General features: G+C 71.8%; 213 protein-coding genes, 5 tRNA genes, 3 rRNA genes and 1 pseudogene (2 of these 222 only partly in view). 85 read left to right on the top strand and 137 right to left on the bottom strand.

What is annotated here, in order from left to right; all coding sequences use genetic code 11:
* A protein-coding gene (locus ACNKF0_RS08205) for an RNB domain-containing ribonuclease (RefSeq protein WP_299931810.1) crosses the window boundary here: on the bottom strand, positions 1 to 119 show its 5' end (the start). It extends 1,333 nt beyond the left edge of the window; only the first 119 of its 1,452 coding nucleotides appear in the window; the start codon lies at positions 117 to 119; the stop codon falls past the left edge of the window.
* 51 nt (positions 120 to 170) lie between these two features.
* On the opposite strand from ACNKF0_RS08205, the gene yaaA reads away from it, so the two are divergent.
* The gene (gene yaaA / locus ACNKF0_RS08200; protein ID WP_299931812.1) at positions 171 to 959 is read left to right on the top strand and encodes a peroxide stress protein YaaA; all 789 of its coding nucleotides are present in this window, start codon (positions 171 to 173) and stop codon (positions 957 to 959) included.
* A 4-nt stretch (positions 960 to 963) separates the two neighbouring features.
* Here the strand turns inward: yaaA and ACNKF0_RS08195 are convergent, their stop codons facing one another.
* The 4 genes from ACNKF0_RS08195 to ACNKF0_RS08180 are packed head-to-tail and all read right to left on the bottom strand — an operon-like array spanning position 964 to position 5,525.
* Positions 964 to 2,058, bottom strand: coding sequence for an FUSC family protein (locus tag ACNKF0_RS08195; protein WP_299931814.1), 1,095 nt, complete (start codon positions 2,056 to 2,058; stop codon positions 964 to 966).
* A gap of 14 nt (positions 2,059 to 2,072) precedes the next feature.
* Positions 2,073 to 2,813 carry a zinc ribbon domain-containing protein gene (locus ACNKF0_RS08190; protein ID WP_299931816.1) on the bottom strand — a complete coding sequence of 247 codons (741 nt, stop codon included), beginning with the start codon at positions 2,811 to 2,813 and terminating at the stop codon, positions 2,073 to 2,075.
* A 29-nt stretch (positions 2,814 to 2,842) separates the two neighbouring features.
* The gene (locus tag ACNKF0_RS08185; protein ID WP_299931820.1) at positions 2,843 to 3,961 is read right to left on the bottom strand and encodes a Nif3-like dinuclear metal center hexameric protein; all 1,119 of its coding nucleotides are present in this window, start codon (positions 3,959 to 3,961) and stop codon (positions 2,843 to 2,845) included.
* Positions 3,962 to 3,983: 22 nt separating this feature from the next.
* Entirely contained in the window at positions 3,984 to 5,525 is a 1,542-nt protein-coding gene (locus ACNKF0_RS08180) for an AMP-binding protein (RefSeq protein WP_416957340.1), read from the bottom strand.
* A gap of 168 nt (positions 5,526 to 5,693) precedes the next feature.
* On the opposite strand from ACNKF0_RS08180, the gene ACNKF0_RS08175 reads away from it, so the two are divergent.
* From ACNKF0_RS08175 to ACNKF0_RS08165, 3 genes are read left to right on the top strand one after another with little or no spacing between them, the layout of a single operon-like run.
* Positions 5,694 to 6,227, top strand: coding sequence for a hypothetical protein (locus ACNKF0_RS08175; protein ID WP_416957338.1), 534 nt, complete (start codon positions 5,694 to 5,696; stop codon positions 6,225 to 6,227).
* The gene (locus tag ACNKF0_RS08170) at positions 6,169 to 7,638 is read left to right on the top strand and encodes a sensor histidine kinase (protein ID WP_299931826.1); all 1,470 of its coding nucleotides are present in this window, start codon (positions 6,169 to 6,171) and stop codon (positions 7,636 to 7,638) included. Before ACNKF0_RS08175 ends, ACNKF0_RS08170 begins: the two co-directional genes overlap by 59 nt.
* A 25-nt stretch (positions 7,639 to 7,663) precedes the next feature.
* Positions 7,664 to 8,335: a response regulator transcription factor gene (locus ACNKF0_RS08165; RefSeq protein ID WP_299931828.1), complete on the top strand. Its 672-nt coding sequence runs from the start codon at positions 7,664 to 7,666 to the stop codon at positions 8,333 to 8,335.
* A gap of 4 nt (positions 8,336 to 8,339) precedes the next feature.
* Here ACNKF0_RS08165 and ACNKF0_RS08160 read toward each other — a convergent pair whose 3' ends face one another.
* The 6 genes from ACNKF0_RS08160 to ACNKF0_RS08135 all read right to left on the bottom strand — a co-directional run bounded on the left by ACNKF0_RS08160 (position 8,340) and on the right by ACNKF0_RS08135 (position 12,627).
* Entirely contained in the window at positions 8,340 to 9,239 is a 900-nt protein-coding gene (locus tag ACNKF0_RS08160) for a serine/threonine-protein kinase (RefSeq protein WP_299931830.1), read from the bottom strand.
* Positions 9,240 to 9,263: 24 nt separating this feature from the next.
* Positions 9,264 to 9,659 (bottom strand): hypothetical protein, encoded by a 396-nt coding sequence (locus tag ACNKF0_RS08155; RefSeq protein WP_416957335.1) that lies wholly within the window; start codon positions 9,657 to 9,659, stop codon positions 9,264 to 9,266.
* A gap of 112 nt (positions 9,660 to 9,771) precedes the next feature.
* A tRNA-Val gene (locus tag ACNKF0_RS08150) sits at positions 9,772 to 9,843 on the bottom strand.
* 200 nt (positions 9,844 to 10,043) lie between these two features.
* Positions 10,044 to 10,529 carry a peroxiredoxin gene (locus ACNKF0_RS08145; protein ID WP_299931834.1) on the bottom strand — a complete coding sequence of 162 codons (486 nt, stop codon included), beginning with the start codon at positions 10,527 to 10,529 and terminating at the stop codon, positions 10,044 to 10,046.
* Positions 10,526 to 12,202, bottom strand: coding sequence for an AMP-binding protein (locus ACNKF0_RS08140; protein ID WP_416957332.1), 1,677 nt, complete (start codon positions 12,200 to 12,202; stop codon positions 10,526 to 10,528). Before ACNKF0_RS08140 ends, ACNKF0_RS08145 begins: the two co-directional genes overlap by 4 nt.
* Positions 12,199 to 12,627 carry a DUF3052 domain-containing protein gene (locus tag ACNKF0_RS08135; RefSeq protein ID WP_416957330.1) on the bottom strand — a complete coding sequence of 143 codons (429 nt, stop codon included), beginning with the start codon at positions 12,625 to 12,627 and terminating at the stop codon, positions 12,199 to 12,201. The genes ACNKF0_RS08140 and ACNKF0_RS08135 overlap by 4 nt, the downstream gene beginning before the upstream one ends.
* A gap of 154 nt (positions 12,628 to 12,781) precedes the next feature.
* Here ACNKF0_RS08135 and aceE point away from each other — a divergent pair, with 154 nt between their 5' ends.
* Positions 12,782 to 15,571 (top strand): pyruvate dehydrogenase (acetyl-transferring), homodimeric type, encoded by a 2,790-nt coding sequence (gene aceE, locus ACNKF0_RS08130; protein ID WP_416957328.1) that lies wholly within the window; start codon positions 12,782 to 12,784, stop codon positions 15,569 to 15,571.
* 131 nt (positions 15,572 to 15,702) lie between these two features.
* Here the strand turns inward: aceE and ACNKF0_RS08125 are convergent, their stop codons facing one another.
* On the bottom strand, positions 15,703 to 16,689 hold the full coding sequence (locus tag ACNKF0_RS08125) for an alpha/beta fold hydrolase (protein WP_416957326.1): 987 nt from the start codon (positions 16,687 to 16,689) through the stop codon (positions 15,703 to 15,705).
* Positions 16,690 to 16,861: 172 nt separating this feature from the next.
* Between ACNKF0_RS08125 and ACNKF0_RS08120 the strand changes: the two genes are divergently transcribed.
* The 6 genes from ACNKF0_RS08120 to ACNKF0_RS08095 all read left to right on the top strand — a co-directional run bounded on the left by ACNKF0_RS08120 (position 16,862) and on the right by ACNKF0_RS08095 (position 23,470).
* Positions 16,862 to 18,034 (top strand): PucR family transcriptional regulator, encoded by a 1,173-nt coding sequence (locus ACNKF0_RS08120; RefSeq protein WP_416957324.1) that lies wholly within the window; start codon positions 16,862 to 16,864, stop codon positions 18,032 to 18,034.
* 79 nt (positions 18,035 to 18,113) lie between these two features.
* Positions 18,114 to 19,298 carry an acyltransferase domain-containing protein gene (locus ACNKF0_RS08115; protein WP_299931847.1) on the top strand — a complete coding sequence of 395 codons (1,185 nt, stop codon included), beginning with the start codon at positions 18,114 to 18,116 and terminating at the stop codon, positions 19,296 to 19,298.
* Positions 19,298 to 20,311 carry a beta-ketoacyl-ACP synthase III gene (locus tag ACNKF0_RS08110; RefSeq protein WP_416957322.1) on the top strand — a complete coding sequence of 338 codons (1,014 nt, stop codon included), beginning with the start codon at positions 19,298 to 19,300 and terminating at the stop codon, positions 20,309 to 20,311. The genes ACNKF0_RS08115 and ACNKF0_RS08110 overlap by 1 nt, the downstream gene beginning before the upstream one ends.
* 79 nt (positions 20,312 to 20,390) lie before the next feature.
* Positions 20,391 to 20,636, top strand: coding sequence for an acyl carrier protein (locus ACNKF0_RS08105; RefSeq protein WP_416957320.1), 246 nt, complete (start codon positions 20,391 to 20,393; stop codon positions 20,634 to 20,636).
* A gap of 133 nt (positions 20,637 to 20,769) precedes the next feature.
* Positions 20,770 to 22,020, top strand: coding sequence for a beta-ketoacyl-[acyl-carrier-protein] synthase family protein (locus ACNKF0_RS08100; protein ID WP_416957318.1), 1,251 nt, complete (start codon positions 20,770 to 20,772; stop codon positions 22,018 to 22,020).
* 19 nt (positions 22,021 to 22,039) lie between these two features.
* The gene (locus ACNKF0_RS08095) at positions 22,040 to 23,470 is read left to right on the top strand and encodes an acyl-CoA carboxylase subunit beta (protein WP_416957315.1); all 1,431 of its coding nucleotides are present in this window, start codon (positions 22,040 to 22,042) and stop codon (positions 23,468 to 23,470) included.
* A gap of 40 nt (positions 23,471 to 23,510) precedes the next feature.
* Here the strand turns inward: ACNKF0_RS08095 and ACNKF0_RS08090 are convergent, their stop codons facing one another.
* The 7 genes and pseudogenes from ACNKF0_RS08090 to ACNKF0_RS08060 all read right to left on the bottom strand — a co-directional run bounded on the left by ACNKF0_RS08090 (position 23,511) and on the right by ACNKF0_RS08060 (position 33,101).
* Positions 23,511 to 24,026: a DUF3145 domain-containing protein gene (locus ACNKF0_RS08090; RefSeq protein ID WP_416958457.1), complete on the bottom strand. Its 516-nt coding sequence runs from the start codon at positions 24,024 to 24,026 to the stop codon at positions 23,511 to 23,513.
* Between the two features lie 155 nt (positions 24,027 to 24,181).
* Positions 24,182 to 25,159, bottom strand: a complete 978-nt coding sequence (locus ACNKF0_RS08085) for a tetratricopeptide repeat protein (protein ID WP_416957313.1) — start codon at positions 25,157 to 25,159, stop codon at positions 24,182 to 24,184.
* A 92-nt stretch (positions 25,160 to 25,251) separates the two neighbouring features.
* Positions 25,252 to 25,369 (bottom strand): 5S ribosomal RNA (gene rrf / locus ACNKF0_RS08080).
* A gap of 154 nt (positions 25,370 to 25,523) precedes the next feature.
* Positions 25,524 to 28,668 (bottom strand): 23S ribosomal RNA (locus tag ACNKF0_RS08075).
* Positions 28,669 to 29,150: 482 nt separating this feature from the next.
* A 16S ribosomal RNA gene (locus tag ACNKF0_RS08070) occupies positions 29,151 to 30,670 on the bottom strand.
* Together the 16S, 23S and 5S rRNA genes form the textbook arrangement of a ribosomal RNA operon.
* Before the next feature lie 615 nt (positions 30,671 to 31,285).
* Positions 31,286 to 32,524: pseudogene (tyrS, locus tag ACNKF0_RS08065) on the bottom strand (tyrosine--tRNA ligase).
* A gap of 382 nt (positions 32,525 to 32,906) precedes the next feature.
* Positions 32,907 to 33,101, bottom strand: a complete 195-nt coding sequence (locus tag ACNKF0_RS08060; RefSeq protein WP_416957310.1) for a hypothetical protein — start codon at positions 33,099 to 33,101, stop codon at positions 32,907 to 32,909.
* Here ACNKF0_RS08060 and ACNKF0_RS08055 point away from each other — a divergent pair.
* Entirely contained in the window at positions 33,070 to 34,005 is a 936-nt protein-coding gene (locus ACNKF0_RS08055) for a protein kinase domain-containing protein (RefSeq protein WP_416958455.1), read from the top strand. The genes ACNKF0_RS08060 and ACNKF0_RS08055 overlap by 32 nt on opposite strands.
* Before the next feature lie 7 nt (positions 34,006 to 34,012).
* Here ACNKF0_RS08055 and ACNKF0_RS08050 read toward each other — a convergent pair whose 3' ends face one another.
* The 3 genes from ACNKF0_RS08050 to ACNKF0_RS08040 are packed head-to-tail and all read right to left on the bottom strand — an operon-like array spanning position 34,013 to position 36,489.
* Entirely contained in the window at positions 34,013 to 34,660 is a 648-nt protein-coding gene (locus tag ACNKF0_RS08050; RefSeq protein ID WP_416957308.1) for a response regulator, read from the bottom strand.
* On the bottom strand, positions 34,657 to 35,934 hold the full coding sequence (locus tag ACNKF0_RS08045; protein WP_416957306.1) for a sensor histidine kinase: 1,278 nt from the start codon (positions 35,932 to 35,934) through the stop codon (positions 34,657 to 34,659). The genes ACNKF0_RS08050 and ACNKF0_RS08045 overlap by 4 nt, the downstream gene beginning before the upstream one ends.
* Positions 35,935 to 35,955: 21 nt before the next feature.
* A complete protein-coding gene (locus tag ACNKF0_RS08040) occupies positions 35,956 to 36,489 on the bottom strand; it encodes a hypothetical protein (protein ID WP_416957304.1) in 534 nt (177 codons plus the stop codon).
* A 140-nt stretch (positions 36,490 to 36,629) separates the two neighbouring features.
* On the opposite strand from ACNKF0_RS08040, the gene ACNKF0_RS08035 reads away from it, so the two are divergent.
* The 4 genes from ACNKF0_RS08035 to ACNKF0_RS08020 all read left to right on the top strand — a co-directional run bounded on the left by ACNKF0_RS08035 (position 36,630) and on the right by ACNKF0_RS08020 (position 44,524).
* On the top strand, positions 36,630 to 38,300 hold the full coding sequence (locus ACNKF0_RS08035; RefSeq protein ID WP_416957302.1) for an NAD(P)-binding protein: 1,671 nt from the start codon (positions 36,630 to 36,632) through the stop codon (positions 38,298 to 38,300).
* Positions 38,297 to 41,869: a pyruvate:ferredoxin (flavodoxin) oxidoreductase gene (gene nifJ / locus ACNKF0_RS08030; protein ID WP_416957300.1), complete on the top strand. Its 3,573-nt coding sequence runs from the start codon at positions 38,297 to 38,299 to the stop codon at positions 41,867 to 41,869. The genes ACNKF0_RS08035 and nifJ overlap by 4 nt, the downstream gene beginning before the upstream one ends.
* Before the next feature lie 3 nt (positions 41,870 to 41,872).
* Positions 41,873 to 42,898, top strand: a complete 1,026-nt coding sequence (locus ACNKF0_RS08025) for a dihydroorotate dehydrogenase-like protein (RefSeq protein WP_416957298.1) — start codon at positions 41,873 to 41,875, stop codon at positions 42,896 to 42,898.
* An 84-nt stretch (positions 42,899 to 42,982) separates the two neighbouring features.
* Complete coding sequence (locus ACNKF0_RS08020) at positions 42,983 to 44,524, top strand: serine/threonine-protein kinase (RefSeq protein ID WP_416957296.1); 1,542 nt, start codon at positions 42,983 to 42,985, stop codon at positions 44,522 to 44,524.
* A 30-nt stretch (positions 44,525 to 44,554) separates the two neighbouring features.
* Here the strand turns inward: ACNKF0_RS08020 and ACNKF0_RS08015 are convergent, their stop codons facing one another.
* The 4 genes from ACNKF0_RS08015 to ACNKF0_RS08000 form a co-directional block, all read right to left on the bottom strand.
* Positions 44,555 to 46,927 (bottom strand): arylsulfatase, encoded by a 2,373-nt coding sequence (locus ACNKF0_RS08015; protein WP_416957294.1) that lies wholly within the window; start codon positions 46,925 to 46,927, stop codon positions 44,555 to 44,557.
* Between the two features lie 87 nt (positions 46,928 to 47,014).
* Positions 47,015 to 47,091, bottom strand: a tRNA-Ile gene (locus tag ACNKF0_RS08010).
* Positions 47,092 to 47,103: 12 nt separating this feature from the next.
* Positions 47,104 to 47,748 carry a hypothetical protein gene (locus ACNKF0_RS08005; protein ID WP_416957292.1) on the bottom strand — a complete coding sequence of 215 codons (645 nt, stop codon included), beginning with the start codon at positions 47,746 to 47,748 and terminating at the stop codon, positions 47,104 to 47,106.
* Between the two features lie 54 nt (positions 47,749 to 47,802).
* Positions 47,803 to 48,072 carry a hypothetical protein gene (locus ACNKF0_RS08000; RefSeq protein WP_416957290.1) on the bottom strand — a complete coding sequence of 90 codons (270 nt, stop codon included), beginning with the start codon at positions 48,070 to 48,072 and terminating at the stop codon, positions 47,803 to 47,805.
* A gap of 173 nt (positions 48,073 to 48,245) precedes the next feature.
* Here ACNKF0_RS08000 and ACNKF0_RS07995 point away from each other — a divergent pair, with 173 nt between their 5' ends.
* Genes ACNKF0_RS07995 through ACNKF0_RS07985 form a run of 3 tightly spaced genes read left to right on the top strand, consistent with a single transcriptional unit; the run spans position 48,246 to position 51,706 of the window.
* Complete coding sequence (locus ACNKF0_RS07995; RefSeq protein ID WP_416957288.1) at positions 48,246 to 49,646, top strand: DUF1800 domain-containing protein; 1,401 nt, start codon at positions 48,246 to 48,248, stop codon at positions 49,644 to 49,646.
* 1 nt (position 49,647) lies between these two features.
* A complete protein-coding gene (locus tag ACNKF0_RS07990) occupies positions 49,648 to 50,925 on the top strand; it encodes a DUF1501 domain-containing protein (protein ID WP_416957286.1) in 1,278 nt (425 codons plus the stop codon).
* Positions 50,926 to 50,953: 28 nt separating this feature from the next.
* Positions 50,954 to 51,706, top strand: coding sequence for a PIG-L deacetylase family protein (locus ACNKF0_RS07985; protein ID WP_416957284.1), 753 nt, complete (start codon positions 50,954 to 50,956; stop codon positions 51,704 to 51,706).
* A 2-nt stretch (positions 51,707 to 51,708) separates the two neighbouring features.
* On the opposite strand, the gene ACNKF0_RS07980 is transcribed toward ACNKF0_RS07985, so the two are convergent.
* Together ACNKF0_RS07980 and ACNKF0_RS07975 are read right to left on the bottom strand one after the other, a co-directional pair.
* Positions 51,709 to 52,536, bottom strand: coding sequence for a hypothetical protein (locus tag ACNKF0_RS07980; RefSeq protein WP_416957282.1), 828 nt, complete (start codon positions 52,534 to 52,536; stop codon positions 51,709 to 51,711).
* A gap of 94 nt (positions 52,537 to 52,630) precedes the next feature.
* Complete coding sequence (locus ACNKF0_RS07975; RefSeq protein WP_416958453.1) at positions 52,631 to 53,332, bottom strand: GAF and ANTAR domain-containing protein; 702 nt, start codon at positions 53,330 to 53,332, stop codon at positions 52,631 to 52,633.
* 314 nt (positions 53,333 to 53,646) lie between these two features.
* Between ACNKF0_RS07975 and ACNKF0_RS07970 the strand changes: the two genes are divergently transcribed.
* Positions 53,647 to 53,802 (top strand): hypothetical protein, encoded by a 156-nt coding sequence (locus ACNKF0_RS07970; RefSeq protein WP_416957280.1) that lies wholly within the window; start codon positions 53,647 to 53,649, stop codon positions 53,800 to 53,802.
* Positions 53,803 to 53,826: 24 nt separating this feature from the next.
* Here ACNKF0_RS07970 and ACNKF0_RS07965 read toward each other — a convergent pair.
* From ACNKF0_RS07965 to dnaG, 3 genes are all read right to left on the bottom strand, one after another.
* Positions 53,827 to 53,902: transfer RNA gene (locus ACNKF0_RS07965), tRNA-Asn, on the bottom strand.
* A 52-nt stretch (positions 53,903 to 53,954) separates the two neighbouring features.
* Entirely contained in the window at positions 53,955 to 54,461 is a 507-nt protein-coding gene (locus tag ACNKF0_RS07960) for a hypothetical protein (protein ID WP_416957278.1), read from the bottom strand.
* Positions 54,458 to 56,365 (bottom strand): DNA primase, encoded by a 1,908-nt coding sequence (gene dnaG, locus ACNKF0_RS07955; protein WP_416957276.1) that lies wholly within the window; start codon positions 56,363 to 56,365, stop codon positions 54,458 to 54,460. The genes ACNKF0_RS07960 and dnaG overlap by 4 nt, the downstream gene beginning before the upstream one ends.
* A gap of 140 nt (positions 56,366 to 56,505) precedes the next feature.
* Between dnaG and ACNKF0_RS07950 the strand changes: the two genes are divergently transcribed.
* Genes ACNKF0_RS07950 through ACNKF0_RS07940 form a run of 3 tightly spaced genes read left to right on the top strand, consistent with a single transcriptional unit; the run spans position 56,506 to position 57,570 of the window.
* On the top strand, positions 56,506 to 56,913 hold the full coding sequence (locus tag ACNKF0_RS07950) for a phage holin family protein (protein ID WP_416957273.1): 408 nt from the start codon (positions 56,506 to 56,508) through the stop codon (positions 56,911 to 56,913).
* Entirely contained in the window at positions 56,906 to 57,196 is a 291-nt protein-coding gene (locus ACNKF0_RS07945) for a DUF3618 domain-containing protein (protein ID WP_416957271.1), read from the top strand. The genes ACNKF0_RS07950 and ACNKF0_RS07945 overlap by 8 nt, the downstream gene beginning before the upstream one ends.
* Before the next feature lie 47 nt (positions 57,197 to 57,243).
* The gene (locus tag ACNKF0_RS07940) at positions 57,244 to 57,570 is read left to right on the top strand and encodes a YtxH domain-containing protein (RefSeq protein WP_299927381.1); all 327 of its coding nucleotides are present in this window, start codon (positions 57,244 to 57,246) and stop codon (positions 57,568 to 57,570) included.
* Between the two features lie 56 nt (positions 57,571 to 57,626).
* On the opposite strand, the gene ACNKF0_RS07935 is transcribed toward ACNKF0_RS07940, so the two are convergent.
* The 6 genes from ACNKF0_RS07935 to ACNKF0_RS07910 form a co-directional block, all read right to left on the bottom strand.
* Positions 57,627 to 58,895 carry a deoxyguanosinetriphosphate triphosphohydrolase gene (locus ACNKF0_RS07935; protein ID WP_416957269.1) on the bottom strand — a complete coding sequence of 423 codons (1,269 nt, stop codon included), beginning with the start codon at positions 58,893 to 58,895 and terminating at the stop codon, positions 57,627 to 57,629.
* A gap of 58 nt (positions 58,896 to 58,953) precedes the next feature.
* Positions 58,954 to 59,799: a hypothetical protein gene (locus ACNKF0_RS07930; RefSeq protein WP_416957267.1), complete on the bottom strand. Its 846-nt coding sequence runs from the start codon at positions 59,797 to 59,799 to the stop codon at positions 58,954 to 58,956.
* 316 nt (positions 59,800 to 60,115) lie between these two features.
* Positions 60,116 to 61,255, bottom strand: a complete 1,140-nt coding sequence (gene dusB / locus ACNKF0_RS07925; RefSeq protein ID WP_416957265.1) for a tRNA dihydrouridine synthase DusB — start codon at positions 61,253 to 61,255, stop codon at positions 60,116 to 60,118.
* A gap of 37 nt (positions 61,256 to 61,292) precedes the next feature.
* Complete coding sequence (locus tag ACNKF0_RS07920; RefSeq protein WP_416957263.1) at positions 61,293 to 61,925, bottom strand: hypothetical protein; 633 nt, start codon at positions 61,923 to 61,925, stop codon at positions 61,293 to 61,295.
* 25 nt (positions 61,926 to 61,950) lie between these two features.
* Entirely contained in the window at positions 61,951 to 63,351 is a 1,401-nt protein-coding gene (locus ACNKF0_RS07915) for a glycine--tRNA ligase (protein WP_299927396.1), read from the bottom strand.
* Positions 63,352 to 63,414: 63 nt separating this feature from the next.
* Complete coding sequence (locus ACNKF0_RS07910) at positions 63,415 to 63,756, bottom strand: antibiotic biosynthesis monooxygenase family protein (protein WP_416957260.1); 342 nt, start codon at positions 63,754 to 63,756, stop codon at positions 63,415 to 63,417.
* Between the two features lie 59 nt (positions 63,757 to 63,815).
* Here ACNKF0_RS07910 and ACNKF0_RS07905 point away from each other — a divergent pair, with 59 nt between their 5' ends.
* The 4 genes from ACNKF0_RS07905 to ACNKF0_RS07890 are packed head-to-tail and all read left to right on the top strand — an operon-like array spanning position 63,816 to position 66,964.
* On the top strand, positions 63,816 to 64,763 hold the full coding sequence (locus ACNKF0_RS07905; RefSeq protein WP_416957258.1) for a metal ABC transporter substrate-binding protein: 948 nt from the start codon (positions 63,816 to 63,818) through the stop codon (positions 64,761 to 64,763).
* On the top strand, positions 64,760 to 65,569 hold the full coding sequence (locus ACNKF0_RS07900) for a metal ABC transporter ATP-binding protein (RefSeq protein ID WP_416957256.1): 810 nt from the start codon (positions 64,760 to 64,762) through the stop codon (positions 65,567 to 65,569). The genes ACNKF0_RS07905 and ACNKF0_RS07900 overlap by 4 nt, the downstream gene beginning before the upstream one ends.
* A gap of 5 nt (positions 65,570 to 65,574) precedes the next feature.
* Positions 65,575 to 66,570: a metal ABC transporter permease gene (locus tag ACNKF0_RS07895; protein WP_416958451.1), complete on the top strand. Its 996-nt coding sequence runs from the start codon at positions 65,575 to 65,577 to the stop codon at positions 66,568 to 66,570.
* Complete coding sequence (locus ACNKF0_RS07890; protein ID WP_416957254.1) at positions 66,557 to 66,964, top strand: Fur family transcriptional regulator; 408 nt, start codon at positions 66,557 to 66,559, stop codon at positions 66,962 to 66,964. The genes ACNKF0_RS07895 and ACNKF0_RS07890 overlap by 14 nt, the downstream gene beginning before the upstream one ends.
* A 2-nt stretch (positions 66,965 to 66,966) precedes the next feature.
* On the opposite strand, the gene ACNKF0_RS07885 is transcribed toward ACNKF0_RS07890, so the two are convergent.
* The 6 genes from ACNKF0_RS07885 to ACNKF0_RS07860 form a co-directional block, all read right to left on the bottom strand.
* Positions 66,967 to 67,758, bottom strand: a complete 792-nt coding sequence (locus tag ACNKF0_RS07885; RefSeq protein ID WP_299927410.1) for an isoprenyl transferase — start codon at positions 67,756 to 67,758, stop codon at positions 66,967 to 66,969.
* A 52-nt stretch (positions 67,759 to 67,810) separates the two neighbouring features.
* Positions 67,811 to 68,152 carry a hypothetical protein gene (locus ACNKF0_RS07880; protein WP_416957252.1) on the bottom strand — a complete coding sequence of 114 codons (342 nt, stop codon included), beginning with the start codon at positions 68,150 to 68,152 and terminating at the stop codon, positions 67,811 to 67,813.
* Positions 68,153 to 68,493: 341 nt separating this feature from the next.
* Entirely contained in the window at positions 68,494 to 69,222 is a 729-nt protein-coding gene (recO, locus tag ACNKF0_RS07875) for a DNA repair protein RecO (protein ID WP_416957249.1), read from the bottom strand.
* A gap of 54 nt (positions 69,223 to 69,276) precedes the next feature.
* On the bottom strand, positions 69,277 to 70,143 hold the full coding sequence (locus tag ACNKF0_RS07870) for an alpha/beta fold hydrolase (RefSeq protein ID WP_416957247.1): 867 nt from the start codon (positions 70,141 to 70,143) through the stop codon (positions 69,277 to 69,279).
* A 25-nt stretch (positions 70,144 to 70,168) separates the two neighbouring features.
* Positions 70,169 to 71,896 carry a 2-isopropylmalate synthase gene (leuA, locus tag ACNKF0_RS07865; protein ID WP_416957245.1) on the bottom strand — a complete coding sequence of 576 codons (1,728 nt, stop codon included), beginning with the start codon at positions 71,894 to 71,896 and terminating at the stop codon, positions 70,169 to 70,171.
* A gap of 171 nt (positions 71,897 to 72,067) precedes the next feature.
* Complete coding sequence (locus ACNKF0_RS07860; RefSeq protein WP_416957243.1) at positions 72,068 to 72,826, bottom strand: class I SAM-dependent methyltransferase; 759 nt, start codon at positions 72,824 to 72,826, stop codon at positions 72,068 to 72,070.
* Positions 72,827 to 72,872: 46 nt separating this feature from the next.
* Between ACNKF0_RS07860 and ACNKF0_RS07855 the strand changes: the two genes are divergently transcribed.
* Genes ACNKF0_RS07855 through ACNKF0_RS07845 form a run of 3 tightly spaced genes read left to right on the top strand, consistent with a single transcriptional unit; the run spans position 72,873 to position 75,127 of the window.
* Positions 72,873 to 73,358, top strand: coding sequence for an NAD(P)H-dependent oxidoreductase (locus ACNKF0_RS07855; RefSeq protein ID WP_416957241.1), 486 nt, complete (start codon positions 72,873 to 72,875; stop codon positions 73,356 to 73,358).
* Complete coding sequence (locus tag ACNKF0_RS07850; RefSeq protein ID WP_416957239.1) at positions 73,355 to 74,164, top strand: septum formation family protein; 810 nt, start codon at positions 73,355 to 73,357, stop codon at positions 74,162 to 74,164. The genes ACNKF0_RS07855 and ACNKF0_RS07850 overlap by 4 nt, the downstream gene beginning before the upstream one ends.
* A 24-nt stretch (positions 74,165 to 74,188) precedes the next feature.
* The gene (locus ACNKF0_RS07845) at positions 74,189 to 75,127 is read left to right on the top strand and encodes an L-lactate dehydrogenase (protein WP_299927432.1); all 939 of its coding nucleotides are present in this window, start codon (positions 74,189 to 74,191) and stop codon (positions 75,125 to 75,127) included.
* A 23-nt stretch (positions 75,128 to 75,150) separates the two neighbouring features.
* Here ACNKF0_RS07845 and era read toward each other — a convergent pair whose 3' ends face one another.
* From era to ACNKF0_RS07795, 10 genes are all read right to left on the bottom strand, one after another.
* Entirely contained in the window at positions 75,151 to 76,158 is a 1,008-nt protein-coding gene (era, locus tag ACNKF0_RS07840) for a GTPase Era (RefSeq protein ID WP_416957237.1), read from the bottom strand.
* Entirely contained in the window at positions 76,151 to 76,927 is a 777-nt protein-coding gene (locus ACNKF0_RS07835) for a siderophore-interacting protein (protein ID WP_416957235.1), read from the bottom strand. The genes era and ACNKF0_RS07835 overlap by 8 nt, the downstream gene beginning before the upstream one ends.
* A gap of 20 nt (positions 76,928 to 76,947) precedes the next feature.
* On the bottom strand, positions 76,948 to 78,255 hold the full coding sequence (locus ACNKF0_RS07830) for a class I SAM-dependent methyltransferase (RefSeq protein ID WP_416957233.1): 1,308 nt from the start codon (positions 78,253 to 78,255) through the stop codon (positions 76,948 to 76,950).
* Positions 78,252 to 79,625: an FAD-binding oxidoreductase gene (locus tag ACNKF0_RS07825; RefSeq protein WP_416957231.1), complete on the bottom strand. Its 1,374-nt coding sequence runs from the start codon at positions 79,623 to 79,625 to the stop codon at positions 78,252 to 78,254. The genes ACNKF0_RS07830 and ACNKF0_RS07825 overlap by 4 nt, the downstream gene beginning before the upstream one ends.
* Positions 79,626 to 79,685: 60 nt before the next feature.
* On the bottom strand, positions 79,686 to 80,033 hold the full coding sequence (locus ACNKF0_RS07820) for a cytidine deaminase (RefSeq protein ID WP_299927447.1): 348 nt from the start codon (positions 80,031 to 80,033) through the stop codon (positions 79,686 to 79,688).
* A 9-nt stretch (positions 80,034 to 80,042) separates the two neighbouring features.
* Complete coding sequence (locus ACNKF0_RS07815) at positions 80,043 to 81,341, bottom strand: hemolysin family protein (RefSeq protein ID WP_416957228.1); 1,299 nt, start codon at positions 81,339 to 81,341, stop codon at positions 80,043 to 80,045.
* A 1-nt stretch (position 81,342) separates the two neighbouring features.
* On the bottom strand, positions 81,343 to 81,804 hold the full coding sequence (ybeY, locus tag ACNKF0_RS07810) for an rRNA maturation RNase YbeY (RefSeq protein WP_299927453.1): 462 nt from the start codon (positions 81,802 to 81,804) through the stop codon (positions 81,343 to 81,345).
* A complete protein-coding gene (locus ACNKF0_RS07805) occupies positions 81,801 to 82,832 on the bottom strand; it encodes a PhoH family protein (protein WP_416957226.1) in 1,032 nt (343 codons plus the stop codon). The genes ybeY and ACNKF0_RS07805 overlap by 4 nt, the downstream gene beginning before the upstream one ends.
* 96 nt (positions 82,833 to 82,928) lie before the next feature.
* Complete coding sequence (locus tag ACNKF0_RS07800; protein ID WP_416957224.1) at positions 82,929 to 84,164, bottom strand: hypothetical protein; 1,236 nt, start codon at positions 84,162 to 84,164, stop codon at positions 82,929 to 82,931.
* 10 nt (positions 84,165 to 84,174) lie between these two features.
* Positions 84,175 to 84,528: an HIT domain-containing protein gene (locus ACNKF0_RS07795; RefSeq protein WP_299927459.1), complete on the bottom strand. Its 354-nt coding sequence runs from the start codon at positions 84,526 to 84,528 to the stop codon at positions 84,175 to 84,177.
* Between the two features lie 74 nt (positions 84,529 to 84,602).
* Here ACNKF0_RS07795 and ACNKF0_RS07790 point away from each other — a divergent pair, with 74 nt between their 5' ends.
* Positions 84,603 to 85,577, top strand: a complete 975-nt coding sequence (locus ACNKF0_RS07790; RefSeq protein ID WP_416957221.1) for a Gmad2 immunoglobulin-like domain-containing protein — start codon at positions 84,603 to 84,605, stop codon at positions 85,575 to 85,577.
* 10 nt (positions 85,578 to 85,587) lie between these two features.
* Here ACNKF0_RS07790 and ACNKF0_RS07785 read toward each other — a convergent pair whose 3' ends face one another.
* Genes ACNKF0_RS07785 through hrcA form a run of 3 tightly spaced genes read right to left on the bottom strand, consistent with a single transcriptional unit; the run spans position 85,588 to position 88,522 of the window.
* Positions 85,588 to 86,328, bottom strand: a complete 741-nt coding sequence (locus tag ACNKF0_RS07785) for a 16S rRNA (uracil(1498)-N(3))-methyltransferase (RefSeq protein WP_416957218.1) — start codon at positions 86,326 to 86,328, stop codon at positions 85,588 to 85,590.
* Between the two features lie 5 nt (positions 86,329 to 86,333).
* Positions 86,334 to 87,503: a molecular chaperone DnaJ gene (gene dnaJ / locus ACNKF0_RS07780; protein ID WP_416957216.1), complete on the bottom strand. Its 1,170-nt coding sequence runs from the start codon at positions 87,501 to 87,503 to the stop codon at positions 86,334 to 86,336.
* Entirely contained in the window at positions 87,500 to 88,522 is a 1,023-nt protein-coding gene (hrcA, locus tag ACNKF0_RS07775) for a heat-inducible transcriptional repressor HrcA (RefSeq protein ID WP_416957213.1), read from the bottom strand. The genes dnaJ and hrcA overlap by 4 nt, the downstream gene beginning before the upstream one ends.
* Positions 88,523 to 88,604: 82 nt before the next feature.
* Here hrcA and ACNKF0_RS07770 point away from each other — a divergent pair, with 82 nt between their 5' ends.
* From ACNKF0_RS07770 to ACNKF0_RS07760, 3 genes are all read left to right on the top strand, one after another.
* On the top strand, positions 88,605 to 89,468 hold the full coding sequence (locus ACNKF0_RS07770; protein WP_416957211.1) for an MBL fold metallo-hydrolase: 864 nt from the start codon (positions 88,605 to 88,607) through the stop codon (positions 89,466 to 89,468).
* 80 nt (positions 89,469 to 89,548) lie between these two features.
* Positions 89,549 to 89,857, top strand: coding sequence for a hypothetical protein (locus ACNKF0_RS07765; RefSeq protein WP_416957209.1), 309 nt, complete (start codon positions 89,549 to 89,551; stop codon positions 89,855 to 89,857).
* A gap of 83 nt (positions 89,858 to 89,940) precedes the next feature.
* Positions 89,941 to 90,789, top strand: a complete 849-nt coding sequence (locus tag ACNKF0_RS07760) for a DUF3097 domain-containing protein (protein ID WP_416957207.1) — start codon at positions 89,941 to 89,943, stop codon at positions 90,787 to 90,789.
* A 246-nt stretch (positions 90,790 to 91,035) separates the two neighbouring features.
* On the opposite strand, the gene hemW is transcribed toward ACNKF0_RS07760, so the two are convergent.
* From hemW to ACNKF0_RS07745, 3 genes are all read right to left on the bottom strand, one after another.
* Positions 91,036 to 92,253 carry a radical SAM family heme chaperone HemW gene (gene hemW, locus ACNKF0_RS07755; RefSeq protein ID WP_416957205.1) on the bottom strand — a complete coding sequence of 406 codons (1,218 nt, stop codon included), beginning with the start codon at positions 92,251 to 92,253 and terminating at the stop codon, positions 91,036 to 91,038.
* 83 nt (positions 92,254 to 92,336) lie between these two features.
* On the bottom strand, positions 92,337 to 94,157 hold the full coding sequence (locus ACNKF0_RS07750) for an AMP-dependent synthetase/ligase (RefSeq protein WP_416957203.1): 1,821 nt from the start codon (positions 94,155 to 94,157) through the stop codon (positions 92,337 to 92,339).
* Positions 94,158 to 94,278: 121 nt separating this feature from the next.
* The gene (locus ACNKF0_RS07745) at positions 94,279 to 95,211 is read right to left on the bottom strand and encodes an aminoglycoside phosphotransferase family protein (protein WP_416957201.1); all 933 of its coding nucleotides are present in this window, start codon (positions 95,209 to 95,211) and stop codon (positions 94,279 to 94,281) included.
* A 23-nt stretch (positions 95,212 to 95,234) separates the two neighbouring features.
* On the opposite strand from ACNKF0_RS07745, the gene ACNKF0_RS07740 reads away from it, so the two are divergent.
* Entirely contained in the window at positions 95,235 to 95,696 is a 462-nt protein-coding gene (locus ACNKF0_RS07740) for an XdhC family protein (RefSeq protein ID WP_416957199.1), read from the top strand.
* A 3-nt stretch (positions 95,697 to 95,699) separates the two neighbouring features.
* Entirely contained in the window at positions 95,700 to 96,791 is a 1,092-nt protein-coding gene (locus ACNKF0_RS07735) for a winged helix DNA-binding domain-containing protein (protein WP_416957197.1), read from the top strand.
* Here ACNKF0_RS07735 and ACNKF0_RS07730 read toward each other — a convergent pair.
* Positions 96,772 to 97,632 (bottom strand): helix-turn-helix domain-containing protein, encoded by an 861-nt coding sequence (locus ACNKF0_RS07730; RefSeq protein WP_416957195.1) that lies wholly within the window; start codon positions 97,630 to 97,632, stop codon positions 96,772 to 96,774. The genes ACNKF0_RS07735 and ACNKF0_RS07730 overlap by 20 nt on opposite strands.
* 51 nt (positions 97,633 to 97,683) lie before the next feature.
* On the opposite strand from ACNKF0_RS07730, the gene ACNKF0_RS07725 reads away from it, so the two are divergent.
* Positions 97,684 to 98,277 carry a maleylpyruvate isomerase family mycothiol-dependent enzyme gene (locus ACNKF0_RS07725; RefSeq protein WP_416957193.1) on the top strand — a complete coding sequence of 198 codons (594 nt, stop codon included), beginning with the start codon at positions 97,684 to 97,686 and terminating at the stop codon, positions 98,275 to 98,277.
* 18 nt (positions 98,278 to 98,295) lie between these two features.
* Here ACNKF0_RS07725 and ACNKF0_RS07720 read toward each other — a convergent pair whose 3' ends face one another.
* From ACNKF0_RS07720 to lepA, 3 genes are read right to left on the bottom strand one after another with little or no spacing between them, the layout of a single operon-like run.
* Positions 98,296 to 98,757 (bottom strand): hypothetical protein, encoded by a 462-nt coding sequence (locus ACNKF0_RS07720; RefSeq protein WP_416957191.1) that lies wholly within the window; start codon positions 98,755 to 98,757, stop codon positions 98,296 to 98,298.
* Between the two features lie 49 nt (positions 98,758 to 98,806).
* Positions 98,807 to 99,325: a HutD family protein gene (locus ACNKF0_RS07715; RefSeq protein WP_416957189.1), complete on the bottom strand. Its 519-nt coding sequence runs from the start codon at positions 99,323 to 99,325 to the stop codon at positions 98,807 to 98,809.
* Positions 99,322 to 101,196: a translation elongation factor 4 gene (gene lepA, locus ACNKF0_RS07710; RefSeq protein ID WP_416957186.1), complete on the bottom strand. Its 1,875-nt coding sequence runs from the start codon at positions 101,194 to 101,196 to the stop codon at positions 99,322 to 99,324. The genes ACNKF0_RS07715 and lepA overlap by 4 nt, the downstream gene beginning before the upstream one ends.
* 110 nt (positions 101,197 to 101,306) lie before the next feature.
* Here lepA and ACNKF0_RS07705 point away from each other — a divergent pair, with 110 nt between their 5' ends.
* On the top strand, positions 101,307 to 102,245 hold the full coding sequence (locus tag ACNKF0_RS07705) for a DMT family transporter (RefSeq protein ID WP_416957184.1): 939 nt from the start codon (positions 101,307 to 101,309) through the stop codon (positions 102,243 to 102,245).
* Here the strand turns inward: ACNKF0_RS07705 and ACNKF0_RS07700 are convergent.
* Entirely contained in the window at positions 102,221 to 102,751 is a 531-nt protein-coding gene (locus tag ACNKF0_RS07700; protein ID WP_416957182.1) for a GNAT family N-acetyltransferase, read from the bottom strand. The genes ACNKF0_RS07705 and ACNKF0_RS07700 overlap by 25 nt on opposite strands.
* A gap of 84 nt (positions 102,752 to 102,835) precedes the next feature.
* Here ACNKF0_RS07700 and ACNKF0_RS07695 point away from each other — a divergent pair, with 84 nt between their 5' ends.
* The 3 genes from ACNKF0_RS07695 to rpsT all read left to right on the top strand — a co-directional run bounded on the left by ACNKF0_RS07695 (position 102,836) and on the right by rpsT (position 105,181).
* Positions 102,836 to 103,798, top strand: coding sequence for a phosphotransferase family protein (locus tag ACNKF0_RS07695; protein WP_416957180.1), 963 nt, complete (start codon positions 102,836 to 102,838; stop codon positions 103,796 to 103,798).
* A complete protein-coding gene (locus tag ACNKF0_RS07690; RefSeq protein ID WP_416957178.1) occupies positions 103,795 to 104,739 on the top strand; it encodes a hypothetical protein in 945 nt (314 codons plus the stop codon). Before ACNKF0_RS07695 ends, ACNKF0_RS07690 begins: the two co-directional genes overlap by 4 nt.
* 181 nt (positions 104,740 to 104,920) lie before the next feature.
* On the top strand, positions 104,921 to 105,181 hold the full coding sequence (gene rpsT, locus ACNKF0_RS07685) for a 30S ribosomal protein S20 (RefSeq protein WP_299927527.1): 261 nt from the start codon (positions 104,921 to 104,923) through the stop codon (positions 105,179 to 105,181).
* A 61-nt stretch (positions 105,182 to 105,242) separates the two neighbouring features.
* Here the strand turns inward: rpsT and holA are convergent, their stop codons facing one another.
* From holA to ACNKF0_RS07665, 4 genes are all read right to left on the bottom strand, one after another.
* Positions 105,243 to 106,229 (bottom strand): DNA polymerase III subunit delta, encoded by a 987-nt coding sequence (gene holA / locus ACNKF0_RS07680; RefSeq protein WP_416957174.1) that lies wholly within the window; start codon positions 106,227 to 106,229, stop codon positions 105,243 to 105,245.
* A gap of 12 nt (positions 106,230 to 106,241) precedes the next feature.
* Positions 106,242 to 108,509, bottom strand: a complete 2,268-nt coding sequence (locus ACNKF0_RS07675; protein WP_416957172.1) for a ComEC/Rec2 family competence protein — start codon at positions 108,507 to 108,509, stop codon at positions 106,242 to 106,244.
* Positions 108,510 to 108,518: 9 nt separating this feature from the next.
* Entirely contained in the window at positions 108,519 to 109,421 is a 903-nt protein-coding gene (locus tag ACNKF0_RS07670) for a helix-hairpin-helix domain-containing protein (RefSeq protein WP_416957169.1), read from the bottom strand.
* A gap of 66 nt (positions 109,422 to 109,487) precedes the next feature.
* On the bottom strand, positions 109,488 to 110,345 hold the full coding sequence (locus ACNKF0_RS07665) for a DegV family protein (protein ID WP_416957167.1): 858 nt from the start codon (positions 110,343 to 110,345) through the stop codon (positions 109,488 to 109,490).
* Positions 110,346 to 110,441: 96 nt separating this feature from the next.
* Between ACNKF0_RS07665 and ACNKF0_RS07660 the strand changes: the two genes are divergently transcribed.
* Both ACNKF0_RS07660 and ACNKF0_RS07655 read left to right on the top strand, forming a co-directional pair.
* The gene (locus ACNKF0_RS07660; protein ID WP_416957165.1) at positions 110,442 to 111,314 is read left to right on the top strand and encodes an XRE family transcriptional regulator; all 873 of its coding nucleotides are present in this window, start codon (positions 110,442 to 110,444) and stop codon (positions 111,312 to 111,314) included.
* A gap of 137 nt (positions 111,315 to 111,451) precedes the next feature.
* On the top strand, positions 111,452 to 113,029 hold the full coding sequence (locus tag ACNKF0_RS07655) for a S8 family peptidase (protein WP_416957163.1): 1,578 nt from the start codon (positions 111,452 to 111,454) through the stop codon (positions 113,027 to 113,029).
* 52 nt (positions 113,030 to 113,081) lie between these two features.
* Here the strand turns inward: ACNKF0_RS07655 and leuS are convergent, their stop codons facing one another.
* Positions 113,082 to 115,592 (bottom strand): leucine--tRNA ligase, encoded by a 2,511-nt coding sequence (gene leuS, locus ACNKF0_RS07650; RefSeq protein ID WP_416957161.1) that lies wholly within the window; start codon positions 115,590 to 115,592, stop codon positions 113,082 to 113,084.
* 154 nt (positions 115,593 to 115,746) lie between these two features.
* Here leuS and ACNKF0_RS07645 point away from each other — a divergent pair, with 154 nt between their 5' ends.
* Entirely contained in the window at positions 115,747 to 116,511 is a 765-nt protein-coding gene (locus ACNKF0_RS07645; protein ID WP_416957159.1) for a hypothetical protein, read from the top strand.
* 6 nt (positions 116,512 to 116,517) lie between these two features.
* On the opposite strand, the gene ACNKF0_RS07640 is transcribed toward ACNKF0_RS07645, so the two are convergent.
* Positions 116,518 to 116,991 (bottom strand): DUF4870 domain-containing protein, encoded by a 474-nt coding sequence (locus ACNKF0_RS07640; RefSeq protein WP_416957157.1) that lies wholly within the window; start codon positions 116,989 to 116,991, stop codon positions 116,518 to 116,520.
* Between the two features lie 265 nt (positions 116,992 to 117,256).
* Here ACNKF0_RS07640 and ACNKF0_RS07635 point away from each other — a divergent pair, with 265 nt between their 5' ends.
* The 4 genes from ACNKF0_RS07635 to ACNKF0_RS07620 are packed head-to-tail and all read left to right on the top strand — an operon-like array spanning position 117,257 to position 120,157.
* Positions 117,257 to 117,850 carry an ArsR/SmtB family transcription factor gene (locus ACNKF0_RS07635; RefSeq protein ID WP_416957155.1) on the top strand — a complete coding sequence of 198 codons (594 nt, stop codon included), beginning with the start codon at positions 117,257 to 117,259 and terminating at the stop codon, positions 117,848 to 117,850.
* A complete protein-coding gene (locus tag ACNKF0_RS07630; protein ID WP_416957153.1) occupies positions 117,847 to 119,094 on the top strand; it encodes an MFS transporter in 1,248 nt (415 codons plus the stop codon). The genes ACNKF0_RS07635 and ACNKF0_RS07630 overlap by 4 nt, the downstream gene beginning before the upstream one ends.
* Before the next feature lie 9 nt (positions 119,095 to 119,103).
* Entirely contained in the window at positions 119,104 to 119,865 is a 762-nt protein-coding gene (locus ACNKF0_RS07625) for an SDR family NAD(P)-dependent oxidoreductase (protein WP_416957150.1), read from the top strand.
* Positions 119,866 to 119,875: 10 nt separating this feature from the next.
* Positions 119,876 to 120,157 (top strand): ankyrin repeat domain-containing protein, encoded by a 282-nt coding sequence (locus ACNKF0_RS07620; protein WP_416957148.1) that lies wholly within the window; start codon positions 119,876 to 119,878, stop codon positions 120,155 to 120,157.
* Here ACNKF0_RS07620 and ACNKF0_RS07615 read toward each other — a convergent pair.
* The 9 genes from ACNKF0_RS07615 to ACNKF0_RS07575 all read right to left on the bottom strand — a co-directional run bounded on the left by ACNKF0_RS07615 (position 120,150) and on the right by ACNKF0_RS07575 (position 126,029).
* On the bottom strand, positions 120,150 to 120,872 hold the full coding sequence (locus ACNKF0_RS07615; RefSeq protein WP_416957147.1) for a VOC family protein: 723 nt from the start codon (positions 120,870 to 120,872) through the stop codon (positions 120,150 to 120,152). The two genes, ACNKF0_RS07620 and ACNKF0_RS07615, sit on opposite strands and share 8 nt — an antisense overlap.
* Before the next feature lie 4 nt (positions 120,873 to 120,876).
* Positions 120,877 to 122,130, bottom strand: a complete 1,254-nt coding sequence (rocD, locus tag ACNKF0_RS07610) for an ornithine--oxo-acid transaminase (protein WP_416957145.1) — start codon at positions 122,128 to 122,130, stop codon at positions 120,877 to 120,879.
* Positions 122,131 to 122,361: 231 nt separating this feature from the next.
* A tRNA-Ala gene (locus ACNKF0_RS07605) sits at positions 122,362 to 122,437 on the bottom strand.
* Positions 122,438 to 122,521: 84 nt separating this feature from the next.
* The gene (locus tag ACNKF0_RS07600) at positions 122,522 to 122,992 is read right to left on the bottom strand and encodes a DUF4112 domain-containing protein (protein WP_416957143.1); all 471 of its coding nucleotides are present in this window, start codon (positions 122,990 to 122,992) and stop codon (positions 122,522 to 122,524) included.
* Positions 122,989 to 123,576 (bottom strand): histidine phosphatase family protein, encoded by a 588-nt coding sequence (locus ACNKF0_RS07595; RefSeq protein ID WP_416957141.1) that lies wholly within the window; start codon positions 123,574 to 123,576, stop codon positions 122,989 to 122,991. The genes ACNKF0_RS07600 and ACNKF0_RS07595 overlap by 4 nt, the downstream gene beginning before the upstream one ends.
* A complete protein-coding gene (gene rsfS, locus ACNKF0_RS07590) occupies positions 123,573 to 123,932 on the bottom strand; it encodes a ribosome silencing factor (protein WP_299927580.1) in 360 nt (119 codons plus the stop codon). The genes ACNKF0_RS07595 and rsfS overlap by 4 nt, the downstream gene beginning before the upstream one ends.
* Positions 123,929 to 124,561, bottom strand: coding sequence for a nicotinate-nucleotide adenylyltransferase (gene nadD, locus ACNKF0_RS07585; RefSeq protein WP_416958449.1), 633 nt, complete (start codon positions 124,559 to 124,561; stop codon positions 123,929 to 123,931). Before nadD ends, rsfS begins: the two co-directional genes overlap by 4 nt.
* 40 nt (positions 124,562 to 124,601) lie before the next feature.
* Positions 124,602 to 124,748 carry a hypothetical protein gene (locus tag ACNKF0_RS07580; RefSeq protein WP_172258884.1) on the bottom strand — a complete coding sequence of 49 codons (147 nt, stop codon included), beginning with the start codon at positions 124,746 to 124,748 and terminating at the stop codon, positions 124,602 to 124,604.
* A gap of 30 nt (positions 124,749 to 124,778) precedes the next feature.
* Positions 124,779 to 126,029: a glutamate-5-semialdehyde dehydrogenase gene (locus tag ACNKF0_RS07575; RefSeq protein WP_416957138.1), complete on the bottom strand. Its 1,251-nt coding sequence runs from the start codon at positions 126,027 to 126,029 to the stop codon at positions 124,779 to 124,781.
* Positions 126,030 to 126,067: 38 nt separating this feature from the next.
* Here ACNKF0_RS07575 and ACNKF0_RS07570 point away from each other — a divergent pair, with 38 nt between their 5' ends.
* Positions 126,068 to 127,615, top strand: a complete 1,548-nt coding sequence (locus ACNKF0_RS07570) for a hypothetical protein (protein WP_416957136.1) — start codon at positions 126,068 to 126,070, stop codon at positions 127,613 to 127,615.
* 82 nt (positions 127,616 to 127,697) lie between these two features.
* Here ACNKF0_RS07570 and ACNKF0_RS07565 read toward each other — a convergent pair whose 3' ends face one another.
* The 4 genes from ACNKF0_RS07565 to ACNKF0_RS07550 form a co-directional block, all read right to left on the bottom strand.
* Positions 127,698 to 128,651, bottom strand: a complete 954-nt coding sequence (locus ACNKF0_RS07565) for an electron transfer flavoprotein subunit alpha/FixB family protein (protein ID WP_416957134.1) — start codon at positions 128,649 to 128,651, stop codon at positions 127,698 to 127,700.
* A 13-nt stretch (positions 128,652 to 128,664) separates the two neighbouring features.
* Complete coding sequence (locus ACNKF0_RS07560) at positions 128,665 to 129,447, bottom strand: electron transfer flavoprotein subunit beta/FixA family protein (protein WP_416957132.1); 783 nt, start codon at positions 129,445 to 129,447, stop codon at positions 128,665 to 128,667.
* A gap of 146 nt (positions 129,448 to 129,593) precedes the next feature.
* On the bottom strand, positions 129,594 to 129,896 hold the full coding sequence (locus ACNKF0_RS07555; RefSeq protein WP_299927601.1) for a hypothetical protein: 303 nt from the start codon (positions 129,894 to 129,896) through the stop codon (positions 129,594 to 129,596).
* Between the two features lie 30 nt (positions 129,897 to 129,926).
* A complete protein-coding gene (locus ACNKF0_RS07550) occupies positions 129,927 to 130,703 on the bottom strand; it encodes an enoyl-CoA hydratase/isomerase family protein (RefSeq protein ID WP_416957130.1) in 777 nt (258 codons plus the stop codon).
* 103 nt (positions 130,704 to 130,806) lie between these two features.
* Between ACNKF0_RS07550 and glgX the strand changes: the two genes are divergently transcribed.
* Entirely contained in the window at positions 130,807 to 132,981 is a 2,175-nt protein-coding gene (gene glgX, locus ACNKF0_RS07545) for a glycogen debranching protein GlgX (protein WP_416957128.1), read from the top strand.
* Between the two features lie 188 nt (positions 132,982 to 133,169).
* Here glgX and ACNKF0_RS07540 read toward each other — a convergent pair whose 3' ends face one another.
* A complete protein-coding gene (locus ACNKF0_RS07540) occupies positions 133,170 to 133,886 on the bottom strand; it encodes a helix-turn-helix domain-containing protein (RefSeq protein WP_416957125.1) in 717 nt (238 codons plus the stop codon).
* Positions 133,887 to 133,948: 62 nt separating this feature from the next.
* A complete protein-coding gene (locus tag ACNKF0_RS07535) occupies positions 133,949 to 134,416 on the bottom strand; it encodes a MarR family winged helix-turn-helix transcriptional regulator (protein WP_416957123.1) in 468 nt (155 codons plus the stop codon).
* 51 nt (positions 134,417 to 134,467) lie between these two features.
* Between ACNKF0_RS07535 and ACNKF0_RS07530 the strand changes: the two genes are divergently transcribed.
* Positions 134,468 to 134,836: a hypothetical protein gene (locus tag ACNKF0_RS07530; RefSeq protein ID WP_299927610.1), complete on the top strand. Its 369-nt coding sequence runs from the start codon at positions 134,468 to 134,470 to the stop codon at positions 134,834 to 134,836.
* A 29-nt stretch (positions 134,837 to 134,865) separates the two neighbouring features.
* A complete protein-coding gene (locus tag ACNKF0_RS07525; protein ID WP_416957120.1) occupies positions 134,866 to 135,021 on the top strand; it encodes a hypothetical protein in 156 nt (51 codons plus the stop codon).
* 21 nt (positions 135,022 to 135,042) lie between these two features.
* On the opposite strand, the gene ACNKF0_RS07520 is transcribed toward ACNKF0_RS07525, so the two are convergent.
* Positions 135,043 to 135,375: a hypothetical protein gene (locus tag ACNKF0_RS07520; protein WP_416957118.1), complete on the bottom strand. Its 333-nt coding sequence runs from the start codon at positions 135,373 to 135,375 to the stop codon at positions 135,043 to 135,045.
* A 162-nt stretch (positions 135,376 to 135,537) separates the two neighbouring features.
* Positions 135,538 to 138,120 carry an alpha-glucan family phosphorylase gene (gene glgP, locus ACNKF0_RS07515; RefSeq protein ID WP_416957116.1) on the bottom strand — a complete coding sequence of 861 codons (2,583 nt, stop codon included), beginning with the start codon at positions 138,118 to 138,120 and terminating at the stop codon, positions 135,538 to 135,540.
* Positions 138,121 to 138,230: 110 nt separating this feature from the next.
* Between glgP and ACNKF0_RS07510 the strand changes: the two genes are divergently transcribed.
* The 4 genes from ACNKF0_RS07510 to glgB are packed head-to-tail and all read left to right on the top strand — an operon-like array spanning position 138,231 to position 145,292.
* A complete protein-coding gene (locus tag ACNKF0_RS07510; RefSeq protein WP_416957114.1) occupies positions 138,231 to 140,210 on the top strand; it encodes an alpha-1,4-glucan--maltose-1-phosphate maltosyltransferase in 1,980 nt (659 codons plus the stop codon).
* A gap of 23 nt (positions 140,211 to 140,233) precedes the next feature.
* Positions 140,234 to 141,961, top strand: coding sequence for a maltose alpha-D-glucosyltransferase (gene treS, locus ACNKF0_RS07505; RefSeq protein ID WP_416958446.1), 1,728 nt, complete (start codon positions 140,234 to 140,236; stop codon positions 141,959 to 141,961).
* The gene (locus tag ACNKF0_RS07500; RefSeq protein ID WP_416957112.1) at positions 141,958 to 143,361 is read left to right on the top strand and encodes a maltokinase N-terminal cap-like domain-containing protein; all 1,404 of its coding nucleotides are present in this window, start codon (positions 141,958 to 141,960) and stop codon (positions 143,359 to 143,361) included. The genes treS and ACNKF0_RS07500 overlap by 4 nt, the downstream gene beginning before the upstream one ends.
* A complete protein-coding gene (glgB, locus tag ACNKF0_RS07495; RefSeq protein ID WP_416957110.1) occupies positions 143,358 to 145,292 on the top strand; it encodes a 1,4-alpha-glucan branching protein GlgB in 1,935 nt (644 codons plus the stop codon). Before ACNKF0_RS07500 ends, glgB begins: the two co-directional genes overlap by 4 nt.
* Positions 145,293 to 145,317: 25 nt before the next feature.
* On the opposite strand, the gene ACNKF0_RS07490 is transcribed toward glgB, so the two are convergent.
* The gene (locus ACNKF0_RS07490; protein WP_416957108.1) at positions 145,318 to 146,157 is read right to left on the bottom strand and encodes a hypothetical protein; all 840 of its coding nucleotides are present in this window, start codon (positions 146,155 to 146,157) and stop codon (positions 145,318 to 145,320) included.
* Between the two features lie 198 nt (positions 146,158 to 146,355).
* Between ACNKF0_RS07490 and ACNKF0_RS07485 the strand changes: the two genes are divergently transcribed.
* The 4 genes from ACNKF0_RS07485 to ppdK all read left to right on the top strand — a co-directional run bounded on the left by ACNKF0_RS07485 (position 146,356) and on the right by ppdK (position 152,631).
* Positions 146,356 to 148,209, top strand: a complete 1,854-nt coding sequence (locus ACNKF0_RS07485) for a multicopper oxidase domain-containing protein (protein ID WP_416957106.1) — start codon at positions 146,356 to 146,358, stop codon at positions 148,207 to 148,209.
* 250 nt (positions 148,210 to 148,459) lie between these two features.
* Positions 148,460 to 149,203, top strand: coding sequence for a hypothetical protein (locus ACNKF0_RS07480; protein WP_416957104.1), 744 nt, complete (start codon positions 148,460 to 148,462; stop codon positions 149,201 to 149,203).
* A gap of 9 nt (positions 149,204 to 149,212) precedes the next feature.
* The gene (locus ACNKF0_RS07475; protein ID WP_416957102.1) at positions 149,213 to 149,953 is read left to right on the top strand and encodes an NUDIX hydrolase; all 741 of its coding nucleotides are present in this window, start codon (positions 149,213 to 149,215) and stop codon (positions 149,951 to 149,953) included.
* Between the two features lie 14 nt (positions 149,954 to 149,967).
* The gene (gene ppdK, locus ACNKF0_RS07470; protein WP_416957100.1) at positions 149,968 to 152,631 is read left to right on the top strand and encodes a pyruvate, phosphate dikinase; all 2,664 of its coding nucleotides are present in this window, start codon (positions 149,968 to 149,970) and stop codon (positions 152,629 to 152,631) included.
* Positions 152,632 to 152,637: 6 nt separating this feature from the next.
* On the opposite strand, the gene ACNKF0_RS07465 is transcribed toward ppdK, so the two are convergent.
* Positions 152,638 to 153,582 (bottom strand): co-chaperone YbbN, encoded by a 945-nt coding sequence (locus ACNKF0_RS07465; protein ID WP_416957098.1) that lies wholly within the window; start codon positions 153,580 to 153,582, stop codon positions 152,638 to 152,640.
* Between the two features lie 57 nt (positions 153,583 to 153,639).
* On the opposite strand from ACNKF0_RS07465, the gene ACNKF0_RS07460 reads away from it, so the two are divergent.
* From ACNKF0_RS07460 to ACNKF0_RS07450, 3 genes are all read left to right on the top strand, one after another.
* On the top strand, positions 153,640 to 154,215 hold the full coding sequence (locus ACNKF0_RS07460) for a GtrA family protein (RefSeq protein WP_416957096.1): 576 nt from the start codon (positions 153,640 to 153,642) through the stop codon (positions 154,213 to 154,215).
* Positions 154,216 to 154,292: 77 nt separating this feature from the next.
* Positions 154,293 to 155,021, top strand: a complete 729-nt coding sequence (locus ACNKF0_RS07455) for a hypothetical protein (protein ID WP_416957094.1) — start codon at positions 154,293 to 154,295, stop codon at positions 155,019 to 155,021.
* A 159-nt stretch (positions 155,022 to 155,180) separates the two neighbouring features.
* Entirely contained in the window at positions 155,181 to 155,669 is a 489-nt protein-coding gene (locus ACNKF0_RS07450; protein WP_416957092.1) for a hypothetical protein, read from the top strand.
* On the opposite strand, the gene meaB is transcribed toward ACNKF0_RS07450, so the two are convergent.
* A complete protein-coding gene (meaB, locus tag ACNKF0_RS07445) occupies positions 155,666 to 156,640 on the bottom strand; it encodes a methylmalonyl Co-A mutase-associated GTPase MeaB (RefSeq protein ID WP_416957090.1) in 975 nt (324 codons plus the stop codon). The genes ACNKF0_RS07450 and meaB overlap by 4 nt on opposite strands.
* A 19-nt stretch (positions 156,641 to 156,659) precedes the next feature.
* On the bottom strand, positions 156,660 to 157,865 hold the full coding sequence (locus ACNKF0_RS07440; RefSeq protein WP_416957088.1) for an acetyl-CoA C-acetyltransferase: 1,206 nt from the start codon (positions 157,863 to 157,865) through the stop codon (positions 156,660 to 156,662).
* 261 nt (positions 157,866 to 158,126) lie between these two features.
* Here ACNKF0_RS07440 and ACNKF0_RS07435 point away from each other — a divergent pair, with 261 nt between their 5' ends.
* Together ACNKF0_RS07435 and mce are read left to right on the top strand one after the other, a co-directional pair.
* On the top strand, positions 158,127 to 158,885 hold the full coding sequence (locus ACNKF0_RS07435) for a LamG domain-containing protein (RefSeq protein ID WP_416957086.1): 759 nt from the start codon (positions 158,127 to 158,129) through the stop codon (positions 158,883 to 158,885).
* 88 nt (positions 158,886 to 158,973) lie between these two features.
* On the top strand, positions 158,974 to 159,423 hold the full coding sequence (gene mce, locus ACNKF0_RS07430) for a methylmalonyl-CoA epimerase (protein ID WP_416957084.1): 450 nt from the start codon (positions 158,974 to 158,976) through the stop codon (positions 159,421 to 159,423).
* 19 nt (positions 159,424 to 159,442) lie between these two features.
* On the opposite strand, the gene ACNKF0_RS07425 is transcribed toward mce, so the two are convergent.
* The 5 genes from ACNKF0_RS07425 to ACNKF0_RS07405 are packed head-to-tail and all read right to left on the bottom strand — an operon-like array spanning position 159,443 to position 163,764.
* Complete coding sequence (locus ACNKF0_RS07425) at positions 159,443 to 160,240, bottom strand: putative hydro-lyase (RefSeq protein ID WP_416957082.1); 798 nt, start codon at positions 160,238 to 160,240, stop codon at positions 159,443 to 159,445.
* The gene (locus ACNKF0_RS07420) at positions 160,237 to 161,100 is read right to left on the bottom strand and encodes a biotin-dependent carboxyltransferase family protein (RefSeq protein ID WP_416957080.1); all 864 of its coding nucleotides are present in this window, start codon (positions 161,098 to 161,100) and stop codon (positions 160,237 to 160,239) included. The genes ACNKF0_RS07425 and ACNKF0_RS07420 overlap by 4 nt, the downstream gene beginning before the upstream one ends.
* Complete coding sequence (locus ACNKF0_RS07415; protein ID WP_416957078.1) at positions 161,097 to 161,726, bottom strand: 5-oxoprolinase subunit B family protein; 630 nt, start codon at positions 161,724 to 161,726, stop codon at positions 161,097 to 161,099. Before ACNKF0_RS07415 ends, ACNKF0_RS07420 begins: the two co-directional genes overlap by 4 nt.
* Positions 161,723 to 162,487, bottom strand: coding sequence for a LamB/YcsF family protein (locus ACNKF0_RS07410; RefSeq protein WP_416957076.1), 765 nt, complete (start codon positions 162,485 to 162,487; stop codon positions 161,723 to 161,725). Before ACNKF0_RS07410 ends, ACNKF0_RS07415 begins: the two co-directional genes overlap by 4 nt.
* Positions 162,484 to 163,764 (bottom strand): NRAMP family divalent metal transporter, encoded by a 1,281-nt coding sequence (locus tag ACNKF0_RS07405; protein ID WP_416957074.1) that lies wholly within the window; start codon positions 163,762 to 163,764, stop codon positions 162,484 to 162,486. Before ACNKF0_RS07405 ends, ACNKF0_RS07410 begins: the two co-directional genes overlap by 4 nt.
* 71 nt (positions 163,765 to 163,835) lie before the next feature.
* Between ACNKF0_RS07405 and ACNKF0_RS07400 the strand changes: the two genes are divergently transcribed.
* The 3 genes from ACNKF0_RS07400 to ACNKF0_RS07390 all read left to right on the top strand — a co-directional run bounded on the left by ACNKF0_RS07400 (position 163,836) and on the right by ACNKF0_RS07390 (position 167,530).
* Positions 163,836 to 164,576 carry a GntR family transcriptional regulator gene (locus ACNKF0_RS07400; RefSeq protein ID WP_416957072.1) on the top strand — a complete coding sequence of 247 codons (741 nt, stop codon included), beginning with the start codon at positions 163,836 to 163,838 and terminating at the stop codon, positions 164,574 to 164,576.
* Positions 164,577 to 164,738: 162 nt separating this feature from the next.
* Complete coding sequence (ccrA, locus tag ACNKF0_RS07395) at positions 164,739 to 166,079, top strand: crotonyl-CoA carboxylase/reductase (protein WP_416957070.1); 1,341 nt, start codon at positions 164,739 to 164,741, stop codon at positions 166,077 to 166,079.
* Positions 166,080 to 166,240: 161 nt separating this feature from the next.
* Positions 166,241 to 167,530, top strand: a complete 1,290-nt coding sequence (locus ACNKF0_RS07390; RefSeq protein WP_416957068.1) for a hypothetical protein — start codon at positions 166,241 to 166,243, stop codon at positions 167,528 to 167,530.
* 62 nt (positions 167,531 to 167,592) lie between these two features.
* Here ACNKF0_RS07390 and ACNKF0_RS07385 read toward each other — a convergent pair whose 3' ends face one another.
* Positions 167,593 to 167,856, bottom strand: a complete 264-nt coding sequence (locus ACNKF0_RS07385; protein WP_416957066.1) for a hypothetical protein — start codon at positions 167,854 to 167,856, stop codon at positions 167,593 to 167,595.
* 90 nt (positions 167,857 to 167,946) lie between these two features.
* Between ACNKF0_RS07385 and ACNKF0_RS07380 the strand changes: the two genes are divergently transcribed.
* The gene (locus ACNKF0_RS07380; RefSeq protein ID WP_416957064.1) at positions 167,947 to 168,873 is read left to right on the top strand and encodes an AI-2E family transporter; all 927 of its coding nucleotides are present in this window, start codon (positions 167,947 to 167,949) and stop codon (positions 168,871 to 168,873) included.
* Here ACNKF0_RS07380 and ACNKF0_RS07375 read toward each other — a convergent pair.
* Positions 168,851 to 169,861 (bottom strand): EamA family transporter, encoded by a 1,011-nt coding sequence (locus ACNKF0_RS07375; protein ID WP_416957062.1) that lies wholly within the window; start codon positions 169,859 to 169,861, stop codon positions 168,851 to 168,853. The genes ACNKF0_RS07380 and ACNKF0_RS07375 overlap by 23 nt on opposite strands.
* Positions 169,862 to 169,899: 38 nt before the next feature.
* Between ACNKF0_RS07375 and ACNKF0_RS07370 the strand changes: the two genes are divergently transcribed.
* Complete coding sequence (locus ACNKF0_RS07370; protein ID WP_299927703.1) at positions 169,900 to 170,436, top strand: CGNR zinc finger domain-containing protein; 537 nt, start codon at positions 169,900 to 169,902, stop codon at positions 170,434 to 170,436.
* 20 nt (positions 170,437 to 170,456) lie between these two features.
* Here ACNKF0_RS07370 and ACNKF0_RS07365 read toward each other — a convergent pair whose 3' ends face one another.
* Both ACNKF0_RS07365 and ACNKF0_RS07360 read right to left on the bottom strand, forming a co-directional pair.
* Positions 170,457 to 171,224, bottom strand: coding sequence for an alpha/beta fold hydrolase (locus ACNKF0_RS07365; protein ID WP_416957060.1), 768 nt, complete (start codon positions 171,222 to 171,224; stop codon positions 170,457 to 170,459).
* Between the two features lie 62 nt (positions 171,225 to 171,286).
* Positions 171,287 to 172,066: a hypothetical protein gene (locus ACNKF0_RS07360; protein ID WP_416957058.1), complete on the bottom strand. Its 780-nt coding sequence runs from the start codon at positions 172,064 to 172,066 to the stop codon at positions 171,287 to 171,289.
* A 238-nt stretch (positions 172,067 to 172,304) separates the two neighbouring features.
* On the opposite strand from ACNKF0_RS07360, the gene ACNKF0_RS07355 reads away from it, so the two are divergent.
* A complete protein-coding gene (locus ACNKF0_RS07355) occupies positions 172,305 to 174,722 on the top strand; it encodes a LuxR C-terminal-related transcriptional regulator (RefSeq protein ID WP_416957056.1) in 2,418 nt (805 codons plus the stop codon).
* A gap of 97 nt (positions 174,723 to 174,819) precedes the next feature.
* Entirely contained in the window at positions 174,820 to 175,281 is a 462-nt protein-coding gene (locus ACNKF0_RS07350) for a VOC family protein (protein WP_416957054.1), read from the top strand.
* Between the two features lie 187 nt (positions 175,282 to 175,468).
* Here ACNKF0_RS07350 and ACNKF0_RS07345 read toward each other — a convergent pair whose 3' ends face one another.
* Together ACNKF0_RS07345 and ACNKF0_RS07340 are read right to left on the bottom strand one after the other, a co-directional pair.
* Positions 175,469 to 177,277, bottom strand: coding sequence for a 3-hydroxyacyl-CoA dehydrogenase family protein (locus ACNKF0_RS07345; RefSeq protein WP_416957052.1), 1,809 nt, complete (start codon positions 177,275 to 177,277; stop codon positions 175,469 to 175,471).
* Positions 177,278 to 177,323: 46 nt separating this feature from the next.
* Positions 177,324 to 178,298 (bottom strand): hypothetical protein, encoded by a 975-nt coding sequence (locus tag ACNKF0_RS07340; protein ID WP_416957050.1) that lies wholly within the window; start codon positions 178,296 to 178,298, stop codon positions 177,324 to 177,326.
* Positions 178,299 to 178,322: 24 nt separating this feature from the next.
* Between ACNKF0_RS07340 and nucS the strand changes: the two genes are divergently transcribed.
* Together nucS and ACNKF0_RS07330 are read left to right on the top strand one after the other, a co-directional pair.
* Entirely contained in the window at positions 178,323 to 179,009 is a 687-nt protein-coding gene (nucS, locus tag ACNKF0_RS07335; RefSeq protein ID WP_416957048.1) for an endonuclease NucS, read from the top strand.
* The gene (locus ACNKF0_RS07330) at positions 179,009 to 179,452 is read left to right on the top strand and encodes a DUF952 domain-containing protein (RefSeq protein ID WP_416957046.1); all 444 of its coding nucleotides are present in this window, start codon (positions 179,009 to 179,011) and stop codon (positions 179,450 to 179,452) included. Before nucS ends, ACNKF0_RS07330 begins: the two co-directional genes overlap by 1 nt.
* On the opposite strand, the gene ACNKF0_RS07325 is transcribed toward ACNKF0_RS07330, so the two are convergent.
* The 6 genes from ACNKF0_RS07325 to ACNKF0_RS07300 all read right to left on the bottom strand — a co-directional run bounded on the left by ACNKF0_RS07325 (position 179,442) and on the right by ACNKF0_RS07300 (position 184,262).
* A complete protein-coding gene (locus ACNKF0_RS07325; RefSeq protein ID WP_416957044.1) occupies positions 179,442 to 180,056 on the bottom strand; it encodes a histidine phosphatase family protein in 615 nt (204 codons plus the stop codon). The two genes, ACNKF0_RS07330 and ACNKF0_RS07325, sit on opposite strands and share 11 nt — an antisense overlap.
* Positions 180,049 to 180,960 carry an FAD-dependent oxidoreductase gene (locus ACNKF0_RS07320; RefSeq protein ID WP_416957042.1) on the bottom strand — a complete coding sequence of 304 codons (912 nt, stop codon included), beginning with the start codon at positions 180,958 to 180,960 and terminating at the stop codon, positions 180,049 to 180,051. The genes ACNKF0_RS07325 and ACNKF0_RS07320 overlap by 8 nt, the downstream gene beginning before the upstream one ends.
* A 12-nt stretch (positions 180,961 to 180,972) precedes the next feature.
* Positions 180,973 to 181,503 carry a ferritin gene (locus ACNKF0_RS07315; RefSeq protein WP_299927736.1) on the bottom strand — a complete coding sequence of 177 codons (531 nt, stop codon included), beginning with the start codon at positions 181,501 to 181,503 and terminating at the stop codon, positions 180,973 to 180,975.
* Positions 181,504 to 181,551: 48 nt separating this feature from the next.
* A complete protein-coding gene (locus tag ACNKF0_RS07310) occupies positions 181,552 to 181,791 on the bottom strand; it encodes a hypothetical protein (RefSeq protein ID WP_299927739.1) in 240 nt (79 codons plus the stop codon).
* Positions 181,792 to 181,822: 31 nt separating this feature from the next.
* Positions 181,823 to 183,853, bottom strand: coding sequence for a protein meaA (locus ACNKF0_RS07305; RefSeq protein WP_416957039.1), 2,031 nt, complete (start codon positions 183,851 to 183,853; stop codon positions 181,823 to 181,825).
* An 88-nt stretch (positions 183,854 to 183,941) separates the two neighbouring features.
* Positions 183,942 to 184,262: an STAS domain-containing protein gene (locus ACNKF0_RS07300; RefSeq protein ID WP_416957037.1), complete on the bottom strand. Its 321-nt coding sequence runs from the start codon at positions 184,260 to 184,262 to the stop codon at positions 183,942 to 183,944.
* A 132-nt stretch (positions 184,263 to 184,394) separates the two neighbouring features.
* Here ACNKF0_RS07300 and ACNKF0_RS07295 point away from each other — a divergent pair, with 132 nt between their 5' ends.
* The 4 genes from ACNKF0_RS07295 to ACNKF0_RS07280 all read left to right on the top strand — a co-directional run bounded on the left by ACNKF0_RS07295 (position 184,395) and on the right by ACNKF0_RS07280 (position 189,290).
* Positions 184,395 to 184,967 (top strand): cob(I)yrinic acid a,c-diamide adenosyltransferase, encoded by a 573-nt coding sequence (locus tag ACNKF0_RS07295; protein ID WP_416957035.1) that lies wholly within the window; start codon positions 184,395 to 184,397, stop codon positions 184,965 to 184,967.
* An 80-nt stretch (positions 184,968 to 185,047) separates the two neighbouring features.
* On the top strand, positions 185,048 to 185,698 hold the full coding sequence (locus tag ACNKF0_RS07290) for a hypothetical protein (protein WP_416957033.1): 651 nt from the start codon (positions 185,048 to 185,050) through the stop codon (positions 185,696 to 185,698).
* Positions 185,699 to 185,981: 283 nt separating this feature from the next.
* Positions 185,982 to 188,222, top strand: coding sequence for a DEAD/DEAH box helicase (locus tag ACNKF0_RS07285; protein WP_416958444.1), 2,241 nt, complete (start codon positions 185,982 to 185,984; stop codon positions 188,220 to 188,222).
* Positions 188,223 to 188,315: 93 nt separating this feature from the next.
* Positions 188,316 to 189,290, top strand: coding sequence for a diguanylate cyclase (locus tag ACNKF0_RS07280; RefSeq protein WP_416957031.1), 975 nt, complete (start codon positions 188,316 to 188,318; stop codon positions 189,288 to 189,290).
* Here ACNKF0_RS07280 and ACNKF0_RS07275 read toward each other — a convergent pair.
* The 23 genes from ACNKF0_RS07275 to argS form a co-directional block, all read right to left on the bottom strand.
* A complete protein-coding gene (locus tag ACNKF0_RS07275) occupies positions 189,287 to 190,456 on the bottom strand; it encodes an MFS transporter (RefSeq protein ID WP_416957029.1) in 1,170 nt (389 codons plus the stop codon). The two genes, ACNKF0_RS07280 and ACNKF0_RS07275, sit on opposite strands and share 4 nt — an antisense overlap.
* An 82-nt stretch (positions 190,457 to 190,538) precedes the next feature.
* The gene (locus ACNKF0_RS07270; protein WP_416957027.1) at positions 190,539 to 190,982 is read right to left on the bottom strand and encodes a DUF2550 domain-containing protein; all 444 of its coding nucleotides are present in this window, start codon (positions 190,980 to 190,982) and stop codon (positions 190,539 to 190,541) included.
* Positions 190,983 to 191,060: 78 nt separating this feature from the next.
* Positions 191,061 to 191,465, bottom strand: coding sequence for a F0F1 ATP synthase subunit epsilon (locus ACNKF0_RS07265; RefSeq protein WP_416957025.1), 405 nt, complete (start codon positions 191,463 to 191,465; stop codon positions 191,061 to 191,063).
* Complete coding sequence (gene atpD / locus ACNKF0_RS07260) at positions 191,465 to 192,922, bottom strand: F0F1 ATP synthase subunit beta (RefSeq protein WP_416957023.1); 1,458 nt, start codon at positions 192,920 to 192,922, stop codon at positions 191,465 to 191,467. Before atpD ends, ACNKF0_RS07265 begins: the two co-directional genes overlap by 1 nt.
* Positions 192,923 to 192,924: 2 nt before the next feature.
* Positions 192,925 to 193,842 carry a F0F1 ATP synthase subunit gamma gene (locus tag ACNKF0_RS07255; protein WP_416957021.1) on the bottom strand — a complete coding sequence of 306 codons (918 nt, stop codon included), beginning with the start codon at positions 193,840 to 193,842 and terminating at the stop codon, positions 192,925 to 192,927.
* 2 nt (positions 193,843 to 193,844) lie between these two features.
* Positions 193,845 to 195,485, bottom strand: coding sequence for a F0F1 ATP synthase subunit alpha (gene atpA / locus ACNKF0_RS07250; protein WP_416957019.1), 1,641 nt, complete (start codon positions 195,483 to 195,485; stop codon positions 193,845 to 193,847).
* 50 nt (positions 195,486 to 195,535) lie between these two features.
* The gene (locus ACNKF0_RS07245; RefSeq protein ID WP_299927773.1) at positions 195,536 to 196,330 is read right to left on the bottom strand and encodes a F0F1 ATP synthase subunit delta; all 795 of its coding nucleotides are present in this window, start codon (positions 196,328 to 196,330) and stop codon (positions 195,536 to 195,538) included.
* Positions 196,330 to 196,890: a F0F1 ATP synthase subunit B gene (locus ACNKF0_RS07240; RefSeq protein ID WP_299927776.1), complete on the bottom strand. Its 561-nt coding sequence runs from the start codon at positions 196,888 to 196,890 to the stop codon at positions 196,330 to 196,332. Before ACNKF0_RS07240 ends, ACNKF0_RS07245 begins: the two co-directional genes overlap by 1 nt.
* 40 nt (positions 196,891 to 196,930) lie before the next feature.
* A complete protein-coding gene (gene atpE / locus ACNKF0_RS07235) occupies positions 196,931 to 197,140 on the bottom strand; it encodes an ATP synthase F0 subunit C (protein WP_030482691.1) in 210 nt (69 codons plus the stop codon).
* A 68-nt stretch (positions 197,141 to 197,208) separates the two neighbouring features.
* Positions 197,209 to 197,997 (bottom strand): F0F1 ATP synthase subunit A, encoded by a 789-nt coding sequence (gene atpB / locus ACNKF0_RS07230; protein WP_416957016.1) that lies wholly within the window; start codon positions 197,995 to 197,997, stop codon positions 197,209 to 197,211.
* Positions 197,994 to 198,302 carry an AtpZ/AtpI family protein gene (locus ACNKF0_RS07225; protein ID WP_299927783.1) on the bottom strand — a complete coding sequence of 103 codons (309 nt, stop codon included), beginning with the start codon at positions 198,300 to 198,302 and terminating at the stop codon, positions 197,994 to 197,996. The genes atpB and ACNKF0_RS07225 overlap by 4 nt, the downstream gene beginning before the upstream one ends.
* Complete coding sequence (locus ACNKF0_RS07220; protein WP_416957014.1) at positions 198,299 to 198,757, bottom strand: hypothetical protein; 459 nt, start codon at positions 198,755 to 198,757, stop codon at positions 198,299 to 198,301. Before ACNKF0_RS07220 ends, ACNKF0_RS07225 begins: the two co-directional genes overlap by 4 nt.
* Positions 198,758 to 198,836: 79 nt before the next feature.
* Complete coding sequence (locus ACNKF0_RS07215; RefSeq protein WP_416957012.1) at positions 198,837 to 200,030, bottom strand: MraY family glycosyltransferase; 1,194 nt, start codon at positions 200,028 to 200,030, stop codon at positions 198,837 to 198,839.
* Between the two features lie 5 nt (positions 200,031 to 200,035).
* Positions 200,036 to 200,701: an L-threonylcarbamoyladenylate synthase gene (locus ACNKF0_RS07210; protein ID WP_299927791.1), complete on the bottom strand. Its 666-nt coding sequence runs from the start codon at positions 200,699 to 200,701 to the stop codon at positions 200,036 to 200,038.
* A complete protein-coding gene (gene prmC / locus ACNKF0_RS07205) occupies positions 200,698 to 201,486 on the bottom strand; it encodes a peptide chain release factor N(5)-glutamine methyltransferase (RefSeq protein WP_416957010.1) in 789 nt (262 codons plus the stop codon). Before prmC ends, ACNKF0_RS07210 begins: the two co-directional genes overlap by 4 nt.
* Before the next feature lie 84 nt (positions 201,487 to 201,570).
* On the bottom strand, positions 201,571 to 202,644 hold the full coding sequence (prfA, locus tag ACNKF0_RS07200; protein ID WP_416957008.1) for a peptide chain release factor 1: 1,074 nt from the start codon (positions 202,642 to 202,644) through the stop codon (positions 201,571 to 201,573).
* Positions 202,645 to 202,725: 81 nt separating this feature from the next.
* A complete protein-coding gene (rpmE, locus tag ACNKF0_RS07195; RefSeq protein ID WP_299927800.1) occupies positions 202,726 to 202,965 on the bottom strand; it encodes a 50S ribosomal protein L31 in 240 nt (79 codons plus the stop codon).
* 130 nt (positions 202,966 to 203,095) lie between these two features.
* Positions 203,096 to 205,027, bottom strand: a complete 1,932-nt coding sequence (rho, locus tag ACNKF0_RS07190) for a transcription termination factor Rho (RefSeq protein WP_416957006.1) — start codon at positions 205,025 to 205,027, stop codon at positions 203,096 to 203,098.
* A 199-nt stretch (positions 205,028 to 205,226) separates the two neighbouring features.
* Positions 205,227 to 206,123, bottom strand: a complete 897-nt coding sequence (thrB, locus tag ACNKF0_RS07185) for a homoserine kinase (RefSeq protein ID WP_416957004.1) — start codon at positions 206,121 to 206,123, stop codon at positions 205,227 to 205,229.
* Entirely contained in the window at positions 206,123 to 207,211 is a 1,089-nt protein-coding gene (gene thrC, locus ACNKF0_RS07180) for a threonine synthase (protein ID WP_416957002.1), read from the bottom strand. Before thrC ends, thrB begins: the two co-directional genes overlap by 1 nt.
* Positions 207,208 to 208,518: a homoserine dehydrogenase gene (locus ACNKF0_RS07175; RefSeq protein ID WP_416957000.1), complete on the bottom strand. Its 1,311-nt coding sequence runs from the start codon at positions 208,516 to 208,518 to the stop codon at positions 207,208 to 207,210. Before ACNKF0_RS07175 ends, thrC begins: the two co-directional genes overlap by 4 nt.
* A complete protein-coding gene (gene lysA, locus ACNKF0_RS07170) occupies positions 208,515 to 209,918 on the bottom strand; it encodes a diaminopimelate decarboxylase (RefSeq protein WP_416956998.1) in 1,404 nt (467 codons plus the stop codon). Before lysA ends, ACNKF0_RS07175 begins: the two co-directional genes overlap by 4 nt.
* 6 nt (positions 209,919 to 209,924) lie before the next feature.
* Entirely contained in the window at positions 209,925 to 211,619 is a 1,695-nt protein-coding gene (gene argS, locus ACNKF0_RS07165) for an arginine--tRNA ligase (protein ID WP_416956996.1), read from the bottom strand.
* 93 nt (positions 211,620 to 211,712) lie between these two features.
* On the opposite strand from argS, the gene ACNKF0_RS07160 reads away from it, so the two are divergent.
* The 3 genes from ACNKF0_RS07160 (at position 211,713) to ACNKF0_RS07150 (ending at position 213,555) form a co-directional block, all read left to right on the top strand.
* Positions 211,713 to 212,210, top strand: a complete 498-nt coding sequence (locus tag ACNKF0_RS07160) for a thioesterase family protein (RefSeq protein ID WP_416956994.1) — start codon at positions 211,713 to 211,715, stop codon at positions 212,208 to 212,210.
* A gap of 76 nt (positions 212,211 to 212,286) precedes the next feature.
* A tRNA-Arg gene (locus ACNKF0_RS07155) sits at positions 212,287 to 212,359 on the top strand.
* 176 nt (positions 212,360 to 212,535) lie between these two features.
* Positions 212,536 to 213,555, top strand: coding sequence for a rod shape-determining protein (locus ACNKF0_RS07150; protein WP_416956992.1), 1,020 nt, complete (start codon positions 212,536 to 212,538; stop codon positions 213,553 to 213,555).
* 19 nt (positions 213,556 to 213,574) lie between these two features.
* On the opposite strand, the gene ACNKF0_RS07145 is transcribed toward ACNKF0_RS07150, so the two are convergent.
* The 3 genes from ACNKF0_RS07145 to ACNKF0_RS07135 all read right to left on the bottom strand — a co-directional run bounded on the left by ACNKF0_RS07145 (position 213,575) and on the right by ACNKF0_RS07135 (position 217,725).
* Positions 213,575 to 216,394 (bottom strand): FtsW/RodA/SpoVE family cell cycle protein, encoded by a 2,820-nt coding sequence (locus tag ACNKF0_RS07145; protein WP_416956990.1) that lies wholly within the window; start codon positions 216,392 to 216,394, stop codon positions 213,575 to 213,577.
* Positions 216,395 to 216,502: 108 nt separating this feature from the next.
* The gene (locus ACNKF0_RS07140) at positions 216,503 to 216,991 is read right to left on the bottom strand and encodes a hypothetical protein (protein WP_416956988.1); all 489 of its coding nucleotides are present in this window, start codon (positions 216,989 to 216,991) and stop codon (positions 216,503 to 216,505) included.
* On the bottom strand, positions 216,985 to 217,725 hold the full coding sequence (locus ACNKF0_RS07135) for a hypothetical protein (protein ID WP_416956986.1): 741 nt from the start codon (positions 217,723 to 217,725) through the stop codon (positions 216,985 to 216,987). Before ACNKF0_RS07135 ends, ACNKF0_RS07140 begins: the two co-directional genes overlap by 7 nt.
* 282 nt (positions 217,726 to 218,007) lie before the next feature.
* On the opposite strand from ACNKF0_RS07135, the gene ACNKF0_RS07130 reads away from it, so the two are divergent.
* A complete protein-coding gene (locus ACNKF0_RS07130) occupies positions 218,008 to 219,429 on the top strand; it encodes a choice-of-anchor P family protein (protein ID WP_416956984.1) in 1,422 nt (473 codons plus the stop codon).
* 3 nt (positions 219,430 to 219,432) lie between these two features.
* Here ACNKF0_RS07130 and ACNKF0_RS07125 read toward each other — a convergent pair whose 3' ends face one another.
* Together ACNKF0_RS07125 and ACNKF0_RS07120 are read right to left on the bottom strand one after the other, a co-directional pair.
* A complete protein-coding gene (locus tag ACNKF0_RS07125) occupies positions 219,433 to 220,329 on the bottom strand; it encodes an LCP family protein (protein WP_416956982.1) in 897 nt (298 codons plus the stop codon).
* An 11-nt stretch (positions 220,330 to 220,340) separates the two neighbouring features.
* Positions 220,341 to 220,964, bottom strand: a complete 624-nt coding sequence (locus ACNKF0_RS07120; RefSeq protein ID WP_416956979.1) for a hypothetical protein — start codon at positions 220,962 to 220,964, stop codon at positions 220,341 to 220,343.
* 248 nt (positions 220,965 to 221,212) lie between these two features.
* Here ACNKF0_RS07120 and ACNKF0_RS07115 point away from each other — a divergent pair, with 248 nt between their 5' ends.
* The 3 genes from ACNKF0_RS07115 to ACNKF0_RS07105 are packed head-to-tail and all read left to right on the top strand — an operon-like array spanning position 221,213 to position 225,681.
* Positions 221,213 to 224,941: a multifunctional oxoglutarate decarboxylase/oxoglutarate dehydrogenase thiamine pyrophosphate-binding subunit/dihydrolipoyllysine-residue succinyltransferase subunit gene (locus ACNKF0_RS07115; protein WP_416958442.1), complete on the top strand. Its 3,729-nt coding sequence runs from the start codon at positions 221,213 to 221,215 to the stop codon at positions 224,939 to 224,941.
* 21 nt (positions 224,942 to 224,962) lie between these two features.
* Positions 224,963 to 225,139, top strand: coding sequence for a DUF6104 family protein (locus ACNKF0_RS07110; RefSeq protein WP_299927847.1), 177 nt, complete (start codon positions 224,963 to 224,965; stop codon positions 225,137 to 225,139).
* A gap of 17 nt (positions 225,140 to 225,156) precedes the next feature.
* A complete protein-coding gene (locus ACNKF0_RS07105) occupies positions 225,157 to 225,681 on the top strand; it encodes a nitroreductase family deazaflavin-dependent oxidoreductase (protein ID WP_416956977.1) in 525 nt (174 codons plus the stop codon).
* A gap of 11 nt (positions 225,682 to 225,692) precedes the next feature.
* On the opposite strand, the gene ACNKF0_RS07100 is transcribed toward ACNKF0_RS07105, so the two are convergent.
* Positions 225,693 to 225,739, bottom strand: partial view of an SDR family oxidoreductase gene (locus tag ACNKF0_RS07100; RefSeq protein ID WP_416956975.1) — the 3' end only. The gene runs 655 nt beyond the window's last position; 47 of the gene's 702 nt are visible here — the last part of the coding sequence; the start codon falls outside the window, past its right edge; the stop codon is at positions 225,693 to 225,695.

Here is a 225,739-nt window from a genome sequence, read left to right as displayed (position 1 = left end):
TCCGGGAAGTTGGGTGTCACCTCGAGGTCGGCCTGGATGGCGGCGATGCCGTCGCGCATCTCCTGCGCCGTCACGCTGTCGCCTGTCGACCGGACCTTGACCACGCGGTTGCTGGGCATACCCGGACCCTAGCCGGGAGGTCGCGGCGCGCGCTGCCTACGCTTGCGCGCGTGCTGATCCTGCTGCCGCCCAGCGAGGGCAAGACCGCTCCCCGACGTGGCAAGCCGCTCGACCTGGCCTCGCTGTCCTCGCCGTCCCTGACGCCGACCCGCGCAACGCTGCTGGAGGCGCTGGTGCAGCTCTGCGGCGACGACCCGGACACGGCGGCCGCGGTGCTCGGCCTGGGCCCGGCCCAGCGCGACCTGGTGCAGCGCAACGCCGACCTTCACCACGCGCCGACGGCCCGCGCCGACGCGATCTACACCGGGGTCCTCTACGACGCCCTCGGCTTCGACACCCTCTCCCCCGCTGCCCGTCGGCGCGCGACGGCGCGGGTGGCGATCACCAGCGCGCTGTTCGGCCTCGTCCGACCCGGCGACCGGATCCCGGCCTACCGCCTCTCCGGGGACGCCACCCTTCCCGGTGCCCCCGGCACGGGCTCGGTGGCCGGCGCCTGGCGCGAGGTCCTCGGCGAGGCCGTCAGCGACGCGGTCGGCACCGGCCTGCTCGTCGACCTCCGCTCCGGGACGTACGCCGCCTTCTGGCGGCCGCCGGCGGAGGTCGCCCGCCGCGTCGCGACGGTGCGCGTGCTCCACGAGTCCGGTGGGAAGCGGAGCGTGGTGAGCCACTTCAACAAGGCGACCAAGGGCCGCATCGTCCGCGCCCTGCTCGAGGACGGCGCCAATCCCCGCACCCCTACGGCTCTCGCCGACACCCTCACCCGGCTCGGCTGGGCCGTCGAGACGGGCGCGCCCACCGCGAAGGGCACCCAGCTCGACGTCGTGGTGACGGAGGTCTGAGCGGTCAGCGCAGCGGGATCACGTCGGTCGCCTCGAGCGGGTCCATCCCGCACAGCGCCAGCAGGTCGGCGATGATCGAGCGCACCTGGGCGAGGATCACCTCCGCGGACAGGTCGTCGCTGTGCTCGACCTGCGCCGTGGCGTGCCCCAGCGCGATGAGGTCGTCGATGACCGCCACCGCCATCCGGTCGGCCACCAGCTCGTCGGCGACCCGTTCGGCGAGGGCCGCCAGGTCGCGCATCAGGGAGGCGTACGACGACGGGACGGGCTCGCGGCGATAGCTGGCCACCGCCACCCGGCGCACCACCACGCGGGTGTTGCGCAGGGCCACGTCGAGCGGCTCGACGAGCTCGGCGAGCTGGCGCTGGTGCTCGCCGTGGCGACGCCGGAACGGCGAGGAGCTCACCACCGACAGGCCCTCCGACGAGGCCGCACGCAGCTCGGCGATGAGCGAGTCGGTCGACCGGGCGTCGCGCAGAACGGCCAGCGCCTTGTCGACGTCGCCGTCCCCGATCCGGTCGGCCGACGAGCGGAGCAGCTCGGCGATCTTGCGCACCACGACGGCCGCCTGGTCGCGCGGCTTGCGCAGCGGGGCGCGGGGCACCACGGTCGCTGCGACGAGCGCCACCGCTCCGCCGATGATGGCGTCGGTCCAGCGGATGAAGGCGTCGCCCGGCGCCGGCGCGAGCGCGGCGACGACGATGCCCTGCACGGCGGCCTGGATGATCATCAGCTGCCCGGCGTCGAGCAGCAGCGCGATGGACATGCCGGCGGCCACGATCAGCGCGATCTGCCACCCGCCCGAGCCGATCAGGTGGGTGGCCGCGTCACCGAGGAAGACGCCGAGCGCCACGCCGACGGTGACCTCTGCTACCCGCCGCTGGCGCTGGCCGTAGGACATCCCGAGCGACACCACGGCCGCGATCGGCGCGAAGAACGGCAGCCGGTGGTTGAAGACGTCGGCGGCGAGCCACCACGCGACGCCGGCGGCGACCGCGCACTGGCCGATCACCCACCCCTTGGCCCGCAGCCGGGCCACGCGGGCACGCAGCGACGTACGGCTGCGCTCGGCGACGAGCTCCGCGTCGATGAGGCGCACGACGCGTCAGTCCCTCAGAGGCCGGACTCGTCGGTGCGCACCAGGATGCGCTGGCACTCCTCGCACCGGACGACCTCGTCGTCCGGCGCCGAGCGGATGCGCGACAGCTCGGAGGCGTCGAGGGTCATGTTGCAGCCGCCGCACTGGCGCGACCGCAGCAGCGACGCCCCGATGCCCTTCTGCTCGCGCAGCCGCTCGTAGAGCGCCATCAGGTCGTCGGGGATGCCCTCGATCGCCGGGCCACGCGCGGACGCCACCTCGTCGAGGGAGCGGTCGATCGCAGCGCGCTTCTCGTCGCGCGCGGCGACCAGCTCGGCGAGCCGGGCGTCGATGTCCTCGGCACGGATGCCAAGACCGTCGAGCACCTGCTGGGCCTCCTCGAGCTTCTCCATCACCTCGAGCTCGGCGTCCTCGAGCGTGGAGATGCGCCGCTCGAGCGACACGAGCTCGTGCTGCATGCGCTCGAGGTCCTTGGGGTTGGTGATCTGCCCGGCGTCCATGCGGCTGCGGTCGCGCTCGCGGCGTGCCTTGACCTGCTCGACCTCGCGGTCGGCCCTGGCCTGCTCGACGGTGAGGTCGTCCACGACGATGCGCGCGTCGCGCACCCGGTCGGTGAGCTCGGTGCGCTCGGCCTCGAGCGTGCTGATCTCGGCCGCCTCGGGCAGGTGGCCTCGCTGGTGGCGCAGCTGGGCGGCGCGGCGGTCGAGCTCGGCGACGTCGAGGAGCGCGAGCTGGTGGGTGGGATCGGCCTTCAACGGCTCTCCTGCTTCGACATTCGGGGGGTTCAGGGGCGGAACGTCCACGGGTCGGTGCACCGTGTGCTGACCCGGGTGCCGACCCTATCGCCCAGCGCCTGCTGCAGCCGAGCCTCCACCGCCGGCAACCACGTCCACTCGGCCGCCCAGTGCGCGACGTCGACGAGCGCCGGGCCGCCGTGCTCGAGGAACTCCGCCGCCCGGTGGTGCCGCAGGTCGCTGGTGACGTAGGCGTCGACGTCGCTGTGGGCGAGCTCGTCGAGGAGGAAGTCGCCCGCGCCGCCGCACACCGCGACCCGCCGCACCCGCCGCTGCGGGTCGCCGGCGACGCGTACGCCGTGGGCGGTGGCCGGCAGCGCGGCGCCGACCCGCGCGGCGAACCCCTCGAGCGTGGTCTCCTCGACCCTGCCGACCCGTCCGGTGCCGGTCGCCGCGAGACCGGGGTCGGCGAGCGGGACGACGTCGAAGGCCGGCTCCTCGTAGGGGTGCGCGGCCAGCAACGCCCGCACCACCGCCGTACGACGCGAGCGCGGGACCACCGCCTCGACCCGCGCCTCCTCGACCACCTCGAGGTCGCCGACCGCGCCGACGGCGGGCGTCGCCCCGTCCAGCGGCCGGAAGCGCCCCTCGCCGGTCCCGGTCCAGGTGCAGGAGTCGTAGTCGCCGAGCCGACCCGCACCGGCCTCCGTCATCGCGGCGCGTACGGCGTCGGCGGAGCCCACCGGCACGAACACGACGACCTTGTCGAGCGGGGCCGCCGGCGCCGGCCTGATCGGAGCGAGGTCGGTGAGCCCGAGCGCCAGCGCGAGCGACTCCGAGACTCCCCCGACGGCCTGGTCGGCGTTGGTGTGGGCGGCGAGCAGGGCGCACCCCCCGGCGGTGAGCGTGTGGAGCGTGCGCCCTTTGGGCGTGTCCGCGGCGACCGAGCTGACCGGCGTCAGGAAGAGCGGGTGGTGCACCACGAGCAGGTCCGCGCCCCACTCCACGGCTTCGTGAGCGACCTCGACCGTCGGGTCGACGGCGAACATCACCCGCTCGACCTCCGCCGACGGGTCCCCCGCCACGAGGCCGACGGCGTCCCAGGAGTCGGCGGTGCCGGGCGGGTACCAGGCGTGCAGCAGGTCGACGACGTCGGCGAGGGTGGGCATGCGGCCCAGTATCGAGCAGGCGCTAGTTGACCTGGCGCTCCTGCCCCTCCCAGTAGGGCTGGCGCAGCTTGAACTTCTGCAGCTTGCCGGTCGCCGTGCGGGCCAGCCCGTCGCGGAACTCGATCGATGTCGGGGCCTTGTAGCCCGCCGCCTTGTCCTTGCACCAGGCGATCAGCTCGGCCTCCGTGTCGGGGCTGCCGCTGGCCCCGTCGGCCAGCACGACCAGGGCCTTGATGGTCTCGCCCCACTTGTCGCTCGGGACGCCGATGACCGCGACCTCGGCGACCGCCGGGTGGGAGAAGAGCACGTCCTCGACCTCGATCGAGGAGACGTTCTCGCCACCGGTGATGATCACGTCCTTCTTGCGGTCGCTGATCGTGAGGTAGCCGTCGTCGCCGATCACGCCGCCGTCACCGGTGTGGAACCAGCCGTCCACGAGCGCCTTCCCGGTCTCGTCCGGCCGCTCCCAGTAGCCCTCGAGGATGACGTTGGAGCGTGCCAGCACCTCGCCCTCGCTGTCGGTGCGCAGGCGTACGCCGATCGCGGGCGCGCCGGCCCGCACCAGCTTCGCGGCCCGCTCCTCGGCCGGCAGGTCGTCCCACTCGGCCCGCGAGCGGTTCACGGTCAGCAGCGGCGAGGTCTCGGTGAGGCCGTAGATCTGGACGAACTCCCAGCCGAGCTCCTCCTCGACGCGCACGACCGTCTTCGTCGGAGGCGGGGCGCCGGCCATGATGATCCGCACCCGGTCACGCCCGGGGATCTCGCCCTCCCAGTCCTGCGCGGCCTCCAGCACGGCGGCGGCCACGGCGGGCGCCGCGCACATCACGGTCACGCCGTGCTGCTGCACCCGGCGCAGGATCTCCGCGCCGTCGACCTTGCGGAGCACCACCTGCGGCACACCGAGGCCGGTCATCGCGAAGGGCATGCCCCAGCCGTTGGCATGGAACATCGGCAGCGTGTGCAGGTAGACGTCGCGGTCGGTGACGCCGGCGTGCAGGCCGAAGGTGACCGCGTTGGTCCACAGGTTGCGGTGGGTCAGCTGCACGCCCTTGGGCCGCGCCGTCGTGCCCGAGGTGTAGTTGATCGTGGCCGTCGCGTTCTCGTCCGGCTCCCACGGGCGCGGCTCGATGCCGGGCGCGGCGAACATCGTGTCGTCCTCGCCGAGCACGAAGGTGTGCTCGACGTCGACACCCCTCAGCGAGTCGACCAGCTCAGGGTCGACGTAGAGGACCCGCGCGCCGGAGTGGGCCACGATGTAGGCGATCTCGTCCGGCCGCAGCCGGAAGTTGATCGGCACCAGCACCCGGCCCGACCCGCAGACCCCGAAGAACGACGTCAGCAGCCGCGCGGAGTTGTGGCTGATGATCGCGACACGGTCGCCGACCTCGAGCCCGAGCTCGTCCAGCCGCGCCGACTGGCGGCGGGAGAGGTCGTACGCCTCGGCGTAGGTCAGCGTGCCGAGCGACGCGGCGGGCTGGTCGGGCTCGTCGATGAATCCCGGCCGCTCGCCGTAGACGGCCGCGGCGCGCTCGATGAAGTCGGTGACGCTGAAGGGGACGATCATGCGCCCACTGTGGCACGCGTCACCCGCCGCTGCGAGGGGTCGGACGGCGGGTGCGACGGACGGCACGTCGACGTCGACGAACGGCGTGACGGACCGACGAGCGGACCCTAAGAACGCTCTCATCCGCGTCTCACGCTGCGCCCACCCCGCGCGACGACGATCGCCGGCATGGGACAGGTGACCAGGGTGCTCCTCCTCCTGGCGGTCGTGGTGCCGGTGACGGCGTACGTCGCCGGGTCGCTGGCCTCGCCCGGCGCACCGTCCCCCACCGACCACAGCCCGGTGATCCTGCGCGACGCCCCCGACGTCGCAGACGAGCAGCCGGCCACCGACCGCACGCGCGAGCGCGAGCGCCGCGACGATCGTCGCCGGGACGGACGAGGCGACCGGCCCCGGGACGGGCGCACCACCCCGCCCGAGCCTTCCGCGACGACACCGCCGTCCCCCGCCCCCGCCCCGCCGGCTCCACCCCCCACCACCGCGTCGCCTGACGACGACGGTGACGACCGCAGCAGCAGTAGTGGCAGCAGCGGTGGCACCGGCGGTGGTGGTGGCGGCAACGGCGGCGGTGGCGGTGATGCCGTGGTCGTGACCCCTCAGCCCACACCGATCGGGGAGGATGACGACGACGAGTGGGACGACGATGACGACGACACGGACGACGGCGACGACGCCGACGACGACGGAGACGGAGACGACTGACCGTGCCCGTCGCCGCTTCGCTCGCATCTCGGTCCGCACCCGCCTCACGGTCGTCATCGCCCTCCTCACCGCGGTGGCGATGACCGGCGCCGGACTGCTCGTCTACGCCCTCGAGTCGGCGCGCATCGAGCGCCAGGTCACCGCGCAGATCAGCCAGGAGATCGCCGAGTTCCGCGCGCTGCGGGTCGACCCCAACACCGGCGAGGAGTTCGACGACGTGGGCCGGGTGCTCAACGTCTTCCTCACCCGCAACGTGCCCGACGACGACGAGATGCTCGTCGGCTACGTCCGCGGCGAGACGCCCGAGCGCACCGCCAACCGCTACGGGCAGGAGGTCCTCGACGAGCCGGCCTACCGGGAGGCGCTGGCCGACCTCGCCGGGGCCGGCGGGACCCGCGTCATCGAGTCCCCCACCTTCGGCGAGACGTGGGTGACGCTCGTCCCGGTGACCAACACCCAGGGCGAGGGTGCGCTGGTGATCGTCAACTTCCTGCGCGACGAGCACGAGGAGCTCGACCGCACCCTCCAGACCTACACCCTCATCGCGCTGCTCTCGCTGGGACTCATCACCACGATCGCCGCCTTCCAGTCCGGCCGCCTGCTCGCTCCCCTGCGCACGCTCGAGGAGACGGCGCGCGAGATCACCACGACCGACCTGTCCCGGCGCATCCCCGAGCGCGGCAACGACGACATCACCGCGCTCACCCGCACGATCAACGGCATGCTGGAGCGCCTCGACTCCGGGTTCGCCGCCCAGCGCCAGTTCCTCGACGACGCCGGCCACGAGCTCAAGACGCCGCTCACGGTGGTCCGCGGCCACCTCGAGCTCCTCGACCCCCGCGACCCGGACGACCTGGCCGAGACCCGCGACCTGCTGCTCGACGAGGTCGACCGGATGTCACGGCTGGTGACCGACCTGATCCTGCTGGCCAAGAGCCGGCGCCCCGACTTCCTCGTGCTCGGTGAGGTCGAGCTGTCCGGCCTCACCCAGTCGGTGCTGGCCAAGGCCACCGCCCTCGGGGACCGTGCGTGGCGCCTCGACGACGTGGCCCGCGGACGCGCCGTGCTCGACGAGCAGCGCATCACCCAGGCCCTGCTGCAGCTGGCCGACAACGCGGTCAAGCACACCGACCCGGGCGCGGAGGTCGTCATCGGCTCCGCCCGCGCCGACGGCGAGGTGCGGCTGTGGGTCCGCGACTCCGGCGACGGGATCCCCGCCGAGGACCGCGACGCCGTCCTCGAGCGCTTCGGCCGCAGCCAGGTGCGCGCGGGTGACGACGGGTTCGGCCTCGGGCTCAGCATCGTGCGCGCGATCGCCGACGCCCACGGCGGCGTCGTACGCATCACCGACGCCGAGCCCCACGGCGCGCACGTCGAGATCGTCCTGCCCGACCGCGCGATCGACCGATGACCGACCAGCCGAGGAGGCACACCCGATGGCCCAGATCCTGATCGTGGAGGACGAGGAGCGGATCGCCTCGTTCGTGGCCAAGGGCCTGCGCGCCGAGGGCCACCACCCGACCGTCGCCGGCGACGGTCCCCGCGGGCTCGACGAGGCCCTGTCGGGGCGCTTCGACCTGATGGTCCTCGACATCGGCCTGCCCGGCATGGACGGCTTCGAGGTGCTCGACCAGCTGCGCTCCCAGGGGAGCCGGATGCCGGTCATCGTGCTGACCGCCCGCGACTCCGTGACCGACACCGTCACTGCCCTCGACAACGGGGCCGACGACTACATGGCCAAGCCGTTCCGCTTTGCCGAGCTGATGGCCCGCATCCGGCTGCGACTGCGGGCCCTCGCGCCGGCGGACGCGCCGACCAGCGGGGACGACCTGGTCGTCGGCGCCCTGCGGCTCGACCGGCGCACGCGCCGCATCTCCGGACCGCAGGGCGAGTCCGAGCTGTCGGCGCGCGAGTTCGCCCTGGCCGAGATCTTCCTGCTCAACCCGGGCCAGGTCCTGACCCGGGAGCAGCTCCTCGACCTGGTCTGGGGCTACGACTTCGACCCCGGGTCCAACGTCGTGGACGTCTACGTCGGCTACCTGCGCAAGAAGCTCGGCACCGGGTCGATCGCCACGGTGCGCGGCGTCGGCTACCGGCTCAACCCCTGATCCTTCAGCCCCTGATCTTGAAGCCGGCCAGGGAACCGCGCGGCAGCCCGGCCAGCACCGGCTCGAGCGCCTCGGCCACCTCGTGCGGCAACGGGCGCGCGTCGGGATCGACGCGCAGGCACGCCGCGATGACGTCCGCGACCACCGCGGGCACGTCGTCGGGCAGCGCACCGGGAGCGTCGACGAGCTGCGGGAAGCGACGGCGTACGTCGTCCGCGTCGGGGTCGCCGTGCTCGAAGGGCCGCCGGCCGGCGACCGCGTGGAACAGCGTGGCGCCGAGCCCCCACACGTCGGAGGCGTACGACGGCACCGGTCCGCCCTCCTCCCGCGAGGCACCCGGGTCGCACTGCTCGGGCGACATGTAGGCGTCGGTTCCGATCGGGTGCCGGAGGCGGCGGGCGTCCTCCTCGGGGCGGGCGACCGACAGGTCGATGAGCCGTGCGGGCGCGCCCATGATGACGTTGCTCGGCTTGATGTCGAGGTGGGTCCACCCGATGTGGCGGAAGTAGTGCAGGGCCGCGGCGACGTCGATGGCGAGCGGGAGGTACTGCTGCTCCTGCAGTCGCCCGTAGCGGCGGACCAGGCTGGAGAGCCGGGGTCCGTCGACGTGCTCGAGCACGACGTGCGGGCGGTCGCCGTCCTGCCCGTCGCGCAGCCCGCGGACGACGACCGGGTGGTTCACCGTGGCGAGGGCGAGGACCTCCCGGCGCAGGCCGCGCCGGGAGGACTCGTCCTCGAGCTGCGAGGGACGCAGCGCCTTCACGACCACGGGCGACCAGGTCACCTCGTCGAAGCACAGCCACGCCTCGTAGGCGGCGCCCCCGCCCAGGCGGCGCAGCGCGCTCAGCCCGGGCGCGAGGAGCTCCCCTTCCGCGAGGTGCCAGCCGTCGTCGTTCCTGCCCATGGTCGCCTCCCTCACCGCTCGCCGTCAGCGACGGGTGTCGTTGCGGCTGCGGTCGTTGGTGCTGTTGGCCGTCTTGTCGCGCGTCTTGTCGCCGCCGTCACGGGTCCAGTCGCGCGTCTTGTCGCCACGGCTCTTGTCGCGGTCGCGGCTCACGTCGGTCACGCGGCTGTTGGTGTTGTCGTTGGTGTCGCGGCTCTGGTCGGTGTACGACGGGCTGTTGGTGCGCGTGTCGTCATCGTCGTCGTCGTCGTTCGTGTCGTCGTCGTCGTCATCGGCGACCAGGACGAGCGACGGCGCGTCGTCCTCACGCTTGGTGGCCTCGTCGGGCGTCGAGGAGACGACCGGCGACGACATGGCGATCAGGCCGAAGGCGGTCAGGCCGGCGACACCCAGCAGGGTGGTGGGAAGCAGCTTCCTCATCATGGTTCCTCTCGTCGGGGGCCGGTGCGGCCCGCTGTACGAGAAGAGTGCTGCGGCGGTGTGAGCCGTCCGTGAGGCCCGGATGAGAGGGCTCTCACGGGAAGGGCCAGGGTGCGTCGGGACGGTTTCGAACCGCCGACCGCTCGGGTGTAAACCGAGTGCTCTACCGCTGAGCTACCGACGCGCAGGGGCACACACTACGGGACCGCGCGCCCCGCCCGGCAAACCGTCGGCGGCGGCCCGATCGGGTCCGGAAATGAGTTGAACCGCTGGCGTCTCGGGTCACCAGCGGTTCAACAACTAGAAGATTACACCCCTCCCCAAGGGCGTACGAGGAATCGCGAAATCAGCCCGGATCGGTCTAGACCACTGGCTGTCCGCGACCTACACCAGGTGCTGATCGACCGCCGCGTGGAGCTCGCGCAGGTGCTCATCCAGGTCGCGGCCGTCGGGGCCGGCGTTGTGCACCGACCAGCGCAGCCGGCCCTCCCGGTCGACGACGTACGACGAGCGCCGCGGCGCGCCCTTGACCTCGTCGAACACCTCGTAGTTCCGCGAGACGGCTCCGTGCGGCCACCAGTCGGAGAGCAGCGGGAAGTTGAGGCCCTCGGCCTCCGCGAAGGTGCGCAGGGCGTAGACGGAGTCGCAGGAGACGGCGAGCACCTCGGTGTCGAAGGTGAGGAACTCGTCGAGCCGGTCGCGCACGCCCGACAGCTCCCCGGTGCAGACCCCGGTGAAGGCGAACGGGAAGAACATCAGCACGACCGCCTTGCGACCGCGGAAGTCGCTGAGCCGGACGTCCTGGCCGAACTGGTCACGGAGCGTGAAGTCAGGTGCCTCGTCGCCGATGCACAGTCCCTTGCCCGTCACGCTGGTCCCTCGCCGTCCTTCTCGTCGTCTCGGTCATCCTGGTCGTCCTGGCTGCCCCACCCGGCGAGCTCCCGCTTGAGGACCTTGCCGGTCGCGTTGCGCGGCAGCTCGTCGACGAACACGATCTCGCGCGGCACCTTGAACCGCGCCAGGTTGGTCCTCACGTGCTCGCGCAGGTCGTCCTCCGACACCTTGCCGGTGCGCACCACGAAGGCGCGCAGACGCTGACCATAGTCCTCGTCGGCAACACCCACGGCAGCGACGTCCCGCACGCCCTCGTGGGCGATGAGGCAGTCCTCGACCTCTTGGGGGAAGACGTTCTCCCCGCCGGAGACGATCATGTCGTCGTCACGGCCCGCGACGTGCAGCCGACCGGCCTCGTCGAACCAGCCGACGTCGCCAGACGACATCAGCCCCTCGACGACCTCCTTGGAGCCGCCGTGGGTGTAGCCCTCGAACAGCAGCCCGTTGCCCACGAAGATCCGGCCGGTCTCGCCCGGCGGCAGCTCGCCGCCCCCATCGTCGAGGATCTTCACGACAGTGCCGTAGGGCGGCCTGCCCGCCGACGTCGGATCGGCCCGCAGGTCCTCCGGCGTCGCGATCGAGGCGTAGGCGACCTCCGTGGAGCCGTAGATGTTGTAGAGGTTGTCGCCGAAGCGGTCCATCCACGCCTGCGCGAGCGTGGCGGGCAGCGCCGAGCCGGACGACGCGACCACCTCGACACGGGAGAGGTCGAACCCGTCGAGCTGCTCGGGGTCGAGCGCCAGGATGCGCTGCAGCATCACCGGGATCACGACCATCGACTGGCAGCGCTCGGCCTGCGTGGTCCGCAGCGCCTCCGCCGGGTCGAAGGTGCGCCGCAGCACGACCGTCGAGCCGAGCAGCATCGCCAGCGCCAGGTGCGCGAACCCCCACGTGTGGAACAGCGGGGCGGCGATGTGCGTACGCCAGCCCGCCCGCAGCGGCATCCTCGACAGGAGCGAGACGGCGGCGTCGATGCCGGCCTCCTTGCGCGGCGCGCCCTTGGGGGTGCCGGTCGTGCCCGAGGTCAGGATCACCACGCGGGAGTGACGGGCGGGCGGGTGCAGCTCGCCCTCGTCGTACGCCGTCACGAGCCGCTCGAGGATCTCGTCGGTCCCCGGTTCCCCCTCGGTCCACGCCAGCACCCGGCGCTCGAGGTCGGCACCGGCGAGGAGACCGGTGAACTCCTCGTCGTGGATCACCATGCTCGGCGCCTCGCGCCGGAGCACGTCGACCAGCTGCGGTCCGGCGAAGGCGGTGTTGAGGTAGAGGATGTCGGCGCCCAGCTTGGCGACCGCGACGGTGGCGTCGACGAATCCGCGGTGGTTGCGGCACATCACCGCGACCGAGTCGCCCTCGCGGACGCCGCGCTCGGCGAGCGCCCGCGCGAGGGAGTTGGTACGGCGCTGCAGCTCGCCCCAGGTGAGCTCGCCGAGCTCGTCGACCACGCCCACCTGGTGCGGGTCGCGGGCCGCGAGGGTGGCGAAACCGCCCGCCGGACCGGTGCCCCAGCGCAGGACCAGGCGTCCGATGTCGACCAGGGTCCGTGGGCCGTGGGGCCGGATCACGCCCGCGCGACCCAGCACGCGGACGGTGGTCGCGACCCCGGACGCCCGGGCCGCGAGGGTGGACGGGAGGTCGCGAACGGTCACGCGGGGGTCTTCGGCGCGACCAACCGGATGGCCTGCCAGTCCTTGCTGACCGCGGCCGTCGTGGTCTGCGACAGCCCCGCGATGGGCGCCGCCTCCGTGACGTCGGACGCGTCGACGGTGCCCGGTCGGCCGACCTTGGGCGTCAGGAGCCAGATCGACCCGCCGCCGACGAGGTCGGTGAGCGCGTCGACGAGGCCGTCGACGAGGTCGCCGTCATCGGCGCGCCACCACAGCAGCACCGCGTCGACGACGTTGCCGTAGTCGCCGTCGACCATGTCGGCGTCGATGCAGTCCTCGACGGCGATGCGCAGCTCGTCATCGGTGTCGTTGTCCCAGCCGAGTTCCTGGACGACCATGCCGGGCTTGAGCCCGAGCCGATCCCCCGTTCCTGTCACCGGGGCAGAATCGCCCACCGTCGAGCTCACGCAGTGCCTCCTGTGTCCTGGGGTCCCGACCGGCGTGGTCAGGCTTGGTGCGCACAGTCCACAGGAACACGGCAGGCGCCGCAACCCCGGTACGCGTCATGGGACTACCCGTGGGTAGATTTCGTGGCGCGGACGAGCGTGACACGATGAGCGGGTGAGTGACGCCGAGAAGTCCGACAACAGCAAGAGCCCGGCGATCGCGTCGGTGATCCACGAGGGCCTTCCCACCCAGCTGCCCGACATCGACCCGGACGAGACGCAGGAGTGGCTCGCGTCGTTCGACGCGATGCTCGACGACCGCGGCCGCGACCGCGCGCGCTACGTGATGCTGCGCCTGCTCGAGCGTGCGCGCGAGAAGCAGGTCGGCGTCCCCGCGCTGCGCTCGACCGACTACATCAACACGATCCCGCCGGAGCGCGAGCCGTGGTTCCCCGGCGACGAGGAGGCCGAGCGCCGCATCCGCGCGTTCATCCGCTGGAACGCCGCGGTGATGGTGTCGTCGGCCAACCGCAAGGGTCTCGAGGTCGGCGGCCACATCGCCACCTACCAGTCCTCGGCGAGCCTCTACGAGGTCGGCTTCAACCACTTCTTCCGCGGCAAGGACCACGAGGGCGGCGGCGACCAGATCTACATCCAGGGCCACGGCTCGCCGGGCGTCTACGCCCGCGCGTTCCTCGAGGGCCGCCTCAGCGAGGAGCAGCTCTACCGCTTCCGCCAGGAGGTCCAGCACGGCAAGGGCGCCGGCCTGCCGTCCTACCCGCACCCCCGCCTGATGCCCGACTTCTGGGAGTTCCCGACCGTCTCGATGGGCCTCACCGCCATCGGGTCGATCTACCAGGCGCGCTTCAACCGCTACCTCGACAACCGCGGCATCAAGGACACCACGCAGCAGCGTGTGTGGGCCTTCATGGGCGACGGCGAGATGGCCGAGCCCGAGTCGCTCGGCGCGATCCGCGTCGCCGCGCGCGAGGAGCTCGACAACCTCACCTGGGTCATCAACTGCAACCTCCAGCAGCTCGACGGCCCGGTCACCGGCAACGGCAAGATCATCCAGGAGCTCGAGGCCAACTTCCGCGGCGCCGGCTGGAACGTCATCAAGGTCGTGTGGGGCCGCGAGTGGGACGCGCTGCTGGCGCGCGACGTCGACGGCGTCCTGGTCAACCGGATGAACTCCACCCCCGACGGGCAGTTCCAGACCTACTCCACCGAGGACGGCGCCTACGTCCGCGAGCACTTCTTCGGTGGCGACAAGCGCCTGCGCGCGATGGTCGAGCACATGTCCGACAGCCAGATCGAGAAGCTGCCCCGCGGCGGCCACGACTACCGCAAGGTCTTCGCCGCCTTCGACGCCGCGAGCAAGCACACCGGTCAGCCGACGGTGATCCTCGCCCACACCATCAAGGGCTGGACGATCGACGCCCTCGAGGGCAAGAACGCCACCCACCAGATGAAGAAGCTGACCCTCCCGGACCTCAAGAAGTTCCGCGACCGGCTCTACCTCCCGATCAGCGACCGCGACCTCGAGGAGTCCTACGAGAAGACCGGCGGCGCGCCGTTCTTCCACCCCGGCGCCGACGCTCCCGAGATCGAGTACATGCTCGAGCGCCGCAAGGCCCTCGGCGGCTCGATCCCGCGCCGCGTCAACCGCGCCACCGCGCTCAAGCTGCCCGGCGACGAGCTCTACGCCGAGCTCAAGCAGGGCTCGGGCAAGAACAAGTTCGCCACCACCATGGCCGTCGTCCGACTGCTCCGCGACTGGATGAAGGACCCGGAGATCGGCGACCGCCTGGTGCCGATCGCCCCCGACGAGTACCGCACGTTCGGCATGGACTCCATGTTCCCGAGCGCCAAGGTCTACAACCCGGGTGGCCAGCAGTACGAGTCGGTCGACCGCAAGATGCTGCTCTCCTACAAGGAGTCCGCGCAGGGCCAGATGCTCCACGAGGGCATCTCCGAGGCGGGCGCGGTGGCGTCGGCCACGGCTGCCGGGTCGTCGTACTCCACGCACGGCGAGCACATGATCCCGTTCTACATCTTCTACTCGATGTTCGGCTTCCAGCGCACGGGCGACTCGATCTGGGCGATGGCCGACCAGCTGGCCCGCGGCTTCCTCATCGGCGCCACGGCCGGTCGTACGACGCTGACGGGCGAGGGCCTCCAGCACGCCGACGGACACTCGCCGCTGCTGGCCGCGACCAACCCGGCGATCGTCCACTACGACCCGGCCTTCTCCTACGAGATCAGCCACATCATGCAGAACGGCCTCGAGCGGATGTACGGCACCGGCGGGCCCGACGGCACCGGCGAGGACGTCATCTACTACCTCACCGTCTACAACGAGCCCGTCTCGATGCCGGCCGAGCCCTCCGACGTCGACGTCGACGGGATCCTCCGGGGCATCCACAAGGTCGCCACCGCCGACGGCGAGGGCCCGCGGGTCCAGCTGATGGCGTCCGGCGTCGGCTTCCCCTGGGTCGAGGAGGCCGCCCGCCTCCTCGCCGAGGAGTGGGGCGTCCAGGCCGACCTGTGGTCGGTCACCTCGTGGAACGAGCTCGCCCGCGACGGCGCCGCCGCCGAGCAGTGGAACCTGCTCAACCCGGGCGAGGAGCACCGCACGGCCTACGTCAGCGACAAGCTCGCCGACGTCCAGGGTCCGGTCGTCGCCGTGTCCGACTACATGCGGGCCGTCCCGCTGCAGATCGCCCGCTGGGTCCCGGCCGACTACCGCGTGCTCGGTGCCGACGGCTTCGGCTTCGCCGACACGCGCCCGGCAGCCCGTCGCTTCTTCCACATCGACGCCCAGAGCGTCGTCGTCCAGGCCCTCCAGGCGCTCGCCGACGCCGGCGAGCTCCCGGTGGAGAAGGTCGTGGAGGCCGCGCAGCGCTACCGGATCGACGACCCGACCGCCACCAAGGACATCAAGCAGGAGGGCGGCGACGCCTGAGGGTGCTCGCGCGAAGCGCGAGACCCCTCAACGGGCGTCGGGTTGAGCAAGCCAGCGGCTGAGCCTGCGAAGCCGCGACGGCGCGTCGAAACCAGCCTGAGGGACGTCACCACCCGCCTGACCCGCCCGGGTCAGGCGGGTGTTGCGTGTCGTACGTCGTCCAGCGGGCCGACGGGCGGCTCGCCGGCTCGCGCCTCGGCCGGACGCACCGGCGCCCCCTCGTCGAGGAGGTCGCGCCAGTGGTCGCGGTCGTAGTGGCTCGGCTCGGTGGTGCGGATGAAGTCGCGCACGATCTTGGCGAACCGCTCGGGGTGGTCACGGTGCGGGAAGTGACCGGCGTTGGGGATGATCTCGACGCGGGCGGTCGGCGCCAGCGCGCTGGCGTTGCTGGCGTGGCTGACCGGGATGACGAGGTCGTCGGCGCCCCAGACGACGCACATCGGCATCGCCTCGGTGAGGTAGGCGCGGTCGGCCATGGTGACGATCTGGCCCTTCCAGTCCACGACGGCCCGGACCACGTGCCGGATCGCCGCACGCGCCCGGGGGTCCTTGAAGGAGTCGTAGATCGTGGCGACCTCGCCGAGGTCGCGCAGCTGGCTGATCCCGCTCCGGGCGAGCACCCGCATCGTCGTCGTGGCGGCGTGGCGCAGTCCGGGGGTCGCCAGCACACCCATGACCTGGTGGAAGCCGGGGGTGGTGATCGCGCGGATGGCCGGGCTGACCTCGGGTCCCAGTCCCCCGGAGGCGACGAGGACGAGGCGCTCGGTGCGCTCGGGGTACTGGTAGGCGAACTGCATGGCCACTCCCCCGCCGAAGCTGTGCCCGACCACCGTCGCGGTGTCGATGCCCAGCACGGTCAGCAGGTCGCGCATCCCGTTGGCGTAGCCGCCCACGCTGTAGTCGGCGCGCGGCTTGTCGGACACGCCGTGACCGAGCAGGTCCGGTGCGATGACCGTGTGCGTCCGAGCGAGCGAGTCGATGACCGGCGCCCAGGTCGTGTGGTCGCAGCCGAGGCCGTGGAGCAGCAGCACGACGGGCCCCGACCCGGCCCGGACGAAAGCGCGCCGGTGTCCGTGCACGGTCACGTGCTCGACGTGCTGGCTGGTGCGACGGCTCACGCGACCTCTTCCCTCGATCTCGGGCTGGGACTGTCCGGATTCAACCAGAGCGTGTCCCCCGGTACCCCACGCGCCTCGCCCCGATGCGAAGTCGTGACCTCGCCCGCGCGCCCGACGGCCCGCTCGGTTCGTGGGAATCCCACTACGTGACGCACCCCACTACAGTCGTGCCGTGACCCCGTCCCGCCGCCGCGCAGCCGAGGCCCTGCGCAACTCCACGGGAGCGCTCAGCACCGCCGCGACGGGGCGGATGTCGACCGACCTCCCCTGGTTCGACGACCTGAGCGCGCAGGACCGCTCGTGGGTCGGCCTCATCGTCCAGGCGGGCATCCGCGGGTTCGTGGACTGGTACGACCGCGAGGTCGAGGCGTCGGCCCACGACCCCCTCGACGTCGTCGTGTTCGGCGCCGCGCCGCGCGAGCTGACCGGCGTCATCTCGCTGCAGCAGACCGTCGAGCTGGTGCGGCTGAGCATCCGGGTCGTCGAGACCACCATCGACGCCCTCCTCGACCCCGACGACGCCCGCGAGGTGCACGACGCGGTCCTCCTCTACGCCCGCGAGGTGGCCTTCGCCACCGCCGCCGTCTACGCCCGCGCGGCCGAGTCGCGCGGCGCGTGGGACGCGCGGCTCGAGGCGCTCGTGGTCGACTCCGTCGTCCGCGCGGAGGCCGACGAGAGCGTCCTGTCCCGGGCGAGTGCGCTGGGCTGGGGTGCGCACGGCGACGTGGCCGTCGTGCTGGGCGCCACGCCCCCACACCGGGCCGAGCTCGACGTCTTCGACTCCGTACGACGCTCCGCGCGCGCCGGCGGGATGGACGCGCTGTGCGCCACGCAGGGCGACCGGCTGGTCGTCGTCCTGGGCGGCGTCACCGACCCCCTGGCAGCCGCCACCAGGCTGCTCGACCACTTCGGCGACGGCCCCGTGGTGGTCGGCCCCGTCACCGCCGACCTGGCCCACGCCAGCGCGTCGATGCGGGCCGCGCTGTCCGCGCACCGGGCCGCGAGCGGCTGGCCCGACGCCCCGCGCCCGGTCGCGAGCCGCGACCTGCTCCCCGAGCGCGCCCTGGCCGGCGACGGGCACGCGCGCCGGCACCTCGTCGACGAGGTCTACCTCCCGCTGATGGCAGCGCGCGGCACCCTGCTCGAGACGCTGGCCGCGTGGTTCGAGCACGGCTCGTCCATCGAGGCGACGGCCCGTGCGCTCTTCGTCCACCCCAACACGGTGCGCTACCGGCTGCGCCAGATCTCCGACACGACCGGGTGGTCACCGACCCGGCCGCGTGAGGCGTTCGCGCTGCAGCTGGCGCTGATCCTAGGGCGCCAGTCGGGTCGGACGGAACTGTAGGAACCCTACAAAGATCTGGGGGTCAGTTTCGTCGGCGTCGGACCCGCGGTGATTGACCTCTACCCGTCACAGTGGTCATGTGCTCGTCATCGTCGCTCCCGGCCAAGGGGCCCAGACCCCCGGATTCCTCACGCCCTGGCTGGAGGACCCGACCTTCGCCGCCCGGTTCGACTGGCTCGCCACAGTGGCCGGCATCGACCTCGCCCACTACGGCACCGAGGCGGATGCCGAGACCATCCGCGACACGAAGATCGCCCAGCCGCTGCTGGTGGCGACCGGGCTGGTCGCGGCCCTCGACCTCTTCCCGCACCCGGCAGACGCGTTCGCGCGCATCGGTGCGGTGGCCGGGCACAGCGTCGGCGAGCTCACCGCCGCGGCCGGTGCCCGGGTGATCACCGCCGAGCAGGCGATGGTCCTCGTGCGCGAGCGCGGCAACGCGATGGCCGACGCGGCCGCCACCACCGCCACCGGGATGACGGCCGTCCTCGGCGGCGACCGCGACGAGGTCCTCGCGGCCATCGAGCGACACGGCCTCACCGCCGCCAACGACAACGGCCCCGGCCAGGTCGTCGCCGCCGGTACGACGGAGCAGCTCGCCGCCTTCGCCGAGGACCCGCCGGCCAAGGCGCGCCTGATGCCGCTCAGCGTCGCCGGGGCGTTCCACACCGTCCACATGGCGCCGGCCGTCGACCGCCTCGCCTCGCTGGCCCGCTCCGTCTCCACCCACGACCCGCGCACCCCGGTGATCTCCAACCGCGACGGCCAGGTCGTCCACGACGGCCGCGACGTGCTGCGCCGCATGGTCGGGCAGATCTCCAACCCGGTCCGGTGGGACCTGTGCCTGGAGACGATGAGCGACCTCGGCGTCACCGGCATCCTGGAGATGCCGCCCGCCGGCACCCTCACCGGGATCGCCAAGCGTGCCCTCAAGGGGGTGGAGACCTTCGCCCTCAAGACGCCCGACCAGCTCGACGCCGCCCGTGACTTCTGCGACAAGCACGGCGAGGCCTCGATGATCGAGACCACCCCGACGTGGCGGATGGTCGTCTCGCCCGCCAAGGGCACGTTCCACATCTCCGCCGAGGCGGCGCAGCTGCACCTGCTCGCCCCCGGCGCCACCATCGGCGCCGTCGCCAGCCTGCGCGACCGCACCGACATCACCGCGCCCCACGGCGGCTCCGTCGTCGAGTGGCTGGTCGAGGACGGCGACCTCGTCTCGCCCGGCCAGCCCCTCCTGCGACTCCACCCGGAGGCCACGCTCTGATGGTTGCCATCACCGGCGGCACGGGTGCCGCACACGCACGCATCATGGGCGTCGGCGCCTACCGCCCCTCCCGCGTCGTCCCCAACTCCGAGGTCGTCGACGCCATCGCCTCCAGCGACGAGTGGATCCAGCAGCGCTCCGGGATCCGGACGCGCCGCTGGGCCGGTCCCGAGGAGTCGGTCCAGATGATGTCCGTCGAGGCGTCCCGGATCGCCATCGAGCGCGCCGGCCTCGAGGTCGGCCAGATCGACTGCGTGGTCGTCGCCACCGTGAGCCACCTGCTCCAGACCCCGGCCGTCGCCACCGCGATCGCGCACGAGCTCGGCACCGACGGCGCCGCCGCCTTCGACATCTCCGCGGCGTGCTCCGGCTTCTGCCACGGCGTCGCCCTGGCCTCCGACATCGTCCGCGCCGGCAGCGCCCGCCACGTCCTGGTGGTCGGGGTCGAGCGGCTCACCGACATCCTCGACCTCACCGACCGCGGCACCGCCTTCATCTTCGCCGACGGCGCAGGAGCAGCCGTCGTCGGACCCAGTGACACCCCCGGCATCGGACCGGTCGTGTGGGGCTCCGACGGCGAGCAGTTCGACCTCATCCGGCAGCGCGAGGACTGGCGCGACGTCGTCGGCACCGACACGCAGCCCGGCTCCGGCGTGATGCCGCACCTGACCATGCAGGGCAACCCGGTCTTCCGCTGGGCTTCCTTCGCCATGGCGAAGATCGGCCAGCAGGCACTGGACGCGGCCGGCATCACCCTCGACGAGCTCGACGTCTTCGTGCCCCACCAGGCCAACATGCGCATCATCGACGCCATGGCGCGCTCCATGAAGCTCCCCGCATCGGTCCGCATCGCACGCGACGTCGCCGACCAGGGCAACACCTCGGCCGCCTCGGTCCCGCTCGCGCTCGACCGGATGATGGCCGAGGGTGAGGCCAGGTCCGGCGACACGGCACTGCTCATCGCCTTCGGCGCCGGGCTGTCCTACGCCGCCCAGGTCGTCACCGTCCCCTGACCAGCACCACCCCCAACACCACCTCCGTACCAACCAGAACCAGCCCGAGCAGCACCCACACAGAAGAAGGGAAGGCCCCATGGCCAGCACCGAAGAAATCCGCGCCGACCTCGCCGCGATCGTCAACGAGGTGGCCGGCGTCGACGCCGACGACGTCCAGCTGGACAAGTCCTTCGTGGACGACCTCGACGTCGACTCGCTCTCCATGGTCGAGGTCGTCGTGGCCGCCGAGGAGAAGTTCGGCGTGACCATCCCGGACGACGAGGTCAAGAACCTCAAGACCGTGGGCGACGCTGTCGCCTACATCGAGCGCGCGCAGGGCTGACGCTCGTCCTGACGTCACGGGTGGCCGGCGTCCAGCCCCGGCCCCCGTGACCCAGGCCCCGACCTCCATCTCGGGTCCACCCCGATCCACCCCGATCCACCCCGATCCACCCGCGAGAACGGAACCTCATCTGATGCCCTCGACCCGCGTAGTCGTCACCGGCCTCGGCGCCACCTCCCCCGTCGGCGGGGACGTCGCCTCGACGTGGCAGGCGATGCTGTCCGGCACGTCCGGCATCCGACGGCTCACCGACGCGTGGGTCGACCAGCTCCCCGTCAAGATCGGCGGCCGCGTCGCGGTCGAGCCGTCCGAGGTGCTCGAGCGCGTCAAGGCCCGTCGGCTCGACCGGTCCAGCCAGTTCGCCATGGTCGCGGCCGACCAGGCGTGGGCCGACGCCGGCCTGGAGGACTCCGGCCTCGAGCCCGAGCGTCTCGCCGTCGCACTCGCGTCCGGCATCGGCGGGGTGACCACCCTGCTCGACAACTACGACATCCTCCTCGAGAAGGGTGCGCGCCGGGTCTCCCCCCTCGCCGTCCCCATGCTCATGCCCAACGCTCCCGCGGCCAACGTCAGCCTGAAGTACGGCGCCCGCGCTGCGGTCCACGCGCCCACCTCGGCCTGCGCCTCGAGCAACGAGGCCATCGCCATGGCCATCGACATGATCCGGCTCGGCCGCGCCGACGTCGTCATCGCCGGCGGCACCGAGGCCGCGATCCACCCGCTCCCGATGGCCGCGTTCGCCAACATGATGGCGCTGTCCAAGACCGGCAGCGAGGAGGGCGGCGACCCGACCACCGTCTCCCGCCCCTGGGACACCGGCCGCGACGGCTTCGTCCTCGGCGAGGGCGGCGCCGTGCTGATCCTCGAGTCCGAGGAGCACGCCCGCGCCCGCGGTGCCAGGATCTACGCCGAGGCGCGCGGCGCCGGCATCAGCAACGACGCCCACGACATCGCCCAGCCCGACCCCGAGGGTCGCGGCGGCACCCGGGCGATCAAGATGGCGCTGCGCGAGGGTGACGTCGACCCGGCCACCGTCATCCACGTCAACGCCCACGCGACGTCCACGCCCAAGGGCGACATCGCCGAGGGCCTCATGCTCCACGCCGTCCTCGGCGAGCACGTCGACCGGTGCGTCGTGACGAGCACGAAGTCGATGACCGGTCACCTCCTGGGCGGCGCCGGGGCCCTGGAGGCCGTCGCGACCGTGATGGCGCTCCACGACCGGGTCAGCCCGCCCACCATCAACCTCGACGACAAGGACCCCGAGGTCGACCTCGACATCCCGACGTCGAGGCGCGACCTGCCCGACGGCGACGTCGTCGCGCTCAACAACTCCTTCGGCTTCGGTGGCGCCAACGTCGCGGTCGCCTTCGGCAGCGCCTGAGAACCGGAAGGACCTCCCCATGACGACGACGGCCACGAAGCCCGCCAAGCTGCCCCGCGAGCAGGACCCCCGCAACCCGGTCCACCGGCTCACGGCCCTGTTCGACGAGGGCACACTCGAGCTGCTGACCCCCGACGACGACTCAGGCATGCTCGCGGCCACCGGGCGGGTCAACGACACCGCCGTCGTCGCCTTCTGCAGCGACCCGACCGTCATGGGCGGCGCCATGGGCGACCTGGGCTGCCGGGTCGTGGTCGACGCCTACCACCGGGCGATCACCGACGGCGTCCCGATCATCGGCCTCTGGCACTCCGGCGGGGCGCGGCTGGCCGAAGGCGTCCTCTCCCTGCACGCGGTGGGTCGCATCTTCCAGGTGATGACCCAGGCGTCCGGCGTGATCCCGCAGATCTCGGTCGTGCTCGGCCCCGCCGCCGGTGGCGCCGCCTACGGTCCTGCGCTCACCGACGTGGTGATCCTCGGCCCCGAGGGCCGCATCTTCGTCACCGGCCCCGACGTGGTCCGCTCCGTCACGGGCGAGGACGTCGACATGCTCCGCCTCGGTGGGCCCGAGCCCCACGGGCGACGCTCCGGCGTCGTCCACATCCTCACCGAGTCCGAGGCCGAGGCCCTGGAGCGCGCCCGCACCGTCGCATCCCTCCTCGGCGCCCAGCACAGCCTCGACGTCGACGCGGTCGAGGACCGCGACCTCGGCGCGCTGCTGCCGGAGTCGAAGAAGCGCGCGTACGACGTGCACCCGCTCGTCGACGGCCTCCTCGACGAGGGCACCATGCAGGAGCTCCACGCCCGCTGGGCCCCCAACATCGTCACGGCCCTCGGCCGCTTCGGCGGCCGCACCGTCGGCGTCGTCGCCAACAACCCGCTGCGGCTCGGCGGCTGCCTCGACTCGCTCTCGGCCGAGAAGGCCTCCCGCTTCGTGCGCATGTGCGACGCGTTCGGGGTGCCGCTCGTCGTGCTCGTCGACGTCCCGGGCTACCTCCCCGGCGTCGGCCAGGAGTGGGACGGCGTCGTACGTCGCGGAGCCAAGCTGCTGCACGCCTTCGGCGAGTGCGTCGTGCCGCGGGTGACGCTCGTGACCCGCAAGACCTACGGCGGCGCCTACATCGCGATGAACGCCCGCTCGCTGGGCGCCACGCGCGTGTTCGCCTGGCCGGGTGCCGAGGTGGCCGTGATGGGCGCCGTGGCAGCCATCCGCATCCTGCACCGCCGCAAGCTCGCCGAGGTCTCCCCCGAGATCAGGCCGCAGGTCGAGACCGAGCTCGCCGCCGAGCACGAGCGGATCGCCGGTGGCGTCGACAAGGCCGTCGAGATCGGGGTCGTCGACGAGGTCGTCGAGCCCACCCGCACCCGCAGCGCGATCGCGCAGGCGATGCGGCACGAGATCGACACCGCCGGCGTACGCCGCGGGCGCCACGGCAACATCCCGCTCTGACGTCGGTCGACGTCACGCACGACGCGACCGCTGGGGCTCCTCAGACCACCTGGTGGAGCCAGCGCACCGGGGCGCCCTCGCCGGCGTGGCGGAAGGTCTCCAGCTCGTCGTCCCACGGCTTGCCGAGCAGGGTGTCGATCTCGAGCAGCAGCGTGGTGTCGCCCAGTGCGGCCTTCACGACCGCGGCCTTGAGCCGGTCCTCAGGGATCAGGATGTCCCCGTGCGGGCCGGTGATGGCGTGGAAGATCCCGAGGTCGGGCGTGCACGAGAAGCGGGTGCCCTCGGTGGAGCTGGTCGGCTCCTCGGTGATCTCGAAGCGCAGGTGGTTCCACCCGCGCAGCGCCGACGCCACGGCGGCAGCCGTGCCGGCCGAGCCGGTCCAGGACAGCTCGGCGCGGTAGGACCCCGGCTGGGCAGGCTGAGGCGTCCAGTCGAGCGAGACGGCAACTCCGAGGACTCCGCCCACCGCCCACTCGATGTGCGGGCAGAGTGCGGAGGGAGCAGAGTGCACGTAGAGAATGCCCCTCGTGGCCGGACCGTCCGGACGGGAAGCAATGCGTGTGGTCACTGTGACCTCCTTGAGTTCCGACGCTCCAGATGCGCCTTCCCCAGCGTTCTGTCGTCAGTGCTCAACAAGAGTCGAGTGACACGTATGTGATTAGTGGCCCCATTGTGACTCATGTGGCGCCCGAGCGCCAGCCGTCACGCCGATCAGGACTGGCGTCGTTCGAGTGCCTCCGCGCGGGCGGCAGCGTCCGTCAGCTGGTCGGAGTCGATGGCGTGGGTGCGGTGGAACCACGAGAGGGCGTCGGTCTCGCGACCAGCGGCCTCGAGGGTGTCGGCGTACGCGTAGCGCAGCCGCACCACCCACGACTGCCGGCTCTTGGAGGTGAGCGGGGCAAGCTCGAGGGTCCGCAGCGCAGCGTCGAGCTGGCCCATGTCACGCCGGGCCCCGGCTTCGACCAGCGTCATCTCTGCCTTGGCCTCGGAGCTGAAGTTGGACACCGACGGGCTCTTGGCGAGCTTGATGGCCTGCTCGGGGTTGCCGAGGGCACGGTGGCAGTCGGCCATGATGGGCAGGTAGTCGGTCGCGCCGTTCATGCGCTTCGCCGCGCGCAGCTCGGCCAGCGCCTCGGCGTAGTGGCCGGCGGCGTAAGCGGTCTCGCCCGCGGCCTCCCGGACGACGGCGATGCGTGAGGCGCGGGCACGCGCGGCCAGGGCGTGGCGGTAGGCCAGCTCGGGGTCGTCGTCGATGAACGCACCTGCTGCTGCCAGGTGTCGCGCGACGCGGGCCGCCAGCTTCTCCGGCAGGCCCTTCAGCTGGGCGCGGACGCCACGGTCGAGCTCAGCGCCGGTGATGTCCTCGGGCAGGTCGGGACCGTCGTACGCCGCCTGGTCGGCCGTGCGGGGCGCCTGCTCCGAGCGACCCCTGAAGCCACGTTCCTGCGAGCGGTCGGGGCGCTTGCCACCGGACGGCTTCCCGCCGGAGGTGGGACGGCCACCTGACGTGCCACGGGAGTCCCCGGAGCGGCCCGAGCCACCGCGTGAGTCGCTGCGCTGACCTCCGCGCGAGCTGGAGCCACCACTGCGACTGCCGGCTGACGAGCCTCCTCGTCCGGCGCCCGAGCCGCCTCGTGACGGTCGCTGTCCTCGACGGTCCTCGGCCACAGCCGCACTTCCCTTCTCCACGCGTCGTCCCCGCTCGGGGCCAACGCTACTCATACCGCGCCATGAAATGGCACAGGGGCCACCAGATCACTGGTGGCCCCTGCCAAATGTTTGTCCGGCGGCGTCCTACTCTCCCACAACCTCTCGGTTGCAGTACCATCGGCGCTGAAAGGCTTAACTTCCGGGTTCGGTATGGGACCGGGTGTTTCCCGTTTCGCTATGGCCGCCGTAACTCTTTCAACCCTCTCAAACCCCCGCTGTCGCGGGACGGGTTTGTTGGTTGGGAACTGCGTAGTGGACGCGAACAAGTGTGTGTGTTCGTTGGTTTGCGCGTGGTTCACGTGTCAAAACCGTGCACGCTCAGCGTGTGTTGTTTTGTACGTGGTTGGGACAAGCCCTCGGCCTATTAGTACCGGTCGGCTAGGCATTACTGCTGTACACCTCCGGCCTATCAACCCCATGTTCTGTGGGGGCCTTACCCCATTATTGGGTGGGAAACCTCATCTTGAAACGTGCTTCCCGCTTAGATGCATTCAGCGGTTATCACTTCCGAACGTAGCCAACCAGCCGTGCTCTTGGCAGAACAACTGGCACACCAGAGGTTCGTCCATCCCGGTCCTCTCGTACTAGGGACAGCCTTTCTCAAGTTTCCTGCGCGCGCGGCGGATAGGGACCGAACTGTCTCACGACGTTCTAAACCCAGGCTCGCGTGCCGCTTTAATGGGCGAACAGCCCAACCCTTGGGACCTACTCCAGCCCCAGGATGCGACGAGCCGACATCGAGGTGCCAAACCATCCCGTCGATATGGACTCTTGGGGAAGATCAGCCTGTTATCCCCGGGGTACCTTTTATCCGTTGAGTGACCACGCTTCCACATGCCGTGGCCAGATCACTAGTTCCGACTTTCGTCCCTGCTCGACATGTCTGTCTCACAGTCAAGGCTCCCTTGTGCACTTACACTCGCCACCTGATTGCCAACCAGGCTGAGGGAACCTTTGAGCGCCTCCGTTACATTTTAGGAGGCAACCGCCCCAGTTAAACTACCCATCAGGCACTGTCCCTGATCCGGATGACGGACCTAGGTTAGACATCTAGTACGACCAGAGTGGTATTTCAACGTTGACTCCACCCACACTGGCGTGTGGACTTCACAGTCTCCCACCTATCCTACACAAGCCGTACCAAACACCAATACCAAACTATAGTAAAGGTCCCGGGGTCTTTCCGTCCTGCCGCGCGTAACGAGCATCTTTACTCGTAGTGCAATTTCGCCGAGTCCATGGTTGAGACAGTGGGAAAGTCGTTACTCCATTCGTGCAGGTCGGAACTTACCCGACAAGGAATTTCGCTACCTTAGGATGGTTATAGTTACCACCGCCGTTTACTGGGGCTTAAATTCTCAGGCTTCGGCATTGCTGCCTAACCGGTCCTCTTAACCTTCCAGCACCGGGCAGGAGTCAGTCCGTATACATCGTCTTACAACTTCGCACGGACCTGTGTTTTTAGTAAACAGTCGCTTTCCCCTGGTCTCTGCGGCCCTTCACGCTTCCCCCAGCAAGTGGGTTCACGATCCGGGCCCCCTTCTCTCCCGAAGTTACGGGGGCATTTTGCCGAGTTCCTTAACCATGGTTGTCTCGATCGCCTTAGTATTCTCTACTTGATCACCTGAGTCGGTTTGGGGTACGGGCGGCTCGTTGCTCGCTAGAGGTTTTTCTCGACAGCATAGGATCACCCACTTCGCCATATATGGCTCCGCGTCACGTCTCAGACTCCACACTGAAGTGGATGGTGCGGATTTGCCTACACCACGTCCTACGCGCTTGCCCACAGACAACCATCGCTGTGGCTGGGCTACCTTCCTGCGTCACCCCATCGCTTGACTACTACCAGGCTCGGGTCCCACGCTCCGCTCACCAGCCTCGCCCCGAAGGGTCCGGTCCGATGAGTTTCGGGTGGTTAGCATCACCAGGTTCGTCATGGGCGCAACTTCGCCGGTACGGGAATATCAACCCGTTGTCCATCGACTACGCCTGTCGGCCTCGCCTTAGGTCCCGACTTACCCAGGGCAGATTAGGCGACCCTGGAACCCTTGATCATTCGGCGCACGGGTTTCTCACCCGTGATTCGCTACTCATGCCTGCATTCTCACTCGTGTGGCCTCCACGCCTGGATCACTCCGACGCTTCACTGCCCACACGACGCTCCCTACCCATCCAGCGCACTGAACACCCATCAAGTGGATGCTGATGTATTCGCTGAATGCCATAGCTTCGGCGGATGACTTGAGCCCCGCTACATTGTCGGCGCGGAATCACTTGACCAGTGAGCCTATTACGCACTCTTTCAAGGGTGGCTGCTTCCAAGCCAACCTCCTGGTTGTCAATGCGACTCCACATCCTTTTCCACTTAGTCACCGCTTAGGGGCCTTAGGCGATGGTCTGGGCTGTTTCCCTCTCGACTACGGAGCCTTATCCCCCGCAGTCTCACTGCTGCGCTCTCACTTACCGGCATTCGGAGTTTGGCTAACGTCAGTAACCTTGTAGGGCCCATCGGCTATCCAGTGCTCTACCTCCGGCAAGAAACACGCAACGCTGCACCTAAATGCATTTCGGGAGAACCAGCCTATCACGAAGTTTGATTGGCCTTTCACCCCTATCCACAGGTCATCCCCTCAGTTTTCAACCTAAGTGGGTTCGGTCCTCCACGTCGTCTTACCGACGCTTCAACCTGCCCATGGATAGATCACTTCGCTTCGGGTCTTGAGCGCGCTACTGAAACGCCCTATTCGGACTCGCTTTCGCTACGGCTTCCCCACACGGGTTAACCTCGCAACACACCGCAAACTCGCAGGCTCATTCTTCAAAAGGCACCGTCACCCACCCACACCACAAGGATGCGTCAGGCTCCGACGGATTGTAGGCACACGGTTTCAGGTACTATTTCACTCCCCGCCAGGGGTACTTTTCACCTTTCCCTCACGGTACTTGTCCGCTATCGGTCATCAAGGAGTATTTAGGCTTAACGGGTGGTCCCGCCAGATTCACACGGAATTTCAGGGGTTCCGTGTTACTTGGGAACACGCTCGGAAGCCTGCGCTTTACGTCTACGGGCCTATCACCCTCTACGGTACGGCTTTCCAACCGACTTCGACTTCCACACAGGTTTCTTACTTCCTCCACGCACGGCAGCACGTGATGAGCGGTCCCACGACCCCGCGTCTGCAACCCCTGCCGGGTATCACACAGACACGGTTTAGCCTCATCCGATTTCGCTCGCCACTACTCTCGGAATCACTGTTGTTTTCTCTTCCTGTCGGTACTGAGATGTTTCACTTCCCGACGTTCCCTCCACACACCCTATGTGTTCAGGTGCAGGTAACACGACATGACTCGTGCTGGGTTTCCCCATTCGGACACCCCGGATCACAAACTTGGTTGCCAACTCCCCAGGGCTTATCGCAGGCTCCAACGTCCTTCATCGGCTCTTGATGCCAAGGCATCCACCATGTGCCCTTCATAGACATTGTCTCAACAACGTCAAAACAACACACGTCAAAACAAACCAAAAACACCCGACCCACCCCCAATCAAAGGATGCGCCGGCAGACTCACACGAACCGCAACCCGTAAGGAAACAGGCCACGACCGCGCAATTAATTACTCTCACAACCACCACCTGTTCCCAGGTGCCAGTCATGAAGATGCTCGCGTCCACTATGCAGATCTCAACAACAACAACCCCACCAACACCCTCACCCCCACAAACCGGAGGACTCGGACGAAGAGAGGACACAGAAAGCCAACCCACCAACAACCCCAGGACCAAAGCCCAGAAGGCGCCGAACGGCTGATCCTTCAGGACCCAACAGTGTGTTCAACCACGTCCCCACCAACGTGAGGCCCATGACCAGGCAACGAGCAGAGCCTCGCACCTGACAGTCGACGTTCCACTAGTGAGACACCACCATGCGCCAGCGAACATTCGCCGCTGGTCGGGGTGTGTGCTCCTTAGAAAGGAGGTGATCCAGCCGCACCTTCCGGTACGGCTACCTTGTTACGACTTCGTCCCAATCGCCAGCCCCACCTTCGACGGCTCCCTCCACAAGGGTTGGGCCACCGGCTTCGGGTGTTGCCGACTTTCGTGACGTGACGGGCGGTGTGTACAAGGCCCGGGAACGTATTCACCGCAGCGTTGCTGATCTGCGATTACTAGCGACTCCGACTTCATGGGGTCGAGTTGCAGACCCCAATCCGAACTGAGACCGGCTTTTTGGGATTCGCTCCCCCTTACGGGATCGCAGCCCTTTGTACCGGCCATTGTAGCATGCGTGAAGCCCTGGACATAAGGGGCATGATGACTTGACGTCATCCCCACCTTCCTCCGAGTTGACCCCGGCAGTCTCCTATGAGTCCCCACCATTACGTGCTGGCAACATAGAACGAGGGTTGCGCTCGTTGCGGGACTTAACCCAACATCTCACGACACGAGTGACGACAGCCATGCACCACCTGTACACCCCAAAAAGAAGCCCCATCTCTGGAGCGGCAGGGTGTATGTCAAACCCAGGTAAGGTTCTTCGCGTTGCATCGAATTAATCCGCATGCTCCGCCGCTTGTGCGGGCCCCCGTCAATTCCTTTGAGTTTTAGCCTTGCGGCCGTACTCCCCAGGCGGGGCGCTTAATGCGTTAGGCGCGGCACGGAATCCGTGGAATGGACCCCACACCTAGCGCCCAACGTTTACGGTGTGGACTACCAGGGTATCTAATCCTGTTCGCTCCCCACACTTTCGCGCTCCTCAGCGTCAGGTCATTCCCAGAGAACCGCCTTCGCCACCGGTGTTCCTCCTGATATCTGCGCATTTCACCGCTACACCAGGAATTCCGTTCTCCCCTGAATACCTCTAGTCTGCCCGTATCGAAAGCAAGCCAGGTGTTAAGCACCTGGTTTTCCTCCCCCGACGCGACAAACCGCCTACGAGCCCTTTACGCCCAATAATTCCGGACAACGCTCGCACCCTACGTATTACCGCGGCTGCTGGCACGTAGTTGGCCGGTGCTTCTTTACCTGTTACCGTCACTTGCGCTTCGTCACAGGCGAAAGAGGTTTACAACCCGAAGGCCGTCATCCCTCACGCGGCGTTGCTGGATCAGGCTTCCGCCCATTGTCCAATATTCCCCACTGCTGCCTCCCGTAGGAGTCTGGGCCGTGTCTCAGTCCCAGTGTGACCGGTCACCCTCTCAGGCCGGCTACCCGTCGAAGCCATGGTGAGCCATTACCTCACCATCAAGGGCTGATAGGCCGCGAGCACATCCCTGGCCGAAAAACTTTCCACAACCATCCCATGCGAGAAGTTGTCGTATCCGGTATTAATCACCGTTTCCGGTGGCTATCCCAAAGCCAGGGGCAGATTACTCACGTGTTACTCACCCGTTCGCCGCTCGAGTACCACCGAAGTGGCCTTTCCGCTCGACTTGCATGTGTTAAGCACGCCGCCAGCGTTCGTCCTGAGCCAGGATCAAACTCTCCATCGAAAAACATCAACCCCCACCACCCCAAAAAGGCAGCAGAAGCGACTATCAATAAGAGCCACATCCATGACTGAACAAAACTAGCGAAAGACACCCCAACCCAAAAGAGCCAGGGCATCAGCCAGAATCATTGTCAAAGAAACCGCGACACCACCACCCACCAACCCCAAAGAGCCGATGAGCAAACATGATGTCAACGGGGCATAACAAACTAATTCGTCGACTAATCAAACACACTGTTGAGTTCTCAAGAATCAGACGCACCCACATCGCGATCCGGCGAGGATCTCGGTTGCGTGAGGCAACTGGTCAAACCTAGCGAGCGACTTTCTGTCGTGGCAAATCCTCGACTGTTTCGCTCTGACCCGGTGGTGTCACCGTGACCGATGACCGCTTCGGGTTGTCCTGCCCGGGCCGGGAGCCCGACCTGACCGGTCTTGCTCCCCGCCGCTCCCTGGCGACAGACAGAACATTATGCAGATCCCGCGGATCGCGCAAATCGAAACGCTGTGACCGCGAGCACACTCGCGTTTGCGCAGGTCAGAGGCCTGTTGGGGCCCGTGGGACGACGCGGGAGGAGGTGTCGGACGGGCTGGCAGCGTCCGTCCGACACCCTCCTCAGGCCACCTCGACGCCGGCGAAGTTCTTCTTCCCGCGGCGCAGGACCAGCCACGACCCAGCGACCAGGTCGGAGCGGGTGGGCTGCAGGTCGGGGTCCTCCACCCGGACGTTGTTGAGGTAGGCCCCGCCCTCGGCGACCGTGCGACGTGCCTCGCCCTTGCTCTTCGACAGGCCGGCGACCACGAGCAGGTCGAGGATACCGGGCAGGCTCGCCGGAGGGGAGCGTCGTACCGCCGGCCTCCTCAGCGCGGAGGCGAGGGTGTCGGGCTTGATGCCGGTCAGGTCTCCCCCGCCGAACAACGCCGCGGCCGCCGCCTTGGCGTGCTCGACCTCCTCCGCGCCGTGCACCAGTGCGGTCACCTCGTCGGCCAGGCGCTTCTGGCCCGCCCGCAGGAACGGCTTGTCCGCCGTCTGCTGCTCGAGGTCCTCGATCTCCTCCCGGGAGAGGAAGGTGAAGATCCGGAGCAGGCTCGCCGACCTTCTCGTCCTCGACGTTGAGCCAGAACTGGTGGAAGGCGTAGGGCGAGCATCTCCGCGTCGAGCCAGAGCGCGCCGCCCTCGGTCTTGCCGTACTTGGTGCCGTCGGCCTTGGTGATCAACGGGGTGGCGAACCCGTGGGCGGTCTCGCCCGTCACCCGGCGGACCAGGCTCGGCGCCACCGGTGATGTTGCCCCACTGGTCGGACCCACCGAACTGCAGCGAGACGCCGTGCTCGCGGTAGAGGTTGAGGTAGTCCATCGACTGCAGCAGCACGTAGGAGAACTCGGTGTAGGCGATGCCCGACTCGAGGCGACGCTTGACCGTGTCGCGCGCCAGCATCCGGTTGACCGGGAAGTGCTTGCCGACGTCGCGCAGGAAGTCGATCGTCGACAGCGACGCCGTCCAGTCGTAGTTGTTGACCGTGGTCGCTGCGTTGTCGCCCTCGAAGGCGACGAACCGCGAGACCTGCTGACGCACCCGCTCGGTCCACTCCTTGACGGTGTCCAGGGAGTTGAGCGTGCGCTCGCCCGAGTCCCGCGGGTCGCCGATCATGCCGGTGGCCCCGCCGACGAGGACGTACGGCGTGTGCCCGGCGTCCTGGAGACGGCGGGCGGTGAGGATCTGGACGAGGTTGCCCATGTGGATGCTGGGCGCTGTCGGGTCGAAACCGACATAGAACTTGACGCTCCCCTCGCCCAGCGCAGCGCGGAGCGCGTCGCGGTCGGTGGAGTGCGCGACGAGGCCGCGCCACTCCAGGCTCGTCGAGGACGTTGGGGCTGCTCACGTGGATTCCTTCGGGTGAGGTGGTCTGGTTTGCGGGCACTAGCCTAGGGCGAGGACGCAGGAGGTTCGGTACGTGATCGCAGGCAGGTACAGGCTCGAGAGGCAGATCGGCCGCGGCGGCTCCGGCACCGTGCACCTCGCCGTCGACGAGGTCCTCGGCAGGCAGGTCGCGATCAAGCGCATCGGGTTGATCCCGGGGTCGGACGCCGCCGAGCCGAGCGTGCCGAGCGGGAGGCGCGTCTCGCCGCGGCCCTCAACCACCCGCACGTGGTCTCCGTCTTCGACCTCGTCGACGAGGAGGACGTGCGCTGGCTCGTCATGGAGTACGTCGACGGCGAGACGCTGAGCGAGCGCGTCAGGAGGCTCCGGCCCCATGGACGCCGTCGAGGCCGCGACGCTGCTGGGCCAGACCGCCGACGCCCTCGTCGAGGCGCACGACCACGGCATCGTGCACCGCGACGTCAAGCCGAGCAACATCCTGATCGCCGACGGCGCCGCGAAGGCTCAACGACTTCGGGATCGCCCGGTCGGAGGACGACCCCTCGCTCACCCAGACCGGGCTGGTGACCGGGTCACCCGCCTACCTCGCTCCCGAGGTGGCGTCGGGCTCGTCGGCCACGACCGCGAGCGACGTGTGGTCGCTCGGCGCCACGCTCTACCACGCCCTCACGGGCAAGCCGCCCTACGACGTCTGCGACAACCTCATCGGCGCGCTCTACAAGATCGTCCACGAGGACCCGCCGCGGTTGCCCGACGACCACCCGATGGCCGGACTGCTCACGGTGATGATGAACCACGACACGGAGGCGCGCTGGCCGATGCCGCGCGCGGGACGAGGACGAGCTGGCCCGGATCGCCCGCGGCGAGCGCTCCACCGTCGTCCCGGCGCCCGCCGCCCCGGTCCGGGAGGAGACGGTGCTGCCGCCCGTGCAGACTCCCGTCGCCTCCTCCCCCGCGCGCCGGCACGGCGCCCGCTGGGGTGGCTCGCGGCCGCCGCGGTGCTCGCGGTCGCAGCCGTCGCAGCGGCGTACGTCTGGGCGGGGCGCGGCACGCCCGAGGCACTGCCCGACGACCCGCAGCCGCGCTCGCAGCAGTCGTCGCAGACCACCACCCCCACCGAGAGGACCAGTCCCCCGGTCACCGCGGAGGACACCCGCGCGCAGATGGACGCGTTCATCACCTCCTACCTCGCCACCGTGACGAGCAACCCGCGGGCGGCGTTCGAGCAGCTGACGCCGGAGTTCCAGGACGCCAGCGGGGGCTTCGAGGGCTACATGGGGTGGTGGGGCAAGGTGGAGTCGGCGTCGCTCGCCGAGGTCGCCAGCGATCCCTCGGACCTGACGGTCGGCTACACCGTCAACTACGTGATGAAGTCGGGCGACCGCAACACCCAGCTTGTCCGGCTCCAGCTCGAACGCCTCGACGACAGGCTCCTCATCGCCGGCGAGGGCTGAGGCCGGGTCAACGCACGGAACCGCCCAGGTCGTGGCGTTGCACCCACAGCGCGGCCTGGGTGCGGTCGGCCACACCGATGCGCTGGTAGGCGGAGGTGAGGTGCGCCTTGACGGTGCGCTCGGTGATGCCGAGGCGCTGGGCGATCTGCTTGTTGAGCAGGCCCTCGACCACGAGCCTGAGCACCTCGGCCTCGCGTGGCGAGAGCGCCGCCGCGGCCGGGTCCGCCCCGGGGACCGCGGACGACCGGTGCGACAGCAGCCGCCTCGCGGCCCTGGGGTCGAGCGGCGACTCGCCACGCGCGACTGCGCGGATGCCGTCGAGAAGGGCGTCGGGCTCGGCGTCCTTGAGCAGGTAGCCCATTGCGCCAGCCTCGATGGCAGCGTCGATCCGGGCATGGTCGGAGAAGGACGTCAGGACCAGCACCTCGGTGCCGGTGGCCTCCCCGACGATCGCGCGGGTGGCCTCGACCCCGTCGAGGACCGGCATCTGCAGGTCCATCACCGCCACGTCGGGTCGGTGCTCGCGCACCAGCTCGACCGCCTCGTTGCCGTCGCGGGCGACACCGACGACCTCGAGGTCGTCGGTCGACTCGATGAGGCCGGTGAGACCACGGCGCACGACGGCGTGGTCGTCGGCCAGGACGACGCGGATCATGTGCGCGGCACCTCCACCCGCACCATCGTGCCGGACCCCGGTGCGGACTCGACCTCCACCGAGCCACCGTGCTCCCGCACCAGGCTCTCGGCCGCGCGCAGCCCGAAGTGCCCGTCTCCCGTCGCGGCGCCCGGGTCGAACCCGACCCCGTCGTCCACCACCTCGAGCACCAAGGCGTCGCCGTCGCTCCGGACCGTCAGGGACATGCGGCTCGCCCGGGCGTGACGGGCCACGTTGCGCACGGCCTCCTGGGCGACCCGCCACACGAGCGCCACCGCCACGTCCGAGGCGTCCTCGTCGCCGCTGACGTCGGCGTCGACGTGCACCCCTGCGGCTGCCAGGGGCGCGACGAGGTCGTGGAGCGCCGCGGCCAGGCCGGCTGTGTGCAGGTCGGGCGGGTAGATCTCCACCAGCAGCGACCGAAGTGCGCGCATGCTGACGCGCAGCGAGCGTCCGACGTCATGCAGCTCCTCGGCCAGACGCCCCTCGCTGCGCGCGGCCAGCGTCGAGAGCGCCATCGAGGACCCTGCGAGGTCCTGGACCACCCCGTCGTGCAGGTCGCGCGCGATGCGGAGCCGCTCGGCGTCGGAGGCGCGTACGGCGGCCTCGAGCAGGCGTTCGCGCTCCCGCGCCGCCCGGGACAACCGCCTGCTGAGCAAGAGCATCAGAGGTGTGGTGAGGGCGACGAGGGCGGCCAGCGCGCCGATGGTGATCGGCAGGAACCGGTCGAGGACGGCCGCCCGCTGCTCGCCGAGCTCATCGGCGGTGAAGTAGGCCTCGAAGAGCAGGGGGTCGCCCTCCGGGGAGCGGATCCGCGTGTAGACCTCGAGCAGGTCACCCCCCAGGTCACGCTCGTAGCGGTTCTCGGGCCGGCTCAGGTCGGAGAGCTCCGCGTCGGTCCCTCCCTCCGTGATCACGTCGAGCTCGTCGTCGCCGAGCGGGTAGGCCGCCCCGATCAGCTCCGTGCGGTCGCTGTAGAGCACCGTCCCGTCGGCCGCCCACACCTTGATCCGGCGTACGTCCCCCACCAGCAGCCGGTCGAGCACCGTGCGGTCGAGGCGGTCGATGGCGGCGGCGTCGCCGTCGACGAGGCCGGGCGGGATGTCGGGCTGCGCCACCGACCTGCCGAGCACCTGCGTGAGGGCGCGCGCGTCGGCGACGGCCTCCTCGTCGGCCGCCTGCCGACTGAGGGCACTGGTCACGAGGACCACGACCACGAGCGTGACGAATCCCGTGGCCAGGAACTGCACCACGGGATTCGTCAGCCAGCGCATGGGGATGTACCTCCGGTGTGATCAGTAGTTGACCACACCTCGGCACGCCTGGCCGTCGTGCACGGCCCGGAAGACGACGCGATCGGTGCCGGCGAGGTTGACCATCCTGCGCTCGACCTCGAACGACCCACTGCGCGCGGTGGTGGTGCTGACGCCTCGGTCGCTCACCGAGCCGTTGTGGCGCAGCGCCCAGCGCCAGCGCTGGCCGGCGACGTTGCTGTCCACCTCGCCCTCGACCTCGAGGCGACCGTCGTCGGTCTTGACCTTGAGCTTCCAGCCGGCGCCCGAGCTGCAGCGCCCGGTCACGATCACGCGGTCGTCGTCGCCACCACCCGAGTGCGTGCCGTCGTCGTCGCCCGAGTGCCCGCCGTCGTCGTCGCCGGGCGGGTCGTCGTCGCCACCGCGCAGGGAGAGCGAGCCGGCCTCGTGGGCCGAGGCGGCGCTCGTGCCCGCTCCGACGAGGCCGGCGGTGAGGCCGGCGAGGGCGATGCCGACCGCGATCGCGCGGCCCGCTGCGGCGGTGATGGTGCTGATGTTCTTCGTCGTGCTGGTCATGGGGTCCTCCTCGGTGGGTAGGACCAGCGTCCATCGCCGAGCCGGCGACCGCGAGATGGCCGATGGTGCTAGTACCCCCGCGGTGCCGGGACCTTCCCCCGGGCCGCAGCGGACTTTCGCCCCTACGCCGGCCTCGCCCGGTGCGCGACCGTGGCAGCAGTCGACGGAGGAGCCCCACCGTGCCCGGACCCGATCGTGACCTCACCCCACCCGCCCCGCTGGGCCTCGGCCGGCTGCGCGGGGGGCCGGTGCGCTCCCAGCGACCCGTGTACGTCGACCTGCTGCCGCCGTGCAACGCGGGGTGTCCCGCCGGCGAGAACATCCAGGCCTGGCTGGCGCTCGTCAAGGCGGGCCGGGCCGAGGAGGCGTGGCGGCAACTGACCGACGACAACCCGTTCCCGGCCGTCCACGGCAGGGTCTGCTACCACCCGTGCGAGAGCGTCTGCAACCGCGCCGAGCTCGACGACGCCGTGTCGATCCACGGGGTCGAGCGCCACCTCGGGGACCTCGCGATCGAGCACGGGTGGGCGTTCGCCCCTCCCCCGGAACCCACCGGCAGGCGGGTGCTGGTCGTCGGCTCCGGCCCCAGCGGGCTGTCGGCGGCGTACCACCTCGCGCGCCTCGGGCACGACGTCACGGTCCGCGACAGCGGGGAGCGACCGGGCGGCATGATGCGCTACGGCATCCCGGCCTACCGGCTGCCTCGCGACGTGCTCGACGCCGAGGTGCAGCGCATCGCCGGCCTCGGGGTGCACCTCGAGCAGGGGCACCGGGTGGACGACCTCGAGGCGGAGCGCCGGTCCGGGGGCTTCGACGCGGTCTTCGTCGCGATCGGCGCCCACCTCTCCAAGCGGGTCGACATCCCCCACCAGGACGCCGGCCGGGTGCTCGACGCGGTGAGCTTCCTGCGCAACGCGTCAGCCGGCGAGCAGGAGCCGCTGCACGGCCGGGTCGCCGTCTACGGCGGCGGCAACACCGCCATGGACGCCGCCCGCGTGGCGCGCCGCCTCGGCGCCGAGGACACGCTCATCGTCTACCGGCGCACCCGCGACCAGATGCCGGCCCACGAGGAGGAAGCGGTGGACGCGGAGGAGGAGGGCATCCGGATCAACTGGCTCCGCACGATCTCCTCCATGGGCGAGGACGACCTGACGGTCGAGGTGCAGGAGCTCGACGAGGACGGTCGACCGCACGGGACCGGGCAGTTCGAGAGCCTGGCAGCGGACACGCTCATCCTCGCGCTCGGGCAGGAGAGCGACACCGCTCTGCTCCGCACGGTCCCGGGAGTCGAGATCGTCGACGAGACCGTCCAGGTGTCGCCGGCGACGCTGATGACGGGAGCCCCGGGCGTCTTCGCCGGCGGGGACGTCGTACCCAGCGAGCGCACCGTCACCGTCGGCGTGGGCCACGGCAAGCGCGCGGCCCGCACCATCGACGCCTGGCTCCGGGGCGAGGTGTGGTCGGCCGGGGACAAGCACCCGCTCGCCGGCTTCGACCTGCTCAACCCGTGGTACTTCGGTGACCACGACCGCCGCCGCCAGCCGGAGCTCGACCCCGGGTCCCGGGTGTTCGCCTTCGACGAGGTCGTCGCGGGGCTGACCCCCGACGAGGCCGCGTTCGAGGCCGGCCGCTGCCTGTCGTGCGGCAACTGCTTCGAGTGCGACGGCTGCCTCGGCGCCTGCCCGGAGGACGCGGTCGTGAAGCTCGGGGAAGGCCTGCGCTACGAGTTCGACTACAACCGGTGCACCGGCTGCAGCGCCTGCTTCCGGCAGTGCCCGGTGCACGCCATCGAGATGGTCCCGGAGGGGTGAGCACCGTGCGCGCGACGATCGACGGCAACGAGGCAGCGGTCCGCGTGGCGTACCGGCTCAACGAGCTGTGCGCCATCTACCCGATCACCCCGTCCTCGACGATGGCCGAGCTCGCGGACGAGTGGTCGAGCCACGGCCGGACCAACGTGTGGGGCACGGTCCCGTCCGTCATCGAGATGCAGAGCGAGGGCGGCGCCGCCGGGGCGCTGCACGGAGCCCTCCAGGGCGGTGCGCTGAGCACGACGTTCACCGCGTCGCAGGGACTGCTGCTGATGATCCCGAACCTCTACAAGATCGCCGGGGAGCTGACGTCCACGGTGCTGCACGTGGCCGCCCGGTCCCTCGCGGCGCAGGGGTTGTCGATCTTCGGCGACCACTCCGACGTGATGGCGGTGCGCCAGACCGGTTTCGCGCTGCTCGCGTCGGCGTCGGTGCAGGAGGCGCACGACCTCGCCCTGGTGGCGCAGGCCGCGACGATGCGGACCCGGGTGCCGTTCATCCACTTCTTCGACGGCTTCCGCACCTCCCACGAGATGAACACCATCGACCTGCTCGACGACGACGTGCTGCGCGCGATGGTGCCGGAGGAGCTGGTGCGCGAGCACCGGTCGCGGGCCCTGACACCGGAGCGCCCGTTCATCCGCGGGACCGCGCAGAACCCGGACGTCTACTTCCAGGCGCGCGAGACGGTGAACCCGATGTACGCCCGGACGCCCGCCGCCGTGCAGGCAGCGATGGACGAGCTGGCCACGCACACCGGCCGCGCCTACCGCGTCGTCGAGTACGCCGGCCACCCGGAGGCGGAGCGCGTCGTGGTGCTGATGGGGTCAGGCGCCCAGACGGCCCGCGAGACCGTGCGTCACCTCGTCGCGTCCGGCGAACGGGTCGGCGTGGTGCAGGTGCGCCTCTACCGCCCCTTCCCCGCGGCCGAGCTCGTGGCCGCCCTGCCGCGCACGGTCAGGAGGGTCGCGGTGCTCGACCGCACCAAGGAGCCGGGCTCGCACGGCGAGCCCCTCTACCTCGACGTCGCGGCCACCCTCGCAGAAGCCCACCTGGCCGGCTCGCTCGAGCAGGCTCCGCTGGTCATCGGCGGCCGTTTCGGCCTGTCGTCGAAGGAGTTCACGCCCGGGATGGTCGCCGGCGTCTTCGCCGAGCTGGACGCGGGCGCGCCCCGGCCACGCTTCACGATCGGCATCACCGACGACGTCGGCGGCACCAGCCTGCACTGGGACGCCGACCTCGACATCGAGGAGCCGGAGACGCTGCGGGCCGTCTTCCACGGCATCGGCTCCGACGGCACGGTCGGCGCCAACAAGAACACGATCAAGATCCTCGGCTCCGACCCGGACGTGCACGCCCAGGCCTACTTCGTCTACGACTCGAAGAAGTCGGGCGGCGTGACGGTCAGCCACCTCCGCTTCGGGCCGCACGAGATCCGCGCCCCCTACCTCGTCTCGCGGGCGGGCTTCGTCGGCTGCCACGACATCGGCCTGCTGGAGAAGGTCGACGTGCTCGGCTCCGCAGGACACGGCGCGACGCTCCTCCTCAACTCCCCGCGACCGCCCGAGCAGGTGTGGGACGCACTCCCCCGCACCGTCCAGGAGCGGATCCGTGACCTGGGCCTGCGGGTGTTCGCGATCGACGCCGACCGCGTCGCGCGGGACGCGGGTCTCCCCGGGCGCACGAACACCGTGCTGCAGACCTGCTTCTTCGCGATCTCGGGAGTGCTCCCCCGTGCCGAGGCGATCGCCAAGGTCAAGGCCGCGATCCGCACGACGTACGCCAGGCGCGGGACCGAGGTCGTCCGCCGCAACGAGGCGGCCGTCGACGCCACCCTGGCGGCCCTGCACGAGGTCGCGGTGCCCACCGACCGCACGAACGGGCACGTGCTGGTCCCACCCGTGCCTCCGGACGCGCCCGACTTCGTGCGCACGGTCACCGCGGAGATGATGGCCGGCCGCGGCGACGCCCTGCCCGTCAGCGCCCTGCCGGTCGACGGCACCTTCCCGAGCGGGACGACGGCGTACGAGAAGCGACGCATCTCCGACCTGGTCGCGCAGTGGGACCCCGAGACCTGCATCCAGTGCGGGACGTGCAGCTTCGTGTGCCCCCACAGCGTCATCCGCTCGAAGCACTACGACGAGGGCGAGCTCGAGGACGCGCCCGAGTCGTTCGCGTCCGCCCCCCTCAACGCGGTCGGGCTGCCCGGCGCGCGCTACACCCTGCAGGTCTACGCCGAGGACTGCACGGGCTGCGCCCTGTGCGTCGAGGCCTGCCCGGTGAGCCCGCTCGGCGAGCCGACCCGCAAGGCGATCAACCTCACGGAGCTCGAGCCGATCCTGGAGCCGGCGCGGCAGGACGTCGCCTTCTTCGAGACCCTGCCCGTGAACAACCGGGCACGCGTCGACTTCGGCACCGTGCGCGGCACGCAGTTCCTGCTGCCGCTCTTCGAGTTCTCCGGCGCGTGCTCGGGGTGCGGCGAGACGCCCTACCTCAAGGTGCTGACGCAGCTCTTCGGCGAGCGCCTGACGGTGGCCAACGCGACCGGCTGCTCCTCGATCTACGGGGGCAACCTGCCCACCACGCCGTGGACCCGCAACGCCCAGGGGCGTGGACCGGCCTGGTCCAACTCGCTCTTCGAGGACAACGCCGAGTTCGGCCTGGGCCTGCGGCTGGCCGCCGACCTGCACACCGCCCTCGCGCGCACGCGGCTGGCCGAGCTGCGCGAGGAGGTCGGAGCGGACCTCGCCGACGCCGTCCTGGGTGCCGAGCAGGTCCGTGAGTCGGCGCTCGAGGCGCAGCGCGAACGGGTCGCCGAGCTGGGGCGGCGGCTCGAGGGGCTCAGCGGGCCGGCCGCCCAGGACCTGCGCAGCGTGGCCGACCACCTGCTGCGGCGCAGCGTGTGGATCGTCGGTGGCGACGGGTGGGCGTACGACATCGGCGCCGGTGGCCTCGACCACGTCCTGGCCAGTGGGCGCGACGTCAACGTGCTCGTCCTCGACACGGAGGTCTACTCCAACACCGGCGGGCAGGCGTCCAAGGCGACCCCGCTCGGCGCCGTCGCGAAGTTCGCCTCCGGCGGCAAGGACCTGGCGAAGAAGGACCTGGCGCTCCAGGCGATCGCCTACGGCAACGTGTACGTCGCCCGGGTGGCGATGGGCGCCGACCCCCACCAGACCCTGACGGCGCTGCGCGAGGCGGAGGCGTACGACGGTCCCTCGCTCGTCATCGCCTACAGCCACTGCATCGCGCACGGCATCGAGATGCGCGACGGCCTCGACCAGCAGTACCGGGCCGTTGCGTCCGGCCACTGGCCGCTGGTCCGCTACGACCCCACGGTGCGCGCGAGCGGCGGCAACCCGTTCCAGCTGGACTCCCCGCGACCGCGCATCCGGCTCGAGGACTACGTCTACCGGGAGCTGCGCTACCGGATGCTCCGCGACGCCGACCCGGACGAGGCCGAGCGCCTGCTGGGCCTGGCGCAGGAGGCGGTCGACCAGCGGTGGGCGACCTACGAGGAGATGGCCGGCCGGGGCGCGGCCCGGTTCGCCACGGACGCCCGGAGGTAGGACATGGACCTGTCGACCCGCTACCTCGGTCTGGCCCTGCACAACCCGCTCGTGGCGAGCGCGTCCCCGCTGACCTCGACCGTCCCGGGCGTCCGTCGCCTCGTCGACGCCGGGGTCGCGGCGGTGGTGCTGCCGTCGCTCTTCGAGGAGCAGGTGCACCGTGAGCAGCTGCGGGACCTGCAGCTCGTGGAGGCGCACGAGCACGCCTTCAGCGAGGCCGCGACCTACTTCCCCTCGCCGTCCCCGTCGCCCACGCAGCCCGGCGGCGCGAAGCGCTACGTCCGCCTCGTCGAGCGGGCGGTGGCGGCGGTCGACGTGCCCGTGATCGCCAGCCTCAACGGAAGCACCCCGGGCGGCTGGCCACTGTTCGCGCACGCGATGCAGGAGGCGGGTGCGGCGGCGGTCGAGCTCAACATCACCTTCGTGCCCGGCGACCCCCGCACGACCGGACGCCAGGTGGAGGACCGCCACGTCGAGATCCTCGAGCGGGTGCTGGAGAACGTGTCGATCCCCGTCGCGGTCAAGCTCGGCCCGCAGTTCAGCTCACCCGGCGAGCTGGCGCTGCGCCTGGACCGGACCGGGGCCCGCGGGCTCGTCCTCTTCAACCGCTTCGTCCAGCCCGACATCGACCCGGAGGCCATGGTCGTGAGCCCGGGGTTCCCCCTCTCCACACCGACGGAGGCACCCCTGGCGAGGACCTGGATCGCCGTCCTGCACGGCCACGTGGGGTGCTCCCTGGCCGCGTCGACGGGGGTCGAGACCGCTGCGGACGTGGCGGCGTACCTCCTCGCCGGTGCGGACGTCGTGATGAGCACGTCGTCGCTGCTGCGCCACGGGCCCGAGCACGCGTCCGTCCTGCTCGACGGCCTCACCGACTGGCTGACGCGCAAGGGCTTCGCCGGGGTGGACGAGGCCCGTGGCCGGCTCGCGGTGCCGCGCGACGTGGACGCGTCGACGTACGAGCGGGCGGGCTACGTGGCGGCGCTCGAGCACGCCCGCGAGACGTACGGCGGCGTCCCGCGCACCTGACGGGCTGCCCGACTGGCCCCAACGGGTGTGAGGCCCTCCTCGTGCGGTGACTAGCCTTGACGGTCAGCCACGGAAGGAGGCCACGTGATCGCAGGCAGGTACCGCCTGGAGAAGGAGATCGGCCGCGGTGGGGCCGGAGTGGTCCACCTCGCGCACGACGAGCTGCTGGGTCGCCGGGTGGCGGTCAAGCGCATCGGGCTGCTGCCCGGGACCACTGCGGACGACGTGTCGCGCGCCGAGCGCGAGGCTCGGCTGGCGGCGGGGATCAACCACCCGCACGTCGTGTCGATCTTCGACCTCGTCAAGGACGAGGACTGCTACTGGCTCGTCATGGAGCACGTCGAGGGACGCACGCTCGCCGAGCTGGTCGCCGACGAGGGGACGCTCCCCGACCGGCGCGCGGCGGCCATCCTGGCCCAGGCGGCGGACGGCCTCGTCCAGGCCGGGAAGGCCGGGGTCGTCCACCGCGACGTCAAGCCCAGCAACATCTTCGTGGGAAGCGACGACCGGGCCAAGCTCGGCGACTTCGGCATCGCGCGGGCCAGCAGCGACACCGTCCTGACGCAGACCGGCCTGATCACCGGCTCCCCCGCCTACCTCGCGCCCGAGGTGGCCTCGGGCGCGCCTGCGACCGCCGCGAGCGACGTCTGGTCGCTCGGCGGCACGCTCTACCACGCGCTGGTCGGACGGCCGCCGTACGACGTCGGGGAGAACCTGATGGGCGGGCTGTACAAGATCGTCCACGACGACCCGCCCCAGCTGCCCGCCGACCACCCCGCCGCCGGGCTGCTCGCCGTGATGCTGGACAAGGACCCCGCCCGGCGCTGGCCGGTCGCGCGGGTGCGCGACGACCTGCGCAGGATCGCCCGGGGCGAGCCGTCGCAGGCACCCGCGCCGCACGGACGCGACGGGCAGACCACGGCCGTGATGGCCACGCAGCCGATGGCGCCCGCGGAGCCCACCCCGACCCCCACACCGACACCGACCCCGACGGCGACGCCGGCTCCGGCTCCGGCTCCGGCTCCGGCCCCGGCCCCGGTTGCCGCCGCCCGCCCCGCGGCCACGGGACCGTCGGAGAGGTCTGGCGGGCGCTCCCTCGGCTGGGTCGCGGCCCTGATCGCGCTCGTCCTGGTCGCAGGAATCGCCACGTGGGCCCTCTGGCTGCGCGACGAGGAGCCCGACGCCGGTGGCACCACCGAGCCCAGCGCCTCGACCGAGCCGAGCCCGTCGCAGGACCCCACCTCCGATAGCCCGCCCGAGAGCCCTTCGGAGAGCCCGTCGGAGAGCCCGTCCGAGCCCACGCCGTCCGACGAGGCCGGCGCGACGCCGGCCGCCATGCGCGCGTTCGTCCGGGACTACTTCTCCCGCGTCACCACCGACCCCGAGGCGACCTTCGAGCTCCTCACCCCGGAGTTCCAGTCCGCGAGCGGCGGGTTCGAGGGCTACTCGGGCTTCTGGGGCACGATCGAGTCGGCGACCCCGCGCGCCATCCAGGCCGACCCGAGCTCGCTCACCACGACGTACACGATCGACTTCGTCACCGCGTCCGGCCAGACGCGGACCGAGCAGGGCCGGCTGCAGCTCGAGCAGCAGGGTGACGGCTTCCTGATCGCCGGCGAAGGGTAGCGCGGGGCCGGAACCCTCGGCGGCGCGGTGTCACTGCCGCGCCATGGCGATCCGGAGCCGCTCCTCGGGGTCGATGTAGTGGTCGTGGTCGTCGTCACCGGTGTCGAGCTGCACCCAGTGGATCCGCCCGGTGAAGTGGCTGCTGCGGGCGTCGTAGTCGGCCGACACCGTCGTCCCCGACTCGTAGCCGATATCCGTCGTCTCGTCGGCGGAGAAGATCATCGGCTGGGTGGCCTCGACCCGTCCCGCACCCACCCGGTCGCCGTCGCAGAACAGGGTGACGTCCCCGCCCTTGCCGAGCCCGCCGCCGTCGTAGGCGAACTCCACGCGGACCTGGTGCGTACCGGCCGGGATCCGCTGCTCGGAGGTCGTGACGAACTGGTGGATGCCGAGCACGTTGTAGGCGAACCTGAGCAGGCCGTCCGTGGCGTAGAGCGCCCATCCCCCGAATCCCCCGCCCTGGGCGATGATCACGCCCGCGGCACCGCCGGCCGGTACGTCGACCTCTGCGGTGACCGAGAAGGACTTGTTCTTGATGCTGACCACGCTGTTCTCGGAGAGGCGCCCCATGCCGGCGAAGAACAGCTGGGAGCCGCCGCGCACCAGGGTCGGTCGCCCGGCCAGGTCCGGGTTGAGCCGCTCCCCGGTGCGGTCGTCGAGCGGGACGACGTCGTACTTGACCGCCTCGATCAGCCACAGGCGTTGCAGCTGCCGCAACCGGTCGGGGTGCTCGGCCGCCAGGTCGTGCGCCTGGCTGTAGTCGACGCTCCCGTCGTAGAGCTCCCAGACGTCGTCGTCGAACGGCGGGACGTCGGGCTGCACGAGCAGCCAGGGCGTCCGGTGCTTGGTCACGGCGCTCCACCCCTTGTGGTAGATCCCGCGGTTGCCGAACATCTCGAAGTACTGCAGGTCGTGGCGCTCGGGCTCCTCGGCCGAGTCGAAGGTGTAGGCCATGCTGGTGCCTTCGATCGGGGCCTGCTGGACCCCGTTGACCATCATCGGCTCGGGGATGCCGGCGACCTCGAGCACCGTCGGTGCGATGTCGATGACGTGCGTGAACTGGGAGCGCAGCCCGCCGCGCTCTCGGATCCCGCTCGGCCAGTGCACGATCGTGCCGTTGCGGGTGCCTCCCCAGTGCGACGCCACCTGCTTGGTCCACTGGAAGGGCGTGTTCATCGCCCACGCCCAGCCCACCGAGTAGTGGTTGTAGGACGTGGGCGACCCGAGCTCATCCATCTTCGACCGCATGAACTCCGGCGTCTCCAGGGCAGCCATGCCGTTGAAGTTGGCCATCTCGTTGAAGGCGCCGTTCATCGTGCCCTCGGCCGACGCGCCGTTGTCCCCGATGACGTAGTAGACGAGGGTGTCGTCCAGGATGCCGAGGTCCTCGAGGGTGTCGACGAGCCGGCCGACCTGGTGGTCGGTGTGCTCGAGGAAGCCGGCGTAGACCTCCATCTGGCGGGCGAGGACCGGCTTCAGGTCGTCAGGCATGTCGTCCCAGGCGGTGATCTCGTCGTGACGGGTGGTGAGCTCGGCGTCCGCGGGCACGACGCCCAGCTCCTTCTGGCGGGCGAGGGTCCGCTCCCGCTGGGCGTCCCAGCCGTCGTCGAACCTGCCGGCGTACTTCTCCACCCACTCCCGGGGCACGTGGTGCGGGGCGTGCGTCGCCCCCGGCGCGAAGTAGAGGAAGAAGGGACGGTCGGGCATCAGCGCCTTCTGCTGGCGCATCCACGCGACCGCGTGGTCGGTGAGGTCCTCGGTCAGGTGGTAGCCCTCCTCCGGTGTCCTGGGGGGCTCGACGGGCGTGGTGCCGTCGTAGAGGGCGGGCTCCCACTGGTTGTTCTCGCCACCGATGAACCCGTAGAACTTCTCGAAGCCGCCGCCGGCCGAGGGCCAGGCGTCGAACGGGCCCATCGGGGAGGTCTGCCAGACGGGCACCTCGTGGCACTTGCCGAACTGCGCGGTCGAGTAGCCGTTCAGCTTGAGGGTCAGCGGCAACGGCGCCTTCGTGTTCGGGCGCAGCGAGCTGTTGCCCGGCGCGGAGGTCGCGGTCTCGGTGATGCTGCCCATGCCCACCGAGTGGTGGTTGCGACCGGTGAGGAGGGCCGACCTGGTCGGCGCGCACAACGCGGTGGTGTGGAAGCGGTTGTAGCGCAAGCCTCCCGAGGCCAGCCGCTCGGCGGTCGGGGTGTCGCACGGGCCACCGAACGCGCTCGCGGCACCGAAGCCGACGTCGTCGAGCAGCACGACGAGGACGTTCGGTGCGCCCTCCGGAGGCAGCAGCGGCTCGATCGGGGGGTACGACGTGTCCGGGTCCTTGGCGTCGTACGTCGTCAGTCCCGGCCGCCTCCGGTCCGGGATCGGCAGCATCGTGCGGGCGCGGGCGTCTGCGGGCTTCGTCATCTGGTCTCCCTCGAGTGACTGTGCGACCCCGAGCGTCGACCGCTGCGGCGCGACGCCGCATCACCTCGCGAGGATGAAGAAAAAGCCTGGTAGGGCGGGTGGGGCTCGAACCCACGACCCAAGGATTATGAGTCCTCTGCTCTGACCGACTGAGCTACCGCCCCTCGGGGCGCACCCTAGGCGATGCGTGCCTCGACCTCGTACATGTGCTCCACCACACGGAAGCCGAGGGCCGTGTTGGTGCGGTGCATGGCGGTGTTGGTCGGGGCGGTCCAGGTGTGGACCGACCGGACGCCGTCGGGCAGGTCGGCGTAGTTGGCGGACTTGAGGGCGGCCCCGAGCCGACGGCCCCGGTGCTCCGGCATCACGAGCGTGTCGTCCTGCCAGCCGTAGTCGGTGCCGTGCGGGACGAACAGCAGCGAGTAGCCGCCGAAGGCACCGTCCGACCGGCGGCGGGCGGCGGCCACCCGGACGTCGTACGCCCGCATCAGCCGCTCCTCCGACGAGGCCAGCCGCTCGTCGTCGAGCACCTCGGGCTCGAGGTCGAGGGCACCGGTGGGCACGTCGGCGTTCATCCGGTTGCGCATCGCGAGGTAGGCCGCGCGGTGCTCGTCGGGGCAACGACCGCGCCAGGTGACGACGTCGTACGCCTCGTCGACGCCCGACGCCGGCACCGGGAGGTCGGCGACGAGGTGGTCCTCGCGGTGCTTGTCGACCGTGCCCATCGCGGCGGCGAACGCGCGACCCGGCCCCGGGTCGGCGACGTCGACGGTCACCTCTTCCCCGACCCGGGTGCGGTCGCCGGCCCGGGCGCGCTCCACGACGGCCTGCCAGAGGGCGCGTCCGATGCCGTGGCGTCGGTGCGTGGGCAGGACCTAGACCTCCGTCCGGGCGACGTCGGTGTTCTCGCTCAGCGGCAGCTCGAGCTCGGCGACGCCGACGACCTCGCCGTCCACCACTGCCTGCAGCCACGTGCGCGCGTAGAACGTGCTGGGAGACGTCGCGGTGACCTCGAAGGCGGCCGCCGTGGTGACGAGCGCGTGCGGCCGGTCCGCCCGCACCGCCCGTTCCATCACCTCGTGCCACGTGGCCCGGGCCGCCGGGTCGGTCGGGTCGAGCTCCTCGATGCGCACGTCGGTGTCCACGGGCGCCATCCGACCGCGCGGGCACGCACCGCGGCAACCGGGATTCGGCGTTCGGCTTCGTGTCCGGCACCGGGCGTGGGACAGTGTGGCGTCTCGGAAGCGGCTCGGGTGCTGGGAGGACCTCGGTGGCCAAGGATCGGTCTGCTCTGCTGTCCCCGTCGCAACGTCATCTCGTGACGCGCTTCGGCTACGGCATCGATGCCACGCTCGCGCGCGACGTACGCCGTGCCGGCGGGGCCTCTGCGTGGTTCGAGCAGCAGCTCACGCGGCCGGGCTCGTTCGCGGACGGCTCGGCCGACGCCGTACGCCGGTGGTGGCCCGACCTCGACCGTCGGCCGGCCGACCTGTGGCAGCGACAGGTGCAGCAGGTCCGCGGCGGCTGGCAGGTGATGGAGGACTACGGTCGCTGGCTGCTCGTGCGACGCGTCCGCACGCGGCGCCCCGTGCTGGAGAAGATGACCGAGTTCTGGGAGGCGATGCTGCACGTGCCGGTGAGCGGCGACGCCCACTTCACCTGGCGGGTGGACTACGGCGACACCGTCCGGCGCCACGCGCTCGGTCGCTTCGACGAGCTGCTCGCCGCGACCACCACCCACCCGGCGATGCTGATCTTCCTGTCGGCGGCGACGTCGACCAAGCGCGCGCCCAACGAGAACCTCGGGCGCGAGCTGCTCGAGCTGCACACGCTCGGGGCGGGCAACTACGACGAGGACGACGTCAAGGCGTCGGCGCGGATCCTCACCGGCCACCACGTCGACCTCTGGGAGTCGTGGAAGGCGTCCTACGTCAAGGAGGACCACGCCACCGGCAAGGTGCGGGTCAAGGGGTTCACCCACAAGAACCGCAAGGCCGACGGCCGCGACGTCACCCGGGACTACCTCCGCTACCTCGCGCACCACCCGTTGACCGCCCAGCACGTCTGCGAGCGGCTGGCGACCAAGTTCGTGCGCGACGACCCGCCGCGGTCGCTGGTGAAGCGGCTGGCGAAGGTCTACCTGCGGAACGACACCGCGATCGTGCCGGTGCTGCGCGCCCTGGTGGCCAGCAAGGAGTTCCGGTCCTCCGCGGGCGAGAAGCTGCGCGACCCGGGTGAGGACGTCGTCGCCACCTACCGCGCCCTGGGCGTCGAGGTCGGCCGCCCGAGCCGCAACGACTCCGCGTCCAACGCGATCCTCTGGCAGGCGTCGCGGTTGGGGCTCACGCCGCACGCCTGGCCGCGACCCGACGGCACGCCCGTCACCGACGACGTCTGGGCCTCCCCCGCGCGCGCCCTCGGCTCGATGGACCTGCACTACTCGATGGCCGGCGGGTGGTGGCCCGCCGAGGGCATCCGCTACCGCACGCCGCGTGCCTGGGTGCCGGCGAAGAAGCCGGTCCGCTTCGAGGACCTCGTCGACGCGGTGAGCCGCGACCTGCTGCACCGGCCCGCCAGCAAGAGGCTGGTGCAGACGGCGATCCTGGCCACCGGCTGCAAGGCCAGGGAGAAGATCGACCGCGACCACGCCCTCTACCAGTGGGGCTTCCCGCGGCTGCTCGCCGCCGTCCTCGACTCCCCCGACCACCTGGCGTGCTGACATGGCTTCTCCCCACACCCGTCCGTGCGGCTGCCCCGACTACGACGAGGCACGACTGGCGCTCACCCGGCGCGCACTCCTCGGCACCGCCCTCGCCGGCGGGGCCGTCGCGCTCGGCCCGTCGCTGAGCGGCGCGGGCCCGTCGGCGTACGCCGTCACCGGGCGCAGCGCCGCCGGTCTGGCCGCCCCGGGCGGGTCCGTGCTCGTCCTGCTCTCGCTGCGAGGGGCCGCCGACGGGATGTCCCTCGTCGTCCCGCACGGCGACCCCGTCTACTACGCCGCCCGGCCGCGCCTGGCCATCCCGCACACGGCCCTGCTGGCGCCCGACGCGATGTTCGGGCTGCACCCCGCGCTCGCGCCGCTGCTGCCGATGTGGCAGGCCGGCACGCTGGCGGCCGTGCACGCCACCGGCATGGCCACGCCCAACCGCTCGCACTTCGCGGCGATGGAGGCCATCGAGGACGCCGCCCCGGGCTCGCGCGAGCGCACCGGCTGGCTCAACCGGCTGCTCGGCGAGCTGCCCGGCACCTCACCGCTGCAGGGAACGGCGATGGGCAACCAGGCTCCGACCTCGCTCTTCGGCGCCCAGCCGGCCTTCGTCGTCAACCGGGTCGACCAGGCAAAGGTCGCCGGGGCCGACGAGGAGGGTCGCCGACTGGCGTCACTCGCCCACGCGTGGCGAGGCAACGACCCGATGAGCCGCGCGGTGCGTGACGCGATCGCGGGCGCGCAGACCTTCGGCGCCGCCCGCGACACCCCGGCCGGCGCGCCCGCCACTGCCTACCCCGACAGCGGGCTCGGCAGGGCGCTGTCGGACGTCTCCCGCATCGTGCGGTCCGGCGTCGGCACAGAGGTGATCACCGTCGACCAGGGCGACTGGGACATGCACACCGACGCCGGCACGCTCGAGTGGGGCGACATGAGGCGCAACGCCGGCGACCTCGCGGCCTCGGTCGCGGCGTTCTTCGCCGACCTCGGTCCGGCGGCCGAGCGGGTCACCCTCGTGACGCTGAGCGAGTTCGGCCGGAGGGTGCGGGAGAACGACGACTACGGCACCGACCACGGCTTCGGCAACGTCATGCTGGTCGCCGGCGCCGGGGTACGGGGCGGCCGCTACCTCGGCTCGTGGCCCGGCCTGTCCGACACGCCCGACGCCGACCTGCTGGTCACCACCGACTACCGCAGCGTGCTCGCCGAGGTCGTCACCCGTCGGTTCGGGGTGTCGGTCGCGCAGGTCTTCCCGGGCTTCGCCCCTCAGGCCGTGGGCGTGATGGCCTGATCGACCTCCCGGGTGCCATGCTCGGGTCATGAGCGACGAGCGAGCCACGCCTCCCTCCTTCGACCCGCTGCCCGAGGACTGGCAGACCGCCCTGTTCGTTGTGGCGCACCCCGACGACATCGAGTACGGCTCCGCCGCGGCGGTCGCGCGCTGGACGGGGCAGGGCAAGAAGGTCGTCTACTGCATGGTGACCAGCGGTGAGGCCGGGATCGACGGCCTCCACCCCGGCGAGTGCGCGCCGCTGCGCGAGGCCGAGGAGATCGCGTCCGCGGCCACCGTCGGCGTCGACGACGTGCTCTTCCTGCGACTGCCGGACGGGATCCTGGAGTACGGCGTCGAGCTGCGGCGGGTGCTGGCGGAGGTCGTGCGCGAGCAGCGCCCGGACGTCGCGCTGACCATCAACTTCCGCGAGACCTTCGGCGGCACGAACCTCAACCAGGCCGACCACATCGCCGTCGGCAAGGCGCTGCTCGACGCGGTCCGCGACGCGGGCAACCGGTGGGTGTTCCCCGAGCAGCTCACCGACGGCCTCGAGCCGTGGGGCGGCGTGAAGGCGGTGTGGGCGGGCGGGTCACCGCAGGCGACCCACGCGGTGGACGTGACCGACACCTTCGCGGCGGGAGTGGCGTCGCTGAAGGAGCACCGGGCCTACATCGAGGGCCTGGGCTGGGAGGGCTGGGACCCCGAGGAGTTCCTCGACGGGATCCTCCGAGGCGGTGGCCAGGGGCTCGGCGTCACCCACGCGGCGACGTTCGAGGTGTTCCCCCTGGGCTGGGGCTGAGGTCAGCGGACCCCGAAGCGCCGTCGCCGCCCTCGGCGCTCCTCACGGTCACCGGCACCGGCGAACCGGGCACCCACCAGCGGCGGCGCGCTCGACGGGACCGCCTCGGCGACCTCGGGCACGGGCTCGGCGACGCGAGCGACCTCGGCAGCGTCGGGACCGTCCTGCGTGGGCACCGTCGACAGGTCGCGGTCGGCGAGGATCGCACGGACCTCGTCGATGGTCGTGAGCAGCACGTCGTCGTCCGTGTCGCCCGTGCAGGCGACCAGGGCGTGGCGGCCGAGCGAGGCGCCGACGAGGACGCCCTGCTCGAAGCGCAGCCGGACGAAGCCGGCGACGTGCTGGTCCTCCAGCGAGCGCAGGATCGCGAGCATGCGGGTGCCGACCTCCGCGAGGTGGCCCGTCGCGGCCTGCTCCCCCGCCACGGCGACGACCCTCGATCCCGCCGTGAGGACCGAGCTCCAGCGGACCCCCTCGACCGCGACGACCCGGTCGACGCAGTGGACGACGGTCGCGGTGGTGTCGGCCCCGCCGACGACCATGAAGGTCGGGACCGTCCGGGGCTCGGCGGGCACCAGCACCGCCCGGTAGGTGCCCTCCCCTGCGGGGGTCCAGGTCACCCCGACCGTGAGCCTTCGCGTGCCGACCGCCTCCATCGCCCGCAGGTCGCCGACGTCGACGATCTCCCCTGCGCGGCGCGCGAGCCGGCCCGTGTAGGGCAGGGCTGCGGCGAGCGCGCTCGCGGCCCCGTCCTCACCGACCACGGTCCCGTCCGGGCGTACGACGAACTCCGCACGCTCGTGGCCGCCGTCCATCGCCTCTGCGCTCATGGCGTCACCCTGACGCAGACCACCGCCGACCGGTGGCGACGTAACGCACAGTTCACACCGGCCGCCGAAGCGTTACGCCACGGCAACCCGGGGGCTAGGACGACTGAGCGGCCGAGGTCGGCAGCGTGCCCGTCTCGACCACGTGCTCGGCCACGGCGAAGAGCTTGATGTTCTGCTGGGACGACAGTCGTTTGAGCACGGCGAAGGCCTGGTCGGAGGTCAGGGCGAAGCGCTCACGCAGGATCCCCGTCGCCTCGCCGATCAGCTGGCGGCTCGTCATGGCCGTGTGCATCTGGTCGTGCTGCACGGTCGCGCTCAGGGCGACCGAGGCGTGCGCCGCTGCCACGAGGCCGTCGAGCTGGTCGTCGTGGTCGAACGCGTGGGGCTCGTAGGCGTAGAGGTTGAGCATGCCGATGCTGTCCTCGTCGACGAACAACCGGAAGCCCAGGTAGGCACGCACCCCGGTCCGGGCGGCCACCTCGGTGGCCCACCGCGGCCACGGTGCGCCCGTGGTCAGGTCGCCGATGGAGATCACGTCGGCGGTGGTCGGTCCGTCCATGGCCGGGCCCTCGGCGAGGTCGTGCTGCAGGTCGTCCATGACCTGGACCGAGGCGTGGCTGTGGGCGCACGTGTCGTTGCGTCCCGGACGCAGCACGCACACCCCGGCGATGTCACAGGGACCGATCAGGTCGACGGCCATCGCCGCGATGCGCTCGAGGGTGTCGGCGGCGTGCCGGGTGCCCGACATCGCGCGCGCAGCCTCAGCCAGGCGACTGCCGAACTGCTGTCGGTCCATGGTCACGACTTCCCCTCCCGGTGGGACGACCCCGGACGCATCGTATAGACAGGACCCCCGCCGTCCCGCCTGCCGTCCCCGAAGGGCGGCCCGGGTGGCCGCTTCTTGACCACCCGGGCCTGGATCCCCTGCGAAGTCGCGACGCCGCAGGGACCTGACCCGCAGTACCCGGATGTGCCGCAACAATCCGCACTCTGGACCAGTGGACTGCATCACCCGAGACGGAGGAGGCGGAGCGCCCTCCCGCGGGCTAGCGTCGGCGGGCGTCGAGGTGCACAGATCCAGCGACAAGAGGGCGCAGCCGCATGGTTGTCATGATCACGAGCACGGGCGTCTACCTCATCGTGGCGGTGGTGCTGATCGTCATCGTCGGAGGCGGCATCCTGGTGGGCTACCGCAAGTACAGCCGGCAGGACCGGCTGGAGGACCAGCACAGGGCTGCGGGGGACGCAGAACCGCCCCCGACCTGACGTGCAGGTCGGGGGCGGTCTGGTTGGCTCCCCCGGTTGGACTCGAACCAACAACCCTCCGGTTAACAGCCGAATGCTCTGCCAGTTGAGCTACAGGGGATCGCTTGTGCAGCGAGGCGAAACCTTAGCAAGCCTCCACACCGCGGGTGAAATCAGGGCAGGCCGACATCGCGCTGCGCCAGCTCGAGGGCCTCACGGGCCGCGGCGCTGACCTCGGGGTCGTCGGGGTCGACGCCCTCGTCGTACTCGTAGACCCAGTGGACGCCGCCCGCACCCGACGGTGCACGGCGCGCGATCACCCGGAGCCCGCGCCGCCGGCCCAGGCTCACGTGGCGCTGCAGGACGACGCTGGCGGTCACCCGCTCGTGCACGAGCTCGAGCAGCCGGCCGGGCTCGTCGAGGGTCACGGTGTGCACGGGGCGCTGCTCGCCCCACGCTCCCACCTCGGAGAGCTGGAAGGTGTCGGTGTCGCGGTCCCAGCCGGCGGCCTCCACCTGCTCCCACGCGACCCGCCGGGTCTCGCCGTCGCGGACGACGTAGAAGGCGTCGCGGGTGCCGGCGAGCACGGTGCCGTCGGCTGCGGTCGCACTCGCGAGCACCCGCTCCCCGCGACGTACGTCGACCTGCGGCGCCGTCGCCCGGCCGAAGAGGCGGCTCATGCCTGTCCGCCCGGCTGGCCGACGGCGCCCTCGCGCAGCTTGCGGCGGTGCTGCTCGAGCACCACCAGCTCGCCGAACATGCGGTTGTAGTCGAGCGCCTGCTCGACGGGGTTGGTGCGCTGCAGGCGGGCCTTGACGTCGGCGATGCGGCGGGACGTGGTGAGCTCCTGGAGGCGGTAGACGTAGGCCACGGCGAACGTCGGGTTCGGGTCGGTCGTGCCGCGGACCGGCTCGACGGCGAGCTCGGTGACCGCCGCGGCGACCGCGGGATCGGTGGCCGAGCCGCGCACCTTGGCGGCCCAGCCCTGGTCGTCGACCCCGGCGACCGGCCCGCCGGCCGCCGTCACCGCCTCCCAGACCCCCTGGAAGGTCGGGTGGGTGAAGTCGGCGGCCGTCACGTGGGTCGTCGTGCGACCCACACCGCCCGGGTGCTGGATGACCAGCTTGAGCAGCTCGCGCTCGATGAGGAAGCGGGGGTCGGACAGGCTCGGCAGGGCCGGGCGAGCCGGCTCGGGCGCCTGCGCCGCGTCCGCTCCGCGGGCGGGCCGGCGCTCGTCCCTGGGTCCCGGCGCGGGCCGGTCGGCGGCGCGGCGCACCTCCGCGCGCACCTGGTCGAGGTCGACCCCCACCATGTGCGCGAGCTCGCGGGAGAACGTCTCGACCTTCGTCCGGTCGCGGATGCTCGCCACCAGCCCGGCAGCGTCGCGCAGCGCGTCGACGCGGCCGTCGGCCCGGTCGAGGTCGTAGCGGGTCAGCACGTTGTCGAGGGCGAAGCGGTAGAGGGGCTGCCGGCTCGCGACCAGCTCGCGCACGGCCTCGTCACCCTCCTTGAGACGCAGGTCGCACGGGTCCATCCCCTCGGGGGCGACGGCGACGTAGGTCTGCGAGGCGAACACCTGGTCGCTGTCGAGCACCTTCATCGCCGCCTTCTGCCCGGCCGAGTCGCCGTCGAAGGTGAAGATCACCTCGCCGCTGGTCGTGCCGTGGTCGCCGAGGAAGCGGCGCAGCACCCGCGCGTGGTCGGTGCCGAAGGCCGTGCCGCACGAGGCCACCGCCGTCTTCACGCCGGCGAGGTGGCAGGCCATCACGTCGGTGTAGCCCTCCACGACGACCGCCTGCTGGCTGTCCTTCATCGCGGTGCGCGCCAGGTCGATGCCGTAGAGCACGTGGCTCTTCTTGTAGATCGCGGTCTCGGAGGTGTTGAGGTACTTCGCCTCGATGCGGTCGTCGTCGAAGATCCGGCGGGCACCGAAGCCGATCGTGTCGCCGTTGGCCTCACGGATCGGCCACACCAGCCGACCGCGGAAGCGGTCGTAGTGGGAGCGACCGAGGGCGACGAGGCCCGCGGCGACCGACTCCTCGTCGCTGATCCGCCGCCCGCGCAGGTGGCGCAGCAGCGCCTCGCCGTCACGGGGGGCGAAGCCCACGCCGAAGGTCGCCGCCGCGGCCTGGTCGAAGCCGCGCTCGTGGAGGAACTGCCGCGCGACGACGGCGTCGCGGCCGCTGAGCTGCTCGGCGTAGAACTCCTGGGCGACCTTGTGCGCCTCGATCAGCCGGCTTCGGGCCGGACCCCGCGGTCGTACGGGCTCGTCGTCACCGTCCTCGCGACGCAGCTGCACGCCGAACTTCTCCCCGAGCCGCTCGACGGCCTCGGTGAAGGTGAGGCCGTCGACCTTCATCAGGAAGGAGATGACGTCACCGCCCTCGCCGCAGCCGAAACAGTGGAAGAACTGGCGGGCGGGGTTGACGTTGAACGACGGCGTCTTCTCGTCGTGGAACGGGCAGAGCCCCTTCAGCGACCCGCCGCCCGCACGCTTGAGCGTGACGTAGCCCGACACCACGTCGTCGATCCGCGCCTTCTCGCGCACCTCGGCGATGTCGTCGTCGCGAATCCGGCCTGCCACGCCGGGGAGTCTACGGGCGCCCTCCCACGACCACCGCGGAGTCTCCACAACGGCCTCGACCACCCCCCGTGCTGGGGTCCAGCCACCCCTTGGGGCGTACGTCGCTGGTGCCCCGCCCGCGGGTCTGGGAAGGTCGAAACATGACTGCTCAGCACGGCGCGCCAGAGAGTCAGACCCTCGGCGCACTCGTCCACCAGCTCACCCAGCAGGTCCCCGACCTGATCCGCTCGGAGATGCGCCTCGCGCAGGCGGAGGTCGCCGAGAAGGGCAAGCGCGCAGGAGTCGGGGTCGGCATGTTCAGCGTCGCCGGCCTGCTCGCCTTCTTCGCGTTCGGCTCGCTGGTGGCCACCGCCATCCTCGCCCTCTCGCTCGTCGTCGACGCCTGGCTGGCCGCCCTCATGGTGGCGCTCGTCCTGCTCGCCGGCGCTGCCGTGGCCGGTCTCGTCGGCCGGAACAAGGTGGCCGAGGCCGGCTCTCCGGCTCCGGAGCGGGCCATCGAGGGCCTCAAGGAGGACCTCGCCACCGTGAAGGGAGACCACCATGGATGACCGCACGCCCGGCACCGCCCCGGACGGGGCGGCCAGGGAGCCGAAGACCCCCAAGCAGCTCGAGGCGGAGATCGCCCGGCAGCGCGAGCAGCTGGCCGGCACGGTCGACCAGCTCGCCGCCAAGCTCGACGTGAAGTCGCAGGCCCAGCAGAAGGTGGCCTCGCTCAAGGACGCCGCCACGACCGACGACGGCAAGCCGCGCACCGAGGTGCTCGCCGCCGCCGGCTCGCTCGTCGCGATGGCCGTGGTGCTGCTGCTGTGGCGGCGCCGCGGCAACGGATGAGCCGACCGCTCATCCGCACCGAAGTCAGAACAGGGAAGGGAGACCCCATGAAGAAGCTCATGCTGCTCGTCGCCGGAGGTGTCGGCTACGTGCTCGGCACCCGTGCCGGACGGGAGCGCTACGAACAGATCAAGAAGGCGGCCACCCGCGTCAAGGAGGACCCTCGGGTCCAGGAGAAGGCGCACCAGGCGGCCGACCTCGCCAAGGACAAGGCCCCGGTGGTGAAGGACAAGGTGGCCTCGGCCGCCAGCACGGCCGCCGACAAGGTGACCCCGTCGGGCAACGGTGACCACCGCTCCGACCTCGAGGAGCAGCTGCACCCCGACAGCACCGCCCGGCAGGACGACCCCTACCCCCAGGGCAACCTGCCGTAGGTCGTCACCTGCACGCCTCGTCGACGGGGTCCGCGCCTTCGGGCCGGGCCCCGTCGTCACGCCAGCGCAGCGTGGCGCGCGACGGCGCTGGCGTCGGTCAGTGACGCGACCTGGTCGATGACCACCCGCCGCCGGCCGGCGTCGTCGCCTGCGAGCTCCCAGTCCTCCACGAAGACCGGGTCGAGGGCGTCGACCCCGCGCGCCCACAGCCCCTCGACGAGCTCGGCGACGAGCTGGCGCTGTCGCTCCATCAGGGCGACCCGGTCGTCGGCCTGCATGACGTAGTGGGCGGCGATCCCCTTGAGCACCCCGATCTCGACCTCGGTCGCACCCGGTACGACGAGGTCGGCGCGGTGCCGCACCGGCGGCTCCCCCGCCGTCGCGGCGAACGTCGCCTGCTGCACGCTGCCGCAGAAGCGGCCGATGAGGTCGCTGGTGAGGTTCTTGATCGCGGCGAGGCTGCGCCGGCTGCCGTCGTACGACGACCGGGGCCAGCTGCCCACGGCCCGCAGGTCGGCCAGCGCGAAGTCGAGCGCGTCGTCGTCGACCCCGGGCAGGTACCAGGCGCGCACGGTCTCCCACAGGGCGTCGCGGTCGAGCCGGGTCAGGTCGAGACGTCCGGCGACGATGCCGTCCTCGACGTCGTGCACCGAGTAGGCGACGTCGTCGGCCAGGTCCATGACCTGGGCCTCGAGGCAGCGCCGGCGGCCCTCGACCCCGGCCCGCACCCAGTCGAAGACGGGTCGGTCGTCGTCGTAGACGCCGAACTTCACGACCACCCGTGGGGTGCCGTCGGCGTGCACGCCGTGCGGGCCGGTGGCCTCTGCGCGCGCCCAGGGGTACTTCGTGCAGGCGTCGAGGGTCGCGCGGGTCAGGTTGAGCCCGACCGATCGACCCTCGGCGTCGAAGGTCTTCGACTCGAGCCGGGTGAGCAGGCGCAGGGTCTGCGCGTTGCCCTCGAAGCCGCCGCAGTCGAGGCTGAGCCCAGCGAGCACCCGCTCGCCGTTGTGGCCGAACGGCGGGTGCCCGAGGTCGTGCGCCAGCGCCGCGGTCTCGGCGATGTCGGGGTGCGTGCCGATCGCGCGGGCCAGGTCGCGGGCGACCTGGGCCACCTCGAGGCTGTGGGTGAGGCGGTTGCGGACGAAGTCGTCGGTCTGCGGACCGACGACCTGGGTCTTGGCCGCGAGCCGGCGCGACGCCGCCGCGTGGACGACGCGCGCCCGGTCGCGCTCGAACGCCAGGCGCACCGGCGCCTCCACCCGCTTGGGCGGCTCGGCGACGATGCGCTCGCGCGCCGAGTCGTCGTACGGGTCCTCGATGCTCATCGGCCGGTCAGCCTAGCGAGCGCCTCGGACGCCGACGACGCCCCGGTCGCCACGCGCGTCAGTACACCGTGACGTGGACGTGGTCGTAGTGGTTGGCGGTGACCGACCCGCGGTCGGACATGCCGCGCCAGCCCTCGCCGGAGCGCTCCACGGACCACATCTGCTGGGAGTAGATGATGTACTCGATGCCGAGCGCGGAGTAGTTGGCGCGCAGGAACTCGGCGACCGCCCAGCCGGTGTCGCCGCTGACCATGATGTCGATGGCGCGGCCCTGGCCGTGCTCGCCGTCGCTGCGCCACGTGCCGTAGCTGGTGATGGAGGGCCAGTTGGCGCACACCGCGTCGTGGATCTCGTAGAGCGAGGCGCGACCGGCGTCGATGGCGGAGCCGTTGACGCACACGCCGCCCAGGCTCGGGCCTGCAGGCTTCGCCTCGACCGCGGCCTTGGCCTCGACCTTGGGCTCGGGCTTCGGCTTCTTGGCGCTGAGGTAGTCGGAGGTGACCCAGCGGGACTGGCCGTCGATGACGACCTGGGTGCGGCCGAGCTGCTCGCGACCGGTGACGGACACCTTCTTCAGGGCGTCGATGACGCCGAGCTTCTTGGCCTTGTCCGACGGACCGTCCCAGAGGTTGAGCAGGTCGGTGGTCCACACGGTGTCGTCCAGCTTCTTGGCGAGCTGGCGGGCCTTCTTGTCCACGCTGATGTCCTTGCGCGCGGCGGCCTCCGCCTTCGCGGCGGTGCGGATCTGCGAGCGGGACACGGTGGTGGTCTCGGTGCGCCGGCGCAGCGTGGCGTCGTCGACCGTGCTGTCGGCGGACGTGCCGGCGACCGGCTGCGAGGTGCCGGACGAGGCCAGCAGGTTGTCGTGGGTCGCCGGCTCTGCGGCGAGGACGCCCATGGTCACCGCTGACAGCGTCGCCACGACGGCGAGCGGTGCGGAGACGAGGACGGAACGGGGGATCCGAGACGGACGGGGGGTGGTAGCAGGGGCTTCCCGCTTGTGGCGATGCTGAGCCACAGCGCTGATCCTTTGCGGTTGCTGTCGGGGGACGTTGCGCCGAACCACGAGCCCGGAAACGGGGGAAGAACTCGTACCCACGTCGACGCGATCCACGAGTGAAGCACAGGATTCTCGGCCTGTCCCAATCTCCCCCGGTAAATTTCGGCGTGTTCCGGCTCACCCGGCCGCGGATCCATGCGTACGACGCGCGGCGCGCCGCTCAGCCGCCCGTGGTCTCGTCGACGTCCTCGCGCAGGTGTGCGCCCCGGCCGTCCGTGTCGTCGAGCCACCCGTCGGGGAGCGCGACCTTCTTGCGCGGGGCGCCCTGGCGCCCGCGCGGGGTGCCGAGCTCGCGCTCGGGGAAGGGCGCGTCGTCGTCGAGCCCGGCCAGGAGCTCGTCGAGGGAGGCCAGGGAGTCGACGAGGGCCAGCTGGTGGCGCAGCTCGCCACCCGCCGGGAAGCCCTTGAGGTACCAGGTGATGTGCTTGCGGAACTCCTTGCAGCCGCGCTCCTCGCCCATGTGCTCGGAGAGCAGCTCGGCGTGGCGGCGCATCATGGCCTTCACCTCGCCGAGGGTCGGCAGCGTGGCGACGTCCTCGCCGTGGAAGGCCGCGGCCAGGTCGCGGAAGAGCCACGGCCGACCGAGGCAGCCGCGACCGACGACCACACCGGCGGCGCCGGTCTGCGCGACCATGCGCAGCGCGTCGGACGCCTCCCAGATGTCGCCGTTGCCGAGGACGGGGATGTCGACGTGGTCGACGAGGGCCGCGATGGCGTCCCAGTCGGCCTCGCCCGAGTAGGCCTGCTGGACCGTGCGGCCGTGCAGGGCGATCGCGGCGACGCCGCTCTCCTGGGCGATGCGGCCGGCGTCGAGGTACGTCAGGTGGTCGTCGTCGAGGCCCTTGCGGGTCTTCATCGTCACCGGGACGTCGTACGGCGCCGCGGCAGCGACCGCGTGCTCGAGGACCTCGCCGAGGAGCCCCCGCTTCCACGGGAGGGCTCCCCCGCCGCCCTTGCGCGTCACCTTGGGCACCGGGCAGCCGAAGTTGAGGTCGACGTGGGCGACGCCGTGGTCGGCGCAGAGGATCTCGACCGCCTTGCCGATGTAGACGGGGTCGGTGCCGTAGAGCTGCACGGAGCGCACCGACTCCAGCTCGTCGAAGACGAGCATCTTCTTCGTGGTCTCGTCGCCCTCGACGAGGCCGCGGCTGGTGATCATCTCGCAGACGTAGAGGCCCGCACCCTGCTCGGCGCAGAGGCGGCGGTAGGCGGCGTTGGTGATGCCGGCCATCGGCGCGAGGACGACCGGGGTGTCGACGCGCAGCGAGCCCAGGGTGAGGGAGTCGGGCACGACGGTCATGGCTCCATTGTCGAGCCCCCGGGAGAGCCGGCCCAAATCACCGTCCGGGGCGCTGGCGGACCCTGGGCGGGCCCGACACGTCGCCGGCCCAGGAGATGGGGTCGTAGCCCTCGGTGGGCTCGAAGACCATGTCCTCGACGCGAGCACCGTCCGGCGCGAGGTAGACCAGGCACATCTCCGCGCTCGCTCCGGCTGCGAACGGCTCCGGCAGCGGTCCGCTCTGGCAGGGCGTGAAGTCGCCACCCACGGTCCAGGGTGCCCCCAGTCTCCCCCGGTCGTCGCGGAGGTAGAGCGGGACGGCCTGTCCGGCGAGGTCGGTCCCGCCGACGTTGGTCACCGCCACGCTGACGAAGTAGGGACGGGCTTCCTGCATCGAGTCGCCGAGCGCCCAACCGTCGAAGACGGATGCCCGCCGCTCCTGCACGGTCTCCACCGTCAGGTCGAGCGCGCCGGTGAGGTCACCGGCGGGCTTCCAGACGAGCGTGGCTGCGTCACCGTGCTCCAGGGCGGTCCCGGGCTCGGTGGCGCTCACCCCGTCGGGCTCCTCCGCCGCAGCCGGCGCCGGGCGCGCTGGCGCCGGACGTGGCTCCGCGTCACCGCCGCCGCAGGCCGTCAGCGACGCAACCAGGACCGTCGCGAGGCCCGTCGCGAGCACCACTGAGCGCAGCATGGCGCCATGGTGGCACGCCGCGGCGTCAGCAGCCGAGCAGCTTCTGGGCGAAGTAGGCGCTGATGCCGTCGAGGCCGACCCGCTCCTGGTGCATCGTGTCGCGCTCGCGCACGGTGACCGCGTCGTCGTCGAGCGTCTCGAAGTCGACGGTGACGCAGAACGGCGTACCGATCTCGTCCTGGCGGCGGTAGCGGCGACCGATGGCGCCGGAGTCGTCGAAGTCGACGTTCCAGTTCTCCCGCAGCTCGGCGGCAAGGGCCTTGGCCTTGGGCGACAGGTCGGCGTTGCGGCTCAGCGGCAGCACCGCGACCTTGACGGGCGCGAGGCGCGGGTCGAGCTTGAGCACGACGCGCTTGTCGACGCCGCCCTTGGTGTTGGGCGCCTCGTCCTCGGTGTAGGCGTCGATGAGGAACGCCATCAGCGAGCGGGTGAGGCCGGCTGCGGGCTCGATGACGTAGGGCAGGTAGCGCTCGTCGGCGGCCTGGTCGTAGAAGGACAGGTCCTTGCCGGAGAACTCGCTGTGCTGCTTGAGGTCGAAGTCGGTGCGGTTGGCGACGCCCTCGAGCTCCTCGAAGTCACGGCCGGAGAACCCGAAGCGGTACTCGATGTCGGTCGTGCCCTTGGAGTAGTGGGACAGCTTCTCCTGCGGGTGCTCGTAGTGGCGCAGGTTGTCGGGGTTGATGCCGAGGTCGACGTACCAGCGGGTGCGCTCCTCGATCCAGTAGCGGAACCACTCCTCGTCCTCGCCCGGCTTGACGAAGAACTCCATCTCCATCTGCTCGAACTCGCGGGTGCGGAAGATGAAGTTGCCGGGCGTGATCTCGTTGCGGAAGCTCTTGCCCATCTGGGCGATGCCGAAGGGCGGCTTCTGGCGGCTCGAGGTCACCACGTTGGCGAAGTTGAGGAAGATGCCCTGCGCGGTCTCGGGCCGGAGGTAGTGCAGGCCGGACTCGTCCTCGATCACGCCGAGGTAGGTCTTGAGCATCATGTTGAAGTTGCGCGGCTCGGTCCACGCGTTGCGCGTGCCGCAGTTGGGGCACGCGACCGACTCGTTGATGTCGACCGTGTCGGGGTCGTCGATGCCCTTCTTGGCGGCGTGGTCCTCCTGGAGGTGGTCCTCGCGGAACCGCTTGTGGCACGACTGGCACTCGACAAGCGGGTCGCTGAAGGTGCTCAGGTGGCCCGAGGCCTCCCACGTGCGGGTGGGGAGGATGATGCTCGAGTCGAGCCCGACCACGTCGTCGCGGCGGGTGACCATGAACTTCCACCACTGGCGCTTGATGTTCTCCTTGAGCTCGACCCCGAGCGGGCCGTAGTCCCACGCCGAGCGCGTGCCGCCGTAGATGTCACCGCTGGGGTAGACGAAACCTCGGCGCTTGGCGAGGGAGACGACGTTGTCCAGGGCGGTCGGAGCGGGCTTGGGCACGGTGCGGGTCCTCAGGTGTGGGCAGGTCGGGCCGGCTGGCTGCCGGCTCGCGCGAACGAGCGCTCAGCCTAGCGATCGGGGCTGGGGCTCGTTGAGGTCGGTCCCCTCCTCGACCACCTCGTAGGCACTGGGCTCGTCGAGCGCGTGGACCATCAGCGGCTGGATGTGCATCTTGCCCTCGTACGACCCCAGCGCGCGTCGGTAGGAGCCGACGTTCTGCCAGCGCGTGGTGAGCACCCACAGCGTCGGGTCGTCGACGTTGCGGCCCACGTCTCCCCCGACGTACCCGGGCTTTGCGGCGAGGATGTCGAGCGCCTGCAGCAGCCCGCGGCGCAGCTCCTCCCCGTCCGCCTCCCCGGATCCACGGTGGGGACTGGGGGCGCGGAGACGGGTCACGACGAGCACGGGCTCACCCTACCCAGCCGGTTTGACAATCGTTCTCAACCGGGGTGAGAATCGTTCTCATGTCGCCCGTCACCCGACCGATCGCCCTTGCCACCGCCCTCGCCTCGGCCGCCCTCCTTGCCGGCTGCGGCGGGTCCGACGACGCCACCGGGAATGGTCGCTCGGCCGTCGCCGCGTTCTACCCGCTGGCCTGGGTGACCGATCGGGTGGCGGGCGACGACTGGGAGGTCGCCAACCTCACCCAGCCCGGCCAGGAGCCACACGACCTGGAGCTCACCATCGCCCAGACCGCCGCGCTGGAGGAGGCCGACCTCGTCGTGCTCACGCACGGGTTCCAGCCCGCCGTCGACGCCGGGGCGGAGACGGCCGAGACCCGCGTGCTCGACGCCGCCGACGCTGTCGAGCTGTTGCCCGCCGACGCCTCGGAGCACGAGGGCGAGACCGAGGAGGAGCACGCCGAGCACGCCGAGGAGGAGCACGACCACGGCGACAGCGACCCGCACTTCTGGCTCGACCCGCTCCTGGTCGCCGACTTCGCCGACGCGGTCGCCGCCGAGCTGGGCGACGTCGACCCCGACGCCGCGCAGGCCTACGCCGACAACGCGACCGAGCTGCGCACCGAGCTCGAGGCGCTCGACCAGGAGTACACCGACGGCCTCGCCGCCTGCGAGCGCGACACGACCGTCGTCAGCCACCAGGCCTTCGCCTACCTCGAGCGCTACGGCCCGCACTTCGAGCCGATCGCCAGCCTGTCCCCCGACTCCGAGGCGACCGCGGCCGACCTGGCCCGCCTCCAGGAGCTCATCACGCAGGACGGCGTGACCACTGTCTTCTCCGAGCGGCTGGTGAGCCCGAAGATGGCCGAGACCCTCGCCGACGACCTCGACGTCGAGACCGCGGTGCTCGACCCGATCGAGGGGCTGTCGGACGACACGGCCGACGAGGACTACCTTTCCCTCATGCGAGAGAACCTCACCGCCCTCCAGCAGGCCAACGGCTGCTCGTGACCTCGCCCGACCCCCGCCTCGCACCACCCGTCGTCCTCGACCGGGTCTCCGTCGCCATCGGCGGACGGCCGATCCTGCGCGACGTCGACCTCACGGTGCGCCCGGGCGAGGTGGTGACGCTGCTCGGTCCCAACGGGTCGGGCAAGTCGACGCTGGTGCGCGCGGTCACCGGGCTCCTTCCCCACACCCGAGGGGACGTACGGCTCTTCGGGACGCCGATCGAGGCCTTCACCGACTGGCAGCGGCTCGGCTTCGTCCCCCAGCGGTCGACCGCCTCGGGCGGGGTGCCCGCGACGGTGCGCGAGGTCGTGGCGTCGGGGCGGGTCGGACGCCGACGCCTGATGCGCGCGAGCGGCGCCGCGGACCGGCGGGCGGTGGAGGCCGCGCTCGACGTCGTCGGCCTCGCCGACCGGGCGTCGTACGGCGTCTCGCAGCTGTCGGGCGGCCAGCAGCAGCGCGTCCTCATCGCGCGGGCGCTCGCGGGCGAGCCCGACCTGCTCGTCCTCGACGAGCCCACCGCCGGCGTCGACCTGCCCAACCAGCAGGCCCTCGCCGACGCCCTCGGGCGCCTCAAGGCCAGCGGGGCGACGATCGTCCTCGTCGCCCACGAGATCGGCCCGATGATGCCGCTGATCGACCGGACCGTGGTGATGCGCGACGGCCGGGTGGCCTACGACGGTCCGCCCCTCACGCAGGAGGTGGCGTCGCACACCCACCACCACGACGACCACGACGTCCCGACCCGGCACGACCACGCCCCGCACGTCGCCTCGCCGTTCGACTGGGAGCGGAGGTCCAGCCAGTGAGCTTCATCGACCTGTTCTCCCTCGGCTTCATGCAGCGCGCGCTCATCGCCGCGCTGCTGACCGGGCTGGCCGCACCGGCCATCGGCACCTTCATCGTCCAGCGACGCCTGGCCCTGCTCGGCGACGGCATCGGCCACGTCGCGGTCACCGGCGTCGCCCTCGGCCTGCTGACCGGCACCTCCCCCACCTGGACGGCGGTCGTCGTCGCGGTGCTGGGCGCCGTGCTCATGGAGCTCATCCGCGAGCGTGGGCACACCAACGGCGACGTCGCGCTCGCGCTGCTCTTCTACGGCGGCCTCGCCGGCGGTGTGCTGATCACGGGCATCGCCGGGCAGGGTGCCGCGACGCTGCAGGCCTACCTGTTCGGCTCGCTCAACAGCATCTCCTCGGCCGACGTGTGGTCGACGGCCGTGCTGGCCGTCGTGGTGCTCACGGTGACGCTCGGGCTCTCGCCGCAGCTGTTCGCCGTCGCGAGCGACCCCGACTTCGCCCGCGTGGCCGGACTCAGGGTGCGGGGCTACAACCTCCTGATCGCGGTGCTCGCCGCGGTCAGCATCACCGTGGCCATGCGCACGGTCGGCCTGCTGCTCGTCTCGGCGCTGATGGTGGTCCCGGTCGCGACCTCGCAGCAGGTCGCGCGCTCCTTCCGCACCACCCTGCTCGGAGCGATGCTGGTCGGCTGCGCGGCGTCCGTCGGCGGCCTCTTCCTCAGCGCGTGGCTGTCCTTCCGGGTGTCCGTGGCCCCCGGGCCGACGATCGTCCTGCTCGCCCTGGCGATGTTCACCGCCACCTGGCCGCTCGGGGTGTGGCTGCGGCGCCGCAGCCGCTTGATGGCGCCGTTCCCCGAGGTCAACGCGACCCCGCACCGCTCCACCGACGACCACCCGCACGACCACGGCCAGGACTGCGGCCATCCAGCGGTGCCCCACGGGGACCACGTCGACTACGTCCACGACGGCCACCGGCACGCCGTACACGGAGAGCACTATGACGAGCACTGACCCCACCTCCCGCCCGTCGGTCCGCCCCACCCGCCAGCGTCGCGCCGTCGCGGCCGCGCTCGCGGGCTTCGACGACTTCCGAAGTGCGCAGGAGATCCACGACCTCATCTCGCAGCAGGGCGAGTCGGTGGGGCTCGCCACCGTCTACCGCACGCTGGCGACGCTCGCCGAAGCCGGTGAGGTCGACATGCTGCGCAACGAGGACGGCGAGGCCATCTGGCGCAGCTGCTCCGACACGCACCACCACCACCTCGTGTGCCGCACGTGCGGGGCGACCGTGGAGGTGGAGGGGCCGGCCGTCGAGCGCTGGACGAGCGCGATCGCGTCCGAGCACGGCTATGGCGACATCAGCCACACGCTGGAGATCTTCGGGACCTGCCCGGCCTGTCGCTGACCTCAGGTCTGCTGGGGCGTCTGGTTGGGGACCGCGCCGCCGTAGCGCCGGTCGCGGCTGGCGTACGTCTCGATCGCCGACCACAGGTGCCGCCGGTCGACGTCGGGCCACAGCACGTCGGTGAACACCATCTCGCTGTAGGCCGCCTGCCACAGCATGTAGTTGGACAGCCGCTGCTCCCCCGACGTGCGCCAGACGAGGTCGGCGTCGGGCAGCTCGGGCACGTAGAGGTGGCGGGCGAAGACCTTCTCGTCGATCTTGTCCGGGTTGAGGCGGCCGGCCGCCACCTCGCGTCCGATCGCCCGGGCGGCGTCGGCGAGCTCGGCGCGGCCGCCGTAGTTGACGCACATCGTGAGGGTGAGGACGTCGTTGTCCCTGGTCAGCTCCTCGGCGACCTGCAGCTCCTTGATGACCGACTTCCAGAGGCGCGGCGCGCGGCCGGCCCAGCGCACGCGTACGCCGAGGTCGTTCATCTCGTCTCGGCGGCGGCGGATCACGTCGCGGTTGAAGCCCATCAGGAAGCGCACCTCGTCAGGTGATCGCGACCAGTTCTCCGTCGAGAAGGCGTAGGCCGAGATCGCCTTCACGCCGATCTCGATCGCGCCCTCGACCACGTCGAAGAGCGTGTGCTCGCCCTGCTCGTGGCCCTTGGTGCGCGGGAGCCCGCGCTCCTTGGCCCACCTGCCGTTGCCGTCCATGATGATCGCGACGTGCTCGGGGACGAGGTCGCGCGGCACCGGCGGCGGAGTCGCGCCGCTGGGGTGCGGGGTCGGCTGCTTCACCTGTCGCTTCACGGGGCCCAGCGTAGGCGGGACCGCGCCGGCGGTGGCCACGACAGCAGGCGACTCACTCGAAGACGAACGCCTCGAGGAGGGCGACAGCGGCGACGACCGCCGGGAACGTCACCAGCGGCAGCAGCAGCTCCGACCACCGGTGGTGCCGCAGGCCGGCGTACACAGCCATGAGCAGCGCGACGAACGACCCGGTCAGCCCGGCGAACAGCGCCACCACGACCGACGTGCCGACCCAGTTGTCGGAGACCGCGTCCTCGCCTCCGATCGCCCACGCGGCTCCGAACAGCCCGGCGCCGACCGTCAGGACGACCAGCGAGACCACCGCCAGCTGCCACGCTGCTCCCGCAGCCGCCCCGGCGCCTCGGCGCGAGTGGCTGCCGGACGTCTCATCCATGCCTCCATCCTCGCGCCGCGCGCGGGTGGGCCCCAGTGCCGAAGGTCCGCGGGCGGTGCTCCACACGTCCCGATAACCGCTGTCGCACCCCACAGGCCACCGGTGCCAGCCACCAATCAGCCCGGCGATCCTCGCCCCCGGCGTCCCCCACAGTGCGGTGGCTGTGGTCCATCAGGTGGACCACAGTCACCGCGCAGTCGTACGCACGGACGACGGAGATCGTCTCGTCAGCGCGAGGCCATGCGCATCGTGCTCCTGGGCGACCTACAAGCTCGTCCTACCCGCAATCGCTGAAGCCGTCCACGCGACCGTCTGACAGGCAGTGCGTTCCGTACGTGCGCTCACCGCTCGACGTACGCCATCGAGCGCAGGCCGCGCTCGAGGTGCCAGGCGAGGTAGGCCGAGACGAGGTTGCTGGCCTCGCGCAGGTGACGTGGCTCTGCGGCGTGGACGACGGGCCAGTCGCCGACGAGGAGGGCACCGAGCAGGAGGACCGTCTCCGAGGCGGGGGTGGCCGATCCCGGCAGCTTGTCGGAGACGCACAGGACGCCGCCCGCCGACGGGTTGAAGAAGCGGTGCGGTCCCTCGACGCCGCACTGCACGCAGTGGTCGAAGGACGGCGCGTAGCCGGCGACGGACAGCGAGCGCAGCAGGTAGGAGTCGAGGACCTGCTTGGCCGGGTGCTCGCCCCCGGCCATCGCGCGCAGGCCGCCGACGAGCAGCAGGAACTGCTGGACAGCGGGCTCCTTCTCCTCGGTGACGAGGCGTTCGGCCGTCTCGAGCATCACCGTTCCGGCGGTGTATCGGTCGTAGTCGAGACCCAGCCGGGCGTTGAACGGGTCGAGCGTCTCGGCCTGCGTGATGACGTCGAGGCTGCGGCCCTCGGCGAGCTGGAGGTCGACGTGGGTGAACGGCTCGAGGCGCGAGCCCCAGCGCGACGTCGTACGACGCACGCCCTTGGCGACCGCGCGCACGCGCCCGTGCTGACGGGTCAGCAGGGTGATGATGCGGTCGGCCTCGCCCAGCTTGTGGGTGCGGAGCACGACGGCCTCGTCGCGGTAGAGGGGCACGGCATCATTGTCCCCCACCGACCCCGCCCGGGCCTCGAACGGGCGGCCGCGGCGTCAGCGTTTCCGGGTGCGGACCGTCGACGTGGCCGGACGCTCGCGCCAGCAGTCGAGCGCGAAGTCGGCGGCGGCGGCCGTCAGGCGCTCCGGCCGGAAGCGCCACTCGAGGATCGAGGTGGCCCGTTCGAGCCGTACGTTGGGCAGCTCGGCGGCCAGCATGTCGGCGTCGACGAACGGGTGGATGGGGTCGATCGGGTGACCGACCAGGAAGACGGGTGCCTGGATCCGGCGCCGCTGGCTGCGCGAGGGGGCGAGCCGCCCGAAGATCACGCCGTGGAGCACCGAGGCGATGGACTCGGCCCGGTGGTCGACCGTGTCGAGGCCGATGCCGACCCAGAAGGGGACGAGGCCGCGGGGCACCGACCGCGAGATCCGCTGCAGCGTGTTGGCGGTGACGGGCACGTAGCGCGCGGCGAGCATGATCGGCACGAACGCGAGGATCCCGGCGACCAGGGCGTTGTTGAGGACCGGCATCTCCACGATGAGCCCCTTGACCCGCTCGGGGGCGATGACGGCCACCTCCAGCGAGACGTTGGCCCCGAGCGACGTGCCGCCGATGACTGCCTGCTCCGCGCCGAGGTGGTCGAGCAGCGCGACCACCTGCTCGCCGAAGGACGTCATCGAGTAGACCAGAGGGTCGGCGGGCTGGTCGGAGCGGCCGTGCCCGAGCAGGTCGAGGGTCACCACGTGCAGCCCCTGCGCGGCCATCGCCCGGGCGAGCGGCTGCTGCATCCGGCGCGGCATGAGCAGGCCGTGCAGCAGCACGACCCAGTCGTCGCCGGAGCCGTACTCGGTGTACTCCAGCCGGTCGCGCCCGCCGTCGGACTCGACGAAGAACTGTCCGATCCGCTCGCTGACCAGCATGATCGAAATGTAGCGCTGTTGCCTGTCAGCCGCGGTTGACCGCGCTGATGACCGCCTTGAGTGACGCGGTCACGATGTTGGCGTCGAGCCCCACGCCCCACAGGACCTTCTCGCCCACCGCGCACTCGACGTAGGCCGCTGCGATGGCGTCGCCGCCCGACGACAGGGCGTGCTCGTGGTAGTCGAGGACGCGTACGTCGTGGCCGACGGCGCCGATCGCGTCCACGAACGCGGCGATCGGGCCGTTGCCCTCACCGGTCAGCTCGCGCCGCTCGCCGTCGACGTACACCCCGACGGTGAGCTGGTCCTTCTCCCCCGCCGCGCTGGAGGTGTGGACCGAGTTGAGCTTGAGCGGGGCCTCGCGGTCGAGGTACTCCGCGCGGAACACCGACCAGATCTCCTCGGGCGTGATTTCCCCGCCGTCGGTGTCGGTGCGCTGCTGGACGACCCGGCTGAACTCGATCTGCGCGCGACGCGGCAGGTCGAGCTTGTGCTCGGACTTGAGGACGTAGGCCACACCGCCCTTGCCGGACTGGCTGTTGACGCGGATGACCGCCTCGTAGGTGCGGCCGACGTCCTTGGGGTCGATGGGCAGGTAGGGCGCCTCCCAGGGCAGCTCGCCCACGGGCACGCCGAGGGCCGCGGCCTTCTTGTCGAGGTCCTCCAGGCCCTTCTTGATCGCGTCCTGGTGGGAGCCGGAGAAGGCGGTGTAGACGAGGTCGCCCGCGTAGGGGTGGCGCGGGTGGACCGGCAGGTTGGTGCAGTACTCGACGGTGCGACGGACCTCGTCGATGTCGGAGAAGTCGACCTGCGGGTCGATGCCCTGGCTGAAGAGGTTCATGCCGAGCGTGACCAGGTCGACGTTGCCGGTGCGCTCGCCGTGGCCGAACAGGCAGCCCTCCACCCGGTCGGCGCCGGCCATCAGGCCGAGCTCGGTGGCGGCGACGGCGGTGCCGCGGTCGTTGTGCGGGTGCAGGCTGATCGCGGAGTGCTCGCGCCGGGTCAGGCCGCGGCCGAAGTACTCGATCTGGTCGGCGTAGGTGTTGGGCGTCGACATCTCGACGGTGGCGGGCAGGTTGAGGACGATCTCGCGGCCGGCCTCGGGCTGCCACACGTCGGAGACCGCCTCGCACACGCTCAGCGCGAAGTCGGTGTCGGACTGGGTGAAGATCTCCGGGCTGTACTGGTAGCCGAAGTCCCCGCTGCCGACGAGACCGCCGAGGCGCTCCTCGGCGTACTTCATCACCATCTCGGTGCCGCGCACGGCGATGTTGCGGCACTCGTCGGGGGTGACGTTGAAGACGACGCGCTGGAACAGCGGGGCGGTCGCGTTGTAGAGGTGGACGGTCGCGCGGGGAGCCCCGACCAGCGAGTCCACGGTCCGCTCGATGAGGTCCTCACGGGCCTGCGTCAGCACCGAGATCTGTACGTCGTCGGGGATGCGGTCCTCGTCGATCAGCTTGCGCACGAAGTCGAAGTCGGTCTGGCTGGCGCTGGGGAAGCCGACCTCGATCTCCTTGTAGCCCATCGAGACCAGCAGCTCGAACATCGTGAGCTTGCGGGCCGGGGTCATCGGGTCGATGAGCGCCTGGTTGCCGTCGCGCAGGTCGGTGGACAGCCAGCGCGGCGCCTTCTCGACCTTCTTCGTCGGCCAGGTGCGGTCGGGCACGTCGACGGGCACGAACGGGGTGTAGCGGGCGAACGGCATCGGGCTCGTGCCCTGCTGGTTGGCGGTGTTGCTCAGGTTGGTCATGGTGTCCTCGGTCTGCAGAAGGGGCGACCGGCACGCACCACTCTCCGCAACGAGGGGGCCGGGTCCTAGGCCTCGTTGCGGCAGCGAAGAAGGAGGCTGCGCATCATGACGAGACCACGATAACCCCGTTCCCCACGACCGCGGCCCGGGCTCCCGCGGGATGAGACGCCCTCAGGGGCGGCCGCGCGCCACGTACGCCACCGCCGACAGGTCGAACGGCCCGTCGCCGAGGCGACGGCGCAGCACCTCCTCGAGGCGACGGCGCCCGTCGGGTCCCAGCGCGGCGACCGCGTCACCGGCCGGGCCGACGCCGTGGAGGTAGGGCTCCCACCACTCCTCGAAGCTGGGGTGGGACACCGTCACCTCGACCTCGGCCGACTCCACGTCACGGAGGCCGGCGGCCTCGAGGATCTCGACGAGGCCGGTGCGTGAGCCACCCCGGAACCCCCGCTCGCCCGGGTGCTGGGGCTCGAGCTCGGCGACCGCGTCCCACAGGGGCCACATCGGCGCCCGCGACCCGGCGAGGTCCCACACGGTTGCGCCCACCCGGCCACCGGGTCGGGTGACCCGCCTCATCTCACCGACGCCCGCGACGGGGTCGGTCATGAAGTGGACGACGAGGCACGCCGCTGCCACGTCGCAGGTCGCGTCCTCGAAGGGCAGCGACTCCGCCGCGCCCTGCCGCACGTCCACGCCGGGGAAGCGCTCGCGGCACGTCTCGACGAAGGGCGCCGAGGGGTCGACCGCGCGCACGCCACCGCCGCCGAGCCGCTCGACGAGCACGCCGGTCAGGGCGCCCGGGCCGCAGCCCACGTCGATCGCCTCCTGGCCGGGTGCCACCTCGAGCCAGTCGGCGAAGCGCGCGGCCAGGGGCCGGGAGTAGCGACCCATGAAACGGTCGTAGGCGTCGCCCGCCACGTCGAACGTCACGCATCGACGGTACGCCGCTCGCGGGGCCGTGAGTAGCCTCGGCTCCGTGCCGCGCCTGCTGATCGTCCACCACTCGCCGACGCCGTCGGTGGCCGCGCTGACCGAGGCCGTCGTCGCCGGCGCCTCGGACGAGGCGATCGCGGGCGTGGAGGTGGTCGTCCGAGCCGCGCTCGAGGCTGACGCGGACGACGTGCTGGCCGCGGACGGCTACGTCCTCGGCACGCCCGCCAACTTCGGCTACATGAGCGGCGCCCTCAAGCACTTCTTCGACTCGATCTTCCTCCAGGCCGGGGGCGCGCTCACCGACGACGGCTCGGCCGCGACCGTCGAAGGAGGCCGCAAGCCGTTCGGCCTCTACGTCCACGGGCGCTACGACACCACCGGCGCGGTGCGGTCGGTCCAGTCGATCGTCGGTGCGCTCGCCTGGCGCCAGAGCGCGCCCGTCCTCGAGGTGCTGGGCGACGTGGGCGAGACGGACCGCGAAGCGGCGTACGAGCTGGGCGGCACGCTCGCCGCGCTGGTGATGGGATGAGGCGGCTCCTCGCCATGGTGGCCGCGGCCGCGGTGCTGTCGGCCTGCACCTCGGCTCCGGACGCACCCGCGGACGACCCGACCACGTCCCCCTCGTCGACGCCCGTCCCGGCCGCGACCGCTCCCCCGGACCCGGGACCGACGCCGGAGGCGGGCGAGTGCCACGCCCTGTCCCTGCGCCAGGCGGTCGCCGTGGTCGGCCGCACGGCACCGGTCCCGTGCCGCCGACCCCACACGGCCCAGACCTACTTCGTCGGCCGGCTCGACCTCACCACCAAGTCCGGCTTCACGCGTCGGGTGGACTCGCAGGCCGCGCAGCGCCAGATGAGCCGGGCCTGCACCACCCGGCTGCCGAAGCACCTCGGACGTACGCCGCGCGAGCTGAGGCTCAGCATGGTGCGGGCCGTCTGGTTCAGCCCGAGCCCCGCGCGGGCGGAGGCCGGGGCCGACTGGTTCCGCTGCGACATCGTGGCCGTCGCCTCGCCGGGCACCCTGCTGCGGCTGCCGCGGCGGACGAAGGGATGGGGCGGGCCCGCGATGTGCGCGACCGCCGCGCCCGGCACTCCCGGGTTCCGGCGGGTGACGTGCGGCGCGAAGCACGCGTGGCGGGCGGCGGCGACCGTGGACATCCCGGGCCGCAGGCTGCCTGCCCGGGACGCGGTCGCGGCACGGATGGACCCGGTCTGCCGCGACGTCGCCGCGGACGCCACCGACGACCCGCTCGACTTCACCTGGTCGCAGGAGAGCCCGACGCGCGATCAGTGGGAGGCCGGGCAGCGCTACGGGATCTGCTGGGTGCCGGCCTGACCCTCGGCCTGTCAGAGTGGGTCCATGTCGAAGGTCGCGATCGTCGGTGCCGGTGCCGTGGGAACGGCCATCGCCTATGCAGCCCAGATCCGTGGCGTGTGCCGCCAGCTCGCCCTGTTCGACCTCAACGCCCAGAAGGTGCGGGCGGAGGTGCTCGACCTCAACCACGGGATGCAGTTCACCCCGATGGCCGAGATCACCGGCAGCGACGACCTCGCCGTCTGCGCAGGCGCGGACGTCGTCGTCATCACGGCCGGCGCCAAGCAGGACCCCGGGCAGAGCCGGCTCGACCTCGCCGCCGCCAACGTCGCGATGTGCCGCGACCTCGTGCCGGCGCTCGTCACCCTGGCTCCCGAGGCGCTGCTGCTCGTCGTGACCAACCCGGTCGACGTGGTGACCATGGCCGCCCTGGAGTTCTCCGGGCTGCCCAGCAACCGCGTGTTCGGGTCCGGCACGGTCCTCGACTCCTCACGGCTGCGGTTCCTCATCGCCGAGCACACCCACGTGGCCGTGCAGAACGTCCACGCCTACATCGCCGGTGAGCACGGCGACTCCGAGGTGCCGCTCTGGTCCACCGCCACGATCGGTGGCGTGCCGGTCGAGGACTGGGAGGCGCCGGGCGTCGGCCGCCTCGATGCCGACGCCCGTGCCCGGATCCACGAACGGGTGGTCACCGCGGCGTACGAGATCATCGCGGGCAAGGGCGCCACCAGCCTGGCGATCGGCCTCTCGGTGTCCCGGATGCTCGAGGCGGTCCTCCACGACGAGCACCGCGTCCTGCCCGTCACCTCGCGACTCGACGGGGTGCACGGGCTCTCCGGGGTGTGCCTCTCGATGCCGTCGGTCGTCGGCCGGTCCGGGGTCGAGAGCGTGCTCGCCACGCCCCTCAGCCCGGACGAGCGGGACCGGCTCGCGGCGTCGGCGGAGGCGGTGCGCTCGACCGCGCGGAGCCTGGGCCTCTGAGCCTCAGGCCTCGAAACCGGGCCTCAGAAGCCGAGCTTGCGCAGCTGGCGCGGGTCGCGCTGCCAGTCCTTGGCGATCTTGACCTGCAGGTCGAGGTAGACCGGCGTGCCCAGCAGGGCCTCGATCTGCTTGCGGGCGGCCGTGCCGACCGAGCGCAGGCGCGAGCCCTTGTGGCCGATCATGATGCCCTTCTGGGAGTCGCGCTCGACGTAGAGGTTGGCGACGATGTCGAGCAGGGGCTTGTCGTCGGGACGCCCCTCGCGCAGTCCCATCTCCTCGACGACCACGGCGATCGAGTGCGGCAGCTCGTCTCGGACGCCCTCGAGGGCGGCCTCGCGGATCAGGTCCGCGGCGAGCGCCTCCTCCGGCGCGTCGGTCAGGTCGCCGTCGGGGTAGAGCGGCGGCCCCTCCGGTAGCAGGCCGACGAGGAGGTCGGCGAGCAGGTCGACCTGGTCGCCCGCCACCGCGGACACGGGCACGATCTCGGCCCACTCGGTGCCGGTCTCCTCGCCGAGGGCGGCGATGTCCATGAGGTGGTTCGCCAGCTGCTCGGGGGTGACCAGGTCGGTCTTGGTGGCGACCGCGATGCGCACCGTGCGGCGCACCTTGCCGAGCTCGGTGACGATGAACCGGTCACCGGGACCGATCTTCTCGTTGGCCGGGAAGCACACGGCGACGACGTCGACCTCGGCCCAGGTCGTACGCACCAGGTCGTTGAGCCGCTCGCCGAGCAGCGTGCGCGGGCGGTGGAGGCCGGGGGTGTCGACCAGGATCAGCTGGGCGTCGGCGCGGTGCACGATGCCGCGCACCACGTTGCGGGTGGTCTGCGGCTTGGAGGACGTGATGACGATCTTCTGGCCCACGAGCGCGTTGGTCAGGGTCGACTTGCCGGCGTTCGGTCGGCCGACGAACGACGCGAACCCGCTGCGGTAGCCCTCGGGCGCCTCGTAGAAGGCGCCCGCCGGCGCGACGCCGGAGAGGTCGAAGTCCTCGTCGAGCTCGTCGTCGAGCTCGTCGTCGTGGTCAGCCATCGGTCGTCTCCCTGGCAGCGTCGTAGTCGGCCCAGATCTGCTCGTCAGTCTTGCCTGCCGCCTTGCCCGCGCGCCAGACCGGTCCGGGATCGACGGCCCGGGGCTGCCGGGCGGCGGTGGCGCGCCAGTAGCCCATCACGTCGTAGTGGCTGGTCGGCAGCCCGACCTCGCGCATGAGGTGCTTGCGGATCGCGCGCATCTGGGCGGACTCCCCCGCCATCCAGAAGTAACCCTCACCCTCGGGCCACTCGATGCCCTCGACGACCGTGGCCAGCGCACTCTGCCCGGGCGCGGGTGGGGCCAGCCAGGTCACGTCGACGCCGGACGGCAGGTAGCCGGTCAGGTCGTCGGGCACCTCCGCCATGACGTACGTCGTCAGGTCGGGGCGGGTCTCGGCGATGCGGGCCATCGCCGGCATGGCCGTCAGGTCGCCGACCAGCAGCAGCCAGCGCGCGCCGGGCGGCGGCGCGAAGGACGCCTTGGGCTCGGTCACGGTGACGGTGTCGCCGACGCAGTCGCGCGTCGCCCACTCGGTGACCAGGCCGACGTCGTGGACCACGACGTCGAGGGTCAGCTCGCCGTCCCGGAAGGACCGCACGGTGTAGTAACGGCTCTGGAACTGGCCGGGCACGACGAGGCCGACCCACTCGTCGGGGACGCCGGTCGAGGTGAAGCCGTCGAGGTCGTCGAGCACGATCCGGACGAGGTGGTCCGAGAGCGGTTCGCGGCGACGCACGGTCGCCTGGAACTGGGCTGCACGGGTGCTCACCCGTCGAGGCTATCGGTGGCTCACCAGTCGGGACGCATCGGGAAGTCGGAACGGCCGTCGTCGTGGTTGCGGGTCGCGAGCACCTGGTGCAGCTCGACCTCGTCGCGCTCGAAGCCGACGCGCGAGCCGGCGATGTAGAGCCCCCACACCCGCGCGGTCCCCTCGCCGACCTCGGCCACGCACTCGTCCCAGTGCTCGACCAGGTTGCGGTTCCAGTCGCGCAGCGTGGCGGCGTAGTGCAGGCGCAGGTTCTCGCTGTGCTGCACCTCGAGGTCCTGGTCCTGCGCGGCGCCGATGATCGTGCCCGAGCCGATGAGCTCCCCGTCGGGGAAGACGTAGCGGTCGATGAAGTGCCCAGTCTCCTGGCGCCGGTTGTGCCGTCGGGTGATGGAGTGGTTGAGCAGGCGGCCGCCCGGCTTGAGGCGGTCGCGGAGGTGGCGGAAGTAGGCGGGGTAGTTGCGCACGCCGATGTGCTCGGTGAGCCCGATCGAGCTGACGGCGTCGAAGCCGGACTCCGAGACGTCGCGGTAGTCGAGGTGGCGCACCTCGGCGAGGTGGCCGAGGCCCTCACGGTCGATCGCCTCGGTGGCCCACTGGGCCTGCTCGAGCGACAGGGTCACGCCCAGCGCTCGTACGCCGTGCTCCCGGGCGGCGTGGCGCACCATCGTTCCCCAGCCGCAGCCGACGTCGAGCAGCCGTTGACCCGGGCGGAGGTCGAGCTTGCGGCACACCAGGTCGAACTTCGCGGCCTGGGCCTCCTCGAGCGTCAGGTCCGGGGCCTCGTAGAGCGCACAGGTGTAGGCCATCGACGGCCCGAGCACCAGCTCGTAGAACCGGTTGGACACGTCGTAGTGGTGGGAGATGACCTCGGCGTCGCGCGTCATCGAGTGGCGCAGTCCCTCCATCGCGCGCCGCCAGCGGGGCAGGTGCTCCTGGGGCGGCGGGGCGGGTGGGCGCAGGTGGGAGAGCCCGAGGCTGCGGGCGATGTTCACCACCTCGGACGGCGCCGGCACGCGGAACTTCGTGTGGTCCTTCAGCAGCACGAGGGCGTCGTAGGGGTCGCCGGGGTGCACCCCCGACAGGCTGAGGTCGCCGCGGACGTAGGCGCGCACCATGCCGAGGTCGCCGGGAGCCGTCATCAGGTAGGCGAGCCCGCGCTCGTTGTGCAGCTGCATCCCCACGGGCGCGTCGGGAGGGCCGGCGCTGCTGCCGTCGTACGCCGAGAAGTGCAGCGGCAGTCCGCCCCTCACCAACGAGTCCATCGCGGCGCCGATCGTCAGGCGTGCCGTCCCGCCGCGGCCCGAGCCGGGGTCCGTGTGGAGGGTCATCGTCGTTGCACCACCTTGTCGTAGAGGGACGTCAGCCGGTCGCCGGGGTCGTGGGCGGCCTTGACCCGCGCCAGGTGGGGGCCGCCGTAGAGCCGGTCGAACTCGTCGGCCGCGTAGAAGGCCTCCGAGTAGAGGCTCTTGTGGCCGCCGAGCTCCGACACCTTCGCCTCGATCGCGCGGTTGCGCGGGGACATGGGGGCGTCCGGGCCGACGTTGACGATGCCCCAGAACCCGACGTTGACGTAGGTCGTCGCGGCGCTGAGCGGGTAGCCGGGCCACGGCCGGTCGCCGGGCCCGTCCCCCGCGCGGCGCAGCCGCAGTGGGCACAGCCACACCGGGCGCATGCCGACCTCGCGGTCGAACCAGGCCAGGAACTCCGGCAGCCGCTCGACGGGCACCTCGACGTCCTGCACGACGCGCTCGCCCTGCGGGCGGCCGGCGCGGCGGTCGAGCCGGTCCGCGACGCCGAGCCGGCGGTCGAGGGCGACGAGCTTCCAGTAGACGTCGGAGCGACGCAGCCGTCGCGGCCAGATCCGCCGGACGAGGGGGTGCTGGGCCCCGAAGGCCCGCGAGCACCAGAACCAGTCGGTGTCCCAGCGCCAGAGGTAGTCGTGCATCGTGAGCCGGTCGGTGGCCCGCCGCTGCAGCGAGCGGTAGAAGACCTGCTGCCCGGTGTAGTCGCTGGTCGGGCCCGGCTCGTCGGTCCAGCGGGCCAGCGTGAGGTAGAGCTCGTCGGGCGCGAAGGCGACGCCGTCCACCGCGTCGACCCGCTCCCCCGCCCAGGACCGCTCCTCGACCACGCGGGTGACGGCCTCGGCGAGCGCGGCGGCGTCGGGGAGGCGGACGTGGCGCAGGGCGACGTACGACGGCACCGGCTCGAGCTCGATGCGCAGCCGGGTGGCGTAGCCGAGCGAGCCGTAGGAGTTGGGGAAGGCGTCGAAGAGGTCGTCGCCCGGTTTGGTCGTGACGATCTCGCCGGCCCCGGTGAGCACGTCCATCTCGAGCACGGACTCGTGCGGCAGGCCGTTGCGGAAGCTGGTCGCCTCGATGCCGAGCCCGCTGACCGCGCCGCCGAGCGTGATCGTCCTCAGCTGCGGCACGACGAGCGGGATCCGCCCGTGCGCGAGCGTCACCTCGACGAGGTGCTCGTAGGTGCACATCCCCTGCACCTCCGCGACGTCGCCGTCGACCTCGATGACGCCCGTCAGCCCGGAGACGTCGAGGCCGGCCGCGGAGGCGGCGCGGCCGCGGAAGAGGTTGCTCGTGCGCTTGGCCAGCCGCACGGGGGCGTCGGCGGGTAGGGCGGCGTAGGACTCCCTGAGCCGTGCCTCCCCGACAGCATGCTGCTCGCGACCGACAGTCGTGCGCACCCCTCCACGCTAGCGATCCCGGCCCGCGCGCGCGAGCACGTCACTGGACCAGTGGCGTGCTCAGGTCGTGGTCGAGCGGGTGATCGTGCCGCGCTGGTCGCCGACGTGCACCGGCACGCCGGATCCGGCGAAGTCGTGCACCGCGTCGAGGACGGGCTCGGTGTCGGTGAGCACCACCGCTGCCTCGAGGCCGGCCGAACCGGACGAGACGGCCATGGCCACGCACACCTCGAGCGCGGACAGGTCGAGGTGCGCCAGGCGCACGCTGGCGGCGGCGTAGGTGCGTCCGTCGAGGTCGCGCACCGCCGCCCCCTCGTCGGCGCGGGCGCGGGCGCGGGTCGCGCGGGCCAGGGTCACCAGCTTGGCGTCCTCGGCGCTGGGTCCGGCAGCGTCGTCGTGGGTGCTCATGCGAGAACCCTAGAGCGGGTCGTCGGGGGACTCGTCGGACGCCGGGTCGAGCACCGTCACCAGCACGGTCCCGATCTTGTTGCGGCGCCCGGTGGCGCGCTCGGCCTCCAGCCGCAGGCCGTGGCACTCCACGACGGAGCTGGGGATCGGGACCTTGCCGAGGTGCTTGGCCATGAGCCCGCCGACGCTGTCCACGTCGTCGTCCTCGACGTCGAAGCCCACCAGCTCGTCGAGGTCGTCGACCGGGTAGCGCGAGGACACCCGGATGGCGCCGCCGTCGAGGTGCTCGACCTCGACCTCCTCGGCGTCGTACTCGTCGGTGATCTCGCCGACGATCTCCTCCAGGACGTCCTCGATCGTGACCAGCCCGGCGGTGCCGCCGTACTCGTCGACCACCACCGCGATGTGCTGGCGTCGGGCCTGCAGCTCGGTGAGCAGGGCGTCGACCGGCTTGGAGTCGGGGACGTAGTGCACCGGGCGCATCACCTCGTCGACGCGCTGGGTGAACTCGACGTCGGGGGCCTCGAAGTCGCGGCGCACGATGTCCTTGAGGTAGGCCATGCCGACGATGTCGTCGAGGTTCTCGTCGATCACCGGGATCCGGGAGTAGCCGCTGCGCAGGAAGAGCGACAGCGTCTGGCGCAGGTTCTTGTGGCGCTCGACGTAGACGACGTCGGGGCGCGGGACCATCACCTCGCGGGTGATCGTGTCGCCGAGCTCGAAGACCGAGTGGATCATCCGGCGCTCACCGGACTCGATGATCGCGCCCGCCTCGGCCATGTCGACGAGCTCGCGCAGCTCGGTCTCGGTGGAGAACGGGCCCTCGCTGAAGCCCTTGCCGGGCGTGATGGCGTTGCCGAGGAGGATGAGCAGCGCGGGGATCGGGCCGAGGACGGTCGTGACGAGGGAGATCGGGCCGGCCGACGCCAGCGCCACGCGTACGTCGTGCTGGCGGCCGATGGTGCGTGGCGCGACGCCGATCACGACGAACGACACCACCAGCATCACGCCGATCGTGGTCAGGAACGTCGGGACGGGCGAGCCCTGGTAGGCGTCGCGCGCCCACGTGGCGACCAGCACGATCGCGCTGATCTCGCACAGCAGGCGCATCAGGAGGGCGGTGTTGAGGTAGCGCGCGGGGTCGTCGAGCAGCTTCACCAGTCGCGCCGCTCCTGGGCGGCCCTCCGCCTTCAGCTCCTCCGCGCGGGCACGCGAGAAGCCACCCAGGGCGGCGTCGGCGGCCGAGAAGAGGCCGGCCAGGACGACCAGCAGAGCGGCTGAGCCGAGCTGCCAGATGTCAGCGGTCATGTCAGGCGGGACCGGCGTCGGCGCGCCACTTGTCGAGCAGCTCGCCCTGCAGCCCGAACATCACCGCGTGCTCCTCCGGCTCGGCGTGGTCGTAGCCGAGGAGGTGGAGGATGCCGTGGACGGTCAGCAGGTCGATCTCGGCCTCCCGTCCGTGCCCGGCCTCCTCACCCTGCCGCTCGGCGACCGACGGGGCCAGCACGAGGTCACCGAGGACGCCCTCCTCGGGCTCCTCGTTGACCTTGCCGGGCCGGAGCTCGTCCATCGGGAAGGCGAGCACGTCGGTGGGGCCGTCCTTCTCCATCCACTGGCCGTTGAGCTCGGCGATGGTGTCCTCGTCGACGGCCTTGATGCACAGCTCGGCCTGCGGGTGGACGCGCATCTGCTCCATCACGAAGCGCGCGAGCCGGGAGAGACGGCGTACGTCGAGCTCGTGGCCCGACTCGTTGAGGACCTCGATGCTCATCGCGGGCTCCGGGGGCCGCTGCTCTTCGGGCGGGCGGCCTCGGTCTCGGCGTCGAAGACGTCGTAGGCCTCCACGATCCGACCGACGAGGCGGTGGCGCACGACGTCGGTGCCGGTGAGGCGGCAGAACGTGATGTCGTCGACGCCGTCGAGGATGCCCTCCACGACGCGCAGGCCCGACTTGGTGCCCGACGGCAGGTCGACCTGGCTGGTGTCGCCGGTGACGACGATGCGCGAGCCGAAGCCGAGGCGGGTGAGGAACATCTTCATCTGCTCCGGCGTGGTGTTCTGCGCCTCGTCGAGGATGATGAAGGAGTCGTTGAGCGAGCGGCCGCGCAGGAACGCCAGCGGGGCGACCTCGATCGTGCCGGCGGCCAGCAGCTTGGGGATCGTGTCGGGGTCGACCATGTCGTGCAGCGCGTCGTAGAGCGGGCGCAGGTAGGGGTCGATCTTCTCGCTGAGCGTCCCGGGCAGGAAGCCGAGCCGCTCCCCCGCCTCGACGGCCGGGCGGCTCAGGATGATCCGGTTGACCTCCTTGGCCTGGAGGGCCTGCACGGCCTTCGCCATGGCCAGGTAGGTCTTGCCGGTGCCGGCGGGGCCGATGCCGAAGGTGATCGTGCTCTTGTCGATCGACTCGACGTAGCGCTTCTGGTTGAGCGTCTTGGGCCGGATCGTGCGACCGCGGTTGGACAGGATGTTGAGGCTCAGCACGTCGGCCGGCCGCTCCTGCGTCTCGGTGCGCAGCATCTGCATGATCCGCTCGACCGTCTCGCCCGTGACGCCCTGACCGGTGCGGACCAGGGTCACGACCTCGTCGAGGAGGCGCTCCGCCATGGCGACCTCGGCCGACTCCCCGGAGAGCGTGATCCGGTTGCCGCGGACGTGGACGGTGGCGTCGAAGGCCCGCTCGATCAACCGGAGGTGCTCGTCGCCCGGGCCCAGGACGGAGACCATGTCGATGCTGTTGGGGACGACCACGGTGTGGGTCGGTCGAACCTCTGGGGTGCCTGGCTGGTTGGTGGCAGTCATGGATGCCCGTGGGGGCGGCCTTCCGGGTCGGTGGCAGAGCCCCTCCATGCTACCGAGCGCGCGGCGTGCGGCCCACCTGACAGGGGTGGCCACCCGTCAGGGGCGGGTGACCTGCAGCATCCCGAGGCACATCTCGTCGGTCGTGCCCTCGCCCCACACGACGTAGCGGTCGGGCTGGCCCTCGAAGGACGGCAGCTCGTCGCGCAGCCACTGGACGTGGCGACACGTCACCTTGACCTGCTCGAACGGCTCGAGCCGGATCGGGTCGATCGGGCGGCTGCCCTGGTCGTCGAAGTCCCAGACGGGGATGTCGAGGATGGTGCGGGCCTGCGGGGTGCCGGGGTTGACCTCGATCTCCAGCGAGCGACCGAGCAGGTGCATGTGGCCCGCCACGCCGTGGATGGTGATCGGCTCCCCGAGCGTGCGCACGCACGACTGCACCTCGCCCGGACGAGGCTCACCGCCGCACAGCAGGTGGAGCAGGTCGGCGGTGTTGCCGTCGGCGCCGAACCGCTCCTTGACGTCGGCGACCGCAGCGTCGCGCTCGCACAGCTCCCCGTCGGAGTGCCGCGGGCGGCACGGCAGCTCCACGGGCGCGGGCAGCAGCATGGTGCTCAACGCCTGCAGGTCGCGCCCGCCGGGTGCGAGGCGCAGCTGGGCCGCGGACGTGTCGGGCTGCTGGCCGGCGAGCAGGTTGTAGTGGACCTGCATCACGATGCGGCTGCCCTTGCGCAGACGTACGCCGTAGCCGGGCTTGGTGACCGACTCCCGGCCGCCCGGCGCCCAGGCGCCGATCCACGACGAGCGGTTCACGTCCTGGAACTCGTCGAGCCCGGTGCCGCCGAAGCAGGTCCAGCCCTCGTCCTCCTCCGCGGCGTCCTTGGCCTCGGCGGCGGCCACCTGTTCGGGCGTGACCTGGAAGAGGATGACGTGGTGCACCACGTCGGGGTTGCCGGGCAGCACCTGGGTGCCGGTGAGCCAGGCGTCGCGGTCGAGCTCGGGGTCGAGCAGGAAGCACCGGTAGTCGTCGGTGCCGGTGCCGTAGGGCGCGGACGGCGTGTAGGCGCCGGGCATCGCGATCGTCGTACGCGTCTCACCCGCACGCAGCCGGCGGGACTTCGCCGGCTCGGCGTAGTGCCCGCTGTGCCCGGCCTGCCCGGTCTCGTCGACCTCCTCGACCTCGGCCGGGGACGCGCTGGTCGGGGAGTCGGCGGGCTGGGTGGCCGTCTGGTCGGCGCTGCCCGCACCGTCGCCTCCGCTGCAGGCGGAGAGCGCGAGGAGCCCGGCGGCGAGGACCGCGGCGAGGGCGGCACGGGTGCGGGTGCGGGTCATGGTGATCGGCTCAGACCAGCGTCTCGGTCATGCGCGACGAGCCGCCGAGCACGTGGAGGTGGGTGTGGAACACCGTCTGGCCGGCGCCCGCGCCGGTGTTGGCGATGAGGCGGTAGTCGTCGTTGCCCGACGCCTTCGCCACCTCGTCCGCGAGCGAGACCAGGTGGCCGACGGAGGCCGGGTCGGCGGCCGCGGACGCGGCGGCGTTGTCGTGGTGGTCCGCCGAGATGACCAACGCGTGGAACGGCGCCTGCGGGTTGAGGTCCTTGATCGAGACGGCGTGGTCGTTGCGGCCGAGCACGTCGGCCGGGACCTCGCCGGCGACGATCTTGCAGAAGATGCAGTCGGGCGCCGTCTCGCTCATGGGCCAAGCCTAGGCTTTGGCGCCCCGGCGTGGGACCGGAAGCAGCGCCCGCGCGTCCCACTACCGTGACGAGCATGACCTTCCCCACCACCCCTCGACCGGCTCGGCCCCACGCCGTACGACGCTGGGCGGGCGCCGCCGCGGTCGTCGTGGCGAGCAGCCTGGCCCTCGCCGGGTGCAGTGACGACGCGGCACCGGTCTCCGACGAGACCACCGCGACCGACGACGCCACCCCGTCGGAGTCCCCGTCCGAGTCCCCCGCCGAGACGCCGTCGGAGCCCGCAGAGTCGCCGTCCGAGTCACCGTCCGAGTCGGCTGCTGCGTCCGGCACCGCGATCCCGGTCTACTTCGCCGGCGACGGTCCCGGCGGCCGTACCGTCCTGTTCCGCGAGTTCCAGCGCGTCGAGGGCGACCCGCTCACGGAGGCGGCCCGCCTCGTCGCCGGTGGCGGCCAGCCGACCGACCCCGACTACCGCACGCTCTGGCCCGGGGTGGAGATCGCGTCGGTGCAGGCGACCGACGGGGTGCTCCTCGTCGAGGTCCCGTCCGACGGCTTCACCGACCGCCCGGACGGGATGTCGAGGCGCGACGCCAGGCTCGCCCTCCAGCAGCTGGTCCGCACGCTCCAGGGCGTCCAGCAGGAGCGCGTGCCGGTGCAGGTGCAGCGCGAGGGCGGCGCCCCCCTCTTCGGGCTGCCGACCGACACGCCGTTCGAGGCGGCTCCCGTGCTGCGCACGCTCAACCTGGTCAACATCACGTCCCCCGCCGAGGGCGACACGGTCTCGGGCGACACCGTGACCGTGACCGGTGTCGCCAACTCCTTCGAGGCCAGCGGGCCGTGCCGGCTGCTCGAGGACGGCGAGGAGGTCGCGCTCGAGGGCTACCAGTCCGAGGGCTGGATGGAGGACCGGCTGTTCCCGTTCGAGGTCGACCTGCCTCTCGACGGCGTGAGCGGCGAGGTCGTGGTGCAGTGCGAGACCGACGACCCCTCCGGCGGCGCGGAGGGCAACGGCCCGGCGGTCGACACCAAGACGATCACCGTGCAGTAGCCGCGCAGGGTCAGGCCCAGCGGGAGGTGCGCGCCAGCACGGCGGCGACGGCGACGACACCGGCGGTGGACGTGCGGAGCACCTCAGTGCCGAGGCGTACGGCGTGGGCGCCGGCGTCGGTCAGCGCGGCGAGCTCGTCAGGGCTGATCCCGCCCTCGGGACCCACCACGAGGACGATCCGCCCGGCCTCCGGGACCTCCAGCGCCCCCAGCGGCAGCGTGGCGTCCTCGTGCAGGACGAGCGCGAGGTCGGCCTCCGCGACGACCGCCGCGAGGTCGGCGGTCGACGCCAGCGGGGTGACGGTCGGCAGCCACGAGCGTCGCGACTGCTTGGCCGCCTCGCGGGCGGTGGCCTGCCACTTCGCGTGCGACTTCGCTGCGCGCTCGCCCTTCCACACCGCCACCGAGCGCGAGGCCGCCCACGGCACGATGCGGTCGACGCCGACCTCGGTGAGCACCTCGACCGCGAGCTCGCCACGGTCGCCCTTGGGAAGGGCCTGCACGACGGTGATCGCCGGCTCGGGCCTGGGGTCCTGCGCGACGGAGGCGACGGTCACGGAGAAGACCCGCTTGCCGGTCGAGGTCACCGATCCCGTCACCGAGGTGCCCCGACCGTCGGTCAGCACGACCTGCTCCCCCTCGCGGAGGCGTCGTACGGCGACGGCGTGGTGCGCCTCGTCACCGGTCACCTCGACGACGGACCCGGGCGCTGCTCCGGCCAGGGACTCGACGAGGTGGACCGGGAGCGACACCCGGCTCAGCCCTGGAAGGCGTCGCGGAGCCGACCGAACATCGACTTGTGCGGCGCCTCGTTGTTGCCGTCGGGCTGCTCTTCGCCCCGGATCGCCGCGAGCTCTCGCAGCAGCTCCTCCTGGCGCGGGTCGAGGCGCGTGGGCGTCTCGACGGCGATGCTGACCACGAGGTCGCCGCGCCCACCGCGCAGGCTCGGCACGCCGAAGCCGCGCACCACCTGCTCGCTGCCCGACTGGGTGCCGGGGCGGATGTCGAGGTCGTACGTCGTCACGGTCTCCGAGGACTCGTCGGACGAGGCGGGCAGGTCGGCCTCGAGCAGCGGAAGCGTGAGCTGGGTGCCGAGGGCGGCCGCCGACATCGGCAGCGAGATCGTGGTGTGCAGGTCGTTGCCGTGGCGGGTGAACGTCGGGTGGGGCTCGACGTGGATCTCGACGTAGAGGTCGCCGGCCGGGCCACCGCCGGGGCCGACCTCGCCCTGGCCGGTGAGCTGCACGCGGGTGCCGTGGTCGACGCCTGCGGGGATCTTGACCGTCAGGGTGCGACGCGAGCGCACCCGGCCGTCACCCGAGCACTCCCGGCACGGGTCGGGGATGATCGAGCCGAAGCCCCGGCACGCCGCGCACGGGCGGAGGGTGCGGATCTCGCCGAGGAACGAGCGCTGCACCACCGCGACCTCGCCCTGGCCGTGGCAGGTCTCGCAGGTCACCGGCTTGGTGCCGGGCGCGGTGCCCTGTCCCTCGCACGCCTCGCAGCGCAGCGCCGTGTCGACCTTGAGGTCGCGGGTGACGCCGAAGGCGGCCTCGGCCAGCTCGACGTCGAGCCGGATGAGCGCGTCCTGGCCGCGGCGGGCGCGCGAGCGCGGGCCGCGGGTCTGCGCACCACCGGCGGCACCGCCACCGAAGAACGCGTCCATGATGTCGGTGAAGCTGAAGCCCTGCCCGGCGCCACCGAAGCCCTGGCTGAACGCGTCACCGCCGCGGTCGTAGGCCGCGCGCTTGCCGGGGTCGCTCAGCACCTCGTAGGCGCGGGAGACGTCCTTGAACCGCTCCTGGGTCTCCGGGTCGGGGTTGACGTCGGGGTGGAGCTGCCGCGCGAGCTTGCGGTAGGCCTTCTTGACGTCGTCGGCGCTGGCGTCGCGGGAGACGCCGAGGATCTCGTACGGGTCCTGGGTCACTGGTTTCCTTCATCGAGGATCCGGGAGACGTAGCGCGCGACGGCGCGCACGGCTGCCATGGATCCGGGGTAGTCCATGCGGGTGGGGCCGACGACGCCGAGGGAGCCGAGGTGGAACTCCTGCGGGCCGTAGCCGGTGGCCACGACGCTCGTGGCCGCGAGCTCGGAGTAGGGGCCTTCGTGGCCGATGCGCACGGTGAGCGCGTCGGTCCCCGACTCCCCCAGCAGCTTGAGCAGCACGACGTGCTCCTCCAGCGCCTCCAGCAGTGGCCGGACGGCGGTGTCGAAGTCGCCGTAGCGGGCCAGGTTGGCGGTGCCGCCGACCGCGACCCGCTCGTCGCTGCGGTGGTCGGACATCGCCTCGGTGAGCACGCCCACGATCGCGCGGGCCGAGTCGGCCTGCTCGGGGCGTACGCCGTCGGGCAGGTCGGCGAGGGCGGCGGCTGCTGCGGCGATCTGCACGCCGGCGCTGGCCTGGTTGACCAGGACGCGCAGCTCGGCGAGGTCGGTGTCGACCACCGGTGCGTCGAGCTCGACGAGGCGCTGCTCGACCCGACCGGTGCTGAGGATCAGGATCACCATCACCCGGGTCGCGGTCAGCGAGACCAGCTCGATGTGGCGGACCGTCGAGCGGGAGAGCGTCGGGTACTGGACGATCGCGACCTGCCGGGTCAGCTGGCTGAGCAGGCGGACCGAGCGCTGCACGACGTCGTCGAGGTCCACGGCACCGTCGAGCAGCGTCGCGATGGCCCGCCGCTCCGCCACGCTCATCGGCTTGAGGGTGGCGAGCTTGTCGACGAAGAGCCGGTAGCCCTTGTCGGTGGGCACGCGTCCGGCACTGGTGTGGGGCTGGTGGATGTAGCCCTCGTCCTCCAGCGCCGCCATGTCGTTGCGGACCGTCGCCGGGGAGACGCCGAGCCCGTGCCGCTCGACGAGCGCCTTCGAGCCGACCGGCTCCTCGGTCGCGACGTAGTCCTCCACGATCGCGCGCAGCACGTCGAGCTTGCGGTCGTCGACCACGTCAGCCCTCCTCTGCACGTCGGTTTCTGGCACTCGGATAATCGGAGTGCCAACTCTACTAGGAGTCCGTAGGCTCGCCGACATGCCCGACACCGCCCCCCGCTTCACCGAGGTCGCACCCCAGGTCTGGGTGGCGCACTACGACTGGATGCAGGTCAACATCACCCTGGTCGGCGGGTCGGACGGCCTGCTGATGATCGACACGCACGGGTCCGCCGCCGAGGCGCGGGTGGTCGCCGACGACGTACGCCGACTGGGCGCAGGTCCGCTGACCGGGCTGGTCAACACCCACGAGCACTGGGACCACCACTTCGGCAACGCCACCATGGTCGAGCAGTTCGGCGAGATGCCGATCCACGCGACGGACTGGGCGGCGGAGCACATGGAGGTGTCGGCCGGTCATGCCTTCGCGCGCTACGAGCAGGACACCGAGCACCCGCGCCGCGAGGAGGTCCTCGCCACCACGCTCCGCCTGCCCACCCGCACCTTCTCCTCCGCGGTCCAGCTCGACTTGGGCAGCCGGGCCGTCGAGCTGATCCACCCCGGGCGCGGGCACACGGCCGGCGACCTCGTCGTCCGCGTGCCGGACGCCGACGTGCTGGTGGGCGGCGACCTCGTCGAGGAGTCCGACCCGCCGTCCATCGGCGACGACTCGTGGCCGCTGGAGTGGCCGCTGACCCTCGACCTGGTCCTCGGCCTGATGAGCGACACCACGGTGGTCGTGCCCGGGCACGGGAAGGTCGTCGACAAGGCGTTCGTCCAGGACCAGCGTGCCGAGCTCGGTGTCATCGCCGAGACCATCCGCGACCTCGCCTCGCGCGGCGTACCGCGGTCCGAGGCCCTCGCGACCGGCGAGTGGCCGTGGGACCCCGAGCTGCTCGAGAGCGCCGTCCGGCTGGGCTACGAGCACCTGCCCCGCAGCCAGAAGCGGCTGCCCCTGATCTAGGGGCCCTGTCGGCGTCCTTCCTGGCTTCCCCCACCCCCCGGGGGCTGGTCCCGGAGAGGCCGGCCCAGTAGGACTGGGGCATGACCGAGAACAGCGAGTCCCAGACCGACAACACCGAGTCGACCGACACGCCGAAGGCGGGCAGCGGCACGAGCCCGGCCGACTCCGACCACTCCGGCGGCACGGCCTCGCCCGACGACGCCACGCTGGGCGGCATCTCCGACGACCAGCTGCCCGAGGACCTGCAGCCCGGTGAGGACAACCCGCTGGCCGAGCCCCTCGACCCGGACGACGAGGCGACCAAGAGCCGCGAGGAGCTCGAGATGGACGCCACCCAGGACGAGGACAGCGGCGACGGCGCCGAGGGCGCCGGCATCACCGGGGGCTGACCTGCGGCAGGCCCGGTCGGTGTGATCCGCGTCGCACGGCGTGCCACCGCGTCCGCGTGGAGCCGGACGCCTAACGTGGACCGGTGACCCGCGATCGCTACGGAACCGACGTCCTTTCCGGCGACTGGCGTGCGCCGAGGAACGGCCGCGCCACCGAGGTGCCGACCGAGATCGGGATGGTCGTCGAGGAGGTCACCACCGACTGGTGCGGCGAGGTCGTCGCCGTCGACCGTGACATCGACACGCTGACGCTGGAGGACCGCCGCGGCAAGCGGCGTACGTTCCCCCTCGGTCCGGGCTTCCTGCTCGAGGGCAGGCCGGTGATCCTCACCCGCCCGGTGCGCGCAGCCGCGCCCGCGGCTCCCACGCGTACGGCGTCCGGGTCCGTCGCGGTGCCCAACGCGCGCGCCCGCGTGGCCCGCGCCAGCCGGATCTTCGTCGAGGGCCGGCACGACGCCGAGCTCGTCGAGAAGGTCTGGGGCGACGACCTCCGCATCGAGGGCGTGGTGGTCGAGTACCTCGGCGGCGTCGACGACCTCGCCGAGCACCTGCGCGACTTCAAGCCCGGCCCGCAGCGCCGGGTCGGCGTCCTGGTCGACCACCTGGTCGCCGGGTCGAAGGAGGCGCGCATCGCGCAGGGCATCGCCCGCTCCCCCATCGGCAAGCACGTCCTGGTCGTCGGGCACCCGTTCATCGACATCTGGCAGGCGGTCAAGCCCGACCGGCTGGGGATCCCCCGCTGGCCCCACGTCCCCAAGGGCATCGACTGGAAGACCGGCACCTGCCAGCAGCTCGGCTGGCCGCACCGCGACCAGGCCGACATCGCCCGGGCCTGGAAGCACATCCTCGGCCGGGTCACGTCCTTCGCCGACCTCGAGCCCGCCCTCCTCGGCCGGGTCGAGGAGCTGATCGACTTCACCACCGCCCCCTGAGCGATCCCCCCGTTCGCTGGTTGAGGTGCGAGGAGCGCCAGCGACGAGCCTCGAAACCTGCCACCTCAACCAACGGTGGGCGGTCTGCCCCCACGTCGTGACGACAGCTCGGGCAACAGCTCGAAGTCGCCGCGGGCTTCGAACCACCGCACGTGCGGCGAAAGTGGCCCCTGATCGGCCGATCCGAGGGCTACGACCGCCGCACGTGCGCTCGCACCTCAACCGCCGCGGAGTGGAGGGGTGGCGTCAGTCCACCAGGTCGCGGACGATCGCGTCGGCGAGCAGCCGACCCCGCTGGGTGAGCACGAGCCGCTCGGTGGCGAGCTCGACGAGGCCGTCGGCGACGAGGCGGGCGACGTGGGAGCGGCCGGTCGCCTCGAGGGCGGTGACCGGCAGCCCCTCGACGAGGCGGATCTCCAGCAGGATCCGCTCGACGCGCCGGTCGTGGTAGCCGAGCACCTCGCGGGCCAGGGCCGGTGAGACGCCGCGGGCGAGCCGCTCGGCGTACGCCGCCGGGTGCTTGACGTTCCACCAGCGCACGCCGCCGACGTGGGAGTGCGCGCCGGGGCCCACGCCCCACCAGTGCCCGCCGGTCCAGTAGAGGAGGTTGTGCCGGCACCAGTGGTCGGGCGACATCGCCCAGTTGGACACCTCGTACCAGCTCATCCCGGCGGCGGAGAGCTTCTCGTCGGCGAGGTGGTACTTGTCGGCCAGGTCGTCCTCGTCGGGCATCGGCAGCTCGCCGCGCTTGACCTGGCGGCCCATCGCGGTGCCCTCCTCCACGATGAGGGAGTAGGCCGACACGTGGTCGGGGCGGCAGTCCAGGGCGACGTCGACCGAGGTCTCCCAGTCGGCCAGCGACTCCCCCGGCGTGCCGTAGATCAGGTCGAGGCTGACGTCGTCGAACCCGGCCCGGCGGGCCCACTCCACGGCCGCCGGCACCCGCATCGGGTCGTGCGTGCGGTCGAGGGTGCGGAGGACGTGGTCGACGGCGGACTGCATGCCGAAGCTGATCCGGTTGAAGCCGGCGGTGCGCAGCTCCTCGAGGTCCCACGCGGCGACGCTGTCGGGGTTGGCCTCGGTGGTGATCTCGACGTCGTCGACCAGCCCGAACTCGGCCGCGGCGCTGGCCACGATGGCGCCGAGGTCCGCTGGCTTCAGCAGCGTGGGGGTGCCCCCGCCGAAGAAGATCGTCTCGATGGGGACGTCACGGTGGCCCAGGACCTGGCGCGCGAAGCGGATCTCGCGGATCGCGGCCTCGGCGTACGACGAGCGGCTCGCGCCGACCTCGTCGCCGAGCTCCTGCGCGGTGTAGGTGTTGAAGTCGCAGTAGCCGCAGCGCACCGAGCAGAACGGGACGTGCACGTAGAGGCCGAACGGCTTGCTGCCGAACTCCGCCCACGCCTCGTCGGGCAGCAGGCCGTCCTCGGGGGCGACGTCGCCGTCGGGCTGGGCGGGGGGCACGCGGGTATCCAACCACGTGCCGGACGTGCGAACGGGTGCCAGTGGTCTCCCACCGGCACCCGTCCCGAAGCAGCCTCGCTCGGCTAGGCGTACATCTGGTCGATGAGCGCCTGGTTGTTCTCCTGAACGACGTTGCGCTTGACCTTCATCGAGGGGGTGAGCTCACCCGACTCGACGGTGAGGTCGTGGTCCAGGAGCTTCCACTTCTTGATGGTCTCCCAGCGGTTGAGGTGGCTGTTGAGCTCGTCGACGTAGTCGCCGACCATCTTCTGCACCTCGTCGGACTGCACGATCTCGGTGTAGGACCTGCCGCCCATGCCGTTCTCCTCGGCCCAGCCCGCCATCGCGTCCGGGTCGAGGGTGACCAGTGCGACGCAGTAGTTGCGCTCGTCGCCGAAGACCATGAACTGGCTGGCGTAGGGGCAGACGGCCTTGAACTTCGACTCGATCGCCGGCGGCGCGATGTACTTGCCGCCGGAGGTCTTGAACAGCTCCTTGATGCGGCCGGTGATGACCAGGTGGCCGTCCGCGTCGAGGGCGCCCTTGTCACCGGTGTGCAGCCAGCCGTCGGAGGTCAGCGTCTTGGCCGTCTCCTCGGGGAGGTTGTGGTAGCCGTCCATCACGCCGGGACCCTTGATCATGATCTCGTCGTTGTCGCCGAGCTTGACCTCGCTGCCCGGGAAGACCGGGCCCACGGTGCCGAACTTGTTGCGGTCGGGGTGGTTGACGAAGGAGCCCGCCGAGGTCTCGGTGAGGCCGTAGCCCTCGAGGATCTTGATGCCGGCCACGCCGAACCACTCGGCGATGTCGCGGTTGAGTGCTGCGGCACCGGAGATGAAGAAGCGGACGTTGCCACCGAAGCGGTCGCGGATCTTGGAGAAGACCAGCTTGTCGAACAGGCCGTGCTGGACCTTGAGACCGATCGGCACGGACTGGCCCTCGCGCTTGCGGCGCTCGACCTCGAGGCCGACGTCGAAGGCCTTCTTGAAGATCTTCTCCTTGGCGCCGCCCTCGGCCGCCTGCATGGTGACGATCCGGCCGTGCGCCTTCTCGAAGATGCGGGGCGCGGCGCCCATGAAGGTCGGCTTGACCACGCCGAGGTTGTCGACGATCTTCTCGACGCGACCGTCGATCGCGGCGGCGAAGCCGCAGGCCATCTGCGTCGACATCAGCACCTTGCCGAAGGAGTGCGCCATCGGCAGCCAGCGGAACTCGAGGTCGCTCTCGGAGAGGATGCCCTGCGCGCGGATGGCCTCGCCCTCGTAGACCCACGAGGAGTGCCGCAGGCGCACGCCCTTGGGGCGGCCGGTGGTGCCGGAGGTGTAGATGAGGGTGGCCAGCTGGTCGGGGCGGATCGCCTGCGACGTCGTACGCACCACGTCGGGCTGCTCGGCGAGCCTCTCGGCGCCCAGCGCGGCGAGGTCCTCCAGCGAGATGATCCAGTCGCCGTCGGTCGCTCCCTCGAAGGTGATGACCTTGCTCACGTGGGGCAGCTCGGAGCGGTGGGCGGTGAGCTTGGCGACCTGCTCGTCGTCCTCGGCGAAGACGACGCGGCTCTCGGAGTCGCCCAGGATGTAGACGGTGTCCTCGGCGTTGGTGGTCGGGTAGACGGTGGTGGTGGCACCGGCCGCACACATGATCGCGAGGTCGGCGAGGATCCACTCGTAGCGCGTGCCGGACGCGATGCCGACGCGCTGCTCGGGCTCGACCCCCAGCGCGATGAGACCCGCGGCGAGCGCCTCGACCTTGTCGCCGGCCTGCTTCCAGGTGACGGACTCCCACGCCTCGCCACGCGGGAACCGGAAGGCCTCGGCGTCGGGGGTGGCGGTGACGCGGTCGAAGAACTGGACGGCGACGTTGGGTGGCATGGTGTCGAGGAAGGTCGTGTCGATGGTGGTCGGCATCTGGTACCTGCTCATTCGTCGGGGCGGGGGCTGACTTGGGCTGTAACCTAGATCACTGGGTTTACCCAGCGGTAGCAAACACGGCGAATCTCCCGCCAGACGGCTGACTTTGCGACTTTCGTCAGTCCTGCACGGCCTTGGTGAGGGCGATGCAGCGGGTGATCCAGTCCTGCTCCTCGCCCGTCAGGCGGCGGCCGGCGCGCTGCGCGTCCTGCACCGCCCAGCCTGCGTTGAGCACCATCCGCACCACCACCCAGTCCCGCGCGCGCGCCTCGTCGAGCCCGGCGGCGTCGACGAGCGCGTGGAAGCGGCGGCGCAACCCGTCGCGCACCGAGCCGACCGCTCCCGGACCGCTCAGCTCCGCCATCCGGTTCCAGAGCATCGGCGCCGGCTCGTAGTGCGGGTCGCCGGCCATCGGCTTGGGGTCGATGGCCAGCCACTCCCCCGCCTCGTCGGCGAGCACGTTGGCGTAGTGGAGGTCGCCGTGCACGACCACGGGCGCCGTCTTGTCGGCCAGGAGGTCGGGCCCGAGCGAGAGGGCCTGCTCGACGTAGCGGCGCGGGACCGGGAGGTCGCGGCCCAGCTCGCCGAGCTCGCGCAGCCACCGCTCGACGTACGACGCCACGGCGGCGAGCTGCGGCATCGCCGGGACGTGGAGCCGGCCGTAGAGCGCCCCGACCCTCTCGCAGGCCTCGACGTCCCAGGCGTCGCCGAGGTCCGGCCCGGGCAGCCAGTCCAGCAGCAGCGCCCGCCGGCGCGGGTCGGCCCGCTGCAGTCGTACGGCGCCCCTCCCGCCCCAGTGCTGGAGCGCGAGGCCCTCGTGGAGCGACTCGTCGTCGCCGTCGAAGCCGACCTTCAGCGCACCGGCCGTGCCGTCGGCGTCGACGACCGGCAGCACCAGCGAGCAGAAGCCGTGCAGGGAGGGCCCGGTCGCGCGCAGCCCCCACTCGTCGAGCAGGTCCGTGGCGAGCCTCGGCAGCCGGTCGAGCCAGCGTCCCCAGTCGTCGCCGAGCGCCCGCTGGGAGAGCAGCCTCGCAGGGATGGTGACGGGCATGCCGCGAGCCTAGGGTGGTCGGCATGACGGAGAAGGCCGCGCGGCAGCAGCCATGGTCGGACGACGAGGTCCGGCACGGCCGGATCCTCGTCCTCAGCGACAACCCGATCTCGCGGTCGATCGCGGCGATCGCAGCGACGGCCGGGCGCACCGTGGTGGTCGAGTCGGCCGACGACGGCGGACCCGGGCTGGACCCGCAGCCGGGTGACGCCGTGGTCCTGTGCGACCACGACGCCCCGGACGCGCCCGCCGTGCTGCGGGCCGCGCTGGCCTCGGACGCGGCCTACGTCGCGATGATGGCCAGTCGCGGGCGAGCGGCCGGCCTCCTGGCGGAGCTGACCGACGAGGGCGTCGACACCACCCGGCTCCACGTGCCGGCCGGCCTCGACCTCGGCGGCAAGGGGCCGGGCGAGATCGCCCTCTCCGTGGTGGCCGAGATCGTCGCCGGGTCCTACGGCCGTTCCGGCGGCCCGATGCGCGGCTGAGCGGTGGCGCTGACCTGGGACGACCTGGCCGCCGCGTCCGTGGCCCGGCAGTTCCCCGACGCCCCGGGCACGGTGGCGGAGCGGGTGCACGCCATCGGTGACCTGCAGACCCAGACGGCCCGCTCCGCGTTCATCGGGCTCGGCGCTCGCTTCCCGGGCGTGACCCGGGCAGAGATCGTCGCCGCCTACGAGGCCGGTGGGATCGTCCGCGGCAGCACGATCCGCGGCACCGTCCACACGGCCTCGCCCGAGGCGTACACCGTGCTCGCGGAGGCCACCCGCGTCGGACAGCACGGACGGTGGGCACGCCAGCTGGGCATCACCGAGGAGCAGATGGCCGGCCTCTGGGCGTCCGTCGAGGACCATGCCCGCGAGTGGCGCACACCCGACGAGCTGCGTGCCCACGTCGCCGACTGGCTGGCCCGCCACGCGCCCGCCTCGCTGGAGGCTGCCGCCTCCGGCCCGGGCCGCTACCTCGGCTTCGCCCACGGTGCCCTCGTCCGCCGTCCGGCCTCGGGCGACCGCTGGGAGGGACAGGGCAAGCCGGTCTATGCCACCTTCGAGCGCACGGGCCCGGCCACCCTCGCCGACGTCGTACGCCTCCACCTCCGCGCCCACGGGCCCTCGTCGCGGCAGGACGTCGCCTGGTGGGCCGGCATCCCGCTCGCGGCGGTCGAGGACGGGCTCGCCGACCTGGACGTCGTCGAGCAGGCGGGGCCGGAGGACAGGACGTACGTCGACCTGCCGGACGCGCCGGCGCCACGGGACCTGCCGGGCGTGCGCCTGCTGCCGGAGTTCGACGCGCTGCTGTGCGGCTACGACTCCCGGGCCCGCGACCGCTTCGTGACGTCCGAGCACCACCGCCGGCTCTGGAACGAGTCCAACGGGATGCTGCTCCCGCCGCTGCTCGTCGACGGTCGCATCACCGGTTTCTGGCGAGCGGCGGGGACCGCGCGCCGCCGACCGCTGGAGGTGACGTGGTTCGCGCGGACGAGGCGGCCGCGCCGGGCCGAGCTCGACGAGCCGGTGGCCGCGCTCGAGGTCGCGCTCGACATCACCGTCACCGAGGTGACGCTCACCCGCGAGGCGGTCTGACGGGCTGGTCCCTGAGGTAGTCCCCCGGCGTCATCCCGGTGACGGTGCGGAAGTCGTGGGTGAAGTGGGCCTGGTCGGCGTAGCCCAGGTCGGCGGCCACCTCTGCCAGGGTGCCGCGTCCGGCCTTGAGGGCCTCGACCGCGTCGTGCAGGCGGCGTCGCTGCAGGAGCCACTTGGGGCTCAGCCCGATGCGCTGCTCCACCAGCCGCTGCAGGCTGCGCTCGGACAGTCCCGCCTCGCGGGCCAGCTCGTCGACCCGGGTGACCTCCGGGTGCTCACCGAGCCAGGACACCAGCCGGTTGACCAGCAGGCCGGAGGCATCCGCGGGCAGGTGGGTGGCCAGCCACGACTCCACGCGTGCGATCGATGCGAGGTGGGCGGCGGGGTCGTGCGGGTCGTCCTCCATCGCGGCGCGCACGTCGTCGACCAGGGCACCCCCCGACCGGCCGGCCGGCAGGAGGTCGGCTAGCTCGATCCACGTGTCGGTGACCTCGGCGACCGACCGGCCCAGCACCAGCCGGCCGGCGGCCGGGCTGAGCATCGTGCCGACCGCCCAGCCGTCACCCTCCAGCGTCACGCTCGACCGCCCGCGGGTGACGCCGTAGAAGCGGGCGTAGGTGTTGCTGACGACCACCAGGCAGACCGGGTGCTGGAGGGTGCTCTGCGTCGACGGCTCGGTCAGCGACCAGACCGGGACCCAGTAGCGCTCGACCAGGTCGACGAGGTGGCTGCTCGGGGCGTAGCGGTGGATCGGCGGCGAGGGACGGCTCACCCCGGTCAGGTGGGCCCGGTCGATCGGGTCCACCGGCTGCGGGCCGCCCGCCCCCGTCCGGCTGGTCATGTGTCGGATTATCACAATCCCCACCGACACCCGCGCGGCGAGAGTGGGGCCATGACGCAGACGACCCTCACCACCGACCACCACCTCTCCCTCTTCCAGCAGCGCGCCGACCGGTTCGCCGAGGTCCTCGACGCGGTCGACGCCTCCGGCGGCCCCTGGGACGTGCCCTCGCCGTGCGAGGGCTGGAGCGCCCGCGACGTCGTCGCCCACGTGCTGGAGACCCAGCGTGCCTTCCTGGACCGACAGGGCCTCGACGCCGGACCCGAGCCCGACCTCACCGACCCGGCCGCCGCGTGGCGGGCGCAGCGCGCGCACGTCACCTCGGTGCTCTCGGGCGACGGCGTGGCCGCCCGGGAGTACGACGGCTACTTCGGCCCGACGACGATCGCCGCCACGATCGCCGACTTCTACGGCTGGGACCTCGTCGTCCACGGGTCCGACGTGGCGCGCGCCACCGGCCAGGCGTGGTCCGTCAGCGAGGCCGAGGCTGCCGCCCTGCACGCCACGGCCGACGGCTGGGGACCGGCGTTGCACTCCGAGGGCGTGTGCGCCGACGCGGTCCGGGTCGGCGACGACGCCTCGGTGACCGACCGGCTGCTCGCCCGGCTCGGCCGCGACCCGCGCTGGCAGGCTGCGGGTGGCTGACGGACTCGCGCGCCGCCCTCAAGAGCCGTCGGGGGCCAGCCTGAGCTCCGGCGAGATCGTCGCCGCCCGGCCCACCACGGGGCTGCACCCGCCCGGGCTGAGGGGCGGGTGACCCTGGACGTCGACGTGGGCGGCGCCTCCGTCGTGACCGGTCACCCGGAGCTGCCACTGCCCGGTCGTTCCGGCCAGCCCGCACGGCAGGCTGCAGACCAGACGACCTCGGTCGAGGGTCAGGCCGCTGGACAGCCACGACGACACCAGCGACCGGCGATCCACCGCCCGGCCGTCGAAGCGGACGCGGGACAGCTCGACGGAGTCCACGGGCTTCCCGTCGACCCCGGTCGAGGAGGTCAGGACGAGCGAGGGACCCACCTCCCTGACGACGTGGGCGGCGACCTCGCACTCGGAGCCGCCGCCGCAACCGCCGAGGAGCAGTCCCGCCACGAGCGTCGCCGCTGCGCGCGCCGTCGGGGCTGCCATGCCTGTCGGACGGACTGCACCGGGCAGGGGTTCCACCCGGTGGCCGCGGTCAGGAGTGCTGCTGCAGGGTGACCACTGCCACGGTGCACCGGCCGGCGACCTCGCCGGGGCCGAGGACGAGGCTGCCGGTCTCGAGGCCGCCGCAGGCGCCGGAGACGACGTACGCCGCCTGGTCCGCCGCGACCGGGAGGGTCGAGGACCGCCCCAGCTCCAGCACGGTGACGTGGGGCCGGACCCGCGCCGGGTCGACGACGACGTTCAGCACGCGTACGGGCCCCTCCGGCACGGACGCCACGGTGGACGCGTCGCCCGAGAAGGCGAACGGCCGCTGCGGCTCGACGACCTGCGCGTCGCCGTCCACCTGCAGGTCCAGCACCGGTCCTTCGACGACGGTCAGCAGGCGCTGCCGGCCGGCGAACGTCGAGAACGGCCCGTCGCGGTCGACGTCGGCGAGGCTGATCCGCCACGCCCCGTCGTCGGCGACCGCGAGCTCGCGCGTCGTGCCGCCGCCGTTGGCCCACGGCCGGGGACGCACGTCGGCGGCACGGACCGTCCGGACGACGGTCACTTCTTGCCGGACTTCTCCGCCGGCTGCGAGGTGGACAGCGCAGCGACGAAGGCCTCCGGCGGCACCTCGACGGAGCCGATGTTCTTCATCCGCTTCTTGCCGGCCTTCTGCTTCTCCAGCAGCTTGCGCTTGCGGCTGATGTCGCCGCCGTAGCACTTGGCCAGCACGTCCTTGCGGATCGCGCGGATGGTCTCGCGGGCGATCACCCGGGCGCCGATGGCGGCCTGGATCGGCACCTCGAACTGCTGGCGCGGGATGAGGTCCTTGAGCTTGCCGGCCATCATCACGCCGTAGGAGTAGGCGGCGTCGCGGTGGATGATCGCGCTGAACGCGTCCACCGGCTCGCCCTGCAGCAGGATGTCGACCTTGACCAGGTCGGCGGCCTGCTCGCCGGAGCGCTCGTAGTCGAGGGAGGCGTAGCCCTTGGTGCGCGACTTGAGCTGGTCGAAGAAGTCGAAGACGATCTCGCCCATCGGCAGCGTGTAGCGCATCTCGACGCGGTCCTCGGAGAGGTAGTCCATCCCCTGCAGGCTGCCGCGCTTGAGCTGGCACAGCTCCATGATCGTGCCGATGTAGTCGGACGGCGCGAGGATCGTGGCCTTCACGACGGGCTCGCGCACCTCGGCGACCTTGCCGTCGGGGTACTCGCTCGGGTTGGTCACCTCGACCTCGGTGCCGTCGTCGAGGGCGACCTCGTAGACCACGTTGGGCGCGGTCGAGATCAGGTCGAGGTCGAACTCGCGCTCGAGCCGGTCGCGGGTGATCTCCATGTGCAGCAGGCCGAGGAAGCCGCAGCGGAAGCCGAAGCCCAGCGCACCGGAGGTCTCGGGCTCGTAGGTCAGTGCCGCGTCGTTGAGCTGCAGCTTCTCCAGCGCGTCGCGCAGGCCCGGGTAGTCGTCGCCGTCGATCGGGTAGAGACCGGCGTAGACCATCGGGTTGGGGTGCTTGTAGCCGCCGAGCGACTCGGTGGCGCCGTGGTGCTGCGAGGTGACCGTGTCACCGACGCGCGACTGGCGCACGTCCTTCACGCCGGTGATGAGGTAGCCGACCTCGCCGACCCCGATCTCGCGCGCCTTCACCGGCTCGGGGCTGATCACCCCGACCTCGAGCATCTCGTGCACCGCGTTGGTCGACATCATCTTGATCCGGTCGCGGTGGCTGAGCTTGCCGTCGACCACCCGGACGTAGGTGACCACGCCGCGGTAGGTGTCGTAGACCGAGTCGAAGATCAGGGCGCGTGCCGGGGCGTCCGCGTCGCCCACCGGCGCAGGGGTCTGCTTCACGATCTCGTTGAGCAGCGCCTCGACGCCGACGCCGGTCTTGGCGCTGGTGAGCAGCACCTCCTCGGGCTCGCAGCCGACCAGTCCGGCGAGCTCGGCGGCGTACTTCTCCACGTTGGCGCTCGGCAGGTCGATCTTGTTGAGCACCGGGATGATGTGGAGGTCGGCGCCCATCGCGAGGTAGAGGTTGGCCAGCGTCTGCGCCTCGATGCCCTGGGCGGCGTCGACCAGCAGGACCGCCGCCTCGCACGCCTCGAGCGAGCGGGACACCTCGTAGGTGAAGTCGACGTGGCCCGGGGTGTCGATCATGTTGAGCACGTAGGTGCCGGGCTCGGCGCCCTCGACGTTGCCGGCAGGGACGGTCCACGGCATCCGCACGGCCTGCGACTTGATGGTGATCCCGCGCTCGCGCTCGATGTCCATCCGGTCGAGGTACTGCGCACGCGACGCCCGCTCGTCGACGACCCCCGTGAGCTGCAGCATGCGGTCGGCCAGCGTCGACTTGCCGTGGTCGATGTGCGCGATGATGCAGAAGTTGCGGATGATCGACGGGTCGGTCGAGCCAGGCTGCGGCGCGTTCTTGAGGCTCACGGACTGCTTTCAGGAGTACGACGGCGGGGTCGGGTCATTCTTCCACGCGGGCCGCGGCCCGCCGAACCGGCGACGTGGGAGCAGGTGCAGCCGGACGCTAGCGTGCAGCGGTGACCTCTCGGACCGGAACGACCCTTCCCCTGGTCCCGGCAGCGGCATTCGTGCTCGTGTGGTCGTCCGGCTACATCTCCGGACCCGCCGCGGTCGACGCGGCGGCGCCCTTCTCGGTGCTCGGGTGGCGGTTCGTCCTGGCGGCGCTCCTCGCCGCGGGACTGGCGGTGGCGCTGCGGAGGCCCACCCGGATGGACCGGGACACGCTGCGACGGGTCGCCGCCGTCGGCTTCGTGATGAACGCCGTCCAGTTCGGCCTGATGTACGTCGCGTTCGACCTCGGGCTCGGCGCGACGCTGGCCTCGCTCCTCCACGCCCTCAGCCCCGTCCTGACCGCCCTGCTGGCAGCGGCGATCCTGGGCGAACGGGTCTCGACGCTCCAGGTCGCCGGCTTCGCGATCGGCGTCGTGGGGGTGCTGCTCGTGCTCGGGGCTGACCTCGGCCACGCCGGTGGCCCGGTCGCGGTGCTCGTCGGGTGCCTCAGCATGCTCACCCTCAGCCTCGGCACCCTCGGCCAGCGCTGGATCGGCGCGCAGCCCGACCTGCTCTGGTCCGCTGCGGTGCAGTTCGCCGTGTCCGCTCCCCCGCTGCTCGCGCTCGGGTGGATCACCGAGGGCGTCTGGCCGGTCACCGACACCCGCCAGGCGGTGGTCTCGGTGCTGTACCTGGCGGTCGTGAACTCGATCGTCGGCCTGGTGCTGCTGGCCGTGCTCGTGCTGCGCGGCGGATCGGGCGCGGCGGCCAGCCTCTTCTTCCTCAGTCCGCCGGTCACCGCCGTCCTCGCCTGGCTGGTGCTCGACGAGACGCTCTCGCCCACCCAGCTCGTCGGCCTCGTGGTCGCGGTGGTGGGGGTGGGCGCGGCCACCCGCACCCGTCGTACGCCGGTGCCGGTCCCCGAGTCCCAGCAGGACCCTCAGGACACGGTCGGCACCCAGTAGCGCCGCTTCACCCCGCGCACGTCCTCCAGCACGCCGCCCGCCGCCTCGATGACCCGGACCGAGCCGACGTTGTCGTCGTCGCAGGTGACCAGGGCCGGGTCGATGCCGAGCCCGCGCGCCCACGGCAGCGCGTGCTGCAGCATCGCGGTCGCGTGGCCCTCGCGCCGCCGCGTCGGGCGCACGTCGTAGCCGATGTGCCCGCCCACGTCGAGCAGGAAGTCGTTGAGCCGGTGCCGGATCGCGATCCGGCCCAGGTAGTCCTCGCCGTCGACCCACCACAGCGTCGTGCACGGCACGTGCCACTCCGGGCGCGGGGTGTCCTCGGCGGCGTCGGCGCGCACGGCCGCGGCGAAGGCCGCGAAGGCGTCCGGGTCCTTCCAGCCGGGCGCGTGGTGCTCGATCCACGCGGCCGTCTGGGTGGACTCCGCGCCCTCGGCGACGAACTCGTCCATCGCCTCCAGGAACGACTCGCGGACAGTGGTGGTCGGCAGCACGAGCTCAGGCATGGCACCAGTCTTGCGGGCCGCCCGTCCGGCCCTCCACCCGATATCCGGTCGTGGCGCGCAGCAGGCGTGGGGAAGGATGCCGCCATGGCCCGCTCCTCCTCGATCGCCCCCTACCCCGCCCCGCACGGGAAGACCGCGCGCCGGCTCGAGTGGTCCTTCCTGCCGCCCCACCTGCGGGCCTGGATCGAGCGCAGGTGCGGGTCGCCCGTCGTCTCGGCGATCTCCCAGACGAGCGGCTTCACGCCGGGCTTCGCGTCCGTGCTGGTGTGCGAGGACGGGTCGCGCCACTTCGTGAAGGCGGCCTCGGTCAAGGCGCAGCGCATGTTCGCCGACTCCTACCGCGAGGAGGCGCGCAAGCTCGCCGCCCTGCCGGCGGACGTCCCCGCCCCGCGCCTGCAGTGGCACCTCGACGACGACTGGGTGGTCCTCGGCATCGAGTACGTCGCCGCCCGCGCGCCGCACCGACCGTGGCGCGCCGACGACCTCGACGCCCTGCTCGACTCCCTCGAGGTCGTCGCCGACGTGGTGACGCCGCCCCCTGCGGGGCTGGAGCTCGACACCGCGGCGAAGGACTTCGCGCCGCTCCTCGAGGGCTGGGCGGCGCTGCGCGAGCGGCGTACGGACCTCGGCGTGGAACGGCTCGCGGAGGCCGAGGCCCTGGCACGCCGCTACGCCGACGTCGTCGGCGGGGACACCCTGGTCCACACCGACGTCCGCTCCGACAACGTCCTCATCGACCCCGAGGGCCGGGCCCTGGTCTGCGACTGGAACTGGCCGGTGCGCGGCGCCGCGTGGTTCGACTCCTTCGCCGCGCTGATCGGGCCGCGGGGCGAGGGACTCGACGTCGAGGCCGTGATCGCCGCACGTCGGCTGCTGCGCGGCGTCGACCCGGAGGCGTTCGACGTCAACCTCGCGCTCTACGTCGGCTACTTCCTCACCCAGTGCGAGCTGCCGGTGCCGCCGTCGTCGCCGCACATCCGCGAGCACCAGCGCTGGCAGGGCGAGGTGTGCTGGGACTGGCTGGCCGAGCGGCGGGGCTGGGTGTGACCGCCCCGCGCGCGGTCGGCGTCCGCCTCACCTACGACGCCGTCCCCGCCGCGGTGCGCGCCTGGGTCGAGGACCAGCTCGGCTCACCGGTCGTGGGCACGGCCGAGCAGGTCGGCGGGATGTCGCCGGGGTGCGCGACGCGGGTGACCTGCGCCGACGGCACCCGCGCCTTCGTCAAGGCGGTCGGCGCCGAGCTCAACCCCGACACGCCCGGCCTGTTCCGGCGGGAGATCGGCGTGCTGGGCCACCTCGGCGAGCACGAGCTGTGGGCGCGGCTGCTGGCGTCGTACGACGACGGAGCCTGGGTCGCGCTGCTGATCGAGGACGTCGAGGGGCGCCACCCCGACTTCACCGACGACGCGGAGCTCGAGGCCGTGCTCACCGGGGTCGACCGGCTGGCCGAGGTGCTGCAGCACCGCGACGTCCCGTCGTCGGTGGACCTCGTCGACGTCGCGCACGTCCTCGGGAAGTGGGCCGACAGCCTCACCGCGCTCGGCGATGCCCCGTCCACGACGCCGGTGCCCGACTGGCTGCGCTCCGACCCCGAGGGCTGGGCCGGAGTGCTGCGCGAGCAGGCCGCACTCCCGATGCCCGACGTCGCGCACTGGGACATCCGGATCGACAACCTGCTGCGCCGCCCGGGCGGGCAGGTCGTCTTCCTCGACTGGGGCGCGGCGGCACGGGGTCCCGCCTGGGCCGACCCGCTCCTGGCCCGGCTCGAGCGTGTCGACGACCCGTGGTTCGACACCTCTACCGCGTCCTCCCCCGCGCTCGCGGAGGCCGGTGACGAGGTCGTCACCGCCTTCCTCGCCGGCTTCGCCGCGCACCTCGCGGTGCGCTCGGTGGTCGCGGTCGACCTGAACCTCCCCACGCTCAACGATTTCCGCATCCGGGAGTCGCTCCGGATGCTGGAGGCCGTCGCCCGACGCAGCGGGCGCTGATGTCGTCGCCCCGGCGCCCAGACGATTTGGGCGCTCACGAGGCGTGACGGTAGTGTTCCTCACTGCATGTCCGGCGCCCGACCCTCTCCGTCTTGCGGGGAGGGGTCGCCAGGCAGCCGACAAGCACCAGACTTTCCCATTCCGGTCCAGCCCTTCCGGTCGAGCACTCAAGGATCCACACGTGGCGAACATCAAGTCCCAGATCAAGCGCAACAAGCAGAACGAGAAGGCGCGCCAGCGCAACCAGGCTGTGAAGTCGCGCCTGAAGACCGCCGTGCGCCGGTTCCGTGAGCTGTCCGAGGCCGGCGACAAGGACGCCGCCACGGCTGCCGGTCGCGACGCGATGAAGGCCCTCGACAAGGCCGCCTCGAAGGGCGTCATCCACGCCAACCAGGCCGCCAACCGCAAGTCGTCGATCGCCAAGAAGGCCGCCTCGCTCTGACGCGGACCTTCACCTGCGACACCCGCCCCTCGTGGCGGGTGTTCTGCATTTCCGGGAGTGCTCAGCGCCCGTCGCGCAGCCCGGCGACGGTCAGCACGAGCCGCTCGAGGGTGTAGGACGCGTCGTGGGCCTGGCCCTTGATGTCGGCGTCGGCGTGCGCGACCGCGCGGACCGCGGCGGCGATGCCCTCGGGGCTCCACGAGCGTGACTGGTCGCGGACGGTGCGGACCTTCCAGGGGGGTACGCCGAGGTCGCGGGCGAGGTCGCCGTCGCGGGCGCCGCGCGGGGCGCCGAGGTAGCGCGCGAGGCTGCGCGCGGACGCAGCCATCGCCGAGGTGACCAGCACCGGGGAGGTCCCGGAGTCGAGCGCCCAGCGCAGCTCCTCGAGGGCCGCGGCGCGGCGGCCGGCGAAGGCGGCGTCGGCGACGGTGAACGACTTGGCCTCGGCGCGGCCGCCGAAGTAGCGCTGGACCTTGTCGACGGTGAGCGGCTCGCCGTGGAAGTCGTTGGTCAGCTGGTCGGCCGCGGCGGCCAGCGAGCGCAGGTCGGTGCCGACGGCCTGCACCAGGAACGCGGCCGCGTCGGAGTCGATCCGAGCGCCGTGCGAGGCGACCTCGGAGGTCACGAAGCCGACCATCTCGCTCGCTTTGACCTCCTCCGACTTCACCTCGGTCACCGGCGACAGCTTGCGGAGCTTGGTCAGCACGCCGCTGCCCTTCTGCCCACCCGAGTGCACGAGCACGAGCGCGACGTCGTCGGCCGGGGCCGCGCAGTAGTCGAGCAGCCCGTCGACGGACTCGTCAGGCAGGTCCTCCAGGCCGCGGACGATGACGCACCGGATGGAGGAGAAGAGCGACGGTGCCGACATCTCACCCAGGGAGGCCAGGGTCAGGTCGGCGGCCGCCGACTCGGCCATCTCGGCCTCAGCGTCGTGGGCCCGGACGGCGTCGCGGACCGAGGCGACGGTGCGCGCGGAGAGGTATTCCTCCTTGCCCGTCACGAGGACGACGTGGCCGAGGACCTGCGCGGCGGAGGGAGTGCGAGCCATGGTGCGACCACCTTAGTCGCGGGCGACGACACCGAGCTCGCCGTCCCGGACCACCACGACGACGTCGCCGGAGACGTCGGTGCGCCACACGCCCGCGCCGGCCGCGGAGAGGGCGGCCAGCAGGTCGGGAGCGGGGTGCCCGTAGTCGTTGCCCTCCCCCACCGACACGAGCGCCAGCCGCGCACCGAGCGAGGTGAGCCAGTCGAGGTCCTGGTGCCGGCTGCCGTGGTGGGGCACCTTCAGCACGTCGACCCGCAGCCCGGCGAGGTCGCGGGCCAGCGCGGACTGGGCCGACGGCTCGACGTCGCCGGTCAGCAGGACCCGCACCCCGGCGACCTCGGCGACGAGGACGACGCTGGCGTTGTTGGGCGCGCTCTCCCCGGGGTCGGTCGGTCCGGCGCCCGGCCGGGGCCACACCGTCTGGAGCGTCACCTCCCCGACCCGGCGCGTGAGTCCGTACGCCGCCGGCGCCGGGTCGCGACCGACCGCGCGCCCGACGTCCCCCGCGCCGTCGGGCGGGTCGAGCAGGCCCGTGCCCTCGACGACCTCCACGTCGCGGCCGTCGAGCACGCCGGCCACCCCGCCCACGTGGTCGGCGTGGAAGTGCGTCAGCACCAGGAGGGGCACGGAGTCGACCTCGAGCCGGTCGAGGCAGGCGTCGGTGGCCTCCGGCTCGGGGCCGGCGTCGACGACCACCGCGGACGCGGGACCCGCGCGCAGCACGAGGGCGTCCCCCTGCCCGACGTCGCACATCGCGAGCACCCAGCCGTCCGGCGGCCAGGCGGGTGACGGCGGGCGGACCAGCATCACCACCACCAGCAGCCCGGTGCAGGCCAGCGTCGAGCCCTGTCGGCCGAGCACCCGCGGGCCGAGCGGCACCGCGAGCAGGCACAGCACCGTGAGCAGCCCGAGCGCGACGGGCCCGGTGCCCCAGTCAACCGCCGCCGTCGGGATGCCCGCTCCCCAGCGGGCCACCGCGATGATCCAGCTCGCCGACCACGCCGCCGGGGCCGCCACCGCGACGCCGATCGGGCCCCACACCAGGCCCAGCAGGCCGCCGGACAGCCCGAGCACGGTCGCCGGCGCGACGGCAGGCGCGGCCAGCAGGTTGGCGCCCACCGCGACCAGGCTGACCTGCCCCGAGAGCGCGGCCACCACCGGCGTGCAGGCCACCTGGGCCGCGAGCGGCACCGACACCGCCTCGGCCACCCAGCGCGGCGTCCACCTCATCAGGGCGTCGCGCCAGACCGGGGCCAGCAGCAGGATCCCCGCCGTCGCCAGGGCGGACAGCGCGAACCCCGCCGTCACGGCAAGGCGCGGCCAGACCAGGAGCAGCCCGAGCACCGCGACCCCCAGGCCCCGCACTCCCCGTGACCGGCCGTTGCGGCCCATCCCCACCAGGGCCACCGAGCCCATCGCGGCAGCGCGTACGACGCTCGGCTCGGCGCGAGCCGTCAGCACGAACCCGACGATCCCGAGCACGCCCAGGGCGTAGAGCCAGGGCCCGCGCACGCCGGCCCAGCGACCGAGGACCAGCAGGAACCCGACCACCAGCGTCAGGTTGGTGCCGCTCACCGCCAGGAGGTGGGTCAGTCCGGTGGTCCGGAAGTCGTCGGCGAGGTCGGGGTCGAGGCCGCCGTCGTCCCCGACCACGAGGGCCGGGACCAGCTCGCGCGCGTCGGCGTCGCGGCCGGCGACAGCGGCGCGCACCGATCGTCGTACGGCTGCGGCTGCGTCCCACCACACCCCCGGCTCCGCCACGACCGTCGGCTCCCCGGTGGGGCGTACGAGCGCGGCGACGTCGCCGTCCCCCGGCACCAGCCGCGCCGTCGTGGCCACCGTGGTGCCGAGCGGCAGCCGGGGCCAGTCGGCGTCGGCCATCACCACCACCGGCGCGGCGAGGGACCACGCGCGTCCGCGCCCCTCCGCCCGGGCCACGGTGGCCCGGACGACCTGGAGGTCGCCGTACTGCCCGCTGACGACCCGCACGTCCGAGGTCAGCTCGAGCTCGAGGTCCACGACCGCACCGTCGTCGGCGAGCAGGACGAGGGGCGACGTCGTGAGCAGGGAGTGCTGGAGCGCGGCGACCCCCGCGACCGCCACGAACGCTCCGAGCGGACCGAGCCAGGCGAGGGACCACCACCGGCGGACGACACCCGTCCCGCCGGCCACGACCGCCGCGGCGACCGTCCCGAGGGCCGGCCACCCCGGGAGGACCAGCACGACGAGCGCCCCCGCCCAGGCGCCGAGGCCGAGCGCGACCGCGCGCAGGTCGGGCACGGTCGCCGGTCAGAGCGTGACGAGCGGTGCGAGGTCGGCGAGGGTGGCCTCCCCGATGCCGTCGACCTCGAGGAGCTCGTCGACGGAGGTGAACGCACCGTTGGTGTCGCGCCAGGCGAGGATGGCGTCGGCCGTCACCGGCCCGACGCCGGGCAGGGTGTCGAGCGCAGCCTGGTCGGCAGTGTTGAGGTTGACCAGCGTCGACCCCCCGGGCCCCGGCGCGGCGAGCGTGCCGGCCACGCCCGCAGCCGGGGCGACGCCCACGAGGATCTGCTCCCCGTCGACGACCGGTCGGGCGAGGTTGAGCGCGGTCAGGTCGACGCCGCGCCGGGCACCACCTGCCGCCTCGAGCGCGTCGACGACGCGCGACCCGGCGGGCAGCACCGCGATGCCGGGGCGGCGCACCTTGCCCGCGACGTCGACCACCAACTCCTCGCCCGCGGTCGCCGAGCCGGGGGCACCGGCTGCGCCCGGCGCGCCGGGGACGGCGTCCGACGACACGACGGGGGCCAACGGCTCGCTCGACCCGGCTGACTCGCCTGCGGTCTCGCTGACGGCCGGCGCGACCGGCACGGCGCGGGCCTGGTCACGCACCGCCCACCACGCCGCCAGCCCGACGGCCAGGGCCGCGACCACGGCCACGACGGCGACGTGCACCGGCCCGAGCTGCAGCCCGCCGACCCGCAGCCGGCGCGAGGCGTGGCGCCCGGGCACCGGCGGGACGATCGGGACGGCCGCGGGCACCGGGACCGCGTCGGGACGCTCCCGGACCCGCGTGTGACCCCACGCCGGGTCGGCCGGACCTGCCGGGTCGGTCGGCTCACCGCGCACGGCGGCGAGCTCGGCGCTCAGCGTCGCCAGCCTCCGCGACACCGCCTCTGCGTGCTCGGAGGACGACTGGGATCGGCGCATGCCCCCACGCTAGGAACGCCCGCGCCCGCTCGACAGGGGCGACCGGCAATCTGTGGACAGCGGTCGTCAGGGACGTGGAGCGACGCAGACGGCCACCATGCCCGGGCCGACGTGCGCGCCCAGCACGGCACCGAGCTCGCCGCACATCACCTCGCGCCCCTCCAGCCCGTCGGCGAGCCGGTCGGTCAGCACGGCCGTGAGCTCCTCGGCGCGACCGGAGTTGGCGAGGTGCGACACGCACACGTCGACCGGCTGGTCGCCGGCTGCCTCGACGGCGAGCTCGGCCAGCCGGGCGAGGGCACGCGACGCCGTACGCACCCGCTCGCGCGGTGCGACCCTGCCCTCGGCGATCTCGAGCAGGGGCTTCACCGACAGCGCGCTGCCGAAGATCGCGGCGGCGGCGCCGATGCGCCCGCCCCGTCGCAGGTACTCCAGCGTGTCGACGTAGAACAGCGACGTGGCTGCCCGGCCGCGGGCGAGCGCCGCCCGGGCTGCCTCCTCCGCCGTCCCGCCGGCGTCCAGCGCGTCGGCTGCCGTGAGCGCGGCGTAGCCGGTCGCGATGCCGACCTGCCCGGAGTCCACGACGTGCACGGGGACGTCGACCTCGAGGGCGGCGAGCTGGGCGGACTCGAAGGTGCCGCTCATCTCACCCGAGAGGTGCACCGACACGACCTCCTCGGCGCCCTCGGCCGCCAGCGAGCGGTAGAGCTCGGCGAACAACGCCGGCGCCGGCCGTGAGGTGCTGACCGGCACGAAGTCCCGCAGCGCCTCGGCGACCACGTCGGGCGTGGCGCCCTCGGGCCCCTCGTCGAGCACGCGGGCGCCGATCACCACCTGCAGCGGCACGACCCGGATGCCGCGCTCCTGCGCCAGCTCGGCGGGCAGGCTCGCGGTCGAGTCGGTGACGATGACGGTGCCGGACACATCCCGAAGACTAGTGACTCCCGCCGCACGCACGGACTCCTGCTCGGCGCCCGCCCCGTCCTTGCGGGCCGTGGTGGCCTCCGGTTGGATGTCCGGATGCCCGACCGGCCCGAGCGCTTCGCCGACGCACTCCGGACCGCCATCGACGCCCGGGGCCTGGGCCTGGACCGGATCACCGAGCACCTCGCCCAGCGCGGGGTGTCGGTCAGCGCAGCGACGCTGAGCTACTGGCGCTCCGGTCGCAGCGAGCCCGGTCGGCGGTCGTCGCTGGCGGCCCTGCCGCACCTCGAGGACGTCCTCGACCTGCCCTCCGGCAGCCTCACCGCGACCCTCCCGAGCACGCGCGAGCGCACCCCGCGCCGGGCCGTGCGCGGCCTCGACGTCCTGTGGCCCGAGGAGCCGCACTCGGCCGTCCTCGGGCGACTCGACACCAGCTGGGACACCGAGCTGGCACGCGTCTCGGTGCACGACATCCTGCGTCTCGGCCCCGACCGCCGGCAGGTCCGCCTCACCGTGCGGCAGGCGATGCGGGCGCGCGCCGACGGGCCCGACCGCCGCGTCGTGATGCACGCCCAGGACGACCTGGGCGCCGGCCTGCCCGAGATCCGGCCGTTGCGCGGCTGCGCGCTGGGCCGCGTGGAGCGCGACCCCGAGGCGGGCGTGGTGGGGGCGGAGCTGCTCTTCTTCCGGCCGCTGCGCCGCGGGGAGACGGTGATCGTGAAGTACGACGTCATCTCCCCCGCCCCCGGCCCCTGCGAGCGCGAGTACACCCGCCGCCTGCGCCTGCCGATGCGCGAGTACCTGCTCGAGGTGGCGTTCGACCGGAGAGCGCTCCCCGCGAGCGTGGCCGCCTTCATCGAGGGGCGCGAGCAGCCGATCTCGCTGGACGAGGACCGGCGGGCGCACCTGGTCCACACCGACACCGCTCCCGGCACGACCGGGATCCGCTGGAGCTGGCCGAGCAGCTGACCCCGGGGCACGCGGCCGAGCCCGTCGGACGGTCCGGCCGTGCGTGAGTTAAGTGTTAAGCGACGCCTGCCCTTGCCCGGGACCGCGTCGGCCGGTCAGGGTCGGCCTCGTCCATCTGTCTCGGGAAGGATCCATCGATGAACCATGCACGCCCTCGACTGGCGGCAGGCCTGATCGCCTCGCTCGCCGGTGCCGCACTCGCCATCACCCCGGCCGCCACCCACGCGGCCGACACGGAGAAGCCCCAGGAGGCCCCCCAGGCCTCGATCGCCGACGACGGCCTCGCGCCGGTCCTCGGCACCGCCGCCGACGACCGCTACATCGTGGTGCTCGACAAGGAGGCGCCCGGCAGGAGCCTCAGCGCCGCCAAGGCCGACGTACGCGCCCAGGGCGCGAACATCAGCCACACCTACACCTCGGTGCTCGACGGCTTCGCCGCCAGGCTCAACGACAAGGCGCTCGCCGCCCTGCGCAAGAACCCGAACGTCGCCTACATCGAGGCCGACAAGCCGGTGCAGCTCGACGCGACCCAGTCCCCCGCCACGTGGGGCCTGGACCGCATCGACCAGCGCGACCTCCCGCTGAACAACTCCTACACCTACAACGCCACCGGCGCGGGCGTGACGGCGTACGTCATCGACACCGGCATCCTGACCACCCACACCCAGTTCGGCGGCCGCGCGGTCTCCGGCTACACCGCGATCAACGACGGCCGCGGCACCTCCGACTGCAACGGCCACGGCACCCACGTCGCCGGCACCGTCGGCGGCTCGACCTACGGCGTGGCCAAGGGCGTACGCCTCGTGGCCGTGCGCGTCCTCGACTGCGCCGGCAACGGCTCCAACTCCGGCGTCATCGCCGGCGTCGACTGGGTGACCCAGAACCACACCGCCGGGTCGCCGGCCGTCGCCAACATGAGCCTCGGCGGCGGCATCTCGAGCGCCCTCGACACCGCCGTCAGCAACTCGATCGCCGACGGCGTGACCTACGCCCTGGCCGCCGGCAACGACTCCGGCGCCAACGCGTGCAACAGCTCCCCCGCCCGCGTCGCGGCCGGCCTGACCATCGGCTCCACCACCAGCACCGACGCGCGCTCGAGCTTCAGCAACATCGGCTCGTGCCTCGACATGTTCGCCCCCGGCTCCACCATCACCTCGGCGTGGCACACCGGCACCTCGGCGACCAACACCATCAGCGGTACGTCGATGGCGACCCCGCACGTCGCCGGCGCGGCGGCGCTCTACCTGCAGGGCAGCCCGTCGGCGTCCCCCGCGACGGTCAGCAGCGCGCTGATCGCCAACGCGACGCCCAACAAGGTCACCAACGCCGGGACCGGCTCACCCAACCGCCTGCTCTTCGTCGGCACCGGTGGCACCACCCCGCCGCCGGACCCGACGCCGACCACGTGCAGCACCATGCCGGAGACCGAGTCCGGCTCGCTGGGCTCCGGTGGCGTCTCCTACCACCCCGGCACGAGCGACTACTACAACTCGGCCGCGGGCACGCACGTCGGCTGCATCTCCGGCCCCTCCGGCACCGACTTCGACCTCTACCTCGAGAAGTGGAACGGCTCCACCTGGGTGGTCGTGGCGCAGGGCGTGAGCAGCACCTCGGAGGAGAAGATCACCTACACCGGCACCTCGGGCTACTACTCGTGGCGCGTGGAGTCCTACTCCGGTTCGGGCAGCTACACCTTCGGCCTCGACCGGCCGTGACCTGGCGTTCGGCCCCGCGGCTCGTGCCGCGGGGCCGAACGTCGTACGCACCTCAGACGACGATGTTGACCAGCTTGGGCGCGCGGACGATCACCTTGCGCACCGTCGCGCCGTCGATGGCCCGCTGCACGCCGGCGTCGGCCAGTGCCGCGGCCTCCAGGTCGGTCTCGGAGATGTCCGGTGCGACCTCCAGCCGGGCGCGGACCTTGCCCTTGACCTGCACGACCGCGGTGACGGTGTCCTCGACCAGCAACGCCTCGTCGACCTCGGGCCACCCGACGCGGACGACGGTGGGCTCGTGGCCCAGCCGCTCCCACATCTCCTCGGCCGTGTAGGGCGCGACCAGGGACAGCAGGATCGCGACCGCCTCGGTGGCCTCGCGCACCGCCGGGTCGGCAGGTCCCACGCCCGAGTCGATCGCCTTGCGGGTCGCGTTGACCAGCTCCATGACCCGGGCGACCATCACGTTGAAGCGGTAGGCCTCGACCAGCGTGGCCGCCTCGTGCACGGTCCGCGCCGTCGTACGCCGCAGCGCCAGGTCGCCGGCTGTCACGTCGGCACCGGGGTCCGAGGTGACGTCCCCGGACAGCCGCCAGGCGCGCTGCAGGAAGCGCAGCGACCCGTCGGGCGACATGTTGGCCCAGTCGATGTCGTCCTCGGGCGGACCCGCGAAGACCAGCGTCAGGCGTACGGCGTCGACACCGAAGGCGGTCAGCTGCTCGCCCAGGTTCACGCCGTTGCCCAGCGACTTGCTCATCTTCTTGCCCTGGTTGATCACGAAGCCCTGGTTGAGCTGGGCCGACCAAGGCTCGCGGAAGCCGACCAGGCCCATGTCGTTGAGGACCTTGGTGAAGAACCGCCCGTAGAGCAGGTGCAGCACGGCGTGCTCGACACCGCCGACGTAGAGGTTCGCAGGCATCCACGCGTCGACCTTCTCGCTGTCGAACGGCCGGGTGTCCTCGTGCGGCGAGCAGTAGCGGAACATGTACCACGACGAGTCGACGAAGGTGTCCATCGTGTCGGTGTCGCGGGTCGCCGGGCCACCGCACGTCGGGCAGGTGGTGTTGACCCACTCGCTCGCCCCGCCCAGCGGCGAGGTGCCCTTCGGCTTCAGGTCCGCGCCCTTCAGCATCGGCAGCCTGACGGGCAGCTGGTCCTCGGGTACCGGGACCTCGCCGTCCACCGGGCAGTGGATGATCGGGATCGGCGCGCCCCAGTAGCGCTGGCGGCTCAGCAGCCAGTCGCGCAGGCGGAAGTTGACCGCCCCGGACCCGCGGCCGTCGGCCTCGAGCCTCTCGATGATGGTGCGGATGCCCGACGTCTTGTCGTGCAGGCCGTCCAGCTCGCCCGAGTTGACGTACGCCCCGTCGCCGGAGGTCGCGACGAAGGTCTCCTCGGGGTTGTCGTCTCCCGTGTCGATGACGCGGCGCACGGGCAGGCCCATCGCCTTCGCGAAGTCCAGGTCGCGCTGGTCGTGAGCGGGCACGGCCATGATCGCGCCGGTGCCGTAGTCGGCCAGGACGTAGTCGCTGGCCCACACCGGCACCTCCTCACCCGAGACGGGGTTGGTGGCGGTGATGCCCAGGTCGACACCGGTCTTCGGCCGGTCGGTGGCCAGGCGGTCGATGTCGGAGGCCTTGCGCACCTCGACCAGGTAGTCCTCCAGCGCCTGCGCGCGGTCGGGGTGCACGATCTCGGCTGCCAGCGCGGCGTCGGCGGCCACCACCATGAAGGTCGCGCCGTACAGCGTGTCGGGACGGGTCGTGTAGACCTCGACGTCACGCTCGCTGTCGGCGGCGTTCACCGTGAAGGTGACGTGCGCGCCCTCGGAGCGGCCGATCCAGTTGCGCTGCGCGGTGACCACCCGGTCGGGCCAGGTGTCCTCCAGCTCGTCGAGGCCGTCCAGCAGCTCCTGGGCGTAGTCGGTGATCTTGAAGTACCACTGGGTCAGCTCCTTCTTGGTCACCTCCGCCCCGCACCGCTCGCAGGCACCCGCCACGACCTGCTCGTTGGCCAGCACGGTCTGGTCGTTGGGGCACCAGTTGACGGCGCTGTTCTTGCGGTAGGCCAAGCCCCGCTTGAAGAACTCCAGGAACAGCCACTGCGTCCAGCGGTAGTAGTCCGGATCGGACGTGTTGAACGTGCGCGACCAGTCGAAGGAGGCGGCGTACTTCTTGCACGACTCGATCGACTTGGCGATGTTGGCGCGGGTGTAGGTGTCGGGGTGCTCGTCGTTGCGGATGGCCGCGTTCTCCGCCGGCAGGCCGAAGGAGTCGAAGCCCATCGGGTTGAGCACCTCGTAGCCGCGCTGCCACCAGTAGCGCGCCACCACGTCGTGCAGCGCGAACACCTCGGCGTGGCCCATGTGCAGGTCGCCGCTGGGGTAGGGGAACATCGTCAGCGCGTAGCGCTTCTCGCGCGGGCTGTCGTCGTCGGCCCGGAACGGGTCGAGCTCCTCCCACACCCGCTGCCACTTCGTCTCGGTGGCCGCGATGTCGTACGTCGCGCGCTCGGCCGCCGTCTCGTGGTGGGCTCCGGTGTCTCCCGTGTCTTGGCTGCTCATGGCGTGTCCTCTGTGGCGTGCTGCGGGGTGTTGGCATGAAAAAACCCCTCACATGGAGGGGTGGCCGCGTGTCGGTCTCCGTGGGTGGGAGAGACGATCAGCGCGGCTGAGGAAGAAGGAGGTTCTGGTGCACGGCTCCAGCATACTCGCATCCATGGCCGCTGACCTGACCAGGTACGACGACGTGCTGGCCCTCCTCACCTCGCTCCCCGACCGGCTGCCCGCGCTGAGGGTGGTCGTGGTCAACGGCTCGGCCGTGACGGGCGGCTGGGACGACCACTCCGACCTCGACGTCGAGGCCTGGTGCGACGGCGACGCCACGACGACGTACGACTCCGTGCTCGAGCTGGCGCGGCGCGAGCTCCCCGTCGACCACGTGTGGGAGCTGCCGGTCGGCACGTGGCCCACGGGGCGGCAGTGCTTCATCCACCTGCAGCCCGACGCGGCCGACCTCTCCCGGCCGACGCGCCTGCTGGACGTTGTCATCCAGACCACGCCGGAGCGGCTGACGATGGACACGCGCCGGCACGGCGTACCTTTCGTCCTCCACGACCCTGACGGGCTGCTGCACCTCGAGGACGACGACGAGGCGGAGATGCAGGCCCAGCGCGCGCAGGCGGTCGAGCAGGCAGCCGGGCGACGGCAGACCGGGGCGTGGCTCGTGGAGCGGGCCATCGCGCGGGGAGACCTGGCCGAGGCGACGGCCCTCCACCTCCGCTTCGCCGTCGAGCCCCTGGTGCGGCTGCTGCGGATCAGGTACTGCCCGGCGCGCCACGACTTCGGGCTGCGCTACCTGCGTGCCGACCTGCCCGAGGGCACGGCCGAGCAGGTGGAGGCACTGCTGCCCGGGCCGGGCCTGTCGGACCGGGCCCGGGCAGCGTTCGCCTGGCAGGACGAGCTCCTGCGCGAGCTCAGCTGACGGCGCTCACTTCACGAAGGCCGGGGTGAGCGGCGGGTTCCACCACTCGCCGTTGTAGGCCTTGACCGCGCCGACGACGTGCAGGATGCCGGCCACGACCGGCGGCACGAGGAAGACCGGCAGGAAGACCACGAAGCCGATGCCGAGGGTGATCACGCCCAGGACGACGTAGAGCACGGCGGCGACCACGAGCCAGATGAACATCGAGATCTGGACGTTGATCGAGTTCGCGGCGTGCGCGCGGACGAAGGGTCCGCGGTCCTTGTAGATGACGTACACCGCGATGGAGGCCAGGAACCCGAGGAAGCCGGCGGAGCAGATCATCGCGACCACGGCGCCGGCGTGGCTGATCGCGCCCCAGGTGCGCTCGTCCTGGGGCGACATCGTCGCCGGAGCGGCGCGGTAGGCGCTCGCCGGCTGCTGGCCGTAGGCCTGGGTCGGCTCGCCCGCCTGCGGGTCGGTGGGGTACTGGTCGGACATCTCACTCACTCCTCGGGCGGGCCGGGTGCCCGCTCCCTCGTCTGGTGACAAGCCAAGCACGCCGACCGGCCGGAATCACCCCCTTCCGGGGTCGAGTCAGGGTGGCCTCAGGGTCGGTCGCGGGCTTTCGTCCAGGCCCCGCCGGGGTAGTCCAGTGGGAAGCGGCTGCCCGCGCGCGCGACGTCGCACCGACCGCCCAAGAAGTGTTTGACAGTTGACCCGGGGACGGTTCACGCTACTCCCCAAGAACTCTTGGAGGGTGGACGTGGACGAGACCGATCCCGAGGCCGTGGCCCGGCTTCGCGCGACAGCACACCCGGTCCGGCTGCGCATCCTGTCGCTGCTCACGGCCGAGGCGATGAGCGCCGCCGAGGTCGCCCGGACGCTCGACCTCACCCACGCGAACGCGTCCTACCACCTGCGCCAGCTGCACGACGTCGGCGAGCTCGTGGTGGAGAGCGAGGAGAAGATCCGCGGCGGGGTCGCCAAGCGCTACCGGTACGACGCGTCGCGGGAGGTCGCGGACCGCTCGAGCGCGGTCGACGACCGGATCGCCTACGCGCGCGCCAGCGGCCTCGAGGTCGAGCGCCGGTTGCGCGACGCGGGGCGCGGCTCCGGCTCGTCGAGCGACCTCGAGGCGTGGGTCCCGGTCGAGGCCTGGCGTCGCGCCCTCGACCTGCTGCACGAGGCCTCCCACCTGCTCCACGCCGAGGCCCGGCCCGCCGGCACGCCCGAGACCGTGCACGTCAGCGTCACGACCAACGCCTTCACGATGACCGGCGGGCTCGAGGGCGACGCCGCCCGCTGGGTGCCGGGCCGGGACACGGGCCAGGACACGGGGCAGGAGACGGACCGATGACCTGGGCTGACGCGCTCTCCCCGCTGCGCAACCGCAGCTTCGCGTGGTACTTCGCCTCGCGCACCACCAGCACCCTCGGCACGGCGATGGCCAACGTCGCCCTCGTCTTCGCGGTCCTGGACCTCGAGGACTCGGCCTCCGCCGTGGGGCAGGTGCTGGCCGCCCACACCATTCCCATGATCCTGCTGCTGCTCTGGGGCGGCGTCATCTCCGACCGCTTCCCCCGCGCCGTCGTGCTGCAGGTCTCCAACGTGGCGTCCGCCCTGACCCAGGGCGCCATCGCCGCGCTGGTCCTGACCGGGAGGGCCGAGCTCTGGATGATCCTGGTGCTGGCCGCCGTCCACGGCGCCGTCTCGGCGGTGTCGATGCCGGCCATGGCCGGGATGGTGCCGCAGCTCGTGCCTCGCGGGCAGCTCCAGCCGGCCAACGCCCTGCTGTCGCTGACCCGCAACGGGCTCACCATCGTCGGGCCCACCATCGGCGCGTTGCTGGTGGTCACCGTCGGCTCCGGGTGGGCACTCGCCGTCGACGCCTTCACCTGGTTGCTCGCCGCGCTCTTCCTGGCGCCGGTCCGGATCCCTCCTCGGGAGGCCAGCACCTCCGACAGCACGATCGCCGAGCTCCGCGAGGGGTGGACCTTCTTCCGGCGCACCACGTGGCTGTGGGTCGTCGTCCTCGGCTTCGGCTTCCTCAACATGATCCACGTGGGCGCGATCTCCACGCTGGGCCCGGTGGTCGCCGAGGACACCATCGGGCGCCAGGGCTGGGGCTTCGTGCTCTCTGCGGAGGCCGCCGGCCTGCTCGCGATGACGGTGATCCTGCTGCGGGTACGCCTCGAGCGTCCCCTCGTGTGGGGCATGGCCGCGTGCTCCGCGATGGCGGTGCCGATCCTCATGCTCGGGCTCGACCCGACCCTCGCCCTGCTGGTCGCCGCGGCCTTCGTCGGGGGCATGGGGATCGAGGTCTTCGGCATGGGGTGGAACCTGGCCATGCAGGAGAACATCGACGACGCGATGCTGTCGCGCGCCTACTCCTACGACATGCTCGGCTCGTACGTGGCCATGCCGATCGGCCAGCTCGCCTGGGGGCCCCTGGGCCTGGCATTCGGCAACGAGACGGTGCTCGTGGCGTCCGGCATCGCGTACGCCGTCATCTGCGGGCTGGTGCTCTGCTCACGCTCGGTCCGGCAGCTGCCCCGCCGCGCACCCACCCCGGTCGCAACGGTGACGAGCGGCACGTCCTAGGGTCCGAGCATGAGCGTCATGGATCTCTTCCGCCTCGACGGCAAGGTCGTCATCGTCACCGGCGCCTCGAGCGGGCTGGGTGTCGCGTTCGCGCACTGCTTCGCAGAAGCAGGCGCCGACGTGGTGCTGGGTGCGCGTCGGGTCGACAAGCTCGAGCGGGTCGCCGACTCCGTCCGCTCGACCGGACGCAGGGTGCTCGCGGTCGCGACCGACGTCGCCGACCCGGACCAGTGCCAGCGGCTCGTCGACGAGGCGATGGCGAAGTTCGGCCGCGTCGACGTGCTCGTCAACAACGCAGGCGTCGGCACCGCCGTGCCCGCCACCCACGAGACGCCCGAGCAGTTCCGCTCGGTCATCGACGTCAACCTCAACGGCTGCTACTGGATGGCCCAGGCGTGCGGCCGCGTGATGCAGCCCGGATCGAGCATCGTCAACATCTCCTCGATCCTCGGCATCACCACCGGCGGCCTGCCGCAGGCGGCGTACTCCGCCTCGAAGGCCGGCCTCGGCGGGCTCACCCGTGACCTCGCCCAGCAGTGGATGGGCCGCAAGGGCATCCGGGTCAACGCGCTCGCGCCGGGCTTCTTCTCCTCGGAGATGACCGACACCTACCCCGACGGCTACCTCGACACCGTGATCACCCGCGTGCCGGCCGGCCGCAAGGGTGACCCGCACGAGCTGGCCGCGACCGCCGTGTGGCTCGCCTCCGACGCCGCGGGCTACGTCACCGGGCAGACGATCCCGGTCGACGGCGGACTCACCATCGCTTGAGGGGGGCCGGATGTCCCACGGGGACTACAAGGCGTTCTTCGCCGCGGCCTGCACCGGCGACGTCGAGCTCGTCCGCCACCACCTCGACGCCGGGGTGGACGTCGACTTCATCCATCCCGAGCTGCAGTCGACCGCTCTGGTCGCGGCCATCGAGGAGGGTCGTGAGGACGTAGCGCTTCTCCTGCTCGACCACGGGGCGTCCCCGACGCTTGTCTCCCCGCTAGAGGGGGCCACGCCCCTACAGGCAGCCCGTGCGGCCGGCCTCGACCGGGTGGCGGCCCGGCTCAGCTGAGCCTCGCCGGCCACCTGACGACCGCGACCCCGTCGAGGACCACGGCAGGTACGGCGTCCGTCTCCCGCACCGCGAGCTCGAGCGTCACGGCCGGCACGGAGCCGTCGTCGTCCCAGACCATCGACCAGCGCGCCGTGCCGTCGGCCGCCGATCCGTCGACCACCAGGCCCAGGCTCTCGTCGTGCCGGACGGGGTCGAGCCCGAGCGCGACCAGCAGCTCGGCGACCCGGTCGGGGTCGGTCGGCGTCCAGACAACGGTCGCCACCACGGGGCCGTCGGCCGGGCCCGCCACCATCGGCGTCGTCCACTCGATCAGGAACGGGAGCGAGCCGTCGTACGGTCCCGGGCCGACGTCGCACACGCGCCACTCGAGCAGGTCGCCGGCCGGGGTGCGGCGCGAGCCGGGCACGGGCGGGTCGGGATCGAACCCGGCCGCCTCCAGCGCCGTACGCGCCTCGTCGAGGTCGTCGACCGCGACGGCCCACGAGATCGGACCGCGCGCCGACCGGATGCGGTCGAGCCACGGGTTGGACTCGTCCGAACCAGCCGCGATCAGCTCGACGTACGCCGGTCCGGGTCCGCGGACCAGCACGTTCTCCGTTCCGACGGGGTGCGCTCCCCCGCGCTCGGCGGGCAGCCCGGCCGCGCGCCAGCGGGCGGCCGCCTCGTCGAGGTCCGCGACGGCGACGACGAGGTGGTCGAAGCGCGCGCCCATCGGGTCAGGAACGCGCCGCTGCGAGGATCTCCGTGACGGCGGTGACGAGGCCGGCGATGTCCTCGTCGCTGGCGACCAGCGGCGGGGCGAAGCGGACCGTCGAGCCGTGGGTGTCCTTGGCGAGGATGCCGCGGGCCATGAGCGCCTCCGACATCTGTCGGCCCGACATCAGGGACGGGTCGATGTCGATGCCGGCCCAGGCGCCGCGGACGCGGACGTCGGAGAGGCCCTGGCCGACGAGCGACCCGAAGCCAGCCTGCAGCTGGGCGCCGATCTCGGACGAGCGGGCCTGGAAGGTGCCCTCCTCGAGCATCGCGACGACCTCGGTGCCGATGGCGGCGGCGAGCGGGTTGCCGCCGAAGGTCGAGCCGTGCGAGCCGGGGGTGATGACGTCCATGACCTCGTGGTCGGCCGCGATCGCGGAGACGGGGTAGATGCCGCCGCCGAGCGCCTTGCCCATGATGTAGATGTCGGGGACGACGTCCTCGTGGTCGCAGGCGAACGTCGTGCCGGAGCGGGCCAGGCCGGACTGGATCTCGTCGGCCACCATCAGCACGTTGCGCTCGGTGCACAGCGCGCGCAGGTCGCGCAGGAAGCCCTCGGGCGGCATGACCACGCCACCCTCGCCCTGGATCGGCTCGAAGAGCACGGCGACCGTGGTCTCGTCGATGGCGGAGGCGACCGCTTCGACGTCGCCGTACTTCACGCCGCGGAAGCCGGTGGTGAACGGGGCGTAGCCCGAGGTCGCCACGTCGTCGTCGGAGAAGCTGACGATGGTGGTGGTGCGGCCGTGGAAGTTGCCCTCCATCGTGATGATGGTGGCCTGCCCGGCGGGCACGCCCTTGACCTCGTAGCCCCACTTGCGGCTGACCTTGATGGCGGTCTCGACGGCCTCGGCACCGGAGTTCATCGGCAGGATCATGTCCTTGCCGGTCAGCCGGCACAGCGCCTCGGCGAAGCCGCTCAGCTTGTCGTTGAAGAACGCGCGGCTGGTCAGCGTGAGCCGGCCGAGCTGCTCGCGCGCGACGGCGACGAGGCGCTCGTTGGAGTGGCCGAAGTTGAGCGCCGAGTAGCCGGCGAGGCAGTCGAGGTAGCGCTTGCCGTCGACGTCGATGACCCACGCGCCGTCGCCCTCGGCGAGCACCACGGGCAGCGGGTGGTAGTTGTGCGCGGCGTAGCGCTCGGTCGCCTCGATGTGGGCGGCGGTGCGCTCGGAGACGGCCGGGGTGGTGCTGGCGGAGACGTCGGTCGCGGTCATGAGCACATGGTGCCACCGGGCCCGCCCGAACGCCGATTCGCTCCGCATCCGGTACGGACCGCCCCGCGCCGATGAACTTCCACGCGCTGGGGTGGATCTTCAGGAGCATGCACGCTCACGACCGCAGAAGTCAGACGAATTTCCACGCGTGCGCGTGGAAGTTCAGCCGCGGCCCGAAATCCGGCGCCCGAAACGACAGAAGTCCGGCGCTCTCGCGCCGGACTTCAGTGTTGGTGGAGCTGAGGGGACTCGAACCCCTGACCCTCTGCATGCCATGCAGATGCGCTACCAGCTGCGCCACAGCCCCAACATCGTCCTTCCGTGGAGCCGGAAGGACAACGCGCAGAACATTAGCCGACACCTGACCGGCAGGTGAAATCGGGGTCCGGGCTCAGGTCAACCAACGCCAGAGGAGCCAGAACCCGAGCGCCGCGACGACCAGCCCGGCGAGCACCGGGACGGCCATCAGCGCGACCGCGCCGACGACGTACGCCGTGCTCGGGGGCTCGCGCAGCGGCTGCCGCTCGACCTCGCGGAGCAGCAGGCGGAGGTTCTTGCGGTTGGCCCGGTGGGCGACGTCGAGGAGGTCACCGACGCCCGGGACGAGGCCCAGCACCGCGTCGACGACGAGGTTCAGCCCCATCCACGCCAGCACCGCCATCGGGACCCGTGCCCGGATCGCGTCGCGGACGATGACGCTGGACAGGGCGCTGCCCACGAAGTCGCCGATCCCCGGCACGAGCCCGATGACGGCATCCAGGCCGAGCCCGATGCGGGTGCCGGGCACGGTGACGGCGTCGTCCATCACCTTCGCCAGCTGCCTGCTGAGGGCGAGGTCGACCTCACGAGCCCGGTCGCTCAACCGACGACCCGGTTCCAGGCCAGCAGCGACCAGGAGCCTCCCTGGTGCACGAGCTCGGCCCAACCGCAGTTGTCGAGCCCGTGGAGTGCCGTCGGGGACGCACCCACCAGGGACGTGACAGCCATCCTGATCGCCCACCCGTGGGAGATCGCGACGACCGTTCCGTGCGTGCTGTTGCTCTGCGCGAGGTCACGCAGCGCCGCGACCATCCGCGCCTCGACCTCCTGCTCGCTCTCGGTGTCGAGCGGCGCGCCGCCGGAGAAGAAGTCCTCGGCCTCGACCGGGTGTGCGGTCCGGATCTCGTCGGCCGTCATCCCGCTGAAGATGCCGACGCGCCGCTCCCGCAGGCGCGGGTCGGCGAGCGCGGGCAGACCGCACGCCTCGGCGACGTGCGCGGCCGTGGCGGCTGCTCGCGCGAGGTCGGACGTCCACAGGGCCACCGGTCGCATCGCGGCGATCGCGGGCGCGACGGCCTGCGCCTGCGCGACCCCGGTCTCCGAGAGCGTGACGTCCGCGTGGCCCTGGTAGCGGCCGACGGCGTTCCAGTCAGTGAGCCCGTGGCGGAGCAGGACCAGACGCCTCACGCGAGGGTCAGCGGGATGAGCGGGCAGTCGCTCCAGAGTCGCTCGAGGGCGTAGAAGGACCGCTCCTCCTCGTGCTGCACGTGGACCACGATCTCGCCGTAGTCGAGGAGCACCCAGCGCCCCTCCTTGTGGCCCTCGCGACGGATCGGCTTCGCGCCGACCTCGCGGAGCTTGTCCTCCACCTCGTCGACGATCGCGCCGACGGCCCGCTCGTTGTTGGCACTGGCGATCACGAAGGCGTCGGTGATGGCGAGCTGGTCGCTGACGTCGAAGGCCAGGACCTGGTCGGCCTTCTTGTCGTGTGCGGCCTGGGCCGCGACGGCGACGAGCTCGAGGGCGTGGTCGGTGGCAGTCATGCGGAGTCCTTGCTGGTGGTGGCGCTCGAGCCGGTGGTGGTGCTGGTCGGGGTGCTGGTGGAGGTGTAGAGGTGGTGCTTGGCGATGTACTGGACGACTCCGTCGGGCACGAGGTACCAGACGGGCTCGCCGCGCCGCTTGCGGTCGCGGCAGTCGGTGGAGGAGATCGCCAGGGCGGGGATCTCGACCATGGTGACGCGGTCGGCGGGGATCTTGGCGAGCGCCTGCGGGTCCATCTCGTAGCCGGGCCGCGTGCAGCCGACGAAGTTGGCCAGCTCGAAGAGCTCCTCGACGTCGCGCCAGGTGAAGATGTCGGCGAGGGCGTCAGCGCCGGTGATGAAGAACAGCTCCGCGTCGGACATCTCGGCCTTGAGGTCGCGCAGCGTGTCGATCGTGTAGGTCTTGCCCGCGCGGTCGATGTCCACCCGGGAGACGTTGAAGCGCGGGTTGGCCGCGGTCGCGACCACGGTCATCAGGTAGCGGTGCTCGGCGGTGGTGACCTGCCGGTCGCTCTTCTGCCACGGGTCGCCCGTGGGCACGAAGACGACCTCGTCGAGGTCGAACCATGCCTGCACCTCGGACGCGGCCACGAGGTGGCCGTGGTGGATGGGGTCGAAGGTGCCGCCCATCACCCCGACGCGACGCTGCCCCACGGGACCGGTCACCGGATCAGCTGTGCTCGCGACCGCCACCGAAGGAGACCACGGCGAGCAGCAGGACGAGCAGCAGCGCCAGGGCGATGGCACCCACGACGTAGGGGTGGACGGCAGGCTCGCTCTCGGCCTCGGCGGCCAGCGTGATGACGGTGCTCAGCATGGCGCTCACCCTACCGGCACGGCCGCCGCGTCATCGGACGTGGCCCTCGCCGACCACGACGTACTTGCTCGAGGTCATCTCGGGCAGGCCCATCGGGCCACGGGCGTGCAGCTTCTGGGTGGAGATGCCGATCTCGGCACCGAAGCCGAACTCCCCGCCGTCGGTGAAGCGGGTGGACGCGTTGACCATCACCGCGGCCGAGTCGACCGCGGCGACGAAGCGCCGGATGGTCGCCTGGTCGCGGGCGAGGATCGCCTCGGTGTGCCCGGAGGACCAGCGCCGGATGTGCGCGATGGCCCCCTCGACGTCGGTCACCACGGCGGCGGAGATCTCCAGCGCCAGGAACTCGGCCGCGTGGTCCTCGTCGGTCACCGGCACCACGTCGTCGTACTCCGCGAAGGCGCTGTCACCGTGGATCAGCACGCCGGCGTCCGAGAGCGCCTCGACCACGAGCGGCAGGAACTCGTCGGCGACGTCCTCGTGCACGAGCAGCGACTCGGCGGCGTTGCAGACGCTGGTGCGGTGGGTCTTGGAGTTGAGCACGATCGCGAGTGCCTGCTCCAGGTCGGCCGAGGCGTCGACGTAGACGTGGCAGTTGCCCACACCGGTCTCGATGACGGGCACGGTCGACTCCTCCACGACGCGTCGGATCAGGCCCGCTCCCCCGCGCGGGATGAGCACGTCGACGAGCCCGCGGGCCCGCATCAGCGCCTTCACGCTGTCGTGGGTCTCCCCCGGCACGAGCTGTACGACGTCCTCCGGCAGGCCGCTGCCCGCCAGCGCGCCGCGCATCGCGGCGACGATCGCGGCGTTGCTCGACCGGGCGCTCGACGAGCCGCGCAGCAGCACCGCGTTGCCGGCCTTGAGGCAGATCCCGGCGGCGTCGGCGGTGACGTTGGGACGGGCCTCGTAGATCATCCCGACCACCCCGAACGGCACCCGCACCTGGCGCAGCTCGAGCCCGTTGGCCAGCGTGCTGCCGCGCAGCACCTCCCCCACGGGGTCGGGCAGGGCGGCGACGTCGCGCAGGCCCTGCGCCATCGCCGCGAGGCGGGAGTCGTCGAGCCGGAGGCGGTCGACGATGTTGGCGGGCGTGCCGCCGGACTCGGCGCGCGCGACGTCCTCGGCGTTGGCGGCCAGGACGTCCGGCGCAGAGGCGAGGAGCGCGTCGGCCATCGCGTGCAGGGCGGCGTCCTTGGTGGCCCGCGTCGCCGTGGCCAGGTCGTGGCTCGCGGCCCGGGCGCGACCGGCGACCGCGCGCACGTCCTCCTCGCTGCTCATGCTGTCCAGCGTAGGGCGGGCGAGCCTAGGGTGGCGCCATGTCTCGCATCACGGGGGTGATCGTCGCGTTGGCGACGGCAGCGGCTGTCCTGACCGGCTCGACCGTGGGCGCCGCGGCGCCACCGGCCCCGGAGGACGTCCCGGGCGTGGCGGACCTGCCGCGCCAGGTCGAGCGCGGTGAAGAGCTGACGTTGGCCGACGGAGACCTCCTGCGGGTGTGGGCGTCGGAGAACTACCGCACCGTCCGGGCCAGGCGTCGCGACGCCGCGACCGGCGCCTGGGCGGACCCGGTGGTGGTCCTGCGGAAGAAGCGCCTGTTCTGCGGCAACGTCGACGTGCGGACGGCCAACGGGGCGGTGGCGGTGGTGGCCCAGTGCGACTACAACGGCTACGCCGAGGACCAGGCGCCGACCGCCTCCCACGCCCTGTGGTCGGCCGACACCGTGAGCTGGACGGCGTACGAGCTCGAGGGCGAGGCCTACGACGAGCCGGGCATCTCCCCCGACGGCAGCCGCGCGGTCTACCCGGAGTCCGAGGGCTACGTCACCTTCGGCCCGGACGAGTTCACCCGGCACCGGCTCGAGACGCCCGGCCAGGAGTACACCGCGACCGCGACCATCACCGATGAGTCGCAGGTCTCCTACCTCTACGGCTCCGGCCTGGCCAGGCGGTGCCGGATCGTGGTGCTGACCCGCACCGGCGACGCCGCACCCGTGCGGCAGGAGCTGACGCCCAACCGCGCCTGCGAGGACACCAGCTTCGTCAACGTCGACGCCCACACCACGCTCTTCGGCTACCTCCCCGACCCGGGCCAGGTGGCCGTCATCTCGCGCACCGACGCCGGGTCGCCGTGGGCCGTGACCCAGGTGGCACCCGCCGACGCGCCCGGGCTCGACGTCGTGGAACGGGACCTCCACACCCAGTTCTTCGCCGCTCCCGGAGGCCCCCTCGTCGCGATCGGCTCCGCCCGCGGTCACCGCATCAGGGCGCAGCTCTACGACCGGGCGACCCAGACGTGGGGCCCGTCGGCGGTGGTGCACGACGCCGGCAGGGCGCGCTGCTCGTGGGGTGACACGACGACCGCGGACCCGCTCGGGGTCATCGCAGCCACGGTGCGCTGCCCGCGGCGCAGCGTCGTCCTCACCACCCGCGACGGGATCGCCTGGCAGGCGCTGCGCGCGGGTCGGCACCCGCTCGGGGTCTCGCCGGACTCGCAGTACGTCGCGGTGCCCGGTCGCAGCAGGTCCTGGGTGATCTCCGCCGAGCGCGGCGTCGTCACGCTTCCGGGCGGTGTGACGGGGCGGTGCGACGTGCTCGTGCCCGACGGACCTGACGGCGCCGTGCTGCTGACCGCCGCCGGTCGGCACCGCGGCTGGCCCACCGTGCTGCAGCACTCGTACGCAGACGGCTGGTCGCGGTTGTCGCGGACGAACCTGCCCGTGAAGAAGGGCCCGTGCCGTCGCGCGCAGGCGGACCACTGGTCCCAGCCCTACCGCTTCCGGGTCTCCGGGGAGCGCTTCCGGGGTTACACCGTGCGGATCGTGCAGCGCGACGACGAGTGGGCGGTCCGCCGGGCCGTCTGGTGAGCCGCAGCCCGCGACCACGCCGGAGACGACAGGACGCCCCCGACCGCGCGGTCGGGGGCGTCCGTCGTACGGGGGCGAGGGCTCAGCCCTTGCGCTCCTTGACCTTCTCGGTGGCGGCGGGCAGGACCGTGTGGAGGTCACCCACGACGCCGAAGTCGACGAGCTCGAAGATCGGGGCCTCGGGGTCCTTGTTGACCGCGACGATCGTCTTCGAGGTCTGCATGCCGGCGCGGTGCTGGATCGCACCCGAGATGCCGTTGGCGACGTAGAGCTGCGGCGAGACCGTCTTGCCGGTCTGGCCGACCTGGAAGGCGTGCGGCATCCAGCCCGAGTCGACCGCGGCACGCGAGGCACCCACCGCAGCACCGAGGCTGTCGGCGAAGCCCTCGACGGGCTCGAAGTTGCCGCCGGTGCCACGACCACCGGAGACCACGATCGCGGCCTCGGTGAGCTCGGGGCGACCCGTCGACTGGCGCGGCTGGGTGGCCACGACCTGGGCGGTCTTCGCGACGTCGCTGATGGTCGCGGCGAACGCCTCGACCGCGGCAGCACCCTCGGCCTCCTCGGGGGCCGCCGAGTTGGGCTTGACCGTGATGATCGGCGTGCCGGTGGTGACCTTCGCCTGGACGGTGTAGTTGCCGGCGAACACGCTCTGCGTGGTCACGCCACCTTCCTGCACGTCGACGGCGTCGGTGATCAGGCCCGAGCCGAGCTTGATCGCCAGGCGACCGGCGACCTCCTTGTTCTCGAAGGTCGAGGGCAGCAGGACCGCAGCCGGGCTGGTCTTCTCGGCCAGCTGCTGCAGCGCCTCGGCCTTCGGGGCGACGAGGTAGCCCTTGATCTGGGCGTCGTCGATCACGTAGACCTTCGCGGCGCCGTACTTCTTCACCTTCTCGGCCACGGCGTCGCCCTGGTCGGGCGAGCCGAAGAACACCGCGGCGGGCTCGCCGAGGCGGCGCGCGATGGTCAGCAGCTCGTAGGTCGGCTTCTTGACCTCTCCGTCGGCGTGGTCGATGACAACAAGAACTTCAGACATCTCTGGCAGCTCCTCAGATGAACTTCTTGGACGCGAGGAAGTCGACCAGCGCGCCGGCGCCCGAGCCGTCCTCGTCGGTGACGATCTCGCCGGCGGTGCGCGGCGGGCGGGCGGTGGTGTCCTCGACCTGGGTGTAGGCCACCGACAGGCCGACCTGGTCGGCGTCGAGGCCGAGGTCGGTCAGCGACCAGGTCTCGAGCGGCTTCTTCTTCGCCGCCATGATGCCCTTGAACGACGGGTAGCGGGCCTCGCCCGACTGGTCGGTCACCGAGAGCACGATCGGCAGCGTCGCACCGATGACCTCGGTCGAGCCCTCGTTGTCGCGCTTGATCCGGACCTGGTCGCCCTGCGACTCCACGACGGACGCGAGGGTCACCTGGGGCATGCCGAGGCGCTCGGCCAGCATGGCCGGGACGACCGAGCCGGAGGCGTCGGTGGACGCCATGCCGCAGACCACGAGGTCGGCGCCGGTGTCGGCCTTGATCTTCTCGACGGCCTTGGCCAGGACCAGGGAGGTGCCGAGGTAGTCGGAGCCGGCGATGGCGTCGTCGACGACGTGGACGCCCGCGTCCGCGCCCATCTGCAGCGCCTTGCGCACCGCGTCGACGGCCTTCTCCGGCCCGACGGTCAGCGCGGTGACTGTGATCTCCTCACCCTCACGCTTCTCCCGGAACTGGAGCGCCTGCTCCACGGCGTACTCATCGAGCTCGGACAGCAGGCCGTCGACGCCAACGCGGTCGACGGTGTTGTCGTCCTCGAACTTGCGGTCGGCCGTCGCGTCCGGCACGTACTTCACACAGACAACAATGTTCATGGTGGTGTGGCCTCGCGGCCCCTCCTGTGCACTCGGATGTGGCTATGAGGTTACTGGTCGGTCAATGTCGACCGGAATGGCGATCCGGGTGCGGTCGCTCACAGTGCCGCTGCCGCACCCTCCGCCCGTCAGGGCTTGATGATGCGTTCGAGGACGCGCCCGACCACGAGCCAGGCGATCGCGGCGAGGCCCCAGTTGAACAGGGCGTTCTTGACCTCCGCGCCCTCGCCGGTGAACTGCTTGATGCCGTCCCGGCGGGAGAAGATCCCCAGGTCGGCCCACGAGGCGCCCCTGAGGATCGCCTGGACCAGCTCGTTGGACTTGTTGGCGTCCAGCGCGATCAGCAGCGCCCCCACCGCGAGCAGCAGTGCGGCGAACGCGCACGCGAGCCACACCAGCTGGGCGAGCGTCGCCCGGATCTTCGTCGTCACGTGGTCGTGTTCCTCTCGGTCCCGGGCCGCTCAGCGGCCCACGAAGGTTGCCTTGCCCGGTCCGTTCTCAACGAACGAGGTGATGCCGCGGGTACGGTCCTCGGTCGCGAAGACCCCGGCGAACTGCTGACGCTCGATCTCCAGCCCGGTGTCGAGGTCGACCTCGCTGCCCCGGTCGATGCACTCCTTGGCCGCCCGGATGGCCAGCGCGGCCGCGTTGCTGAACTGGGCGGCGTACGCCGTCGCCTCCTCCAGCACCTGGTCCGCGGGGACGACCCGGTCGACCATCCCGATGCGCAGCGCCTCGTCGGCCTTCACGAACCGGCCGGTGAAGATGATGTCCTTGGCCTTCGCGGTGCCGACCAGGCGGGTCAGGCGCTGGGTGCCGCCGGCGCCGGGGATGATCCCGAGCAGGACCTCGGGCTGGCCGAGGACGGCGTCCTCGGCGGCGAACCGCAGGTCAGCCGCCAGCGCCAGCTCGCAGCCGCCGCCCAGGGCGTAGCCGTTGACGGCGGCGATGACGGGCTTGGGGATCCGGGCGATCGCGGTCGTCGCCGCGCTGACCGAGGTGGAGGCCTTCACCATGTCGGAGTAGGTCCAGTCAGCCATCTCCTTGACGTCGTTGCCGGCGGCGAAGACGCGATCGCCTCCCCACAGCACCACGGCGCGTACGTCGTCGCGCTCGGTGAGCTCGGCCGCGGCCTCGCGCAGGTCGGCCTGCACCTGGAGGCTGATCGCATTCATCTTGGGGCGGTCGAGTCGCAGGACCGCGACCCCGTCGGTCACGTCGATCGAGACGAACTCCATGGTGGCTCCTTGTCACGTGGGACGGCGCGCGGACGCTGCCGTGGATGGCCGCGGTGCGAGCCGCATTGTGCCGTGCCCCTCCGATGCGACCACAATGGCCCGCGTGACACCCCCCTGGAGGACCACTGCCTGGCAGCACGACGGCGAGACCATGTCGGTCTGGCCCGGTCGCAACCACCCCCTGGGGGCGACGTGGTCCTGGGAGGCGACCAACTTCGCCGTGTACGCCCCCGAGGCGCGTGCGATGTGGGTCTGCCTGTTCGACGACGCCGGCGTCGAGACCCGGCACCGGCTCACCGAGCTCTCGCTGGGCGTGTGGCACGGCGCCGTCCCGGGCGTCGCCCGCGGCGCCCTCTACGGCTACCGCGCCGACGGACCGTGGGATCCCGAGGCCGGCCTGCGGTTCAACCCGGCCAAGCTGCTCCTCGACCCCTACGGGAAGGCCGTCTCGGGAGACCTGGTCGTCGACAAGGCCGTCTTCGGCTACGTGATGGACGACCCCGCGACGCGCAGCGACCTCGACTCGGCGCCCTACGTCCCGCGCAGCGTGGTGGTGCACGACGACTTCCAGTGGGGCCCCGACACGTCACCGCACCGGCGGTGGCGCGACACCGTGATCTACGAGATGCACGTCAAGGGCATGACCGCGCTGCACGACCGGGTGCCCGAGGAGCTCCGGGGGACGTACGCCGGCCTGGCGACGCCGGCGGTGACCGACTACCTCAAGGACCTCGGCGTGACGGCGGTCGAGCTGCTGCCCGTGCACCAGTTCTTCTCCGAGCCCGCCCTCGCCGAGCGCGGGCTGGCCAACTACTGGGGCTACAACTCGCTGTGCTTCTTCGCCCCGCACAACGCGTACTCGTCCGCCGGCGACCGCGGCCAGCAGGTCACCGAGTTCAAGCAGATGGTCAAGGACTTCCACCTCGCCGGGCTCGAGGTCATCCTCGACGTGGTCTACAACCACACCGCCGAGGCCGGCCCCCGTGGGCCGACCCTGAGCTTCCGCGGCCTCGACGACCGCGGCTACTACCAGCGGGTCGTGCCGCCCGCCGCGAAGCCGGGCCAGAAGCCCGAGCCCGTGCGCTACTGGGACGTCACCGGCTGCGGCAACACCGTCGACGCCACCCACACCCAGAGCCTGCGGATGATCCTCGACTCCCTGCGCTACTGGGTCACCGAGATGCACGTCGACGGCTTCCGCTTCGACCTGATGAGCGCGCTGACCCGCACCGACCAGGTCGTCGACATGGGCTCGCACCTGCTCACCGCGATCGGCCAGGACCCGGTGCTGCGCCACGTGAAGCTCGTCGCCGAGCCGTGGGACGCGTCGATGGACGGCTACCGGGTCGGGCAGTTCCCGCCGCCGTGGGTCGAGTGGAACGACCAGTTCCGCGACACCGTGCGCGACTTCTGGCGCGGTCACTCCGGCGGCGTACGCACCGTGGCGACGCGGCTGGCCGGGTCGAGCGACCTCTACGCCGACGACGGTCGCTCGCCCTACGCCTCGGTCAACTTCATCACCGCCCACGACGGCTTCACGCTGCGCGACCTGGTGTCGTACAACGACAAGCACAACGAGGCCAACGGCGAGGACAACCGCGACGGCACCGACAACAACCGTTCGTGGAACTGCGGCGTCGAGGGCGAGACCGACGACCCGGACATCATCGCGCTCCGTCGTCGCCAGGCAGCCAACCTCATGGCCACCCTGTGCTTCTCCAGCGGCGTGCCGATGCTCACGGCGGGCGACGAGCGCGGCCGCACCCAGGGCGGCAACAACAACGCCTACGGCCAGGACAACGAGACGTCGTGGATCGACTGGCGCCCCGACGACGCCTGGCTCGACGTCTACGAGATCACCAAGACCGCCCTGCGACTGCGGCGAGAGCACCCGGCGCTGCGGCAGAGGCACTGGTTCGAGGGACGCCCGACGATCAAGGGCGGCATCAAGGACCTCGTCTGGGTGCACCCGAGCGGTCGCGAGATGACCGTCCACGACTGGAACGACGACAGCATCCGCACCATCGGGATGTTCCTCAACGGCGCTCCCCTGCGCTCCCCCGGCCCACGCGGCGAGCAGGTGCACGACCGGTCGTTCATGATCTGGCTCAACTCCGGCGTCGACGACGTCGAGCTGGTGCTGCCGGCCAACCAGTGGGTCCACCACGGCGAGGTGGTGCTGTCGACCAACACCGACATCGCCGTCGGGACCCCGGTGGTTGCGGGCGCGTCGATGGAGCTGCAGGCGCGCTCGGTGCTGGTGCTGCGCCAGACCTAGGCGGGAGAGCCCATCCAGTCCATCGGATCGCCGGCGTCGAGGTCGGTGACACCGAGGGTATCGAAGGCGCCGAGCACGACGAGTCGTCGTACGGCCGCGAAGGTGAGCACGTGCGCCACCATCCCGCCGTAGGTGAAGACCTTCGGGGTCTCGCAGGTGACGTCGACGAAGGTGTCGTCGAGGCGTCCCTACTCGACGGTCGTCCGCACCTGGTCGAGGAAGGCGGGCCCCTCCTCCGCGAGCTCGCGGCGCAGCGTGCCGAGCGACTTCCCGCGCTCCTGGCCGAAGTCGTAGGGACGCTGCTCGACGGCGGTGTTCCACTGCGCGAGCTGCCCGACGGGGCGGCCCAGCACGGAGCGGATCGTCATGTCGTCGTCGATCGTGCCGATGGGCACCTCGATCGGGGCGTCGAGCTGCTCGTCGGTCAGGCGCGCGGCCCGGTCGATCATCTCGCCGGTCAGCCAGACGTGGTGCTCGATCATGCGTGTCATCAGGTCCATCGGGGTCACCTTTCGAGAGGTCGGCAGGCGGAGGCTGCCGGGCGGGTGGAAGTGCACCCCGCTCGGACCCTCGATCCGGGTGCGGGTGGGGTGCAGACGCCAACGGCTCGGTGCAGCGCCGTACTCCCGCGAGAAGGCCCGGGTGAACGCCTCGTGCGAGCCGAAGCCGGCCTCGAACGCGACGTCGACCACCGGGTCGTCACTCGTCAGGAGCCGGTGGGCGGCGCGCTCCAGCAGCAGCCGGCGGCGCATCCGCTCGGGTGGCTCACCGCCCGCCGCGGACACGACGCGGGCCAAGTGGAAACGCCAGAGGTGGAGCCGGCGGGCCCGCTCTTCGTGGCCCAGGTCGAGCGTCTCGGCCAAGGTGGCGAGGAACGCGGCGAAGGTGTCGGCCGCTGTCGTCATGACAGCCACCCTCGCCCGTGGGCCGGATCTGTGCTTGATCCCACGTGCGCAGTCTGCCCGGCTCAGGCCGGTCGTGCCTCGGTCGCGGTCTTCGCAGCCGCGATGACCCCGGTGAGCCGGTCGCGGAGCTCCATCAGCTCGTCGAGGTCCATCCCCAGGCGCTGGAGGATCGTGCCCGGCACCTCGAGGGCCTGGGTCCGCAGGTCGCGCCCGCGGGACGTCAGCGCCACGGCAAGGCTGCGCTCGTCCGCGGGGTTGCGGTCGCGCCGCACCAGGTCGGCCGCCTCGAGCCGCCTCAGCAGCCGCGAGAGCGTGGCCGGGTCGACCTCGAGCTGCCGGCTGAGCTCGGTCACCGACAGCGGCTCCTCGCCCCAGAGCGCCAACATCACGAGGTACTGCGGGTGGGTCAGTCCCATCGGCTCCAGCACCGGGCGGTAGACCGAGATGACCGTGCGGGACGCCACGGCCAGGGCGAAGCAGACCTGACGCTCGAGGGCCAGGGGATCATCGATTCGGCTGGGCGCGGACATTCCGTTAGCCTAGCAATCGTTGTCACAGCAAACGATTCGAGAGAGGCTCGCATGGCCGGCAGCGTTCCCGCCCGACGTACGGAGAAGGGTCGCGGCCACCTGCTCGACCTCGACGCCCCGCGGCGGATCGTCGCGGACCCCGAGAAGGACGCCCGCGACCTCGCCCGCGTGCAGCGCTGGGTGATGTCGACCCTGGCCGTCACCACGATCCTGCACCTGGTGGTCGGCCTCGTCGTCGCCGCCGTGATGCTGGACGACTCCCCCACCTCGTCCAAGGTCGGGCTCAACGTCATCGCCGGCATCTTCGCCGCGATGGCCGTCGCCGTCGGTCGCGCCATCCATGGCAAGCGCATCCTCTCGCCGTGGCTGCTGCTGGCCGTGGTCCCCACCGCCGTCGGGCTCTGGCTGACCTTCGGCTGAGGCAGCCGTCCCGGGTCTACAGTCGTGTCATGGGAGCACCTGACGATCAACGCGACTCGCGCTTCACGACCCTGCCCGTCGGCGTGCGGGCCGAGGACACGGTCGCGGGTGTGGACACCGCTCACGCCCCCGACCCCGACGACGTACGCAACGTCGACCAGCACGCCGCGCTGCGCGACGACTGACCGCCCTCGTCGGCGGTCGCGTCAGAGACCGAGCACCTGCACGGTCACGAGGTACGTCCCGCGCACGCCGTCGGGGTCGTGGAGGGCCGGGTCGTCGTCGGCCACCGCGTCCGCGCGGGCGCGCACGGCTGCGCCGGGGTCCACGGCCGTGAGGTCGGCGGCGAGGGCGGCGACCACCTGTGGCAGGTCGTGGTCGTCGAGGTGGTCGAGCACCAGACCGTCGTGCAGCATGCCGGCCGCCTCTGCCATCAGCTCGCGAGCGGTCTCTGCGTCCACGTCGGATCGCGACGAGGCAGCGGAGTCGGCAGCCGCGAGGAAGGGCTCGAGGATCGCGGGCGGAGCGGTCGAGGGCATGGAGCGATCGTCCTCGGATCGGGCCCACCCGGCAACGCCCGTGGCGGCGTAGGTAATAACCCGGATGCGAGGTGGGCGGTCCCTGAACCTGTCAGGCCGTGCACCAGCCGACAAGCTCAGCGATCCCCGGCCGACCGGGGATCGCTGAAGCTGTCAGGCAGTTCAGGCGGGCTCGGCGACCAGCCCGAGCTCGGCGACCGAGGCCAGCGACTCGTTGCGCGGGACGACGCGGACGGTGTAGCCGAACGGGCCGGAGACGGCGAGCGGCACGGCGGCGTCGAAGCGGTGGCGGTTGCCGTCGTAGGACTCCCCCACCAGCATCGGCGTGACCGAGGTCGAGGTGAGGACGTCGTCGGAGCCGATCCGGCCGTGCACGACCTGCACCTCGACGTCGTCGGGCGAGAGCGAGCCGAGGGCCACCCAGGCGCGGACGGCGAGCGTCGCACCTACCACGGCCTGGTCGCCGACGCCCTCGGAGTCGACGTGCTCGACGCGGACGCCCGGCCACGCGGCGCGGACCTCGTGCTTCCAGCCCGACAGCGTGCGGGCCCCGGCGTAGTCGGAGTTGAGCGCGCGTGCGGTGTGCGCGGCGGGGGCGTAGAGCTCGCGGACGTAGTCGCGCACCTGGCGGGTGGCGAGCACCTTGGGGCCGAGCGACTTCAGCGTGTGGCGGACCATCTCCAGCCAGCGCGGCGGCACGCCCTCGTCGTTGGTCTCGTAGAAGCGCGGCACGACGTCGGTCTCGAGCAGGTCGTAGAGCGCGTTGGCCTCGAGGTCGTCACGCCGGTCGGCGTCCTCGATGCCGTCGGCCGACGGGATCGCCCAGCCGTTGTTGCCGTCGTACCACTCGTCCCACCAGCCGTCGAGGATCGAGAGGTTGAGACCGCCGTTGAGCGCGGCCTTCATGCCGGAGGTGCCGCACGCCTCGTAGGGGCGCAGCGGGTTGTTGAGCCACACGTCGCAGCCGGGGTAGAGCGGCTGCGCCATCGCGATGTCGTAGTTGGGCAGGAACGCGATGCGGTGCCGGACCTCCGGGTCGTCGGCGAAGCGCACCATCTCCTGGATCAGCCGCTTGCCGGTCTCGTCGGCCGGGTGCGCCTTGCCGGCGATGACCAGCTGGATGGGGCGCTCGGGGTCGAGCAGCAGCTTCTTGAGGCGGGCCGGGTCGCGCAGCATCAGCGTGAGCCGCTTGTACGTCGGCACGCGGCGTGCGAAGCCGATGGTCAGCACGTCGGGGTCGAGCGCGCTGTCGATCCAGGTGGTCTCGGCAGCGGCGTAGCCCCGCTTGGTCGCCGAGCGACGCATGCGGTCGCGGGCGTCGTCGACGAAGCGGGTGCGCAGCGTGCGCTTGAGGTCCCAGATCTCGCGGTCGCTGATCTGGTCGACGAGCGGCCACAGGGCGTCGGTGTCGTCGCTGTCGACGTCGGCGCCGCGGCTCGCGGCCAGCTCGATGACCTCGCGGGCGATCCAGGTCGGGCCGTGGACGCCGTTGGTGATCGACGTGATCGGCACCTCGGCCTCGTCGAAGGCCGGCCAGAGGCCGTTGAACATGCCCCGGGACACGTGTCCGTGCAGCTCGGAGACGCCGTTGGCGCGCTGGGCGAGGCGGAAGCCCATGACCGCCATGTTGAAGACGCCGGCGTCGCCGCCCTCGTAGTCCTCGGCGCCGAGCGCGAGGATCCGGTCGACCGGGACACCCGGCGTCGGCGAGTTGCCGCCGAAGTACTGCGAGACGAGCTCGCGCGGGAACCGGTCGATGCCGGCGGGCACCGGCGTGTGGGTGGTGAAGACCGTGCCGGCCCGGGTGATCTCGAGCGCGGTGTCGACGTCGAGGTGCGGCCCGGCCTCGTCGACGGTGAGCTCGCGGATGCGCTCGATGCCGAGGAAGCCGGCGTGGCCCTCGTTGGCGTGGAACACCTCCGGCGCCGGGGCGCCGGTGATGCGCGACCACACCCGCAGGGCGCGTACGCCGCCGACGCCGAGGAGCAGCTCCTGGCGCAGCCGGTGCTCGGAGTTGCCGCCGTAGAGCCGGTCGGTCACGTCGCGGTAGTGGGCGCTGTTCTCCTCGATGTCGGTGTCGAGGAGCAGCAGCGGCACGCGACCGACGTGGGCGACGAGGATCCGGGCCACCAGGTCGGGGCCGTCGGGGAGGGCGATCGAGACCGTCGCCCGGGTGCCGTCGGCCTCGCGCAGCACGCTCAGCGGCAGCTCGTCGGGGTCGAGGACGGGGTAGCTCTCCTGCTGCCAGCCGTCACGGTCGAGCGCCTGCTTGAAGTAGCCGTGGCGGTAGAACAGGCCCACGCCCACCAGCGGGATGCCGAGGTCGGAGGACGCCTTGAGGTGGTCGCCGGCCAGGATGCCGAGGCCGCCGGAGTACTGCGGCAGCACCGAGGTGATGCCGAACTCGGAGGAGAAGTACGCGATGGCGCGGGGCGCGTCGTCGCCGGCCTTGCGGGCGTACCAGCGGTCCTCGGAGAGGTAGCGCTGCAGGTCGGCGTGGGCCGCGTCGAGCCGGCTGCGGAAGTCGCCGTCCTCGACCAGCTCGTCGAGCCGCTCTCGGCCGACCGCGCCGAGGAAGCGCACCGGGTCGCACTTGACCTGGCGCCACAGCTCGGGGTCGATCGAGGAGAACACGTCCTGGGTGGGCGGGTGCCAGGACCAGCGCAGGTTGCCGGCCAGGACGGACAGCGCGCCCAGGGGCTCGGGCAGGACAGGACGGACGGTGAATCGTCGGAACGCTCGCACGGACCAGCACGCTAGGCCATTTCTTGGAACGATCCAACCTTGGAGCCAAAGGGGTGAGACCGAAGGGGTCCCGGCTTGCGTGCGGGGTCGGGGTTCGCAAGTGTGGGGCCATGGTTGGACGGATACCCGTGATGGATGTCTCTCCCGTGGTCGACCTGGGTCGACAGTCGGCCAAGGCCACCGTCGGCGAGCCGATGCCGGTGCGCGCGTCGGTGTTCCGCGAGGGCCACGACCAGCTCGCGGCGGAGGTGGTGGCCACCGACCCGGCGGGACGTACGCGCGACCCGGTGCGGATGCGACCCGACGGCGAGGCGCCCAACCGCTACGTCGCCCACGTGACGCCCGACGTCGAGGGCGAGTGGACCTTCGAGATCCACTCGTGGTCGGACCCCGTCGCGACCTGGGAGCACGACGCGGGCATCAAGATCCCCGCCGGGGTCGACGTGGAGCTCATGTTCACCGAGGCACGGCTGCTGCTGGAGCGGGTGGCCGCGGGGACGGGCAAGAACGCCCTCGACAAGCGGTCGGCCGCCGTCGTCTCGGGGGCGGTCTCGGCCGCGACCGACACCGAGCGTCCCGTGGCCGCGCGCCTCGCCGCCCTGCAGGACCCCGAGCTCGAGGGCGTGCTCCTCGCCCACCCGCTGCGCGAGCTGCTCACCGTCACCGGGCCGTTCCGGTTCCGCGCCGACCGCACCCGCGCGCTCTTCGGCAGCTGGTACGAGTTCTTCCCGCGCTCGGAGGGCGCGACGCGCGACGAGAAGACCGGCAAGGTCACCAGCGGCAACTTCCGCACGGCCACGAAGCGGCTGGACCGGGTGGCCGAGATGGGCTTCGACGTCCTCTACCTGCCGCCGATCCACCCGATCGGCGAGGTCAACCGCAAGGGCCCCAACAACACCCTGACGCCCGGTCCCGACGACACCGGCTCGCCGTGGGCGATCGGCAGCAAGGACGGCGGCCACGACGCGATCCACCCCGACCTCGGGACGTTCGAGGACTTCGACGCCTTCGTGGCGCGTGCTCGTGAGCTCGACATCGAGGTGGCCCTCGACCTCGCGCTGCAGGCGGCGCCCGACCACCCGTGGGTGACCACGCACCCGCAGTTCTTCACCACGCGTGCGGACGGGACCATCGCCTACGCCGAGAACCCGCCGAAGAAGTACCAGGACATCTACCCGATGAACTTCGACAACGACCCGGCCGGCATCTGCCGCGAGGTGCTGCGGGTCGTGAAGCTCTGGATGTCGCACGGGGTGCGGATCTTCCGCGTCGACAACCCCCACACCAAGCCGCTCGCCTTCTGGGAGTGGCTGCTGGCGGAGGTACGGCGTACGGACCCGGACGTGCTCTTCCTGTCCGAGGCCTTCACCAAGCCGGCGATGATGCACGGGCTCGGTGCGGTCGGCTACCACCAGAGCTACACCTACTTCACCTGGCGCACGGGCAAGCGCGAGATCGAGGACTACCTCGTCGAGGTCGCGCACGAGTCCGACCACCTCATGCGGCCCAACTTCTTCGTCAACACCCCCGACATCCTCCACGCCTACCTGCAGTACGGCGGCCCGGCGGCGTTCAAGGTGCGCGCCGCGCTCGCCGCGACGGGGTCGCCCAGCTGGGGCGTGTACGCCGGCTACGAGCTGTTCGAGCACGTCGCGGTCAAGCCGGGCTCGGAGGAGTACCTCGACTCCGAGAAGTACCAGATCCGCGTCCGCGACTGGGAGAAGCGAGACGCCGAGGGCACGACCCTGGCGCCCTACCTGACCCGGCTCAACGAGATCCGTCGCCACCACCCGGCCCTCCAGCTGCTGCGCAACGTGACCATCCACTCCGCCGACGACGACCACGTGCTGGTCTTCTCGAAGAAGCAAGGGGACGACGTCGTCATCTCGGTGATCAACCTCGACCCGCACGGCACGCGCGAGACCATGGTCCACCTCGACATGCCGGCGCTCGGCATGGAGTGGCACGACTCGTTCGTCGCCCACGACGAGATCACCGGTGAGGACTGGAGCTGGACCGCCCACAACTACGTCCGGCTCGACCCCGGCTACGAACCTGCCCACGTGATCGCTGTCAGGAGGACCCGTTGACCGAGCACCCCACGTCGGCCCAGATGCCGACGGACGCGACCCGCGCGACCGCCGTGCTCAACGCAGAGCCCGAGTGGTTCCGCACGGCGGTCTTCTACGAGGTGCTGGTGCGGTCCTTCCGTGACTCCAATGGTGACGGGACCGGTGACTTCAAGGGCCTGATCGAGAAGCTCGACTACCTCGAGTGGCTCGGTGTGGACTGCCTGTGGGTCCCGCCGTTCTTCACCTCGCCCCTGCGCGACGGCGGCTACGACGTGGCCGACTACAACAACATCCTCCCCGAGTGCGGCACCGTCGAGGACTTCCACGAGTTCCTCGACGCCTGCCACCAGCGCGGCATCCGGGTGATCATCGACTTCGTCATGAACCACACCAGTGACGCCCACCCGTGGTTCCAGGCCAGCCGCAGCGACCCCGAGGGCCCCTACGGCGACTTCTACGTGTGGTCCGACACCGACGAGCTCTACCAGGACGCCCGGGTCATCTTCGTCGACACCGAGCCGTCCAACTGGACGTGGGACCCGGTGCGCCAGCAGTACTTCTGGCACCGGTTCTTCCACCACCAGCCCGACCTCAACTTCGACAACCCGAAGGTCCACGACGCGATGCTGGACGCCATGGCGTTCTGGCTCGACATGGGCCTCGACGGCTTCCGGCTCGACGCGGTGCCCTACCTCTACGAGCGCCCCGGCACCAACGGCGAGAACCTCCCCGAGACGCACGACTTCCTCAAGAAGTGCCGCCGCTTCGTCGACGAGCACTACCCCGGGCGCGTGCTGCTCTGCGAGGCCAACCAGTGGCCCGCCGACGTGGTCGAGTACTTCGGCCCGGAGGAGACCGAGGACGGCCGGTGGATCGGCACCGAGTGCCACATGGCCTTCCACTTCCCCGTCATGCCCCGCATCTTCATGGCGGTGCGCCGTGAGTCGCGCTTCCCGATCTCGGAGATCCTCGAGCAGACGCCGGCGATCCCCGACGGCTGCCAGTGGGGCATCTTCCTGCGCAACCACGACGAGCTCACCCTCGAGATGGTGACCGACGAGGATCGCGACTACATGTGGTCGGAGTACGCCCACGACCCGCGCATGAAGGCCAACATCGGCATCCGCCGCCGGCTCGCGCCCCTGCTCGACAACGACGTCAACCGCATGGAGCTCTTCACCGCGCTCCTGCTGTCGCTGCCCGGCTCCCCCGTCCTCTACTACGGCGACGAGATCGGGATGGGCGACAACATCTGGCTCGGTGACCGCGACGGCGTGCGTACGCCGATGCAGTGGACGCCCGACCGCAACGCGGGCTTCTCCAACGCCACCCCCGGCAAGCTCCACCTGCCGGCGATCCAGGACCCGGTCTACGGCTACCAGTCGGTCAACGTCGAGGCGCAGCTGGAGAACACGTCCTCGTTGCTGCACTGGACGCGACGACTGGTCCACGCGCGGCGCCGTCACCCGGCCTTCGGGCTCGGCGACTTCGTGGACCTCGGCGGCTCCAACCCGAGCGTCCTGTCCTACATCCGCGAGCACCGCGGCGACGAGGATCGCGACGTGATCCTCTGCGTCAACAACCTGTCCCGCTTCCCGCAGCCCGTCGAGCTCGACCTGCGACAGTGGGAGGGCATGGTCCCCGTCGAGCTGCTGGGCGGCGTGCCGTTCCCGGCCGTCGGCGAGCTGCCCTACCTGCTGACCCTGGGCGGCTACGGCTTCCTGTGGTTGCGGTTGACGGATCCGAGCAGCACGGGAGGGGAACCGTGAGCAGCACCGAGATCAAGGCCTGGATCGACCAGGCGCGCTGGTTCGGCGGCAAGGGGCGCGACTGGGAGCTCGGCAGCGTACGCCGGGTGGGTCGGCTGCCCGACGCACCCGACTGGCTGCACGTCACCATCGAGCTCGCCGAGGTGGCCTACGCCGACGGGTCGAGCGACCTCTACCAGCTTCCACTCGCCTTCTACACCGAGCCGCAGGAGCGGATCGCGCACGCGCTCATCGGCGAGTGGGAGGACGACGAGCTCGGCCCCTCCTTCGTCTACGACGCGCTGCACGACCGCCAGGCGATGGCGCTGTGGCTGGCGGCGTTCGCCCGGCACGGTGTCGAGCCCAGGCCGCCGTCCGACGTGCGCGGCGACCTCATGTTCCACCGGCTGCCGGGGCACGACCTCGACATCGAGGCCCACTCCACGCTGTTCTCCGGCGAGCAGTCCAACTCGTCGGTGGCGTTCGGCGAGGACGCGCTGATGAAGGTCTTCCGCAAGGTGACCCCGGGGGTCAACCCCGACATCGCGATCCACCAGGTCCTCACCGAGGCCGGGTCGACGCACGTCGCCGCGCTCTACGGGTGGCTCGACCTCGTCGACGACGACACCAACACGACCATCCAGCTCGCGATGCTGCAGCAGTTCCTCCGCACCGCGAGCGACGGCTGGGACCTGGCCCTGGCCAGCGTGCGCAACCTCTTCGCCGAGGCCGACCTGCACGCCGACGAGGTCGGCGGCGACTTCGCCGGCGAGGCCGCGCGGCTCGGGACCGCGCTGGCCGAGGTGCACGCCGACCTCGCCACGCACTTCCCGGTCGAGCGGCGCGAGGCCGGCGCCCTGGGCGACCTGGCCGGCGCGATGGAGGGCCGGCTCGTCGCCGCGCTCGACGTCGTACCCGACCTGGCGCCGTACGAGGCCGGGCTGCGCGAGACGTTCGCCCGGCTGCGCGATCTCGACGGCGTCGACGTGCAGCAGGTCCACGGCGACCTCCACCTCGGCCAGACGCTGCGCACCGTCAGGGGTTGGAAGATCGTCGACTTCGAGGGCGAGCCTGCCAAGCCGCTCGCCGAGCGGCTCAAGCCCGACTCGGTCTGGCGCGACGTGGCGGGCATGATCCGCTCCTTCGACTACGCCCCGCGCGTGGTGGCCATGACCGGTGGCGCCGACGTGGGCGGCGAGGCCGAGCAGCGCGCCTACCGCGCCTCGGAGTGGGCCGCGCGCAACCGCGCCGCGTTCCTCGATGCCTACACCGACAAGCGCGGCGAGGCGCTCGACGGCGCCAACGAGGCGCTGCTCGACGCCTACCTCGCGGACAAGGTCGTCTACGAGGCGGTCTACGAAGCACGCAACCGTCCGGGATGGCTCTCCATCCCCCTCGCCGCGCTGGAGGAGACATCATGAGCAACCCCGTCAGCAAGCCCGTGAGCACCACCGGGAACAACACCGTGAGCGAGACCGTGGACACCCACGCCCCCGGCGAGCTCGACCTGCACCTGATCGGCGAGGGCCGCCACGAGCAGCTCTGGACCGTGCTCGGCGCACAGGCCGGACCGGACGGCACGTCGTTCCGCGTCTGGGCCCCCAACGCCCTGGAGGTCCAGGTCGCCGGCGAGTGGGCCGGCTGGGACGGCTCGGCGCACCCGATGACGCGCCTCGACGGCTCGGGCGTCTGGCACGCCCACGTCGCGGACGCCGGTGTCGGGTCGCAGTACAAGTACCGCATCCGCGGCGCCGACGGCCAGTGGGTCGACCGCGCCGACCCCCTCGCGCAGTACGCCGAGAAGCCGCCGAGCTCCGCCTCGAAGGTGTGGCGCTCGCAGCACGAGTGGAACGACGACGCGTGGCTGGCGGCTCGTGCCTCCAAGAACCCGGTCGACGAGGCGATGTCGACCTACGAGGTGCACCTGGCCTCGTGGAGGAAGCACTACAGCGGCGAGCTCTACTCGTGGGACGAGATCGCCGACGCGCTGGTCCCGTACGTCTCCGACCTCGGCTTCACCCACGTCGAGCTGATGCCGGTGATGCAGCACCCGTTCGGCGGGTCGTGGGGCTACCACGTCACCTCCTACTTCGCCCCGGACTCGCGCTTCGGCGACCCCGACGGGCTCAAGCGCCTCATCGACCGGCTGCACCAGGCCGGTGTGGGCGTCATCCTCGACTGGGTGCCCGGGCACTTCGCCACCGACGAGTGGGCGCTCGCGCGCTTCGACGGCACCCCGCTCTACGAGGACCCCAACCCCCAGCGAGGCTGGCACAAGGAGTGGGGCTCCCACATCTTCAACTTCGGCCGCAACGAGGTGCGGAACTTCCTCTACGCCAACGCGGTGTACTGGCTCGAGGAGTACCACGCCGACGGGCTGCGGGTGGACGGCGTCGCGTCGATGATCTACCTCGACTACGCCCGCGAGCACGGCGAGTGGTCCCCCAACAAGCACGGCGGCAGGGAGAACCTCGAGGCCGTCCAGTTCCTCCAGGAGATGAACGCCACCGTCTACAAGCGGGTGCCCGGCATCGTCACGATCGCCGAGGAGTCCACCGCCTGGCCCGGCGTCACCGGGCCCACGAGCGACGGCGGCCTCGGCTTCGGGTTCAAGTGGAACATGGGCTGGATGCACGACTCGCTCAACTACGTCTCCCAGGACCCGCTCTACCGCAGCCACCACCACGGCCAGATGACGTTCTCGCTGGTCTACGCGTTCGCGGAGAACTACGTGCTGCCGATCAGCCACGACGAGGTCGTGCACGGCAAGGGCTCGCTGCTCCGCAAGATGCCCGGTGACCGCTGGCAGCAGCTGGCCAACCTGCGCGCCTACCTCGCCTACATGTGGGCGCACCCGGGCAAGCAGTTGCTCTTCATGGGCTGCGAGTTCGGCCAGGAGTCCGAGTGGGCCGAGAGCCGCGAGCTCGACTGGTGGCTCCTCGAGCACCCCGAGCACGCGGGCGTCCACGCCATGGTCCGCGACATGAACCGCGCGTACGCCGAGACCGGGGCGTTGTGGGGCCGCGACAACGACCCGGCCGGCTTCCAGTGGATCGACGCCAACGACGCGGGCGCCAACACCTTCTCGTTCGTACGTCGCTCCCCCGGCGAGCCCGACCTGGTGTGCGTGGCCAACTTCGCCGGCAACCCGCACGAGGGCTACCGGCTCGGCCTGCCGTCGGCCGGCACCTGGACCGAGGTCCTCAACACCGACGCGGAGTCCTACCACGGCTCCGGTGTGGGCAACCTCGGCTCGATCACCGCGGTCGCGGGCGAGCACCACGGTCAGCCGGCTCACGCCGACATCGTGGTGCCGCCCCTGGCCACCGTCTGGTTCCGGGCCGCCGACTGACAGCGGCCCGGAGCCGGGCTCCGCCTCAGGTGAGGTGGATCATCTCGATCATCCCCATGGCTGCGTGCGGCATGCCGCCCATCTTCGGGTCGGGGAAGAAGCAGAGGACGGCGTACTGGCCTGCGGGCAGGTCGTAGTCGACGGTCATGCTTCGCCCGGGGCTCAGCGTCCCGGTCTCGAGCGAGCCGGCGAGCGCCCACGGCGGCGGGCCCTGCTGCTCACTCTGCAGGGATTCGAGCACCTGGTCGACGGTGGTGCCCTCCGCGACCTGCTGCATCGCCACGAAGTGCGGCTGGTCGGCCTTGTTCTTGAACTGGAACCGGCCCTTGCTGGGCAGCTGGGAGGCGCCGCCCCACGAGGGGCCGTCCTTCGCGAGGATGTTGCCGTCGGTGCGGGGTGCCTTGGACGACCGCTTGGGTCCGTCGACGACGAGCGTCTTGCCGGTGACCAGGCCGCGATTGCCCAGGGAGAACGGGGTGTATGCGCCCGGCTTGGGGAACACGATGGTGCCGGAGCCGCCGGACAGGCCGCCGATGATCGTGGACTTGTTGATCGCCCGCTTGAGCGCCTTCAGGTCGTTCTTGGCGCCGTACGTGTTGATGTCCTCGGTGAAGTCCGCGACGTCGTAGCCCTTGTCGAAGGTCACGAACTCGACGATCCCGCGGCCTCTCACCTCGAGGTGCGCCCGGCCGGCCCTGAGGTCGTCGGCCCCCTGGACCCGGATCGTCTTCTTGGTCAGCGTCGCGATGAGGTGGGGCGTGGCCGCGCGGGCGCTGGTCGTGGCGGCGCCGGACGCTCCGGCGGTCGTGGCAGGGGCGAGGAGGACGGGCGAGCTCGCGAGCGCGGTCGCGCACACGACCGCCACCGCCCTACGCAGTCCGGTAGGCACATGCATGGTGGTCAACCCTTCTGGAGTGGTGCGGTGGCGCCCCTCGGCACCACTTTCCAGTAGAGGCACGTCGCGACGCCGGCGTCATCATCGAAATACGTGAGGTCCGGGCACGGTCCAGACCACCGCGATGGAGGGGTGCCGGCACCCCGTCGCTGATGCACACTCGGGACGATGACGGGGATCCTGCGTGGCAGGCCGGCGGCCTGGCTGGCCGTCGTCGTGGCGTGCGCGGTCGCGCTCGTGGCGGTCGACGCACGACCCGGATCGGACCGGCGTACGGCGTCCGCGGAGGCGGTGCCCAACGCCACGATCGTCATCGAGGAGGGCGGCGCCCGGACCGGGTTCGCCACCCCCGAGGTGACCGTCGGTGGCGGCGGCACCGTCACCGTGGTCAACCTCGACTCCATGGACCACACGGTCACGTCCGTCGCGCGCGCCGCCGACGGGACCCCGCTGTTCGACGTACGCGTCGCCGCCGGCACGTCCGCGACCATCCCGGGGATCGAGGGGCTCTCCGCCGGGGCCTGGGCGTTCTTCTGCAAGTTCCACCCCAACATGCGGGGCGTGATCACGGTCGAGGGCGTCGCCGGCGGGGTCGTGCCGGTGGACACCCGCTTCGAGCAGCCACTGGTCGTCCCGTCGACGCGACGCGGCGCCGACATCAGACTGGTCATGCGCCGCGCGAAGGTGCGGACCCTCCCCCACGGGCCGCGCACCTCGATGTGGACCTACGATGGCAGCTATCCCGGTCCCACGATCCGCCGCCGCGGTGGGCGCGGCACGGAGGTCACCGTCGTCAACCGGCTCCCGCGCGGCGCCGGGTCCATGACGACGCACCTGCACGGCGACCACCACGCGTCCGCGGACGACGGGCAGCCCACCACCCACCTGATCGGGCGCGGCGAGGAGCGCACCTACGACTACCCGCTCGTGGTCGACGGGCGCCCTGAGCCCGGCTCGTTCTTCTGGTACCACGACCACCGCATGGACCGCACCGCCCGCAACAACTGGCGCGGCCTGCAGGGCATGTTCATCGTCACCGACCCGCCCACACCCGGACTCCGGCTGCCGACCGGCCGGCGTGACGTGCCGCTGATGGTGTCCGAGCGCTCGTTCACCCCCGGCAACCAGCTGACCGACCCGTTCGCCGACGGGCCCGAGATGGCCGGCCACGACGGCGACATGTCGTGGACCGGGCCCGACGCCCCGCCGGACGACGCCACGGTCGGGGACACGGTCCTGGTGAACGGCCGCTACGCGCCGTACCTCGAGGTGTCCGCGACGCGCTACCGCCTGCGGCTGCTCAACTCCTCGCCGTTCTCGAGCTACAACTTCACGCTGTCCGACGGCCGGCCGTTCCTGCAGATCGGCACCGGGAGCGGCCTGCTCCCGAGGGCGGTCGTCCGGTCCAGCGTGCTGCTCGGTCCCGCCCAGCGCGCCGACGTGCTCGTGGACTTCAGCGGCGCCACCGGGCAGCGGCTCGTGCTCGCGTCGGTCCCCGCCGCGGCGGGGACCTCCGGCGACGACGCCCGCGAGACCCCCGTGATGGAGCTCCGGGTCGGGGCGCCGGCCCGGGACGCGTCCAGGCTGCCGTCGAGGCTGCCGTCGCCGAAGCTGGTGTCCCCCGTGCCGGCGAAGGTGTCGCAGACCTGGACCTTCGGGCTCGAGGAGTCCTCCCACCACGGCAGCGCCTGGACCATCAACGGCCGGGCCTTCGACCCGCGCCGGGTCGACCACCGCGCCCGCCTCGACAGCGTGGAGCGGTGGCGCTTCCGCAACACCAGCGACGTGACCCACTACGTCCACGTCCACGCGGAGCAGTGGCGCACGCTCCGGCGCGACCGCCGGCGCCCTCCGCCGTGGGAGCGCGGCCTCGAGGACACCTGGCGCCTCGAGCCCGGCGAGGAGGTCGAGGTCGCCGCCCGCTTCACCGACTACACCGGACCCTTCATGATCCACTGCCACATGCTCGACCACGAGGACCACGGGATGATGGCGCGCTTCGACGTCGTCCCCCTGAAGTGACACGGTCCCGACCGCCTCTCGCGACGGATCAGTCTTTGCTGTGACACGGTCCGTGCTGCTACCCAGCTCGACGAGCTCGCCGTGGCGGCACACACCGTGACGCAACGCGGTCGACAAGGCTGTCGGAACCGGTACGCCGTGTGCCACAACACCGTCGACCTGACGCTGGGTGTCAGCCAGGCGTGTGACACATCCCCGTGCCTGTGGAGAGCGACTGGCGGGCGGAGCGGCGTGTTGCTCGAATGATCCTGTGCCCAAGCTCGTCGACTACGCCGGACGCTTCGCCTTCTTCGAGCTGGCGAGCTTCACCCTCGTGCGCGACCACGGCGTCGACCGGCTCAGCCGGCATGCGATGGCTCGTGTGCTGGCCACCTCGATCAGCACGATCCGGCGCCTGCTCGACCCGGAGGCCGACCTGCGTCGCCTCGCCCTCAACGAGGTGGCCTACCGGCGCAGGCGGCGGCTCATGCCGGCTACCCGTGCCACGGGTGCCGACGCCGGTGCGCGCCTGCTGTTGCCCCTCATCCCGTCGGTGCCGGAGCAGGTCGCCGAGGAGCTGGTGTGGTGGCGGCTCGTCATCGCCGCTCCGACGACGGCGGCCGTGCCGTCGGACGCGGACATCGATGACGACGACGAGGACGGCGGACCCGTGCACCACCGCTTTGCGATCGCGAACCACGGCTACGTTCCTCCCGAGGTGCTGCGTGCCAGCATCGAGCCTCCGCGCTCTGCGACGTCGCCCGGGGGCGAGGTCGACGTCGTGGTGGCCGCGAGGCAGCAGCACGATGACGATCTCGCCTCCCGGCTCGAGACCGTCGTCCGCGTCACAGCGCCGGAGCTCGACGCCACAGCGGTCGCCCACCACGCGCAGGTGCTGCAGGTCGTGGTGGACGGTCTCGGGCTGGCGGTGAGCGTCGGGCGGCTCCGCCCGGACGAGGCTGCGAGCCTCGCCCGGGCACACGTGGCGAGGTTGACGCTGACAGCGCCTCGCTAGGGTGAGGGAGTGCCCAGCCCCATCTCCGTGACGTCCGGCGACGGCGTCGCACGCCTGGCGTGGGAGGGCGAGGTCAGCACCGATGAGCTGCGGCGCGAGGTCGCTGCAGCCCTCGTCGACCACAGCCGGGTCGAGGTCCACGTGGACGCCGCCGACACCAGCGCCCAGCGGGCCGCCACGTGGGCGGGCATGCACCGCGAGGGCGTACGACGCGAGCTGGGCCAGGACGGCGAGCAGGCCGACCGCGTGGTCTACGCGCGACTGGTCACCGACACGCCGGTGCAGGAGCCGGGCGGCTTCCGGTCGCTCCTCAACTCCTTCCTCCCCCGCAAGCGCGCCATCGCGCAGATGCTCGTGCGCGACCGCGAGGGCCGGGTGCTGCTGTGCCAGCTGACCTACAAGCGCGACTGGGACCTGCCCGGCGGCGTGGTCGAGGTCGGGGAGTCGCCGCGCGTGGCGGTCCAGCGCGAGGTGGAGGAGGAGCTCGGCCTCGCGATCGAGCCCGGAGCGCTCGTGCTCACCGACTGGTTGCCCGCGTGGGGCGGCTGGGACGACGCCGTCTGCCTGGTCTTCGACGGCGGCACGCACGGGCCCGAGGTGCTGGCCGGGGTGGTCATGCAGGAGCGCGAGATCCGCGACGTGCGCTTCTGCACGCTGGAGGAGGTCGAGGAGCTGGCCGCCGACTTCACCTCTCGGAGGGTGCGCGCCGCGGTCGAGGGCGATCAGCCGTATACGGAGTCCGGTCGCTGAGGCAGGATGCCTCCATGACCTGGGTGTACGACTTCGCAGAGGGCAGCAAGGACCAGAAGGACCTCCTGGGCGGCAAGGGCGCCAACCTGGCCGAGATGACCAACCTCGGCCTGCCGGTCCCTCCCGGCTTCACGATCTCCACCGAGACCTGCCGCGCCTACCTCGCCGAGGGCGGCGAGCCGGAGGGGCTGGACGAGGAGGTCACCGAGCACCTCGCGTCGCTCGAGGAGGCCATGGGCAAGAAGCTCGGCGACGCCGACGACCCGCTGCTGGTGTCGGTGCGCTCGGGCGCCAAGTTCTCCATGCCCGGCATGATGGAGACCGTCCTCAACGTCGGCCTCAACGACACCTCGGTCGGTGGGCTCGCCGCCAGGAGTGAGTCCGACCGGTTCGCCCAGGACTCCTACCGCCGGCTGCTGCAGATGTTCGGCGGCACGGTGCTCCACGTCGACTCCGAGCTGTTCTCCGAGGCCCTCGACGAGGCCAAGCGGGCCAAGGGCACCGACTCCGACCTCGACCTCGACGCCGACGACCTGCGCGGCGTGGTGGAGACGTTCAAGGCGATCATCAAGGAGCAGACCGGCCGCGACTTCCCGCAGGACCCGCGCGAGCAGATGGACCTCGCCATCTGCGCCGTCTTCGACTCCTGGAACACCGACCGCGCCCGCCTCTACCGCCGCCAGGAGCGGATCCCCGAGGACCTCGGCACCGCCGTCAACGTGCAGGCGATGGTGTTCGGCAACTTCGGCATGGACTCCGGCTCCGGCGTCGCCTTCACCCGCGACCCCGCCAGCGGTGCACAGGGCCAGTACGGCGACTACCTCCAGAACGCGCAGGGCGAGGACGTCGTCGCCGGCATCCGCAACACGGTGCCGCTGGCCGACATGGCCGAGATCGACCGGAAGTCCCACGACGAGCTGCTCGACATCATGACGCGCCTCGAGCGCCACTACCGCGACATGTGCGACATCGAGTTCACCGTCGAGCGCGGCAAGCTGTGGATGCTGCAGACCCGCGTCGGCAAGCGCACCCCCGAGGCGGCGTTCCGCATCGCTGTCCACATGGTCGACGAAGGCCTGATCCAGATGGACGAGGCCGTCCTCCGCGTCACGGGCGACCAGCTCGCGCAGCTCATGTTCCCGAGCTTCGACACGTCCGCCGCGCGCTCCCTGCTCGCGACCGGGATGAACGCCTCCCCCGGAGCGGCCGTCGGCAAGGCCGTCTTCGACTCCGACACGGCCGTGGAGTGGGCGGAGCGCGGGGAGGACGTCATCCTGGTCCGCAAGGAGACCAACCCCGACGACCTGCGCGGGATGGTCGCCGCCCGCGGCATCCTCACCAGCCGGGGCGGCAAGACCTCCCACGCGGCCGTCGTCGCCCGCGGCATGGGACGTACGTGCGTGTGCGGCGCCGAGTCGCTCGACGTGGACACCAAGGCCAGGGAGTTCCGCGTCCGCGACGGCGAGACCGTCCGCGAGGGCGACGTGATCTCCATCGACGGGACCACCGGCGAGGTCTTCGCCGGCGCCGTGCCCGTCGCGGACTCGGTGGTCGTGCGCCACTTCGAGGGCGAGAAGCTCGACGCCGACCTGGCCCACGCCGTCGCCCGCATCATGGCCCACGCCGACGGCGCCCGCCGGCTGCGCGTGCGCACCAACGCCGACACCCCCGACGACGCGGCCCGGGCCCGGCGCTTCGGCGCCCAGGGCATCGGGCTGTGCCGCACCGAGCACATGTTCCTCGGCGAGCGCCGCGAGCTCGTCGAGAAGCTCATCGTCGCGCAGGACGAGGAGGGCGTGGAGGCCGCGCTCGCCGAGCTGTTGCCGCTGCAGCGTCAGGACTTCACCGAGATCCTCGAGGCGATGGACGGGCTGCCGGTGACGATCCGCCTGCTCGACCCGCCGCTCCACGAGTTCCTGCCCGACATCACCGAGCTCAGCGTGGAGGTGGCGATCGCGGAGGAGCGCGGGGAGGTCGACGAGCGCGCCTCGACCCTCCTCACCCACGTCCGGCGGCTGCACGAGCAGAACCCGATGCTCGGCCTCCGCGGGGTGCGCCTCGGCATCCAGATCCCCGGGCTGTTCCGGATGCAGGCACGGGCCATCGCCGAGGCCGCCGCCGACCGGCAGCAGGTCCACGGCGCGCCCCGTCCCGAGATCATGGTGCCGCTCGTGGCCAGCGTGCGTGAGCTGGCGATCGTCCGCGCCGAGATCGACCGGGTGATCGCCGAGGTGCAGGAGGACCGCGGCATGAAGCTGGACATCGCGATCGGGACGATGATCGAGCTGCCGCGTGCGGCCTTCCTGGCCGACCGGATCGCGAAGTCGGCGGACTTCTTCTCCTTCGGCACCAACGACCTCACGCAGATGGCCTGGGGCTTCTCCCGCGACGACGTGGAGTCGGCGTTCTTCTCCCGCTACTTCGAGCACGGCATCTTCGACGTCTCGCCGTTCGAGTCGCTCGACCAGCTCGGCGTCGGTGGCATGGTCGAGATGGGGACCACGAAGGGCCGCGAGGTCAAGCCCGCTCTCAAGGTCGGGGTGTGCGGAGAGCACGGCGGCGACCCGCTGTCGGTCCACTTCTTCGACACCGTGGGACTCGACTACGTCTCGTGCTCCCCGTTCCGGGTGCCCGTGGCGCGGCTGGAGGCCGGCCGCGCGGTGCTCAAGCGGCGCTGACCCCGGTCAGAAGAGGGCGGACGCCAGGTTGCGGCGCGCCGCGAGCACCCGCGGGTCGTCGTTGCCGACCGCGGCGAAGAGGCCGAGGAGGTGGTCACGCGCCTGCTCCCGGTCCTTGTCGGCGGTGCGTGCGACCAGGTTGACCAACCGGGTGAAGGCGTCCTCGACGTGCCCGCCGAGCATGTCGAGGTCGGCCACCATGGTCTGGGCGTCGACGTCGTCGGGGGCGTCGGCCGCGGCGGCACGCGCGGCGTTGAGGTCGACGCCCTGCGTGCGCTGCATGACCTTGGCGATGGCGAGCCCGCCGGCCGCCTCCACGTCGGCCGGGTTGGCGTCGACCAGCTTCTGGTACTCCGCAACAGCGGCGTCGACGTCACCTGCGGCGAGCGCGTCCTGGGCGGGCGCGTAGCGCGGGTCGACGACCTCGTCCTCGCCCTCGGCCGCGGGAGCTCCCCCGGACCGTGGCTGGTGGCGGCCGGTGATGCCCTGGGCGGTGAGCTGCTGGCCGACCTGGGTGAGGGCGGTGCGCAGCTCGTCGATGGGGAGCGGGTCCTGCAGCAGCGGCATCGGGCGACCGTCGACCACGGCGACGACCAGCGGGATCGACGGGATCTGCATCGCCTGGGCGATCTGCGGCACCGCGTCGATGTCGACGAGGCCGAGCAGGTAGCGGCCCTCGTGCTCCTCCACCACGGTCGCGAGGTCGTCGGCGAGCTGCCCGCTCTCCGGCATCCGGGTCCGGGAGTAGAAGGCGAGGAGAACCGGAGCGGTCGTCGACTGCTCGAGGAGGGCCTGGAAGCCCTGCTCGTCCACGACCACGCTGTAGGAGCGGGCGTCGGCGGGCGCGCCCGGGGCGGCCGGGCCGGGGGCGGGCGCGCCGGCCGGGGCGGCGGGCCGGCCGAGACCGGAGAGGTCGATGGCTCCTGGGCGGCTGAACGGCTGCTGCGTCATGGCTCAATCCTAGGGAGACGCGCCACGTCGGGAAGAGGGGGTCGGTAGCCTCGGGGCATGGGAATCCGGGCAGCCGCCCTGATGACGCGCCACCGGCGCAACGTCGGCCTCCTCGTCCGCTTCGGCATCGTGGGCGCATCCGGCGTGCTGGTCAACCTGCTGACCCTGGTGGTCCTGCGCCGGTTCGGCCCGCACTTCGACGAGGCGGTCGTCGCGCTCGGCTCCACCGGGTTCAACCTGCGCTGGTACCACGTGTACTCGACGATCGCCTTCCTGGTCGCCAACCTGTCGAACTTTCAGCTCAACCGCACGTGGACGTTCAAGAGCAACCTCGCCGCCCGGTGGTGGCGCGAGTACTGGCCGTTCCTGGTGGTGGGCCTGGTCGGCCAGGTGATCGGTCTGGCCCTCCTCACGCTCCTCATGCATCCCGGCTCCCCCCTCAGCCTGCCGCGTGACGTCTTCGACGACTCCTCGGGTCTCCGCAACCGCCTCTACTGGTCCCAGCTGATCGTGATCACCCTGGTGACGCCGCTGGCGTTCGTGCTCAACAAGCTGTGGACCTTCGCGGCCGTGCGCAGCGCCCGGCTCGGCCTCGTCGAGGAGCCCCAGCGCGACGACGTACGCGTGCCCTGAGGCCCGTCGGCACCTGTCGCCGGACTGCTACCGCGTGGTAGAACATGCCGGGGTTTCGACGGGGAGGGCGCCACGCCATGACGACTGCGGGGTCGTACGACTTCAACGGCTACCAGGTGCTGGTCATCGGTGGCACGCGGGGCGAGGGACACAGCATCGCCTCGGCCTTCGCCTCCTCCGGCGCGTCGGTGACCGTCACGGGCACGATGATGCTGCGCTCCCTCTACGACAACGACCTCTCCGCCTTCGACTACGAGTCGGTCAACCTCGCCCGGCAGGAGTCGATCGACCATCTCGTCGGCACGGTCAACCACATCGACGTCCTCGTGCTCGCAGCGTCCTGCCACCTGCCCTACGGCCTGCCGCCCGGCGAGCAGGCGTTCATCGCCCATGCCGCCCGCTCGGGGCTGCTGGGACCGACGTTCCTGACGACCCGGCTCCGGCTCAAGCTCGGGCAGAGCCCCGCCCTCGGCGGTGGGTGCGTCGTCAACACCGGTGCCGTGACCAGCTGGTTGCAGCTGTCCAGCACGCCGGAGGCCGCCCGGCGCGAGCTGGCCGAGTCGACCGCTCGCGCCGGCCGCAACTGGGCCGGCCTCGGCGTCCGCGTCAACTCCGTGCTGCAGGAGAGCCGTTCCGTGCTCCCCCGGCAGTTCGCCCCCAGCGCCCCGGTCGGCGGCAGCCGGGTCGCCGGCGGGACCTTGGTCCGCTCCCAGCCCCGGGTGGGTGACGCCGTCACCGACGCCGCCCTGTTCCTCGCGAGCAGCTCCGCCGCCCGCATGACCGGGCAGACCCTGCGGATCAGCTGAGCGGACCGACGTGCCCGTGCGCGCCACGGTCAAGATCGGCGAATCGCCGCGAGCGGCCGCCGGGCGAGGTTACATTTCACCCACACGGAAGCAACGCGGGATCCACAGAGTCCCTCGCCGTCTCGGGTCGGCAGCTCCCTCGCTCGGAAGGACGTCTCCTTGACTGCAGACCTGGTCTCCCCCCACCCGCTCGCACGGGGCGTCTCCCGGCCCGGGCGCGTGCCTCGCCGGGGACGCGAGAAGCTCGTCGAGCAGTCGCCGGGACCCGGCTCGCCGGTCGCTCCCCTGTGGGCGTCGCTCGTCGACGTGCTCCGGGCCATCGACGGTCCGTCGTCGGCGCTGCTCGCCACGGTGGACGGCGACGCGGTGGCCGTCCACGGCCTCACCCAGGACGACATCGCCCGGGTCGCGCGCCAGAGCAGGGCGGCGTTCGCGGCGCGTGCCGCCGGCGGACCGGACCCGGAGCACGCGGTCGACACGGTCGAGCTCACGATGGGGATGTGCCACACCGTGATCGCGTCCGTGCCATCGGCGGGTGAGCGTCACCTGCTCACCGTCAGCGCGCAGGGTGTGAGCGTGCAGGTGCTCGAGGCCTGGACCCGCCGGCTCGCCGACGACATCCACCTGGCCCTGACGGGTCCCGCCTAGCCCGGCGCCCGGCCGTCGTCGTCGAGCAGCTCGTCGGCAGCGGCGTAGGGGTCCACCTCGCCCGCGACCACCCGCCCGGCGAGCGCATCGAGGTCGGCGCCGGAGCCGGCACGGCCCCACCGCTCGCGCAGCGCCGCCAGGGCGATCGCCTCCACCTCGCGGCGGGCCCGGAGCGTACGTCGGCGGGCGAGCTCGCCCGACTCGCGCAGCCAGGCCGCGTGCCGGTCGACCTCCGCCAGCAGGTCGTCGATGCCCGCTCCCGTGCTGGCCACCGTCTGGACGACGGGCGGACGCCATGCCCCGTCTCGACGCTCCGCCATCGCGAGCATCGTCCGGAGCTCGCGCCGCGTGCGGTCGGCTCCCTCGCGGTCGGCCTTGTTGACGGCGTAGACGTCCCCGATCTCGAGGATCCCCGCCTTGGCGGCCTGGATGCCGTCACCCATCCCCGGCGCCAGGAGCACCAGCGTGGTGTCGGCCAGCCCCGCGACCTCGACCTCGCTCTGGCCGACGCCGACGGTCTCCACGACGACCACGTCGCACCCGGCGGCGTCGAGGACCCGCACCGCCTGGGGCGTCGACCACGCCAGGCCACCGAGGTGGCCGCGCGCGCCCATCGAGCGGATGTAGACGTCACGGTCGAGCGCGTGGTCGCCCATGCGCACCCGGTCACCGAGCAGGGCACCGCCGGAGAAGGGCGAGGAGGGGTCGATCGCCAGGACGCCGACGCGCTTGCCCGCGCGTCTCATCGCTGCGACGAGGGCGTTGGTCGAGGTGGACTTGCCGACGCCGGGGGCACCCGTGATGCCCAGCACGTGGGCGCGGCCGGCGTCGGGACCGAGAGCCGCCATCACCTCGCGCAGGAGCGGCGAGGCGTCCTCGACGAGGCTGATCAGCCGGGCGACTGCGGCCGGGTCGCCCTGACGTGCCCGCGCGACGAGGTCGGGGACCGCCTGGGCTCCCCGCCTCGCCACGCCGGACGTCACCCGTTCCTCACGCAGACGGGACGCGGACGATCAGGGCGTCGCCCTGGCCGCCGCCACCGCAGAGCGCGGCCGCGCCGACACCGCCGCCGCGACGCTGCAGCTCGAGGGCGAGCGTGAGCACGACCCGGGTGCCGGACATGCCGACCGGGTGCCCGAGCGCGATGGCACCGCCGTTGACGTTGACCTTGGCGTCCTCGATGCCCAGCTCGCGCGCCGACGCGATGCCGACGGCGGCGAACGCCTCGTTGAACTCGACCAGGTCGAGGTCCGTGGGTGAGATCCCCTCCTTCTCGCACGCCTTCGCGGTCGCGGCGGCAGGCTGGAGCTGCAGGGTGGAGTCGGGACCGGCCACCTGGCCGTGCGCGCCGATCTCGGCGAGCCACGTCAGACCCAGCTCCTCGGCCTTGGCCTTGCTCATCACGACCACCGCGGCGGCGCCGTCGGAGATCTGCGAGGCCGAGCCGGCGGTGACCGTGCCGTCCTTGCTGAAGGCGGGGCGGAGCTTGCCGAGGGACTCCACGGTGGTGTCGCCGCGGACGCCCTCGTCCTCGCTCACCACGACCGGGTCGCCCTTGCGCTGCGGGATCTCCACGGGGACCACCTCGTCGGCGAACACGCCGTTCTTCCAGGCGACCGCGGCCTTCTGGTGCGAGTACGCCGCGAAGGTGTCCTGCTCCTCGCGCGTCAGGTTGGCGCCGGCCGCGTTGCACTCCTCGGTGAGCAGGCCCATCGCCTGGGAGGTGAACTGGTCGAAGAGCGCGTCGTAGGCCATCGAGTCGACCAGCGTCACGTCACCGAACTTCGCGCCCTCGCGCGACTTCGGCAGGAAGTGCGGGGCCTGGGTCATCGACTCCATGCCGCCGGCCACGACGATCTCGCACTCCCCGGCCCGCACGAGCTGGTCGGCCAGCGCGATCGCGTTGAGTCCGGAGAGGCACACCTTGTTGATCGTGATCGAGGGCACCGACATCGGGATGCCACCCTTCACCGCGGCGGTCCGGGCCGGGTTCTGCCCGGCGCCGGCCTGGATGACCTGGCCCATGATCACGTAGTCGACCTGGTCGCCGGCGACGCCCGCCTTGTCGAGGGCGCCCTTGATGGCGACGCCACCCAGGTCGGCGGCCGACTGGTCCTTGAGGCCGCCGAGCAGGCGGCCGATCGGGGTGCGAGCCCCCGCGACGATGACCGAGATTGAGTGGGCCGAGTCGGACATGACGGTGCCTCCAGCGATCGGTTCGAGATTCGGGGGTCGTGCTCCTTCGGACACTACCCACCGCGCCGCCCCCGCCGGGAGGGTGTCCCCTCCGGCCCGAGTGAGGCGCTCGTCACAGGGAGGGGCCCCTCCGACGGGGAGTCATCAAAATGTGGGACCCCCTCCCACCGCACACCCCTACGGGTGGATGACCGTGATGGGCTGGTCGCAGTCGCGGTCCTCGGGGAATCGCCTTCACCCCCCACCACCGAGGAGTGCCCGATGATCCGGTTCCGCCGTACCTCCACCTCCGTCGCGGCCGTGGCCACGGCCGCCGCGCTCGCCGTGGCGCTGGCCGCCCCGCCCGCCGGCGCCCGTACCGACGACCTGGCCGGCCTGTGGCTGCTCAACGAGGGGTCCGGACAGGTCGCGAACGACCTCTCCTTCAGCGGCAACCGCGGCCAGCTCGGCTCGACGTCGAGCGCGGACGCGCAGGACCCGGAGTGGATCCCCCTGCCCCGCCTGTTCCTCCTCAAGCGGGCCGCACTGCGCTTCTCCGGCTCGCAGACCGTCCGGATGCCCGACGCCCCGTCGCTCGAGCCGGACGGCGTGACCGTGCTGGCGCGGGTGCGCAGCACCGGGCCCGGGGCGTTCCGCTACGTGATGTCCAAGGGCGCCCTCCAGTGCGACCGAGCGTCCTACGGCCTCTACACCGGCGAGGACGGCGGACTCCAGTTCTACGTCTCCGACGGGACGCAGGCCCACCTGTCGGCCGACGCCGGGTCCGCGCTGTGGGACGGCGCGTGGCACACCGTCCGGGGCGCGTTCGACGGCCAGGAGCTGCGGTTGTACGTCGACGGCGCCCAGGTCGGCGCGCCGGTGGCTGCCCCGGTGAGCATCGCCTACGGCATGCCCGACGGTGACGACTTCTTCCTCGGCGACTACGCCGGCCCGTGCGCCAGCCCGCTCGGCTTCATCGGTGACATCGACTCGGCGGCTGTCATCGGCCACTACGACATCGACGCGGGCTTGGTCCAGTAGATCCGGACGGGGAGCCGGCCCGGGGCCTCGGGAGTGGCGACCGTCACACACCCTCGCCCCGGCGCCCGGCGTCGTACAGCATGACCCCATGACCCCCGAGCTGAGCGACGTCCGGCACCTCTTCACCGCCATCGACCACGTGGGCATCGCCGTGCCCGACCTCGACGAGGCGACGGCCTTCTACCGCGAGGCCTACGGCATGGAGGTCCTCCACGAGGAGGTCAACGAGGAGCAGGGGGTCCGTGAGGCCATGGTCGGGGTGGGTGACTCCGGCTCCTGCATCCAGCTCCTGGCGCCGCTCACCCCCGAGTCGACCATCGCCAAGTTCCTCGAGCGCAACGGCCAGGGGATCCAGCAGCTCGCCTTCCGCGTCGACGACGTCGAGCACGTGGCCGAGGTGCTGCGCGGGCGCGGCCTGCGCCTGCTCTACGACGCGCCGAGGCGCGGCACCTCCGACAGCCGCGTCAACTTCATCCACCCCAAGGACGCCGGCGGCGTGCTGGTCGAGCTCGTCGAGCCCGCCCGCCCCGCACACTGATCCGACCGCCCCGCAGGGCTCACGGCACCAGGTAGTCGCTGTCGCGCGCGTCGGTGACGAGCATGTGGCCCGGGGCGTGCGCGATCGCGAGCGGGGGACGCGACTCCATGACCGCGGCCTGCGGGGTCACGCCGCACGCCCAGAACACCGGCACCTCACCGGGACGTACGTCGACCGGGTCGCCGAAGTCGGGCACTCCCAGGTCGCCGATCCCCAGCGCCGCGGGGTCCCCCACGTGGACCGGCGCCCCGTGGACCGCGGGGTAGCGCGAGGTGATGCGGACGGCGTCGGCGACCTGCGCGGCCGGGACCGGGCGCATCGAGACCACCAGCGGCCCGGAGATCGCCCCGGCAGGACGGCACCGGCGGTCGGTGACGTACATCGGGACGTTGACCCCCTGCTCCACGTGCCGGACCGGCACGGCACCCTCGGCCAGCGCGGACTCGAAGGTGAAGCTGCAGCCGATGAGGAACGACACCAGGTCGTCGCGCCACCACGCCGACACGTCGGCGGTCTCCTCGGCGAGCTCGCCGTCGACGTACACGCGGTAGGCGGGCAGGTCGGTGCGGACGTCGCCGTCGAGCAACGGGCCCGCGACCTGGCCCGCCTCGAGGACGTCCAGCACCGGGCACGGCTTGGGGTTGCGCTGGGCGAAGACCAGGAAGTCGAGCGCGAGGTCGCGCGGCAGCACCATCAGGTTGGCCTGGGTCCAGCCCCTGCTCCAACCGGCTGTGGGCGTCACCAGGCCCTCGCGGAAGAGTCGGCGGGCTGCACCCGGGGTGAGCGCGGCACGGTCGTCGGTCGGTCGAGCAGTCATGGGGCCTCCACCCATCGGAAGCGCACCGGGTCCCCGGGGCGCAGCTGTGCGGCACGGTCGACGTCGGCGTCGACGACGACCGCCACCACCGGATAGCCGCCGGTGACCGGGTGGTCGGCGAGGAAGAGCACCGGCTCGCCGCTCGGCGGCACCTGGACGGCGCCGCGCCAGGCGCCCTCGCTCGGCAGCTCCTGGTCGCGGGCCGGACGCAGGGCGTGCCCGCCGAGCCGCATGCCGACCCGGTTGCTGCGCTCGGTCACCGACCACGGGGCGGCCACCAGCGCGTCGACGTCGTCGACCCAGCCGTCGCGGGGGCCGCGCACGGCGCGCAGCACCACCTCCCCGGCGAGGTCGGGAGCGGTGACCGAGTCGACGTGCGGGAAGCGGTCGGCGGGCACGCCGACCGGCAGCACGTCACCGACCTCGAGCGGCGGCGGGCCGAGACCGGAGAGGACGTCGCTGGAGCGCGAGCCGAGCACCTCGCCGGGAGAGACCCCGCCGCGGACGCCGAGGTAGGACCGCAGGCCCGCACCCGGTCGGCCCAGCACGATGCGGGCACCCGGCTCGGCGAAGAACACCGCGTGCGAGCCGACGTCGCGCCCGTCCACCTGCACCGCGCACGCGGCGCCGGTGACGCAGCACCACACCCCCTCGTCGAGCACCGCCACCTCCAGGCCGCCGAACGTCGCCTCGACGGCAGCGGCGTGCTCGGGGTTGGCGAGCGCACGGTTGGCCTGGCGCAGTGCACCCCGGTCGGCCGCGCCCGAGCGACCGACGCCGACACCGGACAGTCCGCTGCGCCCGAGGTCCTGCACCAGCGCCAGCGGCCCGGTCGCGTGCACGCGCACGGCCCGGGTCATCGCGGCACCTGCACGAAACGCACGCGCACGCCCGGGGCGAGCAGGGCCGGCGGGTCCCGCTCGATGTCCCACAAGGTGGCGTCGGTCCGTCCGAGGAGCTGCCACCCGCCGGGCGAGGCGCGCGGGTAGATCCCCGAGTACTCCCCCGCCAGCCCGACCGCACCGGCCGGCACCCGCGTCCTGGACTCCGTACGGCGGGGCACGTGCAGGCGCTCGTCCTCGCCGATCAGGTAGCCGAAGCCGGGCGCGAAGCCGCCGAAGGCCACCTGCCACGTCTGACCGGTGTGGGCGGCGACGACCTCCTCGACCGAGAGACCGGTCAGCTCCGCGACGTCGGCGAGGTCGTCGCCGTCGTAGGTGACCGGCACCTCGACGAGGGGGGTGTCGTCCGCGTCGACACCGCCGGGAGCCGGGCAGACGCCCGCGAGGACCTGGCGCAGGTCGGAGACCGCAGCGCCCTCGCCCGCGACGGCGAGGACCGTGCGCGCGGCAGGGACGATCTCGCCGACCGCGTCCGCGCCGAGGGCGCGCAGGGCGGCGGCATAGGCCACGGCCTCGCCCGTCGAGCCCAGCTCGACCAGCAGCGCGCGGTCACCGTAGGGCAGCAGCCGCACCCCGCCCGTCATGCGAAGCCCCCCAGTGCCACACCCTCCGCGGCGAGCCCGTCGCGGACGGCCTCGGCCATCGCGACGGCTCCGGGGCTGTCACCGTGGACGCACACCGAGTCGGCCTCCACCCGCACGCTCGAGCCGTCGATCGCGACCAGCGTGCCGTCGGTGACCAGGCGCACGACCCGCTCGGCGACCGCCACGGGGTCGGTGAGCACCGACCCCGGCTCCGAGCGCGCGACGAGCGTGCCCTCCGGGGTGTAGGCCCGGTCGGCGAACGCCTCGCGGACCGTGCGCAACCCGGCCTCCTCGGCCACGGCCAGCAGGCGCGACCCGGGCAGCCCCAGCACCGGCAGGGACGGGTCGTAGGCCCGCACGGCTGCCACGACCGCCCGCGCCTGCACGTCGTGGTGCACGGTCGCGTTGTAGAGCGCGCCGTGCGGCTTGACGTAGGCGACGCGGGTCCCGGCGACGCGGGCGAGCGCCTCGAGCGCACCGATCTGGTAGATCACCTCGTCCGCGAGCTCGACGGGGTGGTAGTCGACGAACCGGCGTCCGAAGCCGGCGAGGTCGCGATAGCCCACCTGCGCCCCGACGACCACGCCGTGCCGCGCCGCCGTCTCGCAGCACTGCCGCAGCGTCGAGGCGTCACCGGCGTGGAAGCCGCAGGCCACGTTGGCACTCGTGACGACCTGGAGCACCTGCTCGTCGTCACCGAGCTCCCAGCGACCGAACGACTCGCCGACGTCGCTGTTGAGGTCGATCCGCGGGCCGCTCACAGGTCACCCAGCAGCAGGAGCGCGTTGTAGCCGAGGTAGAGCGTCAGCAGCCAGGCGAGCGCGCCGACGACCAGCAGCCACGCCGGGTAGCGGTAGCCGTTGAGCAGGTCGCGACGGCGCCAGGCGACCCACAGCAGCACGCCGAACCCGATCGGGAGGATCAGCCCGTTGAAGGTGCCGGCGAAGATCAGCAGCTGGGTGGGTGCCTGCTCGATGATCAGGTAGACCACTGCGCAGAAGGCGATGAAGGCGACCGTGACCAGGCTGCGGGTGCGCTCGGCCGTCGCCGACGTGGTCACGAACGACACGGACGTGTACGCCGCCCCGATGACCGACGTGAGCGCGGCCGACCACAGGATCACACCGAAGACGCGCAGGCCCGCCTCACCCGCCGCGGCGCTGAAGGCGGAGCCCGCGGGCCCGCCGACCGCGTCCTGCGAGAGCACCGCGCCACCCGCGACGACGCCCAGGATCGCCAGGAAGAGCAGGATCCGCATCAGGCCGGTCACCAGGATGGACACGACCGAGCTGCGGGTGATGTCGCGGACGTGCTCGGGACCGGACAGCCCGGAGTCGAGCAGCCGGTGTGCGCCGGCGTACGTGATGTAGCCGCCGACGGTGCCACCGATGATGGTGGTGGTGGCGACGAAGTCGAAGGTGTCCGGCGCGACGACGCTGACCAGCGCCTCCCCGACCGGCGGCGACGTGGTGATGGCGATCACCAGGGTGGCCACGATCATCAGCAGGCCGAGGAGCACCACGATCCGGTCGAGCGCCACACCGGCACGTCGGCTCAGGAAGATCCCCACCGCGATGGCGGCCGACGCCGCACCGCCGATGCGGGGGTCCACGCCCAGCATGGCGTTGGCGCCGAGCCCGGCACCGGCGATGTTGCCGATGTTGAAGACCACGCCGCCGGCGAACACCAGCGCGGCGAGCAGGAAGCCGACCCCCGGCACGACCGCGTTGCCGAGCTGGTGGGCGCGCAGGCCGGAGACGCCGATGACGCGCCACACGTTCATCTGCACGGCGATGTCGACGACGATCGAGATCGCGATCGCGCAGGCGAAGGCGGCGCCCAGGGTGATCGTGAAGTTGGCCGTCTGGGTGATGAAGCCAGGCCCGATGGCGCTGGTCGCCATGAGGAAGACGGCGCCCATCACGGCCGTCCGGCTGAATCCGGACTCTCCCGCGGTCCCGGTCCCGGTCCCGGTCCCGGTGCCGGTGCTGGCCGCCGCTGATCCGGCGGGGGTCTCGGCTGGTGTGTTCTGGGTCATACCGGGACAGTAAGGATTGTTCAACAATTCTTCAATACCCCGGACATGACAACTCCCCTACGCTGTGACACATGGGCACCACCGACCCCGCGAGTCCCATGGGCCGCGGACACACCGACCTCGACGTGGTGCTCGACGAGGTCCTCGCGGCCCGCCGGGCGGAGCGCACGGTCATGAGCACCTCCGCGGACCGCGCCGCCCGGGTGGTGCGCGAGCAGGTCGTCGAAGGTCATCTCCGCTCGGGCACCCGCCTTCCCGAGGAGCGCCTCGCCGCCGCGCTCGGCGTCTCCCGCAACACCCTGCGCGAGGCACTGAGCCAGCTGGTCGCCGAGCGCATCCTCGTGCGCGAGCCGCACCGCGGCGTGGTCGTGGCCACCCCCGAGGTCGCCGACGTCGAGGACGTCTACCGCGTACGCCGCCTCGTCGAGCCGGCCGCGCTCGCCCACGGCACCGGCCACACGCCTGCGCGGGTCGCGGCCGTGGCTGCCGCCGTGACCGAGGGCCGCGAGGCCGGCGAGCGCGGCGACTGGGACGCGGTCGCGTCGGCCAACCAGCACTTCCACCGGGCCGTCGTGGCGCTGGCCGGCAGCCCCCGCCTCGACGCCCAGATGCACCTGCTGCTCGCCGAGATGCGCCTGTTCTTCCACCAGATGGGCGAGCCCCGGCGCTTCCACCAGCCCTACCTGGAGGAGAACGCCACCATCGCCGACCTGCTCGGCGCGGGCGACCGCCAGGGCGCGGCGGACCGTCTCGACACCTACCTGACGGCTGCCCAGACGCAGCTCGTCGCCGCGTTCCGCGACGGCGCCTGAGCACGCCTCGGGGCCCCCGTCGCACCCCCTCGGAACGGACTGGATCGATCCAACGAGCCGCGGGCCGCGGCGTAGGTCACACTCGGGTGACACGACATATACCCGTCGGTACCTTTCACGCACCCGAGCCCCCGACGCCCCCGACGCCCCAGGAGCCAGCCCGTGCACACCATCCTCGAAGCGATCCAGTCCGACAGCGCGACCTCGGAGGACTTCGCCGGTCTCGAGCTCCCGGAGTCCTACCGCGCCGCCTTCGTGAAGAAGGACGAGGTCGACATGTTCGAGGGCCTGACGGCGAAGGAGAAGGACCCCCGCAAGTCCCTCCACGTCGACCAGGTCCCGCTGCCCGAGCTCGGCCCCGGCGAGGCCTTCGTGGCCGTGATGGCCAGCGCCATCAACTACAACACCGTGTGGACGTCGATCTTCGAGCCCGTGTCCACCTTCGGCTTCCTCGAGCGCTACGGCCGCAACAGCGAGCTGACCAAGCGCCACGACCTGCCGTACCACGTCGTCGGCTCCGACCTGTCCGGCGTCGTGCTCAAGACCGGCCCCGGCGTCACGAAGTGGAAGCCGGGCGACCGCGTCGTGGCGCACTGCCTCTCGGTCGAGCTCGAGGGCCCCGACGGCCACAACGACACGATGCTCGACACCGAGCAGCGCATCTGGGGCTTCGAGACCAACTTCGGTGGTCTCGCCGACGTCGCGATGGTCAAGGCCAACCAGCTGATGCCCAAGCCCGAGCACCTCACCTGGGAGGAGGCCGCCTCTCCCGGCCTCGTCAACTGCACGGCGTACCGCCAGCTGGTCAGCAAGAACGGCGGCGACATGAAGCAGGGCGACAACGTCCTCATCTGGGGTGCGTCCGGCGGCCTCGGCGGCTTCGCCACGCAGTACGCCCTCAACGGCGGCGCGACCCCCGTGTGCGTCGTCTCCAACGAGGAGAAGGCCCAGATCGCCCGCAGCATGGGCGCGGAGCTGATCATCAACCGCTCCGAGGAGGGCTACAAGTTCTGGAACGACGAGGGCACCGCGCAGGACCCCAAGGAGTGGAAGCGCTTCGGCGCCCGCATCCGTGAGCTCACCGGCGGCGAGGACATCGACATCGTCTTTGAGCACCCCGGCCGCGAGACGTTCGGCGCGAGCGTGTTCGTCACCCGCAAGGGCGGCACCATCACCACCTGCGCGTCGACCTCGGGCTACATGCACGAGTACGACAACCGCTACCTGTGGATGAACCTCAAGCGCATCATCTCCAGCCACTTCGCCAACTACCGCGAGTCGTGGGAGGCCAACCGCCTCATCGCCAAGGGCAAGATCCACCCGACCCTCTCGAAGACCTACACGCTCGAGGAGGTCGGCCAGGCGTCGCTCGACGTCCACCAGAACGCCCACCAGGGCAAGGTCGGCGTGCTCTGCCTCGCCCCTGAGGAGGGTCTGGGCGTGCTCGACCACGAGATGCGCGCCCAGCACGAGAGCGCCATCAACAGGTTCCGCGGGGTCTGATCCCGCCTGTGGTCTCGGCCCTGAGACCGGCCTGAGACCTTTCACACCCCGGTTCGCGCGACTCGCACGAAGTCGCCCGCGAGCCGGGGTGTGTCTTTCGAGGGGCATCGGAGAGACTGGCACCGACGCAGTCCGTACGACGTGAGAGAGGGTGCCTCACCATGGCTTCCGACCAGGGCCTGTCCATCTTCGACGAGCCGGAGTCCGCCGACGGCAAGGCCGCCACCGGCCCTGCCACGGGCGAGACCGCCGGGGAGGAGACCCAGGTGCTGCCGGTCACGCCGAAGGACGAACCGCGCACCGAGCCGAAGGCAGGCCCCGCGAAGCCGGCTCCTCGGCCGGCCGCGGAGACCTCCCGCCCGACGCCCCCGCCCTCCCCCGCCCCGGCTGCTCCTGCCGCCCCGGCCGCGGCTCCGTCCGAACCCGAGGCGACCCGGCGCTCGCCGGTCGTCCCCGCGGCTGCGCCGCTCCCCGTGGTGCGTCGCGGCGGCTACGACAAGGCGGCCGTCGACCAGCGTGTGGGCCAGCTCCAGAGCGAGAAGACCGGCCTGGCCACGAGCCTCGCCGACAGCGAGGAGCGGGTCATCGAGCTCGAGGCCGAGCTCGAGCGGCTGCGCCAGGAGGTCGCGGAGAACACCAACCCGACCTATGCCGGGCTCGGCGGACGCGCCACGTCCATGCTGAAGATGGCCGAGGACGAGGCGGCCGACGTGCGCACCGCCGCGCGCCGCGAGGCCGACGAGATCCGCACCCAGGCCGAGCGTGACGCCCACAGCATCCGTGCCGACGCCGCACGCGAGGCCGACGACATGCGCATGGTGCAGCTCAAGGAGCTCGACGAGATGCGTGCGCGGCTGACCGCCGACGCCGAGACCGAGCGCGGCCTCGCCAAGGCCGAGGCCGAGGACCTCCTCGCCTCCGCCCGCCGTGAGTCCGACCAGGTACGGCTCGCCGCCCAGCAGGAGACCAACGAGATGCGGGTGACCGCGACCCGCGAGGCCGAGCAGGCGCGCGCCGCGGCCGACCGCGAGGTCCAGGAGGCGCGGCGCACCCTCGCCGTCGAGAAGGAGCGGCTCACCCGCGAGGCCGCCGAGCACCACAGCAACGCCACCGCCGAGACGCAGCGCCTGGTCGCCGAGGCGGAGGCGCGTGCGAACGCCGCCGAGCAGCGGGCGCGCGAGGCGACGGCCCAGGCCAACGCCCACCGCCAGCAGGCGCAGAGCGAGTCCGAGGGCCTGCTCACCCGGGCCCGGCGCGAGGCCGAGCAGATCGTCGCCTCGGCCCGCACGCAGGCCGACTCGATCGGGGCGACCCGGGTGGCCGAGGCCGAGCGCGAGCTGGCCAACATCCAGGCCGAGGTCGACCGCGCCGCCAAGCGCCGCGACGCCATCACCGCCCAGCTCGGTGCCCTGCGCGACGTGGTCGCCGGCTTCGGCGAGGACGAGTCCTGAGCTGGCGCGACCGGCTCAGGGAGCGCGTCACCTCCGCTCCCGGAGACTCGGGCGACCCACGCTCAGCCTCCGACGCGACGGTCGCACTGCGCCGGGCCGCCGACGACCCCGCCGAGCTCCCCCAGGCGCTCGAGGAGGTCGTCGACCAGGTCACCGACGACGCCGACCGCGCCGAGGCCGCGGCGGACGCGGCCGAGGAGTCGGCCCGCTCCGCCTCCGTCATCGCCGAGAAGATCGACGACGCCACCGACCTCGTCGTCGACGAGGCCACACCGGCGCCCTACGTCCCCGCCGATCCGGCGCCGGCTCCGCTGCTGCTGCGGCACTCACCGTTCAACATCGGCTTCTTCGGTGCGCTCGGTGCGCTGATCGCGGTCTTCCTGAGCGAGCAGCTGCTCAGCATCTCCTCGATCCTGGTGCTGCTCGTGATGTCGATGTTCCTCGCGATCGGCCTCAACCCGACCGTGGAGCTCTTCATGCGTCGCGGTCTGCGACGCGGGCTCTCGGTGCTCCTGGTGCTCGTCGTGGTGATCAGCGTCCTGGCGCTCTTCGTCGTGGCCATCGCCCCGGTGATCAGCGAGCAGATCGCCGCCATCACGCGCAACGCGCCGGGCTGGCTCGACGACCTGCAGTCCAATGCGCAGGTCCAGCGGCTCGACGACCGCTACGACGTCATCGCCAAGGCACGCGACTACGTCCAGAACGGCGACTTCGGCGAGAGGCTCTTCGGTGGCGCGCTCGGCGTCGGCCTCCGGGTGCTCTCCGCGGTGGCCAACAGCTTCATCGTGGTCGTGCTGATGATCTACTTCCTCGCCTCGCTCCCGAGCATCAAGCACGCCGGCTACTCCCTCGCGCCCGCCTCGAAGCGGCCGCGGGTCAGCGAGCTGGGCGACAAGATCATCCGCTCCACCGGTGCCTACGTCGCCGGCGCGTTCCTCGTCGCCGTCTGCGCGGGCCTGAGCACGCTGATCTTCTCGTTCGTCGTCGGGCTCGGTGACTACGCCTTCGCGCTCGCCTTCGTCGTCGGCCTCTTCTCGCTCATCCCGGTCGTGGGTGCGTTCGTCTCAGGAGCACTCATGACGCTCCTGGCCCTGACGGTCTCCCCGACCGTCGCGCTGATCGCGCTGATCTACTACATCGCCTACCAGCAGGTGGAGTCCTACCTCATCTACCCGCGCATCATGAAGAAGTCCGTCGACATCCCGGGGTCGGTGACCGTGGTGGCAGCACTCGTGGGCGGATCGCTCATGGGCATCGTCGGCGCCCTGCTCGCGGTGCCGGTGGCCGCAGCCCTGCTGCTGCTGCACCGCGAGGTGTTCCTCAAGCGGCAGGACGCCCGCTGAGGTCACGCTCCGGGTCGGGCTCCGTCTCGGGGTCCGGCAGGGGCTCGACCGTGAGCGGCGCACGCCCCTCGCCCAGCTTGACCACGACCACGCCGGCCAGCACCAGCAGGCCGCCGGCCAGCTGGACCGGGCGGGGCAGCTCGCCGAGCAGCAGCCAGGCCCAGATGACGGCCGCGAGCACCTCGCCGAGGGCGACGAAGGACGCCAACCGGCTCCCGAGGCGGCGTCCGGCCTCGATGCCGGTGACGTAGGCGAAGGCCGCGGTGGCCAGCCCGAGCAGCACGACCGTGACCCACCACGGCAGCGTGAAGCCGTCGTACGCCGCGTCCGCGGTCGACGCGTGGAACGGCAGCACGCCGATCGCACCGGCCGTCCCGAGCACGACGCTCGCCACGAAGAGGCCGCCGGCAGCCAGGCTGATGCCCGGCAGGCCGTTGCCCTCGTCGGCGGAGATGATGAAGTAGCTCGCCGCGCCGACCATCGCCCCGAGCGCCCAGAGGACGCCCACCGTGCTCAGCTCGGCACCGGAGACGACGTCGAGCACGAGCACCAGCCCACCCGCGGCCAGCGCTGCCCCCAGCACCGTCAGCCCGGACGGGCGGTGGCCGTGGCGCGCCCAGAGCCAGACGACCACCGCGACCGGCGCGGTGTACTCCAGCAGCAGCGCCACGCTGACCTGCATGTAGGTGACCGCGTAGAAGTAGCAGAGCTGGGCGCCCGCGACCGCCGTGAGGCCGTAGACGGTGACGAGGCCGGCGTTGGCGCGCAGCAGGTGCATCCGACCACGCAGGGCCAGCAGGCCGGGCACGAGGAGGACGACGGCCGCGATCACCGTGCGGAGCGTGACGGCCGCGCCGGCGCTCCAGCCGGTGTCGAGCAGTCCACGCGCCAGCGCGCCGGACATGCCGAAGGTGACGGCGGACGCCACGGCCAGCACGAGTCCGGCCGCCGTCCGCGACGATCGAGTGTCATGGGTCAAAGCCGTCACGGTCATGACCGTAGGCGCGGTGCCTGTAATGTGTCAACATGCTTTTCACGGATGACACGGACGCGGCGCTGCAGGCAGCCGTCGCACTGGTCAACTCCACCGACGAGCCCGGCCAGCCGCTGGGCTCGGTCGACGACCTGTCGGCGTTCCTCGCCTCCTGGCCCTACACCGGACGGCACGACGCGACCCCCGCCGAGCTCGAGTCCGTACGCCGCCTCCGCCCGGCGCTGCGTGCGCTGCTGCTCGCCGAGCGCGACGAGGCGGCGGCCATCGTCAACGACATGCTCGCGCGCGCCAGGGCGCTCCCCCAGCTGCAGCGCCACCACCACTGGGACTGGCACCTCCACGCCGTCGACCCGGACCGCCCGCTCGACGAGCGCGTGGTGGTCGAGACCGCGATGGCGATGGTCGACGTCATCCGGTCCGGCGAGATGTCGCGCCTCGACACCTGCGCGGCCGACGACTGCGACGACGTCGTGCTCGACCTGTCGCGCAACCGGTCGCGGCGCTACTGCTCGACCACGTGCGGCAACCGCGAGGCCGTCGCGGCCTACCGGGCGCGCCAGCGCACCTGACCAGCGCCGCCCGACCTGCCTCAGGGCAGGAAGCGCCGCAGCACCTCGAGGAAGACCTCGGGCTGCTCGGAATGGACCCAGTGACCGGCGTCCTTCACGAGCACGCGTCGGTTGCGGGGGAAGCGGCGGTCCATCTCCGGGGCGTAGTCGTCGGAGATGTAGTCGGAGCGGGCACCACCGACCCACAGCACCGGGCCGTCGTACGACGCGTCACCGAGCTCCTCGCCGGGCCAGCCGACGAGTGCGGCCATCTCCTCGCCGAGCAGGTCGAGGTTGATCTGCCAGTGCCAGCCGTCGTCGGTGCGGCGGAGGTTCTGGAGCAGGAAGCTGCGCACCACGCGGTTGGGCACCGCCTCCTCGAGCGCCGCCTCCGCCTCGCCGCGGCTCTCCAGGGATTCCAGGTCGAGGCCACGCATGGTCTCGATGTAGCCGACGAACTCCCGCCCGCTCTCGTAGGCCGCCGGGGCGATGTCGACCACGACCAGCCGCTCGACCAGCTCGGGGTGCCGCAGGGCGAGGCACATCGCGATCTTGCCGCCCATCGAGTGCCCGACGAGGGCGACCGGCTCGTCGCCCAGCTCGGCAGCGACCAGGTCGGCCAGCTCGAGGAAGTCGAAGGACTCGGTCCAGGGCGAGCGCCCGTGGTTGGGCATGTCGAGCAGCACCACCCGGTGGTCGGCGCTGAGGGCCTTCGCCGCCTGCGTCCAGTTCTTGCCCTGTCCGAAGAGTCCGTGGCAGAAGACGACGCGGGGCCCGGACTCGCCGAGCTCGGTGCGGTGCAGGCTCACCCGCCCATCCTCCCGCAGCCCGGTCAGGTGGCGGTCACCGACCCGTCCCGGAGCGGAGTGCGTCAGAAGTCGAAGCCGTCGAAGCCGTCGAAGCCGTCGAACATGCCGCCGATGCCGTCGCCGATGCCGCCGAACATGTCGCCGAGGCCCTCCCCGATCGCCCCGATGCCCTCGCCGAGGCCGTCGAAGCCGCCGCCGAAGAGCATGCCCATGAACATCCAGTCCATCGGAGAGAAGGCACCGAAGTAGCCCTGCGCGTAGGGCTGGTAGGCCCGGCCGCCCTGCCAGTAGGGCACCCGGCGCGAGCCGACCATCACCTTGCGGATGTCGGGCTCGGCGCCGGCACGCACCCGCTCGACGTCGAGCGCGCACGCAGGGACGTCGCGCTGCGCGCCGCTCGGCGGGGTCCACGGGACGTCGGCGACCGACAGGCCGTGCCGGGGGTCGAAGAAGCACGGCGGGCGGCGCTGCGGCAGCGGCTCCCCCGCCACCCGCGCCCGCACGCACGCCATCGCGTAGCGACCGTCCTCGAGGATCTCGGTGACGTGCTTGACGTCCTCGGGACGCGTGAGCGCCGCGGCGGCCGTCTTGGCGGACTCGTAGGCGTCGAGGGCGCGCTGGTAGTCGGCGTTGGCGCCCGCGTCGAGCGGGTGCCCGGCCAGGTCGATGTCGAGGTCCTGCAGCTCCACGCCGAGGGCGGTGACGTCCTCCTCGGCGAGCTTCTTCACCGGTGCGACCTCGGCGTCGGCCCGCGCCAGCTCCCGCTTCTTGCCCGTCTTCCCCGCGCCGACGGCGACGGCGACGAGGCCGCCGATGACGACCAGCAGGAGCACGAGTTCCATGGCCCCAGAATACGCAGCGGCAGCAAGGTCGTGAGCTCCGCTGCGGACCTGCAAGAGCAGGCCGCCCATCGACCCCCGACGATGTGCGACCTGCTCCGACAAGCGGCCGGTGGGCAGCGGGGCCATCCCCTCGCGCGGCCTCGATGCCCTCGGCGTACGAGAAGACTCCCGCGAAGCGTGCGGTCCCGGCATCCGTAGTCCTACGTAACTCCAGCTGCAGGAGCGATAGATTCCTTGCGTGCTGTCCCCCTGTCTCGGTCGTGACGACGTCCAGCGCGCGCTGCACGAGGCACTGGAGGAGTCCCGGTGGGTCACCGTCGTCGGCCCGCCCGGCAGCGGCAAGACGCTGCTCGTGCGCCACGTCGCCGCGACTGCGGCCGCCTCGTGGGTCGATGCGCGCAACCTGCGCACGATCGACGACGTGCTGGTCGCGGCCCTCGAGAGCCTCGACGCGGAGACCGCGCCCGGGGACTCGCTGGCGGGCGCCCTCGGCCGGGCGGTCGACGGCCGCGCGTGCCTGCTCGTGCTCGACGGTCTCGACCTCGACACGACCGACGCCGGGCCGGTCCTCCAGTCCGTGCTCGAGGCCACCAACGACGCCCGCGTGGTGGTGACGGCACTGACCACGGCCGGCCAGCGGGCGGAGTCCGTCGTACGCGTCGGACCGCTGCCGGTGCCCTCCCACCGCGCTCCGCTCGAGGGCCCCGCCGTCGAGATCTTCCTGCGCCGCATCCGCGCCGCCGGCGGGCAGCCGGTCGACCTGGCGGAGCAGGCGCACGAGGTACGCCGCCTGCTGCGGGCCACCGGTGGGCTGCCGCTGCTCATCGAGCAGGTCGCCGTGCAGTCCGCGCTCGTCGGGCTGAGCAACGCGATGTCGGCGGTCAGCCTCGACCAGGCCGTCGACTCCGCCCACGACCTCCTCGACGAGGCCAGCGCCACCGCCCTGCGGCGCATCGGGCTGCTCGACTTCCAGGTCGGGCTCGGGGTGCTCGCCCAGGTCCTCGACGTCACCGTCCGCGAGGCAGCCGACGTCGCCGGCAACCTGGTCCGCCGCAGCCTCCTCGAGCTCGACCCGCAGGGGCACTTCGACATGCTGTCGCCGATCCGAGGGCGCGCCCGCGCCCTCGCCACGCCCGAGGACGAGGCAGCGGTCCGCGCCGGTCTGCTCGCCTGGGCGCAGGCCCACGCACCGACGCACGACAACTACGGAGCCGCCGACGCCGAGTGGCTCAACGACCTGCCGGCCATGCGACACGCCGTGCTGACCGCGTGCGCGGACCCGGCCACGCGAGCGGAGGGATACTCCGTCGCCAACCGGATCTTCTCCTCGCTCTACACCTCGATGCGCGCCCGCGAGGCCGTCGAGATCCTCGAGGGCGCGCTCGCCAGCGGGGACGGACCGGCCGCCATCGGCGCCCAGATCGCGCGTCGCGCCGGCATCGCGGCCTCGGAGATGCGCGGCACCTACGAGGGGCTGTGGCTCCTCTCGCGCTCCGACGAGCACGCCTCCGCCGCACCGATCCCCGAGGAGCAGCTGTCCAAGACGGCGTCCATCCGCGCCGAGATGCACCTCGACGCGGGCGACCTGGCCAGCGCCGAGGCGGAGGCCCGGCGAGCGATCGACCTCGACCCCGACGGCTCGATCACCCGCCAGGCGACCCGCACGCTGGCCGACGTCTACACCTCGCAGGGCCGCTTCGCCGAGGCCACGGAGGCCGCCGCCGCCGCGATGCCCGCCCGCACGACCGGGGACGAGCGCTGGATCGACCTGTCGCTGCGCACCCTGCTGGCCCGGATCGCGCTCGAGCAGGGGCGCATCGCCGAGGCGGTCGCCGCCACCCGGGCCGTCGTGGTGGAGGCCCGCGAGCTGGCGGAGGACCGGGTCGGGCTGCTCGCCGAGACGCTCCTGCGCAACCTGGACCCGACCTGGGTCGCCACCGACGTCGTCCGCGAGACCTTGCCGTGGGCCGTCCGCCTGCCGGTGCTCGCCCAGGACGGGCGCGACCTCCTGGTGCGGGGCGATGCCCGACGGGCGGCGGGGCTGGCTGCCGACGTGGTGGCCCTCGCCGACTCCGCGAGGCTGGGACGCGACGGCGTCGACGCCCGCCTGCTCCTCGGCCGCGCGCTCGTCGACCTCGGCGACCTCGACCAGGCCACCACCACCTACCTCACCGCCCTCGACCACTGCCGCACGATGCGGCTGCCACTGCGGGCCGCCGACGTGCTCGACGGCCTCGCCGGGGTCGCCCGGGTGCGTGACCTGCCGGAGTCACGCGAGCTCGCCGCGGCGGCCTTCGCGCTGCGCACGCCGCGCAAGGCCGTGCGCTGGGGCTACTCCGCCGACTACGACGTGGTGCCGGCCGGCCGCGCGCCCCAGGAGTGGCTCGACGGCGACGACCTCTCGGCCGACGCGGTCAGCCTGATCACGGCCGTCCTCAGCCGCACGGCCTCCGCCCGCCCCTCGGTGCTCGACGCCCTCACCGCCGCCGAGCGACAGGTCGCCGAGCGGGTCGCGCACGGCCTGACAAGCCGGCAGATCGCCGAGGAGCTCTACGTCTCACCGCGCACCGTCGACGCGCACCTCACCCACATCTACCGCAAGCTCGACATCAACACCCGCGCCCGGCTCGCCGCGCTCGTGGTCGACAACCGCTGACCGGGCACTTCCTGCCCGTCCTGCGTCCTGACCGGGCACTTCCTGCCCGTCCTGCGCATGCTGGCCGCCTGTCGGTGGGCCGCTGCAGGATGACCCCATGAGCCGAACCATCCAGGTGACCTTCGACGCCCACGACCCCGAGTCGCTGTCCCGCTTCTGGGCCGACGCCATGGGATACGTCAACCCACCCCCGCCCGGGCGCGAGCTCGCGCCGGGCCAGGACCCCTTCGACGCGTGGCACGACTTCCTGCGCGAGGTCGGCGTGCCGGAGTCGGAGTGGAACTCCGCCTCCGCGGCGCAGGATCCCGACGGCGACGGGCCGCGCCTGTTCTTCCAGCGGGTCCCGGAGGACAAGTCGGCGAAGAACCGGGTCCACCTCGACCTGCGCGCGGCCCCGGGGCTCGCGGGCGAGGAGCGGATGGCCGCCCTCGAGGCCGAGTGCGAGCGCCTGGTCGCCCTCGGCGCGACCCGGGTCGAGCGGCACGAGCCCGCCCCACCCATGACCGCCGGCCACCTCGTGATGACCGACCCGGAGGGCAACGAGTTCTGCCTCGACTGACCAGCGCGTACGACCGACCGCGCCGTCGTCGTCGTACGGAATCGGCTGGCGCCTCAGCGTCATACGACCCCGCACCTATCGGTTCCGGCCCGTATGACGTCGCGCTGCCCGGCACCCCAGCGTCAGACGAACCCGCACCCATGAGTGCCGGTCCGTATGACGCTGGCCGCCCCGGGGAGCCGACCGGCTACCGCGCGCTGTAGTCGCGGAAGCCGCGACCGGCCTTGCGGCCGAGGTAGCCGGCGGTCACCAGGTGCTCCAGCAGCGGGGCGGGGGCGAACCCCGGCTCGCGGAACTCGAGGTAGAGCTCGCGCTGGATGGCCAGCGACACGTCGTTGCCGACCACGTCGAGCAGCTCGAACGGCCCCATCGGGAGGGCACAGCCCTGCTTCATGGCGGTGTCGATGTCGTCGGCGGTCGCGTAGTGCGCCTCGAGCATCTTCACCGCGTCGTTGAGGTAGGGGAAGAGCAGCGCGTTGACGATGAAGCCGGAGCGGTCACCGCACCGCACCGCCACCTTGCCGACCTTCTCGCACAGCGCCAGCACGGTCTCGGTGACGGCCTCGTCGGTGGCGACGGTGGAGACGACCTCGACCAGCTTCATGATCGCGGCGGGGTTGAAGAAGTGCATCCCGATGACGTCCTGCGGACGCTTCGTCACCCTGGCCATCGAGATGATCGGCAGCGACGAGGTGGTGGTCGCCAGGATGGCGCCGGCCCCGCCTCGACCACCCGTGCAGATCTCGTCGAGGTTCTCGAACAGCGTGGTCTTGATGGCGAGGTCCTCGGCGATCGCCTCGACGACGAGGTCGACGTCCCTGAGGTCGTCGAGCGAGGTCGTGCCGCGCACGCGGCCGAGGACCTCGGCCTTCTGCTCCTCAGTCGCCCGCCCGCGCTGGATCTGCTTGTCGAAGCTCTTCGTGATGGCGGCCACGACGCCGTCCACCTTGTCCTGCCCACGGCCGGTGAAGACCACGTCGTAGCCCGCCTTGGCGAACACCTCGACGATCCCCGACGCCATCGTGCCGGTGCCCACGACGCCCACCAGCGCGATGTCGTGGCGCAGCTGCGGCTTGTCCTCGGCGCTCGGGGTGTGGGCGTCGGCGACGACGACCGGGCTGTCGGGCGCCTCGTAGGTGTAGAAGCCGCGGCCCGACTTGCGACCGAGCAGACCGGCGGTGACGTACTGCTTGAGGATCGGCGCCGGGGCGTGCAGCCGGTCGCGGCCCTGCTTGTACATCGTGTCGAGGATCTCGTACGCCGTGTCGAGGCCGATCAGGTCGAGCAGTGCGAGCGGGCCCATGGGGTAGCCACAGCCGAAGCGCATGGCGGCGTCGATGTCCTCGCGGGAGGCGTACCTGCCCTCGTACATCGCGACCGCGTGGTTGAGGTAGCCGAACAGGAGCGTGTTGGCGATGAAGCCGGCCTTGTCGCCGCAGACGACCGGGTTCTTGCCGAGGTCGACCAGCAGTGCCTGGACCGAGGCGAGCACGTCGGGCTCGGTGACGACGGTGCGGATGATCTCGACGAGGTTCTGCACGGGCGCCGGGTTGAAGAAGTGGACGCCCACGACCCGCCCGGGGCGGGCGTTGGCGGTGGAGATCTCGGTGACGCTGAGCGAGGAGGTGTTGGTCGCCAGCACGGCGTCCGGGCGGACGATGCCGTCCAGCGTCCGGAAGATCGACTTCTTGACCTCGAGCGACTCGACCACGGCCTCCACGACCAGGTCGGCGTCGGCGAGGTCCTGCATGTCGGTGGTGAGCGTGATCCGGCCGAGCAGCTCGTCAGCCTGCTCCTGCGTCATCTTCTCGCGCTTCACCGCGCGCCCGGTGGAGTGCTCGAGGTGCTCGCGGCCACGCTGCACGGCCGCCTCGTTGAGCTCGACGCCGATGACCGCGTAGCCGTTGCGGGCGAAGACCTCGGCGATGCCGGCGCCCATGGTGCCGAGGCCGATCACGCCGACCGTGGTGAACTCGCGGGTAGCCGTCTCAGTCATGGACGCATGCTCCCATGCCGTCCCGGCATCACGGATGTGGGAAGCGTCACTCCCCGGCAGGATTCGAGGGGCGTACGACGCGGACCTCGTCGCCCGGCCGGACCGGACCGGGGCGCACGACCCTCGCGCAGAGCCCGCGCAGCCGGCGGGGCTTGCCCTCGGGTCCGTTGACGAAGGCCAGCGCGTCCTTGCCGAAGCGGGCGATGAACTTGCCGCAGCCGTTGTGCGGCTGGTCGGTGACCACGATGACCGCGCCGTCGGGGCCGCCGATGTGCAGCTCGCTCCACGCCGGCAGGTGGGCATGGGACAGGTCGAGGTCCACGAACATCTGGTCGCCCGCGAGCTGCTCGCGCTCGGGGTCCTGGGCGAGGAACTCGACCAGGCGGTGGTTCATCAGGTTGAGCTGCATGTCGGGGTGCGGCGAGCCGTCCGGTGTCCGACGACTCCCCCGCTCGGACCACGTGTCGCCCACCAGCCCCTCGGTGACGTCGAGGTGACCGACGTCGAGCACCTCCCGCGCGCCCGGCGCCGGTCGTCGTACGACCGCACGCAGCGTGCCGACGTCACGTGGGGCTGCGTCGAGCTCGGGCAGGAGGCCCGACAGCTGCGGCAGGGTCCGGTGGGTGCGCAGTACCCGGCGCACGAGCACCCGCCCCGCCTCCTCGGGCAGCCGCGCCAAGGGACCGGGGAGCGGCTCGTCCGCCGGCACCTCGACGAAGCCGTACGCCGCGTAGGTCGCGGCCTCGGACCCCGCGTAGGGGCGGGCCGTGAGCTGGCCGTAGCCGCGGGAGGCGAGGCGCTCGCACACCGACTCCACCAGCGCACGTGCCGTGCTGCCGTGGAGGTCCGGTCCGGCGTGCAGTCCCTCGAGGTGGGCGTGACCGTCGAGCAGGTCGACCCGCGCGTGGCCCACCGGCGGGTCACCGGCGACCATCACGAAGCCGGGTGTGCCGGGGTGCTCGTCGAGGTCGAGGTGCGCGAGATCGCGCTGCCGCGCGGGGCGTACTGCGTGGTCGGTCACGAGGTCACTGTAGATTCGCCCGTCGTGAGGATCGTCGTCGCACGTTGCCAGGTGGACTACGCCGGACGGCTCTCGGCCCACCTGCCGCTCGCCACCCGCGTCCTGATGCTGAAGTCGGACGGGTCGGTCCTGATCCACTCCGACGGCGGCTCCTACAAGCCGCTCAACTGGATGTCGCCGCCGTGCACCGTGCGCGAGGGCGTCTCCGAGGACGGCCAGGCCGAGTGGCTGGTGACCGCGACGAAGTCCGACGACACCCTGCGCATCCTCATCGACGAGGTGCTGCACGACACCTCGCACGACCTGGGCATCGACCCGGGGCTGCAGAAGGACGGCGTGGAGAAGCACCTGCAGGAGCTCCTCGCGGAGCACCCGGCCAGCCTCGCCGACGGCCTCACCCTCGTGCGTCGGGAGTACATGACCGCCATCGGCCCGGTCGACCTGATGTGCCGCGACGCCGACGGCCTCTCGGTCGCGGTGGAGATCAAGCGACGCGGTGAGATCGACGGCGTCGAGCAGCTCACCCGCTACCTCGAGCTCCTCAACCGCGACCCGCTGCTCACCACGAGGGGTCCGGTCCGCGGGATCTACGCCGCCCAGGAGATCAAGCCCCAGGCCCGCGTGCTCGCCACCGACCGCGGCATCGCCTGCGCCCTCGTCGACTACGACGCCCTCCGCGGGATGGACGACGCCGAGCACCGGCTCTTCTGATGGTGCCCGAGCGCATCTTCCACATCGCCACGGACGCGGACTGGCGGCGGACGCTCCAGACCGGGACCTACACCACCTCGACCATCGGGCGCAGCCTCGAGGAGGAGGGCTTCATCCACGCCAGCAGGCGTGACCAGGTGCCGGGCGTCTTCGAGCGCTACTACCGCGGCGCCGGCGAGCACCTCGTGCTGCTCACCATCGACCCGGCGCGGCTCACCCACGCGGAGGTGCGGGTCGAGCCCGTCGGCGACGACACCTACCCCCACGTCTACGGACCGATCGACCGCGGAGCCGTGGTCGAGGTGACGCCGCTCGACCGGCACGGCCGGTCCGAGACGCTCACGTCGCTGTGGGTGAAGGGGATGGCCGTACGCATGGGCTCGGCGCTGGTCGTCATGCTCGCGCTCGCGGCCCTGCTGTGGGCCCTCGGCGTCACCCGCTGACCGACCGGCCGGCCCACGAGCGCGCCACCCACCCGTCGGCGTCGGCCTCCAGCGCGACCACGCCGCAGTTGGGCAGGGGCAGGTCGCGGGTGTGGTCGGGCGCCAGGTTGCGCGCCAGCAGCGGCAGCACCATGCACATCACCCCGCCGTGGCTGACGACCAGCACGGACTCGCCGCGGTGCGCGTCGGCGACCTCGTCGAGGACGGCCCGGTAGCGCGCCAGCACCTCGAGCCCGCTCTCGCCCCCGGGGATGCGCGCGGAGAGGTCACCGCCCAGCCAGGCGGCGAAGGTCGCCGCGAAGGGGTCGGGGTCGCCCGTGGTCCCGGCGGCGTCGCCGACGCCGAACTCGCGCAGCCCGGTGCGTACGACGACGTCGACGCCGAGCCGCGCGGCGACGATCTCCCCCGTCTGCACCGCCCGCGACATGTCGCTCGTCCAGACCCGGTCGATGCGCTCGCCCCGGAGGCTCTCACCCAGCTCGTGCGACTGGGCACGCCCGAGGGAGCTCAGCCAGCCGCCGGCGTCGCTGAGCAGCTCGCTCTCGTAGTCGGCCGCGCCGTGCCGGGCCACGATGATCCGGGCGGCGCACTGGAGGTCACCCATCGACCAGGCCCACCACGTCGTCGGCGCAGCCCCAGCTCACGGTCACACCGCAGCCGCCGTGGCCGTAGCAGTGGACGACCTCGCCGACCCGCTCGAGGCGCACCGACGGGCGACCGGGCCGCAGCCCGACCTTGTGACGCAGAACGCGGGCGCCGGCCAGGCGCGGCTCGATCCGCGCTGCCCGCTCGAGGATCGACGCGGCAACCGCCGGGTCGGGGGTCCGACTCCACTCCCCCTCGACCGCCGTCCCGCCCAGCACGACGTCGTGGGCGCGCGGGACCACGTACGACGGGGTCTCGGCGTCGATCCACCAGCGGTCGATCCCCACCTGCTCCACCAGCACGACCTGACCACGCACGGGCGAGACCGTGCGGTCACCGCCCAGGAGGCGCGCCCCGATGCCGCTGGCGTTGACGACCAGGGCGTCCCCCGTGGGCAGCGCGGACAGGTTCATCCGGGTGACGGTGCCGCCGAGCTGCTCGACCCGGGCGGAGAGCCAGCGGAGGTAGACCGGCATCTCGATCACCGGAGTGCGCATCGTCAGGCCGGACGCATACCCCGCGGGCAGGCTGGTCTCACGGTCGGGTCCGGCGCCCGGGGGCAGGGCATCGCGCCACCACAGGTCACCGGACGACTCGCGGAAGAGCTCGGTGCCGGTGCGCATGACCACGCCGGCCGACTCGTCGTCGCACAGCTCCGCGAAGGCGTCGTACGCCGCCCGCGCCCACCTGACGACGTGCTCCTGCGGCCTGGAGTAGGGCGACCAGACAGCCGCAGCGACCGACGACGTCGTCTCCAGCGGCAGGTCGCGCCCGACCACGTCGACCCGGTGTCCCGCCTCGAGCAGACGCACGGCGCAGGACAGGCCGATCACGCCGGCCCCCACCACGATCACGCGTCGCATGGGAGCAGTCTGTCAGCCTCCGGCGCCGGCCTGGCGCGGAGCCGTGGGGTCCTCACCCTCGCCGCCGTGCTCGCGGGCGACGTACTCCTCGATGTCCTCGATGTCGTCGCGGTTGCGGCTGGCGACGGCCAGCAGGTCGCTCATCGTGGCGACCTCCTCGACCTGCTCCTTGATGAACCACTGCATGAACTGCTCCGAGGCGAAGTCGCCCTCGTCGCGCGCGGTGCGCAGCAGGCCGTTGATCTGGTCGGTGACCCGACGCTCCTGGGCCAGGGCGAGCTCGACCGGTGCCACGAGGTCGGGGAAGACCGACGTGGGTGCGTCGACGGCCGGGATGACGACGTCGGCGTCGGTGTCGACGAGGTACTGCACCATCATCATCGCGTGCCCGCGCTCCTCGAGCGCCTGCTCGTAGAAGAAGGCCGCCATGCGGGGCATCGTCAGCGCGTCGTAGTAGATGGCGCAGGCGAGGTACTGGTTGTGGGCGGCGAGCTCGTTGCCGATCTGGGCGTTGAGCTGCTCGACGAAGCGGGCGGCGGGCACGGGGGGGCTCCTCGGTGGGGTGCGGGGGTCGAGCGTCGGCCGAGGGCGTCAGGCGGCCTTGGCGAGCTTCTTCTTGGTGACCTTCTTGCCGTCGAGCCGCACCAGCTTGCGCTTGTGGACGGTGTAGCCGGCCGGAAGGGTGCCTTCCTTGAGCATGCGGAGGGGGCAGCGCTGGCAGCGCTTCTTGGCCACGCAGCACTCCGTCTTGGGGAGCTTGCGCACCGTCAGCCGGACCGAGGTCGTGTCCTTGGCCCGCGCCTTCTTGTCCTTCTTGTCGTGCTTGCCCACGCCGGGAGGGTACCAGAGAGTTAGGCGAGCCTTACCTGTCCTCGTCCAAGCCGTGGGCAGCACGGATCACGTCCACAAAGCCCCCCATGATCTCGGTCAGTCCGAAGTCCTTGGGCGTGTAGACGGCGGCCACCCCGCGCTCGATGAGCGCTCGGGCGTCGGAGCTCGGGATGATCCCGCCGACGATGACCGGGACGTCGCCGAGGCCTGCGGCCCTGAGCCCGTCGAGCACGTCGGGGACGAGCTCCATGTGAGAGCCGGAGAGGATCGAGAGGCCGACGAGGTGGACGTCCTCGGCCACGGCCGCGGCGACGATCTGCTCGGGCGTGAGCCGGATGCCCTGGTAGATCACCTCGAAGCCGGCGTCGCGCGCGCGTACGGCGACCTGCTCGGCCCCGTTGGAGTGGCCGTCGAGTCCTGGCTTGCCGACCAGTACCCGCAGCCGGCCGCCCAGCTCCTCGCCGGTCGCCCTCACCCGCTCGCGCACGGCGGACAGCTCGGCGCCGACGTCTGCGACACCGACGGCGCCGCTGACGCCCGTGGGCGCCCGGAACTCGCCGAAGACCTCGCGCAGCGTGCCGGCCCACTCCCCCGTCGTCGCGCCCGCCCGGGCAGCTACCAGCGTGGGCTTCATCAGGTTGGCGTCGGTCCTGGCCGCGTCGGCCAGCGCCGCCAGCGCCTCGGCGACCGCGGTCTCGTCGCGCTGCGCCTTCCAGGCCGCGACGGAGTCGAGGGCGGACCTCTCCGCCTCGGGGTCAGCGGCCATGATGGCGCCGTCGAGGTCGGCGGTCAGCGGGGACGGCTCGGTGGTCTCGAACCGGTTGACCCCGACGATGACCTCCTCGCCGGACTCGATGCGGGCGCGCCGGGCGGCGTGGGCGGACACCAGGTTCTGCTTCATGTAGCCCGACTCCACCGCGGCGATCGCCCCGCCCATGGCCTGGACCCGGTCGATCTCGGCCCGTGCGCCCTCGACGAGCTCGGCGACCTTGGCCTCGATGACGTGGCTCCCGGCGAAGATGTCGTCGTACTCGAGCAGGTCGGACTCGAACGCGAGCACCTGCTGGAAGCGCAGCGACCACTGCTGGTCCCACGGCCTCGGCAGGCCGAGCGCCTCGTTCCACGCGGGCAGCTGGACGGCGCGGGCGCGGGCGTCCTTGGACAGCGTCACGCCGAGCATCTCGAGCACGATGCGCTGGACGTTGTTCTCCGGCTGCGCCTCGGTGAGGCCGAGCGAGTTGACCTGCACGCCGTAGCGGAAGCGGCGCATCTTCGGGTCCTGCACCCCGTAGCGCTCGCGGGTGATCTCGTCCCACAGCTGCACGAAGGCCCGCATCTTGCAGGTCTCCTCGACGAACCGGACGCCGGCGTTGACGAAGAAGGAGATGCGACCGACGACCTTCTCGAAGTCGTCCTCCGAGACCTGGCCCGAGCTCCGCACCTGGTCGAGGACGGCGATCGCGGTGCACAGCGCGTAGGCGACCTCCTGCACGGGCGTCGCGCCGGCCTCCTGCAGGTGGTAGCTGCAGATGTTGATCGGGTTCCACTTCGGGATCTCGTGGACCGTGTAGGCGATCATGTCGGCGATCAGGCGCAGCGAGGGCTCCGGCCCGAAGACGTAGGTGCCCCGGGACAGGTACTCCTTGATGATGTCGTTCTGCGTCGTGCCGGCGAGCAGGTGGGCGACCTCGTCGGGCGAGAGGTCGGGGTTCTGCTCCTCGGCGACCACCTGGTACATCGCGAGCAGCCACATGGCCGTCGCGTTGATCGTCATCGACGTGTTCATCTCGGTGAGCGGGATGTCGCGGAACAGCTTGCGCATCTCGCCCAGGTGCGGGACCGGTACGCCGACCTTGCCGACCTCGCCGCGGCTGAGCGGGCTGTCGGGGTCGTAGCCGGTCTGCGTCGGGAGGTCGAAGGCCACGCTCAGGCCGGTCTGCCCCTTCGCAAGGTTGGTGCGGTAGAGCGCGTTGGACGCCTCGGCCGTGGAGTGGCCGGCGTAGGTGCGCATCACCCAGGGCCGATCCTTGACAGGGCGGTCCGTCTCACCAGTCTCGGTCATGGTCGACAGGGTAGGGCGACGGTTACCCGGCAGTCACCGGGCAGGACGTGTGACGGATGCCTCAGCGCCGCTCGCTGTCTGCAGGGCTTCAGGCGGACGCGGAGACGCGCTCGACCTCGATCGCGTGGGCGAGCCGGGCCAGGTGCACCATCCGGCGCACGGCGGGGCCGGGATTGCGGACCGTGAGGTGGTGGCCGGCGAGCCAGGCGTGGCGGGTGGCGACGGCGAGGAGGCGCAGGGCCGTGAGGTCGATCGTGGACACGGCGGTCATGTCGATGACGACGTCCTCGTCGAGGACGTCGATGCACTCGTAGATGGCGTTGCGGACCTCCCACGTGCTGCGCACGTCGAAGTCCCCCTGCAGGACGAGAACGTGTGCATCCACGACGACGTCCGAGACGATGTCCATCCGGTGCTCCTCACCGGCGTCCCCCGACGCCTGGGTCGTGACCCCTGTCACTCCTACTGACGTAGTTGTACCCCGTTCGGTTGCATCGATGCCTCACCTTTTCCGGCGCGTCCCGGCGGTTAGGCTCCGCCCATGGTCAACCTGACGCGCATCTACACCCGCACCGGCGACGCCGGACGCACCCGCCTCGGCGACATGAGCGAGACCTCGAAGACCGACGCGCGCCTCGAGGCGTACGCCTGCGTCGACGAGGGCAACGCCCACATCGGCGTCGCGCTGGCCCACGGCGGCCTCGACGACGACGTCGTCGCGGTCCTCACCCGTGTGCAGAACGACCTCTTCGACGTGGGTGCCGACTTCTGCACCCCGGTCGTCGCGGACCCGGAGTACCCCCCGCTGCGGATCGAGCAGGACTACGTCGACCGCCTCGAGGCGTGGTGCGACCACTACAACGAGGACCTGCCCGCGCTGCGGTCGTTCATCCTGAACGGTGGCACCATCGCGGCGGCCCACCTGCACGTCGCGCGCACTGTCGTACGCCGTGCCGAGCGGGCCGGGTGGGCGGCCTGGGCCGAGCACGAGGACACCATGAACGTCCTCGCGATCACGTACCTCAACCGCCTCTCCGACCTGCTCTTCATCCTCGCCCGGCACGCCAACCGCGCGAACGGTGACGTGCTGTGGGTGCCCGGCGGCGAGCGCTGACCGCCATCGGGGGAGGGTGGCCGGCAGCCTGTGGAGAGCAGCAGCCGGCTGTCGGCCCGCGGTGACACGATGAGCCCGCCATGGACATCCGCCACGCGCTCACCGACGCCTACCTCGCCGAGTTCTTCGACCCCGGCACGCTGACCCGCGCCCGGCACTACCTCGACGCGGTCGAGGAGATCGAGGTCGTCCACGAGACCGACAGCTCCTTGACCGCCACCGCGACGGTCCTGGGCACCGCCCCGGTCCCCTACCGGGTGCAGTTCCACGCCGAGGTCGACGACGCGGCCGACTGGGTCTTCAGCGCCTGCTCGTGCCCGGTCGCGCGGATGTGCAAGCACGGCGCGGCCGTCGCGCTGACGCTGCGCTCCCCCGCGCCGGCGGTCACCGGTTCGGCCTGGCGCCACCAGCTCGGCCGGCTCGCGGGCGACCTCGAGGCCCGGGCGCGCTCGACCCTGACCGGCCAACGCCTCGGGCTCGAGCCAGCAGGCGCCCGGCGTCACGCTGGTCCCGGGGGCGGCGGGCGAGCTCTCGATGCGTCCGGTGCGGCCCGGGGCGCGACGGGGGTGGGCACGCAGCGGGGCGGAGTGGAGCGACATCGCCGGGCCGGTGGCGACCTCGCGCTTCGTGCCCGCCCAGGTCGACGCCCTGCGTGCCCTCCACCGCGGCCTGGTCGCCCGCCACGCCTACGTGGTGGCGGGCGCGCCCTCCGCCCTGGAGGACTACGGTGACCGCCTGGTGCCGGCGCTGCGCCACGCGGTCGCCCAGGGGGTGACCCTCGTCCCCGGCGCCGGGCTCGCGTCGGTCCGGATCGCCCCGGAGCCAGCGGAGGTCGTCGCCGACCTCGTCGAGGTCGACGACGAGCTGCGCCTCGACGTCGCGGTGCGACTGCAGGGTCGACGCTGGCGCGCGGGCGCGGTGGTCCCCCTCGGTCGCCCGGCCACGTCGGTGGCCCTGTTCGAGGACGACGACGTGGTCCTCGCCGAGCTGTCGGAGCCGTGCCACGACGCGCTGATGGACCTCGTCCTCGACCGCGGGGGCGTGGTCGTCCCGCGTGACGAGCGCGACGCCTTCCTGGAGGCGCTCGCTCCCCTGGCGCGCAGCCTCGTGGTCGAGTCGTCCGACGGCTCGGTGGAGGTGCCGGCGCCGCCGCGCCCCCGGCTCTCGCTGACGGTCACCTGGCAGTCGTCGACCTCGGCCGCCCTGCGCTGGCAGTGGGTCTACGGTGACCGGCGCTGCGACGTCGACGCGACCGACCCGCTCGACGGCCTGCGAGACCCCGCGGTCGAGCGCTCGGTCCTCGCCACGTTGCCCGACTCGCTCGCCCCCGCCGCTGCGACGCCCGGGACCGTGCCGGACTCGGTGTCCGGGGGCGACGCCCTCGCGTTCGCCCTGCACGAGCTCCCGCACCTGCGCACCCTCCCCGACCTCGACGTCGACGAGCGCACGCCTCCCGACTTCCGTGAGTCGACCGAGGACCCCGAGATCGCCTTCGTGCTCGCTGACGCCCAGCCCGACCACACCGACTGGCTCGACCTGGAGGTGCGGGTGAGCGTCGACGGCGAGCAGGTGCCGCTCCCCGACGTGCTGGCCGCGCTCACGCACGAGGAGGAGTTCCTGGTGCTGCCCAGCGGCCTCTACGTCACCCTCGACCGACCCGAGTTCACCCGGCTGCACGAGCTGGTGGCCCTGGCGGCCCAGCTGCGCGAGTCGCAGGCCGACCGCCTCAGCGTGGGCTCCCACGACGTGGCCGTGTGGGCCGAGCTGGCCGACCTCGGGGTCGTCGACGAGCGCGCCGCGGCGTGGGTCGAGCGGGCGACCGCCCTGCGCGCCGTCACCGACCTGCCGCGCCCCGACCCGCCGCCGGGCCTGACCACCGAGCTCCGCCCCTACCAGCGCGACGGCTTCTGGTGGCTGGCCTTCCTGCACGACCACGGACTCGGCGGCATCCTCGCCGACGACATGGGCCTCGGGAAGACGCTGCAGGTGCTCGCGCTCGTCGAGCACGTACGCTCCTCCGGGCTCGAGGCGCCCTTCCTCGTGGTCGCGCCGACGAGCGTGGTGACGGCGTGGCGCCAGCAGGCGGTCACCCACGCGCCGGGCCTGCGCGTGGGCGTCGTACGCCGCCGCACCGACGACGTGGCGCGGATCGCCGCGACCCACGACGTGGTGGTCACCACCTACGCCATGCTGCGCCTCGAGCGCGAGCAGTTCGCCGCGCGACGGTGGAGCGGACTGGTGCTCGACGAGGCGCAGCAGGTCAAGAACCACCTCGGCAAGACCTACGCTGCCGTCCGCTCGATCGACTCCGACTTCCGCCTCGCCGTCACGGGCACCCCCTTCGAGAACCGGCTGATGGAGCTCTGGGCGCTGCTCTCGATCACCGCGCCCGGCCTCTACCCCACCTCGCGGCGCTTCCGCGACGTCGTGGTCGGACCTGTCGAGAAGGACGGCGACGAGGCGTCGCTCCGGCGCTTCCGCACCCGCATCCGTCCCTTCGTGCTGCGGCGCACCAAGGACCTCGTCGCCGCCGATCTGCCGCCCAAGCAGGAGCAGGTCCTCGAGGTCGATCTCGAGCCGCGGCACCGCCGGATCTACGACACCCACCTCGCCAAGGAGCGCCAGAAGATCCTGGGACTCGTGGACGACTTCGACCGCAACCGGATGGCGATCTTCAGCGCGCTCACCCGCCTGCGGCAGCTCGCCCTCGACCCCGCGCTCGTCGACCCCGCCCACGACCGGGTCGGCTCGGCGAAGACCCAGCTGCTCGCCGAGCACCTCGTCGAGATCACCGCCGAGGGCCACCGCTCGCTGGTGTTCAGCACGTTCACCTCCTATCTGCGCCGGGTGCGCGACCGGCTCACCGAGGAGGGCGTCGCGACCGTCTACCTCGACGGCTCGACGCGCGACCGCGAGGAGGTCATCGAGGCCTTCCGCCGCGGGGAGGCGCCGGTGTTCCTGATCAGCCTCAAGGCGGGCGGCACCGGCCTGACCCTCACCGAGGCCGACTACGTCTTCCTGCTCGACCCGTGGTGGAACCCCGCCGCGGAGGCGCAGGCGGTGGACCGCGCGCACCGGATCGGGCAGGACAAGCACGTCCTCGTCTACCGCATGGTGGCCACCGACACCATCGAGGAGAAGGTGACGGCCCTCAAGGCCCGCAAGGCCGAGCTGTTCGCCAAGGTGGTGGACGGCGGCGGCGCGACCTCGACCGGCATCACCGCCGACGACATCCGCGGACTGTTCGAGGACTGAACCCGCGCGCCTTTCGCTCGCATGCGCCTGCGCCGACCCCCGCCTCGAGGCGACAATGCTCCGGACCGTCACCGACACGCTCCGAGGAGAGACGTGCCCCTGCAGAGCTCCGCCCCCGCACCGCCGCCGGCGCTGGCCACGATGACGAGCTTCGAGGACGCCTCCCGCCTGGTCCTCGACCACCTGCAGGCCCACGTGCCGATGGGGTTCTGGACCGTGTCGCGGGTGATCGACGGTCGACAGGTCTACCTCGACGTCACGCCCGACAACGCGTTCGGGCTCGACGTGGGCGACGGGCCTGCCTGGGCGGACTCCCTGTGCCACGCGATGTGGGTCACCGGGGCTCCCAGCGTCGCTCCCGACATCACCCGCGTCCCGGCCTACTCCGGCAACCGCGCGGCGCGGGCCCTCGACGTCACCAGCTACGTCGGGATCCCCGTCTACAACAGCGACCAGACGCTCTTCGGCACGATCTGCGGCATCGACCCGGAGGCCCGACCCGAGTCCTTCACCGAGGTCACCCCGCTGCTGGAGCTGCTCGGCCAGCTGCTGAGCGTGGTGCGCAACCTCGACGGCCGCACCGTCTCGCTGGCCCGGCGCCTGGAGCAGACCCTGCTGGAGTCGGAGACCGACCCGCTGACCGGGCTGCGCAACCGGCGCTCCTGGCACCGCGCGCTGTCGACCGAGGAGGCCCGCCACCACCGGCTCGGTGACCACGCGAGCATCGTGATGATCGACCTCGACGGCCTCAAGCAGGTCAACGACGGCCAGGGCCACGCAGCCGGCGACGCCCTGCTGCGCCGGGCGGCCGGCGTGGTGCGCGGGTCGTCGCGACAGACCGATGTGGTGGCCAGGCTGGGCGGTGACGAGTTCGCCGTCCTGTGCCCGCAGACCACCGCCTCCCAGGTCGCGGTGTACGCCGACCGGATCCGCACCGAGCTGGCCGCTGCCGGCCTCTCGGCAGGGGTCGGCGTCGCCACGCTCGACCGGACGGGCACGATCGCCGAGACCGAGGCCGCTGCCGACGCTGCGATGTACGTCGACAAGCGGCGACGCCGCGCCTGCTAGGCCACCCGCTCGGACTCGCCGACCCGCTGCTCACGGGCGGCGGGCACGACCAGCGCCGCGGGCATCAGGAGCACGGCGACCACGAGCAGGGCCTTGAGCGTGCCGACCTCGTCGCCGACGAAGCCGAGGAGCGGCGGGCCGGCGAGGAAAGCCGCGTAGCCGATGGTCGACACGACGCTGACCCGCGACGCCGCCCGGACCGGGTCGTCGGCGGCGGCGCTCATGCCCACGGGGAAGCCGAGCGAGGCGCCCAGGCCCCAGAGCACGATGCCGACCACCACCAGCGCTGGCTGGTCGGCGAGGACGATCAGCAGGACGCCGGCGCCGGCGAGCACCATGGTGCCCCACAGCACGACCACGCGCCCGAACCGGTCGATCAGGCCGGTGCCGGCGAAGCGGCCCGCGGTCATCGCCAGCACGAAGACGGCGAACCCGGCCACCCCGGCGGCGTGGGAGACGTCGTGTCCGTCGACCAGCGCGACGGCGAGCCAGTCGTTGGCCGTGCCCTCGGTCATCGCCAGGGCCAGCACCATCACGCCGATGAGCAGCGTGCGCGGCTCGAGCCACGCGCGGGCCGCGGAGGAGGCGGTCTGCTCGTGCCGCTTCGCGACCGGCAGGAAGGACGGCGAGGAGCGCCAGACCAGCACGATGGCGAGCAGCACGACGCCCACGAGGTGGACGACGGCGGGCACGCCGAGCTCGATCAGCAGCGCACCACCCAGGGCACCGACCACCGTGCCGCCGCTGAAGCCGGCGTGGAAGCGCGGCATGATCGTGCGCCGGAGGCCGCGCTCGACCTCGGCCCCCTCGACGTTCATCGCCACGTCCCACACGCCGATGCCCAGCCCGTAGACGAAGAGACCGGCGACGGTCAGCGGCAGCACGTGGCCCAGCCCGAGCGCGGCGGTGGCCATCCCGAGCGTGGCCGCGACCGCCCCCAGCCGCACGATGCGGACGGTTCCGAGGGCGTTGATGGCTGCGCCCGTGGTCGGCAGCGCCAGCACCGATCCCATGGCGATGGCGAGGAGGACGAGGCCGAGCTGACCGTTGGTGAGGTCGAAGCTGGAGCGCACCTCGGGGATGCGGGAGACCCAGCTGGCGAAGACCAGGCCGTTGAGGAAGAACGTCAGCCCCACGGCGTTGCGGGCGGCGGTCAGGGTCGGCACGGTGCTGCTCCTCGGTGCGGGCGGAACGACTCGAACGGGTGCGGGTGGGCGGCTCGACCGGCCCCGCACCACGCCCGGCGTGCTAGCGCCTGTTCCAGTCGGTGCCGGGCGGGCCGGCCTCGAGCCAGGACTGGAAGCCGGTGAGGGACGCCTCGCTCATCGCGATCTCCAGCGGCTCGCCGTCGTAGTGGCACGACGCCACGACGTGACCGTCGTAGAGCGACATCTCCTCGGCCCCGGCCGGCGAGCGGCGCCCGGCGTAGTCGAGCAGGTCACGGGCCCACACCCGCTTGGGGCGCGGGGACAGGGAGAAGATGCGGAACCACTCCAGTGACTGCCCGGAGTAGCGCCCGATGCCGAGCAGCCAACCGCGTCCCGGGTGCTCGGTGCGCACCCGGTAGCTGAGCTCGAAGGTGCCGCCGTGGCGCGCCAGCAGGCGGCGGCGGACGATGAGGGCGACGCCGTAGAGCAGGGCGAGGAGCAGGCACAGCCCGACGATGTCGAGCGCCCATTCCCAGACCGGCATCCACACCCCTCGAACGCAGTGAGCGCACGAGCCCTGCGGCTCGTGCGCTCACCCTAGCGGTCGGTCCGGAGGCCTCCGTCAGGAGGCCCGCTCCACGGCCCGGATCCGGGCCTCGGCACGTCGTACGGCCTCCTGGGCCGCGTCGTCGTTCTCGCCGGACGCCTTCGCCCGCTCGAGCTCCTGGCGCGCCCTCTCCAGGTCGATCTCGTGGGACATCTCGGCGCGCTCGGCGAGGATCGAGACGCGGTTGTCGGCGACCGAGAGGAACCCGGCGTCGACGGCCGCGATCCAGGTCTCGCCCTCTGCGGTGTGCACGTCCACGACGCCCTCGATGATCGAGGACAGCAGCGGCGCGTGGTTGGGCAGGATCCCGACGTCACCCTCGGTGGTGCGGGCGATGACCATGGTGGCCTGGCCCGACCAGACGAGCCGGTCGGCGGCGACCAGCTCGACCTGGAGGACCTTGTCGGACGACTCGGCCATCAGAGGCTCTTCTGGATCTCGGCCCACTTCTTCTCGACGTCGTCCAGACCGCCGCACATGAAGAAGGCCTGCTCGGCCACGTGGTCGTACTCGCCGTCAGCGATCTTGTTGAACGCCTCGATGGTGTCGGCCACCGGGACGGTCGAACCCTCGATGCCGGTGAACTGCTTGGCGACGTAGGTGTTCTGCGACAGGAAGCGCTGGATGCGGCGGGCCCGGGAGACGATGATCTTGTCCTCCTCGGAGAGCTCGTCGACACCGAGGATCGCGATGATGTCCTGCAGCTCCTTGTTGCGCTGGAGGATCTGCTTGATCCGGACGGCACAGCGGTAGTGGTCCTCACCGATGTACTGCGGGTCGAGGATCCGGGAGGTCGACGTCAGCGGGTCCACGGCCGGGTAGATGCCCAGCGAGGCGATCTCTCGCGACAGCTCGGTGGTCGCGTCGAGGTGCGCGAACGTGGTGGCCGGCGCCGGGTCGGTGTAGTCGTCGGCGGGGACGTAGATCGCCTGCAGCGAGGTGATCGAGTGACCACGCGTCGAGGTGATGCGCTCCTGCAGCTGACCCATCTCGTCGGCGAGGTTGGGCTGGTAGCCCACCGCGGACGGCATGCGGCCGAGCAGCGTGGAGACCTCGGAGCCGGCCTGGGTGAAGCGGAAGATGTTGTCGATGAAGAGCAGCACGTCCTGCTTCTGCACGTCGCGGAAGTACTCCGCCATCGTCAGGGCCGACAGGGCGACACGCAGGCGGGTGCCCGGCGGCTCGTCCATCTGGCCGAAGACGAGGGCGGTCTGGCCGAGGACGCCGGCCTCCTCCATCTCGACGATGAGGTCGTTGCCCTCACGGGTGCGCTCGCCGACACCGGCGAACACCGACACACCACCGTGGTCCTTGGCGACTCGCGCGATCATCTCCTGGATGAGCACGGTCTTGCCGACGCCGGCACCACCGAACAGGCCGATCTTGCCGCCCTGCACGTAGGGGGTCAGCAGGTCGATGACCTTGATGCCCGTCTCGAACATCTGGGTCTTGGACTCGAGCTGGTCGAAGGCCGGAGCCTTGCGGTGGATGCCCCAGCGCTCGGCCGGCTCGAAGGTCTCGCCCTCGGCCAGGTTGAGCACGTCGCCGGTGGTGTTGAACACCTTGCCGAGCGTCGCGTCGCCCACGGGGACCGTGATCGACGCGCCGGTGTCGGTGACCTGGCCACCGCGGACGAGGCCGTCGGTCGGCTTCATCGAGATCGCGCGGACCATGCCGTCACCGATGTGCTGGGCGACCTCGAGGATGATCGACTTGGTCTCGCCGCTCAGCTCGAAGTCGCAGGTCAGGGCGTTGTAGATGGGGGGCATCGAGTCGGTCGGGAACTCGATGTCCACGACGGGGCCGATGACCCGGGCGATGCGGCCGACAGCGCCGGCCCCGCCCTGGGTGGTCGTCTCTTCAACAGTGGCAGTCATGTTCACTCACTCCCGGCTTGTGCGTCGGCAAGGGCGTTGACGCCACCGACGATCTCGCTGATCTCTTGGGTAATGCCAGCCTGGCGGGCCTGGTTGGCGATGCGCTTGTACTTCTTGATGAGCTCGTCGGCGTTGTCCGTGGCGGACTTCATCGCCTTCTGGCGAGCGGCCAGCTCGGAGGCGGCCGCCTGCAGCAGGGCGAAGAAGATCCGGCTCTGGACGTAGCGCGGGAGCAGGGAGTCGAGCACCTCCGAGGGGGACGGCTCGAACTCGTAGAGCGGCAGCAGGTCGGCCTTCTCGGGCGCCTCGGTGCCTTCGACGACCTCCAGCGGCAGCAGGCGTACGGCCGTCGGCTCCTGGCTCAGCATCGAGCGGAACCGCGTGTAGACCACGTGGACCTCGTCGACCGCGTGGCCCTCGTCGCCGGTCTCGGCGAGGAACGCCTCGATCAGCGTCGCGCCGATCTCGGCAGCCACGTCGTAGGTCGGCTGGTCGGAGAAGCCCGTCCAGGACTGGACCACCGCGCGCTGGCGGAACTTGAAGTAGGCCTCGCCCTTGCGACCGCTGGTGTAGAGGTCGACGTCCTTGCCCTCGCCCTTGAGCTTCTCGACGAGGCGCTCGGCCTCCTTGATCACGCTCGAGGAGTAGGCGCCAGCCAGACCGCGGTCGGAGGTGATGATGAGGACTGCGGCCTTCTTAGGGTCCTCCGGCTCCAGCGTCAGCGCGTGGTCGACGTTGGAGAACGTCGCCACGGCCGACACCGCGCGGGTGAGCTCACGGGCGTACGGCGCTGCCGCCTGGGCCCGCTGCTGCGCCTTGATGATGCGGGACGCCGCGATGAGCTCCATGGCACGCGTGATCTTCTTCATCGACTCCGTCGACCTGATCCGCGCGCGGTACTCGCGTACCGAGAGAGCCATCGTCAGCTCCGCTTCTGCTTGACGATCTGCTCCTGCTCGACGTCCTCGTCCTCGAGGGCGACGTGCTCTTCCTTGCCGGCCTTGATGCTCTGGCCGTCGGAGGTCTCGAACTGGTCGAGGAAGGAGTCGTAGGCAGATGCCAGCTGGTCCTCGGTGGAGTCCTCGAACTTCAGGGACTCACGGATGCCGGCGAGGATGCCCTCGTGGCTGCGGCGCAGGTAGTCGAGGAACTCGTTCTCGAAGCGCAGCACGTCGTCGGTCGGGACCTTGTCGAGGCGACCCGACGTGCCGGTCCACAGCGAGACGGTCATCTCCTCGACCGGGTACGGCGAGTACTGCGGCTGCTTGAGCAGGGCCATCAGGCGCTGACCGCGGTCGAGCTGCTGGCGCGAGGCCGCGTCGAGGTCGGAGGCGAACATCGCGAAGGCCTCCATGGCGCGGAACTGCGCCAGGTCGACCTTGAGCGAGCCGGTGACCGCCTTCATGGCCTTGGTCATCGCCGAGCCACCCACGCGCGAGACCGAGACACCCACGTCGATGGCGGGGCGCTGGTTGGCCGCGAACAGGTCGGACTGGAGGAAGATCTGACCGTCGGTGATCGAGATGACGTTGGTCGGGATGAACGCCGAGACGTCGTTGGCCTTCGTCTCGATGATCGGCAGACCGGTCATCGAGCCCTTGCCCATGTCGTCGGACAGCTTCGCGCAACGCTCGAGGAGCCGGCTGTGCAGGTAGAACACGTCGCCGGGGTAGGCCTCGCGGCCCGGCGGGCGACGCAGCAGCAGCGACACCGCGCGGTAGGCCTCGGCCTGCTTGGTCAGGTCGTCGAAGACGATCAGGACGTGCTTGCCGTCGTACATCCAGTGCTGGCCGATGGCCGAGCCGGTGTAGGGGGCGAGGTACTTGAAGCCCGCGGAGTCCGACGCCGGCGAGGCGACGATGGTGGTGTACTCCAGCGCGCCCGCCTCCTCGAGGGCACCACGCACAGAGGCGATGGTCGAGCCCTTCTGGCCGATGGCGACGTAGATGCAGCGCACCTGCTTGTCCGGGTCACCGGACTCCCAGTTGGCCTTCTGGTTGATGATCGTGTCGATCGCGATCGTGGTCTTGCCGGTCGCGCGGTCACCGATGATCAGCTGGCGCTGGCCACGGCCGATCGGCGTGAGGGAGTCGATGGCCTTGATGCCGGTGGCCAGGGGCTCGTGCACGGACTTGCGCACCATCACGCCGGGAGCCTGCAGCTCGAGGGCGCGGCGCTCGTCGGACGCGATCTCGCCGAGGCCGTCGATCGGGGTGCCGAGCGGGTCGACCACGCGACCGAGGTAGCCCTCGCCCACGGGGACCGAGAGGATCTCGCCCGTGCGACGCACGGTCTGGCCCTCCTCGATCTTGTCGAAGTCACCCAGGACCACGACACCGACCTCGCGGGTGTCGAGGTTGAGGGCGAGGCCGAGCGTGCCGTCCTCGAACTCGAGCAGCTCGTTGGCCATCACCGACGGCAGGCCGGAGACACGGGCGATGCCGTCCGCGGCCTCGGCCACGGTGCCGACCTCTTCCTTGGTCGCCGACTCGGGCTTGTAGTCCGACACGAAGCGCTGAAGAGCGTCGCGGATCTCGTCCGGACGGATGGACAGCTCCGTCATTTCATCTCACCTGTTCTCTGGTCTGCTCGAAAGTTTGTGGATGTCACTGGTCAGCCGGCGAGCCTGCGCCCGGCCTCGTCGAGGCGGGAGGAGACGGTGCCGTCGATGACGTCGTCGCCGATCTCGACGCGGATGCCACCGATGACCTCCGGGTCGACGATGACGTTGAGGTGCACCTCGCGACCATAGGTGCGCGCAAGGGCGGCGGCCAGCCGGTCACGCTCGGGCTGGCCGAGCGGCTGGGCCACGCGCACGGTCGCGACCCCCTGCCCGCGGACCTCCGCAGCCACCTTCTGGTAGCTGGCAAGGGCCACCGTCACGGTGCGGTGGCTCCCCGACAGCGACTGCCGCACGAGGGCCACGGTCGCGGGGAGGACCTTGTCGCCGAGCAGGCCGCTGATGAGTGCCGACTTGTCGTCGCGGCTGCGAGCCGGGTCGGACAGCGCGTCACGCAGGTCCGGGTTGGCCTGGACGAGCCGACCCACCGCGAAGATCTCGTCCTCGAGGCGGGCGACGTCGCCGCCGGTCGACCGGACGGCCGCCACGACCCCCAGCTCCTCGAGCGCGTCGGGCAGGTCGCGCCCCGCGCTCCAGCGCTGGGAGACCGCGGTGGTCACCACGTCGAGCGCCTCGGTCGAGACCTTGCCGGCCAGCACTCCGCGCAGGAGGTCGGCCTTGGCCGCGCCGGGGATCGACGCGTCGGTGGCGACGCGTCGCAGGCCCGGCTCGGAACGGACCAGGTCGGAGATCCCGAACAGGTCCTGAGCCACCTTGCCCAGGTCGCCGGAGGCCGGAAGGGCCTCGGCGGCTGCGGCGTAGGCGTCCGCGGACGCTCCTCGCATCATCAGTTGACGCTCCCCGAGGTGGTGCCGTTCTGCGTCTCGAGCTCGGAGAGGAAGCGGTCGACCACGCGGCTCTGGCGAGCCTCGTCGTCCAGGCTCTCGCCCACGATGCGACCGGCCAGGCCGGTCGCGAGCGCGCCGACCTCGGCGCGGAGCGAGGTGACCGCCTGCTGGCGCTCCGCCTCGATCTGCGTCTTGCCGTGCTCGACGATGCGGGTGGACTCGGCCTGGGCCTGTTCCCGCATCTCGGCGATGATCCCGGCGCCCTGCTCGCGTGCCTCCTCACGGATGCGCGCGGCCTCGTGCCGGGCGTCGGCGAGCTGCTTCTCGAGCTCGGCGAGCTTGGCGTCGGCCTCGGCCTGCTTGGACTCGGCCGCACTGAGTCCACCCTCGATCGCCTGCGTGCGCTCGGCGAACGTCTTCTCGAAGCTCGGCACGACGAACTTGCGCATGAGCACATAGAGGATCGCGAAGACGATCAGGGCGAGGATGACCTCTGACCAGACCGGCAGAACCGGACTGTGGGTCTCCCCCTCCGCCGCCGCCAGGACGATGTGGTCCATGAGTCGAACTCCTACGGTCTAGAGCTGGGTGCGGTGGTCGTCAGAGAGGCAGGACGAACGCGAGCGCGACGGTGATGATGAAGAGCGCCTCGGCGAGAACGAAGCCAAGGATGGCGATCGACTGCAGACGGCTCTGGGCCTCGGGCTGGCGCGCGACACCGGAGATGAACGCGGCGAAGATCAGGCCGATACCGACACCGGGACCGATGGCGGACAGGCCGAGACCGACCAGGTTGATGGAGCCTTCCACGGCTTTTCCTTTCGTCGGCGACGCGTCTCTCGCGCCGCTGTTTGGCGAAACTTGTGGGGTGGTGCGGATCAGTGCTCGTCGGCGAGGGCCTCGCCGATGTACATCGAGCTCAGGAGGGTGAAGACGTAGGCCTGGAGGAACATGACCAGCATCTCCAGGAAGCTGACGCCGATGCCGAGCCCGAAGGACAGCACGCCGACAGCGCCGTAGAGGATGTTGCCGCTCGCGAGGAGGGCGGCACCGCCGGTGGCGAACAGGATCAGCAGCAGGTGGCCGGCGAACATGTTGCCGAACAGACGCAGCGTGAGCGTGAACGGGCGGATGATGATGTTGGAGAAGAACTCCAGCGGCACAAGCAGCAGCAGGATCGGGCCCTTGACGCCGCTGGGCATCGTGGCGTGCTTGAGGTAGCCGAGCGCGCCGTGCTTCCAGATGCCGGCGCCGATGTAGAGGAGCCAGCTCATCAGCGCGAGCGGCACGATGAAGCCGATGCGCGAGAAGCTCGGGAACTGCAGGAACGGGATCACGCCGTAGTAGTTGTTCACCAGGATGAAGGTGAACAGCGTGAAGAGGTAGGGCACGAACTTCATGTAGTGCTCGCTGCCGATGTTGTCGCGAGCCATGTTGTTGCGCACGAAGCCGTAGATCATCTCGCCGGCGAACTGGACGCGGTTCGGCACGAGCGAGGCGTTGCGCGTGGCGGCGTAGAAGAAGCCGAAGATCAGCACGGCCGACAGTGCGAGCAGCAGCATCGGCTTGGTGACGTCACCGAAGATCGGGGGCAGCTCGAAGCTCCCGGGGCCGGGGGCGTGGAATTCCGAACCGCCCTCTGCCGCGACAGGCTGGCTGATGCTCACTCCGACTCCTCGTTGCTCGTCTTGTTGCTCGTGGTGCTGCTCGTGGTGCTGACCTGCGCCTGCTCCGCGGCGGTCTGCCGCCGGAGCTGCACGATCATCATGTACGTGCCAAGTCCGCCGCCCAGCAGGACTCCCGCCGCCACCAGGAAGCGGGTGCCCAGCCACTGGTCCAGGAGCCAACCGACCGCTCCGTAGAACAGCACCCCGGCCACCAGGTAGCTGGGAACACTGCTGCGTGGCGGCTGGGAGGTCGTGGCACCGGACTCGGCCATGGCGCTGCGGACTTTAGCAGTCGTGGCGGTCATGACTCACCCCCGGGCGGGAGGTCGAAGTAGGGGGCCCGCTCGCGAGCGGTCAGCACGAGGTGGGCGGCCGTCCACACCAGCGTGGCGAGCACCATCCCCGCGGCCAACCAGCCGCGCGCCTGGTCGCTGGAGAAGGCGTCGCCGCGCGTGATCGCGAGGAAGACCAGCAGCACGATCGCGAGCTGGGTCGCGTAGGTGACGAGCGCGACCAGCAGGGACGCCGTGGGCATCGCGCTCGCGACGACGTGCAGCGACAGCGTGCCGAAGGACACCACGAGGACCACCAGCGCGGCCCCGACCGCGGCTGCTCCGGCCGCCTCCGCGCCGTGCACGACGGCGGCGAGGGCCACGAGGAGAGCGCCGGCGAGCGCCGTCAGGGCGGCTGCACGGACGACGACCCGGACGCCCGGCACGAGGCTGCTGCGGCGGGTGATCGCGCGGCTCTCGGTCGTCATTTCGGCGGCCTGTCTGGTCTCGGCGGTCGGTGCGTGACTGCTCGTGAAAACTATCACAAGGTCGTCGGAGCGCCGCAATTCAGGAGCCCGGGACGGCCTCGTCCGTGCGCTCCTCGGCACGCCCCTCGGGGCCGGCGTTCTCGGGGAGCCCGGTGTCCCCCAGCCCCGTCTTGCGCGGGCGGTGGACCTTGGGCAGCACGAAGGTCAGCGCCACGCTCAGCACGATCATCGAGCCGACGCTCCACCACACCAGGGGGTCGTCGAACAGGCTGACCAGGACGGCCCCGGTCGCGATCGTGAAGGCCCACGTCCACATGATCAGCACCGCACGGCGCTGGGAGTGGCCGATCTCGAGGAGGCGGTGGTGCAGGTGCTGCTTGTCGGCGCTCATCGGCGAGCGGCCCGCGCGGGTGCGTCGTACGACGGCCAGCACGAGGTCGACGATCGGCACCATCAACAGCGAGATCGGCAGCAGCACCGGCAGCACGGTCACGAAGAGGCTGTTGCCCGTCGTCTCCGGCATGCCGACGAACTGACCGGTCAGGGTCAGTGCGCTCGCGGACAGCACCAGCCCGATCAGCATCGAGCCGGAGTCGCCCATGAAGAGACGGGCGGGATGGAAGTTGTGCGGGAGGAAGCCCGCGCACGCCCCCGCCAGGGCCGCGCTCAGCAGGGCGCCGGTCGTGGCGAGCGTCAGGTTGGTCTGCGCGGACGCGAAGTAGCAGTAGAGGAAGAACGCCGCCGCACCGATGCCCACCACGCCCGCGGCCAGCCCGTCGAGCCCGTCGACGAAGTTGACGGCGTTCATCGTGCCGATCACCACGACCAGGGTCAGCACCGCGCCCTGCACGTCGTCGAGGGAGAACTGCGTGCCGTCGGCGGCCGGGAAGTAGTAGAAGCGCACCCCCTGGGTGACCAGCAGGCCGGCGGCGAGGACCTGCCCGCCCAGCTTGGTCAGCGCGTCGAGGTCGAAGATGTCGTCGATCACCCCGACCGCGCACACGAGGGCCCCCGCCAGGAGCACGGCACCGGCGTCGGGGAGGACGAACTCCTCGCTCGTGGACAGGAACGGCAGGTGCCGGGCGACGAGGTAGGCGGCGTAGAGGCCGCCGAGCATGGCCAGGCCGCCGAGGTAGGGGATCGGCTCGGCGTGCACGTCGCGGTCGCGGACGGGGGCGACGGCACCCGTGCGCAGCGCGATCTCCCGTGCGACGACCGTGAGGAGGTAGGTCACCGAGAGGGCGACCAGGAAGACGAGGAGGTACTCCCGCATCCGGCCTAGCCCCGGTCTTCGAGCACGACCCCGTGCTCCTCGATCGCGGCGTTGAGCTGGTCGAGGGACAGCGCGCCCGTCCGCAGCACCCGTCCCTCGGGGACGGTGACGTCGATGATGGTCGAGGCCTCGCCGCCCGGGGACGCCCCGGCGTCGACGATGACCGCGACGGCGTCGCCGAGCATCTCCTCGGCCTGGTCGGCGTCGGTCGCGGCGGGTCGGCCCGTGAGGTTGGCCGAGCTGACGGCCAGCGGCCCCGTGCGCTCGAGGACGGCCAGCGCCACCTCGTCGTCGGGCATCCGCACCGCGACGGTGCCGCGGGTCTCCCCGAGGTCCCACATGAGCGAGCCCTGCTGCCGGCACACGAGCGTGAGCGGACCGGGCCAGAACTCCTCGACCAGCGTGCGCGCCCACGGCGGCACGCTCTCCGCGAGCGCGTCGAGGGTGGTCGCGGCCGAGACGAGCACCGGCGGCGGCATCTCGCGACCGCGGCCCTTGGCCTGCAGGAGGCGTCGTACGGCGTCGTGGGAGAACGCGTCGGCGGCGATGCCGTAGACGGTGTCGGTGGGGATGACCACCAGGTCTCCCCGTCGTACGGCGCCGGCCGCGGCGCTCACCGCCGCCTCCCGCTCCTCCTCGGTCGAGGTCGCAAGCCTGTCCACGTCGCTCATCGTGCCAGTCGCGCGGTCAGGTAGCGCGGTCGACCCGCGAGGTCGGGGTGGTCGGCCACGTCGAGCCAGCGGCCCGACGCCGCGAAGACACCCGGAGCGGCCGCGCCCTGGACGTCGGCGTGCTCGGCGCCCACCACTCCCCCGGGTCGCAGCAGCAGGGCGGCACGACGTTCGAGGACGCGCATCGCGTCGAGCCCGTCGTCGCCGGAGAAGAGCGCGAGGTGGGGGTCGTGGTCGCGCGCCTCGACGGCGACCGACTCCCACGCCTCGAGCGGGATGTAGGGCGGGTTGCACACGACGACGTCCACCGCGCCGGCCAGGTCGTCGAAGGCGGTGGCCATGTCGCCGGGTCGCAGGTCGACGCCGGTGCCGGCGAGGTTGCGCTCGGCCCAGGCGAACGCCTGCTCGTCGAGCTCGACCGCGTGGACGTCCGCGTCCGGGACCTCGTCGGCGACCGCCCGGGCGATCGCCCCCGAGCCCGTGCACAGGTCGACGACCACGGGCGCCCGCTCCCCCTCGACCAGCGCCGCGACGAGCTGCGCCTGCTCGATCGCCCACCCGGCCAGCAGCTCGGTCTCGGGGCGTGGCACGAAGACGCCGGGGCCGACGGCGAGCTCGACGTGGCGGAAGGCAGCGGTGCCGACCAGGTGCTGGAGCGGCTCGCGTGCCGCGCGGCGGGCCACCAGGGCGTCGTACCGCTCGCGCTGGCCGGCGTCGACGTCGTCGACCAGCAGCAGCCGGCCGAGCCCGACGTCGAGGACGTGGGCGAGCAGGAGCCTCGGCATCACGCTCGGGTGAGGCCACGCCGGCCTCGCGCAGCCGCGCCGCGGCGGAGCGGCGCAGGTCGCGGGCGCCGCTCGCCGGGGTGGTCACGACTCGAGGGCCGCGAGCCGGGCGGCCATGTCGGTCTCCACGCACGAGTCGAGCACCGGCTGCAGGTCGCCGTCGAGCACCTGGTCGAGGTTGTAGGACTTGTAGCCGGTGCGGTGGTCGGAGATCCGGTTCTCCGGGTAGTTGTAGGTGCGAATGCGCTCGGAGCGGTCGACCGTGCGCACCTGCGAGCGCCGCGCGTCGCTCGCCTCCGCGTCGGCGGCGTCCTGGGCGGCCTGCAGCAGCCGCGAGCGCAGGATCCGCATCGCGGACTCCTTGTTCTGCAGCTGGCTCTTCTCGTTCTGGCAGCTGGCGACGATGCCGGTGGGCACGTGGGTGATCCGCACGGCCGAGTCGGTGGTGTTGACGCTCTGGCCACCGGGACCGCTGGAGCGGTAGACGTCGATGCGCAGGTCGTTGTCGTCGATGGTCACGTCGATCGGCTCCGCCTCGGGCGACACCAGGACGCCCGCCGCCGACGTGTGCACGCGGCCCTGCGACTCGGTGACCGGCACCCGCTGGACGCGGTGCACGCCTCCCTCGAACTTGAGCAGGGCGTACGGCGCCTGGCCGGGCTCGACCGTCCCGCGGGCCTTCACGGCCGCGGTGACCGACTTGTAGCCGCCGAGGTCGGACTCGGTGGCGTCGAGGAGCTCGACGCTCCAGCCGTGCGTCTCGGCGTAGCGGGAGTACATCCGGAGCAGGTCACCGGCGAAGAGCGCGGACTCCTCGCCGCCCTCACCCGACTTGATCTCGAGCAGGGCGTCCTTGCCGTCGGACGGGTCGCGCGGCACCAGCAGCCGCCGCAGCCGCTCCTCGGCCGTGGCCCGGCGTACGGCGAGGTCGTCGGCCTCCTGTGCGAAGGCGGGGTCGTCGGAGGCGAGCTCGCGCGCCGCCTCGATGTCGTCCCCCAGCCGGAGCCACTCCTGCCAGGTCGTCACGACGGCCGTCAGCTCGGCGTAGCGCTGGTTGAGCCGCTTCGCCAGGCGCTGGTCGGCGTGGGTCTCGGGGAGCGCGAGGCGTCGCTCGAGGTCGGCGTGCTCCTCGCGCATGCCGTCGACGGCTTCGAACAACGGTGGCTCCTCGGGATCGGCTGGACAGACGACAAGGCGCCGGCCACCCGCGGTGAGCGGGCGACCGGCGCCTGGCGTGGACTACTTCGTGTCGGCCGTCTCGGCCTGGGCCGGGGCCTTCTTGGCGTAGCGGGCCTCGAAGCGGGCGACGCGGCCGCCGGTGTCGAGGATCTTCTGCTTGCCGGTGTAGAACGGGTGGCACTGGGAGCAGACGTCGGCGTGGATCGAACCGGAGGTCGCGGTGCTGCGGGTCGTGAACTTCGCGCCGCAGGTGCAGGTCACTTGGGTCTCGACGTACTCGGGGTGGGTGTCCTTCTTCATGATGTCCTCTCGAATTGCTCCGGGTCGCCCGCGTGGATGCGTAGTGACGTGAACCGGAGCCGGCGCACAAGTGTGCCACCGGTATGAACAACGGCGCCAATCCATGGATTCCCGCTCGGGAACCCGCGGATCAGCGGGTGCCGACGACCTTCGTCACGGCCTGCGGGGAGTCGGCGGCGGCGAGCTGCTTGCGCAGGTCGCCGACGACCGCGCCCTCGGCCGGGGCGAGCAGCTTCTCCTCGTGCCGGGTGCCCGAGGCCGCCACGTCGACCGCGGGCACGATGCCCTTGGCCGCGCGCTCCGCGCTGAGCACCAGCTCGAGGTTGGCGGCGCCCGCGAGCTCCTCGAGGAAGAACTCGTCGGTGGCCGAGCCGGAGCCGACCGCCACGGTCGCCAGGATCGTCAGCGAGCCGCCGTCCTCGACCGTGCGGGCCGCACCGAAGAACTCCTTCGTCGGGTGCACCGCCGAGGCGTCGACCAGGCCCGCCAGCACGCGGCCGTTGGCCGGGGCGGCCAGGTTGTACGCACGACCGAGCCGGGTGAGCGAGTCCAGCAGCACGACCACGTCGTGGCCGAGCTCGACCAGCCGCTTGGCCCGCTCGATGGCGAGCTCGGCGACCAACGTGTGGTCGGCCGGCTGCCGGTCGAAGGTCGAGGCGACGACCTCGCCCTTGACGGCGCGCTGGTAGTCGGTGACCTCCTCGGGGCGGGTGTCGACCAGGACCACCATGACGTGGCACTCCGGGTTGTTCGACGTGACCGACTGGGCGATCGACTGCAGGAGCGTGGTGGCGCCCGTGCGCGGAGGTGCGAGGACCAGGCCGCGCTGGCCCTTGCCGACCGGGGCGGCGACGTCGACGACGCGCCCGATCAGGTCGGCGTCGGTGGACAGGCGCAGCCGCTGGTGCGGGTGGACCGGCACCGCGTCGGCGAAGTGCGGCCGCTCCTTGGCGCCCTCGGCCTCGGTGCCGTTGACGCTGTCGATGCGGACCATCGGGTTGAACTTCTCCCGGCGCTCCCCCTCACGCGGCTGGCGCACCTGGCCGACCACCGCGTCGCCGCGACGGAGGTGGTACTTCCGCACCATCGACAACGACAGGTAGACGTCCTCCGGGCCGGGCAGGTAGCCCGACGTGCGGACGAACGCGCAGTTGTCGAGCACGTCGAGGATGCCGGCGGCCGGCACCAGCACGTCGTCCTCGAGGATCGTGGTGTCGGGCTCGTTGCGGCTGCCGCCCTGACGCGTCGTCGTCCGGTCGCGCCCGCGACGGCGGCGGTTGCGGCGGCTGCCGCCCTCGCCGTCCTCGTCGTCGTCCGAGAGGTGCTGGTCCTGGCGGTGCTGGTCCTGCCGGTTCTGGTCCTGCCGGTTCTGGTCCTGGCGCTCACGGTCCTGCCGGTCCTGCCGGTCCTGACGGCCCTGGTCCTGGCGGTCGCGGTCCTGACGGCCCTGGTCCCGGTCCTGCTTGCCCTGCTGGTTCTGCTGGTTCTGCTTGGCCTGCTTCTGTCCCTGCTTCTGGTCCTGCTTCTGGTCCGCCTTCTTCTGGTCCTGCTGCTCGGACCGCTCCGGCTTCTGGTCGGACTTCTGGTCGGGCTTCTGGTCCGACTTCTTCTGGTCCTGCTGCTCGGACCGCTCCGGCTTCTGGTCGGACTTCGGCTCCGGCTTCTGGTCGGGCTTCTGGTCGGACTGCTGGTCGGGCTGCTGGTCCGGCTTGCCCTCCCCCCGCTCGGCCTGCTGCTCGGCCTGGCGCTGCTTGCGCGTCCGGGTGCGCACGGTCGTCTGCGGCACCGGGTCGGCCGTGGCCGGCTCGGCCGGGGCCGGCTGGGCCTGGGTCGGCTGGGTCTGGCTCGGCTGGGTCTGGGCGGGCTGCGCCGGGGCGCCGCCCGACTGGTTCGCCCGGATGGCGTCGACGAGCTGCGCCTTCTTCATCGAGCCGGCTCCGGCGATGCCGAGGCCCGCGGCCATCGACTTCAGGTCGGCGAGGAGCATGGAGCTGAGGCCACCCGACTTCTTGGCAGGCTTGGTGGCAGCGTTCTCCGCAGCAGCAGAGGGGGTCTCGGTCACGTGGATCCTTCGCACGTCGCGTCGCCTCCCGGACCGGGCGAACGGCCGGCGAGGCGGATGGTGGTCGACCGTCCACGCGGACCTCGCGACATCGCGAGGACGGGGACGGGCTGGTACGCCGAACGGCGCGCCGTCAGGTTAGCAGGGCACCGGCCCGCCGCTGGTCATCGCCGGGAACGCGCGTCGCGCACGTGCGGCGTCAGCGGACGACGGCGCCCTCGACGTCCACTGAGAGCTGGTGCGGGGTCCAGCCGTCCGGGCACCGGTCCAGCAGCCTGGAGGTGTCGGCCGAGCCGAAGGCCAGCACGGTCGGTCCGGCACCGGAGACGACTGCGGGCACGCCGTCCGCACGGAGTCGACGTACGAGCGCCAGCGTCTCGGGCATCGCGGGCTCGCGCTGGTCCTGGTGGAGCCAGTCGCGGGTCGCGGCGAGGAGGTGCTCGGGCTGACCGTTGAGGGCCGCCACCAGCAGGGCGGTGCGCCCGGAGTTGGCGGCGGCGTCGGCGTGCGGCACGGCGTCAGGCAGCAGGCCGCGGGCGACGGTCGTCTCCACCCCGGTCGGCGGGACGAACACCACGGCGGTGACCCGCGGGTCGACCCCGGCGCGGACGGCGTACCAGTGCCCGTCCTCGCGGCCGGAGATCACGAAACCGCCGTAGAACGCCGGGGCGACGTTGTCGGGATGGCCCTCGAGGTCGGCGGCGAGGTCGAAGAGCGTCTCGTCGGAGGCGAGCAGCTGACCGCCGGCCACCAGGGCCCGCGCCAGGACCACGCCCGCCACGATCGCGGCGGACGACGAGCCGAGCCCGCGCGCGTGCGGGATGACGTTGCGGCAGCCCAGCCGCAGGCCGGGCGGCTGCTCCCCCATCAGCTCGAAGGCCGCCCGCATCGACCGCACGACGAGGTGCGACTCGTCGCGCGGCACGCCGTCGGCGCCGGCGCCGGCGACCTCGACCACGAGGCCGTCGGGCAGCACCTCCGCCTCGAGCTCGTCGCGCAGCGACAGCGCCAGTCCGAGGGAGTCGAAGCCCGGACCGAGGTTGGCGGAGGTCGCCGGGACGGAGACCCGCACGGGGCCGTCGACGAACTGGGTCATCAGCCGAGGCCGGCTGCGGCGGCGGCCTCGTCGACATCGGCGTCGACGACCGTGTCGACGATGTCGCCGCAGGACTCCAGCGCGGTGGCGGTGTCCTTGAGGCCGTGGCCGGTGACCGTGATCGCCAGCGTGGCACCGGTGAAGACCTGGCCGGACTCCAGCGCGGCGAGCAGCCCGGCGACACCTGCCGCCGACGCGGGCTCGACGAAGACGCCGTCGTTGCGCGCCAGCTCGAGCTGAGCGGCGAGGATCTGGGCGTCCGAGAGGGCTGCAAAACCGCCCTCGGACTCCTTGGCCGCCTGCTCGGCCAGGTGCCACGACGCGGGGTTGCCGATCCGGATGGCGGTCGCCTTGGTCTCCGGGTCGGGGAACGGCTCGCCTGTCACCAGGGGCGCGGCGCCCTCGGCCTGGAAGCCGAGCATCCGCGGCCGCTTCGTCGCGCGGCCGAGGTCGGCGTACTGCTGGTAGCCGAGCCAGTAGGCGGCGATGTTGCCGGCGTTGCCGACCGGCAGCAGGTGGACGTCAGGCGCGTCACCGAGGAAGTCGACGATCTCGAACGCCGCGGTCTTCTGCCCCTGCAGGCGGACCGGGTTGACCGAGTTGACCAGCTCGACGGGGTAGCCCTTCGACAGGCCGATGGCCATCGCCAGGCAGTCGTCGAAGTTGCCGCGCACCATGATGACCTGGGCCCCGTGGACGACCGCCTGGGCCAGCTTGCCGGCGGCGATCTTCCCCTCGGGGATGAGCACGAGGGGCTTGAGGCCGGCCTTCGCGGCGTACGCCGCCATGGACGCGGACGTGTTGCCCGTCGAGGCGCACACGACGGCCTCGGCGCCGAGGTGCTTGGCGTGGGAGATCGCGGCGGTCATGCCGCGGTCCTTGAAGGAGCCGGTCGGGTTGTCGCCCTCGACCTTGAGCCAGACCTCTCCCCCGGTGAGCCCGGAGAGCCACTCGGAGTGCACGAGCGGGGTGCCGCCCTCGCGGAGCGTCACGGCGGGCATGCCCTCGGGCAGGTCGAGGAGGTCGCGGTACTCCTCGATCACGCCGTGCCACTGGTGGGTCGCCGCACGGCCGGTCGTGGCACTCATTCGTCGCCTCCCTCGACCCGCATCACCGAGGTGACCTCGCGGACGATGTCCATGTTGCGCAGCTGGTCGACGGTCGCGCTGAGCGCGGCGTCGGGGGCGGCGTGCGAAACGACCACGAGCTGGGCGTCGGCACCGCGGCCCTCCTGGCGGACGGTCTGGATCGACACGTCGTGGTCGGCGAAGGCGTTGGCCACCGCCGCGAGGACGCCGGCGCGGTCGTCCACGTCGATCGCGACGTGGTAGCGGGTGCGGGTCTCCCCCATCGGCAGGACGGCGCGGTCGGCGTAGGCCGACTCGCCGGCGCCGCGGGTCTCGGCGAGGCGGTTGCGGGCGACCGTGACCAGGTCGCCCAGCACGGCGCTCGCCGTGGGCGCGCCACCCGCGCCGGGGCCGTAGAACATCAGCTGGCCGGCGGCCTCGGACTCGACGAAGACCGCGTTGTAGGCCTCGCGGACGCTGGCCAGCGGGTGGGAGCGCGGGATCATCGCCGGGTGGACGCGGGCGGCGACCTGCTCCTGGCCGTCGGGGCCCGGGCGGAGCTCGCAGATCGCGAGCAGCTTGACCACGGAGTCCATGTCGCGGGCACTGGCGACGTCGGCCGCGGTGACCTCGGAGATGCCCTCGCGGTGGACGTCGGCCGCGGTGACCCGCGAGTGGAAAGCGAGGCTGGCGAGGATGGCCGCCTTGGCCGCGGCGTCGAAGCCCTCGACGTCGGCCGTCGGGTCGGCCTCGGCGTAGCCGAGCTCCTGGGCCTCCTCGAGCGCCTCGGAGAAGCCGGCGCCGGAGGTGTCCATCTTGTCGAGGATGAAGTTGGTGGTGCCGTTGACGATGCCCAGCACCCGGGTGACCCGGTCGCCGGCGAGCGACTCGCGCAGCGGACGCAGGATCGGGATCGCCCCTGCGACGGCCGCCTCGTAGTAGAGGTCGCGCTCGGCCTTGGCCGCGGCCTCGAACAGGGTCGGGCCGTCCTCGGCCAGCAGCGCCTTGTTGGCCGTGACCACGCTGGCGCCGTTGTCGAGCGCGGACAGGATGAGCGCGCGCGCCGGCTCGATGCCGCCGATCACCTCGACGACGAGGTCGACATCGTCGCGGGAGACCAGGCCGTGCGCGTCGGTCGTCAGCAGGCCCTCGGGCACGTCGACGTCGCGGGGCGCGTCGAGACGTCGTACGGCGACTCCCACCAGCTCGACGGGCGCGCCCACCCGGGCGGCCAGGTCGTCGTGCTGCTCGCTCAGTAGCCGCACCACCTGGGACCCGACCGCGCCGCAGCCGAGCACCGCCACCTTCAAGGTGCGCTTGTCAGTCATGAGTTACCCACATCGGTCGCCAACAGGTCGGCCACAGTCTCTCGTCGCAGCACGGTGAAAGTCTTCCCGTCCCGAACTCCGATCACCGGAGGACGCAGGGCGTGGTTGTAGTTGGACGCCATGGATCTGCAGTAGGCGCCGGTGCCGGGCACCGCCACGAGGTCGCCGGGACGCACGTCACCGGGCAGGAACTCGTCCTTGACGACGATGTCACCGGCCTCGCAGTGCTTGCCGACCACGCGGGACAGCGCGGGCGGGGCGCCCGAGGGGCGGGAGGCGATCGTCGCGGAGTAGTCGGCGTCGTAGAGGGCGGTGCGGATGTTGTCGCTCATCCCGCCGTCGACGGAGACGTAGGTGCGGCGCGCACCACCGTCCAGGGCGACCTCCTTGACCGTCCCGACCTCGTAGACGGTGCACATCGACGGACCGACGATCGCCCGACCGGGCTCGATCGACAGGCGCGGGACGGCGATCCCGAGGCCGCGGCACTCGTGCTCGACGATCTTCGAGATCTCCGTCGCCAGCTGCGCGGGGTCGGACGGGTCGTCCTGGGTCGTGTACGCGATGCCGAAGCCGCCGCCGAGGTCCATCTCGGGCATCTCGACGCCCACCTCCTCGACGACACGCGCGTGCAGCGCGAGCACGCGGCGGGCCGCCACCTCGAAGCCGGAGGTGTCGAAGATCTGGCTGCCGATGTGTGAGTGCAGCCCCAGCAGGCTCAGCCCCGGGGCGTCGCGCACCCGGCGTACGGCCTCCAGCGCGTCGCCGCTGGCGATCGAGAAGCCGAACTTCTGGTCCTCGTGCGCGGTGGCGATGTACTCGTGCGTGTGGGCCTCGACGCCCGCGGTGACCCGCACCATGACGCCGATCGTGCGGCCGAGCTCGGTCGTCACGGACGCCAGGCGCTCGATCTCGTGGAAGGAGTCCACGATGACCCGGCCCACGCCGAGCTCGACCGCGCGCTCGAGCTCGCCGACGGTCTTGTTGTTGCCGTGGAAGCCGATGCGCTCCATCGGGAAGCCGGCGCGCTCGGCCACCGCCAGCTCGCCGCCCGAGCACACGTCGAGCGAGAGCCCCTCCTCCGCGAGCCACCGGGCGACGGTGGTGCAGAGGAAGGCCTTGCCGGCGTAGTAGACCTCGTAGTCGGAGAAGGCGTCGCGGAAGGCGGCGGCGCGGCCGCGGAAGTCGGCCTCGTCGAGGACGTACGCCGGTGAGCCGTGCTCGCGCACCAGCTCGGGCAGCGGGACGCCGCCGACGCTCAGTACCCCGTCGGCCTTGGTCGCGGTCCGCGACCAGAGGAGCGGGACGAGGGCGTCGGGGTCGCTCGGCTCACGCAGCCAGTGCGGCCCGCGCAGCGCGCCGTCCGCGTGGGCCCAACCGGACGGGTGTGCGGTGGGCACGCCCGATCACATCCTCTCGGGGGCCGAGACGCCGAGCAGGTCGAGGCCGTTGGCGAGGACGGTCCGGACGGCCTTCACGAGCACGAGGCGGGCCTCGTTGGTCGGCGTGACCGGCTCGTCGCCCTGCGGCAGCATCCGGCACTCCTTGGTGTCGTACCACCTGTTGAAGACGGCGGCGGTGTCCTCGAGGTAGCGCGCGACACGGTGCGGCTCCCGCAGCTCCGCCGCGCTGGCGACCACTCGCGGGTACTCGGCCAGCGCCCGCAGCAGGCGACCGTCGAGCTCGTGGTCCAGCAGCGACGGGTCGAAGTCATCACCCGGCAAGGACATCCCCACGTCGTGGGCGTTCTCCATCATCCGGCAGGTGCGCGCGTGGGCGTACTGCACGTAGTAGACGGGGTTGTCGCTCGACGCCTTGGTGATCTCGGCGACGTCGAGGGTCAGCGGGCTGTCGGCCGGGTAGCGCGCCAGGGAGTAGCGAAGCGCGTCCACACCGATCTCGTCGACCAGCTCGGTGAGGGTGACGATCGTGCCGGCACGCTTGGAGAGCCGCAGCTCCTCGCCGTCACGCATGATCTTGACCAGCTGGCCGATCATCACGTCGAGGGTGAGCTCGGGGTCGTCGCCCACGCAGGCCGCCATCGCGCGCAGCCGGCCGACGTAGCCGTGGTGGTCGGCGCCGAGCAGGTAGATGCAGTGGTCGAACCCGCGCGAGCGCTTGTTCAGGTAGTAGGCGGTGTCGGATGCGAAGTAGGTCAGCTCCCCGTTGGAGCGGATGAGCACCCGGTCCTTGTCGTCGCCGAAGTCGGTGGTGCGCATCCACAACGCTCCGTCGGCGTCGAAGAGGTGACCGTTGGCCTTGAGGTCCCGCAGGGTGTCGGCCACCGAGCCGTGGGAGTCGTCGGCGTGCAGGTCGCGCTCGGAGAACCACACGTCGAAGTGGGTGTTGAAGTTGTCGAGCTGGTCGCGCTGGTCCTTCAGCTGGAGCGCGTAGCCGGCCTCACGGAAGGCAGCCAGCCGCTCCCCCTCGGGCAGGTCGACGATGTCAGGGCGCTCGGCCACGATCGTGGCGGCCAGGTCCGCGATGTAGCCACCCTGGTAGCCGTCCTCGGGGATCGGGCGCCCCAGCGCGGCCGCCTCGAGTGATGCCCCGAAGAGGTCCATCTGGTTGCCGCGGTCGTTGATGTAGAACTCGCGCGCCACGTCGGCACCCGCTGCCTGCAGCACCCGGCCGATCGCATCGCCCAGGACGGCCCACCTCGTGTGACCGAGGTGCAGCGGACCGGTCGGGTTGGCGGAGATGAACTCGATGTTGATCGACTGGCCCGCGAGCGTCTGCGTGCGCCCGTACGCCTCTCCCGCAGCGACGACATCGGCGGCGACCTGGCCCTGCGCACCGGCCTCGACCGTGACGTTGAGGAAGCCCGGCCCGGCGACCTCCACCTCCGCGATGCCGTCGGCGGCGCGGAGCCGCTCGGCGACGAGGTCGGCGAAGGCGCGCGGGTTGGTCCCCTGCCCACCGATCTGCACACGCTTCGCGAGCTGGAGGGCGACGTTGGTGGCGTAGTCCCCGTGACCCTTCTGCCGGGGTCGCTCCACCGTGACCTGGGTCGGTACGCCGTCGGGCAGCGTGATCGCGCCGTCGGCCACGAGGGCCTGCAGCACGTCGACGATGGTCTCGGAGAGCTGATCGGGATTCACCGGGCAAGCCTATCGGCGCCGCGCAGCAGGGACCGAACCGGTTTCACGCCGTGGCCACCGACCCGCAGCAGGTCCTGCCCTAGGGTTCGGGGCGTGACGACGCACCCCACCTACGACCAGCTGATCCAGCTCCCGGCCTATGTCGAGCAGCCCGTGCCGATGCCCTTCGAGGACATCAACGGCCACCTCAACGTCCGCCACTACATCGGCATCGCCAGCGAAGGCCTCGACGAGTCGCTCGTCGAGGTGGGCATCCCGCAGATGTGGCCGCTGACCCACGGGCACGCGTGCTTCACCGCCGAGCACCACGTCACCTACCTCAACGAGCTCCGCACCGGCGACACGATGTCGGCCCGGGTGCGCCTGCTGGGCCGCTCCGAGCGGGCCGCCCACGTGCTCATCTACCTGCTCGACGAGACCCACCAGCAGGTGGCGTGCGTGGTCGAGGAGATCTTCCTCCACATCGAGCTCGAGGACCGGCGCACCGCACCCTGGCCCGAGGACGTCGCCGCCAAGCTCGACGCCCGGATCGCCGAGCACGAGGCCCTGCCCTTCCCGGCCGACACCTCGGGGTCGCTCGCCCTGCGCTGAGGCCGATTCACCACCGCGCCGCGCGACCGGTAGTCTTCACCGCGCACCAGGTCCGGAGCGATCCGGGACGGTGCGGGCCTCCGTAGCTCAGGGGATAGAGCACTGGTTTCCGGTACCAGGTGCCGCAGGTTCGAATCCTGCCGGAGGCGCCCTGCGATGTCGCACGACATCGGCGACGACGGACCTACGGAAACGTGGGTCCGTTGCCCATTTCCCGGCCGTTGTCCCGCCCGTGTCCCCCTCGCTCCCGGGACCAAAGACCCCTGTCACGGCGGAGGCGGAGCCGTAGCGTGGACCAGGTCCTGGATCTCACGCAGGGGGCACGATGAGTGGTGGTTTCGGTATCGACGTCGGGACCGCGAACACGGTGGTGTGCCACCGGACCCGCGGGGTGCTGCTGGACGAGCCGTCGGTGATGGTGGTCCGCACGTCCGAGGCGAGGACGCGGCGCGTCCGGCCCCTGCTGGTCGGACGGGAGGCCCGCGACCTGATGGGCCGCTGCCCGGTCGGGCTCTCCGCCGTGCGTCCGCTCCACGACGGGGTGATCGTCGACCTCGAGGCCGCACGGGCGTTCATGGCCGCGCTGATGGACAAGGTGGCGATTCCCGCGTGGCAGCGCATCGGCGCCCGCGCCGTCATCGGGGTGCCCGCCGGTGCGACCGCCCTCGAACGGCGCGCCCTGCTGGAGGTGGCCGACGAGGCCGGGATGCGGAAGTCCGCACTGATCCCCGAGCCGATCGCGGGGGCCGTCGGCTGCGGGCTCGACCCCCTCGAGCCCCGGGCGCACATGGTCCTCGACATCGGCGGGGGCACCTCGGAGATCACGGCGTTCTGCTACGGCGGCGTCCTGTCGCACCGGTCGTCGCGGATCGCGGGCGACGAGATGACGCTCACGCTCTACCGCTACCTGCGGGCCGAGCACCAGCTGCTCGTCGGCGAGCTCACCGCGGAGGCCCTGAAGTGCGCCGTGGACGCCGAGGAGGGCCTCTCCACGGTGGTGCAGGGCATCGACCTGGCCACCGGCCGGCCGCGCCTGAAGACCATGGAGTCCGCCGAGGTCCTCGAGGCGTTGCAGCCCACGGCCGACGCCATCATCACCGCGCTCGCGGGGGTGCTGGACGACCTGCCGCCACAGGCGGCCGACGACATCCTCACCGAGGGGGTCGTGGTCTTCGGCGGCTCCAGCCTGCTGCGCGGCTTCGACAAGCTGGTCGAGTCGGCGCTGGGGTTCCCCGTCCGGATGGCCGAGCGGCCGCTCACCTGCGTGGCGGAGGGGGCGGCCCGCTGCCTGGCCGACCCCGACGTGGTCCGTGCCTACGAGGACGCGTTCCTCGACGCCGGCTGATCACGGAGAGGCCGGCTGATCACGGCCGCCTGGCGGGAGGTCCCGTCCGCAGGATGTCCTCCTCGTGCGCGAAGAAGTACTGCAGCACCGGCAGCACGACGGCCCCGGACGTGCTGACCCCGTGGCCGCCGCCGCGCACGAACGACGTCGCCACCACCCGCGGGCGGTCGAGCGGGGCGGCTGCGGTGAACCACGAGTCCGGCGCACCGTTGGGCGCGGACGGGTCCTGTGCCGAGCCGGTCTTGGCGCCGGCCCGGACGGGAAGGGCCCGCAGGATGCTGGCGGTGCCGGCCGTCGCGGCCAGCGCCATGCCCTCGCGGACCGGCCCCAGCCTGTCGGCGTACGGCAGCCGGCGCGGCCGCGGCCACCGGAGCGCCGACCGGTCCCGCCCCTCGCCGTACGCCAGGCCGAGGTGCGGCGTGACCACGGCGCCGGTTGCGATGCCCGCGGTCCACAAGGCGTCCTGCAGCGGCGTCACCGTGAGGTAGCCCTGCCCGATGCCGAGGATCACGGTGGAGCCGGGGAACCACGTCCCGCCGTCGCGGGCGACCGAGGCCGGGGTGCCGAGGTAGCCGCCGACCTCCCCGGGCAGGTCGATGCCGGTCGGCCGGCCGACGCCCAGGCTCCGCGCCGTGCTGATCATCGGCTCGGGGCCCATCGCCCACGCGAGCTGGTAGAAGTACACGTTGTTGGACCATGAGATCGCGTCGGGCAGGTCCTGCGCGGGCAGGGACATCCAGTTGCCGAAGGCGTGGTCGCCCAGCGTCCAGGAGCCGCCACCCGGCAGCACCCGGTCCGGCGGCACCGTCCCGTCCCTCATGCTGGCCGCAGCGACCACCAGCTTGAACGTCGACCCGGGCGGTGCCGCCACCTGGGTGACGTGGTCGAGCATCGGGCTCCCGGCCCGGCGTGCCTCCCGGGCCAGTGCGGCACCGTCGACGGGCGGGCCGAAGATCCGGTTGTCGTACGCCGGCCGGCTGGCCGTGGCGAGCACCTGCCCGTTGCGGGGATCGAGGAGCACCGCTCCACCGAGGTCCCCGAGCGGCTGTCCGGGCCTGCTGCGCAGCACGGCGTCGAGGGACCGGGTGAGCTCGCGCTGCAGGCCGAGGTCGACGGTGAGCCGCAAGGTCTGCCCACGACGCGGCGGGGTGTAGGGGCCCATCGCCATGGGCGTGCCGGCCGGCGTCACGTACACGCACTGGCGCCCGTCGGTGCCGCGCAGGACGGGGTCGTAGACCTGCTCGAGGCCGGCGCGGCCGGCGATCGCCCCGAGGGCCAGGTCGGGCCAGCGCTCCATCTCCACGGGGGTGGCGACGCCCGTCCAGCCGAGCACCGGGCCGAGCACGTCCGCGGCGGGGTAGCGCCGACGGGCCTCCGGGACCACGAAGACACCGGGCAGCACCGCGGCGCGGACGCGTCGACCGGCCGCCACCGGCAGGGACGCGACGGTGAGGTCGCGGCTCGCCCGGTGCCGGTGGAGCTGGCGACGCAGGCCGGTCTCGGGCCGTGCCGTGAGCGCGGCGAGGGTGGGCACGTCGGCGGGCCGCACCAGGGCCGGCACGACGCCCACCCGGTGTCGTCGTACGTCGAGCGCGAGCGGCGTCCCGTGCCGGTCGGTGATCTCCCCGCGTGCCGCGGGCACGCGGGTGCAGCGCAGCATCTGGTCGAGCGCCGCCTCACGCAGCTGGGACCCCTGCGCGCTCTGCAGCTGCCAGGCGAACCCGACCATCGCGACCAGGAGGCCTGTTGCTGCGACGGCGGCAGTGCGCAGCAGTCGTGGCCGCGTCGCGTCGGGGCGGCCGCGGACCCAGAGGCGGTGGGTCTCCCCGTCGGCGCCCAGCGCGAGCACCAGCCCGAGCGCCGCGATGTGCACGGCGGCCGCCGTGCCGCCGTAGCTCAGCAGGGGGAACGGCACCCCGGCGGTCGGGACCAGACCGAGGTTGCCCGCCACGGAGACCGCGACCTCGACCCCGACGAGCGCGGCGAAACCGGCCGCGGCCAGCCCCGCGGGACGGTTGCGGGTGCGGCGGCTGATGCCGACCACGCGCCAGACGAGGACGGCCGCGGCGAGCACGGCCGACGCGCCGGCGAGGATCCCGAACTGCTCGACGAGGCTGGCGAAGGCGAGGTCGGTGTGCCGGTCCGGCAGGTAGAGCCCCACCAGCCGGTGCAGGGGGTGGTCGGCACCGCCGGTCAGGCCACCCCAGGCCAGGGCGATGTGCATCTGCCGGATCGCCCATCCGGGCCCGTCGGCGTCCGTCGACCCGCTCAGGAAGACGTGCAGCCGCTCCTGCTGGTAGGGGTGGAGCAGCTGCACGGCGTACGGGAGGGCCAGTGCCGCGAGCACGAGGCACGGCACGAGCACCTTGAACGGGACCCGGCCGAGCACCAGCATGGTGGCGGTGACGGCGCTCAGGAGCAGCGCGGTCGAGAGGTCGGGCTGGAGGAGGACCAGGCCGATGGGCAGCGCGGCGACGAGCAGCGCGGTCGTGAGGCGTCGCGGCCACGACCGCTCACTGCCCAGGACCAGGGCCAGCGCCAGGAGCAGGCCCAGCTTGGCGAGCTCGGACGGCTGCATGGACAACGGCCCCAGGGCGATCCACCGCTGGGCGCCCCTGACCGACATGCCGCCGACGTCGACCGCCACCAGCAGCAGCACGCTGAGCGCGTAGCAGCCCCACCCCAGCCAGCGCAGGCCGGCCGTACGCCACCGGCTGAGGACGACGAACAGCACCACCCCGCCCATGAGGACCGCCAGCTGGTGCCGGACGGCCGCCTGGTCACCGAGCGCTGCGAGGTTGGCCAGCCCCAGCACGGCGAGGAGCGCGACGGCGCCCACGGCGAGCGGATCAAGGAGGTGTGCGACGGGGAGCCGCGCCGGCCGGACCGGCCCCGGGCGGGACCGGCGTCCGCCCAGCATTCCCCGTTCGACGCTGAGCATGGCCGGTCAGCAGCGCAGTGACGACTCGGTGGCCGGCACCGGCGGCGACTGGGCGCGCGCGGGTGCCGTCGTCGTGGCGACCAGCGCCACCGAGCGCCCCCGGGGTACCGGGACCGACGAGCTGGCGTAGACGCTGGTCCACCCGGGCTGCGCGGTCACGCTGACCGGGGCCGACCAGGTCACGCTGCCGTTGCACGACGTCGCCGTGCCCACCCGCCAGGTCACGACCTGCGCGGAAGTGGCCGGGCGGAAGCGGGTCGTCACGGTGACGGCGCACAGCGCGCCCGGGGTGCAGGCACCTGCCCGCCGCAGCTCGACGCCGGTGACGACACCGGCCTGCCGCGGCGCGAGTGTCTCGACACGGGCGCGAGGTCGGGACGACGCTTGCTGTGCGGACTTCGGCGTCGTTCCGGGGAACGCCTTCCCTGACGGGGCAGCGGTCGCGGGGCCGCCGCCGGAGCCGGCGCTCGCGTCGTCGGCGCGACGGGTCAGCACGTAGCCACTGCCCGCCACCGCCACGACCAGGAGCAGGACGGCGAGCACCGCCCGGCGGGCCGGTGCGCGGCGATGGCCCAGCGCCGGCCCTCGCGACCGTGGTCGGCGCCGGGAGCCCGACCGGGCTGCACCACACCCGCCCCGGCCGCGACACGCGGCTGCGCCGTGGTGCTCGCCGCCACGTGGACGTACGCGTCGACGAGGTGGGCCAGCTGCACAACCAGGCGCTCGGACGCGTCTGCGCCGAGGGTCTCGACCAGCGCCCGTCGGAGACTGCCGGCCCGCGCGCCCGGTTCGGCACCGGTCTCGGCGGCCGCCTCCTCGAGCCGGCGAAGCAGCGCCAGCTGCCCCGCGGCCGGATGGGCCGGCAGCCGACGCGCGCTGCGGACGAGCTGTCCGAGCAGCTCGGGGACGGCGGCCCCGGAACGCGGCCCGGCGGGCGTGGCCTCCACACCTCCGGAGGCGGTGAGGGCGACCTCCCAACCGTCGTCCCGACGGTCGTCGTGGGGCAGTGCCCCGTCGACCGGGCGCGGCAGGTCAGTGGACTCCAGCAGACGACACGCCACGAAGGTGGCCTCAGCGGGGCTGAGCGTGGCCATGGTCAGCAACCGGTCGAGCGGCACGCGTCCGGCGCCGACGGCCGAGCCCGGTGGCCCGGCGGGGCGCTCCTCCACCACCTCCGACGCAGGTGGACCGGCCTCCGGGGCGCGGGGTGTGGAGACTTCCTGGACCATCGGATCCCCCGTTCTGCACACCGAGACGTGCGGTGCCTCGTGCGACCGCGCGCCGCGTGATGAGTCTCAGTATCGGGAGACGCAGGGGCCCGTCACAGGGTCCTTGGACCTGATCCCGGATAGGTCCGGCCCGGGGCTCGTCACGGAGCCTCCGCGGGCGCCCGTCCCCTCCCTTGGTGACGGCCGTCACCAATCCGCTTCCCCGTCGTTGAGCGGGCGAGGGAGCTACCGGGCGGTCACTCGGACGGTCGGGCGTCGCTCCCGCAGACCCTGGGAGGGGACATGCAGAAGACCCAGCGACGGCTCGTCGCCGCCGTCAGCCTCGGCCTGAGCGCCGCGCTCGCGCTGTCCACCGGTGCCGCACCGGCGCAGGCGGGGGCCGGTGCCCGCGTCGCGCAGGCGGACCAGATCACCGGCTTCGGCTACCGCGGCGACGTCTACGGCGTGAAGCTGGTGACCGACAGCGTCGAGGCGCTCGACCTCAAGGACGCCCACGCGCAGCAGCTGTGCACCCGGTCGGCCGGCAAGGTCGTCGAGCAGCAGAGCGCCGTGTCGGTCCCGGACAACCCGCTGATCCGCGTCTCGGCGAGCACCAGCCGCACCGAGACGTACGTCGACGGCGAGACGCACGGCGTCCGTGGCACCAACACCATCGGCGACATCAGCGTCGGCGGCACCGTCGGCCCGCTGACCACGCCCCGCCTGGTGATCAAGGGCCTGCGGACGACCGCCCACGCCTTCCACACGCCGCGGGGCTACGGCCACGACGAGGGGTTCACCTTCGCCAGCATCTCCCTCGAGCTGCTCGAGAACACCGTGGTCGAGCAGCTGCCGCCCGAGCTCCAGCAGCTCCTCGCCCCGCTGGACCAGGTCACCGACACCGTCTTCACCGGCACGCAGCAGACCGCCCAGCAGGTCTTCCAGGTGCTCAGCGACGTGACCGGGCCGATCGTCATCCCCGGGCTCGGCACCATCGCGCTCGGCTACGAGAACGGTCGGGCCAACAGCCACAACGCCCAGTCCCAGGCCTCTGCCCTGCGGATCGAGGTCACGGCCGGCGAGCGCCGCCAGCTCGTCGAGCTCGGCACCGCGCGCGTCCGGATGGGCGGCCCGGCCCCGGTCGGCGTGTTCCGCTCCGGCGGCACCGCGATGGACTACCAGGCGCTGCAGGGCGCCCTGCGGTTCGGCAACGTCCAGCACAAGGCACTCCCCTGCCAGGGCACCCGCGGCCGGACGCAGACCTACCAGGTCCCCCACGCCACCCAGCTCGTCCCCGTGCCGGTGCAGCTCGACGGCGTGACCTACCAGGTCAACGGCGACCAGTTCCGCGCGAAGGCCGGCAAGAAGCGGGGCAAGGTCGCCAAGGGCTGGTCGCGCACGGCCATCCGCACGGTCACCATCCCCACGGCGCAGCTGGTGATCACCGACGTGAGCTCACGGGCGGCGATGCGCCAGAGGGCCGGCAAGCGGGTCGGCTCCAAGGTGTCGACCGGCGTCGGCTCGATCACCGTCGCCGGGCAGCCGGTCGCGGTCCCGGCGCCCGGTGAGGTCGTCGAGCTGCCGAACGGCGTCGGCGAGATCCAGCGCCAGCTCGTCGACACCGGCTACCGCGGCTCCCAGGTCATCGGGCTGCGGATCAAGCTCTACTCCGACGCCGTCGTGATCGACCTGGCCCGCACCGCGGGACGGATCTACGGCTCCTGACCGTCAGCAGCCGCGCAGCGTGGCGTCCTGCCGGGCCTCGCGCCCCAGGCGCCGCGCCTGCGCCACGTCGGGGAAGACCACGCTGGCGGCGCCCACGAACCCGATCCGCCCCCGCACGACGCACGTGGTGATCCTGCGCGGGTCGACCTGCGCGACGGCCTGGGCGATCTCGAACAGCTCGGCCGGCGAGGCGTTGGTGTCGGTGTGCGCCATCACCGTCATGACGCCGCGCTCGATGAAGCCGGGCACGTCGGCCTGCGCCCGGATGCGGGCGTGGATGCCGCGCAGGGTGCGCTGCTGGTTGGCCGAGCGGTCGAAGTCCCCGCCCGGCAGGTCGTAGCGGATCCGCGAGAACGCCATCGCGTCGTAGCCGCCGAGACGGATGCGGCCGCGAGCGAAGCCCTCCTTCTTGAGGTTGGGGTCGGTGAAGCGGCGCGGGTTGGTGACGGTGATGCCGCCGATGTCGTCGACCATGTCCTCGAAGAACGGGAACCGGGTGACCACCACGTAGTCGGGCTCGATGCCGACCAGGTTGCGCATCGCGCCGGCCATCCCGCGGGGCCCGGCGAAGTAGAGGGCGGAGTTGATCTTCTCCCGCCCGTGGCCGGGGATGGCGACCCACGAGTCACGGGGCACGCCGATCGCGGTGGCCGCGCCGGTGCGGGTGTTGATGCCCACCAGCTGCAGGGCGTCGCCCCGCGCCCGGGTCATGGCCTGGCCCGGGCGGGCGTCCGAGCCCACGCCGAGGATCCAGACGACGTCCTCGCCGCCGGTGGCGACGCCCTGGGCGTGCCGGATCCGCACCAGGCTGACCTCGGTCTGCTGGACCGCCGAGGTGGGTACGACGAACGCGGTGACGGCCAGCACCGCCACGAGGGCGACCGTCCGCGCGAGCCTCATGGTCCGTCCCATCACCGGGCTCCCTTCGCGACGTCGTACCCGAAGACGCGCCACGCGCCTCGCTTGCGGGTGAGGAAGAGCCGTCCCCGCACGGTGGTGGTGCCGGCCCTGCTGCCCGTGGTGTCGAACGCGAGGACGAACTGCGCGGTCACTGCTCGCGCCTGCCGGCCGGCGGCGAGGATGTCGAGGGTGACCGCGCGCTTGCGGGCGGTCACCGAGTCGATGCGCGGACCGGCGACCTGGTTGGTCAGCAGGGCCTTGTCCGCGCGGGCGCGCTCCTCGGCGGCGTCGGTGAAGCCGGGGAACGCGGAGGGGAAGCTGCTGCGGGGGTAGGAGCCGCCGAGGTAGGCCGCCTCCCACCACCGGTCGACGACGGCCCCGACCTGCGTACGCACGGCCTTGCGACGCGCGACGGGGAGACGGCCGTGGACGCGGTGGATGCCGACCTTCGTCGGCTCCGGGTGGGAGGCCAGGGACGCCCGCGAGTCGGACCGGCTCAGCCGCTCCGGCGCCGCCGACGGCTCGGAGGTGGACTGGCAGGCGGAGGCGAACGGGACGAGCAGGACGAGCGCGAGCCCCACGACGCGGCGAGCGCGGTGGGCGTGGTGGACGCGGCCTGGTGAGGGGCGGGGCATGGAGAGCTCCAGGCGGATCGAGCGGACGACGTGGGGGTGTGGTCGACACCATGCCTCACCAGCCGAACCCGGCCCTGCATTTGCGTGCGTGTGCGACTAGCCTTGTCGTCGACTTGGTCAATCCTCGCGCGATCACATCTGGAAGAGGCGAAACAAGCGTGGCGCAGTCCCCGAACGGGCAGTCCGGCAACCAGTCCTCGGTTGCACCATCATCTGACCTGGGAGCCAACGAGTGGCTCGTGGAGGAGATGAAGGAGCAGTACGACAAGGATCCCGCGAGCGTGGGGCCGGAGTGGGCGTCCTACTTCGGGAACGGCAGCGCCTCCCCCGCCCCGTCCTCCCAGAAGACCCAGACGCAGAACAGCACCCAGACCCGGCCGCAGGCCCAGGCCCCGGCGAAGAGCTCGGCGCAGACCTCAGCTCCGGCCACCTCGCAGGCTCCGGCCAAGGCACCCGCGAAGGCGCCGGCGAAGCCCGCCGAGCAGGCCAAGCCCGCGACCGCCACGTCGCGTCCCAAGGCTGCCGCCGACGAGCCGGCCAAGGGCTCCAGCACCCCGGTCGCCAAGGACCCCAAGCCCGCCGCGCCCTCCCCCGCCGACGACGAGCCGACCTACACCGTGCTGCGTGGCGCCCCGGCGCGCACCGCGGCCAACATGGACGCGTCGCTGTCGGTCCCGACCGCCACGTCGGTGCGCTCGGTCCCCGTCAAGCTGCTGTGGGACAACCGCACGGTCATCAACAACCACCTCGCCCGCGCCCGCGGCGGCAAGGTGTCGTTCACCCACATCATCGGCTACGCCCTCGTGAAGGCGCTGCGCGCGATGCCCGAGATGAACGTCGGCTACGAGCTCCGTGACGGCAAGCCCAACCTGATCACGCCGGCCCACATCAACCTCGGCCTCGCGATCGACATGCAGAAGCCCGACGGCACTCGCCAGCTCCTCGTGCCCAACATCAAGGGCGCCGAGGCGATGGACTTCGCCGCCTTCTGGACCGCCTACGAGGAGATGGTGCGCAAGGCCCGCGACGGCAAGCTCACCGTCGCCGACTTCCAGGGCACCACGATGTCCCTGACCAACCCCGGAGGCATCGGCACCGTCCACTCGGTGCCGCGGCTGATGGCCGGGCAGGGCGCGATCATCGGTGTCGGCGCGATGGAGTACCCGCCGGAGTGGCAGGGCGCCTCCGACGAGGCGATCAACCGCAACGCCATCAGCAAGACGATGACGCTGACCTCGACCTACGACCACCGCGTCATCCAGGGTGCGCAGTCGGGTGAGTTCCTCAAGCGTGTGCACGGCCTGCTGCTCGGCGAGAACGGCTTCTTCGACGAGATCTTCCGCTCGCTGCGGATCCCCTACGAGCCGATCCGCTGGTCCCGCGACGTGGTCGCCACCCACGACGACGACATCGTCAAGCAGGCGCGGATCCTCGAGCTGATCCACGCCTACCGGGTCCGCGGCCACCTCATGGCCGACACCGACCCGCTGGAGTACCGCCAGCGCAGCCACCCCGACCTGGAGATCGAGTCGCACGGCCTCACGCTGTGGGACCTCGACCGCGAGTTCGCGACCGGGTCGTTCGGCGGCGAGGGCCGGCGCTTCATGAAGCTGCGCAACATCCTCGGCATCCTGCGCGACTCCTACTGCCGCACCACCGGCATCGAGTACATGCACATCATGGACCCCGAGCAGCGCAAGTGGATCCAGGAGCGCGTCGAGCAGCCGCACGTGAAGCCGCCCCGGGAGGAGCAGCTCCGGATCCTGCTCAAGCTCAACCAGGCCGAGGCCTTCGAGACGTTCCTGCAGACGAAGTTCGTGGGGCAGAAGCGCTTCAGCCTCGAGGGTGGCGAGACCACCATCCCGCTCGTCGACGAGATCTGCGAGGCCGCCGCCGAGACCGGCCTCGACGAGGTCACCATCGGCATGGCCCACCGCGGCCGGCTCAACATGCTCGCCAACATCGTCGGCAAGAAGTACAGCCAGATCTTCCGCGAGTTCGAGGGCAACATCGACCCGCGTACGGTCCAGGGCTCCGGCGACGTGAAGTACCACCTCGGCGCCGAGGGCGAGTTCCTCGCCGGCTCGGGCGACAAGATCAAGGTGTCCGTCGCCGCCAACCCCTCGCACCTCGAGGCGGTCAACCCGGTGCTCGAGGGCATCGCCCGCGCCAAGCAGGACCTCCTCGACCAGGGCGAGAAGTTCCCGGTCCTGCCGCTGCTGGTGCACGGCGACGCCGCCTTCGCCGGCCAGGGCGTCGTGGCCGAGACGCTCAACCTCTCGCAGCTGCGCGGCTACCGCACCGGCGGCACCGTGCACGTCGTGATCAACAACCAGGTCGGGTTCACCACCGCGCCTGGCTCCTCGCGCTCGTCCCTCTACGCCACCGACGTGGCGCGGATGGTGCAGGCGCCGATCTTCCACGTCAACGGCGACGACCCGGAGGCGTGCATCCGCGTCGCCCGGCTCGCCTTCGACTACCGCCAGGCGTTCAACAAGGACGTCGTCATCGACCTCGTGTGCTACCGCCGCCGCGGTCACAACGAGGGCGACGACCCGTCCTACACCCAGCCGCTGATGTACGACCTCATCGAGCAGAAGCGGTCGGTGCGCAAGCTCTACACCGAGTCGCTCATCGGTCGTGGTGACATCACCATCGACGAGGCCGAGCAGGTCCTCAAGGACTACCAGCAGCAGCTCGAGCGGGTGTTCACCGAGGTGCGCGAGGCGAGCTCGGAGGCGCCCACCGAGTGGAAGACGGTCCCGGACTACCCGGACAAGCCGGCCGGCGAGTTCTCCACGGCCGTCACGCCCGAGGTGCTCAAGCGGATCGCGGACAGCTACGTCACCCCGCCGGAGAACTTCACCGTCCACCCCAAGGTGATGCCGCAGCTGCAGCGCCGCTCCGCCGCGATCACCGACGGCCCGATCGACTGGGGCACCGGTGAGATCCTCGCCTTCGGCTCCCTGCTGATGGACGGTCGCCCGGTGCGCCTGGCCGGCCAGGACTCGCGCCGCGGCACGTTCGTCTCGCGGTTCGCCACGATCATCGACCGGGTCAACGCCGACGAGTGGACGCCGCTGACCAACCTCACCCAGGACCAGGCGAAGTTCCACGTCTACGACTCGCTGCTCTCCGAGTACGCCGCCCTCGGGTTCGAGTACGGCTACTCCGTCGCGCGACCCGAGGCGCTGGTGCTGTGGGAGGCGCAGTTCGGTGACTTCGTCAACGGTGCGCAGACCGTCATCGACGAGTTCATCTCCGCCGGTGAGACGAAGTGGCGCCAGCAGTCGGGCGTCGTCCTGCTGCTCCCCCACGGCTACGAGGGCCAGGGCCCCGACCACTCGTCGGCGCGCATCGAGCGCTTCCTGACGATGTGTGCCGAGGACGCCATGGTCGTCGCGCAGCCCTCGACGCCGGCGTCGTACTTCCACCTGCTCCGTCGCCACTCGCTGGGTGAGGAGCACCGGCCGCTGATCGTCTTCACCCCCAAGTCGATGCTCAAGCGCAAGGAGGCGGCGTCGCAGCCGGCCGACTTCGTCGGCGACACCACCTTCCGGGCGTTCATCGGCGACGAGACCGCGGACCGCGACAAGGTGGAGACCCTCATCATGTGCTCGGGCCGGGTGACGTGGGACCTCATGGTCGAGCGGTCCAAGCGCGACAACGGCGACGCGTTCGCCATCGGCCGGATCGAGCGGCTCTACCCGAACCCGGTCGAGGAGATCAGGGCCGAGATCGCCACGTACCCGAACCTCAAGGCGATCCGCTGGGTGCAGGACGAGCCGCGCAACATGGGCCCGTGGCCGCACTACCAGCTCAACGTGTGGCCGGAGCTCGACCTCACCGTCGAGCCGATCACGCGTCCTGCGTCGGCGTCGCCGTCGGTGGGCACGGTGAAGCGCCACGTCGAGGAGCAGAAGACGCTGCTCGACGCGGCCTTCGAGTCCCCCCGCGCCGCCGGCCACGACTACTGAGCCGGGGCCGGAGGAGCAGCGGTGTACTTCACCGATCGCGGGATCGAGGAGCTCGAGCGGCGCCGGGGTGACGAGGAGGTCACCCTGGCGTGGCTCGCCGAGCAGCTGCAGGCCTTTGTCGACGCGCACCCCGACTTCGAGGTGCCGATCGAGCGGCTGGCCACCTGGCTGGCCCGTCTCGACGACCCCGACGACTAGGCACGAGGGGGTCTGAGGTGCCGCGCGACCTGGCCGTGGACCTCGGCTACACGCACGCGTCGGGCAACCCCGTGCACCGCGTGGTCCGCTGGGGCGCCGGCACCCGCGCGGGCGGCTGGGTGTTCTCCCACGTGCTGAGGCGCATCGACGACGTCGTGGGTCGCCTCACGAAGGGGCGCCGCAGCGCCCCGGGCCTGCTCGCCGGCCTCGAGGTCCTCGACGTCACGACGACCGGGCGCCGGTCCGGACAGCGCCGGACGAGCCACCTCATCGCGACGCCGTACGCCGGCGGGCTCGCGCTGCTCGGCACCAACTTCGGCCAGGCCGCGACGCCGGCGTGGGCGCTCAACCTCGAGGCCGACCCGCGAGCGACCCTCACCTACCGCGGCGCCTCGCGGGAGGTGGTCGCGCGGCCCGCGACGCCCGCCGAGGCGGACGAGGTCTTCGGGCTCGCTGCCCGGTTCTACCCCGGCTACGCCCGCTACCGGCAGCGCGTGGGGCAGAGCCGGCGGATCCGGGTGTTCGTGCTCGAGCCGGTCTGACCGGTCGTGGGTCAGGTGCCCGGACGCGGGACGACGGGACGGACCGTCACGTCGGGGA

The sequence above is a fragment of the Nocardioides sp. T5 genome (genome assembly GCF_048161455.1).
Lineage (GTDB): Bacteria > Actinomycetota > Actinomycetes > Propionibacteriales > Nocardioidaceae > Nocardioides.
The sequence above is the reverse complement of the archived record's forward strand: the minus strand, read 5'-3'. Positions and strand labels throughout refer to the sequence as shown.

Bases quoted from the DNA above. Each gene is read 5' to 3' on its own strand.
- ACNKF0_RS07270 (WP_416957027.1), bottom strand. From the start codon at position 190,982: ATGCCGGTCTGGGAATGGGCGCTCGACATCGTCGGGCTGTGCCTGCTC.
- ACNKF0_RS07565 (WP_416957134.1), bottom strand. From the start codon at position 128,651: ATGTCTGAAGTTCTTGTTGTCATCGACCACGCCGACGGAGAGGTCAAG.
- ACNKF0_RS07870 (WP_416957247.1), bottom strand. From the start codon at position 70,143: ATGCTGGTCAGCGAGCGGATCGGACAGTTCTTCGTCGAGTCCGACGGC.
- ACNKF0_RS07830 (WP_416957233.1), bottom strand. From the start codon at position 78,255: ATGACCCTCCACACGGACCCCGGCTCGGGCCGCGGCGGGACGGCACGC.
- ACNKF0_RS07520 (WP_416957118.1), bottom strand. From the start codon at position 135,375: ATGCCCTCGACCGCTCCGCCCGCGATCCTCGAGCCCTTCCTCGCGGCT.
- ACNKF0_RS07400 (WP_416957072.1), top strand. From the start codon at position 163,836: ATGGGCACCACCGACCCCGCGAGTCCCATGGGCCGCGGACACACCGAC.
- ACNKF0_RS07465 (WP_416957098.1), bottom strand. From the start codon at position 153,582: ATGACGCAGCAGCCGTTCAGCCGCCCAGGAGCCATCGACCTCTCCGGT.
- mce (WP_416957084.1), top strand. From the start codon at position 158,974: ATGACCCCCGAGCTGAGCGACGTCCGGCACCTCTTCACCGCCATCGAC.
- ACNKF0_RS07740 (WP_416957199.1), top strand. From the start codon at position 95,235: ATGACGGAGAAGGCCGCGCGGCAGCAGCCATGGTCGGACGACGAGGTC.
- ACNKF0_RS07730 (WP_416957195.1), bottom strand. From the start codon at position 97,632: ATGACCAGCCGGACGGGGGCGGGCGGCCCGCAGCCGGTGGACCCGATC.
- ACNKF0_RS07620 (WP_416957148.1), top strand. From the start codon at position 119,876: ATGTCCCACGGGGACTACAAGGCGTTCTTCGCCGCGGCCTGCACCGGC.
- ACNKF0_RS07150 (WP_416956992.1), top strand. From the start codon at position 212,536: ATGAGTGGTGGTTTCGGTATCGACGTCGGGACCGCGAACACGGTGGTG.
- ACNKF0_RS07845 (WP_299927432.1), top strand. From the start codon at position 74,189: ATGTCGAAGGTCGCGATCGTCGGTGCCGGTGCCGTGGGAACGGCCATC.
- ACNKF0_RS07305 (WP_416957039.1), bottom strand. From the start codon at position 183,853: ATGACCGAGACTGGTGAGACGGACCGCCCTGTCAAGGATCGGCCCTGG.
- glgB (WP_416957110.1), top strand. From the start codon at position 143,358: ATGAGCAACCCCGTCAGCAAGCCCGTGAGCACCACCGGGAACAACACC.
- ACNKF0_RS07300 (WP_416957037.1), bottom strand. From the start codon at position 184,262: ATGGACATCGTCTCGGACGTCGTCGTGGATGCACACGTTCTCGTCCTG.
- ACNKF0_RS07415 (WP_416957078.1), bottom strand. From the start codon at position 161,726: ATGACGGGCGGGGTGCGGCTGCTGCCCTACGGTGACCGCGCGCTGCTG.
- ACNKF0_RS07920 (WP_416957263.1), bottom strand. From the start codon at position 61,925: ATGCTGCGCTCAGTGGTGCTCGCGACGGGCCTCGCGACGGTCCTGGTT.
- ACNKF0_RS08045 (WP_416957306.1), bottom strand. From the start codon at position 35,934: ATGCGCTGGCTGACGAATCCCGTGGTGCAGTTCCTGGCCACGGGATTC.
- rsfS (WP_299927580.1), bottom strand. From the start codon at position 123,932: ATGACTGCCACCGACCACGCCCTCGAGCTCGTCGCCGTCGCGGCCCAG.
- rocD (WP_416957145.1), bottom strand. From the start codon at position 122,130: ATGACCGCGACCGACGTCTCCGCCAGCACCACCCCGGCCGTCTCCGAG.
- ACNKF0_RS07120 (WP_416956979.1), bottom strand. From the start codon at position 220,964: ATGCCCCGCCCCTCACCAGGCCGCGTCCACCACGCCCACCGCGCTCGC.
- ACNKF0_RS07765 (WP_416957209.1), top strand. From the start codon at position 89,549: ATGACCGAGAACAGCGAGTCCCAGACCGACAACACCGAGTCGACCGAC.
- ACNKF0_RS07975 (WP_416958453.1), bottom strand. From the start codon at position 53,332: ATGGACCGACAGCAGTTCGGCAGTCGCCTGGCTGAGGCTGCGCGCGCG.
- rpmE (WP_299927800.1), bottom strand. From the start codon at position 202,965: ATGAAGAAGGACACCCACCCCGAGTACGTCGAGACCCAAGTGACCTGC.
- dusB (WP_416957265.1), bottom strand. From the start codon at position 61,255: ATGACCGTCGTGCCCGACTCCCTCACCCTGGGCTCGCTGCGCGTCGAC.
- ACNKF0_RS07350 (WP_416957054.1), top strand. From the start codon at position 174,820: ATGAGCCGAACCATCCAGGTGACCTTCGACGCCCACGACCCCGAGTCG.
- ACNKF0_RS07245 (WP_299927773.1), bottom strand. From the start codon at position 196,330: ATGATGCGAGGAGCGTCCGCGGACGCCTACGCCGCAGCCGCCGAGGCC.
- ACNKF0_RS07535 (WP_416957123.1), bottom strand. From the start codon at position 134,416: ATGTCCGCGCCCAGCCGAATCGATGATCCCCTGGCCCTCGAGCGTCAG.
- ACNKF0_RS07345 (WP_416957052.1), bottom strand. From the start codon at position 177,277: ATGACTGAGACGGCTACCCGCGAGTTCACCACGGTCGGCGTGATCGGC.
- ACNKF0_RS07815 (WP_416957228.1), bottom strand. From the start codon at position 81,341: ATGACCGCTGACATCTGGCAGCTCGGCTCAGCCGCTCTGCTGGTCGTC.
- ACNKF0_RS07980 (WP_416957282.1), bottom strand. From the start codon at position 52,536: ATGAGCGCAGAGGCGATGGACGGCGGCCACGAGCGTGCGGAGTTCGTC.
- ACNKF0_RS08050 (WP_416957308.1), bottom strand. From the start codon at position 34,660: ATGATCCGCGTCGTCCTGGCCGACGACCACGCCGTCGTGCGCCGTGGT.
- ACNKF0_RS07805 (WP_416957226.1), bottom strand. From the start codon at position 82,832: ATGACTGCCACCAACCAGCCAGGCACCCCAGAGGTTCGACCGACCCAC.
- ACNKF0_RS07645 (WP_416957159.1), top strand. From the start codon at position 115,747: ATGGCCGCTGACCTGACCAGGTACGACGACGTGCTGGCCCTCCTCACC.
- ACNKF0_RS07240 (WP_299927776.1), bottom strand. From the start codon at position 196,890: ATGGACCACATCGTCCTGGCGGCGGCGGAGGGGGAGACCCACAGTCCG.
- ybeY (WP_299927453.1), bottom strand. From the start codon at position 81,804: ATGAGCATCGAGGTCCTCAACGAGTCGGGCCACGAGCTCGACGTACGC.
- ACNKF0_RS07640 (WP_416957157.1), bottom strand. From the start codon at position 116,991: ATGTCCGACCAGTACCCCACCGACCCGCAGGCGGGCGAGCCGACCCAG.
- prmC (WP_416957010.1), bottom strand. From the start codon at position 201,486: ATGCCGAGGCTCCTGCTCGCCCACGTCCTCGACGTCGGGCTCGGCCGG.
- ACNKF0_RS07220 (WP_416957014.1), bottom strand. From the start codon at position 198,757: ATGACGACCGAGAGCCGCGCGATCACCCGCCGCAGCAGCCTCGTGCCG.
- ACNKF0_RS07285 (WP_416958444.1), top strand. From the start codon at position 185,982: ATGGACCTCGTCCTCGACCGCGGGGGCGTGGTCGTCCCGCGTGACGAG.
- ACNKF0_RS07125 (WP_416956982.1), bottom strand. From the start codon at position 220,329: ATGAGGCTCGCGCGGACGGTCGCCCTCGTGGCGGTGCTGGCCGTCACC.
- ACNKF0_RS07850 (WP_416957239.1), top strand. From the start codon at position 73,355: ATGAGGCGGCTCCTCGCCATGGTGGCCGCGGCCGCGGTGCTGTCGGCC.
- ACNKF0_RS07695 (WP_416957180.1), top strand. From the start codon at position 102,836: ATGGCCCGCTCCTCCTCGATCGCCCCCTACCCCGCCCCGCACGGGAAG.
- ACNKF0_RS08175 (WP_416957338.1), top strand. From the start codon at position 5,694: ATGGGACAGGTGACCAGGGTGCTCCTCCTCCTGGCGGTCGTGGTGCCG.
- ACNKF0_RS07945 (WP_416957271.1), top strand. From the start codon at position 56,906: ATGGATGACCGCACGCCCGGCACCGCCCCGGACGGGGCGGCCAGGGAG.
- ACNKF0_RS07330 (WP_416957046.1), top strand. From the start codon at position 179,009: ATGGTGCCCGAGCGCATCTTCCACATCGCCACGGACGCGGACTGGCGG.
- ACNKF0_RS07435 (WP_416957086.1), top strand. From the start codon at position 158,127: ATGATCCGGTTCCGCCGTACCTCCACCTCCGTCGCGGCCGTGGCCACG.
- ACNKF0_RS07700 (WP_416957182.1), bottom strand. From the start codon at position 102,751: ATGCCTGAGCTCGTGCTGCCGACCACCACTGTCCGCGAGTCGTTCCTG.
- ACNKF0_RS07460 (WP_416957096.1), top strand. From the start codon at position 153,640: ATGGGAATCCGGGCAGCCGCCCTGATGACGCGCCACCGGCGCAACGTC.
- ACNKF0_RS07660 (WP_416957165.1), top strand. From the start codon at position 110,442: ATGCCCGACCGGCCCGAGCGCTTCGCCGACGCACTCCGGACCGCCATC.
- ACNKF0_RS07770 (WP_416957211.1), top strand. From the start codon at position 88,605: ATGCCCGACACCGCCCCCCGCTTCACCGAGGTCGCACCCCAGGTCTGG.
- ACNKF0_RS08015 (WP_416957294.1), bottom strand. From the start codon at position 46,927: ATGACGAAGCCCGCAGACGCCCGCGCCCGCACGATGCTGCCGATCCCG.
- ACNKF0_RS08100 (WP_416957318.1), top strand. From the start codon at position 20,770: ATGCCCTCGACCCGCGTAGTCGTCACCGGCCTCGGCGCCACCTCCCCC.
- ACNKF0_RS08040 (WP_416957304.1), bottom strand. From the start codon at position 36,489: ATGACCAGCACGACGAAGAACATCAGCACCATCACCGCCGCAGCGGGC.
- ACNKF0_RS07625 (WP_416957150.1), top strand. From the start codon at position 119,104: ATGAGCGTCATGGATCTCTTCCGCCTCGACGGCAAGGTCGTCATCGTC.
- ACNKF0_RS07800 (WP_416957224.1), bottom strand. From the start codon at position 84,164: ATGACCCGCACCCGCACCCGTGCCGCCCTCGCCGCGGTCCTCGCCGCC.
- ACNKF0_RS07530 (WP_299927610.1), top strand. From the start codon at position 134,468: ATGGCCGGCAGCGTTCCCGCCCGACGTACGGAGAAGGGTCGCGGCCAC.
- ACNKF0_RS07990 (WP_416957286.1), top strand. From the start codon at position 49,648: ATGGCTTCTCCCCACACCCGTCCGTGCGGCTGCCCCGACTACGACGAG.
- ACNKF0_RS07210 (WP_299927791.1), bottom strand. From the start codon at position 200,701: ATGAGCGACGTGGACAGGCTTGCGACCTCGACCGAGGAGGAGCGGGAG.
- ACNKF0_RS07510 (WP_416957114.1), top strand. From the start codon at position 138,231: ATGGTTGGACGGATACCCGTGATGGATGTCTCTCCCGTGGTCGACCTG.
- leuS (WP_416957161.1), bottom strand. From the start codon at position 115,592: ATGAGCAGCCAAGACACGGGAGACACCGGAGCCCACCACGAGACGGCG.
- ppdK (WP_416957100.1), top strand. From the start codon at position 149,968: ATGACCTGGGTGTACGACTTCGCAGAGGGCAGCAAGGACCAGAAGGAC.
- ACNKF0_RS07790 (WP_416957221.1), top strand. From the start codon at position 84,603: ATGACCTTCCCCACCACCCCTCGACCGGCTCGGCCCCACGCCGTACGA.
- ACNKF0_RS07960 (WP_416957278.1), bottom strand. From the start codon at position 54,461: ATGAGCCGCCTCTTCGGCCGGGCGACGGCGCCGCAGGTCGACGTACGT.
- ACNKF0_RS07370 (WP_299927703.1), top strand. From the start codon at position 169,900: ATGCTTTTCACGGATGACACGGACGCGGCGCTGCAGGCAGCCGTCGCA.
- ACNKF0_RS07615 (WP_416957147.1), bottom strand. From the start codon at position 120,872: ATGGGCGCGCGCTTCGACCACCTCGTCGTCGCCGTCGCGGACCTCGAC.
- ACNKF0_RS07325 (WP_416957044.1), bottom strand. From the start codon at position 180,056: ATGGGTGACCTCCAGTGCGCCGCCCGGATCATCGTGGCCCGGCACGGC.
- ACNKF0_RS07215 (WP_416957012.1), bottom strand. From the start codon at position 200,030: ATGCGGGAGTACCTCCTCGTCTTCCTGGTCGCCCTCTCGGTGACCTAC.
- era (WP_416957237.1), bottom strand. From the start codon at position 76,158: ATGGCTGACCACGACGACGAGCTCGACGACGAGCTCGACGAGGACTTC.
- ACNKF0_RS07745 (WP_416957201.1), bottom strand. From the start codon at position 95,211: ATGCCCGTCACCATCCCTGCGAGGCTGCTCTCCCAGCGGGCGCTCGGC.
- ACNKF0_RS07175 (WP_416957000.1), bottom strand. From the start codon at position 208,518: ATGACTGACAAGCGCACCTTGAAGGTGGCGGTGCTCGGCTGCGGCGCG.
- ACNKF0_RS07420 (WP_416957080.1), bottom strand. From the start codon at position 161,100: ATGACCCGGGCCGTGCGCGTGCACGCGACCGGGCCGCTGGCGCTGGTG.
- leuA (WP_416957245.1), bottom strand. From the start codon at position 71,896: ATGACCAACCTGAGCAACACCGCCAACCAGCAGGGCACGAGCCCGATG.
- ACNKF0_RS08025 (WP_416957298.1), top strand. From the start codon at position 41,873: ATGGACCTGTCGACCCGCTACCTCGGTCTGGCCCTGCACAACCCGCTC.
- ACNKF0_RS07880 (WP_416957252.1), bottom strand. From the start codon at position 68,152: ATGGATGAGACGTCCGGCAGCCACTCGCGCCGAGGCGCCGGGGCGGCT.
- ACNKF0_RS07985 (WP_416957284.1), top strand. From the start codon at position 50,954: ATGAGCGACGAGCGAGCCACGCCTCCCTCCTTCGACCCGCTGCCCGAG.
- ACNKF0_RS07390 (WP_416957068.1), top strand. From the start codon at position 166,241: ATGGCTTCCGACCAGGGCCTGTCCATCTTCGACGAGCCGGAGTCCGCC.
- ACNKF0_RS07890 (WP_416957254.1), top strand. From the start codon at position 66,557: ATGACGAGCACTGACCCCACCTCCCGCCCGTCGGTCCGCCCCACCCGC.
- ACNKF0_RS07905 (WP_416957258.1), top strand. From the start codon at position 63,816: ATGTCGCCCGTCACCCGACCGATCGCCCTTGCCACCGCCCTCGCCTCG.
- ACNKF0_RS07360 (WP_416957058.1), bottom strand. From the start codon at position 172,066: ATGGAACTCGTGCTCCTGCTGGTCGTCATCGGCGGCCTCGTCGCCGTC.
- ACNKF0_RS07795 (WP_299927459.1), bottom strand. From the start codon at position 84,528: ATGAGCGAGACGGCGCCCGACTGCATCTTCTGCAAGATCGTCGCCGGC.
- ACNKF0_RS07935 (WP_416957269.1), bottom strand. From the start codon at position 58,895: ATGAGCATCGAGGACCCGTACGACGACTCGGCGCGCGAGCGCATCGTC.
- ACNKF0_RS08180 (WP_416957340.1), bottom strand. From the start codon at position 5,525: ATGATCGTCCCCTTCAGCGTCACCGACTTCATCGAGCGCGCCGCGGCC.
- holA (WP_416957174.1), bottom strand. From the start codon at position 106,229: ATGGCTCGCACTCCCTCCGCCGCGCAGGTCCTCGGCCACGTCGTCCTC.
- ACNKF0_RS07405 (WP_416957074.1), bottom strand. From the start codon at position 163,764: ATGACCCAGAACACACCAGCCGAGACCCCCGCCGGATCAGCGGCGGCC.
- ACNKF0_RS07725 (WP_416957193.1), top strand. From the start codon at position 97,684: ATGACGCAGACGACCCTCACCACCGACCACCACCTCTCCCTCTTCCAG.
- thrC (WP_416957002.1), bottom strand. From the start codon at position 207,211: ATGAGTGCCACGACCGGCCGTGCGGCGACCCACCAGTGGCACGGCGTG.
- ACNKF0_RS07655 (WP_416957163.1), top strand. From the start codon at position 111,452: ATGAACCATGCACGCCCTCGACTGGCGGCAGGCCTGATCGCCTCGCTC.
- ACNKF0_RS07295 (WP_416957035.1), top strand. From the start codon at position 184,395: ATGGTCAACCTGACGCGCATCTACACCCGCACCGGCGACGCCGGACGC.
- ACNKF0_RS07630 (WP_416957153.1), top strand. From the start codon at position 117,847: ATGACCTGGGCTGACGCGCTCTCCCCGCTGCGCAACCGCAGCTTCGCG.
- ACNKF0_RS08095 (WP_416957315.1), top strand. From the start codon at position 22,040: ATGACGACGACGGCCACGAAGCCCGCCAAGCTGCCCCGCGAGCAGGAC.
- ACNKF0_RS07580 (WP_172258884.1), bottom strand. From the start codon at position 124,748: ATGCTGAGCACCGTCATCACGCTGGCCGCCGAGGCCGAGAGCGAGCCT.
- ACNKF0_RS08160 (WP_299931830.1), bottom strand. From the start codon at position 9,239: ATGGGCAGGAACGACGACGGCTGGCACCTCGCGGAAGGGGAGCTCCTC.
- nadD (WP_416958449.1), bottom strand. From the start codon at position 124,561: ATGGGCGGCACCTTCGACCCCATCCACCACGGCCACCTCGTGGCCGCG.
- ACNKF0_RS07225 (WP_299927783.1), bottom strand. From the start codon at position 198,302: ATGACCGCCACGACTGCTAAAGTCCGCAGCGCCATGGCCGAGTCCGGT.
- ACNKF0_RS07130 (WP_416956984.1), top strand. From the start codon at position 218,008: ATGCAGAAGACCCAGCGACGGCTCGTCGCCGCCGTCAGCCTCGGCCTG.
- thrB (WP_416957004.1), bottom strand. From the start codon at position 206,123: ATGACCCAGTTCGTCGACGGCCCCGTGCGGGTCTCCGTCCCGGCGACC.
- ACNKF0_RS07485 (WP_416957106.1), top strand. From the start codon at position 146,356: ATGACGGGGATCCTGCGTGGCAGGCCGGCGGCCTGGCTGGCCGTCGTC.
- ACNKF0_RS07265 (WP_416957025.1), bottom strand. From the start codon at position 191,465: ATGGCCGAGTCGTCCGACAAGGTCCTCCAGGTCGAGCTGGTCGCCGCC.
- ACNKF0_RS07320 (WP_416957042.1), bottom strand. From the start codon at position 180,960: ATGCGACGCGTGATCGTGGTGGGGGCCGGCGTGATCGGCCTGTCCTGC.
- ACNKF0_RS07670 (WP_416957169.1), bottom strand. From the start codon at position 109,421: ATGCGCCGATCCCAGTCGTCCTCCGAGCACGCAGAGGCGGTGTCGCGG.
- ACNKF0_RS07455 (WP_416957094.1), top strand. From the start codon at position 154,293: ATGACGACTGCGGGGTCGTACGACTTCAACGGCTACCAGGTGCTGGTC.
- ACNKF0_RS07440 (WP_416957088.1), bottom strand. From the start codon at position 157,865: ATGTCCGACTCGGCCCACTCAATCTCGGTCATCGTCGCGGGGGCTCGC.
- ACNKF0_RS07135 (WP_416956986.1), bottom strand. From the start codon at position 217,725: ATGGTCCAGGAAGTCTCCACACCCCGCGCCCCGGAGGCCGGTCCACCT.
- ACNKF0_RS07255 (WP_416957021.1), bottom strand. From the start codon at position 193,842: ATGGCTCTCTCGGTACGCGAGTACCGCGCGCGGATCAGGTCGACGGAG.
- ACNKF0_RS07820 (WP_299927447.1), bottom strand. From the start codon at position 80,033: ATGAGCACCCACGACGACGCTGCCGGACCCAGCGCCGAGGACGCCAAG.
- ACNKF0_RS07115 (WP_416958442.1), top strand. From the start codon at position 221,213: ATGAAGGAGCAGTACGACAAGGATCCCGCGAGCGTGGGGCCGGAGTGG.
- ACNKF0_RS08155 (WP_416957335.1), bottom strand. From the start codon at position 9,659: ATGAGGAAGCTGCTTCCCACCACCCTGCTGGGTGTCGCCGGCCTGACC.
- atpD (WP_416957023.1), bottom strand. From the start codon at position 192,922: ATGACTGCCACTGTTGAAGAGACGACCACCCAGGGCGGGGCCGGCGCT.
- ACNKF0_RS07550 (WP_416957130.1), bottom strand. From the start codon at position 130,703: ATGGAGTTCGTCTCGATCGACGTGACCGACGGGGTCGCGGTCCTGCGA.
- atpA (WP_416957019.1), bottom strand. From the start codon at position 195,485: ATGACGGAGCTGTCCATCCGTCCGGACGAGATCCGCGACGCTCTTCAG.
- ACNKF0_RS07525 (WP_416957120.1), top strand. From the start codon at position 134,866: ATGGGAGCACCTGACGATCAACGCGACTCGCGCTTCACGACCCTGCCC.
- ACNKF0_RS07540 (WP_416957125.1), bottom strand. From the start codon at position 133,886: ATGACGACAGCGGCCGACACCTTCGCCGCGTTCCTCGCCACCTTGGCC.
- ACNKF0_RS07575 (WP_416957138.1), bottom strand. From the start codon at position 126,029: ATGAGCAGCGAGGAGGACGTGCGCGCGGTCGCCGGTCGCGCCCGGGCC.
- ACNKF0_RS08170 (WP_299931826.1), top strand. From the start codon at position 6,169: ATGACGACGACACGGACGACGGCGACGACGCCGACGACGACGGAGACG.
- ACNKF0_RS07950 (WP_416957273.1), top strand. From the start codon at position 56,506: ATGACTGCTCAGCACGGCGCGCCAGAGAGTCAGACCCTCGGCGCACTC.
- ACNKF0_RS07970 (WP_416957280.1), top strand. From the start codon at position 53,647: ATGATCACGAGCACGGGCGTCTACCTCATCGTGGCGGTGGTGCTGATC.
- ACNKF0_RS07290 (WP_416957033.1), top strand. From the start codon at position 185,048: ATGGACATCCGCCACGCGCTCACCGACGCCTACCTCGCCGAGTTCTTC.
- ACNKF0_RS08105 (WP_416957320.1), top strand. From the start codon at position 20,391: ATGGCCAGCACCGAAGAAATCCGCGCCGACCTCGCCGCGATCGTCAAC.
- ACNKF0_RS07750 (WP_416957203.1), bottom strand. From the start codon at position 94,157: ATGCCGACCACCATCGACACGACCTTCCTCGACACCATGCCACCCAAC.
- ACNKF0_RS07425 (WP_416957082.1), bottom strand. From the start codon at position 160,240: ATGACTGCTCGACCGACCGACGACCGTGCCGCGCTCACCCCGGGTGCA.
- ACNKF0_RS08165 (WP_299931828.1), top strand. From the start codon at position 7,664: ATGGCCCAGATCCTGATCGTGGAGGACGAGGAGCGGATCGCCTCGTTC.
- ACNKF0_RS07720 (WP_416957191.1), bottom strand. From the start codon at position 98,757: ATGGCAGCCCCGACGGCGCGCGCAGCGGCGACGCTCGTGGCGGGACTG.
- ACNKF0_RS07940 (WP_299927381.1), top strand. From the start codon at position 57,244: ATGAAGAAGCTCATGCTGCTCGTCGCCGGAGGTGTCGGCTACGTGCTC.
- treS (WP_416958446.1), top strand. From the start codon at position 140,234: ATGCCGACGGACGCGACCCGCGCGACCGCCGTGCTCAACGCAGAGCCC.
- ACNKF0_RS07570 (WP_416957136.1), top strand. From the start codon at position 126,068: ATGTCTCGCATCACGGGGGTGATCGTCGCGTTGGCGACGGCAGCGGCT.
- ACNKF0_RS08110 (WP_416957322.1), top strand. From the start codon at position 19,298: ATGGTTGCCATCACCGGCGGCACGGGTGCCGCACACGCACGCATCATG.
- ACNKF0_RS08185 (WP_299931820.1), bottom strand. From the start codon at position 3,961: ATGCCCACCCTCGCCGACGTCGTCGACCTGCTGCACGCCTGGTACCCG.